Raw genomic sequence first — 210,967 nt, 5'->3', positions numbered from 1 at the left:
CTCTTGAACTACGGCTAATTTAAAAGCATAACTGTAATCTTTCTGTGTACGCTTAATGTACTGATTTGCAATTGTTTCTTTCATAACATTACTTTTATTGTAACGCTATTTCAGGACGTGACACATATCCAACAAAAAACGCTTTAGAGGTTACCTCTAAAGCGCCTTTTTCATCATTCACAAATTCACTCAATCGCACATTATTTTAATAGGCTCACCCCCAGATTCAAACCAAAACCAGTAGTGCGGTACATAAAAAGGTTTTGTGCCGAATTCTGAGAAGACAATGAAACTGATACGGCTGGCTCAAGCCACAAAGCCCATCGGTTATTAACTGGTCTGGAAATTCGGTAACCAAGCCGCCCCTGTACCAAAGGTGCATTCATTGACGACGTCTGCATGCCAACTTTAAACCCTAATGATACCGCCTGCATTGCCTTAATGGCATACAACACATCACTTTGCAGCTCAAGATAGTGCCAGTTTCGGGTTTCATTCATGGCCGAACTACCCGGATTAATCTGAATGGAGTTGTTGTCTACCACTACTACATTCTTCTTCGATTCGTCGGTTATATCATAGCTGATGCTCGACTTCCTTGTAAAATAGCTCACGCCCGTTCTTAAGTCAAATTTCCTGGCAAGCGGATACACGAATCCGATTTGCGCACCAAAACCAAGACGCTGAGAACTATTACTGAAATCACTCACCAGAACGTTGTCGCCCTTGTTCGGCGAAAACATATAATAACTCAAAGTAGGGTTTACATTAATGAACATTTCACTGGGCGGCAAAAAAAACCGTGCGTGCTTTTCTTCTACTTCTATGGCAATTGCTTCGGTATATAAATCGGGCGCATTTAAGCGCTTATTAACCAAAAAAATGTTCGCTCCTTTTCCTGTAAGGGCATATACATCTTTTAAAACAAGTGTTCTTGTTTCTTCTGAAACAAGGGTAACAGGTAATTCTTTATTTATCTGCTGTAAAGCTGAATCCTTCCTGTTGCGCTTTCTGGCCATCAGGCCTGATGTGTGTTTTGCCATACCAGATACCTTGTTACTCATTTCTTTAAGCACCCCAGCCACTGGGTTTTGCTGTTTCAGAGTCTGGTCATTCACAATCTGCTTGCTTTCTTCGGCATTTTTAGTTTTTGTAACACTTCCCGGGTTGTGGTTAACCTGCTTCTCATTCAAACGGCTTCCCTGTATTTGGGTATCTGTTTTAAACATAAAATAGGTGCCCATTCCGAGGGCTATCAATAAAGAAGCCGCTAAACCTATAGTGCGCACCGGTGTACGCAACCATATAATAAAAGGACGCTCTTTTTCAGGTGTAATTCTCGACTGAATTTTGTTCCATAGCAAATCATCGGGCATCTCTTCAAAATCTTCAAAGCGGCTCCGGTATTCGTTCTCTATGTTATCATCAAAATTTTCCATCTTTTATCGGCTAATCAATGGTTATTCCTGTTGTCAGTAATTTTTTTTTAAGCAGTTTCTTGGCGAAGAAGAGCTGCGATTTAGAGGTACCTTCCGAGATACCCAGCATTTGTGCTATTTCCTGGTGGCTGTATCCATCAATTACAAACAGGTTGAATACCATACGGGCGCCATCAGGTAACTCATTTACCAGGCTCAGAAGCTCCTGATTGTTCATTGCTGAAATGATTGACTCATTTTGCCAGTCGGCCGGAGCCACCTCCGGCACCTCGGTTATGTCTACAAAATTGATACGCTTGTGGTAATAATCAATACATACATTTACTACCACTCGCCTAATCCAGGCGCTTAGCTGGTCTGCACTTCTGAGTTCTTTCAGATTCAGGAATACCTTCACAAAGGCATCCTGAAAAATATCTTCTGCTTCTTCTTTATTAAGGGTATATCGCCGGCAAATGCCAAAAAAGCGTCCCTTATACTTTTGGTAAAGAGCCGCCTGAGCCTTAGAATCTCTTCTGAGGCATCCGTCTAATAATTCAGAATCAGTTTTAAACAGCACAGATTTGGTAAAAATCGAGTCTATATTGAATACTAATTTTCGGTTACTATAATTCTAAATATTCAAAAACAGACCTCCTGCTTTTATTAAAATAGCCAATTATGCGTATTGAGAAACTTTTTTATTGAGTGTTTCTCCAATTCAAGTTGCCTTACCTGTTTGTTTTTACCTCAACCGCCGCCACCGGATTCCTCCTGTTATTGACATTTACACGATAAAAGAAAATGTCGTCTCCCACATAATTTTTATCGGGTGTGTATAAAATCTTCTGGTTCACTACCTCTGCCCTTCCGTTTCTGGGCGGCAACTCAATGCTGATTGAATTACGATCAATTGTAGTACAGGATTTATCATTAGCCAAAACATCAATCTCTACGGGTTTATCTATTGTAGTTTCGGCCTTATCGCTCACGGCTCCGGCAAAGCAAGGCAAACCTGATGCACCTGGCACAAAGGTTATCTGTATTTCCTGTGTTATTTTAGTCCCTGCCTGGCTTTGGCCTTCAATACTGAAATAATCAGAAGTTATGCGATTATCGGCCGGTTTGTAAAAAATAAAACCGTTTTCTATAAATTTTGCCTCGCCATATTGCGGTGTTTTACTGATAATAATAGAAGTAACCCCTCTGAGCCTGTCAAAAGCCGCGGGGTTTATGGTACAGGTTTCTCCCTGCAAGGCAAAGAAAGCATTATCTGGATTCTCTACCGGTGCCCCTGGCGCCAGCATATCTTCTTTGGCCAGATCACAAGCCAGCATTGCTACTGATAAAACCAATATGTATAATTTTCGAAGCATTGTTCTGGTTAAGTATTGTACTGACTGTTAAGCAAGTAAAATGGTTGTAAAGCGTAACCAAATTTTAAATGTTTTTATATAAGACTTTCAACCCGGTATGGATTCAAGATTTTCAGGTCCTGAGTGGTGTTTTGTGTGGTAAATTTAATAATTCAATTGTAACTTTGTGCCTTTGCACAGCTGAGCTTCACTTTATGGTTTCAGCGCAGTTTGGCTACCTGAGCCTTTTAATGAAAACTAATTAATGTAAAAAACCGCTGATATTGATGACTGTTGTTTTGGGTAAATTAGCCATATCGCTATTGCTGAGTTTAATAACAACCGCATTGCTTTTCTGGAAAGAGAAACTAAATGATTTTATTGCCAATAACAGCCAATTTGCCATTTTGGGTAGTTGGGTACTTCTTCGCCTGCTTCCGTTTGCGTTGGTTTACTGGGTTTTAGGATATACAGTTAAATCTGATGTTGTTTTCTTTTATAACACAGCCAAACAGGCTTTAGATGGCCTCATTGTATACCGCGACTTCTGGCAGCCTTACTCGCCGTTGTTCCCTTATTTTAATGCCTTGGCACTAGCCATAATTGACGCCCCGGAGTCTATCATTTTTTTAATGATGATATACGAATTACTGGCTGTTTATGTCACCAGGCCTTTGGTTAACTATCGTTATTCGGCCTTTTACATTATCTTGTATTTTTCTCTTCCCGCACCACTCATTTTCCTTATCTTTGGTGGGCAGGAAGACATCTTTCTGTGGCTATTTATCGCATTAGCGCTATGGTGTTACAAAAAATACAATAATGCCCTTTATGCCGGCATTGTGCTGGGTATTGGTATAGCATGTACCAAAATTCTGCTCATTATACCTGTAATTCTTTTACTTATATTTTCAAAGGCACGTTTAAAATTAATATCAGGTTTACTAATTATTGGCATTCCAGCTATTGCCATTATGTTTTATCTGGCAGGCGTTAAAATCCTGGCTCCATTACAGCTCGGCGACCTACCATTTGCTCCCAACCTGATGAGCATCTTAAGCCCTTTTATTGGTGGTTTTAAGCCCGATAACACATTGCTAAACTGGGGAGGGCTGGTTATTATCATTGCTGTGGCAGCCTATTGCCTGCGTAATCTGAAACCTTATAGCGAGTCTAAACTGTTGATATTTGCGTTCATACTTACCAATATGATAACCATTATTGTACATAAGAATTCGCTGCCTAATTATCTTTACACTTTCTTGTTACCGGTTATATACTTTTTTGGTGAGACATTCAAGCCCAGACAATGGGCCTTAATGATATTACTGAATATTACAGGAGCCGTTCAGCCCTCGTTCTGGTATTGTCTAGGAGGCGCTTACTACAACTCATTTGGTAGTCTTTCTTTAATGAATTGGGTAGAATATTGCCTGCAGATAGTCTATCTGGGTGTTTGTATCTATTTTGCTTACTTCATCAACCGTATTTCAGGCGGTGAGGTAAAAGCCTTGCTACCGCAAGACTAAGCCTTTGCTTGCAGCTTCTCCTGCTTCTCTAGCTCTCTTATCTTGGCATCTACCAGAAACCTGAACCAAAAGCCTTGCAGGAAGTGGAAAAGGCGACCAGATGTGGTTTCAAGGAATCCAAGTCTGATTACGAAACGGTAAAAGAAATAAATCATTGGGCGTATAAACAATGGCAGATTCCACCAGATTTTTTTCAGAAACGCAGTGCGTTCGTCAGGGTTACCCAGCAGATTTGGTGTCAAAGTTTGTCCGCGCAGCCCTTTCTTGCGTTGAAACTCCTCCTGGGCTGTCAGATTACTATAGCGTATTTGTTTGGTAAGCCAGAAATCAATATCATGTTCTTTCAGGTTGTCTTCAATCAGCACCTCGTTCTTCCAGATAATTGATTTACCCTCAACAATAAACCGGTGATCCATATTCTCGTTTAAGTCAGACCATCCCTTCCCGTTTCTGAACATCTTCAACATATAAAAATTTCTGTAACCTCCGTACTTCAGCCTTTCTCCCTGAAAATAATTATGCCGGTTAAAATAGATACCATTTACGTCAGCAGGTACTTCAATATCAGAAAAAGTTTTTAGCTTATGAAGCAATTCTTCTGAGGGATACTGGTCAGCATCAAGGCCGATAATCCATTGAGTTGAAATGAGACAATTTTTTAACGCAAAGTCCCATTGTTTCGGATGGTTCTCAAATGTATTTACTTTCACCACTGCACCGAATTCTTCTGCTATTGCCACTGTATCATCAGTACTGCCAGAGTCTATCACAAAAACGGGCGCATTGATACCAACGATTTTTGATAACAACCTTCTTAAATGAACTGACTCGTTGTAGGTGAGAATAATAAATGAAATATCGCTCATAGTTAAAGAATACAAGAAACAAATGATTGTAAAACCAAGCGGTAAAATTAGCAAATATCATACTGCAAAACCAAACAATATTAAGCCAGTAGCAGAACCACCTTAAAGCCACATACTGTATAGGCAATAAAAAAGCCCCCGGAATTTCCGGAGGCCTTCTTTATAAGATTGAGCATCTTAAGCTTCTTTATTCTCTTCGCCAGCAGCCGGAGTTTCCTCTTGCGCAGGCGCTGCTTCTGCTGTTGGTTCAGCTTCAGCTACTACTGCAGGAGTTTCTTCAACTACTTCAGCCGATGACTCATCTGCTGTTGCTACTGGAGCTACTTCAGCTGTGTCGGTAGATTTTTTACCACCACGACGGCTACGACGTGTTTTAGCAGATTTTTCCTCAACGGCTGTTAATAGAGCTTCGTTGTAATCAACCAACTCAATCAGAGCCACTTCGGCGTTGTCACCAAAACGAGTTCCTAATTTAATGATACGAGTATAACCACCGTTACGGTTGGCTACTTTTTCTGCAATCTCACCAAAAAGAGTTTTGATAGACTCTTTATCTTGCAAATAAGAGAATACCATACGACGTGAGTGAGTTGTATCATTTTTTGCCTTTGTAATAATAGGCTCTACATATTTACGCAATTCTTTGGCTTTAGCTAAAGTTGTTTCAATACGTTTGTGCTGAATTAAAGAAATGGCAAGGTTTTTTAACAACGCATCTCTGTGCGAATGGGTTCTGCCTAAGTGATTGGTTTTGTTACCGTGTCTCATTGTAATATATTTCGTAAGTAACGGTCAAAATAACCTACGCAGTCTTGGTTACTCCACCTATTACGATTGATAAATTTTAAATTCGAATACTGCGGTTTCGAGGATATACAAAAATTCCCCTTAGGATGAATAAACATCAGAAGGGGAAAAATCAGAATCAATCTTCGTCTAATTTGTATTTCGTTACATCCATACCAAAGTGAAGACCTTTGTCGGCAACCAGTTGCTCTAACTCAGTCAAAGACTTCTTACCGAAATTGCGGAACTTCATCATGTCGGCTACTTCCAGTCTTGCAAGGTCGCCTAATGTACGGATATCCGCCGATTTCAAACAGTTGTATGCACGAACCGACAAATCCAAATCCTGTAGAGAAGTCTTCAACAGCTTACGCATGTGCAAGAATTCTTCATCAACAATATTGTCTTCATCATCTTTCTTGGTATCAAATACCATATTCTCGTCAGTGAACTTCAAGAAGTGCTGAATCAGAATATGTGCAGCTTCCTGCAAAGCTCTTTCCGGGTGGATAGAACCATCAGTTTTGATTTCAAGCAATAGTTTTTCGTAGTCAGTACGTTGTTCAACACGGGTATTTTCAATGCTATACTTCACATTTTTAATGGGGGTATAGATTGAGTCAACCGATATAAAACCAATTGGTAAATCAGTTTGTTTGTGCTCTTCAGCAGAAACATAACCACGTCCTTTATCTACTATAATTTCAACTTCTATTTCTCTTTGATCGTCCAAACGGGCAATAACCAAATCAGGATTCAGAATCTGAAAACTTTGTGTAAATTTGCCCAGGTCGCCAGCAGTTAGTATACTTTGATTTTTTACTCTGACGGTGAACTTATTATCTACATAATCTGAGACTTTCTTGAAACGAACCATTTTAAGGTTTAAGATGATTTCCGTCACATCATCTACAACCCCTTCAATGCTCGAAAATTCGTGTAATACCCCGGGAAATCTTACAGCCGTGATTGCGTAACCTTCAAGAGAGGATAACAAAATACGACGTAGGGCGTTCCCGATGGTCACACCATACCCTCTTTCAAGTGGCTTAAACTCGAAAAAGCCATGGAAGTCGTCTGCTTTTTCCATGACTACCTTGTCAGGCATTTGAAATGCTAATATTGACATACGTATGCAGTGTGTTTGTTTTCGTTAACGAAAAGGGTGGTTAGCTATACCCACCAATAAAAAAACGTAGCTGTGCCACCACCGATTTTGTCGGCAATGGCACAACTATTATACAAATATTATTTGTTATACAACTCGACGATGGCCTGTTCGTTGAAGTTTTCTGGAATTTGATCACGCTCAGGGAAGTTGATAAATTTACCAACCATTTCAGCGCTATCCCACTCCAACCAGTTATAACGTTTGGCATTACGAGCTTTCAAACTTTCAGAGATTGCTTCAAGAGCTTTTGATTTTTCACGCACACCTACCAATTGACCCGGTTTCAATATTAGCGACGGGATATTAAGAACTTCACCATCTACAATAATATGACGGTGAGTAACCAACTGACGGGCAGCACGACGTGTAGGAGCTATACCTAAACGATATACGGTGTTGTCAAGACGTGCTTCGCACAATTTAAGAAGGTTTTCACCTGTACGCCCTTGTTTTACTGACGCTAAATGGAAGAAACGAGCAAACTGACGCTCTAAGATACCATAAGTATACTTAACTTTTTGTTTTTCTATTAGCTGTTGGCCGTACTCTGATTTTTTACCTTTACGTCCTTTACCATGTTGGCCAGGAGCGTAATTCTTTTTGCTTAATGCTTTGCTGGCGCCCATTACCGGTTCACCAAACTTTCTTGAAATTCTAACTTTCGGACCTGTGTATCTTGCCATTTGTGATTGATTTAAGCGAAGTAAAGATTGATTAGCCCCAATGTCCAAACTATCAATCGGTATAGTATTTCACGACTATTTTCTTACTTCGGATGCCTGTGATGCAGGCTAAATGTTAAATATAAAAATTAATAAACAGAAGAATGAAAATTTTAAATTATTACTGAAAAATTCAGATAATCTTAAAAATTTCCACTCTTCTGCCAAGTACTAAACTCTTCTGCGTTTTGGAGGACGACAGCCGTTGTGCGGTAGTGGAGTTACGTCAGTTATTGAAGTAACCTCAATACCTGAACTCTGTACCGTACGAATAGCTGACTCACGACCAGCGCCAGGGCCTTTTACGAATACTTCAGCCTTACGCATACCGGCATCATAAGCTACCTGCGCACAGTTTTGTGCTGCCATCTGCGCCGCGTAAGGTGTATTTTTCTTAGAACCCTTAAAACCCATCTTACCAGCAGAAGCCCAGGAAATTACCTGACCCTGGCTATTGGTAATAGAGATAATAATATTATTGAAAGAAGCCCTAACGTGAACCTGACCAACAGGCTCCACAATCACTACTCTTTTTTTTGCTTTATCTTTTCTTTTAGCTTGTGCCATTGTGACAAACAGTGTTAAATGATAGGCAATACAGAAATACCTGTATTCTGTTCGATTTTACCCCCGTTACTCGTAAAATCCGGATTCGTATCTGTTCAGGATACCCGGGGAATACCCTAAGAGGGATTACTTCGTAGCTTTCTTCTTGTTTGCTACAGTCTTACGTTTACCTTTACGGGTACGTGAGTTGTTCTTGGTACGTTGTCCGCGTAATGGAAGTCCTTTACGGTGACGAACGCCACGGTAGCAACCAATGTCCATCAAACGTTTAATGGCAAGCTGTACCTCAGAACGCAACTGTCCTTCAACAGTTAGTTCCTCACTGATAATACCACGAATGGCATTTGCTTCTGCGTCGTTCCACTCACCGGCTTTTTTATCAAAGCTAACATTAGCTTTTTCTAAAATTTTCTGTGATGAACTACGACCAATACCGTAGATGTACGTAAGGGCGATCTCGCCTCTTTTCTTGTCTGGGATGTCAACACCTGCAATCCTCATAGATAATTAACCTTGTCTTTGTTTAAACTTCGGATTTTTTTTGTTAATAACGTAAATTTTACCCTTACGACGGATAACTTTACATTCAGCACTGCGCTTCTTTACTGATGCTTTAACTTTCATAATGAATTTAAAACCACCCCTACCCCATAAGGGGAACTTTGTTAGAAGTTTTCATGCTTTGGGGTTATTTACAATACATGAAACTTTCATTATAAAACTATAAAATTATCGTCTTTAGTTCCTTAACCCCTTTTAGGCCCGGTGCTACTTATAACGATAAGTAATTCGTGCTTTAGTCAAATCATAAGGCGACATCTCTAACCTTACCTTATCGCCTGGAAGAATCCGAATGTAATTCATTCTCATCTTTCCTGAGATATGGGCAACCAGTTCGTGCTTGTTCTCCAGACGCACACGGAACATGGCGTTAGAAAGAGCTTCTGTGATGATGCCGTCTACTTCAATATTTGCTTGTTTTGCCATATGCTTTCAATTGCGTCAAAAACTTTATTGTTATGAACGCTGGTACCTTATGCCACTTGTAATTTTTTCTTGGCTAATACTTCTTCAATGTATTCAAAGGTGGTAAGGATTTCACCCGCTCCTTTTCTGACTACAATAGTATGTTCAAAGTGAGCTGCCTGCTTACGGTCTTCGGTTCTGATGGTCCAGCCATCGTTCTCCTGAACAACCGACCTGCGCCCCAGGGTAATCATTGGTTCTATTGCCAGTACCATTCCTTCCAGCAATTTCGGGCCATTGCCACGTTTGCCAAAGTTTGGTACTTCCGGAGCCTCGTGCAAAAACTTTCCAACACCATGCCCCACTAATTCGCGTACAACACCATAACCAAGTCTTTCGCTATAATCTTGTACTGCAAAACTAATATCCCCTACTCTGTTACCCGTTTTAGCTTGTTCTATACCTTTATAAAGCGATTCGCAAGTATGTTTCAATAGGTCAGCAACTTCTTTAGCTATATTACCAACAGCATAAGTATAGGCGCTGTCTGCATGATATCCATCTTTATAAACGCCACAATCCACCGAAACAATGTCACCTTCTTTTAATGCTCTGTTGCTCGGTATGCCATGTACAACAACATCATTTACAGAAATACAGAGCGAAGAAGGAAACTTAAGACCTCCTACATCATAGCCTAAAAAAGAAGGGTGAGCCTTATGGTCTTTAATATAATCGTAAGCTACTTTGTCAAGTTCCTTGGTTGTTACACCAGGTGCAATTAACTTTGCTACTTCTGCCTGAGCCTTGCCTAAAATCTGGCCGTTATTACAGATAATTTCTAACTCTTCGTCCGATTTAATATATATAATTCTATCCCTTTTGCTCATGGCTTAAATCTCCTATCAGATAGATACTGTTGAAACAGCCTGACGACCCTGAATACGTCCTGATTGCATCAGACCTTCATATCGTTTCATTAACAGATAACTTTCAATTTGCTGCAGTGTATCAAGTACAACACCAACCAGAATCAGAAGTGATGTACCACCAAAGAATGAAGCAAAATTCTGTGTCATTCCTAACAATCCGGCAAGCGCAGGCAAGATGGCAATTACTGCTAAAAGAACACCACCCGGCAATGTGATTCGATCAAGAACATTGGCAATAAAATCAGATGTAGGCTGACCAGGTTTAACCCCCGGGATAAACCCACCACCACGTCTCATATCATCTGCAATCTGATTAGGATTAATCGAAATGGCAGTATAAAAGAATGTAAAACCAATGATAAGTACTGCATATATTAAACAATACTGCCATGAAGTTGGACTGTTCATAATGATAGCCCAGTCTTGGAATGTATCATTCTTAGTGCTTTCCGCAAGATAATTAAGTATTAGCCCCGGGATAAACATCAAAGCCTGACCAAAAATGATTGGCATTACACCGGCAATATTTAATTTTAATGGTAAATATTGTCGCTGACCCGTAACTACTTTGTTACCTACTATTTGCTTGGCATATTGTACCGGAATACGACGAGTTGCCTGCGTGATAGCCACTGCAAACAAAACAACCATAAACAACGCTACAATCTCAATAACAAAGAACAGAACCTGGCCGCTTCCGGCTCTTGAACTGGCTTCGCCAAAAATTGCACCGGGAAGTCTTGAAACGATACCAATCATAATCATCATTGAAATACCGTTCCCAATACCTTTTTCGGTCATACGCTCACCGAGCCACATACACATAACAGTACCAGCTACAATCAGCAAGACAGAACTAATATAGAAAAGACCCTGGCCAACCAATATTGCATCTGTCGGTATAGTAGTCTGAACATAAGTAAAGCCCTGTGCCGCTGCTACCGCTATGGTTAACCAGCGTGTTATCTGGTTTAATTTTCTTCTACCAGACTCACCCTCTTTCTGCAATTTGCTGAAATATGGAAGTGCTAATGTTAATAACTGAATAGCAATAGAAGCTGAAATATATGGCATAATACCTAGTGCCATAATTGAAGCATTTTTGAATGCACCACCAACCAATGTATTTAAAAGACCTAACAAACCATTATTTGCTGTTAAATCTTTTAACTTCGCTACATCAACACCCGGTAAAACTACGTGGGAACCGACACGGAAAATAACTATTATCAAGAGAGTCTGAAGAATACGCTTCCTCAATTCTTCTATTGACCAAATGTTCTTGAGTGTTGTTAAAAATTTGTTCATTTTGTTAGGAAAAACAAGGCTTAAGGTTGAAATTGCTTAGTTCCTTCAGGGTATATGAATACTTCAGCTACGTTTAATCAAACTAATTACTGCCAGTTGTATCTGGCTTAAATGACAACTAACTGAAAATCAACCAATTAGGGTATTTAACTTAAATAGAATCGCTGCTAAATCTGCAAAGCTAACGATTCTATTGTTATAAAGCAAATCAGCATTTTAAGTTTCTTAAACCCAGATTACTAATTAATAGTTTCCTTCAATTGCTTAGACACCTGAGCAGCATAATTTAAGGCTTACACCTTAGGCAGCCACTTCAGAGCCTGCAGCGTTAAATGTAGCATCTACAGTTGCCGAACCACCTGCTTTCTCGATAGCTGCAATAGCCGTTGCCGAAAAAGCGTTAGCCTTCAAATCAACTTTTGCAGTCAACTCACCACGACCCAGGATTTTAACAAGGTCAGACTTTGAAGTCAAACCATTATTGTATAAGAAACCTAAATCAATTTTAGTAGCACCGGTTTTTTCAACCAAAGCCTGAATGGTATCAAGGTTGATAGCTTTGTATTCTACTCTGTTTATATTTTTAAAGCCAAACTTAGGAACACGGCGTTGTAATGGCATCTGACCACCCTCAAAACCACGTTTCTGGCTGTAACCTGAACGAGATTTTGCACCTTTATGACCACGTTTAGCAGTACCGCCACCGCCTGAACCATGTCCGCGACCTACTCTGTCGTTTGCTTTAACTGAACCTTTTGCAGGTTGTAATGAACTTAATTTCATTGTAATTCGACTATTAATCGGTTAAAAATACGCAATTCCGACTTTCGGAATCACTCGGCTACGCCTACCCAAAACCCATAAAGGGAGAATTAATTATGCTTCTTCTATCACTAACAAGTGTTGAACCTTGTTAATCATGCCTTGCATAGCAGGGTTTAATTCTTTTTCTACAGTACGATTAAGTTTGCCAAGACCTAAAGCTGCGATAGTACGCTTTTGTACTTCTGGTCTGCCAATAGTACTTCTTACCTGAGTAATTTTTACCTTTGCCATTTTTGTTATGAGCTATAAGCTTTTCACTTGAAGCAGTAAGTATAAGTACACATACTTTTACCTACCACTATAAGCTGGGCGCTATTATCCGTTAAATACTTTTGTCATTTTAACACTACGCTGGAACGCCACGGCATGAGGTGCACGCATCTGGCTTAAAGCATCAATAGTTGCCTTAACCACGTTGTGAGGGTTTGATGAACCTTTAGATTTTGCCAATACGTTATGTATACCGGCTGCCTCTAATACGGCACGCATCGCACCACCGGCAATAATACCAGTACCAGGCGCTGCAGGTTTAACAAACACAAAACCACCTGAGAATTTACCGTGAATTTCGTGTGGAACGGTGTCATTGATTACAGGCACAGATACCAGATTTTTCTTGGCGTCTTCAATAGCTTTGGCAATCGCATCTGTTACTTCATTTGCTTTACCAAGGCCTTGTCCTACAACACCTTTACCGTCGCCTAACACAACGATTGCCGAGAAACTAAAACGACGACCCCCTTTCACCACCTTGGCTACACGGTTGATGGCTACTACTCTTTCTTTGAGTTCTGCCTCGTTTACTTTTGCTTTATTCATTGATTCAGAATTGCAAGATTAGAATTTCAAACCGCCTTCTCTGGCACCTTCTGCCAAGGCTTTAATGTTACCATGATACAAATAACCATTACGGTCAAACACACAGGCTTCGATACCTTTTTCAGTAGCGATTTCAGCTAGTTTTTTACCTACTTCTTTAGAGTTATCAACTTTCACACCCTTCAATCCTAAACCCGAAGTAGATGCAGAAGCTAAAGTTACACCTTTAGTATCGTCAATCAACTGAGCGTATATGGCTGTATTTGAGCGGAACACCGACAAACGCGGTCTTTCAGGTGTACCTGAAACTTTACTGCGGATGCTCCACTTAATTTTTTGTCTTCTATCAGTTTTAACACTTGACATTGTTATAAATATTTTGAGACCTTGAAACGCATTTCGCCGTCTGAGATGTCTAATGATTATTTCTTCTTACCAGAGGTTTTACCAGCTTTGCGACGAACCACTTCACCAACAAAACGTATACCTTTTCCTTTGTAAGGCTCAACTTTACGCAGAGATCTGATTTTTGAAGCAACCAGACCAATCAACTGCTTGTCAGTACCTTCCAGTGTAACAAGCGGGTTTTTACCTTTCTCCATAGCGGTTGTTACTTTCAACTCTTCAGGAACCACAAAATAAACATTGTGTGAGAATCCTAAGCTAAGGTCTAGTACGTTTCCGTTGTTAGCAGCCTTATAACCTACACCGACAATCTCCATTGAAGTTTTGTATCCTGTGCTTACACCAATTACCATGTTGTTAATCAATGAGCGATACAAACCATGTAGGGCTTTATGACGTTTCTGTTCGGTTGGTCTTTCAACTTTCAGTTCGTTGTCTTCAACCCCTACTGTAATATCGGGGTCAACTTTTTGAGTGAGAGTTCCTTTCGGTCCTTTTACTGTTACCACGTTAGAGTCGTCTACCGTGATGCTTACACCGCTTGGAATAGCAACTGGCTTTTTACCAATTCTTGACATTTTTTTTAAGTTTAAGGCTTCATGACACTTTCGCTGAGAAGCGAGTTATCAAGAGCGGTCAACAATTAATTTAATTAGCTTGCAGAAAACTGCAAATAGATTGGGTACAATAACAAGTACTGGTACTTATTAATATACGTAGCACAACACTTCACCACCTACTTTCAATGAACGGGCTTCTTTGTCGGTCATTACACCTTTCGAAGTTGAAAGGATAGCAACGCCTAATCCGTTAAGAACGCGTGGAATATCAGTTGTACCGGCGTATTTACGCAAACCTGGTTTAGAAACACGTTTCAGCTCAACAATTGCTGATTGTTTCGTTACTGGGTTATACTTCAACGCAATTTTGATAACACCCTGCGGGCCTGTTTCTTCAAATTTATAGCTTTGAATAAAACCTTTATCGTACAGTACTTGTGTAATCGCTTTTTTGATGTTCGAAGCAGGAATTTCTACCACTCTATGACGCGCCTTGATGGCATTTCTGATTCTGGTAAGGAAGTCTGCTATTGGATCCGTTGTAATCATTTTGCTGTTTAATTTTGGATACCTAAGCCAACATTGAGCAGTATCGCGAGCGCGACTTTTTCAATTGGGCTGCAAAATTAGAAAATATTTTTTATATAATAATATGTATGCAAGAAAATATTATCTGGCAAAATTAATATTCCTGAATAATTAGTATTTATTCAGGAAATTCTACCAAACAACTGTATTTCTTACCAAGATGCTTTTGTAACACCCGGAATTAAACCTTTTGATGCCATCTCGCGGAAGGTGACACGGTTAATACCGAATTTGCGCATATAACCTCTTGGACGCCCAGTTAACTTACAACGGTTATGTAATCTAACCGGTGAAGCATTACGAGGTAATTTGTCCAAAGCGGCATAGTCATTAGCTTCTTTTAAAGCGGCACGTTTGGCGGCATATCTTGCTACTGTAGCCTCTTTTTTTCTATCTCTTGCTTTAATTGATTCTTTTGCCATTGTAAGACTTTTGATTAAGCTGATTTCAAAGACTTAAATCTCTGTTTAGATTATTTTTTGCTGCTTGCAAATGGAAGACCCATTTCTTTTAATAATTCGTAAGCTTCAGTATCGGTTGGCGCCGAAGTAACGAAAGTTATATCCATACCCTGGATTTTCGAAATTTTATCAATCGATATCTCAGGGAAAATAATTTGCTCCTTAATACCAAAGGTATAATTTCCACGACCATCAAAACCTTTATCACTGATACCTTTGAAGTCTCTCACACGTGGAAGCGCAATAGCACAAAGACGGTCAAGGAATTCGTACATTTTCTCTCCGCGAAGTGTTACTTTCACACCAATCGGCATGTTTTCACGAAGTTTGAAGTTCGAAACCGCTTTCTTAGATAAAGTTGCTACGGCTTTCTGACCTGTGATGTTTGATATCTCTTCCAAGCTGCTGTCGATCAATTTCTTGTCGCCGGTTGCAGCACCCACACCACGGTTAATAACGATTTTCTGCAAGGTTGGAACCTGCATGATAGATTTGTAACCAAACTTTGTTTTCAAAGCTGGTACTACTTCTTTTGAATATTTTTCTCTTAAGCGTGCCATTTTTGTGATTTGCTTTTGGGAGGATTTCCGACCCTCTTCATTAGCGCCGGCTTAACAGCCGACTCTGAGTTATTAAATAAACTTACCGGTCTTTTTAGAGAAGCGTTGAAGTTTGCCATTCTCATTCTCTTTACGACCTATGCGGGTAGTTTCGCCTGTTGCAGGGTCAACCACTGCTACATTGCTGATATGAATAGAACCTGCAAACTCACGGATTTCACCCTGAGGATTTTGTGCCGAAGGTTTCACGTGTCTTTTCTGAATGTTTACACCTTCTACAACCACACGTTGTTTCTCGGTGTTGATGTCAGTAATTTTACCACGTTTTCCTTTCGAATTACCTGCAATCACCTCAACTGTGTCGCCAGAGCGTACATGAAGTTTCTGTTGCTTATTGAATTTTCTTTCCATTACTTTTAAATTTGAAAATTTGAATAGTTAAGCATTGGCCAAAGAACTGTGGCTCTCTGTCTCAATGGCGGGCTAAGTTTCAGCTTAGTAAACCGCTTTCAAATTAAAGAACTTCAGGAGCCAAAGAAACGATTTTCATGAATTGTTTCTCACGTAATTCACGTGCAACAGGTCCGAAAATACGAGTACCGCGTGGCTCGTCTTGGTTGTTTAATAATACTACTGCGTTGTCTTCAAAACGTATGTACGAACCATCTTTGCGACGAACCTCTTTGGTGGTTCTAACTACGACAGCTTTTGATACTGTTCCTTTCTTCATGCTTGAAGAAGATAAGGCCGATTTTACGGACACGACAACTTTGTCACCAATTGAAGCATAACGCTTACCTGTTCCGCCCAATACACGGATCACAAGCACTTCTTTTGCTCCACTATTATCGGCAACACCTGCTCTTGATTCTTGCTGTAACATTGTCTTAATTTTTGGCTACAGGCGTATAAGCCAATAGCTATTAGCTTTAAATTACTTCGCTTTTTCTACGATTTCTACTAATCTCCAATTCTTGTTCTTGCTCAATGGGCGAGTCTCCTGAATCTTCACGGTATCACCGATACCAGCTTCATTTTTCTCGTCATGGAACATGAACTTCTTGGTTTTGAGCATGAACTTTCCGTATTTCGGATGTTTCAATTTACGAACTACAGCTACAACGCCAGATTTATCCATCTTGTTGCTAACTACCGTTCCGATACGCTCTTTTCTAAGATTTCTTTCCATTGTTCTTATACTTAATTCCTGCAATACAGGGTATTTGATTATTAACGGGCATTCAATTCTGTCAACATTTGAGCAATCAATCTGCGAGATTGACGAATACGCATCGGATTTTCGATAGGCGTGATAGCATGAGCAAACTTCAATTTGTTGATTCTGTCTTTCTCAACTGATATGTTTTGCTGCAATTGCTCAACTGACAATGCTTGGATTTCTGACTTTTTCATTTGATTATTGAATGAATGAATGAGTTGTCTCATTCAGGTTATCATCACAGTATTAACTCACTGCGAATTATTCTGCATCTTCCTGATAATCTCTACGTACTACAAACTTGGTTTGTACAGGCAATTTCTGAGCTGCCAGACGAAGAGCTTCATTGGCTACTGCCAAAGGCACACCGGTTGCTTCGAAAAGAATGGTACCTGGTTTTACACTGGCTACCCAATACTCAGGAGCACCCTTACCTTTACCCATACGTACCTCAAGAGGTTTCTTGGTGATAGGTTTATCAGGGAAAATACGAATCCATACCTGACCTTCACGTTTCATTGCACGGGTAACCCCGATACGAGCTGCCTCAATCTGACGCGAGGTGATTCGACCCGGCTCTAGAGATTTGATAGCGAATGTTCCGAATGCAATCTCGTGTCCGCGTGTTGCGAGACCCTTGATTCTGCCTTTCTGCTGCTTACGGAATTTGGTTCTTCTTGGTTGTAACATGACGCTATTATGTTATCAGCACTATGTGCTTAGTTTCAAGTTTCAAATATTTTAAGTTTCAAGAATCATATTTCAGTAAAGAAACCTAAAACCTGAAACTCAAAACTATTTATCTTCTGTTGTTATTACCTCTGTTATTGTTATTGTTGCGGTTTCCGCCACCACGATTGTTGTTACGGTTGCGGTCTCTGTCTCCACCTCCTCTGTTATCGTCACGTCCGCCACCTCTTCTGTCATCACGTCCGCCACCTCTACGGTCGTCGCGTCCGCCACGTCCACCGGCTGATGCACCTTCGCCACCTCTTTCGTTAGCTGATGATGCTGCACCTCCTGCCGGAGTTAAATCACGCTTACCAAATACTTCGCCTTTGAATACCCAAACTTTGATACCGATTTTACCATATACCGTAAGGGCTTCTGATACTGCATAATCAATATCAGCACGAAGTGTATGAAGCGGGATACGTCCTTCTTTATACATCTCATTACGGGCCATTTCAGCACCTGCCAAACGACCACCTAATTTTACTTTAATACCTTGCGCACCTACACGAACAGCGGCCTGAATGGCTTGTTTCATGGCACGACGGTAAGAAATACGAGCCTCTAATTGCTGAGCGATAGATTCGCCAATCAATTTGGCATCCAACTCAGGGCGTTTGATTTCGTAAATGTTGATCTGAACGTCTTTGCCGGTCAGTTTTTTCAACTCTTCTTTAATCTTATCAACTTCGTTACCACCTTTTCCGATTACAACACCCGGACGGGCCGTATGGATAGTAAGAGTGATACGTTTCAAGGTACGCTCGATAACTACTTTCGAGATCGCTCCTTTCGGAATACGCGCTGCCACGTATTTACGGATTTCTTGGTCTTCGACAAGCTTCTCAGCGAATGTTTTGCCACCATACCAGTTAGATTCCCAACCTCTGATGTAGCCAAGTCTTAGACCGACAGGATTAACTTTTTGTCCCATTAGTTATTATTTGCTTATTATGGCATTAAGCCATATTCATTTTGGTGCGATACGAGTAGTATATCGTTCGCTTATTAATAATTAAACTGCACTATCAACTACAATAGTAAGGTGATGAGAACGTTTACGAACTCTGTATGCACGCCCTTGAGGTGCCGGTCTTAAACGTTTAATCATACGTCCACCATCAATGAAGATTGACTTAACAACAAGTTCTGCATCTTCAATTTTCTGGTCTTCGTTCTTTTGTTGCCAGTTAGCTACCGCTGATAACAAGACCTTCTTGATAACAGGTGAGGCATGTTGAGGCTGAAAGCTCAATATACCCAGCGCTTGGCTCACCTTTTTACCTCTGATCAGGTCTGCAACCAGTCTTGCCTTACGTGGCGAGGTAGGATAATCACTTAATTTTGCTACTGCTTCCATTTTTTACAAATGTACAATTATTATCTTTTTCCTTTATCTTTCTTTGCTATGTGACCACGGAAGTTACGCGTTGGAGAGAACTCTCCCAATTTGTGCCCTACCATGTTATCAGTTACATATACCGGAATAAATTTATTGCCGTTATGTACTGCGAAAGTATGTCCAATGAAATCAGGAGAAATCATTGAGCGACGCGACCATGTTTTGATGACTGACTTTTTACCTGAGTTGTTCATATCAACAACTTTTTTCTCAAGGCGGTAATCAATATATGGTCCTTTTTTTAGTGAGCGTGCCATAAATACTTATCTAGATTCTTTATTTTGATTATTTACTTCTTCTTGAAATGATTAGCTTACTTGAAGGCTTAGTTTTATCACGAGTCTTCTTACCTTTAGCCAATAAGCCATTACGCGAACGAGGATGACCTCCTGACGCACGGCCTTCACCACCACCCATCGGGTGATCAACCGGGTTCATAGCTACACCTCTTACACGTGGACGAACACCCAACCAACGTTTACGACCGGCTTTACCGTAAGTAACGTTCATGTGGTCGGCATTCGAAACTGTACCTACCGTAGCAATACAAGTAGCAAGTACCATTCTCATTTCACCTGAAGGCATCTTTAATGTTACATATTTGCCGTCTTTTGCCAACACCTGTGCATAAGTACCTGCGCTACGTGCCATCTGGGCACCTTTTCCAGGATGCAACTCAATGTTGTGAACAATTGTACCAAGCGGCATGCTTCCTAGTGGAAGAGCATTACCGATTTCAGGAGCAACTGTTTTGCCGGCAATAATTACCTGGCCAACTTTCAAGCCTTGTGGGGCAATGATGTAAGCCTTTTCACCGTCTGTATATTCTACAAGCGCAATACGTGCAGAACGGTTTGGATCGTACTCAATAGTTTTTACCTCAGCAGAAACATCTACTTTGCTTCTTTTGAAATCTATGATACGATATTTACGTTTGTGGCCACCACCGATGTAACGTGCGGTACGGTGTCCTTCATTATTACGACCACCGGTTCTTTTAATCGTGGTTGTAAGGCTTTTCTCAGGTTTGCTTGCGGTAATCTCTGAGAAATCAGGCGCTACACGATGACGTTGCCCCGGGGTGATTGGTTTTAATTTCTTGATACCCATTTTTACTTAATCTTTTGCAGCCTGTAAGGCTATACCTGAAATTTAATGATGGAACGATTGGCGGATAGCCGCTTAACCTTTCTTATAAATTTTCGTAGAAATCAATCATTTCACCTTCTTTCAAGGTTACAATCGCCTTTTTAAAAGTTGATGTAACACCTGAAGATGCTCTGCTACGAGTCATTCTTGATTTCTTTTTACCGATTTGACGAATGGTGTTTACGTCAGTAACTGAAACGCCATACATCTTCTCTACGGCTTTTGCGATTTGTATTTTGTTCGCATCCATAGCCACTTCAAACACAAACTTGCCTTTTGCAGTGCTCTTTTGCGTTTTTTCAGTGATGATTGGTCTTTTAAGTACACTCATGTTCTTAATTTATTAGCAAAGCTGTTCGCAGCTTTTAGTTCAATATTGATTCTATTTTCGACAAAGCACCTTCGCTAATGATTAACTTATCAGCATTGATTAAGTCATAAGTACTTACTTCGTCTGCACTCAAAACTCTTGTTTTTGGAATGTTACGAGCTGATAAATACACATTGCTATCATAATCAGGCAAAATGAAAAGAGTCTTGCTGCCTGTCAATGACAATGCACTAAGAAATGCTAAGTATGATTTTGTTTTTGGAGACTCAAAAGTAAAATCTTCAATAACCGAGATGTTATTTTCTTTGGCTCTTGCTGAAAGAACTGATTTACGAGCCAGAACTTTTACTTTCTTATTCAATTTGAAGTCGTAATCACGAGGAACAGGTCCGAATACACGACCACCACCTACGAAGGTTGGAGCTTTGGTAGAACCATGACGAGCACCGCCAGAACCTTTTTGACGAACAATTTTCTTGGTTGAACGTGCTATCTCAGCTCTTTGCTTGGCTTTATGCGTGCCTTGGCGTTGATTTGCCAAATAGTGTTTTACATCCAGGTAAACCACATGTGTATTTGGCTCGATTCCGAAAACATCGTCAGACAAAACTGCCTTACGACCCAAATCTTTTCCGTCTTTGCTTAATACTGATAATTCCATTGTTACTACCGTTTTTTTCGATGTCGTTCGGTGTCGACCTGAATATTTGCTGCCCGCCCTAAAGACAGCTTATTAAAAATCAACCAATAACTCCCCTTTAGGGGCTGGGGGTTATTTTATTTGTGCAAAGTAATGAAACCGTTTTTAGCACCCGGAATTGAACCGCTGATAACGATCAGATTCTGGTCTGATAAAACTTTCAATACTTTAAGGTTTTGTACAGTTGTACGTGTGTTACCCATACGGCCGGCCATACGAAGACCTTTGAAAACGCGTGATGGGAACGAGCAGGCTCCGATTGAACCGGGGTGACGACCACGGTTGTGCTGACCGTGCGTTTGACCACCCACACCGCCGAATCCGTGACGTTTTACAACACCCTGGAAACCACGACCTTTTGAGTTACCGGTTGCATCTAAGAAATCGCCTTCTGCAAATACATCTTCTATACGAATAGTGTCGCCAAGGCTATATTCTTTTTCGAACTCTTTAAACTCAACTAATTTACGCTTAGGCGTTGTGCCTGCTTTTTTGAAATGACCTACCAACGGACGGCTTGTGTTTTTTTCTTTCTTTTCGCCGTAACCTAATTGGATAGCTTTGTAGCCATCTTTTTCTTCGGTACGAACCTGAGTTACAACACAAGGACCTGCCTCAATCAAAGTACAAGGTACTGCTTGGCCATCTGCGTTGAAGATAGTGGTCATGCCAACTTTCTTTCCGATAATTCCAGACATGGTATTTTACGCTTTATTTTGCTATTATAACCTAATTTGATTTTTCTTCAGCCAAATCGAAATCCGGCGTCCAAACGGGGGTGCAAAATTCCTAAAAAAAGTGCACTAAACCAAACATCGGCCAATAAATTATTTACTTTTCCAGAGGTTGGCCAAGCCAACTTGTTCATTACACTGCAAACCGTTGGACGAATCCGTTCCGGTAAGGCCTAAAAACTTAAGGTGCAGGACGATTCCTTGTTACCTTGCAGCGATTCCTGTAAAATTCATAGCTTTCGGAGACTGTTCTGAATTAATATTTACGAAACGAGTTCGGTTATTCTTACAGTCAAAGTTAAACTGGTTTCCCGAATGATTCGAGACTTCGTTTAACCAAATGAGAAGTGCTCCGTTTTTAATTGAGGTGCAAAGGTACTGATTTTTTTCAGCCTGCAAAATATATCCTAAAAGTTTTTCAATTATTTTTCTTGTTATCAGATATTTAGGTTGCCTGAATCTTTTTTCTCAATTCAAAAGTTGTAGTAGGGCTGGCCGAAAATTAAGAAAAAAATATGGTCTGGCTGTCTCAGACTATTCATTGAGCCACATACGTAGTATTTATTAGTACCGAGCGAACAATATTCAGAAGAAATTTCTACTTTTAGTACTTTATTGTTCAACTTTACTTGTGATAAATATGAAAACAATTTTTACGCTCTTGCTGTACGTATTTACGCTATTTGTGTCTTATGCTCAAAAAACTACCATCAGCGGGAAGCTCCCTTCCATGAAAGGCGCTATTGTGCAAATCTCCCGTCCGACAAATCAATTTATTAAAACCCCACAGGGCTTTGTTACAGAAACCGCAGTGAGCCCCACAGGTAGCTTCAGTCTGAAAGCTGATTTCTTGAATAAAGAAATAGTAGTTCTTTCTATTGAAGACACCACCGGCAGTGATCGGATGCTATTTGAACAGTATTTGTATATCAGTAAGGGCGACAATCTGCTGATTTCAGAAAACACCAATAAAGCCATTACTATAACCGGAGTTGGGGCAAAGCATAATCAGCTGAAAAATATACCCATATATTATAGGTATGGCTGGGTGAAAGAAGATACCTTACCTGACAGAATCTACAAAGTAGTAAACAACTTTTATAACAGAGACAGAAGAACGCTTGACTCTCTTATAAAACTTTACAAGCCAGCTCCTGATTTTATTGAAGCGTGGAATTATCATCTGAAATACGCCCGCGTGTATGCATTTTACAATACTTACGGGGGTATCAGAATTGCATGGCGAGAGCCAATAGCAAGGAATAAGGAAAAGTGGGAAAACACATTGGCGCAATTACAAAATGAAGTACCGCTTTCTGATGATAAGGCTTTAGTGGCACCCTCGTATCATTATTATCTTGATACTTATCTGGACAGAAAGCACAGCAGTTTTTTAGATGAGTATTTCAGGAAACGTACTGAATTCTGTAAAGAATGGTTTGATGGAAACCAAGCGATGGCCGATTCTGTAATGAAGCAGGATTTTTATAATTACCTGAAATACAAAATGATAAACCGGTATTTTGACGGAAAAACCAAAGAACAGATGTATGCGCTGCTATTCAATGATATGATAAGACGGGAAAACTTTGACAATGTTCAACTGGGGTGGGCCGACTTCAAAACTCAATTCCCAAACAGCAGGTTGAATAGCTACTTTACTGGGCCTGTAAGTAATGCGTTAAATAAAGCAAAGAATGAGCTTTCAGATAAAATGGTATTTCTGGAAGGTATTAAAACCTGGAAGAACATCACTACACTTTTAACTGGTAAAACCGTATTAATAGATATGTGGGGAACCTGGTGTGGCCCATGCAGAGAAGAGATAAGTGCAAATTCTGCGGAGCTTAAAAAACATTTTAAGAATAAAGACGTAACGTTTTTATACATCGCCAATTATGATGAAGAAGTAGAAAAGTGGAAAAGACTGATTGCCTATTATAATTTAGAAGGCGTACATGTGATGGCATCTGAGGATTTAACCGAGGAAGCAATGAAGAAACTAAGAGGAACGGGATTCCCCACCTATGCAATTATTGATAAGTATGGAAAAATAGAAACATCAAAGGCAGGGTTCCCGATGAACCGGGATATACTCATTAAGCAAGTTGAAGAAGCATTAAACAGATAAAAACAAGGGCAGGATGATTTTCCTGCCCTTGCGTACCACTCTACTTCAACTTCACCGTCCAAACCTCAAACCTTGTTTTGTTGGTATTGTAGATAAATAATTTATTGTAGGCTTCAGAATATGACAGCGCCGGCAGGGCACTGGCAGGCAAAGGTTTATCGCCCAGCATTTGTCCTTTCAGGTTGAAGAGGGTGTTGTTCGTTCCGTCAAAGATGGCAATGAATCGTAAATCATTACCTAAATCGAAATAACGTAACTGTGATTGCATGAAGTTGGTACTGCCTATCTCCAACACAGGGTTGCCCTGCTTATTGCTAATCATTAAAGAGGTAGGCGTTCTTCGCGCTATCAACCAGTCTTTATGATTCTGGTCGAAAATGACTTCAAATACAGTTCCCTTATTAGGCCTTTCCAATTGAATGCCCGACCCACTCAGTGAGTTGCCCGTCATATCTACTTTTATTATTTCTCCCGTTACCGAAACCAGCGTTATTAACGATTGTCTGCTCGGCCCCTCCTCTACTATCATTTCTAATGGCCTGCTTGACAGTGGCACTTTCGGGAAGCCGCTCAGAATTGGCCCCTGCTCATAAAACACAGTGAGTGTACCATCTTTCTGCAACACTGCCAGATACGTATTATTTTTATATTTAACAGCCTGCATCTGCACAATATCGTACAAATTCGCCAGGGTATTCAAACGGCTTATGCGCTGGGTTTCTTCATTTATTATATAAATATTGCCTCCCTCATCAGCTACATAAATTTTAGTTTCACTAGATGTTACCGCCTTAATTTCTCCCTTAAATTGAATGTCGGCATAATTGGCAACAAGCCCTTTCTGGTTTTCGCGGCTAAAAAATACCAGTTGCCCCGGCGTAGTAGCCAGGTAATGCAATGTACCGTTCTGGAAATAGTCAGTAGGCAATAAATAAGGGCTGGTAATTGCCTGCCCAAGCGGCACTTTATTAACTTCTGTGGCTGAACTGCTCACCAGCACAACCTGGTTATCCTCCTGCTGCAGCATTATCTCTTCTGAAGCACTGGCGGCGTTGTTTATAACAAACGGTTTGCCCTTAAATCTGGCGCTCATGTTTAGGCTATCCTGCATAAAAAACCGGTTAACCAAAACCTCTTTCTGCGTCTGTGGGATTTTCTCAATCAGCACCTTTGTGCCGAAAGTATTATTGATAACAAAGTTTTCAAAGGCAATAAACCTTAAAGACTTGGCACGTTGCTCATGTTTCACAACCGAGTTTCTCCATTTTTGGGGCAAAGAAAAATAAAAGTTGTTCCAGATTCTCTGCGGACTGATGATAGCTGTTACCTGTGCCTGAGGGCGGAGTTTCTTTATAAAGTCTGTATACACGCCAGACCTCGCCCAGGTTTGTCCCGTGTTCAGATTGTTCAGATACTCCCGCATGGCTTCGTCATCGCTGGCCAGCACTATGTAGTCTCCTATCTGGGTATAATAGCAATCCGGAAAACCCCGGAAGAGTGAGCCAAAGAGCAAAGCAGGAAGCTGGCTTATCTGAATTTTACGTACATAGTTATTCAGGTAGCTAAAAGGTTTGGGTTTAAAGTAAGAAGAGAGCTTTTCTGCATTTGCGGCCAGGTCATCAAACATATTCATGGCTTCTGCCTGGTCTTTTGTTTTTATCAGAAGTATTTTTCTTGATGCTTCGTCTGTAGAGGTTTCCATCTCACAAAGTACCAGTTCATTCTTTAGTACTTGATACAAACCGCCCAGGTTCACATTCAGCAGGCGGTTAAGGCTATCTTTTTCAGCCAGAAGCTCCTGCTCATTGGCACGGAAATAGTTGCTTAGGTCTTTCTCCAGCTTTGCGGGGTTATGAAAACTCAGACGGAAAGTAATTGACGTATTAACCGGTATTAAATCAGTACAGGTAATTGATTGGGGCATCTGCTGGCCGAAAATACCTAAGAACGGAATGGTGTTGGTTCCTTTTGAATATATATAAGCCGATACCGTATTAGGGCTTACCGGTTTTTCAAATACCACATCCGGATTGCGCGGCGTAATGTTGCTGAAGAACTCTATCAGATTCGGCGAAAGTTGCGACGGTAGAATATCGGCAACATCGTGAAGGTTTTTACTTTTGTAATAAATATGCGCAATGCCCCGCCGGGTTTCTTTAAATGGTGAGTTCTCAAGCGCCCCGCCAGACCTGATTCTGTTTACTACTTCTTCAAGCAAAATTTTAGAACCGCTACAAATGAGATAATCGTCATGAATTAAAAAATTAAAAAGCAGCCGGTTGTTTAAGTTATACAGTTCTTCTATTCTGATACCCTTGTAGGTTCTTCCGTACACTTTTCTTTTAGTGGGGTCTGGTTTTAATAGCTGATTAAGAAATTCCGCATCACCAAAAGCTCCGGCCGGTATATAAACTATGTATTCCAGATTCTTTTTGGTTTCGCGGTGCAGCGAGTAAGTAATCAGCTTTTTATTAAGGAATTTCTGCGCTGTGGTGTTTGTATCTACATTTTCTCCTATTAGTTTCAGCGGTTGCAGGGCGTCGTAGAAAAACGGGATGTCGGCCAGTTGCGTTGAATCAATACCGTCTCTGCTGAACAGCGAGTGGTGAATCTGCGAACTTTCAACTATCAAAAAGGCGTTATCCGGAATATAATTCCAGGCATCGCTTTTGGGGGCAAGCCAGATACGGTAAACCAGAAACAAGGCAATTAAACCCAAAAAGGCATTGATATACCACAGGTATTTAGGTTTTATCATATTGAAAGCTACGTAAATTCAATTATCAGCCGGGTTATCTTGCTGTGCAACTTCCAATTACAGAAGTTTACAGGTAGATTTGCAAAAGTAAATAAATTTAATTCAATTTTTTTGGAGCCAACCCCATTTTTGAGAGGCAAAAACGATTAAATGGTCAAACTTCAACACAAGACATGGTTCAGTTAGACACAATATGTGCATTAGCCACGCCTCAGGGTATTGGCGCCATCGGGGTTATCAGAGTTTCCGGCGAGCGGACATTTGAAATTGTCAATAAGGTTTTCAAAGGGAAAGACCTCATGAAGGTAGAGTCACATACCATTCATTTTGGTACCATCAGAGATTATACCGATGCGCCGGAAGGTAAGATAATTGATGAAGTATTGGTATCGGTCTTTAAAAACCCCCGAAGCTTTACCAAAGAAGATGTAATTGAGATATCGTGCCACGGAAGCGACTACATTATAAAATATATACTAAAGCTGCTGATACAAAACGGTTGCCGGATGGCCAAACCCGGTGAATTTACGCAGAGGGCATTTTTGAACGGGCAGTTTGATTTAGTGCAGGCCGAAGCAGTGGCTGACCTGATAGCGGCTGACTCGGAAGCAGCACATAAAACGGCCCTCAATCAGATGCGCGGAGGTTTTTCTACCCAGTTAAAAGCGCTTCGTGAAGAACTGGTACATTTTGCCTCGCTGGTAGAGCTTGAACTGGATTTTGGAGAAGAAGATGTGGAATTTGCCGGAAGAGATGATTTAAGGCAATTGATATTGAAAATTCAGAATTTTCTGAAAAAACTAATTGACTCGTTCGACTCCGGCAATGTAATCAAAGAAGGTATACCTGTAGCTATCATTGGCCCACCCAATGCAGGTAAGTCTACCCTGTTGAACGCCCTGCTGAATGAAGAAAAAGCCATTGTAACCGACATAGCCGGCACCACCCGCGATGTAATTGAAGACATCCTTTTTATAGGTGGCACCAAGTTTCGTATCATTGATACCGCCGGCATACGCGAAACAAAAGACGTGGTAGAAAGCATAGGCATTGAAAGGTCTAAACAAGCATTGGAAAAGGCAGAAATAGCAATCATGCTTTTTGAAAATGAGCCGGACAGACAGTTTCTAGCTGACACATTTGCGGATATGCTCACCGGCAAAGCCACCATTTGGGTAAGGAATAAAATTGATCTGGTGAATGATGAATCCTCCGCTATGGTAGCAGCCTCTAGCCCTCTCCATGAGGGGGGGGAGAGTGAAGAAAATGCCTCTCTTATAAGTAAAGGGTTAGGCGAGAAGACAGGCTCTCAAGTGTACATCAACATTTCCGCCAAAAACAATACAGGCATCGACGCCCTGAAAAATACGCTGGCAGACCAAACTAAACTAAAAAAACAGGCCGATACCATGTTAACAAATCTGCGCCATTATGAACACCTGGCCAAAGCACATGAAGCATTAGATGAAGTACTGAAGGGATTAAGGCTTGGAATAACCGGAGACTTTCTGGCTCAGGACATCCGACTGTCACTCTATCATTTAGGAGAAATAACAGGCCAGATTACTACCGATGATTTACTGGCCAATATTTTCAGTAAATTTTGTATCGGAAAGTAAAACCAAACTGTCAACCAAAGCTTCCTCTGATATAATTTTTTGTAAGCTCTTGTTTTGGTTGATTAAAGATCATATCGCAGGTGTCATATTCAATCACTTCACCCATATACATAAAGGCCACTTTGTCTGAAATCCTTTGCGCTTGCTGCATATTGTGTGTTACAATTATTATTGTATAGTTTTCTCTTAGCTTCAGAATTAATTCCTCAATCTTACCGGTGCTGATTGGGTCTAAAGCAGAGCAAGGTTCATCCATCAGAATAACTTCAGGCCGAAGCACAACAGCGCGGGCTATACATAACCTTTGTTGCTCTCCGCCTGATAGTTTTACGGCAGGTTTTTTCAGTTCATCTTTTACGGCATCCCACAGATAACTCTCTTTCAAGGCATTTTCAATCAGTTGAGGAATCTGCTGCTTAGGAAATTTATGAATATGAAGTGCATAAGCCAGGTTATCATAAATGCTCTTGGGCAATGGATTAGGTTTCTGGAAAACCATACCAATCCTCTTCCTGATTTCAGTAACCGATACCTTTGATTTATACAAATTCAAATCATCCAGATATAAATCGCCTTCAATCTTCGCATCAGGCGATAAATCGTGCATCCGGTTAAATGCCCGTAATAGCGTAGATTTACCACACCCCGACGGTCCGATTAAAGAAGTAACCTGATTTTCAGGAAACGCTATACCAATATCTTTGAGTACATGTTTTGAACCGAAGTACAAGTTCAAATGCTGACTTGACAATTTAGCATTATTCATAGCTTAGTCTTTGGTTCTGTTTCTGAATCGGATGATAAATGCAAGTATATTCATTGCAAAAATTAGTAAAATCAATACAACTGAGGTGGCATAAGCCAATGGTCTTACCTGCTCAATGGCATTATGCTGGGTAGAGAGCATATACAAATGGTAGGGCAAAGCCATAAATTCCTGATTTAAACTGGTAGAAACACCATTGATATAAAAAGCAACCCCTGTAAATAGAATAGGGGCGGTTTCACCTGCGGCCCGCGACAAAGTAAGAATAATCCCTGTAATAATGCCTGAGAGCGCCTTGGGTATCACCACATCTCTGATGGTCTCAAACTGTGTGGCGCCTAAGGCCAAGGTGGCTTCGCGCATAGTATTGGGTACAGTCTTGAGCGACTCTTCGGCGGTTGTGATAATATATGGTAAAGAAAGCAGGCCGAGTGTTAACCCTGCCGACAATACAGATGTACCCAGCTGCATTGCCTGCACAAACAAAGCCAACCCGAACAGTCCGTAAATGATGGAGGGTATACCGGCCAGATTCCTGATTGAGGCACGGATAATATTGGTCATCAGATTTGACCGGGCATATTCATTTAAGTAAACGGCGCAGGCGATACCAAAGGGTACTGCAAATAACGTGGAAATAAAGGTAAGCAAAACAGTGCCGGCTATAGCAGGAAAAACACCGCCCTGTGTCATCCCGTTGGTTGGATATTCTGATATAAAACCCCAGGAAACAGCAGGTAAACCTTTACTGAATATATCCCAAAGAATTATTCCCAGAAACATACAAACCAGAACGGTACTTCCTAAAAGAAACAACCAGTTAATAAAATTGACAATCTTGTTATTCATCCCTGAAATTTTCTTAATCGATTGGCCAGGTATTCGCCCATCAGGTTAATGCTGAGTGTCATCATAAAAAGCACCATAGCTATTGCAAACAATGCAAAGTAATGGGTTGTTTGGTATGGAACCTCCCCCATTTCAATAGCTATGGTAGCAGTAATGGTTCGAATAGAATCCAGAAAGCTCTTAGGCGCTACCGAAACATTGCCCGTAGCCATGAGGACAGTCATAGTCTCACCCAAAGCCCGACCCAACCCGAGCATTACGGCAGCAATCAGCCCCGGGGTTGCAGCAGGTATGGTTACTCTGAAAAGGGTTTGCCATTTGTTTGCTCCTAAAGAGATTGAAGCTTCTCTGTGACCTTGAGGAACCGCATTAATTGCATCTTCACTAATAGTTATAATAGTAGGTAGTGCCATAAAAGCCAGCAGAATAGACCCATTCAGGGCATTCAGGCCATTCTGAATTGCAAAAATCTTTGAGATATTTGGCCCTACCAATACTATTCCTAGAAAGCCTATGGCCACCGACGGAATGGCTGCCAATAGCTCAACAACAGGCTTTAAAATCAACTGAAGTTTTTTTGGAGCAAACTCTGATAAAAAAGCAGCTGTAAAAATTCCTAACGGAACGGCAATAATCATTGACCCTAAGGCTACAAAAATGGTACTGATGATGAGCGGGAAAATACTATACTGATTGTCGGGGTCCCATTGTGAGCCTGTGAAAAAATCTACCGGACTGATGTTCAGAAAAAAAGAGATGCTATTAATTAAAAGCATAAAAAATATACTTGCCAACAACATAATTGTAATGAGACCGGTTGCTTTAAAAAGCTGCCTGAAACACCAGTCGATTCTTTCTCTTCGATTCATATTTTTCAATCGTTGATAAGTTTTGCTGGATAATAGCCCGACTTCAGAATGATAGCCAGGCCCTCTTTTGTCTTTTCATAATCAAGAAAAGGCTTCACTTTCTGATAGTCCTTTTTTTTGAAAAACTGATATAATGGCCGCTGAAAAAAGTACTTTCCTGAGATAATTTTCTTTGCATCCAACGGTGAAACAGCTTCGGCGCCATCAGAAGTATAGATTTTTAACACTTTTAAGCCTGACCCACTCTTTTGCATCATATACCCTGCGCCTACATAACCTATACCTGAGGGGTCTACTTTAATGCCCTCAAGAATTTGGGCATTGCCATTCATCTGTTTGGCAAACGGAGAAAACCGTATTTTTAGCGACTTCTGTATATATTCATGAGTTCCCGAATTACTTTGGCGCCCGTATATGTTAATCGGAATATCGGAGGAAGTCAGCCTGTTCCAGTTATTCCATTCTCCACTAAGTACTCTGGCCAGGGCTTGTGTACTGATTGAATCAATAGATAATTGGTCAGATACAACAAAAGCGACGGCATCCTGGGCAAAAACAAATGATGATATTTCCAGGTTTTTTGACTTGAAATGCGCCAACTCTTTATCATTAATATCTCTTGAAGAATTCGCAATATCAGCAGTTCCGTTGAGCAACGATGCTATTCCCAGCCCAGACCCTCCTCCGGATATGGAGACCAGCAAATCAGGATACCCGTAGTGGAAGTGTTCAGCCAGCACAACGGCAAGATTAACTTCTGTATCAGAGCCTTTCACTTTAATTGTATTATCATGCTCTGCACAGCCAGAAATGATCAGTATGACGAGAAAAATCAACTTGCGCATCTACAAAGTTGAATTAATTATCTACTATTGACAATTCTTCCGGATTAACTGTTTGTTATATTTTGCGTAAAACAAAACTACCCGAATCTGTATAAGTGTTAATTGGTTTAGTTTAGTGGCACATACCATCAGTTTTTCTTCATCAAGCATCACCCCAATATTTAAAAATATACCTTTTTAAATAATCAATTGCACTAAAGCAACAATATTTTAGATTATTAATCTACTAATTTGGTAGATTAAATAGAACTAGTATATATTTGCCAATCCTTATTCTTAAAAGCATTTTATGCAAACACAAAACAATTCTACTATGCAGAAAATTCTATTACTAGTTTTTGGAGTTATCTTTTCATTGCAAACAATTGCGCAAGATAACCCTACCATTAATGCCAATGTAACTGGTAAGGTGATAGATGCCGTTACTAACGACCCGCTCATTGGCGCCACGGTGTCTATTAAAGGCACAACCAACGGCGCACAGACAGATGCCAACGGAGAGTTTAAATTAATAACCGGGCAAAAGCTACCTTTTACACTGGTTGTGAGCTATATCGGCTATCAGAAAAAAGAAGTGGTAATTACCGAGCCTACGGTTGAAATCAGACTCGATGCTGCGGCAAATCAACTATCAGATGTGGTAATTACCTCTCGCCGTCGTCAGGAGTCAGCGCAGTCAGTACCCATACCTATATCTATTGTAAGAGGTGTAACCGTTGAAGACGCAGGTGCATTTAATGTAAACCGCCTGAAAGAATTAGTACCGACGGTTCAGCTATATGCTTCTAACGCCCGTAACACTACTTTAAACATACGTGGTTTAGGCTCAACCTTTGGCCTGACTAACGATGGTATAGACCCCGGCGTAGGTTTCTATGTAGATGGTGTCTATTACGCACGGCCGGCCGCCACTGCCCTCGATTTCATTGATATAGAGCAGGTGGAAGTACTCAGAGGCCCCCAGGGTACGCTCTTTGGTAAAAACACTACCGCAGGCGCTTTTAACATTACTACACGCCAGGCAAGTTTTACGCCCGGCGCCAGCTTTGAACTAAGCTACGGTAACTTTGGCTATATTCAGGCAAAAGGCTCAATAACAGGGCCGTTAAGCAAGAAACTGGCAGCCAGAGTATCATTTACCGGTACCCAGCGCGACGGGTTGCTTTTTAATGTAAGCAAGCAACAATATATAAACGATATCAATAACATCGGGCTGCGGGCGCAGTTGCTTTACGCGCCCGGCGATAATGTAAAAATAACCTTTATCGGAGACCTGACCGAACAAAAACCCAATGGCTATGGCTGGGCTGTGGCAGGTGTTGTTACAACCAAAAGACCGGCATACCGCCAGTTTAATGCCATCATTGCCGATTTGAATTATAAGCTGCCTTACTCAAGCGCTTTTGAAAGAAAAGTTGACCTGGATACCCAATCGAAGGCTGATAATAAATTTGACGGTGTCTCTGCCAATGCAGACATCAAAATCGGGAAAGGAACGCTTACCTCAACCACAGCATATCGCTACTGGAAGTGGGTGCCTTTGAACGACCGCGACTATACAGGTCTGCCCATATTTACTATTTCTTCTGGCAACTCGGTGCACAAACAGTGGTCGCAGGAAATCAGATACTCCGGACAAATCTCTTCAAAATTAAGTGGGGTAATCGGTGCATTCGGACTTTGGCAGGACCTGAAGTCTGATCCTGTACAAACCGAAGAAGCTGGTTCGGCTCAATGGCGTTTTGCCCAAAACTCTACCAGTAACTTATGGAAAACACCGGGATTGTTTGATAACTTCGGAATCAGAACAACCAATCGTATTCAAAGCACCAGTCTGGCTATTTTTAGCCAGGTTGACTGGGCCATTACCAGCAAAATTCATGTGCTGCCCGGCGTAAGATGGAACTACGATAAAAAAATAGCAGACTACAAACGTGAAACCTACGGTGGTTTACAAACAACAGACCCTGCCTTGGTTGCCCTAAAAAATGGTGTTTATACCAATCAGGCATTTAACACAACAGTAAACGAAGATAACTTTTCAGGCCAGCTAACCCTGCAATACAGAGCCAGCGAAAAACTCAATGCGTTTGCTACTTACTCTGTCAGTTACAAACCGGTCGGTGTTAACATCGGAGGTTTGCCAACTGCAAGCGGGCAGGTGCTGATAGACCTGGCCAAGGTAAAGCCAGAATTTGTTTCACACAAAGAGATAGGTATCAAAACCAAACCGACAGCCAATTCAATTTTGAACCTCGTATTTCATGATACCGACATTAAAGACTATCAGACACAGGTACAGACACCAGAGCCCGGCGTAAACAGAGGGTATCTGGCAAATGCCGAAAAAGTAAGAGTTATTGGTGTTGAGTTAGATGGAAACATCAGACTTAGTAATCATTTCACAATTAATGGCGCCTTTGCCTATACCGATGGCAAATACATCTCTTTCAAAAATGCTCCTGTGCCTTTAGAAGAGGTTGGGGGCCCGCAGGCATTTAAAGATGTTTCCGGAGGCCAACTGCCTGGTATCTCTAAATGGGCAGGTTCATTAGGTGGCGAGGCTACAACAAAAGGTAGATTATTAGGCTTAAAAGGCAATTATTTTTTAGGGCTTGATGCCTACTACCGTTCAAAATTCTCATCTAGCCCGTCTCCATCACAATACCTGAATATTGAAGGATACACGCTAACCAATGGTCGGGTGGGTTTCAGAGCATCTAATGGAATCACGTTCTTTGTTTGGGGCAGAAATTTGTTTAATGTTGACTACTACGAGCAACTGCTGGCGGCTCCGGGCAGCGCGGGCAATTACGCCGGTATTGTGGGCGATCAACGAACCTATGGAGTTACACTGCGATACACTTATTGATATAAAAATTTAAATAATTGATGCCAGTATTCTGGCACAGAAGGGGATGCGGCAAAGCCGTATCCCCTTCTGCTATTTTACAGTTTAGCGATGGCCCCACTAGCCTTTGAATTACCTGTAAATCAACTATTTAAAAGCGCATTTATTTAAATTTGGTGCCGTTAAATAAAAAAACCGCAAAATAAAGTTCAAATATTTTGCAAAATAATCACATTTTATTTCCTTTGAAGTACACTTAGCTGAGAGACTATAATTGATAATATCTTCAGAGTTATCTTTTCTTTTACTCTTACAAATTAAAAACATAAAACCCGAGGCTAATTATTATTTAGAACCGGGATATTAATTTGAATTTCAATAGTATTACTGTTTTTATTTTAACCTATAAACTTTTGTTGAACTAATTATAATTTCTCAATCATATTTGGTTCTTCCCATTACGCCTTCATCTATGCACTCGTTTCTATGAAACTGTGATTGAATGTGCGCACCCGGAATCAACCAGAACACGCAATTTTCATTTGAACTGATTAAACGCGTAGCTATAGACTTTTTGGTATCGAAATTTCTATAAGCAATCACCGAATGATTTTCCGCAAGTATCTGGAAGAATTACCGAGGATTAGTTTTACTACTGAAAACTCCACCAATTTCAATAAATACCGATAATTAACTCTTTTGTAAGTTAACCTGAGTAGAAAAATGGAGGAATACATAGGATTAATAAAAAAAATTTACTGGCTCATATCCACCAAGTGCATATTTCTTTTTGGAAGAATAAGTATTTTTTAAATGCTGAAGGCCAATGGTGGATGCTTTTTCGAAGAATTTACCGCCGGGTCTTTTCAATAGTGGATATGGATATTTCTAAATATTGGTGTTTTTACTTTTTTAATCTTTAAACTTTTGTTGAAATATGGATGAATACTTAGGTGTTATCAAACCTTTTGCAGGTGTCACTTTTGTACCTGTTGGCTGGCATCTTTGCGACGGAACACAGTTGCCCATTTCTGGCAATGAAGCGCTATTTGCAATTATTGGCTATACATACGGTGGCGATGGCAAGACCAAATTTGCCTTGCCTAACTTACAATGCCGGGCAGTTATAGGACCCGGAAAAGGTGAAGGTTTAACAAACAGAACTCTTGGACAGATAGGAGGCGCTGAAAATGTGGCAATCTCTCAAAGTACATTCCCAGCGCATACACATACTTCTTTTGCACTTAATGTTGATGCTGATTCCAGTAACCCTTCCGATCTTTTTTTAACCAAAACCCTCGTTGACAGATATTGCATCCAAGAAGGCAGCGATATGGAAGTAAAAATGGGAAATGATATCATTTCTACAGCTCCTGGTGGGAACCTTCCTCATAACAATATGCCTCCATTCATGGCTATCAATTATATCATTTGCGTGCAGGGTATCTATCCTGAGCGTCCGTAACTAATTGTACAGCAGAATCAATAAATAATTAAGCACCCTTAACAAATTAAATAAAATGGATGAGTACGTTGGAACTATAAAAATTTTTGCAGGCGACTATGCGCCCAGGAACTATTTGAAATGCGAAGGACAGACCCTGCCGATAATGACATATCAGGCTCTTTTTGCTTTATTAGGAACTACCTATGGCGGCGATGGCAGAAATACCTTTATGCTGCCCGACCTGAGAGGCCGCCTAATCGTTCAAACGGGACAAATGCCCGGTAGCCCTAATTACAGACAACGTGGTGAAAAAGGAGGTCAAGAAAAGGTAACCCTTACCCTTAGTAACATCCCACCTCATACGCATACGTACAGCGCGCTATCAGGCAATCGCGAATCTCCTAACCCTCAAAATAATTACCTGGGTAATACTGCCAGTACTTTTTATGCACAAAAAGGCCCAAATGATAAATTAGTAGCTATGGCACCAGGGGCAGTAGGCACCATTGGAGGGCAACCACACGAGAATATGCCACCCTTCATAGTACTTAATTATATTATATGCACCTTTGGATTGTACCCTCCAAGACCATAACGTAACCATTACTCTTTTAAACCATTATTAAATCGTTCGGAAATTATCAACTTTCTGCAAGGCTCTGAATATCATTTGATTAAGAACAGCTTGATGATATTTCTAACAGATAAATACCTGGCTACTTAACATAAAAACAGCGTGCATGTCAATAATATTTACGGAATCACTTTAAACTATTTAAAAACATGGATGAATACATAGGAATGATAGTAGCTTTTTCTGGCCGCTTCGTACCAGAAGGTTTTATTGAATGTAACGGGCAGTCACTTCCCATATCACAGTTTCTAGCACTCTATTCTTTAATTGGCACTACTTATGGAGGCGATGTTAGTAAACAAATTTTTAATGTCCCTGATTTAAGGGGTCGCTCTATTATTGGTGCCGGGAGCGCGGCAGGTTTAACTTCACATACACCCGGGAAAACTGGTGGAGTAGAACAGGTGACGCTTAATCAGTATCAATTACCCCCACACAATCACCCTTACAACGCACTAACCGGCCCTAAAGAAAGTAAAGACCCCAAAAACAACTACATTGGCACCGCGGGCGGAAACTTCTATGCCAAAAAAGACCCTGCTGACACCCTGATAAAAATGAACGATCTAATGCTTGAAGCAGCACCGGGTGGCAGCCAACCGCATAATAATATGGCTCCTTTCTTAGGTATAACTTATGGCATTTGTGCTTACGGGGAATATCCTCCAAGACCAGATTGATAATAGTTAAAGTCTGTTCAATCGGAAACACGTAAAATCAGAGATTGTATGCGATTTATAAAGGCTCATTTAACAACAGCCTATTAATGGACTATTGAATGCCTTTCACTAAAGCAATTGCATTTAAGCAAAATATAAATAAACAACCATCTTAGATACTTAATATATGGACGAATATATAGGTGTTATTAAACCTTTTGCAGGTGTCACTTATGCACCAAGGGGCTGGCTACCTTGCGACGGAAGACTGTTGCAAATTTCTGACAATCAAGCGCTGTACGCAATTATTGGCACTAGATATGGTGGCGATGGCAGGTATAATTTTGCCTTGCCTAACTTACAATGCCGGGTTGTTATAGGCACCGGACAAGGTCCGGATCTAACAAACAGGACTCTTGGTCAGACAGGAGGCGTTGAAAATGTAACAATAACTCAAAACACATATCCGCAGCATACGCATATTTCTTATGCACTTACTGTTGATGCTGATTCCAGTAACCCTTCTGATCGTTTTTTAACCAAGACCCCCAATGACAGATATTGCATTAAACAAGGTTCCGATACGGAAGTAAAAATGGGAAGTGATATCATTTCAACCGCCTTTGGAGGGAACCTTCCTCATGAAAATATGCCTCCCTACATGGCAATTAATTACCTCATCTGTGTCAATGGTGTATTTCCTTTCCGTGAATAGCCCATTGAACAACATCTTTCAACTTTGTTATTAAATACCTTTAACACTTGAAATAAAATGGATGAATACATAGGAACAATAAAAATCTTCGCAGGCGACTTTACGCCCCAATATTATTTAAAATGCGAAGGCCAAACGCTGCCTATAGCGAAATATCAGGCTCTTTATGCCCTATTAGGAACAACGTACGGTGGTGATGGCAGAAATACATTTATGCTGCCCGACCTGAGAGGCCGACTAATCATTGATTCGGGACGAGGAAATAATGGTAGTAGTTACCTTACGTTAAGAGAACGTGGACAAAAAGGAGGTGAAGAAAAGGTAACGCTTACCCTTAGTCACATTCCACCTCATACGCATACATATAGCGCGCTATCAGGCAGCCGTGAATCTACTGACCCTCAAAATAATTACCTGGGTAATACCGCCAGTAATTTTTATGTAGAGGCAAAGCCAGCTGATAATTTAGTAGCTATGGCAGCAGGAGCAATAAGCCCTATTGGTGGGCAAGCTCACGAGAATATGCCACCCTTTATAGCCCTTAACTACATTATTTGCACTGCTGGATTATATCCTCCAATGCCATAACCATTATTTTTTAAAACCATTATCAAATCATCCGGAAATTATCAACTTTCTGGAAGGCTCTCAACAAAATATGATTAAGAACGGCTTAATGGTTTTTCTAACAGATAATTACCTGGCTACTTAACATAAAACAGGGTTCATATAAGTAATAATTACGGAATCACTTTAAACTATTTGAAAACATGGATGAATACATAGGAATGATTAAAGCATTTCCAGGTCGCTACGTACCAGAAGGTTATCTGGAATGCGACGGTAGAAAACTTGCAATAAACTCCCAAAATATGCCCCTTTACACCTTAATCGGTACAACTTATGGCGGAGATGGAAAGACTTACTTTAATCTGCCTAATTTAATGAGCCGCTCAATAATTGGTGTAGGAAAATTAGATAAAACAATAAAAATACCCGGGCAAACTGGTGGAGCAGAACAGGTGACGCTGACTCAGAATGAATTACCGCCACACAATCACCCTTATAATGCACTAACCGGCCCAAGAGAAAGTAAAGACCCTACTAACAACTACATTGGCACCGCGGGAGGCAACTTCTACGCCAAAAAAAACGCGGGTGATTACCTGATAAAAATGAACGATAGAATGATTGGGGAAGCGCCGGGTGGCTACCAACCGCATAATAATATGGCTCCTTTCTTATGTATAACTTACGGTATTTGCTGGGATGGGATTTATCCTGATAGACCAGACTGAAAATCAAAATAAATCTATAAATACAGAAAACCATGGAAAATCAATTGGAAATCCAAACGGAAAAACCGGAAAAAGAAGTGCAGGCAAAAAAAACCTGGGTAAAGCCTGCCATGAGAGCCCTCAATACGGCCATAAACGCTTCTGGCACAGGTACTAGCGAAGGTGGTACTGGTGTTCCGTCTTAACCAGGTAAGCAGCAGTTAAAAGGGAGATTACATCAGTCTCCCTTTTTAGGTTTTCCGGTGTCTTAAGTCTTTCTAGTATTTTCTTTGTATCCACCATATTGCTTTCCATGTCTGCAGGCAAGCCATCTTTCAGAAGTTGATTAATAAAAACCTTGTTTTTTAACTTTCTGTAAGGAATAACAGCAGCGGTTTTGTCGTCTCTACAGATTACGTACGCTGGCAGAATACTTTGTAAAGATTTCCTGATGAAATTGCGTTTTACATCTCCGGGTCTGAACATTTCAGCAGGCAATTGTATCATATACTCCAGTAACCTGATATCGGCCATCGGGTAACGGCACTCGCTGTTAGCTCTCAAAGCATGCAGATTCTCAGACTCAAACCTCAATGAAGTAAACGGCCTCATGATTCTTGAAATCATGAAGTGTTTATATGACTTTACATCAATGCCATATTCTTTGGCAGGTAGGTCTTTCAGGCGCTCAGCCTTGAGAAAATCAGAATCAATTTCTTTGGCTATAGACGCCTTATTCATCTTAAAACCAAACAATCTACCCTGTAAATACCTATATAAAGATTTGTAAACAGCTATATCAAATTTCAGAAGTTCTTTCATCACTCTGGCAGGCCTGCAACTATACCAGATATCATACATCCATCGGGTTCCATAATCGGTTACTAATTCATCTCCCGAAAAACCACTAAGTTTTACCCGGCAACCGGCGCTTTGCATCGCTTCATAAATAGCATTCTGCCAGGTAGTGTTTTGCTTGTTCAGCCCCCCGTGTACGCGAATGGTCTCCTGTAATTCATCCTGATAATTAGTAAACGGATGCCGGTTTAACTTAAAAATATTCTTTTTATTGAACCCGAATGAATCTAAAAGTTGATTCTGAATGTGTTCTTCCTCCACTATCTCTTTCTCTGCAAGGACACGCCCCTCATCTGATTGTACCAGAGAGAACGAATAAAGGTTTTCAAAAAGAGTTTTTTTAGCAGAAAGTACCTCATTGGCCATACAGGCAATTGTTGAAGAGTCAAGCCCTCCGCTTAACTCCAGCCCTACGCCAAAAGATTCTATCCCTCGTAACCGGCATCTGACAGCCTCAAAAAACAATTGATAAAATTCGCGGTAAACTAGTGCTGCATCTACCGGTTTTTCAGGGAAACACGGCTTTAGCTCCCAGTACTTTGTAATCTGAACTCTCTCATTAAAATAAAAAAGATAATGACTTGGTTCTAAGCGGTAAATATCATGATAGCACGTGTGCTTTACATTTAAATATTTAAGGATATATGACCCATGAAGCAACCCGGCCACGTAAGATTTCTTATAGCTTAAATCAATAAATGGCAGGTGAAGAAAAGCGTTCAGATCACTCGAAAAAAGAATTAGATTCTGCTGGCAGGTATAAAACAAGGGTTTCACACCCAGGTGGTCTCTGGCCATAAAAAGCGCTTTTTGTTGTTTATCCCAAACCACAAAAGCAAAATCGCCAATAAGGTGCTTTACACAATCATTCTGATAGAAGGTGTAAGCGGCCAGTATATATTCGTGGTCAGAAGCCTTTAGGGGGCCCTTAATTTTTAATTCAGAAGCCAGTTTTTCCCGGTTATCAATTCTGCAACTGGCGGCCAATACATAGCGGTCGTTCTGAACTATGGCTGATGCGTTAAAAGATTCGGCAGTATTAAAAAGAAACTTGTTACATATATAAATTTCATCAGACTGGTAAACACCCTCGGCGTCACCTCTGAAAAAATTCATGGCTTGATACATATTCAAACCAATCTCAGAAACATTCATTGTTTCATTGAGACTTAAACAGCCAAAAAATTGTGACATATCGGTTAGTCGCAGCAATAAGTTTATAGAAAGAATTCTTATTTTAATCTAAAATTACGTAATTTGTAAATAAAACGCAACCACGCTCAATGACTATTAATTATATAGCTTACGGACTACCCATTGTTTCTGAAATTGATTTACCAGGGTTTATACCGCTTACTGATACAAGCAACCCGCACAAACCATTATTTGTTAAAATTGGCAAGGTGCCTCTTAAACTGAAAAATGAGCCAACAGCTAAAAAGCCTTTTTCTACCTTCAACGAAACGGAATATCTTTTCACAATGCCAGACCTGGCCCGTTATTACGTACATGATGGAGAAGAAATAATTATAGAACCCAACAGCGAAAAACAACAGGACATCCTGCTTTATTTTTACTCTAATTGTATGGCTGCAGCCTTGTACCAACGCAACCTTGTTCCTTTTCATGTGTCTGGTGTGTTTATTGATGACTCAAGAATTGTGTTGTTCGCCGCTCCGTCGCGTGTGGGTAAATCTACCACCTCATTGATGCTTCAGCAAAAAGGATATGCTCCTTTTACTGACGACACAGCCATATTAAATGTAGAAAACGGCAAATGTTATGCCTATGCTTCATATCCGGTAATGCGCTTATGGGATAGCACACTTAAAAACCAGACAATCCTGGATGAATCGGATAAGCAATTAATAAGAAGCGAGGTTAGTATCAATAAGTTTGCGTTTTCGTTTCATGACCGGTTTGTTACCGAAAAAGTTGAGGTTGCCGGTATTGTAAATATGAATGCCGAAGGCGAAAACATTAAGGTAAAAAAACTGAATTCTGTAGAGGCAATTGAGGCCCTGTCTGGAAATGTATACAGAAAAAACTGGGTTAATGGCATGCAAAAAGAATTGGTCAAGTTCAGGCATTTAACCGGCATTGTAAAAACTTTCCCTTGCTGGCAGGCCAACAGGCCTAAAAACAAATCCACGTTCACTACGTTTGCAGACACATTAGAAGCTGAGATTCTGGAACCCTTAAAGCAAAAAGCTCTAATTTTGAAGTGATGGAATTAACCGGATTACGCTCTTTTCATGAATCGGATTTGAATCCAAAAATTGTTTGGCTGGCCTCTTACCCAAAGTCTGGTAATACGTGGTTCAGGTCTTTTCTGTCTGTGCTTATCAGTAACAAAGACCTGGATATAAATAACCTGCAAACTAACGGTATATTTTCTGGCAAATTAGTTTTTGAGGACGCACTAGATATTGATGCCGACTATATCGGGCCACAAGAAGCGGAAACCTTAAGAAGATTTTCATTCAGGTATCTTTCTGAAATAAGCAGAAAACTGATGTATATTAAAATACATGACGCTTACACATTTTCTGAATTTGACTCACTGCCGTTGGTTCCTACTGAACCTACAAAAATGGCAATTTACCTGGTTCGGAATCCGCTTGACATAGCCCTTTCATTAGCTAATCATCAGGACATTACAGTAGATAACGCCATTGACAATTTTCTAATAAACCCAACAAGTACATTTGGTAAAAAGACTAATAACGGTTCTCAACAGTTTTTTCAAATGTTAGGGACCTGGTCAGACCACGTAGAAAGCTGGCTTAAATACCCAACATTCCCTGTTCACTTTATCAGATATGAAGATCTAAAAGCCATGCCCTTTGAAACATTTAAAGGCGCCTTAAATGCCATTGGTTTGGAAGTATCTGATACACAGATAAATCAGGCGATAGAATTAACCCGGTTTGAAAAACTAAAAGAACAGGAACAAAAAAGAGGTTTCAGTGAAAAAATGGTCTCTGCCAATAGTTTCTTTTTTAAAGGAGTGGCTGGCCGGTGGAAATCAGAATTAACCGAAAAACAAATAAAAAAAATAAAAGAGGTAAACCAACCTATGATGCGACACTTTGGGTATTGGTAGAATCTTTGACACTACAACTATGTACACTATAAACACTAACAGAATTTTACTGACCGAACTAGGTGATGAAGGTATATTATTTGATATGCAAACGAATGAATATGTATCTCTGAACGAAACGCTTTACAAAATACTTCAAGGTATTGAACAGGGAAACAACGTTGAAACTATTGTGCAGGATTTACATACCGAATACAATATTTCTGAAGCGGAGTGTGCTGCTGATGTTAATCTTGCTCTGACAGAACTGGAAGAAAAAACTTATATTGTTAAATGCGTTTCCTAAAAAAAATAAGAGCGTTTTTCCGTTGGAGCCTGAGGCGTAAACTGCTGTTGGCATTTACTGTTCCTCTGGCTCTATACAGCTTTTTTCTATTCCGTTTTTTTCATTCAAACGCCAGATTCGGAGAAAGAAACAAGCCTGTTGATGTAGACAATAACGTTGATATGCAACTGGTGAGAGACATCAGCATGGTTATTAAAGTTGTAGCCAAATATAGCTTCTGGAACAACGTCTGCAGGCATCAGGCTTATCAGGCAAAAGTACTTTGCCGGCTATATGGCATACCCTATAAAATTTATGTAGGTTTTAAGAAGAATGAAGCAGGCACCATAGAAGGCCATGCCTGGACAACGGTAAACGGCCAATTTGTAACCGGCTTTTGCGTCGTTGAAGATTATGTAGTACATAGCACATTTGCCTGATTTAACCTGCCTTCATAAGAAAAGCGAGAAAGGTATAAGACCCTTCTCGCTTACCTATCTTATTTCTTCATTTTGTTTTCGAACAAAAATACTCCGTTTTTATTTGCAACCACCAGGTCAATCTTCTTATCATTGTTCATGTCGCGGGCTACTATATTCAGCCCTGCGCCAGAATCATTATCAATCACGTGTTCTTTCCAGTTTGGCGCTTTACCGGGGGTAAACTCAAACCAGAGCAAAAACGGAGCGTCGGCATCGCCGGGATCACGGCCGTGGTGCGCCAGAAATCTCTTGCCTGTAATGTAATCATTCTTACCATCACCATTCAAGTCAGCCATAATTGATGAATGCGTTTGCGCAGTTGTGGTACTCATAAGGTGTGTAACAAAATCAATCCTGCCGTCTTTTTCTACCTGCTCATGAAACCATATACCCAGTGCATGGGCAGAGGCGCTCACTACATCGTTCCGGCCATCGCCGTTTACATCTAATACCTGCATGTGCGAGCAGGGTTCGCCCAGATTAGCCGGATGAAACTTCCAGTTACCAGCCTTGTTGTCTTTTGTTCCTTCAAACCAGCCTTCACGTATTACCACATCTTTGAGACCGTCATTATTGATATCGCCAAAACCAATACCATGCGAGAATATTTCAGTACCCGGAACATTTTCTTTACTGATGGGGTGGCGCTTCCAGGCGGTTTCACCTTTTCTGGTTGGGGCTTGTAGCCATACAATTTGTTTTTTGGTTTTGTCTCCGCAGAGAATATCCAGCCTGCCGTCGTTATCAATATCAATAAATCCGGGCGATTCGTTTGCAATACCCATAGAGTCGGCAATGATATGCTTTTTCCATTGGCCAGGTCTGTTTTTAGGGTTTTCGAACCAAAAACCGGATTTCCCAGGAAAATCAATAACCACTACATCATCCCAGCCATCCAGATTCACATCCATACCCAGATTAAGAAATGATTCACTATATTCTTTTCGAGGGTCAAAAGCACGAGATGGAGCCATTTCATGGCGTTTCCAGTCTGGCGCTTCAAACCAGAAATATCCGGCTACAATATCCAGTTTGCCGTCTTTATTTAAATCGGCTACTGCCACACCCTCTGAAATGAAGTCTGCCGTGATTTTGGTTTTCTTGAAATCAGTTGAGGTAAAGCTTTGAGCTGAGGCATTTCCTATAAAAACCACACCTGCCAGCCAATATACCCAATGCTTTATATTTTGTTTTATTTGCATATTCTTACTGTTTTATGATTGGTAAAATTAATGAGACGCCTCTTCACTTTCATGCTGATGCGCCTGTGCCGGGTTTAGCACTTTATTGATTAACTGATGCTTTTCCTGACTGGCTTTTGTTTGTACTCTGGCCAGTTTGCTATCCAGTTCTTTCAGAAGTGCTTTTGATTCGGCGGTATTCAGGGCGCCAGTGCGTTGAATGGCATAGTTCAGAAACCTGGGCAACCTGCTTCTTTCTGCCATCTGCATAAATCTTCTGGCATCAACTGTAGCTAATGGCTCGGCTGCGTACCAAACCATCAGCGGCAGATTATGGTCTGCTTTATCGACAACTTTTTGAGCCAGTGCGTCTACCACTTCCCATCTTTGGGCTGGTTCAATTCTCTGCATGGCAGAGGCCAGATACAACCTTACCAAAGCAGAGTTATCGGTTTTTGCCATTCGCACCAATTGCTTCAGGGTTTCCGGCGAAATATGGTTGTCTTCAGCCAGTAACTGAATTGCCCAGCTCCTGATATATTCATTCGGGTTTGACAATAAAGCAACTAAATCTTTTTCTGAAAGGCCTTTGGTTACATGTAATGCCCAAAGCGCTCTTAGTTTACGGGTTACATCAGGATTTCTGAACAGAATTTCCTTCAATGCCTCATGAACCTTAGGATTTGGCCCGCGCTGCTGCAAAATAGCTCTGGCTTGCCTTACATACCACTCATTCGGGTTCAACTGATAGCTCACCAGCTCCAAATCTGTTGCCTTAGATAAATCTACCTGTACCCATTTGTCGTTTTCATGGGTAATCTTAAAAATCCGGCCCATCGTTTTATCGTGCACATCAGGATTTGAACTATGACACTGGTTTTTATCATACCAGTCAATAGCAAAAACAGACCCGCTTGCATCATACTTAAAATTAAGCCACTGCGACCAACTATCGTTCATAACCAGGAAGTCCTTGTTGTGTGACGCCACATACCCCGAACCAGCGCGGGTTAGCTGGTCAACATTCAACCTTGCTCCGTTGATATTATTCATAAATATCTTGTTTCTGTATTCGGCTGGCCAGCTGTTACCCAGATACAACATGGCACCAGCATGTGCATGGCCCCCACCTGCAGCAGCAGACCTGAAATTACCTGCATGCGGCCCCCTGTCGCCCAGCCAGTGGCGATGGTTAGCAATGGTTGTGATGTCATCATAAATATAAGGGTTAAAATGCTTACCCGCCTGGCGGAAGTACCTTGCCCCCTGAATGATATGATACATGTGCGGAATAACACAGGCTGTTATAAATGGATGCCCGTAGTCGTTGAAGTCAAGCCCCCAAGGGTTGCTTGAGCCCTCGGCAAATACTTCGAATTTCTGCGTTGTGGGATGAAACCGCCAAACACCTGCATTGAGTTTCACCCTCTGGTCGTCAGGCGTACCAGGCTTTCCAACTTTTGAGTGAGTAAATACTCCATGCGTGCCATATAGCCAGCCGTCCGGCCCCCATCTGAAACTATTCAGTACTTCATGTGTGTCTTGTGTTCCCCAGCCATCCAATAATATTTGTGGCGGGCCTGCGGGCTTATCGTTTTCAGCATCTAAAGGCACATACAACAGATAAGGAGCAGCACCTAACCAGACCCCTCCCATGCCCAGTTCAATACCACTTACCAGGTTAAGGCCCTCCATAAATATCTTTCTTTTGTCTAGCGTGCCGTCGCCATTGGTATCTTCAAAAATCAGGATACGGTCTCTACCCTGCCCTTCCGGAGCCGGAACCGGATAAGTATGACCCTCTACTACCCAAAGCCTGCCTTTCCAGTCTATTGTAAAACAAATCGGGCGTATAATGTCTGGCTCGGCTGCTGCAAGGGTTACCTTAAACCCTTTGGGGGCTGTCATTGCTTTGGCAGCTTCGATTCCTGAAAGACCGGCATTCAGAACGGGGTCTAGTGGAGGCAGGATAATAATATCTTTCTGTTTCAGCTCATTAGCGAACCCGGGGCGGCTGGGATAAAACAAAAAGTTATCGAAGTTTATGTGCGCCCAGATATCGTTAGAGATGTAGGGTATCTGCGATATGCCGGTTTCATTGTCTACAATTCTGATGAAAATGTTTTTGTTCAGATACGGTCTTAAATCAACAACAACCGGTTGCAGCGTCGCTCTGCCCTGCCCTGTTGAATGAAAAATCACTTTTTTAGTGTCGGCCAATACAATTTCTACACGTGTATCCTGCAAGGCCCCTCCAGATACCCTGAAAGCTGCATAAGGCTGCGTAACTTTAAAAGGTACCGAAGTAAGTGTTCCAGTCAACTGATAATTTCTGGTTCCGCCACTGCTTAAAAAGTGTTTGCCTTCAAAGCCAATCACCATGTCTTTTTCATGCACCGGCGATGGCTCCTGACTAAAAACTGCATTGGCAAATGCATTTCCGGTGGCTGTCCAGTCTTTTAATGTGCCTGTCTCAAAATCCAGGTTCAGCGGTTGGCCGTCTTTCATAGGCAACTTACCTACGGCAACAGCTTCAGTAATGGGGCCATCTACCACTTCCAATTTGCCCACCATACCTGCTGCACGGTGCCCTGGTACTGTGCAATAATAGGTGTCGCTTTTTTCAGCCTTAAAAATGATGCTGGCTTTCATACCTTTTTCAGATACAGTTTTACTCTTCACGCCAGCTTTTTCAAGTGCTATGTCATGAGTCATCAGCTCGGTATTCACTATAGTAATGCGTACAGTTTTACCTTTAGTGGCTTTCAATGTCGGATTTCTGGTGCCGTTTTTGGCAAAATAGCCCAGCATACTGGCTTCAAGGGTATAATCAAAATCGACTTTTACGGTGTCCTGAACAATTCTGGCTTTTGTAGGCAATTCTCTGGCATTAGCGCCGGGTCCTCTCAGCATAAATACCAGCAAGGGTAAGAAGAGCAGATGGGATTTTTTCATAGTTAACAAGGTTGAATAGAGTTATTAAAATCAGGTTGAGTTTTTTATGTTGAATCGTTATTGGGTAGGTTAAAAAAATACATTCATTAATTCAGCATTCGCTAATTCTCAATTAGTCTGGTAGTTCTTCAAGTATTACATCTTTAAAAGCCACCTGTGCGGCACCACCACCATGAATCTGAAAACCTATAAGACCTGACTGCGGAATACCGGCATCAGGCTCATAATAATCTACTGTCTGCTTGCCGTTTACATATAGTTTTATGTGGCGTTTTTCGGCTCTTATTTCATAATCATTCCAATCGTTTTTCTTTATCCATTTCAGCACCTGTATAGAATCGGGACTTATCAACGTTTTATTCCTTCTTGATTCATCATACAAACCGCCCCAGAATCCTTCTCCCCAATCAGCCTGATAGCCTTCCATTTCGTAGGGAGGGTTCACGAGGCGTTTGCTTCTGAACTGAATACCCGAATTGATAAAACCTTTGCTGCCGGTTAGTTTTACCTTCAGTTTCATGATAAAATTGCTATAAGGGCGAGTAGTACAGAGGAAGTTGTTATGCGGCACTTCTTTATCTGTAGCGCCTCCAATCAGCATCCCGTTTTCAATGCGCCAGGTATAAATTGTGTCGCCCTCCCAACCTCTGAAGGTTTTGCCATCAAAAAGCCTGACAGGTTTTTTTGTAGATTGAGGTATGAAGCCCATCAGACAAAAGCCGACGAGTGCCAGAAAAACAAGAAAGGATTTCATTTAAAGGTCTGGTTAAGATGGCGGAGCAATGCCTAAAATTTGGCAGCTTTGTGCAGAATAAATACGCTTTGAAATTTTTTAAGATACTCCGTTTCTCAAAGTTATGATTCTGGAATTAATTTTCAGCGCAAAATTTTTATTTTTTCAGAATAACAGAATTTATCTCATTACTTGCCTTAAATGTTCGCTATCAGCATGTTATGAAACCAGTAATTGAACCAGCGTTTGCACAAGCTCAATAATTGGAAACCAGGCCCGGCCACTGCATGGGTTTAATCCCGGTTTGCTGCCTCAACAGTGATGATGCTCTAAGGAATATTGCTGGAAATAAAGAAGCTAAACGGGTAAGTAAAATAAAGATAGCCGGCCATTTATTGGTTCCGGTTTACACAGGTAAGAGACAACAGATGCAAAAGCAGAAAAAAGAAGTAATGGAAATAGGCAAGAAAAAAGGGTGACAGGGAATATCCATAGACCTGCCACCCTTATACTTTAAGAGTATAAGCTGTAAGATACGGTTATCACATTCAAAGGCTGGATTCCGGTCTAGTTAGTTGATTCACCACCCGCTTGTTGAGTTGCTGCTTCTGCTTTTTGCTGTTTCAGCATTTCTCTTTTCAATCTGCGCTGTTCTTTTCTTTTTGGCCAACGGGCAGCTTCATAAGCAGCCAGTTTTTCTTTATTTAATTGGCGATACTCTTTGGATTTTTCTCTTAATTCTTCGCGATGCTCAATTGCATATTCCCTTGATCTTTGATTAAGCAATTCACGATGTTTCTCGCGATACTTTTTGTGGTATTCTCTTTGATACTCGCGACTTTTCTTGGCCTTTTCTTCTGGGGTCATGATAATAAAAAAGTTCTTGACAAATAAAAATTGTCCGTTTTTTTGATTAACAACACATAATGTAGTACAGTGAAATAAACTACAGCGCAAGAAGTTTTGGATGGGAGTTTCTGCCAAACAAATGCAAGCAGAAGATAAATCTGGTGGAGAAGATGGGACTCGAACCCACGACCTTTTGACTGCCAGTCAAACGCTCTAGCCAACTGAGCTACATCCCCTAATTTTTCAAAAAAATACTCTGTTATTTTTTGAGTGCACAAAAATGCGAAATTTTTCTAAAAATTCAAACATTACCAGCCGGGAATCATAAAATTAATTCCGGTTACTCCACTTTGAATTTTCCCGTTATAAATAGGAAACGCCAGATAGGGCTCCAGAATGAGGTATCCGAGTGCATTTATACGCAAACTTACACCTGTGCTCATGATAGGTTTTAATTTAAGATTTTGTTTCTCACCATCGCTGAAAACATATTCGTACTTCTTACCGGGCGAACGTGCGTCGTCCCAAACCATTCCCATATCAAAAAAGAAGTTCAGGTCAGTTGGCACATACATAAAATCAATCAGAGCCAGTTTTTTCGGCCCTGTAAAAGGCAAACGGATTTCAAAATTGGTTAAACCCATCTGAGACCCCTTCAATTGCTCTTCACTCAAAGCCAGGGTTGAGGTCTGGTTGCTCAATGCCTTACCCCAGAAACCATGCATATACCAGGGGTATCCGAGAAACATCGGGTATAATCTATTATAGTCTTCTATGTTTTTGGTTCCCAGTCGGCCATAATAATATAGTCTGGCGGCAAGAGTAATGGGCTTCAGATACTTATATTTTCTGTAATCGGCCGTAATAGCGTTATGCGCTATGTCACCAAAATATCTTGAAAACTCAAAACGGTAACGATAACCATTCAACGGTGCAGTGGTACCAAAGGTACTGTTGTCTCCAACATAGGCTACGTATAGTTTTTGCAAGCTAAACGGAGAAAAACCTTTGCCTTCAAGCTCGGCCTGTGATATACGCTGAGGTGTTAAACTACCACGATAATAACTACCTGCCGAAGAACTTACGCCATAATAATCGCTGTAAACTCTGCCACTGTAGCTATACCAGTTGGCGCTGCCGCCCACTTCAATTCTTTTTGAGGTGCTAAGCGGATAAAAAGCGAACAGGCCTATTTCATTGATAAACAAACGATACAGATTATAGCTCGACTGAATGAGGGAATCGCCTGCCGGAATACCCAGGCTTGCTTTAATGGCAGGGTCTGTAATGTATTTATTAGTCTGCTGATAATCAGAAAAACGATAAGGTATACGAGAAAAACTGGCACCCCATTGCAACGGGTTTTTCTGATTCAGATAGGCAATCTGCCCGCCGAAATCCTGTATTTCGCCATTGAGCGCCAATACGCCCGATACCTGATTATTGTTCAACATGTCGCTGGCAAGCCCAACCACACCTCCGCCAAGCCCTGTACCCCAACGGCTGGTAGATACTCCTACACCCGAGCTCCCCAGGTAGTCCAGTTTAAATCTGGGGGTATATTTTAATGTTTTCAGTCCTTTCTCTTGTACCCTGCCTAACAGTCTTTGTTTATTCAGGTTAGTTTCTACAATATTTCTACCTTCCTTCCACTCATAGGGGGCAAGGGTGGCTGCCTTTTTATCAATAGTGTTTTCAGCGGGTTTGGCGGTAAACTCCTCCGGCCGGGCCACATACAAATTGTACTTACCTGCCTGAAAATACGAATACACCAAAGCACCGGTTTTAGCAGCAATGCTAACGGCAGGCGAATACATGGTAATGCCGCTGATACCCGTAAAATAATTACTCAGTTTTTCAATTCCCCCATTTACTAAAGAATACCGGTAAAGATTCCTGAATCCATCTGCATCTGATAAAAAATATAAAAAGTTTCCATTGGGGTCAATCAGCGGATTAAGATTATCAGCGCCCTGCAAAAAAGAGAAACTTTCAATTTTTAGCGTGTTTATATCCAGTTTTGATATTACGTAACTGGCTTTTTCTAAACGGGTGGCATTGCTGCCCCTGTCAGACACGAAGTAAACCGAACGGCCATCGGGCGACCACGTGGGCTGAATATCAGAATACTCGTCGTTCGTCAGGTTTTGTACCGACGCTTCTTTGATATTGAAGGCATACAAATCGCTGACGCCGTTCATCAGCCCGGATACAATAATGGTGCTTCCATCAGGCGACCACGCAGGATTTGAAAAAGAATCTACCCCTTTCAGTTCAAAAGTGCGCTTGTTCCCGTTGGCCACATCTACTATCGACAGCTTATTACGCCCCTTGCTCTGAATAACCAATGCCAGATTTCTACTATCCGGCGACCACGCCCCGGCAGTTTCAAGAAAACTGTAAGAGTCTACGTGTGAGCCAAACGAAGTACTTTCTATTTTACGCACCACCTTACCGGTATGGGCTTCGGCAATAAAAATATCTAAAGAAATAACATTTTTTGAAGAGATATAAGCCACAAAATTACCATCAGGGCTAATGGTGGGTGACAGATTCATTTCTCCTGCATTTTTAACTGAGGCAATTTCTCTGCCGGTGGGTGTAGCAGTAGTGCCTACCCGCAAAGGTGCATAAGTATCTGTCATTACTTTTTTCCAGCGGGCAGAAAACCGGTCGATATCCACTTTCAGATTTCGTCTGAAAGCCGCCTCAATGCCATAGCGGGCGGTTTCTTTAAACAATGGGCGAATCATGTCGTCGCCATAGGTAGCGGCCACGTAAGCCCAGAAGGCCTGCCCCCATCTGTAAGGAAAATACTTATATTCTTTGGTAACCAGGTCTTTAATAGTAGGTATGTCGTCATTCATTACGGCATCGCGCATCCACATGGCTGTATGGGCATCAACCCTTCCCAGCGACATATACTCTGCCAATCCTTCAACCATAAACAGGGGTAAGTTCTGAATATTAGCCAGGGTGGTAGAGTCGCCCGATGTCATCAACTGATACTGAAACGCGTGCACTAACTCATGCCCTAATACGTGGTCGGTTTGCCGTTTAGAATACATCATGGGCATAACTACCCTGTTGCGTAGCCCCTCAGTTACACCGCCTGTACCTTCTCCAATTTGTCCGCTTATAGCCGTTGTCTCCTGAAAATCCGGGTGATTCTGATAAATAATTAAAGGATTAGGTTTAATAAACGCCAGTTTGAAAACTTCCTGATGAATTTTATACCAATGCTCACTGTTTATCATCAGTTCGTTGGGTACAGTATTATCTTTAAAATAGTGGTAGAGTTCGAAATGAGGGCTTTGTAAAACTTTAAAACCAAAGGACTTGTAGCGAGGTTTATTTTGGCCGAAGTATTGTGATTGCGAAAAGGCTATATTGCTGATTATCAATCCAATGGCTACCAAATAAACGTTTTTCATACCTTCTTTGTAGTGTTATTTTCTCATTATAACGTAAATAAAAAGAAAATAGCTTAAAACTGCATCTAAAATTATTTAACAAACTGCGGGCGGCAGGCACGTGCAAATCTGGCCTTCCAGTAGCTGTTCATCATGTTGTCTTCACGTACTCCCTTGCTTGATGACGCGTGAATAAATATTATTTCATCTTCACTTCTAACCTCGGTTACAATGCCCGAATGATTTATTTCATTGCTGGTGGTGGCAAAAAACACCAGATCACCCTTCTGAATATTCGGTATATCAATAGCCGGAAAAAACTCTGATTGCTGGCGCGACACCCGGGGCAATTTCATACCAAACTCTTTAAAACTGTTGCAAATAAGGCCTGAACAATCAATGCCGCGCTGGTCGTTTCCACCACTTCTGTAAGGCACACCGGTATATGAACGGGCTACTTTTATGAGATTCGCCGTAGACATCAGCGTTGAAGTTTCAGCTTTTGTTTTTACTACCGGCTGCTCATTAGGCACCCTGGAAGGCACCGTTTTGGTGTTGCTTTTGGTTCTAAAAACATGGCACGAAGATAAGCCCAACACCAGAAACAACAAACAAAGTAATTTCAGATTTTTTTTAAATTTAAGCACGTCAGGAAAGCATTTTATAATTCTAACGAGAAAATTAGGTCAAATTATAAAATCTAAAAACTTTTTATTGATGATTTTTTAAATTTAATCTACCACATTACCAATAATTCTACCCATAGCTACCATATCAAAGCCTTCTGAACTGTTTTGCAAACAAGCCATTTTGGGTTATGGTTATGTAAAAAACAGAATGCGGCTGCCAAACCAAAAAAAATAATCAAAACATTGATGCCTTCTTTTTTTTAACTCTAAATTTGTCTTTTAAATCAACCGAATTTTTTACATAAAATTGTGGTTGAGATATTTAAGGCGTTGTATATGTTTTTTTATCTAACTTAGCATACCTAGTGCAAATAAAACAATTTTGATTTGCCCGCCAGATGCATTTTGATAAGGTTCTATATAGCTTAATTACTCAAATAAAGCTTTAATACATGCTTTCAAACCTTCTGATTAAGAATTATGCATTGATAGAGCAACTTGAAATTTCTCCGGATGCTCATCTTAATATTGTTACAGGTGAAACAGGTGCAGGAAAATCTATCATGCTGGGTGCCATAGGTTTGCTGCTCGGTAACCGCGCTGATTTAAAAACCCTCTATAACGAAACCGAAAAGTGCGTAATTGAAGGCACTTTTTCGATGGATGGTTTTTATATAAAAAATATTTTTGACGAAGAAGAACTAGATTTCGAGAATCCCTGCATTATCCGCCGCGAAATAGCCCCGAGTGGAAAGTCAAGGGCTTTTATTAATGATACGCCCGTAACACTTGAAACACTCAGGAAAATAACCTCGCAACTGATGGATATCCACTCCCAGCACGATACCATTCAGCTGGGCTCTAATGAATATCAGTTAACCATTGTTGATACCTATGCTCAATGCCACGACAGGCTGGTTGAGTATCAGGAAAAATACCGCACCTACCGTAAGTTGCAGGATGCCTACGAGCAATTGCAAACAGATGCCGACCAGAATAAAAAAGAATTTGAGTTCAACAGTTTCCAGTTAGACGAACTCGTGAAAGCGAAGCTGGAAGCTAGTGAGCAGGAGCAACTGGAGCAGGAACTGAACATTCTGGAACATGCCGAAGAAGTAAAACTGAAACTAAGAACGGCTCATGCTTTTCTGACCGATACCGATAACGCCGTGCTCTCAGCATTGCAAAGTGTGGTGGGCAATCTTAATTCTATTGCCGGTTTTTCGCCAGAGTACCAGCAGTTTAAAGACCGCATTCAATCCTGTCTGGTTGAACTGAAAGACGTGGCGCGTGACATAGAAACAGAAGAAGAAGGCATAGAACTAGACAGCGAGCAAATAGAAACTACCCAAAGCCGTTTGGATTTGTTGTTTAAACTACAGCAAAAGCATGGGGTAAAATCAAATGCTGAATTGCTGGAGATTCAGGCTGTTTTAGAAGAAAAGGTAAGCAAAGTACTGAACCTGAGTGAGAATCTGGCCGCAGCCAAAGAGCGCGTAGACAAGGCTTATGAAACCGCACTCAACATGGCTGAGGGGCTGTCGGCAGCGCGTCAGAAAATTTTGCCTGAAATTGAAAAACGCGTGGTGGGCTTACTGATGGAATTGGGCATGCCTAACTCAACCCTGAAAATACAACACCAGACAGGCAAACTGACCACCGACGGCATTGACCAGATACACTTCCTGTTCAGCGCTAACAAGGGTATCACTCCGCGTCAGTTAAAAGATGTTGCTTCTGGTGGTGAGTTTTCTCGTCTGATGCTGGCTATCAAATATGTACTGGGCGATAAACGTTCTTTACCGACTATCATCTTTGATGAAATTGATACCGGGATATCTGGCGAGGTAGCCATTAAAGTAGGTAAAATGATGCTTGAAATGGCGCAAAGCCTACAGGTTATTGCTATTACCCACCTGCACCAGATAGCAGGCCGAGGTACCAGTCATTTCTATGTGTATAAAGACAACAGCTCATCAAAAACCATGAGCCGTATACGACAGTTGAACACCGACGAACGGATTATTGAAATAGCTAAAATGATTGGTGGCGAAAACCCATCAGAGAGCGCCATCCATAGCGCAATTGAAATACTAGGTATAAGTGTATAAATTTTTGTAAACATAAATTTTTTTCAATGAAAGCACTACTTTATATATTACTTGCTGTGGTTACGTTCTCTTGTGCCAATAAATATGCCGAAGAAGCAGCAAAGCTGAAAACCGAAACCTTTAAATTACACGATGAGATAATGCCTGTAAGCATGGAGCTGGAGACCTATCGTAATAAGGTAATGAAAAAAGCAGAGACGATGGATTCTACTGCAAAAAAACAGGCGCTTGAAATTTCTAAACAGCTTGACCAGGCTTATACAGACATGGAAGCCTGGATGCCTAAGCTGGGCGACGCAGCTGATATGAAAGACGGCCAGGAAAAAGTGACTGCGCTTACAGAGTTAAAAACAGAAGGCGACAAACTAAAGCAAAAAACAATTGACGCCAGAAAAAAAGCAGAAGATTTTCTGAAATAAGAATTCAAAATTTTAAATCCGGCCTCTGCCTCAACCGGTGGGGCCTTCTATTTTATGAAGCACCTGATTTTACTCATGGTAGCGCTTAGCTGTGTACTCGGAGCCTGCCAACCCAAAAAACTCCCTATTCTGGGCGAACGCCAATTTATTAATGGCGACTCGGTTTATCATACTATCCCCGATTTTAAGTTTATTGACCAGGATAGCACCGAGGTAACTAATCAGACCTACAAGAATAAAATTTATGTGGCTGATTTCTTCTTTACTACCTGCCCTACTATCTGCCCAATTATGAAAACGCAGTTGCTCAGGGTTTACGAGAAATTCAAGGATAATCCGGAAGTAGGTATTCTATCGCATACCATAGACCCAAGACATGACTCTGTAGCCGTTTTAAAGGCTTATGCCAAACGTTTGGGTGTTGATGGCAAATTCTGGCATTTTGTAACAGGCGAGCGAGACAAAATTTATGAAATGGGGCAAAAAGAATATTACGTAACAGCCGGTGAAGACTCTACTGCCGCCGGTGGCATTATACATAGTGGCGCCTTTATACTGGTCGACAAAAACCGCAGGGTAAGAGGCATGTACGATGGCACTAAAGAAAAAGATGTGAGCAGATTGATAAAAGATATGGGTACACTATTGAAAGAAGAGTAAGATTATGAATAAATATCTTAAAGTGCCGGTTTTGGTTTTATCTGCTTTATTTTTGCTCAATAGCTGCCAATCGGCTGAGCAGATAAAGCTGGAACAGTACTACATAGGTGGCAAAGTGATTTATGAACAGAATTGTGCCAATTGCCACCAGAAAGACGGAAAAGGATTGCAAAACCTGTATCCACCTCTTGCCGGTAGCGATTACCTGCAAAACAAAGCACAGGTTATCAGAGTTATCAAAAACGGCCTTACAGGCGCAATTAATGTTAACGGAAAAATTTATAACCAGCCAATGCCCGCTAATAGCCAACTCCAGAATCTGGATATTGCAGAGGTAGTTACTTACATTTATAACGAATGGGCCGGTGAAAAAGAAATAACCACCGTAGAAGAAGTAGAAAAAGCCTTGAAACAACCCTGATTAATTACTGGTGGTATCCTGTTCGGCCTCTGCACCACCTGTTGCAACCGAATCAATGGCTAATACGCCAGTAGCTCGTCTCATGGTAAAATGAGTAAAATCCTGGTCACCTTCCATGCCTATACCATGTATTTCATCAAAGCGGGTTTTGATGATAAACGGATGGTCTGTAAATATTTTTCGCTTGGTTGTGGACCAGTTGAGCAAATCGGTTGAAAGGCTTTGCTGTTGAAGACGGTTGAAGAAAAAAACGTTTCCCATTACCCTGTACAATCCTTCACTTTTAAAATATCGTCCCGAATCTCCTCTCAGCGAAGAATACTCCACTCCGTTTTTGTCATAAAAGGTTACATATACAGCTTTAGGGTAAACCTCATCTTCGGTCTGTAACTTAATCTGTCTGGCTGTTGTAACTTTAACCGTAGTTTTGCCAGAATCGCTCATCATAATAGCCAGGTTATCAGTTACCATCAGAGGCCCATTGTAAACCTGCACAGGGCCGTTTTTTTTCTTGTCTTCACATGAAAAAAGAATCAAACCCACCACTACAAATATTATCGGCAAGAGGCATCTGAAACCAGAGATAGGCATATTTTTCATAGCCTGAACATTAATCTATTTTCGATTTTAGGAACCACCGGGTATCAATCAACGAAAACCCTAATGATAGTTTCACGTAGTTTTCTTTAACTAATCCATTGCCCGCCACACCCCGGTTTCCTAAGGCCACGCCGAAATCTATATAGCTTAAGTTTCTGAAACCAAGAGGTGTAGAAAGGCCAAAAGAGATGCTTCTGTCAATAACCTGTGTACTATTGATAAGATAAGGAGTCTTAACCTGCTGGAAACCAACGCGGTAAAACACCTGGTCGAAATAGGCTGTTGAAGTAACCTTTGGCAGAAACTCAATACCGGCGGCAAATCTTTCGCTGGCTGTAAGGCTGGGTTCTGCAACACCCTGAAAATTCCGGTACTGTTTCCAGTCTTGTTTACTATATTCCAGTGCAAAAATCCATTTCAAAGGGCTTTCAAGGCTGATACCTAAACTGTATTGCGAGGGTAAAATCATATTTCCGTTGGCAATACCTAAAGTATCCGGTTTTTTAAGAATCTGCGGTCCATTCTGGCCTTCTATCAGCGTAGTTAAACTTCTTAGCTGGTTGGCTTTCAATTTACTTTGAACCTCATAAGTACCGCCTACATTTAAATACCATTTTTCGGCCAGCTTTTGCTGCCATGCAAAGCCACCTTTAAGGCCAACACCTTTGGCATTAACCCGGTCTGTGTAACGAAGATAATAATCTTCGCCATCATTCAAGAGCAATCTTGAGGTGGTATCACGGCTGATATTACCGAAATAATAAGCGCCTTCAACGCCAATGTATAATGACTTGCCAATTAAATGACCAGTACCCAGCGTTGCTTTAGAAAACCCTCCACGACCTTTGTAAATATACTGCACATTATTACTTGTACCTGTTACAGGCTTAACATATCTTGCTTCATACTCAACACTTGAATGTGGTCTTAGCCCCAAAGACATACTCCATTTTGGTTTTAAAGGAAACGCCATCATTACGTGGCTTAGGTTTACACCGAAGTCAGACTGTGAATTTGTTCCGTCAGAGAGTGTGCGGTACTGACCACGCATACCGGTGCTGAAGGTTACAAAGCGGTTTTTTGCTAACATGGCAGGGTTAGCAGTATTCAGATAGATACCATTACCAAATGTTAAGCCTGTTCCACCCATGGCATCACTGGCAATAGAGCCGCTTGGAGCAATGTCACCGATTCCTAACGCAGAGTAAGGAGAGTTACCGGTTAGTCTTGCTTCTTTTCTTTGAGCAAATGTATCAGTAATTACCAGTGTGCAAACGAAAAAACAATTAATGAGTAGGAGGTTTTTCAACATTGTATCGTAAAATTCGGTTTAGCCCAATCAGGACTAAATTTGGTATCAATTCAATTTTTGTATTTTCAATCAGCTTTTCACCTGTTGAGCCCGCAAAGTTCGGCTTTTTTATTTGACTTTCAAAGAAAGAGGCATCACCACCACATAAGATTACGTTACAATCGCCCAGTTTAGCGTAATTTTCAATCATCCCGTTTACTTCAGCAATGATTCCGTTCACTACTCCACTCTGAATACACGTTATCGTACTTTTACCTATCAGCACCGGAATCTCGTCTGCCTGCACAAGGGGTAATCTTTTTGTAAACGTATGAAGCGACTCAAATCGTATTCTCATACCCGGAGAAATTATCCCGCCTCTGAATGTTCCTTTGCCGGCATCTGCTGAAACATAATCATACTTTATGGCTGTTCCCATGTCAATTATCAGACAATGGCTGGCCGGGTAAAGAAAATTGGCTCCCACCGCTGCAGCCAGTCTATCGGCTCCGAGTGTTTCCGGGGTATCATAATCTTTCTCCACAGGCACCTTTGTATTGGGTGTCAGTATCAGTTTATCAAATGGTGCGTGTTCAAAGATAGCATCTAATTCCTGTTGATTACGGGTAACAGAAGAAATGATAATGCTTTTAACTTTTTTTAACGTAAGAAAATCCTTCAGGGCCTCCAATTCAAGCCCTGAAACTACCTCAAGCAGTTCGTCCTCTTCAAAAAGGCCCACTTTGGCAAAGGTATTTCCTATGTCTACAGCTCCGATCATATCTGGTCTTCCGGTTTCACCGCTGCTATCTTCTTTGATTTCTTTCTTATCGCCTTCGGTCTTTTAACTAATTCCACCTCATACCCCAGTAATTCTCTGATTACTACTGATGCACAAACACCCCCAAAAGCAGCCGGAAGGTAAGATATAGTGCCATAGGCAGACCTTTTAAAATTACTGCCGTCGGTTAATATCAGCGAGTCGCGTTTTACTATTTCAACAGAAAAAACAGCTTTTATACCCGAGTAAACTCCTAATTTTTTAATACGTTTTCGCACATACTGTGCAAACAGGCACTCGTAGGTATCATATAAGTCGGCAACAAAAAGTTTGGTAGGGTCTACCTTTCCGCCAGCTCCCATTGAGCTCACAATCTTTTGCTTTTGTGCATAAGCCGTAGAAAGCAACGTGAGTTTAGGTGTAATGCTGTCAATGCAGTCCATTACGTAATCATACTTTACTTCCAGTATCTCGCGGCATTTGGCTGGTGTCAGAAACTCTCTCACCACATTCAACTTAAGTTCCGGATTAATGGCAAGCAGGCGTTCTGCCATAATATCAGCTTTTGATACCCCATGATTGGTAGACAAAGCCGGCAATTGGCGATTCCGGTTGCTGGGGTCTACCACGTCACCATCAACAATGGTCATTTCCCCTACCCCGGCGCGGCATATAAACTCGGCTGCAAATGAGCCTACACCACCTAAACCAACAACCAGCACGTGGGCATTTTGTAATTTTTCGATTCCTTCTTTTCCGACCAACAGTTCGGAACGAGACAACCAGGCAGGCATTTTCTTAAAGAGTAGTAATTTTAGGTTTAATAAACCTCAAAGGTACACACAATATGCTTCTCATGCTATATTTCTTGTTTTAAGGCCGCTGTTTCTGCGGTTTGCAATAATTATTTTATACAGAAGGGCTTCCAATAAAACACCATACAACTTCTTTGCTTAGCGGTTATCTCTGCTTATTTTTTACTATTTTTGAAAAAAATATCACATTTCTTATGTCCAGTTTTACAAGAAACGCCTGGCTTGCTTCCTTCTTTTCTATGATTATCATTGCGTGCACGCCCGGTAAAATTGCCACAACTACAAATAAAAAGCCTGCTGATACAGGTAATTCAACAAACGCTACCAGAGATAATAACCTTGCAATGGGAAACCCAGGCAATGCCAGTACGAGTAATGATAACAATTACCTTATCATAAAACCACAATATGTATTATCGTACAGCAGAGAACGGAGTTCGGCCAATTGGGTAAGCTGGCATCTGAGCAGTGCATGGCTTGGCAATGCCGAAAGAACAGATCATTTCAGGGCAGACGAAACACTACCTAAAGACTGGTACAGGGTGCAGAGCGCTGACTACCTCAATTCTGGTTTTGACAGGGGCCACCTGTGCCCATCGGGCGACAGAAACGCAACAGTAGCAGATAATGACGCCACATTTCTGATGACCAATATTGTGCCGCAGGCTCCTAAACTTAACCGGGGCTTGTGGGCTGACCTTGAAACCTACTGCCGAAAAACAACGGCCGAAGGCAACGAATTGTACATCATTGCAGGTGTACACGGTACTGCAGGAATAGGAACAGCCGGAGGCAAGAGTTTTACGCTTGATAACGGGAAAATAGCAGTACCCCAGAATTTCTGGAAGGTAATTGTAATGCTGCCTAACGGGCAAAACGATTTAAGCCGTATTAATGAACAAACCCGCATCATTGCTGTGTATATTCCGAACCGACAAACAGTATTAGACACCAAATGGGGTGAATACCGCCTAAGCGTAGATGACCTGGAGAAAATTACAGGTTATGATTTCTTATCGAACGTTCCTGCCAGAATTCAGGCCGTGATAGAAGCTGACGCCGATACAGGGCCCACGGAAAAAGTGTCGGTTATGAAACAATAAGCCAGTATTTAACCCAAAAACCTGACTCATGAAAAAAATATACTTTAACCTTTTACTGGCTTTTTTGTATCCGGCAATTGCCTTGGGGCAAACTTTTGAGTCATCTAACCTACCTATTATTTTTATCAATACCATGGGCACCCCCATTCTGGACGACCCCAAGGTAAAGGCCGAAATGAAAATTATTTATAACGGACCGGGTAAAACCAATAGTTTAAAAGATGCGCCTAATCATTACAATGGCTTTATTGGCGTTGAATACCGGGGGTCTTCTTCGCAGATGTTTCCTAAAAAAAGCCTTGGTATTGAGTTATGGGACGACAAAGGGAAATCAAAAGATGCCAGCCTGTTTGGAATGCCGGAGGAGTCAGACTGGATTCTGTTTGCCTCTTACAACGAAAAAAGCCTGATGCACAATGTACTGACCATGCATCTGGCAAGGCAAATGGGTATTTATGCCAGCAGAACCCAATATGTAGAAGTTTTTTTAAACGATACCTACATGGGCGTTTACGTATTTATGGAGAAAATTAAACGTGCGGCGGGCAGAGTAGATATAGCTAAATTGAAAGAAACCGACCTGAAAGGTGACGATATTACGGGTGGCTACATTTTTAAGGTAGATAAAACAACCGGAACCAGCCTTGGAGGCTGGACTTCGAGATACGTAAATAACCCTCCGGTTAATACCCGTACGTATTACCAGTATGAAGCGCCCAAATCTATAACAACTGAGCAGAAGGCTTATCTGAGCGAATATGTAAATACCGCCGAAGCCTCGCTGAAGGCAGACAATTTCAGAGATAAAACCAATGGTTACCGGAAATATTTTGATACCCCCTCTTTTATCAGGTTGTTTCTGGCAAACGAGATTTCAAAGAACGTGGATGGCTACCGCATCAGTACTTTTTTTTATAAAGATAAAGACAGCAAAGGCGGTAAAATAAAAGCAGGCCCGCCCTGGGACTATGATATTGCCTATGGCAACGGTAATTATTGCGGGGGAGACAGCTACCAGGGATTTTCTTATCAGTTTAATAATGTATGCCCGACCGACGGATTGCAAGTGCCTTTCTGGTGGGAACGTATGATGGAAGACTCTGCCTTTGTACGCGAACTGGGCGAAGAGTATAATTTCCAGCGGCAACATGGCGCTTTACAGCAAGACAAGATTTTTCAGTTCATTGATAGCCTGACTGTTGTTTTGCAGCAGCCTGCCAGGCGGAATTTTCAGAAGTGGCCCATATTGGGGGTATATGTATGGCCACAACCCAATCCGATATCAAACAGCTGGAGTGGTGAGGTAGAAGAACTAAAGTCATTCATTATCAACAGGCTTCAATGGCTTGATACCAACATGAAACAGCCCGGCAGCCTCACAATTACAGCTAACGAGCCATCTATAACAAGCAGTGTATCCATGCGGGTATATCCTAATCCTTTTCTTGATAAAATATACATTCATGTGCAGGCGCTCAGGGCTGAAAAAGCGCGTCTGTCGCTGATTGATATGCAGGGGAAAACACTTCTTAAAACAGAAGAAGCACTACAACCCGGCGAAAACCGGATTACTATTCAGATACCACAAAACCTGTACCTCAGCCATAGTGGATTATTGCAACTGGAAATAAATGGAAGCAAAATTGTGAAGAAAATAGCCCGCGAGTAGTTGTTAACTCAGATGTTTGTCGAAAATCATGTAGGTATGGGGGATTCCGTCCTCCATATAGTCATTGCCGGTTAACCTGAAACCCAGAGATTGATAAAACTCTTCAAGGTATTTCTGCGCACCGATTTTAATTGGGGCTATTTCAAAACTACCAAGCACTTTGGCAATTGACTTCTCCATCAGCAATCTACCTACCCCGGTACCTCTGGCTTTAGGAGAAGTAACAACCCTGCCAATAGAAGTATAACCATCATAATAAACACTCTTTTCAAAAAGCCGCGTGTAAGCCAGCAGACTGCCGGCCTCATCGGTTATCATCAGATGCAAGGCCAACTGGTCTTTACCATCGGCATCTAAAAAAGGACAGTTCTGTTCTACTATAAATACTTCCTGCCTCAATGCCAGTATGGTATAGAGTTCGTCAAGGGTCAACTCATAGAAAGGTATACATTTGATAGTAATTGATAAACCGGGCATATATATTTGCGCTTGGGTATAGAAAAAACAGTAAAAATGCTGCTCAATTTACATACACATCTTCTGAATAAACAAGCCGGAGAAGAGATAATTTTAAACCAGATTATCCCGGATTCGGAAGAGGCTCTGGCTAACTTCGCCTTACCTGATACCCCCAACTGGCTATCGGCAGGTATACACCCCTGGTATATAAATGAAAAATTATATGCACAGCAACTAAAAAAACTGGCTTATTTAGCGGCAGACCCGGCAGTAAAAATGATAGGTGAATGCGGACTTGACAGACTTAAGGGTGCGCCTCTGCCACTACAGGAAGAGGTATTCATTAAACAAATCAGAATAGCCGAAGAACACCGCAAAGCATTAATCATTCATTGTGTAAGGTGCTTTAATGAACTTATTTCTATCAGAAAAATTGTACGGCCGCGTGTCCCCATGGTAGTGCACGGTTTTAATAATAAAATTGAAATAGCCCGGCAACTGATAGAAAAAGGATTTTACTTGTCATTGGGCGGTGCTGTGTTGTCTGAGGAATCTAATGCCGTAAAAACTTTGCAAGAAATGCCATTAGAAAACCTTTTTCTGGAGACTGATGATAAGGAAATCCAGATTTCAGATATCTATCAGAAAGTATCTGAAGTGAAAGATGTTTCTGTAGAAGAATTGGAGAAAATAATATTTGATAATTATCTCACTATTACTTCACTTCAGTAGTTCGGTGGCTAAACATTCAAACGTTTTTTGTCTTAAAAATAGCCATTGTAATCGTCCTTACGGTCTGTATAAAAATAACAAAACCATTGTTTAAGTAACCGGTGTATGGGTTCAAAGTAATGGATAAAAGGTTTAAAGTTTTATCAGCCAAAACGTTCATGGCCCTATTCAATTATAATTTTCATTACTTTTGCCACTTAAAAAAAGCATTAGATTAAGAACAATAAAAACATAATGAACAACGCGCAAACCTCATTAAGGACCGTCAACATAACCCGATATGTTACACCATTGCGTGAGGGCGGTTCGTTGCCTGCCATTGTAGAAGCAGACGACGATTTTCTGTATGTGCTGAAGTTCAGGGGTGCAGGGCAGGGTGTAAAAGCCCTCATTGCCGAACTGATAGGTGGAGAAATAGCCCGTGCATTAGGTTTACGTATGCCCGAAATGGTGTTTGCCAATCTGGACGCTGCCTTTGGCAGAACCGAACCCGACGAGGAAATCCAAGACCTGCTGCAAGCCAGTGTAGGCCTTAACTTAGGTGTACACTATTTATCAGGCGCTATTACATTTGACCCCGTTCTGAATGTCATAAACCCTGAATTGGCATCAGAAATTGTATGGCTTGACTGCCTGCTGACCAATGTAGACCGCACGGCACGTAATACCAATATGCTGATGTGGCACAAAGACCTTTGGCTGATTGACCACGGAGCTTCTTTGTATTTTCATCATTCGTGGGATAACTGGAAAGAGCAATCAGAACGCCCTTTTGTTCAGGTAAAAGATCACGTGCTGCTACCCTTTGCCTCTGAACTGGAAACTACTGATGAAAAATTCAGACAAATACTGACCCCTCAACGCATCAGAGCCATTGTAGCACTGGTACCAGACGATTGGTTACAGGACCCTTCATTGACGGAATCGCCGGATGAACGACGCACTATTTATGCCCAGTTTTTAGAATCGAGGGTTAATTACTCTCAAAACTTTGTAAAAGAAGCCCAGAATGCAAGAAAATCAATTATATGAATATGCCGTAATCCGGGTTGTGCCACGGGTAGAAAGAGAAGAATTCCTCAACGTGGGAGTCATTCTGTACTGCCCGTCAAAAGGCTTTCTACAGGCCTTGTACAAACTTGACGAAGCACGTCTAAAGGCCTTTTCATGCAAACCCGAAGCAGCAGAACTACTTGAATACCTGCAAACCCTGGAACGTATCTGTAAAGGAGGCAAAAACAGCGGCCCCATCGGCGCCTTGCCTGTTGCGTCTCGTTTCAGATGGCTAACCGCCACGCGTAGCACGGTTATTCAGACATCCAGAATACACCCCGGCTTCTGTACAGACCCTCAGGAAACCCTACTGAAATTGTATAACCAACTGGTGCTGTAAGAGCCATAATCAGGCATATTTGTGCGATTATCGACAAAAAATAATGTTGCAGTAGTATAAGTGCCTTGTTTTCTTGTATTGAATCTTAGTTAACACTAAATTTATACCTTCACGTATTTAACCCCAAGAATTATCTACTATGACACCTTCTCGCAGAAAGTTCATTAAGGGTATTGGTGCGGCTTCGGTACTGATGGCCACCGAATCAATCGCCAAGCCGTTTAATATCATCAAGAGTTTAAAAATAAGTCCGAACGACAAAATCCGCATTGCAACTATCGGTTTGGGTATTCAGGGGCATTCTGATACCAAAGCAGCATTAAGAAACCCGGAGGCAGAACTGGTAGCCGCCGCAGATTTGTACGATGGCCGTTTGGTAAGAGGCAAAGAAGTTTACAATAAAGACCTTTTTACTACGCGCGATTACAGAGAAATTTTAGCCCGTAAAGATATTGACGCCGTTATTATTGCCACCCCTGACCACTGGCATGACCGGATTTCGATTGATGCCCTGAAAGCTGGCAAAGCTGTATACTGCGAAAAACCAATGGTACAGCACATTGACGAAGGCCGTGCCGTAATAGAAACCTGGCAGAAGACAGGCAAAACCATGCAGGTAGGCAGCCAGCCTATCAGTGGTGCAGCTTATGCAGAAGCACAAAGGCTGTTGCAGGCTGGTGAAATTGGCGAACTGAACTTCATTGAAGCCACCTATGACCGTTTCAGCGCTTTAGGAGCCTGGACCTATTCTATTCCGCCTGATGCTTCGGTGCAAACCATTGACTGGGACAGATTTCTGGGAGATGCCCCACGCAGACCATTTGATACTACGCGCTTTTTCCGTTGGAGAAACTACCGTGACTATGGCACTGGTGTAGCAGGCGACTTGTTTGTGCACCTGATTACAGGTATGCACTACGCAACCGGAGCCATCGGGCCACACAGAATATTCTCGTCTGGCGAATTAAGCTACTGGAAAGACGGCCGCGATGTGCCGGACGTTATGGTAACTGTGCTGGACTACCCGGAAACTGAGAAGCATAAGAAATTCCAGGCGGTACTTCGTGTAAACTTTGCCAATGCAGGTGCAATAAAAAATGTAACCCGTGTGGTAGGTACCGAAGGCGAGATTCAGTGGAGCGCCAGCGGATTAACGCTTACTAAAAGAAAATTACCCAAAGCACCGGGCTATGGAAACGGCGAAAGTTTCCCGACCTTTGCAGAGGCTACACAAAAAGAGTTTCTGAAAGAATACAATGCTAAATATTCTGAAGCCGACAGAGTAACTGAACCGGTAAAAGAAATAAAATTTGATACGCCTGCCGGTGATGATGCCCATGCCAAACACTTCAAGAATTTCTTTGATAACATGCGCGCCAACAGTCAGAAAACCATAGAAGACCCGATTTTCGGTTTCCGTGCTGCGGCTCCGGCACTGGCTTGTAACCTTAGCTATTTTGATAACAGAATCGTTTACTGGGACCCTGTAACGATGAAATTGAAGAAGAAATAAGTTAAAGTTTCTCCCGTGCGACGGCCGCTCCTTGTTCAAGGAGGGGTGTCTGTTTTCTGACGTTGTCAGTAAATAGACAGGGTGGTGGTTGTTAAGCTTTAAAAAGGCGTTTACAACCACCTCCCTTAAAATCAATGAAAATCTAAATCCACCTATGAACCCCGCTATCATAAAAGAACTGGTTACTTTCAAAATGCCATTTGGCAAATATAAAGACCGGCTTATCTGTGACCTGCCCGAACATTATCTGCTGTGGTTTCAGAGAGAAGGTTTTCCGCCTGGTAAACTGGGCACCCTGCTGGCTACCATGTATGAAATAAAACTTAACGGACTGGAGTATCTGCTGAAACCACTGAAAGAAAGAAAAATCTGAATCCAAAACTATTGGCCTGCCCCGGCTGTTATAGCCTAATAAAACTCATCTCTTTTTTTTATGTCAGATAACACAACAATTATTCGCACTGCTTTAGTTACGGGCGGTTCGAAAGGCATTGGCTATGGTGTAGCAGAAGTACTTATTAAAGAAGGAATCAGGGTAGCTATTACCAGCAGAAGCAAAGAAGCGGCAGAAGCTGCGGCGGCAGAATTAAACAAAATTAAAGACGGATACGCACTTCCGCTCGAATCTGATGTACGCAGTTTTGCATCACAGCAAAATGCAGTAAATACTGTTTTACAAACCTGGGGAAGGTTAGATTACGTTATTGCCAATGCAGGTGTAGGGCATCTGGTACCTTTTGAAAAGTTAAGTACTGAACAATGGCAAGAAACCATAGACATAAACCTGACGGGCGTATTTTTTACAGCAAAGGCAACCCTTGAAGCGCTTAAATCTTCTAAAGGATACTTTATTACCATTGCCAGCCTGGCCGGAGCCAATTTCTTCGATAAAGGAACAGCCTACAACGCCAGCAAATTCGGGCTGGTAGGTTTTACTCAGGCACTTATGCTTGACCTACGCCAGGATGGCATCAAGGTTTCTACCATTATGCCCGGCTCGGTAGCTACGCATTTTAACAACCACACCCCGAGTGAAAAAGATGCCTGGAAGATTCAGCCTGAAGACATCGGGCAGATTGTTTCTGATTTAATAAAAATGCCTGCGCGCACATTGCCAAGCAAAATAGAGGTAAGACCTTCAATGCCGCCAAGCAAATAACCGGTTTCAGAAAGGCAGGGCGCGTCTCTGCCTTTTTTTATGATGATGGCAAAACAAAAAAAGGTCTGGCACAAATGCACCAGACCAATGGTAAGTTATAGTTTGCGTTTGTTTTTGCCAGTTTATTTTTCTTTGTAAATCTTACCCTCTTTCATTACAAGGGCAACATTCATCATTACTCTGGCATCTTTCAATGGGTCGCCTTCAACGGCAACTATGTCAGCCAGTTTCCCTTTTTCTATTGAGCCCAGTTCTGATTTCATGCCCAGTATCTCTGCATTTACAATTGTAGCGGCTTTGATGGCTTCCATCATTGGCATGCCACCTTCTACCATGTACTGAAACTCTTTGGCATTATAGCCGTGCAAAAACACCCCCGCATCAGTTCCGAACGCCACTTTTACCCCTGCCTTATAAGCCCGTGCAAAGGTTTCAGCAATCTGCTTTGATGTTTCAATGGCTTTAGGAACCACTAAGGGGTGATAGTATCCCGGTACTTTTGCCGAATCACCGACAGTTTTGCCAGCAATGATGGTTGGCACATAATAAGCTCCATGTTTTTTAAATAGTTCAATGGCCTCATCGTCCATAAAAGTAGCGTGTTCTATGGTTGTAACACCTGCTTTTATGGCACGCTTCATGCCTTCTGCTCCGTGCGCATGCGCTGCCACATGAAACCCATAGTCTTTAGCCGTTGATACAATGGCCGAAATCTCATCTTCTGTAAACTGTGGGCCTTTGCCATTTTTTGCAATACTTAAAACACCGCCGGTGGCCGTTATCTTAATGGCATCGGCTCCGTCTTTATATCGCTGGCGCACCGCCTGCCGCCCTTCTTCCGGGCTGTCTACTACTCCGTTGGTTACATAATCTGGTACCGAATAAGTATTGCTGATACCATTCGTAGGGTCTCCATGCCCACCGGTTGTTGCAATGGTTCTGCCAGATGTAAAAATTCTGGGGCCAACTACCAATCCTTTATTAATAGCATTACGGATAGAAATATTCACTCCGCTTCCGCCTAAATCTCTTACCGTAGTAAAACCAGCCATCAGGGTTGTATGGGCGTGCTTCTGCGCTTCATAGGCAATATCAGCCATATTCTGGCTCATGCGTTTCAGGTACTGGTCTTTACTGGTTTCGCTCTCTATGTGCACGTGCATGTCTATCCAACCCGGCATTACCGTACGGTTTTTCATGTTAACCACCTTATCGGCAGCCTGAGCAGTGGCGTAGCCACTCTGGATATCAGTTATACGGTTTTTCTCTACCACAATTGTTATCTGCGACCTTGGCGTATTACCGATACCATCAATAAGGGTACCGCAGTGAATCAGTGTGCGTTGTGCCAGCACCGGCGACGAAATACCAAGCACCAGCGCCAACAGGTAATTTTTTTTCATAGATGTTTCGTTTGTTCAGGTCAATAGAATCAAAAAAGCCTCTCCTTTAATGTAGAGAGGCTTTGCGCGTATCAGTTTTTCGGAACCAACACGCCATTGGCTACAAATGTCAGTTCTGTTTTAGGCTCAGTAATCTTAGCTACTTCTTCTTTACTTTTACCGGCGTCTTCGGCATAGTGACGAAGCTCATCAACCGATGTAGTTTTAGTTTTGGCATTGCCCTCAAATACTACTGTTTTACCTGCTATGTCTTTAGGCACAAAAAAACCGTAGTCTTTAAAAGTAACACGCATGGTCTGGCCGTCGTCCATTTTCACTTTCATCCAGCAGCCTTTAACCTGGCATACCGACTCTACCACGCCTGTAACCTTGCCTTCAAATGCCGGGGTTACCTTAGCTTTTTTCTCAAGGTCTGAGGCTGCGATAGCGCCATCAGGATTGATTTTCTCACCAAAACTCTCATATTTCTGACCAAAAGACACATTAACGGCCAGCAAAATCGCTAAAATTGAAATTAGTTTTTTCATTGTCTGAAGTTTTATTTGCTCTTAAAATTTAGAAATTATTTTCAACTTTCTAAACAACTGTCTGTTTAACTGCTGAGCCAAATACTGCTCAGCTAGTTTAAATTTTCAATATTACAAAGTTATTATTTTTTATTACAATCCGGTACTATTTCACAAACCTTATTATGGCTTATAAATGTGGCAGGGTTACTACAAATATGCTGCCTTTACCAACCACGCTCTTTACTTCAATTTTACCCTGATGGATATCAATGATTCTGCGACACACCGACAACCCGATGCCATGCCCACGATACACCGCCGCATTTTGTGTTCGGTAAAAAGGCTCAAATATTTTGCTCAGCTCGCTTTCAGGTATTCCTATTCCGTTGTCTTTTACATCTACTATACATAGTTTCTGATTAAACTTTATTTTTACCTCAGCCTGGTTGTCGGCAGAATACTTACAGGCATTATCGAGCAAATTGGTAAACACCGTCAGCAAAAGTGTTTCGTTAGCATTCACGGTTACCCATTTGTCGTCATCCGGTATTTCATCAAAATCAACTACAATTTTAAAATTGGTGTTCAGCCCCAGCACCTCCTCCTGCGCCTTAAACAAAATTTCATCAATACGCGTGGGCCTCAGTGCCATATTGTCTTCCCGGTTTTCAGACTTGGCCAGTTGAAGCAAACCGTTGGTTAGCTGTATCAGCCTCTGGGTATCGGTGAGCAACGACCTCAGAATACTCTTGTACTCATCAGTAGTGCGGTCGTTCTCCAGCGCTATCTGAATTTCCGACTTCAGTGCCGCTAATGGTGTGCGGAGTTCATGCGACGCATTAGACACAAAACTTTTCTGCAATTGGAACGAAGTTTCAAGGCGCTCAAGCATCTGGTTAAAGTTGTTGGAAAGCTGAGCAATTTCATCCTTGTTGTTACCGGTATTCAGTTTTCTTTTCAGGTTGTAAGCCGTGATGTTTGAAATCTCCTGATTGATTTCAGCAATGGGCTTTAGCGACTCGCCGGCAAAAATAATACCCAGTATAATGGTAAGCGTAATGCCTATTATAAAACTGATAATTAATGTATCGCGTACATTCTGCAGTTTTTCTTTACCATAAATATCATTGGCCTTAGCTATTACAACGTACGACTTGTTGTTTTCATCAGTATACAATGAGCCCGTTAACTGATTATCCCAGTCGTTTTTTTCAATGTACTTTTTTTGTCTTACCTGTTTCAGAAACGCCGGGCTATATAAGATAGAATCGGCCTCGTAGCTGGCATATACAAGTTCGTCTTTATCATTAAACATCAAAACTTTTTCTACATTCAGTTTACCTAAAATGGTTTTATTGGCGTCTCGTAGTTTCCTTTTATCTTTTTCGGTAATTTTCAGCTCTTTCAATAATTGGGCCGTTAATATCCCTCTGTCGTGCAAGCGGTTATAGAACTCTTGCTTACGGAAATTCTCAGAGGTATAGTACACTGCCAATGAAAATATAATAAGAATACAAGCGATTATTATGGTAAATTGTATTGCTATCTTGGTACGTATTTGCATATTTGGTCTTTAGTTTGGGTCATGGTGCAGAGCCTGACCAGCTACAAACGAAGTTTCTGAACAAAACTGAACCGAAATTTACTAAAGAATATGCAAATTCATGTAATTGATGCCGGACATTTCAAATTAGATGGTGGCGCAATGTTTGGTGTTGTACCCAAAACCTTATGGAGCAGACAGATACCGGCTGATGAACATAATTTGTGCAGCTGGATGATGCGTTGCCTGTTGGTAAACACAGGTACACAATTGATATTGATTGATAGTGGTATGGGTGATAAACAGGATGCCAAATGGCAGTCGTACTATTATAGGCATGGCGATGGCGATTTGATACAATCAATTAAAAAAGCGGGGTACTCGCCTACAGAAGTGACCGACGTGCTGTGCACGCATTTGCATTTTGACCATTGTGGTGGTGCTGTAAAATGGAACAGCAGCAAAGACAGGCCGGAACTGACATTTCCGAACGCACGGTACTGGACACACTCTGCTCACTGGGATTGGGCCATTAACCCCAACCCAAGAGAAAAGGCCACCTTCTTAACAGAAAATATACTACCTATGCAGCAAACCGGCGCTTTGTGTTTTACAGATAAAGTTGAAAATGCTTTTGGGCAATCAATAGAACTGCTGTATGCCAATGGCCATACCGAAAAGATGATAATGCCTAAAATAAAACAGGGCAGTAATACGTATTTATTTATTGCAGACACTATTCCGTCTCACGCACATGTGCATGTGCCGTATGTAATGGGGTATGATATTCGCCCATTGGAAACCATGAGCGAAAAAGAACGGTTATTAAAGCAGGTGGTTGACAATAACTGGACGGTAATATTTGACCACGACCCTGTGCATGATGCTGCGCATATTCAATTAACAGAGAAAGGATACAGGGTTGCCGAATTATTTAATTTATAGTTATTTTTGGTAGAGAAGCCGGAAGCAACAGTAGCAGGGGATATTCCGGTTAAAATTTTCACACAGATTATGAAAATAGGATTAGCATTATCAGGCGGTGGCAGCAGAGGATTTGCGCATTTAGGAGTTATTAAGGCATTAGACGAAATGGGCCTGAAACCATCAATGATTACCGGAACAAGCGCCGGCTCAATTGTAGGTGCACTTATTGCCGCAGGGCACACACCCGATTACATTTTTGACACCGTTACGTCTATCGGCATTTTCAGCCATTTAAAGTTTGCTTTTAACCGTTTTGGCTTGTTTAAATTAGAAAAAGCCGAAAATCTTTTTTTAAGGTTTCTGCCCGATAATTCTTTTGAAAGCCTCAAGATTCCACTCATTGTATGCGCAACAGATATAGAAAACGGCGAGCCTGTTTATTACAGTGAGGGAGAGCTCATTAAGCCTATTCTGGCTTCATGCTGCCTGCCGGGCATTTTTGAGCCGATGAAGTTTCAGGGCCGCCTGCTGATTGATGGCGGCATTACCGATAACCTGCCCGTTGGGCCGCTGAAAGAAGCCTGCGACTTTGTAATTGGTGTGAATGTAATGCCTGTGAGCAGCAGTATGCCTATAAATTCGGTAAAAGATATACTGATGAAAAGTATTTTTCTGGCTATCAGAAACAATTCTGGCGAGCAACTGAAACGCTGCGATATAGCCATTGAACCGGCTGAAATTTACAGGTACGACGGCATGAATATGTCTAAGGCCAAAGAAATGTACACTTTAGGTTATGAATGCGCACTCCGCGAGCTGGAAGGGAAACTTTCGCAGGTACTCTGATTTATGTATTGCGTTGGATAATTTTTTCGTCAGCAAATCGTTAAAAAAAGGGTATTATTGCATAAGTAATCAGACTATCTGCCTTTAAATTAACTCATAAAGTGCAAAAACTTTCTATTTTTATACTGTTATTAGCTATTACAACCGGGTGTTCGCAGTTTAGTCAGTCGCCTACCAGCAAGGCATGGCATAACCTGAATGCACGTTTTAACTCTTTGATTATTGCCCGCGAAAACATGAAAGAAGCCGAAAAGGCCTTGTTTACAACCCGGGAAGAAAACTACAGCGCCCTCATACCTATTCTGTTGCCTATTGACTCTGTCAAGAGCCAGGCAGTGGCAACAAATCTGAAAGAAGTAATAGAAAAAACCTCTATGATTGCCGAAAGGCACTCTAACTCAAAGTATCTGGCTGAGGCCTACGTTTTACTGGGCAGAGCCCGATTAATGAAAGGCGATTTCGTTAATGCCATAGAGGTTTTCAAGTATGTTAACTCCACTACCAAAGATGAAACAGGCCGCCAGTCTGCACTAATCTGGTTGATGCGTGCTTACATTGAGCAGCGCGATTTTGTAACTGCCCTGAAAGTATCAGAGGTGGTACGTAATCTTGATTTAACCAAAGCTAACACCCGTGATTACTACCTGACCAAAGCATATTTGCACCAATATACCGGAGAACTGGCCACAGCTGCCGCCATTGCAGAAGAAGCACTAAAGCTGATGACCAAAAACGAACAAACGGCAAGAGTACACTATGCCGTGGGGCAAATGTATGATTTGATTGGCCAAAAAGCTAAAGCACTGCCCCATTACGCGGCCGTGGCAAAAAACCGCCCCAATTATGATATGGAGTTTTATGCTGGCATGAATGCCCTGCTTGATGAAGCCGTGGCACGCAGAGGCACAACAGCGGGCGTGCAGGAGAACTTTAAAAAAATGCTGGTTGACAGAAAAAATGCAGACCTGAAAGATAAAATTTATTTTACGATGGGTAATCTGGAAGTACAGAAAATGAATTACCCCAAAGCCATTGAGTATTACAACGCTTCTATTAAAAATTCTAAAGGCAACAGCGCACAAAATGCCTACACTTATCTGGAACTGGCCGAACTCCACTACAACCAGCTACTTAAATATGAATTAGCCAGTTTGTATTATGACAGCACTCTGACGCTTTTACCTAAAAATACTCCTGATTATGAACGTATTACCAGGCGGGCATCATCTTTGACCAGTTTTGTAACTTATCAGAAAGTGGTAGCTCTTGAAGACAGTCTTCAACGACTGGCCGCTATGAGCGCCGCCGATCTGGACAAGGCCTTAGAAAGGTCAATAGCACAGAAGGAAGAAGAAGCCAGAAAAGCCAAAGAACTGGCCGACCAGCAAGCGCAAAAAAATGCCAATGCGGCAGTAGACAGGCTGTCTGACAGAGACCAAACCTTTAAGCGATGGATGCTCTATGACCCTATTGCCATTAACCGGAACAAGTCTGACTTTCAGCAGCTATGGGGCCCGAGGGTTTTGGAAGATAACTGGCGAAGACGCGACAAAGAAGCCGGAGCTATCAGCTTTGGTATTGAGCGTGGTACGGTTGGTAATCAACCCACCGGTAGTTCTGCTACAGGTGCCAGTCAGGTTTTGCAACAACAGACGGCAGACATAGCCGGTAAAGCATTGGCGGCCAAAAAACAGGAGCTATACGCAGGTTTACCTAATACGCCGGAAAAACTGGCTGCATCAAAACTGAAACAGGAAGAAGCCTATTATCAGTTGGGCAAAATATACAAGTTTCAGTTTAATGAACCTGATAACGCCATTACTACCTTCAAGACACTGCTTGAAAAGTTTCCGGCTACTGTGCATGAAGCAGAAGTATTATACCTGCTTAGCCTGAGTGCCGATAATCAGGAAACCAACCCATACCGCTCTGCTTTATTAAGCAAATACCCTGCCTCTACTTATGCCCGGCAACTGATAAGAGGTAATGTAAATATTACAGAAGACACCGAATCAAAAGCTAACCTGGTTTACTCGCAGGCATTTAATCTGTATAGCAACGAAAGCTATTTATCTGCCCTTAAAATGGCCGAAGACGGGCTAATTACCTATACAGGCACCAGTATAGAAGATAAATTTGCCATGTTAAGAATTTTGCTGCTGGCCAAAACCGAGCAGAAAGAACTTTACCAACAGGCATTGAATGAGTTTATTCAGGGCTACCCGTCAAGCAACCTGATGCCCAAAGCCAAAGAACTGATGGCGGTGCTGAGCAAAAAGTAAAACATCTATAACCTATAAATAACATGATGAAACAAGAAACTGACATGCCTACCGGAGAGGATGATATGCAATCGCCCATTCTTGGTACCTGGCGAAATGTTTATATTGTGGTAGCTGGTATGCTTTTTATGACTATTATCCTTTTCTACTTTTTTACTACCTATTTTGCATGACTAACCTGGACTGGATTTTTTTAACCGTAACGCTTCTTTTTATTATAGTATATGGTGTCTATAAAAGTCACCGCGATAAAGATATTGAAGGATACCTGCTGGGCAACCAGTCGTTACCCTGGTATCATGTTGGTCTCTCGGTTATGGCTACGCAGGCCAGTGCCATTACGTTTCTTTCTACCACTGGGCAGGGCTTTGACGACGGCATGCGGTTTGTGCAGTTTTACTTCGGATTGCCATTGGCAATGATTGTGCTTTGTATAACGTTTATACCAATTTTTCATCGGCTGAAAGTCTACACAGCTTATGAGTATCTTGAACACCGCTTTGATGGAAAGGTTCGCATTTTTACGGCCTTTTTGTTTCTGATACAGCGTAGCCTTTCAACCGGTATATCCATTTATGCTCCGGCAATTATTTTATCAACCATTTTCAGATGGGATATTGTCTGGACCAACATCATTATGGGCGGGCTGGTACTAACGTATTCTGTAATTGGTGGCACCAAGGCTATTTCATATACCCATGTGCAGCAAATGCTTGTAATTACTGTAGCCATGTTTCTGGCTGGAGTAATTGTTTTGCAGATGCTGCCTGAAAACATAGGCCTGGTAAAAGCGCTTAAAATTGCGGGTAAATCCGGCCACATGAACATGGTTTCTTTTGAGTTTAACCCGAAAGACCGATACAATTTATGGTCAGGTTTAATCGGTGGATTTTTTCTGCAGCTTTCTTACTTCGGCACCGACCAGTCGCAGGTAGGCAGATATTTAACCGGAGAGTCTATCACCCAGAGCCGCCTGGGTTTAGTAATGAACGGTCTGTTGAAAGTACCAATGCAGTTTTTCATTTTGCTGGTTGGGGTTCTGGTTTTTGTGTTTTACCAATTTAATACGTCTCCGGTTTTTTTTAACAAGGTAGAAGTTGATAAACTCCGTGCCAGCCAATACGCCCCGCAGTTGCAGGCATTGGAAAAAGAACACGCCGTTATTTCTGAAAAAAAACAGCAATTACTAGCCAGAATGGGCGACGCCAACGACCAGCAGCTATTGATTTACAAGGCCTCCCTGAAAGAATCAGACTCGCTTAGTAAAGACATAAAATCGAAGGTGGTGGGTTTAATAAAGAAAAACAATCCAAACGGTATTACCAACGACCGCGACTTTGTTTTTCTGCGCTTTGTTTTAGATTACCTGCCGCATGGCCTTATCGGCCTGCTCATTGCCGTTATTTTTGCGGCATCTATGGGTTCTATTGCATCGGCTTATAACTCAATGGCAGCTACCACGGTAGTGGACGTATACCGGAAATACGCCAAAACACCCCCCACTGAGAAAGCAGAATTGAGGGCATCAAAGGTTTCAACAGTATTATGGGGTATTTTTTGTATATTTGTTGCACAGTATGCCAGCGAACTGGGCAATATGATTGAGGTTGTTAACGTATTAGGCTCATTGTTCTATGGTATTATACTTGGTGTTTTTCTGGTAGCATTCTATTTCAAAAACATTGGTGGCACTGCTACCTTCTGGGGGGCAGTAATCAGCCAGGCAATTATTCTCGGAATCGGTATTCCGCAGGTAATATTGAAAAAAGAATGGATTGCCTACCTTTGGTTTAATCCCATTGGCTGTTTTCTGGTCATTGGTATAGCGTGGATGATTCAAAACTTATGGAAAAAAAGCGAATACTCATTGTCGAAGACGACCAACGCCTAGCTGAAAATATAAGCAAGGGGCTGGCAGAGAAAGATTTTGACACCTCTGTAGCCTTTGATGGACAGATAGGCCTTCGGCTGGCGTCAAGCGGTAAATATGACCTCATTATTCTGGATGTCAATTTACCTGTAATGAATGGCTATGAGGTTTGTGCCAGAATACGCGAAAAAGACAGCCAGATACCAATTATTATGCTGACTGCCCTTGGCGAAACTGACGACAAGATACTGGGCTTTGAAAAGGGCGCAGATGATTACATCGTAAAACCCTTTGAATACCGTGAATTGCTGGCTCGTGTAAATGTGTTTCTGAAAAGAGCCCATGCTGAAAGTGAAGCCAATGCCTCTAATATGCTGAAAATTGCCGACCTGGAGATTAATCTGGAAAGCAAGACGGCTTCAAGACAGAACACAAAAATTGAACTGACACCCAAAGAGTTTTCTTTGTTGGAATACCTGATACGAAACAAGGGCAAGGTGGTTTCAAAAGCTGAAATTGCCGAGAAAATTTGGGATGGCAACAATGCCGAAAACAGCCTGAACGTAATTGAGGTGTACATTAATTTTCTGCGTAAAAAAATAGACAAAGACTTTGAACCCAAGCTGATACATACCAAAACAGGCATGGGCTATGTGCTAAAAGAAGACTAAGCCACAGGTGTAGTAAAATGGTACCCTACACCTTTTATTGTCATTAGTTCAATGGTTTCGTCTTCTTTCAGGTAGTCGCGCAGTTTGGTGATATACACATCAAGGTTGCGTGAATTAAAGAACGAATCATCTCCCCAGATTTTTAAAAGTATTTCTTTTCTGCTCACCGTAAAATTTCTGTTTTCAGAGAAAATCTTCAGCAATTCGGTTTCCCGGTAAGAGAGCTTCCGGCAATTATCATGAGTTCTTAATTCATACTTATGAGGAAAAAACTCAAACTTGCCCAGATGGATGCTTCCCTGTGGTGTAACAGCTTTAGAAAGAGACAAGGCAAGCAGATTATTGATTCTCACAATCAGCTCTTCCATACTGAATGGCTTACGGATGTAGTCATTACCGCCTGACTGGAAACCCTTAAGCACATCATCTGTCTGTGTCTTGGCAGTCAGAAATATAATAGGTATGGTAGGTTTTATAGCCCTTATTTCTGCACCCAGCGTGTACCCGTCTTTATTGGGCAGCATTACATCAAGTACACAAATATCCGGTTTAAAGTGGTCAAATGCCTTTAATACCAGACTACCGTCTGTTACCATTTTTACCTCAAAGTCTCGGCTTTCAAGGCTTTCCTTCACTATCTTACCCAGAAAGGGTTCGTCTTCTACATATAATATTTTGGTTGCCATTGCTGAATCCGATTAAGTCTTTAGTGGTAGTGCCAGTATAAAAGTACTGCCCTCATCTATTTTACTGTTTACTTTAATAGTGCCATTGTGGTGCTCTACTACATTTTTCACATAACTAAGCCCAAGGCCATAGCCTTTAATATTATGCACATTACCGGTGGGTACTCTGAAAAACTTGTCGAAAATCTTAGGCAGAAACTCCTCTGAAATACCAATGCCGTTGTCTTTTATACTTAGTTGCAGTTGCTGGTCATGGGCCTGCAACAGTACATTTATCTGGGGGTCAGCGCTATACTTAAGGGCGTTCTCAAGCAGATTATAAACCACGTTGGTAAGGTGAATTGAATCGCCCGTTATTTCAAATTGTTCCCCAAGTAAATCAAAATTCACATGCGCCCGGCATTTTTCAAATTGTAGTTTCATGGTAGACAATACGCTTTCAACCAAACTTCTGAAATTAACGGTGTCAGTATTTAGCACCAGTTCTTTCTGCTCAAAAACACTCATTTTCAAAACCTTGTCAACTAATATTGATAGCCGGTTCAACTCATTTATTGAGATTTCGAGGTATTCCTTCGTCTGGGTCGGGTTCTGCAACACATTAAAGTTACTCAGGGCCTCAATGGCTACGCTTACGGTGGCAATAGGGGTTTTCAGTTCATGGGTTATGTTGCTTACAAAATCGTTTTTCAGGGCTGTCAGGCGGTTTTGCTTTTGAAGATTTCTGTAAATAAGCCAGAATGAGAGACCGGTAATAGTTATCAGAAACAAAGAGAAAAGTATCTGAGGAAAAATCTGTTGAGTAAGGTACCAATGGGCATCGGCAAAGTTAGCCTGATATAGCAGACTGCCAAAAGGAACGCCAGCTCTGATTTCAGCTGTCGTGTCAGCCTTTGACCTCTGAGCCACTTCCACTTTAAAAGGCAGCGTAATTTGCTGCTTTAATAATCTCGTTTTGTATCTGGCGGTTATCTCCTTAGTTTTAAGTGTATCAGTCAGCAGATTGATTATTACATTGGGTGGCTGGCTGGCTTTCTTTTTCCGGGGGGTGTTGGGTTTTATATAGATGCGGCTCAAATTCACTTTTTCTTTTGTAATAACTGAATCATACTTCACACCCGAAACAAACATCACTCGTTTTGGTTGCGCGTTAAACGCATTACTCGGCAGATTCATTGTCATGGTAGAGTCTGACTTAAACTGTATTCTGATGTTCCTGCGGCTTGAATCCAGTTTTATTGAGTGTATCATCTTTATCAGCATATCCCGGCCAACAGAGTCAAATGCATTCATTTCCCTGGTATAGATGCTCATTGTGTTTGGTCTTCTTGCCTCGCCGGGTATTAACCCTGAAGGGTTTTGCCTGCCACTCAGATAAATACTTTTTATTTCATCAAAGACCGAATCAGAGGCCTTTTTCATAGGCCTTTTATATTTAGTTTTTCTTTTAGACGTCAATAATTCTTTATTAACATTCAATTTCAATGAAGAGTCAACCTGTCTCTTAATCAGAGAATCCTGCATGGCAGAGACAGTTTTCTCAAAATTATTGTTGATATCTTTCTGCAGATTTCGTTTCTGCTCGTTGTAGTTCTGTTTTAGCCAGAATACATTAAACAGCGTGAGCACCAATAAGCTTACGCATATCAATACAAATTGTGTTCTGCTTTTTATTCCGGTGCCCAAAGTCTGTAATGGTTAGTTAATGCGTACTTTAATCTTTTTGTGTAGTGATTTGCTGTGTTTATAAAATCAAAATTAATCCACAATTTTGGTTTCCTGTCTATTTTTTAACCTTAATTAACATTATTTCAATAATGATTAACCTCTGGTCAGGTGCATACAATCTACTTTTGCTGAAACCATTTCAAAATCAATCAGATGAAAAAGTTATTCTTATTTATTACACTGCTTATCAGCCATTTAACTATGGCACAATTACAGGAAGGTATCATAGACTACGAATTCAAGGTAAATATGCACAAAAGCATAGGTAAAGACCAGGAGTCTATAAAAAGCATGATACCCGAGTTCAGAACCAGTAAAAACCGGTTGTACTTTACACCTGTAAAATCGTTCTATACCAATATTGACGAAGACACTGACGAGGTTAACAGTTCGGTAGGTGGCAGCAATGTGACGATGCGCTTCACGCGCCCGCAATTAGACTTGTACCGCGACTTTGAGGTGTCGCAGTTCATTACTGTTACCGATTTTGCAGGAAAAAAATTCAGAATAGAAGACTCTCTGAAGACCAATCCGTGGAGGTTTCATGACGAAACCAAAAAAATACTGGATTACACCTGCAAAAAAGCATCTTTTTATAATGAAGAGGCCAGGCAGGATGTAGTAGCCTGGTATACCGAAAGCCTGATAAGCCCTGCAGGCCCACAGAATTTCTACGGCCTGCCCGGTACCATTCTTGAAGTGAACCTGAACGAAGGCAGCACCATTATAACAGCCAAAAAAGTAGAGTTGAAAAAACTTACCAATGAAATAAAAACACCATCAGGAGGCAAAAAAGTTACTGCCAGGGAGTTTAAGAAAATCCGCGACGATTACATGAAAGAAATGGGCATGCAACCCGGCGCTAATGGTGCCAGGTTTATTATCAGAAACAACTAATAATTACACAAAGGAGGCTCTTGTCTCTTTTGTGCTTTAAAGACGATTTTACCTTGTTGCTCTAAAAAAGCTGCAACAGCCATACTTGTATATCTGGGTGCGTGGTCATTCTTAAGGAAAAATTAATCGGGCTGCCTGTCATGTTAACTCCGGCAGCCCAAATACTTCATAAAAACCTCACAACCAACCTATTAAGCCAACACCCTTCCTGATGTAGCATTAGTTTTTTATTATTCTGATTTTCTTCATTCAAAGCAAGAAACACACTGAAAGGTAACAAGAGCGGCCTTTTGGGGGTTACTTTTTAATAGGCAGTATAGAATTGTTCAATCAAAAACCTTCAAAGAATATGATTTCAGTTATTATACCCACGTTGAATGAAGAAGAAACAATTGGAAGCGTTGTTGATTTTGCTGCAAGCCAGCCTCATGTAAGTGAAGTGCTGGTGATTGACGACAAGTCGCTGGATAAAACCGTACCCATAGCCCAGAAGCATGGCGCCAAAGTACTTACAAGCACAAAATTAGGCAAAGGGGCATCAATGAGAGAAGGCGCCCTGTTTGCACAAAATGACATCCTTGTTTTTTTGGACGGCGATATTAATCCTTACCCGCATCATACCATCCGGCTTTTAACAGAACCTATCCTGCTAGGAGAAGTAGACTTTGCCAAGTCGTCATTTAACCGCAATGCAGGCAGAGTAACCGAGTTGGTGGCTAAACCTTTGCTTAGCATATTTTTTCCGGACCTGCTCCGTTTCAGCCAACCCCTTAGCGGAATGATTGCCAGCCGCAAAAGTCTTTTGCAGCAAATTGATTTCAGAGACGATTACGGTGTTGATATTGGCATACTGATAGACATGCACCTGATGAATGCCCGCATGAAAGAAGTGCAGATTGGTTACATAGAGAACAAAAGCAAGCCCTGGCAGGCATTAGGCAAAATGAGTAAGGAGGTAGCACAGACCATTATCTCAAAAGCGGCATCAAGCAATAACTCAAACTTTAATTTTGAAGAGTTGGGTACAATTACAGAAATCCGCTCGCAGATGGAAGTTTCGTTGGAAAGCCAGTTCAGAAAACTAAAGAAAATGGTTGTTTTTGATATGGACAACACATTGTTGCTGGGGCGTTTTATTGATTCATGTGCAGACAAATTCCGTTTTAAAGATGAGCTGATGCAAATAAGGTCTTCAGAAACAGACCCTGTAATTATTACCAAAAGAGTGGCCATGCTTTTAAAAGGGCGTAATTATGGTGAACTTATACAGGTATTAGATGAAATACCCATTGTACCAGGCACAAAAGAAGTAATTGAAGCGCTGAAAGAAAGGGGGTACTTTATAGGAATCATTTCTGACAGCTATGATTTTGTAACCAACCATATAAAAAACAAACTGGGCATGGACTTCTCAATTGGCAATGAACTGGAGTTTTCTAAGGGCATTGCTACCGGCGAAGTAAAAATACCTTCTTACCTGTTCAATAATGCAAAAAGTGTAAATCGCCTGACCATCTGCAAAACCAATGCATTAATAACCATACTGGAGAAACACCACATACAAATGCAAAACTGCATTGCCATAGGCGACAGCATGAACGATTTGTGGATGATAAAGGAAGCAGGGTTGGGCATTGCCTTTTGCTCTAAAGATGACCTCGTAAACCATCATGCCGATATTATTATATCTGAGCCATCATTCAACAAACTACTTGAAGTAGCCCTTTAAATGCCGGCGGGGAGAATTCTTCCCGCTTTTTTTCGGCTCTTTTAAGTATTCTTCACTCCTTTTCTGTCCTGTTTCTGCTTTTCAGTTTTAAATTCGTAATTTTACACCTCAATCATAATTACCTGACAATGGATATTTTTGTGGGGAGTATTCCTTTCAAACTGAAAGAGAAAGAACTGAGAGCCTTATTTGAGAAATATGGAGAAGTAACCTCAGTAAAAATAGTTAAAGATAAAGCTACCAGGCAAAATAAAGGCTTTGGTTTTGTGGATATGCCTGACGAGGATGCCGTGAGAAACGCTATTCATGAACTGAATGGCACCGAACTGATGGGCCGGGTAATAGAAGTGGGCCTGTCGGCAAAGAAAGAGGTACCAAAGCCGGTTAAAAACTTCAAGATAAACCATTTGGGCAAGGCAACCATCGAGCGGTCGTTCAGAGGTATTGGCAAAGGGTATGATAAACGAAACAAAAAATGAAATTTGAAGAATACCGAATAGCTCCGGAAATAAAGCAGAATCTGGAAAAACTGGGCTTTAAAAAGCCTACGGATATCCAGTATAAATCTATAACGCCCATTTTACGCGGAGAAGATGTGCTTGCCATTGCACAAACGGGCACGGGCAAAACCGCAGCTTTTGCTATTCCGGTATTACACCTTGTAAACGACACCAAGAAAAGCGCAAGGGCTGACGCCATCCGCTGTCTGGTGATGGTACCCACCCGTGAGCTGGCAATACAAATAACCGAGGTCTTTCAAAAAATTGGCCAGGGAACAAAAGTAAAAACATTCTCTCTTTTTGGTGGTGTTGAACAAGACCCTCAGATTTTAAAACTCGAAAAAGGCATTGATATTCTGGTAGCCACACCCGGCCGTATGTTTGACCTGGTAAGCCAGGGGCATCTGAAACTGAACCACGTGGAGATTCTGATACTTGACGAAGCCGACCACATGCTTGACCTGGGCTTCATTAAAGACATTCAGGATGTAATCCGCTTTCTTCCACGCAAGCGGCAGACACTCTTCTTCTCGGCCACTATTAACGAAACCATTAAAAAGCTGGCTTATTCGCTGGTGCATAATGCCATCCGTATTCAAATATCGCCCAACGATAAAGTGGCCAAGAACATTCAGCATGCCGTGATTTTTGTAGAAATGGACGACAAACGTTTCTTTCTTGAACGCATGGTGAATGAGCATCCGGAAAGCAAAATTCTGGTATTTGTACGTACCAAAGTAAGAGCAGAGCGTGTACTTGCTGCTATGGAGCGGGTTGGCATAAAAGCCGAAACCCTGCATGGCGATAAAGAACAACAAGACCGGCTGAAAGTGCTGGGGAATTTCAGAACCGGAGAAACCAAACTACTGATAGCCACAGATGTAAGCGCCAGAGGCATTGATATACCCAATGTTGATTATGTAATAAACTATGACCTGCCCGACGTACCCGAAAACTACGTACACAGGGTTGGGCGCACAGGCCGAGGTACACAAAAAGGCAATGCACTTTCTTTTTGCAGTGCAGAAGAAAAACCCATTCTGGCTGAAATTGAAGCCTTCTTAAACAAACCTGTGCAGGTAATGGAATTAGATAAATTGGAATATGCAGCTACCAAAGATTTCTCGAAAGATGTAACTGCCGCTGATTTAAAGGCCTTACTGAAAGAAGCTGAGCAGTTTGAAGAAATGAAACGTAAAAAAAGTAAAGGTAAAAAGTGATGCTTGAACAGCCCAATAATCCGCTACATGGCAAAACCCTAGAGAGAATTCTGAACGAACTGGTTGATTATCATGGCTGGGACCAGATGGCCTATCATGTACGTGTCAACTGTTTTATAAACAACCCAAGCATTAAATCAAGCCTTACGTTTCTCCGAAAAACGCCCTGGGCCAGAAAAAAAGTAGAAGACCTGTATATCAGAATGCTTGACGACCAAAAAAGATAGGTAACCCAAAGCAGGGCTGCCTATTGCTAACAAACTAAAAAAAATCAAACTATATTATCTTGAGATTATTCTCACCCCCCCGCTTTGTGCAGGGTTTAATCCTTTTAAAGTGTACGTAAAACTTAGCAAGAAGTAACGGCCGAGAGTAGTGATGCGCTCGTCCTGCACAAAGTTCAACTGGGCCGTCCGGCTGATGCCCGTGTTACGATTCAGCAAGTCGTTAACTGATAACTTTAATTCTCCGCGTCTGTTTTTTAGAAAGTAGGTAGAAACAGACATGCCCCACAGCGGGATATTCTGATTAAACCCACCTGTTAGACCTTTATAAGTATTATAATCGAAATCTGTACTGAATATCAGGTTTTTGGTGATGGTCCAGTTCATGTCGGTTGAGAAAACATTATTGAAATAATCCTGATTCATCTGGTTATTTACTGAATAATGAGTCTGATTATACCCTACCCGCGCTTCAGCCGACATATCAAATTTATCTTGTTGATAACTCAATCTTACGCTGGTGTTCAGCTGCAAACCTTTCGTGCGGTTCTCCTGCTGGTTAATGTAGTTAATACCTCTGTTCATCATTACCCTTTCATTTAAATCAACTCTTAGTTTAACCGGTCTGATACGGAAACCGTAATTAATGTTTCCTGTTAACAGGTAGTCATCATCCACATTAACCGGGCGAGAGGTCTGTACAAACGATGAGCTGATTTCCTGCGCATTATTTATTTTATTGGTAGTATAAATCAGGTTGGCGGCCACAAAGAAATTGGTAAAACTCAATTGATTGAACGACATATAATTGAGGCCCAATCTATGCGAGTACTCTGGTTTCAGATTCGGATTACCCACATAAATATTCAGGGGGTCCCGGTTATCAGTAATCGGTGCCAATTGTGTTATACCAGGCTCCTGCAGGTTGGTTTCGTAGTCAAATCGCAGGCGCTGGCTTTGTTGAAAATCATAGCTGAAATGCAAATTGGGTAGCACATTCCTGAAATTTCTTGAAATATCATCATCAAGCAACAGCATTTTACCCCGCAAATTGGCGTGTTGAAAACTCAGCCCTGTTGAGAAATTATATTTTTTCTCCACAAATCTGAAATTGGTTCCTACCCGGTTATAAATAAAATTACTTTCAAATTTGTTACTCAACTTTTTGTTGTAAATCGGTATTCCATCTTTAATATCGTTCACAAGGGCATCAGACAAGTAATCATTTTTCTGGAATGCGTAGTTTATTTCCAGGTATTTCTTCTTGCCCAGAGGTTCGGTATAAGCGGCAGTTAGGCCGTAATTAGTCCGGTCGGCCTTGCGTACACTGTTTTGCCTGATGTTCTCGGTTCGGGTAAGATTACCATCAGTATAATATTTGTTCCGGGCATCTAACTCGCCGTCACCATCAGAGTTATTAACCTGAAAATTAATATTGCCTGATAATGTCCGTCCTTTTTTATTAAACTTATGACGCATCAGAAAATTAGTGTTTACACTTAGCCCTTCGTTGCTTCCGCTGTTATTTCTGACACCTTCGTTCTCTAGTACGCTGCTACTGTTAAGCGACTGGCTTATACTGTAATTACTGGCATTTGTGCGGTTATAATTAATATAAGAAGACCACTTCAGCGAGTTCATAGAATCCAGCTTCTGGTCGAGAGTAAAGTTCAGACGGTGGTTATCGTTCAACGTATTCTGGGTACTGTTCTGCAACGACAGGTAGTTGTCGCCGTTTGGCAAAAAGTTTCGGCGGCTTATATTCCTGTCAATTAACTGATTAATGTTATTGAACATATAGCTACCGTTTACTTCTGTTTTCTTGTTTAGTGGATTATTAAAATTCAGACCTCCGGCCCAGTTTCTGACAAAACCATTCTGCCTGTTACCAAAATTAAGCGGTAGCCCGCCATCCTGGCCGCTGCTTAAATCCAGACGAAGCTGCCCGCCTCCTGCTCTTCCGCCCATCATTCGCATCAAATCGCCCGAGAAATTCATATAATCATTGATAGAAAAACCCTGCTGATTTACATTATTGCCCATTGCCAGTACAGACAACTGTTTATCTTTATTGAACCGGTTAATACTCAGGCGGCCTGTGTAGCGTTCGTCGAGCCCACCGCCAGCAGTAATACTACCAAAAGCGCCTTTTTTGCGGTCTTCTTTCAGTTTCAGATTAATGTTCTTTTCACGTTGTCCATCGTCTATACCTGTAAAATCAGACTGGTCCGAGCGTTTGTCATACAATTGCACCTTATCTATGGCATCGGCAGGCAGGTTTTTGGTGGCCATTTTAGGGTCGCGTCCAAAAAACTCTTTTCCGTCTACGGTTATACGCCTTACGGTTTCACCCTGGGCTTTCACGGTGCCGTCTTTTTCCACTTCAACACCCGGTAATTTCTTCAGCAGGTCTTCCACAACCGAGTTGGGCTTAACCTTAAACGAGTCGGCATTAAATTCAATAGTATCTCCTTTTATACTCACCGGCGCTTTTTCGCCTTTAATGGTTATTTCGGCCAGCTCACGGCTTATGGGTTCCAGTTTAATGGTTCCCATATCTATGGCGGTTGCCTCGCCGGGTACAACTGGCTTATAAAAGGTCTTATGCCCTACATAAGTAATTTTAAAAAGGTAATTGGCCGAGTTCAGATTTTTAAGTTCAAAAAGTCCCTTATCGTTGGTTCTTGCAAAATTAATAAGCGATGAGTCTTTAGGGCTTAGCAACAATACCGTGGCATACTGCAATGGCGCCGAGGCTGAGTCGGTAACCAGGCCCTTTAAGGTAATTTTTTGCGCCAGCGTTGGTGTTGCTAAAAGAAGAAAAATGAAGAGCTTTTTCATAAATGGTTTTTATTTTTACAGAAACAAAAGTAGAAACCACACTGCTCAACATAGGTTAATGGAGATTGAAATAATGTTAATTAAAGTTAATGGCTGTTTTTGTTGCTATTTGTACCAACTATTGGCCTGGTTTATAACCATTCAGTAACAATAATGGTCATTGCTTGTTATTGTCAATAATTAATATAACCTTTGTACTTTAAGTACAAAATACAAATTTTTAAAATGTCTAACGGAACAGTTAAGTTTTTCAATGAAACCAAAGGTTATGGTTTTATTAAAGTAGATGGAACCAATCAAGAGGTTTTTGTTCATGTGTCTGAATTAAAAGACCAAATCCGCCAGGATGACGAAGTAACATTCGAAATCCAAGAAGGTAAAAGAGGTTTAAACGCCGTGAACGTGAAATTGGCATAATTATATCAAACTATATAATTATCAAAAAAGCTCTCAATTGCATTGGGAGCTTTTTCCTTTTATAGCTTAACCTCGATGTAGTTACACAAGTATTTCTTTGTACTGCATACGATAAAGGTTAGCATAAAAACCGTCTTTTTCAAGCAATTCTTCGTGGTTTCCTTCTTCCATTATACGGCCCTTATCTAAAACTATAATTTTATCAGCCTTCTGAATGGTACTTAACCGGTGGGCAATAACAATGGCTGTACGGCCTTTCATTAACTGCCCGATGGCGTTCTGTATCAGCTCTTCGGTTTCTGTGTCTACTGACGACGTAGCCTCATCTAAAACAATAATCTTCGGATTCTGCACCATAGCCCTCACGAATGAAATCAACTGCCGCTGCCCTACCGATAACGTAGCGCCGCGCTCCTGTACGTTGTAATCGTAGTTATCAGGTAATTGCATAATAAAATCATGCACCCCTACCAGCCTGGCCGCCTCCATGATGTTCTCTCTGGAAATACTGGTATCGCCCAGCGTAATATTTTTCTCAATGGTATCAGAAAACAAGAAAACATCCTGCAAAACCACACCTATCTGTTCGCGCAGGCGCTTCAACTCAAATTCCTTAATATCAACGCCATCAATCAGAATCTCTCCTTTATTAATTTCATAAAATCTCGACAACAAATTAATGACAGATGATTTGCCTGCACCGGTTGCCCCCACAAAAGCTACAGTTTCGCCGGGATTAACCTGAAACGATATGTTTTTCAGCACGTAGTTTTCCTGATTATAGGCAAACCACACATCTTTGAACTGCACATCACCTTTCAGATTTGTAGTATATGTCCCTTCATTTGACGTATATTCATCACTATCAAGTAGTTTAATGATGCGGTCGGTGCTGACAATACCCATTTGCAGGGTATTCATTCTGTCGGCAAGCATCCTGATAGGCCTGAAAAAAATATTGATAAACATAATGAACGCCGTTACCGTACCATAGCTGACCTCACTGCTGAGCATCTGCTTGGCGCCAAACCACACAACCAGGCCTGTTCCCAATGCCGCAATAACCTCAGCAACCGGGTAGTAAACCGAGTAGTACATAATAGATTTTATATTGGCGTCGCGGTGTTCTTTATTAATATCTACAAACTTTTTGTACTCTATTTTTTCTGAGTTAAAAATCTGAACAATGCTCATACCTGTTATATGCTCCTGTACGAAAGCATTGAGGCTGGCCACTGCGTTACGCACTACATTAAACGATTTTTTTACTTTTTCCTTAAAAATATAAGTACTGATTAACATGAGCGGAATAGTACTGAGGCTTATTAATGACAGTTTCCAGTCGGTATAAAACATTACCGTTATAATAAGCACCAGTTGCAGAATGTCGCCGGCTATGGCCGCTATACCTTCGCTGAAAACATCAGCCAGGGTTTCAATATCAGAAATTGTACGGGTAACCAGACGGCCAATTGGCGTATCATCAAAGAATTTAAGGCGCAAATGAATGATTTTCTGATAGAGCTGTATCCGGATGTCGCGGATGATATTCTGACCAAGCCACCCAGCCAGATAAGTATTGACAAACTGTATAAGCGACTGCACCACCAATACGGCAATCATAATCAGCATCATTTTTGCAAGACCTGTATAATTGCCTGCCGAAACCGGGCCGTCAATGGTATGCCTGATTAACAGCGGAATAGCCGGAGCCAGGGCGGCTCCTGCCAGAATGACAAATACAAGCGTAAAAAAACGAAACTGATAAGGACGAATAAACTGAAACAATCTTTTCAGAACTGCCCAATCAAAAATTTCACCTGAAGGATTTTGTTCGCTCATTAAAATATATTTTCAAACAGTTTCTTAAATTTAAACTCATAAAAATACATAATCGTTCAGAAACCAATGCCTACTTTTAAAACAACCATACATAAATTTGATAAGCAAGGAGAGAAAACCGGATGGACTTATATATTAATACCTGCCCATATAGCCCATGAGATTAAACCAGATACGCGTACGTCGTTCAGGGTAAAAGGCAAACTAGACCAGCACCTGATAAAACAAGTGGCATTACTGCCTATGGGTGAAGGCGATTTTATTATTCCTATAAATGCGGGTATCAGAAAAGGTATCAGAAAAGGAGAAGGCGCCATGATTGACGTAGACATTGAACTGGACGAAAGTGAGTTTGTTTTATCGCCAGACCTGATGGACTGCCTGGAAGACGAACCGAAAGCAATGGAAAAATTTCATGCTCTACCCCCCAGCCATCAGAAATATTACTCAAAATGGATTGAAGAAGCCAAAACAGTAGAAACCAGGACCAAGCGCATAACGCAGGCTGTGGCCGGACTAGCCATGCAATTAGACTACGGCAGTATGATCAGGCATTTTAAAAATAAAAAATAATTTTTTGCTCTATAAGTGAACGAACATTCACTTACATTTGTATTGAAATGAGAACACGCAACGAACATAAAGAGCAACTAGTTAAAGAAAAGGCCATAGAGATGATTGTTAAACTTGGCTTCGACGGCTTTAGTATGCAAAAACTGGCCAAGTTAGCCGGGGTTTCTCCGGCCACACTTTACATCTATTATAAAGACAAAGAAGATTTGCTCGTACAGCTAGGCGCAGAAGAAACCCAACGGTTAACTACCATGTTGCTGAAAGATTTCAGTTCTGATATGCACTTTGAAGCCGGCATGAGAATACAATGGCGCAACAGAGCTGAATATTGGTTAAGTAACCCTTTGAAGGCTACTTTTCTGGAGCAAATCAGGCACTCGCATTACCGCGACAAAGTTTATAATGCCGTAAGTACCGATTTTGTTGAAGCCATGAGCAATTTCTTACAGAATGCCAATGACCGGCAGGAGTTATGCCCTATGGAAAATGAAGTGTTCTGGTCAATTGCTTATGCGCCACTTTATAACCTGATTCGGTTCCATACAGAAGGAATCAGTCTGGCAGGTGAACCTTTTCAGTTCTCTGAGGCACTCATGTGGCAGACATTTGATGTAGTTATGAAAGCCCTGAAACAAAATAAAACCTGAAGCCCAACACGCAAATAAGAAAGAAAAAGCTATTTTAATGGAAATATTTATTCTAAAAACAAATGTATTGAGCCTTGAAATGAAAGAGGCTATTACTCCTGCCCTTGACGGAATTCCGGAAATTAAAAAATGGTCTATTGATTATCAGGATTGTGACGGTGTACTGCGTGCATCAGTAGCAGGCTTATGCCAGGAAGAGCTCATAGGGGTAATCAGGCAACTAGGGTACCAATGTGAAGAGTTAAACAATTAAACCAATAATGGAAAAAACAACATTCACAGGGTATCAGAAGCTAGTCATTGCTCTTATTGCCATTACACAATTTACGGTTATACTTGATTTCATGGTCATGTCTCCGCTGGGCGACGTTCTGATGAAGTCATTAGATATTTCCCCAAGTCAATTTGGCATTGCTGTGTCCAGCTATGCATTCAGTGCAGGGGCTTCAGGCTTACTGGCTGCTGGTTTTGCCGACAAATATGACCGCAAAAAACTGCTTCTCTTCTTTTATGCAGGTTTCATTATCGGCACGTTGTTTTGTGGTCTGGCGCCTAATTACCATCTGTTGGTGGCAGCCCGTATCATAACCGGGCTGTTTGGAGGGGTAATAGGCTCTATTGGTCTGGCAATTATAACAGACATTTTTACGATTGAGCAAAGGGGCCGCGTAATGGGCACCGTTCAGATGGGCTTTGCGGCCAGTCAGGTTCTGGGTATTCCAATTGGTCTGTATTTTGCCAATATATGGGGCTGGCATGCGCCTTTTCTGATGATAGTATTATTGAGTGTTATTATAGCCCTGGCCATACTGAAAGGCCTTAAGCCACTGACCAAACACCTGGCATTAAAAACCGACCGTAATGTGTATGAGCACTTCCGCCATGTGCTGGCTACCAGTAACTATCAGGTAGCTTTTCTGGGTACTGCGCTGCTTTCAGTAGGTGGGTTTCTGATGATGCCTTTTGGCAGTGCTTTTGCCATTAATAATCTTCATTTTTCGCAAGACCAGCTGCCCATTCTGTTTATGGTAACCGGTATATCTTCATTATTCATAATGCCCATTGTTGGGCGATTGAGCGACAGGTTTGATAAATTCAAGGTATTTACCATCGGTTCATTATGGGCAATGGTTATGATAATTATTTATACGAATCTGACACCCGTTCCGCTTTGGGTGGTACTGATACTCAACATTTTGCTGTTTGTGGGCATTATGTCAAGAATGATTCCATCAACATCATTGATGACAGCCATACCACAAATGCAAGACAGAGGCGCCTTTATGAGCATTACCTCTTCGCTACAGCAAATAGCCGGAGGCATTGCCTCTGTATTTGCAGGTTACATTATTGTGCAAAAAGACAAATACAGTCCGTTAGAAAACTACCCGGTGCTAGGCTATATATCAGCCGTTATAATTCTTTTATGTATTTGGCTGGTTTATAGAGTAAACCTAATAGTGAAACACAAAATAGACCCTAAAAATAAAACCATATAAACTTAAAAAATAACCCATACATTAAAGCCTGATGCTGATTTGTTCCGCATCAGGCTTTACTATTTTTATACTTTTATCTCATCCGTTCAGTTTTCTTCTCAACCACCAATATTAACCCGCCCTTAAAAAGTAAAATTACTTATTAGAATAATACCAATTCTACCAAATTATACTTAACTTACCTCCCATTCTATCACCTTAACCCTTTCTCTTTTCAATAGCCAATCTATGAAAGAGCAACCTTCACTCCGCTATGCCTGGTATGTATTGGGCATTCTTTTGCTTGCGTATATTTCATCGTTCATTGACCGCCAGATTCTGGCGCTGCTGGTAAAACCCATAAAAGCATCTTTTGGTATTTCTGATACCCAGATGGGGCTGCTTATGGGGCTTAGCTTTGCCTTTTTTTACACGGTATTGGGTATCCCTATCGGAGTAATGGCCGATAGAATGAGCCGCAAGAAAATAATTGGCTGGGGTATTGCCATCTGGAGTCTGATGACAGCCTTATGTGGTGTGGCAGGTAGTTTCTCCATGCTGTTTCTGGCTCGTGTAGGCGTGGGTATTGGCGAAGCAGCCTTGTCTCCGGCTGCATACTCAATGATATCAGACTATTTTCCCAAGAAAAAACTGGGCACTGCGTTGGGCATTTACAACATGGGTGTTTTTCTGGGGTCGGGGCTATCAATTCTGATAGGCGCGGCCATCCGCTCAATGGTCGGGCAGGAGAACATTCACTTACCTTTTGTGGGCGAGATTTTCTCATGGCAGGTGGTTTTCTTTTACATAGGCCTGCCGGGTTTTCTGATAGTTATATTATTGCAAACCATTAAAGAACCGAAACGCAAAGAACTGGATAGCGGTAAGGAGTCTGCTAATAAGGCCAGTTTTAGTGAAATTATTACCTATTTTAAAGCCAATAAATCTACTTTTCTGTCGCTGAACTTCGGAATGGCCTTTATGTCATTTGCTTCTTTTGCCGGTACCTACTGGATTCCGACTTTCCTGAACCGGGTACATGGCTGGACAGACACCAAGGCCGGGGTAACTTTTGGGGTGCTGGTAAGTGTTTTCTCTACATTGGGTGTGGTGCTGGGCGGAAGGTACGCCGACCACCTGCTTAAAAAAGGCATTGCTACCGCACGCATGAGAACCAGTTTTATGGGTATGTCGGTGGCCGTGATTTCAACCGCCGGCTTACTATTTGCCAACCCTGATATAACCCTGGTATTTATTGCGCTTTTCTGTTTTGCATCATCCTTTTCGTACGGCTCGGCTACTGCGGCCATACAAGAGATTGTACCCAATAACATGAGAGCCATTTTTTCGGCCTTTTTCTTATTTGTGGTTAATCTGATTGGCCTGGGTCTGGGGCCTTTATCGGTAGGGTTTTTCAACGATACGGTTTTTGCCGACCCTCAGAAAATCAATTATTCTATCTTTATTGCACAGTTTGGCGGTTGTATTATTTCATCACTTTTGTTGTATATCGGCCTCAGTCCTTTTGCAAAAAGCACGGGTTACCTGAAAAAGCATCTGGCCGATGCTTAGCTGTTCCGTTTCTCCTGCATAAAACCTATACCATAGGCAAACAATTGAATAAAACAGGCAATAATACTCAGCAGGCCAACCTTCAAGCTTTTGTTTTTCAGGGCTGAATCAATAAATATGAGTAAGAAGTAAAGCAGCAGTACCCCCGCTGAAAGCCAAAAGGTATAACAAAAAAAAGGAATTATAAAGCTAAGAGCCAGTTGCAACGGTATTGAAAGGCAACCCAGTGTAAATACTGCCGGGAAGAAATGAACCGCCTTTAATTCTGACGGAAACATACGCGCCAGATTGATACGCCCACGCCCGAAGAAGTGCAGTTGCTTATAAAACTGCCCGAAGTCGGTGCGTCTTTTATGGTAAATGAATGCTTCTTCTATCAGCCCTACTTTAAAGCCATTTTCGATGATTCTGATACTGAACTCAATGTCTTCAGCCATGCGGGTCATAGTGTATCCACCGGTAACCTCCCATACTTTACGAGAGATACCGAAATTGAAGCTGCGCGGGTGAAACTGCCCACCGGCATTATTTTTTTTACCTCGTATGCCTCCTGTTGTAAATACCGAGGTCATGGCATAATTTATTGCCTTTTGTATATCAGTAAAGCTTTCATGTGCTGCATCAGGCCCACCATAGGCATCCAGCCACTGGCTTTGCAGGGTAGTATCTACGACTTCAAAATAACGGTCAGGTATAATGGCATCAGAATCTAACTGCACGAAGTAATCGCCGGAGGCCCTTTCAAACCCATAATTACGAGAGAATCCCTGCCCTGAATTGGGCTTAAAAAAGTATTGGATATCCAGTCTGTTTTCAAAACTCCTGCATACCTCATCGCATTTTAATGTCGAGCCGTCTTCAATTATTATTACCTCAAAGTTTTTGTAGGTCTGCCGGGTAAGGCTTTCCAGCAATTCTTTTACCTCATCAGGGCGGTTATAAACAGGCGTAATAACGGAATATCTTAACATGCAGGGGTATTAGAAATTTATGAAGTAACTGTTGCCGATAATATTTCTGCAAAAAAGCTACATTCTGTTTGCTTTTCCAAAAAAAAAGGGAAGCGGCAAACGCTTCCCTATCAATATATCTTTCAATAATGCTTAATTGTGTCTTACCAGTAGTTTTTTGGTAACCACTTTTTTATTATCTACCACCAGCTGATAAAGGTAAACGCCCGAGTCCCAATTGGTAGTGTTAACTTTCAATTTACGGTCGCTTTTATCTAATTCAAAACTGGCAATTTCGTTACCTAACAAGTTATAAAACGCCATGCTGGCATTATTAAGGTTGCCGGTTATTGAGTAATCAAAAACGGCAAAATCATTAGCCGGATTAGGATAAATATTTGAAACCGAAATTTTTTCGTTGGCAAACAATTTATCACTATGCTCGGTACCATTGGCAAGGGTTTTATCAGTATTAAAGGTAACTGCTTCTATTGTAGCTGCTTTAGCCCCCGGCTTCGACGAGCCGTTCAAAAGTGCATTCCTGAAGTATTGATTAACCGCAGCAGGTTTGTCCAGTCTAACTTCTTTTGGCATGGGTTTAGCCACAAAGCTCAGTTTCTGGGCATTCACTTTGGCGGCTGGTTTTTTACCGATATCCAAACGAGACTTCCCTTTCTCAACCTGAGCAAGGGCGTCGTTTGATAGCAGGGCTAAACCAATCAACACAAATATATATTTCCGTAAAACTTTTACCATACTTAAAATTAGAAACCTATTACAAAATTAGTTATGTGACGGAGTGGTATTATACAAATGTAAACAAGGCCGTAAAAAAAACCAACATATTTTTGATATAAGGACGATTTTTATGATCAAATGGTTGCAATAAGTTTTAAACTTTAACGTTTAAGACTTTTTTTAACATTTTTTAAGGATTCGGTACCTGTTTTGCCTTGGGTATTTCGCCTAAAACAGCCGCCTTGGTAGGCTTTTCACTCTCTCTCCAATTGAACCCGTCCAGCCGGTTGGCGCTGTTGGTCAGTTCTTTGGGCGGCACCAGTTTTGCATCGGGCTTACCTACAAAGGTGATTCGTTTTACCTGATTCTCTCTGAACCTAATATTCATTTTACTACATTCGACATGATTGACACCAATTAGTTTATTCTTGTCGTCTAACGCATAATAAATACTTTGTCCGTTGCCCTCTACAATTACTTGTTCAATGCGGGTTTCGTTATTAAACAAGGCTGTAATTTTTCTACCCTTTACCTGATTAAAATTCTGAGACGTATCTTTGGCAATCACAAATCCCTGGTTAACCATAAACATCTTGCTTACTTTTCCGTTCTTCATGTACACGTGAATGGTATCTGCTTCCGACTGATTCTGCGGGCTCCATAATATCGGTTTGGTAAAGAAATGAATTACCGAATCTTTAAGGTCATATAACAAAGAATCGCTCTTGCTCTGAATATCGGTTCTGTAAACCTGCACATTTCCGCTGGCAATCAGCTTTTCCATCTTTTTCTCGCGGCGGGCAGTATCTTTTCTGATTTTAGCCTTTTGGTCTACCGCTTCATAAGCATACAAAGTATCTGCTCTCAGGTAAAGTGTGTCTTTCTCAGAGCCATTGCGCATAATAGCATTACCGGTTATTTTGGTAAAACCGGTTTGCCCGTTTCTATCGGCCTTATTGCCTGTTAAAACCACTTTGTCTTTTTTTGACACCAACTCTACATTGCCCCTGGCCACGCCAGACTCTGTCTTCTGGTCAAACATCAGTGTATCGCCTACCAATGTATAATTTTCATTTACCACCTTAGACCTCCCCTTCAGGTTCGATTGCTGCGTTTGGGTATTGTAGGTACTGCCGCTGTTGGCCATAATATCACCATCTTTACTCTTTATGAGTGTGGGGGCTTTAAAAAGCGCCATTTTTGTTCTGGCGTTATACTGCAGGCTGTCGGTAGTAATGGTATATTTGGGGTTGTCTATCCTTACGTTGTCTTTATAATTAAAAATTTTAGAACGGGTATTATAAAAGCCCTTTTGACTGGTAAGCGTACTGGAATCCTGCACGATTACCCCCCAAACCGGATAATACGCCCTGTTTCGTGCCATTTCGTACTCCATAATTCGGGTAGTGAGTGTAACTTTAGAGTCTGTAAGCACTACTTTTCTACCTGTAACTCTGGCAAAACGTGTGTTGCCATCATAAAAAAGCGAATCGCCTGTTATGGTCAGGGTGTCTCCCTGCACTATTTTCACATTGCCAAAAGCCTCAATTGTGTTGGTAGCTTCATATTGAGTGGCCAGGTCGCAATACAAAACAGAGCCTTTGTGCTGAAACGCCACATGCCCCATAAACTGGCGGGTATCTGAGGGCTCCTGTTTAGAAAGCAACACGGAGTCGGCATGTTGTAATGTAATACGCGCTTTCGGGGCAGTAGGCGCTGGCGGGTTGAGTGGCTTCTGGGCATAAGATACAATGGCGCCGAACAAACAGAAAAACGTTAACAGTAATACACTGCCCGATTTGTTCAACTTAATTAATCTCATATTTTTCCGACCAATATTCAACATCTTGTATGCAATATTCTAATTTTGTCTGCAAAAGTACTTAAATAGGTTTATGCTTCATGCTTTCTTAACATATATTAACTCACAAAGTCTTTTCGAACCCACCGATAAAGTGCTGCTGGCTGTAAGCGGCGGCAAAGACTCTGTGCTGCTATTTGATTTGTTTCTTGAAGCAAAGTTTAATTTTGCCGTTGCCCATTGCAATTTCAGGTTGCGTGGCGAAGACTCAGACAAAGACGCCTTATTTGTGCAGCAATTATGTGAGCAAAATAGCGTGCCATTCTATACTGTTGCATTTGATACCCGGGCTTTTGCCAAAGCAAATAAATTATCTATTGAAATGGCGGCGCGACAAATGCGCTATGAATGGTTTGAACAGATAAGACTACAAACCGGAAGCCAATATATTGCCACGGCACATCATTTAAATGACAGCATTGAAACCATTCTGCTCAATCTTACCAAAGGTACAGGCATAGCTGGTTTAAGAGGTATACAGGCAAAAAAGCAATACCTCATCAGACCTTTGCTTTTTGCCTCGCGGGCAGATATTGAACAGTATATATCTGGCAAGGATTTAAAATGGCGGGAAGACAGCAGCAATGCCTCAAACGACTACCAACGTAATCTATTGCGCAATGAGGTGGTACCGCTTCTAAAGCAAATCAACCCCAATCTGGAGCAAACCTTTGCCCGTAATATTGAACGCCTGCAAGCGCTTGAAGGTATTTTTCTTGGTAGCCTTGATGCCTTCAGAAAAGCCGTTTTAAGTACCCAGGGCGATTCTATTCTTTTAAACATCAGTGCAATTCAAACGCAACAATCAGCCGCCTATTTGCTGGAAGAACTACTCAAGGAGTTTGGCTTTAATTATTTCCAATCAAAAGAAATATATCAGGCTTTAGGCAAACCTTCAGGCAAAACCTTTTATTCAGACACCCACACACTGGTAAAAGACCGTATGCATCTTATTATTACGGCAAACACAACTACAGATTTTGAAGAAGTTCAGATTCAAAAAGATGCTTCTGTTATTGAATACCATGGTTGGCAATTTAGAATTAGCAAAGTAACTGCTGAAGAATGGCGGGCTTATCTGGTTTCTGAAAAAAGCCCTGATGTATTATGGCTGGATGCCGACAAACTGGCATTCCCGCTGAGTATCCGCCGCTGGCAGGATGGCGACCGGTTTATTCCATTGGGCATGAAAGGCCAAAAGAAAGTGAGCGATTTTCTGGTAGACAAAAAAGTACCCCTGCCTCAGAAGAAGACTACCCTTGTGCTGACTTCCGGAAGCCTTATCGTCTGGCTGGTGGGCCACAGACCCGACGACCGATTTAAAATTACCCCTGCCACACAAGCATTTTTGAAAATCGAAATCGGTCAGTAAACACCGGTATTATACATTGTTTTCAAAATAAATTCTACCCCGGGCAACTTCTGCATCTATAACTGCATATATACTATTGAAAGCATTACTTAATACTACCTGATGCAGGAAACCATATTAATACAGGAACTGAAAAAACATAACCCGTTTGTACAAAAACGTGTGTATGACCGTTTCGTGAAGCGGATGTTCCGGTTGTGTGTAAGGTATGTGCAAGTAGAGGCAGATGCACAGGAATTACTGATGAACGGCTTTCTGAAATTTTTTAATGCTGTGGGCAGAATTGAGTACCGCGGCGAAAACACGTTGGAACCCTACCTTAAAAAACTGATGATTAATGAGTGCCTCATGTTTATCAGACAAAGAAAAATGAGCTGGGTAGCTATGGAAGAAATAAACGATGAAGAACCGTTCACCGATTTTTCTGCATTTGAAAGTTTTGCCGAAGAAGAGATTTATCAGTTGGTGCTAAAGTTGCCAGACGGCTACCGTACGGTTTTCAACCTCTATGCTATTGAGGGTTTCAGCCATAAAGAAATAGCCGACAAACTGAACATCAGCGAGAACACATCAAAAACGCAATTACATAAAGCACGTGGAATTTTACAGGACGGACTCTCAAAATTAGGCTATCATTATGGAACATAAACTAGATGAGTTCTTTCGTAAGAAAATAGCAGATACGGAAGACAATCTCCCCAAAGACTCAAGTTTCGACGAGGGTCTGTTCTGGGGAGAATTACAAAAAAACATGCATAAACCCCAACCCTTTGGCTGGTTAAAATGGGTTGCCATAGCTGCCTGTATGGCAGGTTTGGTTGTTTGGGCTTTATTGCTTAAAAAACCTGTGGTTCAACCTATTGAATACAATGCTGCAATAAAACCAACAAAACCAATTGTGCGGCCAAAAACAATTGCAGAGACGGTTGGCCCCAAACCAAAAACGCTTCAACAAAATCTGACTAAGAAATCATTTACAGCACCTGTAAAAGAGATAAAGCCTGAAATTGAAGTGATGACAGTCAGGATGCCGGAGCCTGTTATGGCTACTCATGCTATCAGGCAAGATTCTATTCATTTTCAGCTACCTGTAATGGCCGGCACCAAGCCTAAATTCAAGACGGTTCATGTCAACGAAATATCCAATACCGAAAACGAAGCTATTCCGCAACCTAAATTCAAAGTAAGATTCGCAGCCAGAAACCTGCCCTGATTAACTCATATATTTAAAAACAAACCATCATGTTACGAACACTCATTATTCTCTCAATGCTTCTCACGGGCATTGCTGCCGGAGGCATTTGCCAGACAAAAGCCCGATATGATACCATGACAGTGCTGGAAGGCATCCGCCCTCCTGTTCTGCTGCAAGACTTCGGTAAACGTTCAGATGTATTTCAGCAGCAGGATGTGATTAAAAATAACAATAAAGTAACCATTCATTTTGGCCATAAAAACAGGTTGCTGATTGATTTTCAAGGAAAAGAATTTGACTTAAAGCTGAATGCCGATTCACTTGTAAGGAATTTCTGGGCAGACTACCAATTGGTAAAAGGCAGTTTCAGAAAAGACGCCGTTAAGAAAATTACTTATTACGGACAGAACCAGTATGTAAGTGGTCGGCCGTTAATTGATGTGCTTTACTATACACAAAAAGAGGTACTGCAAATAGCGCCAGACAAAGAAGTGCATCAGGTACAGTTACTACAGGATACGCTCATACTGGTTAATTATCTCGACAAGGCAGCATCTGAACTCGTTAAATCACACAACAGGGTTTTCAAAACATATCCTCACCAGCAATTTGTTTTTGTGCTGAACAGCCTGGATGATATAGCGGACATCCTGGAGATTAATCTAAATCAGGCCATAATAGAAGCCGTTGAAAGAGCGCAAAATGAAAGAAAAGATGCTTACCCGTGGAAAACAGTAAAAGTAGAAAACGATGTGGTGAATCAGAAAATCAAGTCAGACGTAGTGGGGGCTGCACTATTAGATTTTCTGGAATTTCATGGAGACATAGGCGTAGGCACCTATCAGGATAAAATTGTTCCTTCAGCCACTTTGGGTATAAGCCTGGTGTCAAGCAGGTACCTTAAAAAAGGGTTTGTTCTTGGCGCTCAGGCCTATTTCCCTCACGAACGTAAGGCCGATAATACGTTTCAGTTCAGCACCAGATATATGCCTTTTGTGGGTATGACGTTTTTTACGAACAAGGGTAAAAAGAATGATTTAGACCTGAAAGCCGGAATATTTGCCGGCTATGCCGAAAAATCGCTTAAGCTATTCGCCTGGTATCAGGTCAATTCATATCTTAAACTACAGCCTGAAATCAATCTTTTTAGTAATCAATCACCCGTAGGGCTGCGTGTGGCTGTAGGATTTTAATGTAAATAAACTTAAAAACTCATGAAACTCTTCCCTTTAGTTTTAGTAGTCACAATCACTTTACATGCCTGTTCAGTTACAGACAAGGCTGATAAAGACAATTCCCAATCTCTTAAACACGAACACCACTTATATGCAGAAGCCGTAAAAGACTCCTTTAATATATCAGTTCAACTACCGGAAAAATATTACGAAAAGCCAACCGATAAATACCCGACAGTTTATGTGCTGGATGCCAACTTCTATTTCCCGATGCTGGCAGAAGTAGTAAAACAATATGAAACCGCCGGTTTGTTACCACCCATGATACTGGTGGGCATTGGATACAAATCTTTTGCAGCTATGGATTCTCTGCGGGAAAGAGATTACTTATATCCGGCAGCTATACCATCCGACGAAATGAAGAGTCCGGGTGGCGGTAAAAATTTCAACACTTTCATCACAAAACAGTTGATACCTCACATTGATACCCGTTTCCGAACCCAAACACAGCACCGGGCTTTATTAGGGCATTCGTTCGGAGGGTATTTTACATTGTATGCACTGTTGAATCAATTGAGCGCCAATACCACTGCTTTTGATAACATTGCATCAGCAAGCCCAAGTTTATGGTATAATAACTACTACCTTAATCAACTTACTGATGCCCTCAAAGACAGAAAAACTAAAAATCAATTGAGTATATTTATATCGGCAGGTGGCAAAGAAGACCGGCAATGGAACATCGAACCCGTGAAAAAACTGTCGCAGAATATCGCTGAATCCAAACTAACCAATGTCAATCTGCAATACAGCATTTATAATGACCTTGACCACATGGATACTGCTCTAATTACCTATATAAAAGCACTGCAAACCTTTTATAAAAAACCCGGCAGCTAATCTATAATGAGTGTAGCATCCAGTAATTTGGCGTTCCAAAATGCACTTTGTCCTGAGGTAAATTCACAATATTCTATACCTTTGTGAAAATTTTACACCAAAGGGTTAAAAATTATGGCAGAACCAAATATTGAATTTCTTTACAAATATTTAAACAATGCTTCACCTACCGGTTTTGAAGCATCAGGACAACAAATCTGGCTTGACTACGTAAAGCCTTACATTGATACGCAACTAATTGATGTTTACGGAACGGCAGTGGGCGTTATTAACCCCGGCCAACCATACAAGGTGGTTATAGAGGGGCATTCAGACGAGATATCGTGGTTTGTGAATTTCATAACAGAAGACGGTTACATTTATGTGCGCCGTAACGGTGGGTCCGACCACCAGATTGCACCGTCTAAAAGAGTAAATATTCATACACGCAAGGGTATTGTAAAGGGTATTTTCGGATGGCCGGCTATTCATGTGCGTGACTCAGCTACAGAAGAAAGACCATCGCTGAAAAACATCTTTATTGATGTAGGTGCAGCCAAAAAAGCAGAAGTAGAAGAAATGGGCATCCATGTAGGTTGTGTGATTACTTTTGAAGACACCCTGATGGAACTGAATAATAAGTTTTATGTAGGCCGCGCCTTAGACAACCGCATGGGTGGTTATATCATAGCCGAGGTAGCACGCAGGCTGAAAGAAAATAACATTCAGTTACCTTACACACTATATATTGTTAACTCGGTGCAGGAAGAAATCGGCCTTCGGGGCGCTGAAATGATTTCGCGCAGACTGAAACCCGATGTAGCTATTTGTTGCGATGTAACGCATGATACGCAGTCGCCGATGTATAACAAAAAAATGGATGGTGACATTGCCTGCGGTCGTGGCCCCGTTTTAACCTATGGCCCGGCAGTACAGAACAATTTGCTGAACTTCATGATTGATGTAGCCACAGAAAAGTCTATCTCTTTCCAGAGAGCTGCGGCAAGCCGCTCTACCGGCACTGATACCGATGCTTTCGCGTATTCGTCTGAAGGGGTAGCTTCGGCGCTTATTTCTCTGCCGCAAAAGTATATGCACACAACGGTAGAAATGTGCCATAAAGATGACATTCAGGCTTGTATTGATTTGTATTATGAGATTCTGCTGAAACTGGAAGCAGGACAGGATTTCAGCTATATCAAATAACTGCTGATACATAAAGAAAGCCACTCTTCATAAAAGGGTGGCTTTCTTTATGTATTTTTTTTAACTTGCTTCTGAAAAAGCTATACTTATGCAACCCAGATACATGAACTGGCTGATACCAGCCCTTGCCCTGCTTAAAATATGTTTTCACTTATGGTTTTATGATAGCCTTGAACCTCACCGGGACGAACTCCTGTATTTCTCTTTAGGTACGCATCCTGCGGCAGGTTATGCATCTGTGCCACCCTTGGTTGGCCTGCTTGCATTTTTACTCATGAAAACCATTGGTTTCTCTGCACTGGCTATTAAAATTATACCGGCTATATTAGGTGGGGCCATACTTTGGCTGAGTGCCAGTATCTGTAAAGAGCTGGGCGGCAAAACTTTTGCGCAGTTGTTAACAGTATTGGGTATTTTTCTTGCGCCGGTCTTTGTACGCCCTTTTTACCTCTATCAACCGGTTTGTTTTGATATTTTTTTCTGGACACTCCTGTTTTATTTTACCATTCTTTACCTGAAGTCAAAACAGGATAAATTTCTGATACTGATTGGAATAACTGCCGGCCTGGGTATTCTGAATAAACACCTTATTGTACTTTTGCTTATCAGCCTGATAATTGCCTTTTTAGTAAGCAATGAAAGAAAGCTGTTAAGCAAAAAGACATTCCTGTTTGCCATGCTCTTATGTATCGCCATTGCCTCGCCCAATATTGTCTGGCAATTAAGTAACGGGCTTTCAGGCATAAAGCACCTGAGCGCACTTAACAAACACCAGTTAGTGTACTTAGACCGCGCCAACTTCTTAAAAGAGCAGCTACTCATGCCGGGTATCTTTTTTCTGATTACCTGTGCAGGCTTTGGAGCCTTGCTTTTCTATAAACAACTAAAAAAATATCGCCTGTTGGCTGTTGCCATATTGGTGGTAATTATTGTTTTGCTGCTAGCTAAAGGCAAAGGTTATTATACCGCGGGCGTTTTCCCGCTATGCCTGGCCGCCGGAGCCGTTTGGTGGGAAAACCAACTTAAACAATGGTATTTAAGAGCAGCATTTAGCACTGTACTTGCAGGCCTCAGTGTTTTTCTGATACCTATGGGAATACCCACTGATACGCCTGAGAATCTGGCCGTGTACTTTAAAAATTTTACTAGCAAATATGGTATGGAAGGCCTACTGAGGCATGAAGACGGTAAAATTCATGAATTACCTCAGGACTACTCAGATATGCTGGGCTGGGAAGAATTGACAAAGATTACTGCCGATGGGTATGCCCGGATTAATGACAAAAGCCGAATACTTATTTATTGCGAAAACTACGGGCAGGCTTCAGCTGTTAACATTTTAGGCAAAAAATACGGATTACCGGAACCTGTAAGTTTTTCTGATAATTATTATTTCTGGGCTCCAAGAAACATACCTGCCACAACAGATACTTTTATTTATATAAATGACGAACCGGGAGAGGATATCGGGCAACTTTTTACTGATATACAACTGGTTGGCAAAATAAGCAACCCGCTGGCGCGCGAATACGGCACACAGGTATATTTATGCCGAAACCCACGCACCAGCTTCAGCCAATTCTGGAACAAGCGTGTAAAAGAAATAGAAAGTCCGTTCCATTAATTGTATATTTACGAAACTTTTCGATGCCCGGTGTCGTTTTTAAGACAGCATTAAAACAATTAACCTTTGAAAAGGTATGGTAACTGTAACAGAAATAGCAAAAAACAAGATTATTGAGCTAAGACAAAAAGATGGCTTAAATGATAACCATGGTGTGAGAGTGGCAGTAGAAGGTGGCGGCTGCTCAGGTTTAATGTATGACCTGAAATTTGATTTTGAAATCCGCCCTAACGACCATATTTTTGAAAACAACGGTATTAAAGTATTTGTAGATAAAAAAAGCCTTTTGTATCTGGTAGGTACCGAACTGGATTATTCTGATGGCCTTAATGGTAAAGGGTTTCAGTTTAAAAACCCTAATGCCTCACGCACCTGTGGCTGTGGCGAAAGTTTCGCCGTCTGACAGGCTACTGAACGATAAATAAAATTGCGCCATGCTTTTTACCTTTGGGTATAGCATGGCGCAATTGTTTTATTTAGTATATCAATTGGCTCTGTAATACATGGTAGAGCAGTTTTCTTTTCTAAGTATGTGCTTTGCCATGGTTTGCAGCGACTCAGGCGTTACGGCTGCAATTTTATCTGCATCCTGATTACACCAATCGGCATTGCCTGCGTTGGCTGCAAAAGCCAGGTTCATAGCTCTGTTAAGTAATTCTACCTCTGCAAAAGCCAATGTTGACTCGCTCTGGTTCTTTACTTTCTGCAACTCACCCGCATCAACCTTATTATCTATCAGCTCACCAAGTATTTCTTCAATGGCAGCATCTGCTGCTTCCATAGCTACCCCTTCATTCAGATTCCCCTGAATAATCAGCAAACCAGGGTCAAGCGAGGCTGTTATGTATGCAGAAACATTATTAAACAACTGTTTTTCCTTTACAAGTGTTGTATAAAGCCTTGAAGACTTACCTCTGCCCAATATATCGCTCAGCAAGTCGGCATTATAAAAGTCAGGGTCAAAACGCCCCGGCATGTGATAAGCCTTGTAAATAGCATCTAAAGGTACCTTGGCCGAAGTTTCAATAAACTTATGCCGGGTCTGTAACGTCTCCTGTGGTAAATTTCTATTATACTTCTCTCCTGCCGGTATCGGCTCAAACCACTTTTCGCATAAATACTTCACTTGTGCCACTGTTATGTCGCCTGCTACTACCAATATGGCGTTGTTAGGCAGGTAATATTTAAAAAAGAAAGCCTTTACATCTTCCATGGTGGCTTCTTCAATATGGCTAATCTCTTTTCCGATGGTTGCCCATCGGTATGGATGCTTTTCGTAAACCAGTGGGCGCAATTTCAACCAAACGTCTCCGTAAGGCTGATTAAGGTATCTCTGTTTAAACTCTTCAATAACCACTTTACGTTGCACCTCAAGCACTTTTTCATCGAAAGAGAGACTCATCATACGGTCCGACTCCAGCCAGAAGGCCGTCTCGATATTCTTGGCAGGCAATGTGATGTAATAATTGGTTATATCTGGCGACGTAAAAGCGTTATTTTCTCCGCCTACTTTTTGAAGTGGCTCGTCATAGGCCGGAATATTCTTTGACCCACCAAACATCAGATGCTCAAAAAGATGAGCAAAGCCGGTTTTATTTTCATCTTCATCCCTCGACCCTACATTGTAAAGAATATTCACAGCCGCCATTGGGGTGGTGTGATCTTCATGCACGTATACTTCCAGACCGTTCTTCAGGGTAAAATGCTCGTAGCTTATCATTCGGTTGCGTTTTATTTGAACATATCAATCACGATATGGTATATAACATCAATCACAAATGTAAGGTTTCTGATGCAGGTTCAAAATGCAGAATGACTATTTATCTGGATAGATTTGAGAAAAAGGCCGCTATCGGGCGTCTTAACCAATACATGGCTATCATAATAACACCAAATGAACCCAGCCATAGGTAAAAGACGTAGTCTGATGAGATATGAATAACTGAAGATTTACCAATCAATATAAAATTAGACCAGTAAAAAGGATGGTCTGATTCGGTTTTTATTAAATCTATTTTTGATAATCTGACAGCCTCATCAGTAGGATACCCCTGTTTCAGATAATAATAAAATCTTTTAGACAATTGGGCAATGCTTTCATCATGGGCATTCCACAAGGTAGTAATTACAGATGGACACCCCGCAAACTGAAAAGCCCTTGCCAGACTGATTATACCCTCTCCTTTTCTTATTTTTCCTTTGCCGGTTTCGCAGGCGCTTAGCACCACAAGTTGGGTATTGTCAAGCGAAAGATTATACAGCTCTGGTGTATAAAGCTTGAAATCCTTTCCCTCAGGATACAAGGCGATAAACGATTTCAGGGGTTCGGCGTCGTCAACCTGTGCATGGGTTGCAAAGTGGATAATGCCCTTATTTCTGTAAGTTTCTTCAAAATTAAGCTTGGTTGCTTTGTTATCGCGGTATATCTGGCCGCTAATGCCCCCTATTTCATCGGCAGAGGCCGACAAAGTCTTGAATCCTTTATCACGGTAGTCACCGGCCTGCCCTCCATCGCTAAAAGGGGCATAGGCAATAATATCAGCTTTTGATTTTCTGATGGTGCCATCAAACTGAAGCGAGGCAGAGTTTGCATAAGATATGGTATAGTCAAACAACAGGTAATCTCCTTTCCCCTTTTTCTCAAGAATCTCAAATGGCAAAAAACCCAGAATATCATGTCTTGCTACAATGAGTTTCTTCGATTTTCTGAGCATTACTTCTACAGGTGCAAGCAGGTCATTATAAACCTGTCTGGCAAGTGCATGGCCCTTATAGGCATCAATATTAGGTGGGGTATTTACTTTTTTGTACAGGTCAAGTACATCATTACTAATTTTGAAGGAATTGTTGTTTTTAATGATAGCGTATGAATTTCTGTCTGCTACCAGATAATAAAGAGCGTTTTCGCCAAGAAAATAACTAATAAAAGCTGTGCTGTTATCTATTTTCTGTTGGGTTTCTTTGAGCGAAATCAGGTAGTCGTCATACTTGAGCTTATAGTAATTCTTTGATGTCTGCTCAATTTTCTTGGTCAGGTGATTCAGCTGAATTTTTGTATCTGACAAATCAGACAATGTTTTTTCATTGCCTGACTCCAAAAGTCTGATTTGCAACTTTACAATTTTCTGCCTTAAGGTGGCTTCCTGGTTCAACAAATCTTCATCAATTTCTTTGGGCCGTATTTTCTGGCTCTTCAGGGCATCCCACAAAGCTGCAGATTTACTGGCTTCCATGGCAAAAAAGAATTTCTCGGCCCACTCATCTGACCTCGACAAACGCCATTGCTCATAAATTTTAGCCAATGCTTTTTCATAGATCGGATACACCTTTTCAGTATAAAACAACTTTGACTCCGGCATGTCGAAGGTTTTTCTGAGATGTGCTGCAAACTTAATGGCCTCCAGATACGTGTCGGCCGATAACGCTGGTTTCGACGCGGCCAGCAGGTCAGCACGTTGGTCAAGCGCTATAAAAAACTCTTGTGGGGCATTGACGGCATCAAACTCGGTATACCTTTTTTTATTTGGCTGCGCATAAGAAGTATCGGCGGCCAGCAGGGCATTAGAGGTATGGTAAAGCGCAAGCTCTACATTTCCTTTTTTTTGATATACCTCGCTTAAGCCATTCTCAATGCGGGCAACCTGCATGCCTTGTTTATGATGAAAAATTCGCTCAAAATCTTTCAGTGCACTTTTGTAGGTTCTTTCTGTTTTGTCAAGTTCATTCAATTTAAAGTAAGACTCGGCACGGTTAATCTGGATATTTACCCAAAGCCGGGGTTGCTTTTCAGTAGAATTTCTGTAGAATTTTTCGGCATCGGCAAAAGCCTGAAGGGCCTCGGCTGGTTTATCCATCTGGTTGTAACAACGGCCGATAGACACGTAAACAATAGAGGTCCGGTCATTACTTTCAGCTAACGGAAGCGCCTCTTTTAACAGGCTCAGTGCATTTTCGTATTGCTTTTTTTCTCTGTAATACTTAGCCATATTGCTAAGCACGGCATATTGGTTAAGTGTAATTTTCTCCTGAAGAGCAATTTGCCTTGCCTGCTGAAAATAGTAGAAGCTTTGTTCGGTATCGCCCAGGTCATCAATTAAACGGCCATAGTTACTAAGAAAGGTAATAATAAATGCAGGTATTTCTTTCTGAAGATTTTTGTGCTGTAAAAAAAAATCGTACCCTTTTTTGAAATGCTTTTCAGCCAGACCAAGTTTGGTAGGTATTCGGCGGTAATACTCCGACAACTCGGCATTTAACTCAAAAAAGAGTACGTTCCGCTTCTGTCCATTAATATATTTCAGATCATCTAAACCTTCAAGAATTACCTTTGCTGCTTCTTCGTAATCATCGTTAATTACGTAGATGTCTACAGCAGTGAACAAGTAAAGGTCTATGTAATTCTCAAAGTCTTTATCGGTAAATAATTTTTTCTGAAGGTTTTTGTACACTTGTCTGGCTTTAGCCGGGGTAATTTGTTGGTTATTCAGCTTAGAAGACACCTCATATCTTAGCTTCTGAATCTGCCCTGCGTTCCCTTGAGGCTGCGCCCAGGCGGTCAGTATAGATACAGCAAATACTGATATAAGAATATACTTTCTCATATTAAACTAAATTATTTCCGAATTTCCAACTATAATACACATCAATTAGTAGTATCAAAACCGTCTTCTGTACCTGCTGTTGGAGGCGGTACTTTTGGAGGCGGGTCAGATGCCCTTAACTTGGAAGTAGCAGCTGATGTAGCCGAGAAATCTAAGGTTGAAGGAATATTGGCATTCAAGGCTTTCATGTAATATTCGCTCAGGTAAGAATTGCGGTTGCGCACTTTACCATTAGCATCGTAATATTTCTTTACATTGGCCTTGCTAGGGCGATGCGTAAAAATTCTGATGCGGTAATTAGGAAGGTCTTTAGACTTGGCAATAAAATAAATGATCCCGTAATTACTTTCTGGTCTTTTCCCTGAAGGGAATGTCAATATGCCATCGTTAACAGCAAACCAAGGAGACGAACTAACCACAGTATACAACTTAGGGTTCAGGTTCATAGCCGTATATAGGTTAACAGACGATTTTGGCGTAACGAGGTCGTCAAGAAAATTGGCAAAGCCATTATATTTTTCAATAAAAACCTTGTTCTGGAACTTATAGGCCTTCATGCCCAGGATAGTTCCTTCCTTGCGCTCAAAATCACCGGCTTCTCTTACGTTATAAGTCAGGTCAGCGTCGTTAGACTCTGTTATGATATCAACCGGCTGGGTGTAAGTAGTTGGTTTTTCCCATTGGCAACGGTTAATAAGGTTCAAAAGCTCGTTCTGAGGAAGCAACTGAAGTTTTAAGGGCAGCGGTGAATCAAAAACTACCACATCCTGATTATCCAGTATAAATCCGTTGGGTTGCTTACCCCCGATCTTGATAGTTCCGATTCCGTTATCAGCCGGTTTGAAAGTTCCGGGGCTCATCGCCGAAAACAAAGTACCTGAAACAGATTTAGAGGCTCCCAAAGTAAAAGATTCCACAGTAGCTAGCTGCGCACTTGTGTATCCTTCGTCTCCGCAACCCACACACCGCCAGGTTGTTCCGTCAAATACTCTCACAACGCCATAAGTAACATCAAAAACCATCATGCCCGACCGTGGAGACTCCATCACCATGATGTCGCTGTTTTTCAACACGGGCAGCTGTACGTTAGCCATCGGGCCAGCAGTAATAACGGTAGCTTGAGAAAAACTATTAAAGTGAATAGCAAGCAGCAAAAACAAAAAAGGTATAGTATTTTTCATTACATCTTATTAATTAAAATGTTTACAAAGTTAAGGATTTGGCGATTATACAGGTATTGAAACAAATATCTTCAATTTTTGTTGGAAGGAAAACTTTGTTGCCACTTTTTTTACATATAACTTTGAACAAAGTCAATGTCCCCCCATTTCGAGACGAAATAAGGGGGATTCTTGAACTAATTAACCCTAACCCTAGTAAAATTTTGGGTGAGGGGATGGTTTTAATGGCTATAGAGTATTTGTATGTTTTAATATCAGCAGTGGGTGGATTTGTAACCATAGATTTTATTTTTTTTCAATTTTTTAGCCATTATGCAAAACTGGTAAAGTACTATGTGTAGATTTAGTACTTCATAAACTTTGGTCTTTAATATAAGCAGACCGGGATTTTGTAACTTTATTTTTTATTTTTTTATTTCTTTGATAGATAGTGAATTGTTTTATATAATTTTAGCCTTAAATTTAGGTCGAAATCAATTTGTCAGAAGCTATCAAAGTAAACAATATCATTGAGTGATCGCTTTACTTAAACACAAGCCTTTAAAAAAACTCTCGGCTATGGTTACATTAAGGGGGGGGATTGATATTAATAACTGAAATATGATTCTTGGTTTACCTAAACACCCGTCAGATGAATCGATAGTTGAGGGGATTCTGGCAGGTGGACGCAAAGAACATGAGGCGTTAATAGCACTATATAAGAAATTTCATGTTTCGCTGGAAAGGTTTATTGTCCACCGAAGCACTGGAAGGGATTATGCTAAACAACCGGAAGACATAATTTGGGAAGCAATTGAAGCTTTTGTTGTGAACGTAAAAAAAGGGTCATTTACTCTAAAAGATGCTACTTTAGAGACTTATCTTAAAAGTATTTGTAAAAATTTATGGTTCAGATACGTATCGCAGGAAACCTCCAGAGAAGAACGTCATAACCGTTATATGGCTGAATGGGACAAGCTGGAAGATGACGTAAACGATATGTTGATTGAAAAAGAAAATTGGGAATACTATATAAGCCTTGTTAATAAGCTCGGCAAAAATTGTCGTCAGATTCTTGAAATGCGTTTAGTAGACGGCTTGTCAATGCAGGAAGTATCAAAAAAACTAATAGAAAATGGTACTTTTGAAAATGACCAGACAGTACGCAACGCAAAAAGTAAGTGTCTGAAAAAAATTATGGAAATGATATCCTCTAATCATCAATAAATTTCTTTAAAAACTATGGATGGTATGCTGCAAAATCAGATTGAAGATTATGTGACGGGCACGATGGCGGAGAAAGAAAAACAGGCATTTGAAAACCAGCTGAAGATTAATCAAGCCCTTTACGAACAGGTTCAGGAACTGAAACGTGTGAAAGAAAGCCTTTTAAGAGCTAGTGTAAGGGCCACAGTAAGTCAGGTTCGTAAAGATGTACACAAACCTAAAAAAGGTTTGGCCTATGTTTTTGGCTCTTTCAGTGCGGCCGCGGCTATTCTTTTCTTTTTGCTTTCTACTTCTGTTACTTTTTCTTCAAAAAAATTCGATTATCGCGGTGATGAAGAAATCGTAAATGTTGAAACCCAGACCAGAGCCAATGACTATGAAAGAGCATCGGCAATGGTAGAAAACGGTAAGAACCTTTCTGAAGCCATCAAGATTCTTGAACACCTGAGGGTTGATGAAAACGTTAGCAAAAACTTCCAGAACGAATCTAAATGGATGCTTGTGGTGGCCTATCTGCAAACAGGTGAGGCAGAAAAAGCCGAGAAGATATTTGACGAGGTTAAGTGGGAAGACACCGGAAGACCATTCTCTACCTGGGAAATAACCAAAATTCACTGGCAAATATTCTGGGGTAAGATTATCTGACATTCGTAGTTAAGACATACAAAACATATCAGGCAACGCTAAGTCAGTTGCCTGATATGTTTTTTTTATACCCGCTTGCCGGCTGCTGATTGAAAGAAGCCAAATTTGATTCAGATTAGCCGGTTAATAGATAAATTAGTAGTTTTACGGCAATTTATAAGACAAGATTATTTAAAACATTGAATATGAATATAAGAGTAGGGCAAGGTTATGACGTGCATCAGCTGGGTGAAGGCTACGATTTATGGCTCGGAGGAGTTAAAATACCACATAGTGTAGGTTCGGTTGGGCATTCAGATGCCGACGTGCTTTTGCATGCCATCTGTGATGCACTTTTAGGCGCCGCAGCTATGGGCGACATTGGCAAACACTTTAAAAACACCGACCCCCGCTGGAAAGGAATAGACAGCAAGATTTTACTTAAAATTGTAACAGAAATGCTCAACAAAGAGGGTTATCTGATTGGCAACATTGATTCAACAGTTTGCCTGCAGGAACCCAAAATCGGGAAGTATATTCCAGACATGGTAAAGGCCATTGCTGATGTTACCAGACTATCAGAAGACCGCATATCAATAAAAGCTACAACTACTGAAGAAATGGGCTTTGTAGGCAGAAAAGAAGGGCTGGAAGCCCACGCTATTGCCCTAATCTATAAAAATGCTTAACATTTAATGTAGACCCTCTTCAAAAGAACTCAGGAATAGTTCAGCTTAGCACTGAGTTCTTTTTTTAACCAACAAAACAACTGCATTTGATGCCTTAATCCGGCAAATTTATTTTTTCACCCAAAAACTTTGGCTCTTTGGCCATCAGGTAGTCAACAAATACTTTTACTCTGGCAAGTTTCTCTCTGGCCATTACTCCCTCTGCTATTACATCCTCTGCATTAAAACCATAAGCTACAATACCCTCTTTTGACGCAATGTAAATGGCTCTTTCGTTATGAAACAATTGTGAAATAACCGTTACAGAATCCTGTCCGAATATTTTTTTAAGCCTTACCATAGAATCAAAGGTTCTGAATCCGGCATAATCAAGATAAATACGGGTAGAATCAACACCGGCCTTTACCAAATCTTCACGCATCATTTCTGGTTCATTATAATCCTTTCTACTATTATCGCCACTAATAATCAGATACCTCACTTTGCCAGCCTTTAACAAACTGGCAGCAGCCGCAATTCTTTTTGTGTAATACGGGTTAAGCCACCCTTCTCTTTTGATAAACTTGCCGGTTCCTAAAAGCAGACCTACTCTGTTATACGGAACCTCATCTACTTTTGAAAAGAGCCTTCCTTTTGCCTGGGTTTTGATTACTGAATCACATACGTATATAGATATAATTGCCAGGGTAATAACTGCCAGCAAAAACAGACTAATCAGCTTTTTCTTTTTCATAATAGCTTAACCAAGAATTGAAATATAATATCGTTAAAGCAAACCCGGCACCGTTAACCACCGGCTATACAACCAACTGATGGGATAACAACTTTATTACTAAATAAAGTAATATTACCCTCAATGGTATATTCTTCTGCCATAATTTTATCTTTTTCATTATATTGCAATATAAAAACATTAAACCTCCTGTAAGAATTAATGAAAAAATTTGCACTGGCCGTTACCACACTACTGGCCACCAGCCCCCTGTTTGCACAACAGATAAAAATCGGAGATAACGCAGGTGCCGTAACCTTTGAGGAATACGAGCCCAAATCTACACTGATTGTTCCCGGCAAGGTTATTACGCGCGCCAAATTCCCTTTTATTGATATCCATAATCACCAATGGGATATGGGCAGTAAAGAAGACCTCCGGAAGCTCATTACTGAGATGGACAAAATGAATATGGGTATAATGGTTAATCTGAGTGGGCGTGGGTTTAATCAGGATGAAGCTAAAAGTACAGCAGGACTGGTAAAACAGATTGACGCCGTAAAAACTAATTACCCTACCCGTTTTGCAGTTTTTACCAATATTGATTTTTCGAAAATCAGTGAGCCCGGCTGGACAACCAATGCGGTAAAAACACTTGAAGACGACGTAAAACTGCGTGGTGCCAAGGGTTTAAAAATTTATAAAAGCCTGGGCTTTAATGTTACCGATAACGGAAAAGTAGTGGCTGTTGATGACCCCCGCATTGACCCAATCTGGAAAAAAGCCGGAGAATTGGGGATTCCGGTACTGATTCATACAGCAGACCCTTCGTCTTTCTGGGACCCTGTCAATGCACAAAATGAACGCTGGCTTGAACTGAAAACTCACCCTGGCCGTAAACGTGACGCCTCAGGCGGTAAAGACTTTACCTGGGAGCAGCTCATTGAACAGCAGCATAATGTATTCAGAAAAAACCCGAAGACCATTTTTATAAATGCGCACATGGGCTGGTTTCCGAACAACCTGGCCAAACTAGATAGCCTAATGGATGCGTTTCCGAATATGTATGTGGAAATCGGCGCGGTTATAGCAGAATTAGGCCGCCAGCCACGCAATGCGCAGAAATTCTTCATTAAACGACAAGACAGAATTTTGTTTGGAAAAGACTCCTGGGTACCAGACGAGTACCAGACGTATTTCCGTGTGCTGGAATCTGAAGATGAGTATTTCCCGTACCATAAAAAATACCACGCTTACTGGAAGATGTACGGATTAGGCCTGCCAGACGAGGTGTTAAAGAAAGTATATTATAAAAATGCCCTTAAAATTGTACCTGGTCTTGACAAAAGCCAGTTTCCTAAATAAACCCTAACTACTTTGTTTATGAAAAAACACTTCATGCTTGCGCTGGCATTGTTGCTGAGCAGCGGCTTTGCGTACGCTCAGAAAAAGAAAAAAGCAGCTACGCCGGCTCCTGACAAACTTGAATTACTGAAACAGGAGGTTATAACAAAAATTGATGAACGCCAGAAATTTACGCAAGAGGTAAACGACCAGATTTTCAGCTTTGCAGAACTAGGCTTTCAGGAGTTTGAGACCTCTAAATACCTTACAAGCCTATTAGAGAAAAATGGTTTTATTGTTGAAAGAGGCGTAGCCGGCATGCCAACCGCATGGATAGCCAGGTGGGGTTCAGGCAAGCCTGTTATCGCCATAGGCTCTGACGTTGACTGTATCCCGAAAGCCTCACAAAAACCCGGTGTGGCTTATAAAGACCCTATTGTTGAGGGCGCGCCAGGGCATGGCGAAGGCCATAATTCAGGACAAGCCCTGAATATAACGGCTGTGCTGGCACTGAAAGAAATAATGGAACGCGAGAAGATTCCGGGAACATTAATGCTATGGCCGGGTATAGCCGAAGAACAGGTAGGCGCCAAAGCGGTGTATGTAAGAGAGGGGTATTTTAAAGACGTAGATGCGTGTATATTTACTCACGTGGGCGACAACCTGTCTGTAGCATGGGGAGACGTAGGCAATGTAGGGTTGGTTTCGGTTAAATTTCATTTTGAAGGAGAAGCAGCTCATGCGGCGGGCGCCCCCTGGAGAGGCAGAAGTGCCCTTGATGCCGTAGAATTGATGAACATTGCGTGGAACTATAAACGTGAACATCTGGAAACAACCCAGCGTTCGCATTATGTGATATCTGACGGTGGAGACCAGCCAAACGTTGTACCTTCAAAAGCAACAGTGTGGTACTATTTCAGGGAGCGTACTTACCCCCGGATCAAGAATCTGTTTGATAACGGCCTTAAAATGGCACAGGGAGCGGCCATTATGACAGATACCAAGTTTACTTATGAGATTCTGGGTAGCGCCTGGCCGGGTCATTTTAATAAACCCATTGCCGAAACGATGTATCATAATATCAGGCGTGTTGGTTTGCCACAATGGTCGGAAGAAGACCAGCTACTGGCCAAAGCGGCACAAAAAGAGTTGAAGTCGCCCAAAACAGATGGATTAGCAGTAAAACTGGATACCGTTGCCGAGCCGGTGTACACCCCGAATATTATCCGCCAGGGAGGGTCTGACGACATTGCCGACATTGCGTGGTCTTTGCCAACCGTTGTGCTTCGTTACCCTTCTAATATGCCCGGTATGCCGGGGCACCATTGGGCCAATGCCATTACTATGGCTACACCTATTGCGCACAAGGGCTGCACCGCCGGCGCCAAGGTTGAGGCATTAACGGTATTAGATATGCTTTTTAAGCCCGAAATTATCAGGAAAGCATGGGACTATTATAACAAAGAACAAACAAAGGAAATAAAATATACTCCGCTGATATCAAAAGACGATAAACCAGCCATACACCTGAACCAAGAGATTATGGAGAAGTATCGTCCGGAACTAAGTAAATATTATTATGACCCCACCAAATACAAAACGTATCTGGAGCAACTGGGCATCAAGTATCCGACGGTGAGAGAAGATAAAGAGAAAAAGTAACACAAAAAAATGAGCTGAGTTTGCCCTCAGCTCATTTTTTATAGATTAACCCGGTATTTATCTGATTTCAGAAAAATCTGTGGGTGTCATATAAATCGATTCTACCTTGATAGCCAGTTTCCCGTTTTTCTCCGACTCATCGCGGGCTTTAACCCATTTAGGGTCATTTCTGAACGCATCAAATGACGCCTTTCCGGCTGCCTCGCTCTTATGCGCTAACAAATAAACAAGTCTTGGTTGGGTACCTTCTTTTTCAATACTTTTCCAGTACACCACGTTTTCCATTCCATGTTTTTTAAACAGCTTTAAGGTATGATTTCTGAAACGCGCCAGCAGGTCGTCCAGTTTACCGTTATCAGCAGTATAAATTCTTAGTTCAAAAACTCGCTCAGGGTTTTTCTTCCGGGTTTTCACCGCAGGCGAAAAATCTGTTGTGTTCATGAAAATTGATTCAACTTTAGCTACAATTTTACCGTTCTTTTCCGACTCCTCTCTTACTTTTTTCCATTCGGGGTCTGCCCCAAAAGCTTTCCAAGATGCATCTCTGGCTTCTTTATCAGGATACGACAGCACATAATACAGTGCATTTTTTTCATTTGTAACCGGTACCCAGTAGCCCACGTTGGTCATTCCATGTTTTTCAAAAAGCTTGGTGGTATGATTCCGGAACCGGTTCAGCAAATCGGGCAGTTTGCCTGGTTCGCAATAATATATCCGCATTTCATAGTAACGCGTATCTTGTTTTCTGGCATAGGCGGCCATAGAAAAAAATGTAATAATAAGCAGGTAAAGTATTGATTTCATAGATTGAGATTGATTAGACTACAAAGTTATTTTAATGCATGAACAAACCCGCCCAAGTGAATTATATTTTTTGCTGCCGCAAAACTATCTTTAATTACCGAGGTAGTTTTGAATAATGCCTTTAACAATACACTTAAATAGCTTCTTTTACCAGGTCTACAATTTTACTCAGGGTCTTTTTGGCCGACGATGCCGCATTCTGTGCTACCCCATTTTTTTCGTCCAGCCTGGTTACATTTTCAGCTGCCGAGCTAATCAGGTTGTTTAATTTACTTTGCTGTTTGGTATCAAGTGTATACATACCTGCCTTCAACATTCCCAGACTTCTGGTAAGTATTTTGGCATTGCCCAGTAGCCCTTCTTTCCCTTCGCTCAACAGGTTATTAATATTATTGGCCGCCACTGTGAGTCTTATGGTAGCAATGGTGTGTTCAACCACATCTTTTTTCAGGGTTCCGCTGGCGGCCATCGGAATATAACTTTTAAGTGTCTTTGATTGCTCCAGCAGTTTTTCCTTCATTTCATTACCGCGTGTATTGGCTTCGCTTTGCACCGCAATACTGCTGGTTTTTAAAGACTCTGCCAACTCGGCTGTTTTACCGCTATCCAAAAGTTTTACTGTTTCATCAAGTACGTTTTCAAGTGTTATGCGCTGCGCAACTGCCACATTTATAAGCAGCAAACAAAAAGATAAAACTAAAGCAATGTGAATTAACTTTTTCATTTCAATTACCGGATTTACTTTTTAGAATAATTATGGTTATTGGGTAGTGCGAATTTAACAATTAAAAATATAAACCACTCTTTAACAAGCATAATATACGACGAATACCTTTGTTTCTTCTACAACTTCCCATTTCAATCCAATTCTGAATATCAGCATTACGTACTTGGGCAAACCTGTTTCTTGCTTTACATTTGTAAGGCAAAATGAAAAAACTAGTATGAAAATAGTAGAAGTTGGTAACAATAAGCACTTCAGAAAAGAGTTTCTTGAGTTTCCGGTACGGCTGTATAACGGCAACCCTTATTGGATAAGACCGCTTGATAATGATATTGAACGCATCTTTGACCCCACAAAAAACCCGCTTCATGAAAACAATAATTGCATACGGTGGCTTGCCCTGAATGAAAACGGAGATACCATAGCCCGTGTGGCAGCGTTTGTGAACCCCAACACTGTGATTTACAGTAACGACCAGCCAACAGGCGGAATAGGTTTCTTTGAATGCATTAATGATAAACACGTAGCATTTGCTTTATTTGATACTTGTAAGGCGTGGCTGAAAGCCAGAGGCATGGAGGCAATGGATGGGCCTGTTAACTTTGGTGAAAGAGACAACTGGTGGGGGCTGCTGGTAGACCCTTATGATGCCGAACCGACCTGGTCTATGTTTTATCATCATGAATATTACCGTACATTTTTTGAGGAATATGGTTTTCAGGATTATTTCCGGCAATATACTTTCCTTTTGCCCCTTGAAGAAAAAGAAGCCAGAAAAGTGGTACGCCCGGCACTGTTTGAAATTGCCAACAGAGTTTATAACTCGCCCGGATATGATTTCAGGCACATAAACAAAAAAGAGCTTTCAAAATTCGCTCAGGATTTCCGGACCATCTATAATCTGGCGTGGTCGAAAAATATGGCCGCTGGTGAAATGACCGCCGAGCGTGCCGAAGCTATTATGCACCAGATGAAGCCAATTCTGGTTGAAGAACTGATGTGGTTTGGATACCACAACAACAAGCCCATAGCCTTTTTTATCATGATTCCTGAACTGAATCAGATTATCAAGCACCTGAATGGCAAGCTTGATATAATCGGGAAACTGAAATGGGTTTATCACCGGCTGATGAAAACCAATCATAAAGCACGCGGGGTTATATTTGGCGTTATACCCGAATACCAGGGCAGAGGCATTGAATCAGCCATTGCGCTGGCTTTCTCGCGGGCCTGCTGGAAACCCGGCTACCAGTATACCACGCTGGAACTAAACTGGATAGCCGACTTTAACCCTAAAATGCTGAAAGTAACCCAACTGCTGGGCGCCAGAAAATTTAAAACTTATATCACCTATCGTTACCTGTTCGACCACACCCGTGCCTTCAAAAGGCATCCGGTTATTTAATCGTAGACCATTAATACAAAAAGTATCAGGTTTTTTACTAATTTTGTGGCGTTTTTTGCTTCAAAACACACATTTAATATTCTATTTTTCACTAAATAAACGTTTACCCAATATCTAAAGGGACACATCAATATATGTCTTTACTTACAGTTGGCTCGGTGGCATTCGATAAACTCGAAACACCGTTCGGAAAAACAGATAAAATCATTGGCGGTGCTGCTACTTTTATTACGCTTACTGCCTCTTATTTTGTAAAAGAGAACAACCTGGTTGCCGTTGTAGGCGAAGATTTCCCTCAAAGCATGATAAACGTGCTGGAAACGCACGGAGTAGATACCCGCGGACTTGAAATTGTAGAAGGCGGAAAAACGTTTTTCTGGCATGGCCGTTATCACAACGACATGAATTCTCGCGACAGCCTGGAAACTCAACTAAATGTAATGGGTGATTTTGACCCTAAAATTCCGGAAGCCTACCAGGATTGTAAATACCTGATGCTGGGTAATACCTCGCCTGAAATTCAGATGCGTGTATTGACCCGCCTGCATAACCGGCCTAAATTTGTTATGGTTGATACCATGAACCTCTGGATTGAAATTGCCAATGTTGATTTAAAGGCTTTGTTGAAACACGTTGATTGTTTAACCATAAATGACGAAGAAGCAAGAATGTTGTCTGGCGATTACTCGCTTCGCAGAGCAGCCAAAACCATTATGGCTATGGGGCCTAAAACGCTTATCATAAAAAAAGGAGAGCATGGCGCTTTGTTGTTTCAGGACGATAACATTTTCTTCTGCCCTGCCCTGCCATTAGAAGAGGTGTTTGACCCAACCGGTGCAGGTGATACTTTTGCAGGAGGTTTTATTTCGTATCTGGCACAAACCGATGACCTGAGTTTTGAAAACATGAAACGTGCCATAATCTATGGGTCGGCTATGGCTTCTTTCTGTGTTGAACAGTTTGGCTCTGAAAGAATCCAGAATCTTACGCAGGAAGAAATTAACGCGCGTCTCGGAGAATTTAAAAAGCTGGCAAGCTTTAATCTGAATTAAGCTTTAATCTAACCACTATACATGTTTTCTGGCAGGCTGTTCGGTATCGGGCAGCCTGTTTTTTGTTCCTTTATTTTCTACCAAAATCTGCCGGATTCTCACCCCAGTAATCCGTTTCCCATTTCAGAACTTTATTGGGGTAGGTATTATTTTGCAGCCATTTCTCGGCCCGGTCAAGCAGGTCAAAAACTTCTTCATTGCCGCCGGCTTCTTCCAGTTTAGTATTGGCTTTTTTATTGCGCACCCAACTGATGGCCGTTCGCGAATCAGAGTAAATGGGTAATGGCGAATTCATTTTTTTCAGGTACGCCAGTGCATGCACAATAGCCAGAAACTCGCCAATATTATTGGTTGCCTTCGGAAACGGGCCTTTATGAAAAATTCTTTCTTTTGTTTTCAGATAAAACCCCTGATACTCCATGTCTTTTTTTACCGAATTCCACGCCGCATCAACAACGATAGACTCAAGAATAGGCGGAGGAAAAGCCGATGCTGGTATCTTGGTCTGCTTCTGGCCACCACTCTGGGTATGTTTCCAATAGTTTTCTTTCAAAGCCTTTTCGGCCTCTGCACGGCTGTCGAAAGATTTATACTTGGCTCCCTGAAACCCCTCTACCTGTTTTTTGCATTCATCCCATGAAGCATAAACGCCACTCTTCCGGCCCTCCCAAACGGTATAGTATTTCTGTTTCTTTTCCATGCTGCAAATTGCATTTTTTTAGACATAAAAAAAACCTCTTCCTAAAGGGAAGAGGCTTTATGGCACAAAACAATCGTTATCTTACAAAACTGTTGCAACCTCTTCAAATTCCAGTCCCCACGCATCGGCAACACCCTTGTAAACCACTTTTCCGTTTACAACGTTAAGTCCTTTCTTTAATTCATCATTTTCGGTACATGCTTTTTTCCAGCCTTTATTAGCCAGCTGAATGGCGTATGGTAAGGTTGCGTTTGTTAAAGCCAAAGTTGATGTATATGGCACCGCACCCGGCATGTTGGCCACACAGTAATGTACAACATCATCAATAATGAACGTCGGGTTCTCATGCGTGGTTGGTGTACAGGTTTCTATACAACCGCCCTGGTCAACGGCTACGTCAACCACAACAGTACCTGCGCGCATGGTTTTAAGCATATCTCTGGTAATGAGATGAGGCGCTTTAGCACCCGGTATCAAAACTGCGCCAACTATTAAATCTGCTTCGCGGATAGCTTCACGGATATTGTATTCGTTAGACATAATGGTTACCACGTTCTGCGGCATTATGTCTGACAGATATCTTAAACGCGGCAGGCTCACATCCATTATCACTACTCTTGCGCCAAGGCCTGCGGCCATTTTGGCTGCCTGTGTACCAACTATACCACCACCTAAAACCAATACTTTGGCCGGTGGAACACCCGGTACACCCCCTAACAATATTCCTTTACCTTTTAATGGTTTCTCCAGATATTTGGCTCCTTCCTGAATAGCCATACGGCCCGCAACTTCAGACATCGGCACCAACAAAGGCAGGCTTCTGTCTGCTTTTTCTACCGTTTCATAAGCCAGACACACCGCCTGTTGTTTAATCATGGCATGAGTCAGTTCTTCTGAAGACGCAAAATGGAAATAAGTAAATAGCAGCTGATCTTTTTTGATAAGGTTATACTCTGAAGCAATAGGCTCTTTCACCTTCACAATCATTTCGGCAATGCCATACACCTCTTCAATAGTTGGAAGCAATGTGGCACCGGCTTTGGTGTATTCTTCGTCAGAAAAACCGCTGCCTTCGCCTGCCGTTGACTGCACATATACTGTGTGCCCGTGTTTTTTAAATTCTGCTACGCCTGCTGGTGTAAGTGCAACTCTGTTCTCGTTGTTTTTAATTTCCTTTGGTACCCCGATTATCATTCTCTATGAAAAGTTTGTTGATGAAGTGTTCAATAAAGTTACAAGGTAAGTACCTGTAGCGTTATTGGTTGTTTTTTCTTTCTTGATGAAGTGTAATTGCACAACAAAGTTAGCAAACGAAGAAAATATTTTTTCTAATTAACAAAAAATAAGAAATTAATTCTTTCATTGACTATATTTACATAAATTTCTTCTTTTACCGATAAGGAATTTCATAAGCTGAAAGAAAAATTTTCGGCAACTTGTTTTTAAACCGGAAAAAAGAAATTGAAACAAACGCAATATAAACACCATGATAGACGAAACCGACAGAAAGATATTGAGGCTATTGCAAGGGAACGCCCACCTTACTTTTAAAGAGATAGCCCGCCAGATAAACCTATCGCTTACGCCCGTGCATGACCGCATTAAGCGTATGGAACAGGAAGGTATCATTGAAAAATACGTATCAATACTCAATAAAAAGAAACTGGGCAAGCACCTGACCGTCTATTGCCAGGTAACGCTCATCAAACAAACGCATGATACGTCTGAAGATTTCAATCAGTCAATACTTGACCTGCCCGAAGTAACCAGTTGCGATTTCGTTTCCGGCAGTTTCGATTACCTGCTGAAAATTGTAGTGCCAGACATGGAAAGCTATCACCAGTTTCACCAGCAGAAGTTATCAGTGCTACCCAGTGTATCGCTCATCCATAGTTTTTTTGTAATGTCGGAGGTGAAGAGTACTACGGTGCTGCCGATATAAATGTTATAAAAAATTGCAGAGTACTGATAAAAGAAAGCATGCATATTTGTAGTGAAGTAAACCCTGGTCAGCCCAAGACGTAGCAGTTAAGATTACCAAAATTGCAAAAAACTTTCTTCATATCCATTTCTTAACGACCTTTGTACCCAACTTGAATTAAAATAAATCGGCTAATGATAACCCATACAAGCGAGGCACTTTTTGCCAGAGCTAAAAATTTTATTCCCGGTGGAGTTAACTCTCCTGTAAGAGCCTTTAAATCGGTAGGTGGTAATCCTATTTTTGTAAAAAAAGCCAAAGGCGCCTACATCTATGACGAAGACGACAATCAATATATTGAATTAATCAACTCATGGGGGCCTATGATTCTCGGCCATGCCTATGAGCCGGTTGAAGAAGCCGTGCGCGAAGCCATCAAAAACTCATTTTCGTTTGGCGCACCCACCCGCCGCGAGGTAGAAATGGCCGAACTGATTATTGATATGGTGCCTTCTATTGAAAAAGTACGCATGGTTAACTCGGGTACTGAAGCTACTATGGCGGCTATCCGGGTGGCAAGAGGCTTTACAGGTAGAGATAAAATCATCAAATTTGAAGGTTGTTATCATGGACACGGCGACTCTTTTCTGATTGCCGCAGGCAGCGGTGCTGTAACCATGGGTGTACCAGACAGCCCGGGTGTAACCAAAGGTGTGGCTAATGATACCCTTACGGCTCCATTTAATAATCTGGAAGCCGTGCAGCAATTAGTAGATGCCAATAAGAATCAGGTGGCCGCGCTGATACTGGAACCGGTTGTAGGAAACATGGGTTGTGTGTTACCTAAAGAGGGCTTTTTGCAGGGCTTGAGAGACCTGTGTACCAAAGAAGGCATTGTATTGATTTTTGATGAGGTAATGACAGGCTTCCGTTTAGCCAAAGGAGGTGCGCAAGAGCGTTTCAATATCAAACCAGACCTGACTACCCTGGGCAAAATAATTGGCGGGGGTATGCCGGTAGGGGCTTACGGTGGCCGCAAGGAAATCATGGACTGTGTATCTCCGCAAGGCCCTGTGTATCAGGCAGGCACTTTGTCGGGCAACCCCATAGCCATGGCTGCTGGTTACACCATGCTTACTTACCTGAACGAACACCCTGAAGTTTACACACAACTGGAAAACACCGGTAGTAAAATTGTTGGGGGTATTAAAGAAATACTTAAAAAGCTTGGCTTAAACTACCAGATTAACCACATTGGCTCTATGTACAGCCTGTTTTTTACCGACCAGCCTGTGGTTGATTTTGAGTCGGCTAAAACCTCAGATATCCCTCGCTTCGGCAGGTATTTTCATGCCATGCTTAACAGAGGCATTTATCTGGCGCCGTCTCAGTATGAAGCGCTTTTCTTATCAACAGCCCTGACTGACGCCCATGTGAGCGCTATTCTTGAGGCCAACGAAGCCAGCCTGAAAGAAGTTATGGCTTAATTGGCTGTGATAAAAATAATTATGCTTGATTTTTCGTTCTGAAAGCATACAATTTTTATTATCTTTGCACCCATGTTTTTGAAAAGACCATATACCGCCCTTTTATTTGTCGTAATTGTATTATCTTCAGCGTGCTCGGCCAAGTTTGCCCGGTTACAGAAAAAAGGTACAACCGAAGAAAAATACAAAGCGGCTAACCAATACTACAAAAAGGGAGACTATTATAAAGCCGGTTTACTTTTTGAAGAGATAATACCGTTGTTGAAGGGAGATTCACTGGCGGAACAGGCGCAGTTTTTTAATGCTTATTCGCAGTATCAGCAGAAGCAGTATAGTATGAGCTCTTATTTGTTCAAGAGTTTTTACTCAACTTATGCCAATAGCCCGCTTGCAGAAGAAGCTTTTTATATGTACGCCTTTTCGATGTACAAAGATTCGCCGAACTTCAACCTTGACCAGACCAACACCCTTACGGCTATTGATGCCCTTCAAACGTTTATCAATAGTTTTCCGGGCAGTAAATATGCCGAAAGCGCCAATCAGAACCTGATTGACCTCAGACACAGGCTGGAAGAAAAAGCCTATGAGAAGGCAAAACTCTATTATAAAACCAGTGGTGTAACAATTGCTAATTTTAAAGCGGCGGTTGTAGCTATTGATAATTTTCAGAGAGATTTCCCTGACTCTGAGTATAACGAAGAACTGGCCTTTCTGAAAGTGCAGTCTCAATATGAATTGGCTGTGGTAAGTTTTGAAAACAAACAAAAAGAACGTTTTCTGGATGTACTTAAATTCTATGAAGAATTTATAGATGCGTATCCTAAAAGCAAGTATATGAAGCAGGCGCAAAAAGCGTATGACGGAGCTAATAAAGAACTGGAGCGCATTGCTAAAATTGAGCAGGAAATAAAAGAACTGAAAGCTAAACAGGCAGCTGAAGCCCAGAAGGCAGAAACTGCAAAAAAAGGATAAGGCATTGCCCGGGGCCTCAAAAGGCATTCTTATCTTATATCATTACACAAAATCAAGCACCCCTCAGAGGCAGGGGTTTTTATATTATGGCAGTAAATCCTTCAATAGTAACCAGAGACGTAGATAAACTTGCTGCAAAAACAGGCAATGTTTATGAGTCTGTATTCATTGTTTCGCAACGTGCGAAACAGGTGGCTGTAAAGACAAAAGAAGAATTGACACAGAAACTGGCGGAGTTTGCTTCGAATATCGATAACCTTGAAGAAATTTTCGAAAACCGTGAGCAAATAGAAATCTCAAGATTCTATGAGCGTCAGCCAAAGCCAACTTCAATAGCGCTTGACGAATTTGCTGAAGACAGAGTAGAGTTTCGTGTAAAAGACGAAGAATAATAACTTTGTATTTCAGAAATAAAAAGGGTGTACTTCTTTTTGAGGTACACCCTTTTATGCGTTCGTTTTTGTTCTGTCAGAAGGGGTAGTCGACAGCGATATTCAGAATAAGGTTCTCCTGTCGCCAGGCTTTCCTTGAAAAATCAATTTCTTTTAATACCCATCGCTCGCCGTCAGGCAGCCAGGGTTTTCTGAACGGTGTGGCCAGGTCAAACCGCAGTTTTATGTAGCTGAAATCCAGCCGAAGGCCTATCCCCCCTCCTACGGCCAGTTGTTTATAAAAATCCTTTGAAAACTCAGAAGAAACATCATATTCCGAAACCATCGGGTCAACCTTCTTCATCCACACGTTGCCGACATCTAAAAAAGCAGCCAGATTAATATAATTGGTAGCCTTGTAACGTAGCTCTGTGTTGCCTTCCATTTTTATATCTCCATACGACGAATAACCAAAAATGGAAACCGTAACTGAGTCGGCACGATAAAGACCCGGGCCAATCGAACGTGCCCTGAATGCCCTCATACTATTGCTACCCCCCACAAAATATTGCTTAATCTGTGGCAGTTGTTTTGAGTTTCCGTAAGGAATACCATAACCCAGCACAATTCTGTTGGCAAGACGCAAGCTCGGCGAAATATCATAATAATACCTTACTTCTCCATCAAAGCGTGTATACTGTTCGTAAGCTACGCCAAACAATAAGGCAGGTGAGGTAGCGTCTGCTCCTTTTTTTGCAAACAGACTCCCGATATTACCTGCAATATCAATACCGCCCGATAAGTTCAGATAATGCCTGCTGTTTCGCCTCTGAGGTGTATAAGAAACGGTATACTGGCCACCAAGAATGAGGCGGGTATCAAGCACCCTTACGTACCTAAGTAAATCTGCCGGGTTGTTACTTTCAAAGATTTTCTCAACAAATAGCTGGCTGATGTTACGTGGCTTAAGAAAATTGACCGAAAACGGCGTTAAGGTATGTATCACTCTCGGGTTTGGCCTCCATTCATAACCCCATGATGCGGTGGCCGACGTAAGCACATATTGGGTATAAGGAAAAGTCGTGCTGTCGTCATTCAGCGCCAATCCTCTTTGCTGCAGCCAGTTATACGCCAGATTAAGATTGGTTTTTGGCAATGACTGATTCCTTGTTGGGTTAACCCTGTAAAAAGGGAGAACAAACCTGGGGAATGATAAATCGAGTGTTACATTATATTTATTATAGCTATTGATATTATCATTTTTACGGCCACTTATCTGTATATCTGTACCGGCATTTACACCAATGTTAAGCAGCTCAGCGCCTCTGAACATATTTTTGTTAGACCAGTTCAAACCAAACTGAAACCCAACCAAACCATTAGATTTTGATGAACCGGTTACTTCAGACCGCAAAGCCTTTTTTCGCATCGGTGTCATTTCATAATGCACGTCAATCAGCGCAGAGTCAGACCTGGGCACCAACTCAAAACGGTTCTTTACAAATTTAAAGTTACGGAGGTTAATCAGTCTTGACAAAGAGGCATCGTGTACAATGCTACTGTATATCATTCCGGAGCGAAAACCGATGGCATCGTTAAAAACCCTGGGTTTATAAGTTCTGCGTACGTCAGATATTTTAATTCCTCCTTTTTGTTCAAAATCTGCACTCAGCGAATCAGTGGCGTCTGTATTGACGTAAATGTTGCCGATACGATACTGTTTGATTGACGTTTGGTTAACCGTGGGTTTCAAATCAACATACAGGTTCACCAGATGGTTACTCTGGTTGGTATCAACTTTTATGATGAGGTGGTCTGGTCTGAAAAAATAAAAACCACGGCGTTTCAGTAGTTGGTCAACCCGTTCGCGTTCCATCTTTACTACTTCAAAACGGTAGGGGTCTCCTTTTCTCAGGAGGGTACGCGTCGCAGCCAACTTGAAGTTTTTCTGAAAAACACTACTGTCTTTTATAAGAAAGCGGGTTTCGTTAATAAAGTATCGGGGTTTAAGAAATACCGTGTACACACCTTTGGCTTTTTTCCCTTTTACCACCAGCTCGCCACTTGTAGACGACCTGAAGTACCCTTCATTGTTTGCCATACTGGTAATAATAGCCGCACTGGTGGTAACCGACCTTTTGTTGGCCAGCACCGGGGCTTCTCCGAATCTTTTTCTTATAAAATTCTTGAATCCCTTTTGTTTTTTAGGTTCGCCGAATAAATAATAAAACCAAACTTTGTAAGGAAACCCGAAGAGTGTACTATTGGGCTTGGGCCGTATCAGCTCAGAAGCCTGATTGCGCACCTCCTTAATCTGAGACCTGCTTACCAGGCTATCGGCCTGAATTTTGATTTCGGCTCCGGTGTAAAGGCTTTCGCCTGGCGGTATATGCTTGGTAACCGAACAGCCAGATAAGCTAATTGCCACTATAATTAGTATATATATTGCTGTTCTTTTCATTTCTTTTTACCCAATAATTCTTTTAATTGATCATAACTTAAGGTTATCAGAAAGCTTACCCCGGTTTCCTGAACGTATCCATCCAGAATAAAAAATTCATTTTTACGAAACGCCCTGAACATATACTGCCCGTCTTTAGTAAGCGCATAGTTTAAGGCAATGTTATCGAAAATTTCAGTTGAGCTTTTCTGAATACCTGTGGTGTTTTCAAGCTGGAAATTTCTGCCGACAGATACCGTCAGCCTGTCGTTAAGGAAGGCTTTGCTCAGACCAACGTTCAGGTCTGTTCTGTTACCAACCACCGAACCTGTTTGCCCCGTGAGGATATCGGAGTTAAGGTTGAAATCAAGTTTTACACCTTTAATGAGGTCTCCGGCCAGTACATTCAGCTGGTCTGTCAGGATTTTACTTACACTCTGGCGAGCCATCGCCTCAGCATTGATTCCCGAGAAGAAATCAGAAGATTGTTCACCTGAAAAACGATTGAGAATCAGCAGCGAGAAAACCTGCTTGTTCATGGCCACCGGGTCATCTCTGAAAGCTGAAAAGACGGCATTGTTTTCAACAAAATTCTTCATGTCGCCGGTTGCTCTCCGGTCATCAAGTACAATATCAAAGCTGATATTCGGGCTCGACAAACTACCCTGCATTTTCAATAAAACCTTAACCGGAACCTTACCATAGTTTTTGGCCTCGTCGCTCAATGAGGTAAGCTCCACGTCAATCGGGTAAGCAGCTGTTATATCAATCTGCGCTTTCATCGGGTCGCCGGTCCACAAAAGAGTACTACCTTTTTCTATGGTAAATTGTCTTTTCAACACCTGAAACGTAAGGTCATACTGCCCCGAAGAAAGTTCGTACAAACCAAATATATAAAATTCGCCACCGGGGGTTATACCCGTATTTAGCTGGGCATTTCCTTTAATTTTCAGATTATCGCCGTTAACCTCATCTATGATGATATTAAGCTGAGACTTGTCGTCTACCTCAATATTCAGCGCCATTTCAGATGCAAAATCGTAGTTGGATGCAGCCTTTGACGTATCTGCCGGAAGTTCAGTAACCGGATTTTTCATATTCACAAACTCAATCACACCATCAGTTTCGGTTTCACCAATTGAGTCATCAGGCAGAATAACGGTTATGTCGCTTCCTTCTTTCAGTTTTACCCCGCCTTCAATAGAGGGCTTGGCTCCTACTCCGCGCACATTCAGGTCTGCATCCACAAATCCTTTGCCATAGAAGAAGTCGTTATCTTTACGGCTGCCATTCAATACCATAAAATTTTTGGCTTTCACATCCAGATTATAGGCAAAATCAGGGATGTTCTGAATGTTTACATTTCCATTTACCTGTAGTTTTTGCCCCAGGGTATCGGCTATTACCAGATTATTGAACTTAATGTTGCTGTTATCGAACACAATTGTCTGGTTATTGAGCAGATACTTAGAACCCAGTTGGGTTAATGCCAGACCCACATTATCAAATTTAAGATTACCTGATATTGACGGCTTAACTGGCTCTCCTTTCACGCTCAGTTTACCACTCAGGTTACCACTGGCGTTTTTTAGCTGACCAAAACTGAATGCCTGAACCGTTTGCGCACTTAATTTATTGATATCAATATTGAAATCAAGCGAATTCTTTTCATTCAACAGGTAATTACCACTGAGCTGAATGTCATTCGTATTGCTGATAACCGAAGCCCTGGCAGAAATCACGTCAGCAGATTCGTTTCTGGCATTGAGTGTCAGGTTACCTATCGGATTTTGCGAGAAAGTAAAATTTCTGATAATTAAATCGCCCGAAAAAGCAGGCGTTCCGGTCATGTAATCGGCAATTCTAAAATCGCCATTCATGGTGCCTCCGGCGGTGGTAGAGTCTTGCGTTACAAGGGTAACAAAAGGTTTGATATGAAGGCTGTCTATATTTACTTCAATGTGGGCATTAGGCTCATCGGTAGAGCTGTTTACCAGCAGCCGCTGGCCGTTTTGCTCAAGCAAAAACTTCTTTACCGTTAAGCCCCCGGCTCCGTATTGCACATAACCCAGCGAATCAGACCGCCACTCTTTATAATCTATCAGAGTACCTGAGTTACTTAAATTTAGTCGATACTGGTTTTCAACAGACTGCAAGCGGGCAGGTATAACAAATCTGTCTTTATTTAATGAGTCTTTCAGAACAACCTTGGCTGTAAGCGCATTATCGGCTATTTCTCCTCCAAGACTGGTGCGTCTGATAATCATGTCTGAAACATTGATAAGCCCTACGCCCCCGCTGTAGGTAGCTTTATCGCCCACGGCAAATAGTTTCAGGCCAGCGTTACGTACAACTGACGAATCGTACTCAACCAGAGGCACTGACAACGATACCTGCATGGTTGTATCTTTCCGGCTGTCGAGCGTGGCCGAAAGCCGCATGGTATCCATTTTGGTTAATGCAGGAACGAAACTCTGCACAAGCGGATGCTGATTCAACTTAGCATCAATCTTCAGGTTATAAGGCTCTGTAACGGGTGTATAGGCCAGATTAGGTATAACAAAATACTTGCTTATTTCGGTAAGGAGGATATCCAACAGACGGATATAATCAAACTCACCGCTTACATGGGCATTCAGAATCGGCGACTTAACGGCAATATCATGGCCATCCGGCAAATCTTTAATAACAAGGTTGGTGGTATCCAACGGAATCACCTTCCCGCCTGCTTCTACAACGGTTTCGTTGATCCAGATACTCCCAACCGGATTCTTAGGGTCGGTGGAGGCCATGTCTACTCTTATATCCCCTTTTAATTTCAGGTTTTCAGCATACAGGTTTAACTTTTTCAAATCAATATTCCTGATGTCAACTTCCCCTTTTACTGCCGGATAAGGCTTTGACAAATCGATGGTTGAAATGAGTTTGAAATCAGCATTGGGGTCATCTAATGAGGTCTGAATGTTAGCAATCTGATTGTGAATATCGCCTTTCAGAACAATGTCATTATACTCATAACCTTTCAGAACCGCACTTCTGGCCGCACCTGAAATACTGGCGTTCATGGTTTTGGGGTCAATACCTGTGCCCCTGGCGTTTACTTCCAGCGTTAGTTTGCCAACATTCTGAGGCTGTTTAATCAGTTTGCCGGCGTCAAAATCCTGCAATGTAAGCCGGGCATCATAGGCCTGATTACGGCCTTTTACAAAATTCTGCAGTTTGCCTGTAACAACGGCAACTCCAAAGTCTGAATTAAGGGTGGCATCAACCTGTAGGTCGTCTGCTTTCCCTTTCAGTTTACCCCGCAGGGTCAGTTTCTCCGGTATTTCAATCGATTCTGGCAGCGTGCCGGGGCCAGCCAGTTTTATAATATCCTTTTTAGTTGTGCTTACCTCATTGATATCCAGATTGAAACCCAGTCTGTTTACATCAGGAAGCCCCGTAATGCTGCCTTTAGCTTTTACCTTGGTAGCGCCAAAGCCGCTGATGTCTAACTTTGATATGGCCAGGTTATTTACCCTGCCTGTAATTTGTCCGTCGGCTTTAATTATATCGTTCTGGTTATTCTTAAAGGTAGCATTTTTTGCCAGTTCAGGCATAAGTATCAGCAAGTCGCGCATGGCAAGCTGGCTTTTTTTAATGCTGGCCTTCACACGCACACTACCTAATTTTTTTGAAAGATCGGCAATGTCATCATATCGCATTACCATCTCGTCACGAATGACAGTTTGGGGAGTTTTGAGGAAAAAATTCCTCAGCCCAATCTCTTGATTTGTGTAATTAAAATTTGTGGTAAGATTTTGCAACACCAGCCCGCTTCGTTCGGCAAATGTTCCTTTTGAAAGCTGGCCTGCAATTTTGTCGGAGCTGTAAATAAAGTTTTTCAGCAGCAAACCCAGGTCTTTTACATCAAGGTGGGCATAATCCAGCCCCCTTGTCAGGCGAGTAGAATTATTGTCGTCATACCGAAGGCCCACTTTACTTAGCTGAATATCACCAATAATGGCCTCCCAGCCGGGCGTGCCTCCTGATGCGTTATCTGCTTCCTTAGCTTTGGTTGCCTGCTTGGGTATTTTGGCTATTTCAACAAAGGCTGTAGTATTGGCCAGAGCTATTTTCCTGAACACCACCTTTTGGCTGTTCAGATAGATTTTATCGCCCTGCAGCTGCAAATGCCCCAGATTAACACCATTTTTAAGGCCATCTTCCTGGCTGTCAAGCAACCATTTAAAATTAGCCAGGTCTACATTACCTACATTTATATCAAGTGTATCGGCAGCGTTGACTTTAGCCGCCGTTTCCGGAGCTGAAGTACTGGTTTTCAATGGTTTATAGAGCCTTAAGCTGGCGCTTCCGCCGTCGCCTTTCAGCTGGTCGACGTGGTATTGAGACTTGGCGATGTTAAATTCACCAAACTCGGTCGATAAATCTTTTATATATACATCGGCATCGGTACCTATTACGGCATCTTTGTAGGTAATTTTAACATTTTTGAACTTTACACGCTTCAGGCTAATATCGAAAGGATTGTTGGAAGAGGTGGTATCAGGCTCTTTCGACATAAATGCATTCAGAATATAATTAAAATTGAAGGTGGTATCAGGCAAAGTACGGTTTACTTTAACCCTTACATTTTCAAGTTCAATCTGATTCAGCTTTACATCGTTCGACAGCAAGCCAAGCATATCGATGTCGATATACAACCTTTTACCGGCCAAAAGTGTATCTTTTTTAAGGTCTGGCACGTACACTCCCTCTAGCAATACCCAGTCAGGAACACGGAATCTGACCTTTTGAATGGTAACAGGTGTGCCCAGCTTTTTACGTAGAAACGAAGCTGCCTGTATGGTGATGTAATCCTGCCCGGTAGGCGACTGCACAAACAGAAAGACTAATCCCAACAGAACGAAGACTCCAACTATCAACCAGATAAAAATGCGTGAGAGTTTTTTCATTAAATTCTATTCAGGCTACTTAATTTTTAAATGTATATACTTTTGAAGAAATTATCAATGAGTTAATCTGATGTTTTCTATTTTTGTTGCGTTATACATATAGAATATAAAAAAGTGTACCAAAGCACCAAAGACATTGATTTTAAAAGATAAAAAAATACTACTGGGGGTAAGCGGCAGTATAGCTGCTTATAAATCGGCATTGCTTATACGGCTGCTTGTAAAAGCCGAAGCTGAGGTAAGAGTAATTATGACCGACGCCGCAAAAACCTTTATTACGCCGCTTACTTTAGCCACTTTGTCTAAAAACCCGGTTGTGTCTTCTTTTGTAAAAAATGAAACCGGCGAATGGAACAACCATATTGAACTGGGTTTGTGGGCCGATGCCTTTATTATTGCACCCGCCACGGCCAATACACTGGCCAAATGCGCCAATGCAATGGCCGACAACCTGCTTGTGGCTACTTATTTATCGGCCAGATGCCCGGTTTTCTTTGCGCCTGCCATGGATCTGGACATGTACCGGCACCCAGGCACCCTTGGTAATCTGGAAAAACTAAAGGCATTCGGGAACTATATTATCAATGCCGAACATGGCGAACTCGCCAGCGGCCTGACAGGTGAAGGCCGCCTTGCAGAGCCTGAAAATATTGTGCATGCACTAAGCAGCCATTTTTTGAAGAACCACACCCTTGCTGGTAAAAAAGTACTGATTACCGCCGGACCAACCCAGGAACCCATAGACCCGGTACGTTTCATCAGCAATCACTCGTCAGGCAAAATGGGCTATGCCATTGCCGAGGCCTTTTGCATGGCCGGGGCAAACGTTACGTTAGTAAGTGGCCCGGTGTCTGTACCTGCACCTGCCGGTATAAAAACAGAGCAGGTGTTTTCTGCGCGGCAAATGTATGAAGCTGTTGAAAAACATTTCTTAAACAACGATATTGTGATTCTGGCAGCAGCCGTGGCAGACTATACCCCCGTGCATGTGGCCGACAAAAAAATAAAAAAGAAAGAGGATGTTTTTAATATTGAGCTAACCAGAACCATAGATATTGCGGCCACATTGGGTGCAAGAAAAAAAAACGGGCAACTGCTGATTGGCTTTGCGTTAGAAACAGATAACGAACTGGAAAACGCCAAAGGCAAGCTGGAAAAAAAGAACTTCGACCTCATTGTGTTGAACTCCTTACAAGATAAAGGCGCTGGTTTTCGTTATGATACCAACAAGATTAAAATTCTTGACAAAGAGGGTAATCTGTATGATTTTGACCTGAAACCGAAACAGGAAGTAGCAGTGGATATACTGAAAATTGTTCTGAACAAATTTACCGGATAAGATAACGGTACAAACTATGAAAAAAATAGCAATGACATGCCTGCTGGCCTGCGCTTTTTTAAGCAGCTACGCCCAGGAAATAAACTGTAATGTAACCATTGTATCAGACCAGATTAACGCGCAGCAGGCTTCTGAAAAACAGGTATTTACAGACATGAAACTGGCCATCAGCGAGTTTATGAATAATAAACGCTGGACCAATGACCTATTTGCTCAGAACGAACGTATCAAATGCAATCTCATTATAACCTTTACGAAGTCACCACAACAGAATGTGTTTCAGGGCAATGCCCAGTTTCAGGTTATCAGGCCGGTATTTAATACCACTTACGAAACCCTGCTGCTGACATACGTAGACCGTAACTTTAATATATCATTCTCGCCGGAAGACCGCCAGATGATTTTTAATGAACAGAATTTCTCTAATAACCTGACCTCTATTCTGGGGTTTTATTCATTAATAGCCCTGACACTTGATTACGACAGTTTTTCAAAAAACGGCGGAGACCGCTTTCTTACGCGTGCATATAACGTGGCTAATTTGGCTGCCAGTGCAGGGCAAGCCGGCTGGGAGCAAACCGGTGATGTAAGAAACAGGTACTGGCTGGTTGAGAATCTGCAGAATCAGCAATTGCTGCCTTTCAGAGAAGGCGTGTACAATTATCACAGATTGGCACTTGACAACCTGACCACTGACCCCGCAGGAAGCCGACGACTGATACTAGATTTTATAAGCACTATTAAAAGCCTTCAGCAATCAAGAACTAACTCGGTGCTTATGAATAGCTTTCTGGACGCCAAAAGTGAAGAAATGGTAAATGTGTTTTCTGAAGCAACAAAAGAAGAAAAACAAAAGGCTTTTCAGGTGTTATCATCAATAGACCCATCAAAAACTGAGCAATACCGCAGACTTACTAAATAATGCGGCACTTCAGGCCGCCTGCAAGGTTATAAAGTAAAACGAGCCACCCAGTTTTTCTGTCCGCAAGACGTTGAACGTATATCCATAATTGTCAGATAGTCGCCTGACTGATAAGTAGTTGATATATTATGGCGCTTAATAAATATTCGTGCGTAATCTTCCTTTTCTTTTTGCGCCAGCAACTCGTTTAATTCTGCCAGTACCTCTTCAATAGTATTTAGTGTAGATTTCGAATGATTTTTCATGTCAGAAGAATTAAGCATGGATATTTTCAAAATCTTGCGGCAAAGCGGCATTGCCAACAAAATCCATGCCATTTTTTTATTGTTATTATTTTGTATCCGTTAAATAATTTTTCAATTTAAACAAACAGCCACTTTCAGCAGGATTTTCGTACTGCTATCCTATCCAAAAAATTATCAAGGGGTATCAAATAAAAAATATTATTATCGAACGGCTTAAATATGAAGCAAATATTTAGCGTTCAGTTTGAAAATTAACGTAATGACCATACGCAGCAAAAAAACTCAAATCCAATCGTAATCATTTTTGGTATGATTATTTCTATTAAGATGAAGGGACATCGTAATGGTCACTCCAACCCTCCCCTGAATGAGCATCTCTAATAGATTACCTAATTATGAAAGATGCTCAATAATGGGAGGAGTTGGATGTGATTAAATACTTTTTGGGCTTCGATGTTACTCTTTATAGTTGTTTTGCTGATCGAGCAAAGTATCCGAAAATGACTATAGAAAGCCTTTTTATCTGGAAGAAATTACATGATGACTTAATAAAATCAACGTAATAAAAATATTCACTCAATAGCAATTGTCAGTAAACGTGGAGCAAACTTTAGCTCCACTTTTCTTTTTTTACAGATACCCCTAACTATTGGTTAGCTAAAGGTATTTTTTACTTTTTGAGATTACGCAAAAGCAGCAGTTTAACGCCGAGCAATTAATTCAATAGCAATTGTACTATCAACTTTTCATTTTCTTTAACCCAACGCTTTATCTGCTGCGTTTTGTTGAATCAAATGTCAGGATTTAGATTAATAATTGACCCGCCTTTTCGATGAAATGCATAAAATGAAGTTTTTTTGGCGGCATTCATGGTTCGCGGCTCTTACATAAGCCACAAAGCAGCCAGGCTATATACTCACAGACTTGTAAATCAATCATTTATACAAACAAAAAAGCAGATTAGGCGCGCCTAATCTGCTTTTTTATACCAGGTTTAAAAGAAACTATTTAACGTCAAGCACTACGTATCTTACGTTTTTACGGTCGTTGGTGTAAGTAATATGAACCAGACCATCGTTCGACTGTATGATGGCCGGATAGCTGAACTCGCCTTTAGGTTCATCTTCTAACACACAAATATCTTTCCAGTTAACTCCGTCTCTTGAAGCAGCAACACTTAGTTTCTGACGCCCGTTCGACCACTCTCTGCCCTTTTTCAAAGGATTATAAACAATTAGTTGCAATCCGTTTTTCAGCGTTACTGCATCGGTACCCGAGTTCGGGTTTGGCAGGCTTGTTACCTTCAATGGCCCCCAGGTTTTACCGTTATCGGTTGACCACGTCTCTACCACATAATTCTGCTTACTGCGGCAAAGCAATTGCATTCGTCCATCGGCATACTGCAGAATACTAGGCTGAATTACGCCGAAGGTATCGTTCTCAATTTGTATTTTCTGCCAGTTTCTGCCATTTTTGTCAGATTTTTCAAGGTGGATATGCCATTTATTGCCCTTTACGCTTTCAGTACTGGTAGGATACAGTATATCGCCGTTAGCCAGTTGAACCGGTTTGTTTTTTATAGGCCCCAGCATTCCTTCCGGCAGTTTTTCTGCTGCAGACCACGTTGCACCATTATCAGCTGATGTTTTCACCTCGCCCCACCACTCTCTCGGGTTCTTGCCTACTTTATAGAACAGAAAAAGTTTCCCTTCATTGGTTTTAAACAATACGGGGTTCCAGGTTGGGTATCTCAGTTTATCATTAATTACGCCGTCGGCAACTTTTTCAGGCTTAGACCATTTGCTGCCGTCATACCTGGCTATCCATATACATACATCAGGATTCGACTCCCTCGTACCGCCAAACCAGGTGGCCATCATCTGGCCTTTTGATAGCTCAACTATGCTTGACGCATGGCATTCGGCAAAGGGTGGATTCTCAAAAATATTCTCTTTTTTTAAGATAGGGCTTTGCGAAAAACTATTTTTAAACGTTAATAAACAAATAAGAATAAACAGGTGTTGAAGTTTCATAGGATGCAATAGTTTTGAATGTACTTTTTTTTATTTGTTCAGATTAATGACATAGGCAGCATAAACGAAAATGCTGGTTAAATATCATAGATAAATACGAAATTACTACTATTAAATACTATTCATCAAAAGAAAACTTATATCCGGTTGTTTATTAACCAGCATTACTATCTATTTATACATCAAATTTCAGCTTATGGCAGTTATAGGTCAGTTTCTGAGCAGCATTCCCTGGTGGGCTTATCCTTTGGTTTTTTTAGCATTACTTGCCATCAGAGATATTTCACAAAAAAAGCATACAATCCAGCATAATTTTCCGGTAGTGGGGCATCTCCGCTATTTTATTGAGAGCATCGGGCCAGAGCTCCGCCAGTACATTGTAGCCAACAACCGCGAAGAACTGCCGTTTAATCGCAGGCAACGTTCCTGGATTTACGCTTCTTCAAAAAAAGAGAATAATTTTCAGGGTTTTGGCACCGACCAGGATATTTACAGCTCTGGTTACACGTTTATCAAACCTGCCTTATTGCCCTACAAGCTGCCATCTGGGCATCCGAATATCGCTAATCCTTATATTTGCCCGTCGGCCAAAGTAATAGGCGAATATCACAATCGCCGGCAGCCATATCTGCCCAAATCAATTATCAACATTTCAGGTATGAGCTTCGGCTCATTGTCTGCACCAGCCATTGAATCACTCAACATAGGCGCCGATAAATTCGGGTGTTATCATAATACAGGTGAGGGCGGGGTATCTGCCTACCACAAAAAAGGTGCCGATGTGGTGGTAAATATAGGTACCGCCTATTTTGGTGTGCGCGACGACAACGGCAACTTTGTAATGGAAAAACTGATTAAACTTTGCCAGAACAACCCTTGTATAAAAATGATTGAGCTGAAGCTATCGCAGGGAGCCAAACCCGGTAAAGGAGGTGTGCTGCCAGCTACCAAGCTGACTCAGGAATTAGCCGAAATCAGACACGTGCCTTTAGGCAAAGATGTCATTTCTCCTGCCAGCCACAGCGCTTTTTCTAACATACCGGAAATGGTTGATTTTATTGAAAAAATGGCCGAAGCCACAGGTTTACCAGTTGGTATAAAATCGGCAGTTGGCAAGCTTGAAATGTGGGAAGAACTGGCCGACCTGATGAAGAAAACAGGTAAAGGCCCTGATTTTATTAATATTGACGGTGGCGAAGGCGGCACAGGTGCTGCACCACCCAGCTTTGCCGACCACGTCTCGTTACCTTTTGTTTATGGGTTCTCGTCGGTTTATAAAATATTTCAGAAAAGAGACCTGAACGATAAAATCACGTTTATCGGAGCCGGTAAACTGGGGTTGCCAGACAAAGCCGTTATGGCATTTGCGATGGGTGTTGATGTAATTAACGTAGCACGAGAAGCCATGATGTCTATTGGCTGTATACAGGCACAGGTTTGCCACAATAATACCTGCCCTACAGGTGTAGCCACGCAAAACAAATGGCTGCAGTCTGGCATTGACCCTACGCTGAAAAGCGAACGCCTCTATAATTACATGAAAACCATGACGAAGGAAATACTGGAACTAAGCCACGCCTGTGGTTATGAACACCCCTGCCAGTTTATGATGGACGACGTAGATGTGGCCATGGGAGATACCAACAAAACGCAATCGTTGCGCAGCACTTACCAGTATCAGAAAACACCTGTAAAGTTTGAAGGTTTCCAAAAACTGCTTGACAGCCCGTATCTAGGCGGAAAAAACGCTCATTGACAGGCATAGTAAATCCCTCTGGCTGCAAAACCGGAGGGATTACCACCTATATTGCCAGCAAATCTGGCAACACAACTCAAGACCTTTTGGCGCCTATTGAATCATACACGATTACCTTCTCCCATAGGTGAGCGTAGTTCTCAACAAATTTCAGATGAACCGGGTGTTTCTGGTAGATTTCTTCTTCTTCCAGGCTATCAAAAAACAATAGCCATGATACCGCGTAGCCGCGCTCTATTACACTTCTGTTGGTACTGGCCGGCACACCAATATGCACCATTTTGATTTCCTTTATTTTGGTGAGTCCTTCAAGACCCTCTATCAGTTTGGCTTTGTCGGCCTCATTGCCCGGGTTTTTCAACCAGAAGTACACATGATGCACAAATAGCTCTTTGGCCGCTTTTGTTTCAGTGCCTGCAAAAGCAGACGAGGTAACAACCGATGCCAAAGCCGTGTTTTTCAGGAATTTCCTGCGTGTTGTGGTGTTCATTCTTATGCTGTTTAATCTTTAATAATTTCAATCTTTATGTGGCTTATAAAAACAGTTTCTTATAAAGCTCAGGCATTGCAGCAATGGGCTTAATGCGTATGTCTCGGTAAAATACCTCTGCTGCTTCGCTTTGCAATTGTAATTTTCCTTTGGTCATAGGCACCTCCTTACCGTCTGGCTGTATGTAGCGGCTGTTTTGTAATACCATTACCACGTGTCCGTTTACAATGTGCAGACTTTTGCCTTCAAAACAGATAAGCTCCAGGGTAGTCCATTCGCCAGCCGGACTCTCATAGTCGGCCGACCGCATACAATAATAATCACCCTGGCTTTTAAAAGTTCTGAACGGCCTTCTGGCATCAGCCACACAATTCATTATTCCTTCAGATTGCCAGGCACGGATATCAATGGCAGAATTTGCCTGACACCAGAAGTCGCCCATGTGGCCTTCCATAATCTGAAACTCCTGAGAGAGCATCCATGAACGAAAATATTCTGCCCCGGCCTCACCAGTTGAATGATAAAGTATACCAGAATCTTTCAGCTTTTCAAGCCTGGGTACATATTTGCGTTTGCCCCATTTCACCTGTAGTTTCAGATGATAGTTTTCATACTCCTGACGTGTAAACAAGCATCCATATATTTCTCCGCTTACTTTCAGCACCGGGCCACCGGGTTCATTCAGAACCGTAAAAACCCCATACTTATCATTATTATAGCCAATAGGCTTTATATCCGCCCCAAGAGAATCCTTCGGTATTTTTCCATTATAATTATTAGTATGCCTATAACTCAGGTAGTTTTCCCACCGGCTTAAATCCTTGTCGAGAAGAATAGTCCATTCATCCGCTTTCTGTAATGAAGACAAGCCCAAAACAAGCAAAAATAAAGATATTAGCAGATAAAGGTGTTTCATAGCCGTATAAATGTAAAGATAGAATGATGTATGCAGTTACAAAGCTACACCATGACGCAGGCTTATGTATTGTAAAAATCCAACATATATTAGTGCTTTCTTTACTACTTTTGCTTTATGAAAAGATACGTACTGCATACCCCCTTCAGCATCTATCATTTTGAAGCGGCCACCTGGGTGCACTCGGTGCATAAGCATACCTATTTTGAGATAATATTTACTCTGAAAGGTAATGGCATCCATAATATCAACGGCAATGAGTTCAGGTACCTGGCCGGAGATGTGTTTCTTCTCGGGCCGGAAGATTATCATCATTTTGAAATCAATGAAATAACCGAGTTTTGTTTTATCCGTTTCAATGAGTCAATCTACAATACACCACATACCGAAGATAAAGACAGCACCTGGCAGCAGATAATGAAAACGCTGCTTTATACCTCGTCGCAAAGCCGGGGTACCATTGTGCACGACAAACACGAAAGAGAGAAACTGCATAGCTTGCTTAAACTGCTCGAAGAAGAAAACGAGCATGAGCAATCGCAGTACTTTGAGTTAATCAGAAACAACATTATGCGCAGTATGATGATTATCCTTGCCCGTAATCTGTTTGGTCAGGCTTCTGCCAGCCCCGTGTTGAAAGACTCTGTAGAGGCAATTCTTACCTATATAAAAAAACATATACATCAGCCGGCAGAACTAACCATTGAGCATCTGGCAGATGTATTTAATTATGCCCCTGATTACATCAGTATTTTTTTTAAAAAACATACCGGAGAATCGTTGAAACAATACATTACCAAATACAAAATGAAACTGATTGAAACCCGGTTGTTATTCAGTAGGCTGACCATCTCTGAAATTGCCGATGAGTTTGGCTATACCGACGAAAGCCACTTCTGCAAACAGTTTAAAAAGTTTACCGGCAGCACGCCAACGGCTTTCAGGAAGCGTGATTAAAGCCAAAGTATCTAAAAACTGCTGCACGTTTCTGAATTTTCCTTATCTTCGGATTCTTATTCCTTAACCGTAACGCACCAGTTCTTCCATGAGAAAATACTTTTTACTGCTATTGATATGCCTGCATAGTTCTTTTGCTTTTTCACAAAAACCCCAACCAAATGCCGTTATTACTGATGTATTAGAAGAAATAAAAGCATTTCATAGACTTGAATCGGCCTCAGACTCGGTCAATTCACCTTTTCCGTTTGGCAGAAACCGCGAAGAAGATTTCCTTCGCCGTTATCAGTTTTTTAAAAAGGAAGCTGACAAGCTGAATGCCGTAAATGAACAAACACTTACTTTTGACGACCAGATAAACATAGCGTTGCTGAAATATCAGCTGAATGACGAGCTGATTTCTTATGAATACAAAGAATACCTGAACCCCATACTGGCTGACGAGGGTTTTCATACCGGCATAGCAAGAATTGCGCCTGCTGCCTTTTCAACTAAAAAACAGGTTGAACATTATCTGACCAAACTGAAAGGGATACCGGGTTTTGTGGATGACAACCTGGCTTTAATAAGAAAAGGGCTTGCATTGGGTATATCTCAACCCAGCATTGCGCTAAAGGGCTACGAAGCCACCTACAATGCCCATATTGTTGACAGCTACGAACAATCTGTTTTCTGGAAACCGTTTATAAAAAAACCGCAGTCTATCTCTGAGGCTGACTGGTTATTACTACAAGCTGAGGGCAGAAAACAGATAGAACAAAGCGTGATACCGTCTTACATAAAAATCAGGACATTCTTTGAGAAAGAGTACCATCCTAAAACCAGAACCACGCTTGGTGCTTCGCATTTCCCGAACGGCCGGAAATTCTATGCCGAAAAAGTAAAACACTATACCACCACCAATAAAACGCCTGATGAGATTTATGCCATTGGCATGCAGGAAGTAGAACGCATCAGGAAAGAAATGCAGTTGGTATTGGACGAGGTAAACTTCAAAGGCTCAATTAAAGCATTTATTGATTACCTGCGCACCGAACCCAGGTTTTACCCTACTACGGGTGAGCAACTGCTTAAAGAAGCCTCTTTTATTGCTAAAAAGATAGACGGAAAACTACCATTGCTTTTTGGTAAGCTGCCGCGCCAGCCTTATGGCGTAGTACCCGTGCCAGACTACCTGGCACCTACCTACACAGCCGGGCGGTATAGTGGTGCCTCTATCCAATCAAAACAGGCAGGCAACTATTGGGTAAATACCTACAACCTGCCCAGCCGTACTTTATATACCCTTGAGGCCCTGACACTGCATGAGGCCGTACCGGGGCATCATTTGCAGATAGCGTTGACACAGGAGCTGGACTACCTGCCTGATTTCAGACGAAACCTGTATGTGAATGCGTATGGCGAAGGATGGGGCTTGTACAGCGAATACCTGGGCTATGAACTGGGCCTTTACAAAGACCCGTACAGCAGGTTTGGCCGATTGACTTACGAAATGTGGCGTGCCTGCCGCCTGGTAATTGATGTGGGTATCCATGACAAAGACTGGACGCGTGAACAGGCGGTTAGTTTTCTGGCTGAAAACACGGCGCTTTCTTTACATGAAGTCAATACCGAAATCAACCGGTATATCTCCTGGCCGGGGCAGGCTCTGGCTTATAAAATCGGAGAAATAACCATTAAGAATCAGCGTAAAAAAGCAGAAGAGGCTCTGAAAGATAAATTTGATGTTCGGGTGTTTCATGACCTCATACTATCGCAGGGGACTGTAACCATGGCCATACTTGAAAAAATGGTTGACAAATACATTGCCGAAGAATTAGCCCGGCCGGACGGCTCAAAGTAAAAGTGGGTCAGTTCTTTTCTTCGGTGTCAATTTCAGCCAGATACTGTTCTTTCATCTGGTCATAGAACGAATGCTTGCTGACGAATGATGATACCAGATTGGCAGCCAGGCCGGCTATCATAAGATAAAATATGATACTCTCGGCGGTTGTCATTTCCAGTACCAGTATGGAAGATGTAAACGGGCTGCGTGTAACGCCTGTAAGAAAACTGACCATACCACACAGCACTATAAGATTGGCATTAGAACAAACCAGATGAAACCATTCTGCCACCCATGAACCCACACTGGCGCCTGCGCTCAGCGACGGGGCAAATACACCACCAGCACCGCCGTTGGTAAATGAAACCACCGGGCCGAAGAACCTCAATAAAGGCACGTACCACTCAAGATACTTGTTGTTGGTCAGCAACAGGGTTTGCATCAGTTCTTTGCCTGTGCCGAAGGTTTCAAAACTAATAAAAATACCCGCCGATGCTATTACCAGACCTGCAACAATGCAATATAGCAATTTTGCCCGGTTGGTATTCAAGGCCTTTTTCTTCTTCAGTATATACAAAATAATGCGGGTCATGGTGCAGCCAAGGTACCCCGAAAGCACCGCTGTAACAATAACCGGGAAGATAACCCACCATGCCAGATTATTTACCTTTGGATACCCCAGATACAAATACGGCCCCAGTATATTCAGGGCGGTTAGCCCGGCAATAATTACACCTGTAAGCAAAGCCGACTTGAAATAACTGAAATGTGTTTTGGTAAGCTCTTCTATGGCAAATACAATGCCACCAAGCGGCGTATTAAAAGCAGCGGCCAGTCCAGAGGCAGCTCCGGTAATGAGCATGTTTTTTTTAGAAACCTTGGGGTACCACTCCGGAAGCCAGTCATTGATTTTCTTAAATATAGAACCGGCTATCTGAATAGTAGGGCCTTCCCGACCGACAGCACCTCCGCCAAACACCATAATAAGGCTTGATACTATTTTTATCAGCAGTACCCTGATACTCAATAAATTATTTACCAGCCCATATTTTTTAGGGTTTGCCAGTTCAATGGCCGCACTCACCTGCGGAATACCACTGCCACGGGCAAAAGGGGCATATTTCTGAACCAGCCACCACGACACTATAAAGCACAGCGGCGTAATACCCATAAACACCCATTTATTGAGGTGAAAAAGATAGATAGTGCCACGCTCTGCTATCATAAAAAGTTTGGCATAAATAACGGCCACCACACCCGTAATGAAGGCTCCTGCCCAGAAAGGTATGGCATTGAGCAGGCTCTGCTTTAACTTTTTATTGGCAATAGCATCTACCCTTGCCTTTAACAAGGCCTTTATTGCATCTTTGGCTTTCTTTATCCTTCTGATAGTACTCAGATGTTTCCTGACAAATGTATATTTCATAACATCAAAGACTGTTGTAATTTGGCAATTCAAAAAGCCACCGACTGGTGCATTGTGCGGCCTTACACCCAATTAATGTCTTTCTTTAGCAGGCCAAGCGTTTGCGCTTCTGCGCTACCCGGCTCAGGCTGGTAATCATACACCCAATTAGCTACAGGCGGAAGGCTCATTAAGATAGACTCCGTACGTCCGTTGGTTTCCAGCCCGAATTTCGTGCCTCTGTCCCAAACCAGATTAAACTCAACATATCGCCCCCGGCGTAGCATCTGCCAGTTGGTTTCACGTTCGCCATACGGCAGCAGATGGTTTTTTGCCATCAGGTGCGTATAAACAGGTGCAAAGCTCTCGCCTACCGACTGCACAAAGGCAAACAAATCTGCTTTGGCAGGTTCATCGGCTGGCTTCAGGTAGTCAAAGAATATCCCACCTACACCGCGGGTTTCGTTTCTGTGAGGCAGATAAAAGTAGTTATCTGCCCATTCTTTATACTTAGTATAATACGCAGGGTTATGTTTATCGCAGGCGGCTTTCATTTGGGCATGAAACCAGCGTGCATCATCCTCAACCACATAATGGGGTGTCAGGTCTATGCCACCACCAAACCAGCAGGTACCGTTGCCCAGTTCAAAATACCGCACATTCATGTGTATGATAGGCACCATAGGGCTAACCGGATGCTGCACTATTGATACCCCTGTGGCAAAATAGTCTGACTTCTCCGATAACTTCAATTGCTTCTGTAGTGCATCAGATACTTCACCGGATACGGCCGAGAAGTTCACCCCCCCTTTGGCAATGATACGGCCGTCGGTTATTACCCTTGTGCGCCCGCCGCCGCCACTGTGGTGTTGCCATTGGTCTTCATGAAATCTGCCTTTGCCATCGGTATTTTCTATGGCAGCACATATATGGTCTTGCAGGGTTCTGAAGTATTCGGCAATATTTTCTTTGGATAACATAAGATTCTTTTCAAATTTTGTGGCAATTTAGCGACACCGGTAGAGGTATCCATAATAATTTTTCTTTTTTATCAATTTATGCAGCTAAAAGGACTCACAGCCATAGTAACCGGCGGAGCATCGGGTTTAGGCGAAGCCGTTGTCAGGCGGTTCGTAAAAGCAGGTGTTAATGCCGTAATAGCAGACCTGAACAAAGAGAAAGGCAAAGCGCTGGCAGCCGGACTGGGCCGCAAGGCAAAGTTTGTAAAATGTGATGTTTCGTCAGAGAAAGATGCACAAAAAGTGATGGCCCAGGCCATAGCCCGTTTCAAAGCCATCCATATTCTGGTTAATTGCGCCGGTATAGCACCACCTGCCCGCACCGTGGGCAAAGATGGACCTCATTCGCTGGCGCATTTTCAGAAAATAGTTCAGATAAACCTCATTGGCTCATTCAATATGATCCGTCTGGCTGCTTTTGAAATGACCCAAAACGAAGCCAATGATGGAGGCGAACGAGGTGTAATTATTAATACGGCTTCGGTAGCTGCTTATGACGGGCAAATCGGGCAGGCAGCCTATGCGGCCTCGAAGGGTGGCATCGTGTCTATGACCTTACCCATTGCCCGAGACTTATCCAGAAACGGTATCAGGGTAATGACCATTGCCCCGGGTATTTTTAAAACCCCGCTGATGGCCTCATTGCCCGAAGAAGCGCAGCTTTCATTAGGCCAGCAGGTTCCGTTCCCGTCTCGTTTGGGCCAGCCGGATGAATACGCGCAGCTTGCCCAGCATATTGTAGAAAACACCATGCTGAACGGAGAAGTGATTCGCCTGGATGGCGCCATCAGAATGGCTCCCAAATAATTAGTACAACCAACCACCATTAAAAATAAATCAGATACGCCCTTATGTTTTCTCTGAACAATATAATACGCCAGCATATTCTTACACTTGCCCCCTATTCGTCGGCTCGTGATGAATACACCGGCAAAGAAGGTATCTTTCTTGATGCCAACGAAAACCCTTTCGGCTCGGTAATAGACGGAAATTATAACCGCTACCCGGACCCTCACCAGACAGACATAAAAGACAAGCTGGCTGTAATTAAAGGCGTGCGACCGGGGCAGATTTTTCTGGGCAACGGCTCTGACGAAGCCATTGATTTGCTGATTCGTGCTACCTGCGAGCCAAAGGAAGATAATATTCTGATAATGCCCCCAACCTACGGTATGTATAAGGTATGTGCCGATGTACAGAATACCCCGGTAATACAGGTGCCATTAACCACAGACTTCCAGATAAATACCGAAGCCGTACTGGCGGCGGTTACACACCATACCAAACTGATATGGATTTGCTCGCCTAATAACCCATCGGGGAATCTGGTGAGCAGAGAGGCAGTTTTGGAGATTCTTGAAAAATTTACAACCGGGCTGGTAATAGTGGATGAAGCCTATATTGATTTTGCAGAGGCTGATTCTTTCACCAACTTGTTAGACACCTACCCGAACCTGGTAGTATTGCAGACATTCTCTAAAGCATGGGGATTGGCCGCCTTACGCTTCGGGATGGCCTTTGCATCAGAAGACCTGATTAAGATTCTGAACAAAATCAAGTATCCGTATAACCTCAATGCCGTAACGCAATTGCTGATACTGGATGCCCTGAACAACGAAGATAAAAAGAACGCTTACGTACAGGATATCCTGAAAGCACGCCAGACACTGGCAGATATGCTGGGCACGCTGGCAATTGTAAAACACATTTACCCTTCAGACTCCAACCAGTTGCTGGTTAAGTTTGCAGATGCCAAAGCGGTTTTCAGATACCTGATTGACCGGAAGATTATCACCCGCGACCGCTCTAATGTACAGCTTTGTGAAGGATGTATCCGTATATCGATAGGCACTGATGCCGAGAACGCCGCTTTGGTAGAAGCCCTGAAAGCCTACTGAAAATTATAAACAGCAAGCGCGGCCCTGTTAGTTTACAAAGGCCGCGCTTCTTTTTTATTCAAGCTGAATGTTCAAGCGGTAAAATCAGTTTTTATCCGGGCTTAGCCAGTCTTTTCTTAGCTTCAATTGGGCAGGTGTTGGGTTGTCGGCTGGTTTCAACACATTCTTTTCTACTACGTCTACCAGCATGGCCGGTGCCGACAGCTTCACTATTTCTTCTTTACCTTCGCTGTTTTTACGGGCTACTTCCATCACTACCGGGTCTCCTTCTTTGGTGTTGTTGCTGTAATCATCCAACAGGTGCTGCACTTTGGTTAACTCAAATGGCTGGCCGTTCAGCGAGATAATCTCATCATTCTGCTGATACCCCATTTTCTTACCAAAATCGTTCATGTTGCTGGCATTGGCTATTTTTATGCGCTTGGTTGCCGCACTGTAGCCCAGGTTAATGCCACCAAGGCTGATTTTCTTCACGGTGGCCTCTGGCAAATAATCAATACCTACGCTCTTGAAAACATCAACCAATGGCAGTGGTTCGGGGCCTTCAACGTATTTGGTAAAAAACTCGCGGATTTCAGGATAAGTCAATGCCGTTATTTTATCAAACAACTCATCATCTTTAAACGACTTGGTTTTACCGTAGGTTTTGGCCAGGTCACGCATCAGATTTTGTGTACCATACTTGCCGTCTGATAACTGACGGAGTCTGATATCCAGACACAGTGCAATCAAGGCGCCTTTATTATATACGTTCTGATACTGGTTTTTGTATTTATCCAGCACCTGCTTGCTCATTTCAGTAAACGGCAGTTTGTCGTTCACACGCTTCATGAAATTGATTTTATCCTGCAGCATATCCAGATACTGCGGCATTTCAATCAATCCATACTTCATCTGCATGTGTCCGGCGGCATATTCGGTAGCTCCTTCATACATCCAAAGGTGTTTACTCATCTTCGGCTGGTTAAAATCAAAATCGCCGATTTCTTCTGAATGGATGCTCAAAGGCGTAATGATATGAAAAAACTCATGCGAAGCCACGTCTTTTACTGTCTGCGAAAGCTCCTTCGAAGTGCCTTCGGGCAGATAATAGAAAGACGAATACGAGTGTTCTAAGGCACCGTAGCTCATCAGATTCGGGTTATCTGACAGCACAATCAGGAACGCATATTTCTGAATCGGCAATTTGCCACCCAGGTAATCTTTCTGGGCATTCAGCAACGAGTTTATATTGGCTGCAATTTCTTTTGAGTTAGCTTTTTTATTGGGCGAAAAAACCGACACCAGAATATCAGCGCCACCTACTTTCAGCACGGTGGTGTCCGGGCGGGTGTACAGTATCGGGGCATCAGACAAATCCATGTAGTTATCGGCCTCAAACACATCACGGTTGGCTGTGGTTGAAACAAAATTCATAGAAGTAGCGCCATAAAAGCCATCAGGCTTGGTGAATGACACCCGGTAAGGCACTTTTGTTAAACCATTAAAATAGCCAAAAAAGCAGAAAGTATTAATGGCAAATTTCTTGTTGGCATCAATATCGCTACCGGCAGGCTCAAATATTTTTTCACCTTTAATTTCGGGCGAATCCCAGGTATCATCAATTTTATAGCTGATTCTATGCAGGTCTTTGGCATTTTTGATGGTCCAGCTGTTTACATCTGCCTTGGTAACCGGCAGCGTATCGCCCTTGGCATTATACGCCTTAAAACCAGACACATAACGGCCAAAATCATAATTGGCATAAGTACCCGGCACAATTTTAGGCAGAAAATACGTAATCTGGTCGGCATTGATTTTAGGTGCCACCAACGAAACCTCCAGTTTATCGTTCTGCACTTTGGTTAAATCAACCGAAAACTGATACAGGTTATTTTTTTGTGTTGATGAGGTGCTCACCGTGGCGCTTCTGGTACAGGCGGCCATAACGGCCATTGTCAGAAGCATACATGCAATTCTTTTCATAAATAATTGATTATAATTTGTATAATAAACTCAGATGGATTGTAAACGCACAAAGTTATTAATTCGTATGACACCAAAAAACATACCGAACAACAATTTACCACCTGTATCTCGTGGTGTCAGACACCATACCTATGCTGCAAACCATTGATGCACGGCAAATAAGTAAAAAAAAACGAGTGCATCATCACCCATTATGGGGGATATTTCGTTTTTTAGCAAAACGTTGGAACATGATTTCAGGATTTGCCGCACCAGGCCATGAAAGGGTATCAATTCTAAATCTTAAACCGGAAAAAAGATGGAACTAGATTTTTCAATTGTTGATGTGTTTGCCGAGCAAAAATATCAGGGTAATCAGTTGGCTGTATTCCGCAATGCCGGAGAACTGACAGACGAGCAAATGCTGAAAATTGCCAGGGAAATCAATTTTCAGGAAACCACCTTTATTCTTTCTGATGAACCCTCAGACGGTGGCTATAACGTTCGGATTTTTACGCCCGAATACGAAGTACCCTTTGCAGGCCACCCTACGCTGGGTACGGCATTTGTGTTGATGGGCGATACCGGGTCTGAAATAACCTTAAACCTGAAAATAGGTAAAGTGCCTGTAAAACCAGCCGATGGAATACTCTGGCTTGAATTGAACAACCCTGTTTTTGGTGAAACCCTCTACACCGACCTGCCGCCTCTGCTGGGCATTGAACCCACCGATGTTGACGATACCCTGCCTGTTCAGCTGGTGTCAACCGGTTTGCCTTATCTGATTGTTCCGCTAAAAACCCTGAAAGCCGTGCAGCAGGTAAAACCAGAGGCCGCCGCCATTACCCAATGGCTTATTGACAACCAGCTGCATAAAAGTAATTCGGCCGATGGCCTTACCACTGCTTTCTTTGTGTTCTCGCCAGAAACACACGCAGAGGTAAATCATGTGCATGCCCGGATGCTCTGCCTCGAAAACCAGAAAATAGTAGAAGATGCCGCCACCGGCAGCGCCAATAGTTGCCTGCTGGCCTATTTGCTTAAGCATGAGCTGCCTGTTATTCATAAACTGGTAGAACAGGGGTACGAGATAAACCGCCCTTCGTTAATCAGTATTAAAGGCGAGCGAACCGACAACGAAAAGTATAAATTGCAGGTAGGGGGCAAAGCGCAGCTGGTTGCACAGGGCAAATGGTTTGTGTAACCGCATAATTTTACGATTTTTGCATAAAAAAGTGCAATACCCTTACAAAACTTAACCTGACACATGGCTAAGAATACATTCAGAAGTAAAACTCCGGCCCCTAAAAAATCAAAAGCTGCGGCCAGGCCCAGGCTCGCCTCCGTATGGGTAAGGCTGAAACGTACGCTGGTCAGGTTTGTTATCTTTTTCTTTGTTTCAAGCATCAGTGCCGTAGTGTTTTTCAAGTTTGTACCTGTGCCTTTTACGGCTACCATGCTGACAAGAAAAATAGAAGCCATTGCCGAAGGAAAAGACAGCGAGATACATTACCAGTGGGTTTCGTATGACAAAATATCAAAAGAAATGCCCTTAGCGGTGGTGGCTGCCGAAGACCAGCTTTTCCCTGACCATTACGGGTTTGATTTCGGGTCGATGAAAACCGCCTTTAACCGTAACCTGAAAGGCCGGAAGATACGCGGCGCCAGCACGATTTCGCAACAGGTGGCCAAAAACGTTTTTCTATGGCAAACCCGCAGCTACATCCGTAAAGCCATTGAGGTATATTTTACAGTACTGATAGAGCTTATCTGGGGCAAACAACGTATTCTGGAGGTGTATCTGAATGTAGCAGAAATGGGCGACAGGACATTTGGCGTAGAAGCGGCCTCTAACCGGTATTTTAATAAATCTGCCAAAAATATCAGCCGAGAACAGGCCGCACGGATAGCAGCCGTATTGCCCAGCCCCAGGAAATGGTCAATCCAGAATCCGGGGCCTTATGTAGCTCGCCGAACCAGTCAAATTGCCCGGCAAATGCGGGCTTTGGGTGGGCCATCTTATCTGAAAGACTTACGCCAGTTTTGATATAAGTCTGCATCAGCGGCCAAAGCAGCTCGCACTAGTCGCACGCTTGTGCGAGGTGTGCGAATAGTGCGAGGTGTACGAGGTGTGCGATTCCGCACTAATCGCACTTTCCGCACTTTCCACACTTTCCACACTTTCCGCACCAGAGTACAGAAAGTACGGAAAGTGTGGTTAATGGTTTTCTGAACAAAGGCTACTCACTCTTATCTTTAATAATTATATTATTTATTTTGATTATTAATTATTGATAATCAAATAGTTACAAAAAAAATATTCAATTCTGTTTAATTCATTTCATTTATCTAATTAAGAACTTCTATTCGTACGAATCGCACTTTTCGCACTCTGGTGCGATTTGTGCGGTTGGTGCGGTTGGTACGGTTATCGGCTTTCAATACAGAATCTATCTTCTATAATATTATAGATAAATTAATTAATATATTGATTATCAATTAATTATAAATATTTATATTGATTAATGATGTAGTGCCTCGTACTACTCGTACCAGAGTACGAATGGTGCGAATGGTACGAATCGCACTTTCCGCACTCTGGTGCGATTTGTGCGATTTGTGCGATTTGTGCGATTTGTGCGATTTGTGCGGTTGGTACGGTTGGTACGGTTATTGGCTTCCAAAACAGAATCTATCTTCTATAATATTATAGATAAATTAATTAATATATTGATTATCAATTAATTATAAATATTTATATTGATTAATGATGTAGTGCCTCGTACTACTCGTACCAGAGTACGAATGGTACGAATGGTACGAATCGCACTTTCCGCACTTTGGTGCGATTTGTGCGATTTGTACGCTTGGTACGGTTATTGGCTTCCAAAACAGAATCTATCTTCTATAATATCATAGATATAATATTTATTGTATTGACTATCAATTAATTATAAAAATATCAATCTATTTGATGAAAAAATAAGGGTCGTACTAACTCGCACTATTCGCACTCTTGTGCGAGGTGTGCGAATCCGCACTTTCCACACTTTCCACACTTTCCGCACTTTAGTACAGAAAGTGCGGAAAGTGCAGGTCTTAGTAAATTACGATGGTGGCCAATACTGGTTTCAATCACTTTAGTGGCTCAACCCTACTTCACCCCAAAAGCTACCTCGGTGTTTGCCCATGCCAGGGTTACTGAGTGCTTGTTCACTGCATACCATAGCTTTTCGCTGAATGCCTTTGCTTGCTTAGGCTTTACGGTTACACGCAGGGCATCCTGTGCGGCATCATACTTAAAGGCCCCCCATTGGTTAGGCACTTTGTTAAATATGATGGTCCATTCGTTGGCACCGGGTATGGCAAAGAAACCATATTTGCCAGCCGGAAGCGTCTTGCCCTCAATGGTTACATCTTTAGCAAACGCAATGGTTGTGGCCTCATTGGCACCTGCACGCCATACTTCACCATAAGGCACCAGCTTACCCCAAATCTCGCGGCCTTTTACTGAGGGCTGGCCATAATTAATAGTTATGCTATTACCGTTGATAATGCCTGATGCCGTAACCGGCGGCGACGGACGTTTGGCTTTGTCGTCCTGCGCAGAGACAGCAAATGTAAGAAATAAGAAGGCGAAAAAAACTGCTGCCAGCACCCCTGTTTTTGTGTTCTTTTGCATAGCTTTGTTAGTGTTTTAGAATTTAATTGCTGATTCACCGAATCGACCTGACAATTTATGAAGCCTCTGCCAACGGTTCTATTCATAGCCTTTTCAAGTCTGTTCAAGATTATTCAAACCACCCCACAGCCCATAAACGCTTGAAAACCGATACAGATGACATACTGCTAACCCGATGCAAAACCCTGATTGAAGAGAAACTGGGCTGGGGAAACAGCACCCAATGGAGCAACCGCGATTTTGAAGAGTTATCTCAACAGATATTTGATGTTACCTCTGTAACCCTCAGCCCCACCACGTTGAAGCGCATCTGGGGCAAGGTAAAGTATGAGTCTGCACCTACTGCCACTACCCTGAACACGCTGGCACAGTACACAGGTTTTGAAAACTGGCGGGATTTCCGTCAGCACCATGCAGCCGAAATGCCACAGCAGGCGTCTGCCGTTACAGCGGCTCAAATACCGGCCAACAAACCCGAGGTACGCAAACGCCCGTATCTTTTCTCGTTTATTCTGCCCTTTTTACTGGCAACAGGCATTGTCGGCTGGTTGTTGCTTGCAAAAAAAGATGTAAACACATCAGCGCAGCTGAACCCTGCCGATTACCAATTCAGCAGCAAAAAAGTGGTGGCATCGGGCGTACCTAATTCAGTTATTTTTGATTATGATGCCTCCAAAGCACCTGAAGATTCGGTGTATATTCAACAAAGCTGGGATTCCTCCAAACGAACCCGTGTTGCGCGCAATCAGCATCAGCATACCTCTATCTATTATTACCCGGGCTTTTTTCAGGCCAAACTGGTAGTAGGCCATCAGGTTATCAAAGAGCATCAGCTTTTTATAAAAACCAACGGCTGGCTGCCGCTGATAAACCAGGAGCCTGTTCCGGTATATTTCAAACTGCAGGAGGCAATTCAAGACGGAAAACTGGGATTGACCGTTGAAAAAATAGAGGCACGGCATATCAACCTGCAACCCACCGCGCCATCGGTGCAATACATGAACCTGAAGGATTTCGGCGACATCAGCACTGATAGTTTCATTTATGAAACCACCATACAAAACACCTATAAAGAGGGTGCAGCCGTTTGCCAGTATTCAGAAATAGGCCTGCTGACCGAAGGTTCGGCTATCCTCATCCGGCTGTCGGCCAAAGGTTGTATTTCAGAAAACACCCTGTTCTATATCGACAAAGAAATACCTGGTAAAACCAACGACTTATCAGGTTTTGGGGTTGACTTCAACCACTTTGTAGCAGTTCGGTGTGAGGCAGTCAATAACCATGTAAAAATATTTGTAGACAATAAACTGGCGTTCGATTTCCCCCATAAAGGCGCAGGTAGCAAAATTATTGGCCTTACGTACCAGTTTCAGGGTGCAGGGCTTGTAGATGCTGTTAAACTTTCAAGAGGCAACGGCCAGGTTATTTATGAAGACACTTTTGGCCGTTAGGCCTTTCAAATCAATAGACTAAACGCATGAAACTACTTCTCTTTTTTCTGTCTTTGTTAAGCATAACGGTTGAGGCCCAACAAAAACGCCCGCGAGAACTGGGCATCAAAACAGGGGTTATGAAACCCGGCATCAACAATGCCATAACAGATGTGGCCGGCGTAAAAATTGGGCATACCACCTTGGCAGACGGAGAGAAGATTCATACAGGCGTAACGGCCGTTGTTCCGCACGAGGGCAATCTATTTCAGGATAAAGTACCTGCCGCCATTTTTGTAGCCAACGGTTTTGGCAAGCTAACGGGCATTAGCCAGGTGCAGGAACTAGGCAATATTGAAACGCCCATTGTGCTTACCAATACGCTTTCGGTACCCACCGCTGCCGACGCCGTGATTGACTACACCCTGGCACAAAAAGGCAACGAAAAGGTGCGGTCGGTGAATCCGGTTATCGGCGAAACCAACGACAGCTACCTGAACGACATAACTGGCAGGCACATTACCAAAGAACACGTACTGAAAGCCATAGAAACCGCCACCACCGGCAAAGTGCAGGAAGGCAACGTGGGTGCAGGCACCGGCACTGTCTGTTTCGGCTGGAAAGGCGGCATCGGTACGGCATCAAGGGTTTTGCCTGCCAAATCTGGCGGCTATACGGTGGGTGTAATTGTGCAAACCAATTTTGGTGGTGTATTACAAATAAACGGTGTGCCTGTGGGTGAAGAACTGAACCAGTATTTTCTGAACGACCAACTGAACGACCCTGCCGACGGGTCTTGTATGATAGTAGTGGCTACCGATGCGCCCATTACGGCGCGTAATCTGGAAAGGCTGGCCAAAAGGGCCATCTTCGGGCTGGCAAAAACCGGGGGCATTGCCTCTAACGGAAGTGGCGACTACGTAATTGCTTTCTCAACGGCCAAACCATTACGGGTGGCTCATAACGGTTCTACCCGATTCTATGAAGCTACCGAACTGCGGAATGATGACGTATCTCCGCTCTTTCTGGCTGCCATTGAGGCCACCGAAGAGGCCATCATTAACGCCATGTTTGCCGCACAAACCACCAAAGGCGCCAACGGCACCATCAAAGCCTTACCTACCGACAAGGTATTGGAACTAAGCCGTAAATACAACAAGCTGAAATAACCGCTCGCTACGGCCATACTGTCGTTAAAAAAGCTTTGATTTACCAGCATACCACTGCCAGGCTATCTTGCACAGCCTGATGGGAAAGCCGTGCTGTTCAGCCATGCGCAGGCATTAGCTTTCTGTATCTTAAAAAATTTCATAACACCATATAGGGGTAGTGGGCATCAGGGTTGTCTTGCTTGAACACCGCATCAGGCAGTGATGAAACAAAACCTTTTATTTATTAACAACAATTATAAACAATTATGAAAAAGATAGCATTGCTTTTAAGTTTACTAAGCTGCACCACCGCATTTGGCCAGTTGTTTACACCGGCTTATGAGCAGTTTTCTACCCAGGAGACCGCCTACATTTATCTGGCAGACGGTAACACGCTGGAAGGAACCGTCAGTTCGGTCAATCAAAAAAACGGACTTATCCAGAGCCTTGTGCTAAAGCCGAGCGGAGAAAGCAAAAAGACCAAAGTAAAAGCAGAAAGCATTACAGCGATGTATTTGCCCATCAGCCAATTCAACAAGATAAATAATGCCATAAACCTGACTTTCGATCCACGCAAATGGAGGGGAAAAGGCGTAAACAATGAGGTGATACAACAGGGATATGCTTATTTTGAAAAAACCAGTGTTGCCAATCATGCAAAAACAGACCAACTACTGCTGCAATTGGTAAACCCGACATTCAGCGAGAAAATCAAGGTATTTCATAATCCGCTGGGGGTTTCAACCAGAACCATGGAATTTAAAAATGGTTTTGCCATTGAAGATGAAGTTAACAAATCTTACTATGTAAAGATAGGTGATGCCGCAGCCGTAAAACTGAGAAAGAAAGATTATGAAGAGGCTTATGCCGTGCTATACAAAGACTGCCCCCAACTGGTTGATAAACTAAAAGGCAACCATAGCTGGATAAAATTTGACGAACATCTGCACGCCTACACCAAAGGCTGCAATTAATAAATTATAAGGGCAGCGTACAAAAACCTGCCCTTATGGTTATTTTTTTATCAGCTTGTTTGTTAATAACAGAAACGAGGTATCTCTCCGAGACCCATTCCGGTTTTGTTTGTTCAAATCAAGGCTGCCAATTACCAGGTCTTTATCGCCATCGCCATCCAGGTCTCCGGCATCCAATAGCAACCAGTTGCCAGATTTCACCTCTTTAATCGTATAAGGTTTAAAATTGAAGTTCCCCTGATTTTCAAGATACACAAAGCCTTCGGTGGGTTGATTTTTTCTATCCGGAAAATACGATATCGCTGCCAGGTCTACGTCGCCATCCTTATCAAAATCAGCCGGAATAGCCTTAAAACAACCATTTACAGGAAAGAAAAAAGCCTGTTTAAATTCATATCTGCCGTTGTTCAGGTAGCCGTATATGCCGTGATAATTCTTCAATACGTTTCTGGAGAAATCGGCGTTATCTCCACTTACATACACAATATCTTTATGACCGTCTTTATTTAAATCGGTTAACTCAAAGTAGGCAGAGCCATAAACGGGCGGAAACCGCAGTATCTCTTTGGTTTCAAAGTTTCCATTACCTTTATTCAACAATAAAAATATACCTTCCTGTGCCTGAGCAAACAAAACCCAAATATCCGGCAGGCCGTCTTTGTTTTCGTCAGCAATGTAGGCCTTAATAGCCCCGGGCAGCTCTCTTATTACCCGTTTTTCGTAGCCCTTGCCGTTCAGGTTTTTATACCAGGCCAGCACCCCGTTTGTGTTACCAAAGCTACAAATCAGCTGGTCTTTCCAACCGTCGTTATCCATATCAACAGCAAGGCTTTGTACGGGTCTTTGCAGGTTGTCAATCAACGGCGGGGTTTGGGCTGTGGCGTTAAGATCAAGTAATTTGCCTGTCCGTAAATCGTTAGGATGCAAGATGCCGATACTACACATAAAACCACTGCGTTTACCGGGCTTTTTCAGGTCTCCATCAAAGTCGATATCTACAATTGTGGCATCAATTTTTCTGGCCGAAACTTCTTTCAGATTTTTATCCAATACATTCAGCGAACTATCAGCCAAGCTGGCTTCATAAATCTGCTGGTTGCCCTCGTCAATTCTGATATAGGTTGTTGAGGGGAAACTGCCTTTTCTGGCATAATGCGCGCGTACCTCAAATAACCCGGTAATATCTTTAATAGGCGGACGGTTCTGTGGCTTTAACTTTTCGGGTGCGTTATCAACATAATACTTTACCAGCAACTCCCAATCTTCAATACTCATGGCCGATTTGCTGACAAAATAGCTTGAGTCTCCGTTTGTTTCCAGCTGTACATCGGGGTAAATCTTACCTCCGTTCATCTGAAAGCCCAGTTGCAGCGCCATCTCGGGCAACACACCTTGCTGCCAGGCCGACTTATCCAGTAATTCAGGTTCAGGAAACAAATGGCATGATGCACAATGTTTTCTGGCCAGTTGCTCACCGGTATTCTGGCTGGCATCCTGCAGGTTGTTGCAGCTCATGGCAAATAATAAACTAAAAAAAGACAGAAAGCTTATTATCCTGAATAGGTTCATTGTGTCAATCTTATTTATTAATAAATTAACCTCTCCTGCATAATGCCGGAGAGGTTAAAAAAACACCTGTTATCAAGGCAATTATAGGTTTTTCTTCTTCAGCTCCTTCACAGCAAAATCTGCTGCACGGGCAGTAAGCGCCATGTAGGTTAACGATGGGTTAACGCATGAGGCCGAGGCCATACAGGCTCCGTCGGTTACAAATACGTTTTTCACATCATGAATCTGATTATTGGCATTTAATACTGAAGTTTTAGGGTCTCTACCCATACGGGCGGTACCCATTTCATGAATAGCCATACCCAGATAAGAGCCGTTGTCGTAGCCTCTTACGTTTTTAACGCCTGCGCTTTCCAACATTTCTTTGGCATCGTTCAGCATATCAATGCGCATTTTTTTCTCATTTTCTTTCAGCTCTGCATCAAACACCACTATTGGCATACCCCATTTGTCTTTTTCGGTAGGGTGCAGATACATTCTGTTTTCATAATAGGGCAGGGTTTCACCAAAACCACTCAAGCCCATTGTCCATGCGCCCGGTTGGGTAACTTCGTTTTTATATTCTGCACCGAAGCTCAATTCGGCTACGTTGCGCTGCCATCCCTGACGACCAGACCCGGCACCACCCTGATAACCGAAACCACGCAGGTACTCACGTTTGTCGGTACCAATATTGCGGTAACGAGGCACATAAATACCGTTGGCACGGCGGCCATAAGAGTATTTATCAAGGCCACCCTCATAGATACCCGATGCACCTGTGCGGAAGTGGTGGTCCATGAGGTTATGACCCAACTGGCCCGAGTCATTACCCAACCCGTTAGGGAAACGGTTAGATTTTGAGTTAAGCATAATAGAAGTTGAACCCAAAGCGCTACCACAAACAAATACTATTTTAGCATAATATTCGGTTGGCTGAAGCGTAACGGCATCGGTTACTCTTACGCCTGTTGCACGTTTTTTGTTCTCATCATAAATGATTTCGGTAACTACCGAATCAGGACGCAAGGTAAGGCGACCGGTTTTAGCTGCCGGAGGCAATGTACAAGACTGCGTACTGAAATAGGCGCCATACGGACAACCCAAAGAACATTTGTTACGGTACTGGCATGAGGTACGGCCGATACCCAATTGTGCTTTGGCTGCCTCAGAAAGGTTAGCCACACGGCCAATGGTCATGTGCCTGCCCGGGAAGTTCTTCTCAATGCGTTTACGCACTTCTTTTTCTACCCAGTACATTTCCATCGGAGGCAGAAACTCGCTATCAGGCAATTGAGGCAGATTCAGTTTTTCGCCAGATATACCCACAAATTTTTCTACATAAGAGTACCACGGTGCCACATCTTTATAACGGATGGGCCAGTCAACGGCAATTCCGTCTTTTAGGTTGGCTTCAAAATCAAGGTCACTCCAACGATACGACTGACGCCCCCACATAATAGATTTACCACCAACTATACCCGGACGAAACCAGTCAAATCTTTTATCTTCTTTATACATAGAGTCTGAATCGTTCATCCAGTACTTTTCTGTCATTTCATTATAAGGGTAATCGCGCGATAATTTCGGATGAGATTCCTTCTGCGCAATAGTCAGACGGCCGTTATATTGCATCTGCCATGGGTCTTTCATGGCGTTTTCATAACCGGTTACGTGTTCAAGCTGTTTGCCTTTTTCAAGCATAATTACACGCAGGCCTTTTTCTGTCAGTTCTTTTGCTGCCCAACCACCGGTAACACCCGAGCCAATCACGATGGCGTCGTAGGTCTGGGCTTTAATAGCATCTATATTTAAGTTCATTTGATTTGTCGGTACGTTTAACTGTGAATAGGTTAAGAATTAAATGGCCCAGGTTTTCTGGCCGGGTTTATAAGGCGCACTTCCATCGAATCTACCCGGTATCGGCAAATAGGCTAATGCCTGCGTAGCGCCAATTTCAGAGGTAAAATAACCTACGGTGGTTAGTTCTTTCATTCTTAAGAAGAAAGCCTTGTCGGTTGTCATGGTTTGTTTCACCATTTCATTCTTTTCGGCAACGCTCAGGCTCATAAAGTTTTTACCATATTTGGTTTTGCTGTCGGCATCCAACCTGGCAAGACCCGCGTAAAACTTATCCTGGTCTTCTTTCACATAGCAATCGCGCATTACTCTGACAATAAATTTCTCTGCTCCGGCTGCTTTTGCGCCCGGAGTATCTGTTGTCGGGATGATGACATCGGCCACTTCTGCTACCAATGCCTCCTGGTCGGCGGTAATAGCAACGCTTTCGCCGGTATTAAGTACTTGTCCCATTACGCCAGCTATTACCGGCGGAGATAATACCCCACTTACTAAGAGGGTAAGTCTCTGAACAGCTTCTCTACGATTCATTATAGATTAAGATTAAATAATATGGATAATGTAAAAAAAACGCGTCTGGAAATTTATTGAGTGATTGGGTGAATGATGAATGAGTGATTGAGAGATTGAGTGAATGTTTTAATTGTGAAGGGTAGTAACTCAGTTTACATTGTGGCAAGCTACCCATTGTATTTATTGCTCATTTATCAATCCGCTGATTCACCATTCACTAATTCACTCATTCGGCATTCGTCATTCACTAATTCACTAAATCACTCATTCACTAAATGCTTAAATGCTTACCGATGAAAACTGTCTCCTACAAATTTCAGCACCTCGGGCAAAGCAGTGCGCCAGTAAGACCAGGTATGCCCGCCATCTCTCACCCTGAACTCATGTGGTATCTTCTTGTCTATCATCATGGCATGCAAGGCCATGTTACCTTTAATCAGGAAGTCGTCATCGCCGCAATCAATATAAAACTTTACTTTTTTTAGCTCTTCGGCATTAGCCGTTTCTACAATCTTTATCGGAGCGTTTTTGTAATAATGCTCAGTAAGGCGTTCTTTGCCTTTCAGGTTCTTACCGTATAAATCGCCGAAAACATAATTCCATTGGTCCTGATTCTGATTGCCCGACACCACCTCTTCGTCTGTCCAAACGGCTGCACTTAATGGTGCTGCTGCCGTAAACATATCAGGGTGCTTGGTTGCATAGAGCAGCGTTCCCAGACCACCCATCGAAAGACCTGCTACCGCTCTGAACTCCCTTTTAGAACGTATCCGGTAGCTGGTTTCAATATAAGGAATAAACTCTTTTATGAAAAAATCTTCAAATTTTGTTTTTCCGTCGAACGAATTCATGTACCAGCTTACCCCGGCATCTGGCATTACAATAATCATGGGTGGGGCATCGCCACTATTAATGGTTTTATCGGCAATTTCGGGTGTCTGGCCAAATTGTGTCCAGCCGGTTTCGTCATCGGTATAGCCGTGCAACAGATACAGCACCGGATACATACGATTATTCTTCTCGTAGTCGGCAGGCAGGTAGATATTATACTTTACATCTTTACCTAAGATACTACTCTTTAGTTTCAAACTTTCTTTAACTATGCCTTGCTGGGCAAAAGAAAGGCTTGAAATGAATAACAGCAGAAGCAGATTTAGTTTTTTCATGATACTGAACAATTATTTTTGATGGAAACTTTCACTCACAAATTTCAGAACCTCCGGCAATGCGGTGCGCCAGTAGGTCCAGGTATGCCCACCCTGACGAACCCGGAACTCATGTGGTATTTTTTTATCAATCATCAGTGCATGCAGGGCCATATTACCTTTAATAAGGAAGTCGTCGTCGCCGCAATCAATATAATAACGCACTTTTTTGATTTCGTCAGGATTAGCCGTCTCAACAATTTTAAGGATTGAATTCTTCTGATAATGCGGGTTCAAACGGGCTGCCCCAACCAGATTGCTGCCATAACGCTGAGCATAAGAACTGGCCCATTGGGCGTCTGGCATGGCAAGTACTTCGTCGTCGGTGCGTACTCCGGCACTAAGAGGGGCCGCAGCCGTAAATAAATCAGGATGTTTGGTCGACATAATCAGGGTACCATAGCCCCCCATTGAGAGCCCGGCAATGGCACGATACCGTTTTTGATTTCGTATTCTGTAGTGAGACTCTATGTATGGAATAAACTCATTGATAAAAAAGTCTTCGTAGCGCACTTTACCATCAAAACTGTTCACATATCCGGTTACTCCGCCATCAGGCATGGCAATTATCATAGGTGCAGCTTCGCCCTTTTCAATCATCCTGTCGGCAATACTGTTGGCCTCACCAAATTGAACCCAGCCGGTTTCATCATCACCAAAACCATGTAACAGATAGAGTATAGGATAAGAACGATTAGACGCCTGGTAGTCTGCCGGCAGATAAATGTTATACTTTACAACTTTGCCTAAAATGGTACTCGGGATGGTAAGATTTTCTTTTACGGTACCTTTCTGTGCCAATGCAGTTAGGGACAAAAATACAAACAACACAATAAAAGTGTGCTTCATTGCATAGGTAAAGGTTATAGGGTGAATACGTAGTAAATATAGTAAGAGATTGTGCTTCAATCCAAATTTAAAACAATTTCAAACCAGTTTAATACAAAAAACGAATGCAGCCGTTTTACTTTTGCAAGCAAAGACGGCTGTTCGTTCGTTCAGGGTCGGGAGTAATTAGTGTTTTGAAATTATGCCCCTACTACCTTTTTCAGGGTGTTGTAGCTGGTAGTGAGGTTATCAACCGGCGACGGAGCGCCATCCTGCTCAACAAAATAGTATTTCATTCCGGCTGTTTTGGCTGCAGCAAACACAGGTGTATAATCAATGTATCCTTTGCCAATTTCAACAGGCATCTGTTTGTCTTTGCTAAGGTCTTTTACATGCCAGAGCGGGAACCGCCCCTTATGTTTGGCAAACAAAGCCACAGGGTCTATACCTGCCTTGATAGCCCAGGCGATGTCAAGCTCAAACTTCAATATATCAGCACTGGTTTGAGAGGCAAAAATATCAAACGGCAACTGGCCTTCAACCGGCTCAAACTCAGCGCTGTGATTATGAAAGGCAAAGGTAATACCGGCTTTTTTACAGGCTTCACCTGTTTTTTGCAGTACTTCAAGCGACTGTTTTACTTCATCGAGCGTTTTAACCGGGGTGGTAGCACATACCAGGTACTTTACTCCGCCTTCGGCTGCATCGTCTACTACTTCCTGCATATTGTTCATCAGGTCTTTTATTGGCGGTAGTTTGGGCATTGGTCTTGCAGGGGCTTTGGGGTCGGTTTGTGCAGGCATAAGCATTCTGAACGGAGCCCCCATTACATGGTGCGACTGCCAGGTCATGCCCAGGTCTTTTACCAGTGTGGCAAATTCTTTGGGTTTCATGCCGTAGTAGCCGCCTTTCATGCTAAATGCCGACTCAATATTTTTATAGCCTATAGCTGCTATCTGCTTAAGCGTACCGCTTACGTCTTTATCAATTACCGACAAAGTGGTAAACAACTGAACGCCCGGTTCAAATTTTGTTTTGAAGTTTAACAAGTCTTTTGCCTGACCCTGCCATGCAAGGCCTCCGAGAGCTAATACCCCCGAATTCCTAAGGAAATCTCTTCTGTTTAACATTACACTAAAAGTTTATTTTATATTCATTACCAATGTTTTACAGAGAAAAACTGCTCAATAAGCTGTATCAGCTTTCTATATCTAAACTATTGCCTTTCGGGCGTCACGATCCGGATCGTTTTTAAGCATACAAACGTCATCCAGAATCATGGTCTCGCCTTTGGCAGAAGTGTAAGGTGCCCATGCAGGCAGGCCACCACCGTTCGGGTTACCTGTGCGAACAAAATTCAGAAAAGATTTCGCCATTTTTTCTGACAACCGCCGTGGCCTTGCCCCACCACCGGTGTGGGTAAGCATCAGGTCTGTATTATAGAACCAGAAACAGATGTCGTCACAATGGAACGCCCTCATGCGGCCATCAAACAGCGGAGGCTGCCAGCCAAACCAGGCAACATATACCGGTGCCTTCTGAGACGCCTTGGCATCGGCTGCTGCGATGGCGTTTTTCCGGTTACTGATAATCATTGACCAGATTTCAATGGGTTTTTTATCTTTAAATGCGTTTGAATAGGCCTCTACAATATCAGCCGATTTATCACCAAATCTGGGTTTTAGCTTTTCTGTTACATCAGCCAGCGTTACTTTCTCCAGAGAAGCGTCCGTTCTGCTTGGGGCAAACTCGTTGAAAGTAGTACTAATGATAAGAGGTACATCAGCCGAAAAATGTCCGGCGTCTGAGAAGAAGGGTTTATCGCTCAGGAACTGCCCGTCTGCCACAGGAGCGTAGCCGCCTCTTTGCAGGTTAAGTCTTTTTGCTTCGTCAGCCAAAGAGGCCACTGCACGGTTGGCTATATCAATGTATTGTCTCCACGGAATCTGCTGTAGTTTGCCTACCTCGTTTGGCCCCAGACCTGCCTCTTTTAGCACAGCTGCGCCTAGTTTTTCGGCATATTCTTTATTGACACCGCTCAGGGTTGTACCGCTTAATGCCACAGCCTTGTGGAACAACCCTTTGGCAGAAGGCATGGCCATCAGGGTGCATACCTTAGCACCACCACCCGACTGCCCAATGATGGTTACATTGCCGGGGTCTCCGCCAAAATTGGCAATATTTTCTTTAACCCACTCTAATGCCGCTACGATATCAAGCATTCCTACATTGCCAGATGCAGCAAACCTGCTACCGGCCACACCAGCCAGATTGGTAAAACCCAGAGACCCAAGGCGATGGTTGAGCGAACAAAAAACCACGTCTCCCAGGCGGCTGATGTTTTCGCCATTGTATCCATCCTGCTCAATACCATTTCCGTTTACAAAGCCGCCACCATGTAGCCATACAATTACAGGTCTTTTTTTGGTGTCCAGAGCCGGTGTCCAGACATTTATGCGCAAGCAGTCTTCGCTCACATCATCATAATTCCAGTGGTCAACAAAAGAGGCATACTGGTCGGCATAGCGTTTTTCCATTATCTGCGGAGCCGTATTACCCCACCAAACGGTTGGCTTGATACCGGCCCAGGGGTTTGGTTTTTGCGGAGGCATAAAACGGTTTTCGCCGCCTGTATCTGCGCCATAAGGAATACCCAGAAAAGTATGAATACCTCTTAAAATATAGCCTCTTATTTTGCCATAACTTGTGTTGGCCACAGCTATGTTATCACCTACAAACAATATCTGTTCATCGTCTTTTTCTTTAATTCCGAACGCTTGCGTATGGGCAGTTAAGGGCATAGCACTGCCCATACCCATTGTACCTACCCCGGCTGCACCTAAACCGAGTTTCTGGATAAAATTTCTTCTGTTAGATTTCATATAGTTTTGTTTCAGTTGAATGATGGATGGTATATCAGGTTTGGCTGAAATACTTTTCAATTTACAACCCAGTTAATTGAATACAGTTGAAGAATCGACTTATGCCAAGAATCAGCATATAAAAGAAGATTTTATGACGATAATGTAACGCCAAAAAGCCCAATATATGATTTTTCTAATATGTCATTATAACAATCACAGCCATTGATTCATAATGTAACAATAACACATGTACGCATATAAACAAAAAAAGCCGGTAATGCTGCATTACCGGCCCTCAGTTAATGATTTGTTTTACGGTTTTATTATCCGTTTTTTTCCTGAGTTATCAAGAATTTCTACCTGTGAAACATCAGAAGGAATGATGACACTGCGCGACGACTGCGACAGAAAAGATGAGCCATAAGCGGCTTCTTCTTTTCTTACTTTACCGTTTTTCAAGGTAAGTAGAGCTGCAGTTTCTGATGGCAATAAATCTATGGTTCTTACCAGATTTTTAGAACTAAAAAACTTCAGATTGTCGCGGTTCTGAGAGGCAACTAATAACAATTCGCCTTTGGCGTTCTTCAGGCGTACCAGGCCTTTGGCGTCTCCTGTTACACAATAGCCGCTTTTTTCGGGTAGCACAGCAGTAAAATTACCTTTGCCATCTCCTTTCAGCATCAATCCGTTCAAGGCATCGTGTCTTCCTACCAGCACCTCGGTACCGTAGTCATTACCTGCTATCAACACATCCAGATTACCATCCTGGTCAAAGTCGCCGGTAACCATTCCATTTAAAGGAGCAAACTGCGCCTGAATCGGCAATTCCCTTACTTCAAATTTTCCATTGCCTTTATTTTCAATGTATGAGCTTTTCATCCAGTTGGCTTTCAGCACCAAAGCATCTTTCATTTCTTCCGGTTTCAGAATTTTATCAATAGTAGCCTCAGAAAACTTCTGGTAGTTCTGAAAACGCTGGCGTGTCTGAATAAACTGCTTGGCCAGGTCATCGCGGGTATTGTACGGAAATTCCTTCGGTATTCCCTCATCATCAGGGAAATACACCGTCGGAATGGCATCGTAGAAACCATCGTTATTAAAATCTTTGGCATAAATACCCACCGGTTGGGTATCACTGGCCTGCATCAGGGTATTCAGACCTAAATTTCCGGCTATATAGTCAATATCTCCATCATTATCAAAATCCCCTGACGTTATGCTTGTCCACCAGCCAATTTTGGCAGCCAGCCCCTCATTTTTAGCCAGCGGCTCAAGTTTGCCCTTATTGTTTTTAAAAATGGTTACAGGCATCCACTCTCCTACCAGTACCAAATCCGGCCAGCCATCGTTGTCATAATCGCTCCATACGGCATCACAAACCAGGCCTATGTTCTGTAAACCCGCAGCTAAACTGGCTGTTACGTTCGTAAACTTAGTTTGCCCGTTACGGCTGTCGTTTCTTAAAACATAGCTTGAAACAGGTTTCGGATAAGCGTTAGGCTCAACTCTGCCGCCCACAAACAAGTCAAGGTCTCCGTCATGGTCAAAGTCTGCCGCTTTTATACAAGAGCCGCTTTTCAGAAACGCCGGCAAGGCCTCTGTGTTTAATGTAAAATGCCCTTTACCATCATTGATATATAGCCTGTCTTGCAGTTCGGGTGCATCTGGTTTAAACTCATAACTGCCACTTACAATGTACAGGTCAAGGTCTTTGTCGTTATCGGCATCAAACAGTAAAACGCCGGCGTCTTCCTGCGGTTTTTTAAAGCCTTCTTCGCCGGGTAGCCAGTCCTGCACATTAAATTTACCATCCTTGTTCTGAATCAGGAATCTACCTTTACGAAATTTAGAGCCACCCACAAACATATCTTCCAATCCGTCTCCATTTACATCGCCAACGGCAATGGCAGGGCCATACTGCGAGAGTTTGTGTGGCAAGAGTTTCTGTACGTTAAAATCTATGTAGTCTTCTTCCTCATGTTTATAAGGCACCTGCAGTTGTGTGCTGATGTCTGTAAACAAAACCGGCTGACTTGTTTTAGCCTCTGCCGGATGCACCGAGGCATCACTTTCTTTGAGGTTTAAAACCTGGTTGGTCTTAATATTTTTCAGAATCTGGGTTTTGCCACTCTGCCAGGTAATTTTGAGTTGGTCAATTTTCTGAATTTTACCCAGTCCAAAATGAGCCACCGGTTCAACCGACGACAGGTATCCACGATAAGGCGTATGCTCATATACCTGCTTTTTGCCGTTATCATATTCAATTTCAACCCATGCACCCAAACCCATCAGATTCGGGGTATTGCCTTTAAAGCTCACCCTCAGGTAATTGCTTTCCTGCGGTTTTAGCTGAATTGAGTTATTCTGGTAAACTGAGGCGGAGTCGTCAATGTTATTAACAATATAATCCAGGTCTCCGTCATTATCCAAATCAGCATAGGCGGCTCCGTTAGAAAACGAAGGCTCGGCCATTCCCCATTTTTTGGTTACGTCTTCAAACTGAAAATTCCCCTTGTTATGATAGGCAAAGTTCTGAATTTTTACAGAAGGGATATAGTCGCTCAGATAAGAAGCAGAAGCCAGATGAGACACTGATTGCCTGTAAGCCATAAAATCGAGGTCGGTGATATCCTTCGGAAAACCATTTGTAATGATGATGTCTCTCAGGCCATCGTTATCAAAATCTACTACCATGGGTGTCCAGCTCCAGTCGGTTTGTGCTACACCTGATAACAGGCCTACTTCACTGAAAATCGGCTTGCCTGTTACCGGGTCTTTACCCTGGTTTACCTGAAGCGTATTGCGCGGATACTGATAAACATAATGAAAGCGGTCGTTATTCTGAAAAGTCTGGTAGTTATTGGCCATCGTCATCATTTTCTTCCGCTTGTTGGTAAAGGGCATCATGTCAAGCGCAATAATATCTACCAGGCCGTCATTATTGATGTCGGCCACTTCGTTGCCCATAGCCGAGTATGAGGTATGCTTAAAGTAACTGGCCGCTTGCTCGGTAAAACCTGTATGCCTGCCATCTTTGTGCTGATTTATATAGAGCAGGTCGTTGGTAAGGAAATCATTGGTAACATAAATATCCTTCCAGCCGTCCTGATTGATGTCTGTAATATTAACCCCCAGACCAAAGCCTTCAACGAGAATACCTTCTTCTTTTGATACATTGGTAAAATAGGCGTGCTTTCTGGTTTCATCCCAATCGTTTCTATAAAGCCGGTGGGTGCGTTTAGAGCTTCCGTCTTTCAGTGCTTCGCGGTACATATTAGGAACATTGATGTCTTCCATCTGATTTACCAATATGTACAAATCGAGGTCGCCATCGTTATCATAATCAAAAAACACCGAATTGGTTGTGTGTGTAGTATCTGCAATTCCGTAATCAGCAGCCATTTCTTTGAACGACGGAACACCGTTCCGCCCTACGCCCTGATTCACATATAACATATTGGCACGTTGGCTGGCCACTTTCTTTACTGAGGCAGAAACATAAATATCAGGCAGGCCATCATTATTAATATCAACCACCGAAACACCGTTACACCAGCGACCTTCGCCACTTACCCTGGCTTCGGCAGTTACATCTTTAAACTTAAGTTTATTTTTGGCATCCAGACCTTCGTTCAGGTACAATTTATTCGGAACCTGATTACCTGTAAAATAAACGTCTGGTTTACCATCAGCGTTGAAGTCGCCAATGGCTACTCCACCACCGTTGTAGATATACTCAAACGATACAATGTTCATCGTATCATTTTCAGTAATACGGTTTGAGAACTGAATACCCGTTTCGTCGGCTGGTAGTTTACTAAAAACAGTATCTGTTTTCTTACTGCACGAAAAAGCAAAGGGTACTAAAAGCAAAAGCAAGGATTTTACAAAAAGTGGGCTAATAGAATGTAGTTTCATTACAAAATCAGGTAGTATTAAAAAAAACAGAGATGGCAAAGCTACCATCTCTGTAAAAATAAACTTTTTTTTCTAAAACAATCACATTAAAATTATTTGTAAGCCGGATCCTGCTCCAAAGTTGGCTTGCCGTCTTTTTCTGAACGGTCGATAGCCTCTTGCGGAATTGGATAAAACTCGTTTTTACCTTTAACAAATCTGGCACCTTTCTTATAAACACGTTTGTTCGCTTCTACCTCATTGTATTTGTTCAATACATCGGCAGCAATACCCCATCTTACGAGGTCAAAGAAACGGTGTCCTTCCATACCAAACTCCAGACGGTTTTCAAAACGAACCGCTTTACGGGCAACATCTTTGCTGGTCCAGGGGGTGGTATAGTTTTTAATTACATAATTAGCAGCAGGTACAGGATTGCCTTGTGCGTCATATACAAGCGTGTAAGCGTCACGTGTTGCACCCTGAATAGCTTTCTGAACAAATCCGGCAGGGTTAGCTGCACGGGTTCTGATCATGTTAACCAACTCTCTGGCTTTTTCAAGGCTTCCTACTTCAACTTCACACTCTGCCAACCATAGCAAAATCATATCATAACGCATAATACGGTAGTTGTTGCTGGTTAAGTTACCCCAACCGTTTACGCCCGTAAATGCCTTAGAAGGAATGTGTTTCTTAGGTGAGTACGGACCCGCATAAGTTTGGTCACGGATAAAGTCTACATTATGAATTTTGTAGTCGATAAACAAGATACCACGACGACCAACTGTCTGGTCTAAGCGAGGGTCAAGCGCACCATCATAAGGAGTGAATGAGTCTTCCAATTTCAAGCCCTGGTCGTTTTTAACGTCAGAATCATTGAAATTATCAATTAATGGTAATCCGTCTGAACTTGTCTTGAATGCATTCACCAGGTTTTGTGATGGTTGGTAGAACCCGCAACATCCCCAAGGAGACGCATAAGGGTGAGCCAGACCTACACCTTGGTTGGCGGCGTCGCCGGTAGCACTTGAAGAAGCAAACTGCACTTCGAAGATTGACTCAGCGTTGTTACGCGTGCTTGCATCAAAGTTATCTCTGTACACATCAACCAATCTGAATTTACCGCTGTTTACAATTTCTTCCAATAGTGTTTTGGCAGCTGTAAGTTTAGCTGTATTGGCAGCGCCAGTGCTGATATCAAAGCCCTGGAACATCAAAGCCTTAGCCTGAAAAGCCTTGGCAGCCCATTTGGTAGGGCGGCCTACCTGTGCCTGTGCTGCAGGAAGAACCGATGCGGCGTCAGCAAAATCTTTCTCAATTTTTGCCCATGCGTTTGCATCTACAGGTACTTTGGTACTTTCAAGGTCGTTAAGATTGAAGATTTTCTCGTCAATGTACGGAATATTCTTCCACATTTTCTTAGCCTCAAAATGGAACAAAGCTCTAAGGAACTTCGCTTCAGCCAGAATCTGTGCTTTTCTGGCGTCAGTAATATCCTTCACATCAGCAAGGGTATTAATTACGTCATTGGCACGTGCCACACCTTTAAATAAACCTCTCCATTTGTTTTTGATGTGGTTATTGGTAGGTTGGAAGTCCCATTTTTCAAGGAACGATTGCTCAGGTTGGTCACCGGCGTCAGTACCTTTGTAGGCATCATCTGATGGGATACCACCAAAAACCCAGTTATGGATATCATTATTCCAGGCGTCCTGACCGTCAAGCCCTGTTCCGTCAATCATTGCATAGGCTCCCAATAATACGCCTTCAACACCTTTAGCTGTTTTCAGCGAGGTAGGGCTGTATTGGGCTTGTGGCTCGCGGGTAAGGAATTCATCGCTACATCCAACTGCGAGTCCTACCGTTAGTCCTGTTGCCAGAAATATTTTAACAATATTGTTACTTTTCATATTTGAATTGTATTTGTTTAAATGTAATAAATGTGTTGGCTTTTAATTTTTACTGCTACTCTAATTAGAAACCAAAGTTAACACCTACAATAAATGTTCTTGATACAGGCATGTATCCACCATCAAAACCTAGCGTATTATCGGTTCCTGTCTGAATCTCAGGGTTAAGACCGGTATACTTGGTAAATGTAGCTAAGTTCTGAACCTGAAGGTAAATCTGTGCATTGTCTAAAGCTGTTTTCTTAGCAACTTTTGAAGGCAGATTATATGTTAACTGTACATTTTTGATACGGAAATACGATCCATCTTCAATGAAATAGCTTGAAGGACGGCTACTAACCTGGTCGTTGGCATCCATAATAGGTACAGTACCTGAAGTATGGTTTGGTTGCCATGCATCGTACAATGCGCGTTTAGAACGGTTACCCTGGAAAGTATTGAAATCAGAGAAATAACGGGTATAGTTAAAGACATCGTTACCTTGTGTACCGTTGGCAAAAATGGTCAGGTCAAATGCTTTATATCCTAAGTTGATGTTCAAACCGTAAACGAAATCAGGGTGAGGGTTACCGATAATGGTACGGTCAGCATCAGTGATTTTTCCGTCTCCGTTAATGTCAGCCACTTTAAATTTACCAGGTTTGTTGTAGTCTTCATATTTAGGCCAAGCATCTGCTTCTGCTTGTGTTTGGAAGATACCCAGAATTTTGTAACCGTAGAATGACGAGATCGGTAAGCCAGCCTGAGTTAAAGTAACAGCTGGTACGCGAGAACCATATCCGAAATAACGAGTGTTAGGGCTGGCATCAAGTTGGTCTACGTTGTTTCTGTAAGTTGACAAGTTACCAGAAATGCTGTAACGGAAGTTATTGATGCTGTTTTTATAGTTAATACCAATATCAAGACCTTTGTTTGTCATCTGCCCTACGTTGAAAGCCGGAGCGTTCGCATCACCCACTGTGAAAGTCAATGGAGTAGTGAATAACATATCAGACGTTACACGTTTCCACAAATCGATTTCAAAGTTCAATTTACCTTTGAAGAACGACGCATCTAAACCAATGTTAGTTGAGGTTGTAGCTTCCCATTTTGCTTTAGGGTTACCAAATGCCTGTGTATCGTAACCGATTGTCGGAGTAGTTTGGCTACCATCAATAGGATACCCAGCATGGTAAATATCAGAACGATAAGTAGTATAGGCGTTGTAGTTACCAATTTTTTGGTTACCTGTTTTACCCCAACCGAAACGAAGTTTCAAGTCTGAAACAAAAGGCAGGTTACCTGAAATGAATTTCTCTTCAGACAAACGCCATCCTAAACTGAACGCAGGGAAAAGCGCGTTACGTGATGCTGACAAGAAACGTGAAGAGGCGTCATTTCTGATAATCGCCTGAACAAGGTATTTATCATTGTAAGCATAGTTGAATTTACCGAACTGCGATGACAGGGTGTAGTCGTTACCAACACGGCCATAGTTACCAACTCTGGTTGGATCTCCAAGATCAAGGTAGCTGATAATCGGTAAGGTTTCAAAAGCATAGCCATTACGGGTTGCACCAAAGTACTCGCCAAATTGTTTGATGGCCTCAGTACCTATGTAAGCATCCACTTTGTGAACGTTATCAAACACTTTGCTGAACGATAGCGTATTTTGCCATACCCATTGGTAGTCGTAGCTGGTGTTAGATTCTGAACCGTTGTTGAAGCTACCTTCAATGTACTCAGGGTTAGCACGGCTGATATATTTACCGTTTTCACCTACAACATCAATACCTAAACTGGTTTTGAAAGTAAGGAACGGAAGGATATCGTATTCACCGTAAATATTACCGAACCCTCTCAGTCTGTATCTTCTGTTATCAGCCTGACGCGCCAATGTTGCATAAGGGTTAGAGTTGTTACCCAGGTTGGCACCACGAGAACCCGCAAAGAAACCATTGATGTCATAAATCGGAAGCAACGGATGGTGTTTGTATGAACCAGAAACCGCATTTTGCTCTTCGTTGTTGCTGAAACCGCCTTTACGGTTATCAAGCGCTACGGTAAAGTTTTCGCCTACTCTCAGTTTTTTGTTAATGGCTGAGAACTCAGTATTTGAGCGTAGAGTGTAACGGTCATAGCCGATAAATTTAACCACACCGTCCTGAGAGAAATAACCTACCGACAAAGCATAGCGGCTGTTTTCTGAACCACCACTTGCAGACAACTGATAGTTTTGAATAGGCGCAGTGCGTGTAAGTTCTCCCCACCAGTAGGTATCTGCCGATTTAGTAATGGCGTAGATGTTGTCTGGTGTTAATGAATACAAGGCAGGGTTGGTATTGGCAGCGCCTTCTTTACCCGCACTTGGAAACACGTAATCAGGAATGGTAACCTCTCCATTAGGGCCATAAGTGTACTGACCATGTGAAGGCGTTTTGCCTGCATATTTATCAGCCAGATAAAGGTATTGTCCGAGTTCCTTGGCATTCAGAGACTCAACATTTTCTGAAACTTTCTGTGAACCATAATAAGCAGAGAAGTTAATTTTAGCCGGACCAATTTTACCTTTTCTTGTTGTAATGATAACTACCCCGTTAGCTGCACGAGAACCATAAATTGAAGAAGCAGAGGCATCTTTCAGAATCTGGATAGTCTCGATGTCATTGGGGTTTAAGTTACCCTGATTTTCAGTAGGTACACCGTCAATAATGAACAGAGGGTCATTATTACCGATGGTACCAAACCCACGTATACGTACTGTTGCATTACCCCCGGGAGTTGCGTCGTTAACGATACTCAAACCAGATGCACGCCCTTGTAATTGTTGTGCAAAGGTTGTAGCAGGAACCGACTGAAGGTCTTTTGCATTTACTGTTGTTACAGCGCCTGTAATATCTCTTTTTGACTGAGTACCATAACCGGTTACAACCACCTCATCAAGAGCCGCTTCGTCTGATTCTAATACGATGTTCAGGGTTGTCTGATTGCCGACTGCAATTTCCTGATTTCTGTAGCCAATCGAACTCACCACAAGCACCCCACCAGAGGTTGGAACATTAATTTTGTAATTTCCTGAAGCATCCGAAATGGTTCCGGTAGTAGTTCCTTTTAATGAAATACTGGCACCAGGGATCGCCTCACCTTTTGGATCACTTATCTTACCACTAACAGATTTTTGGGCAAAAGCTACAATGGACATTAGCCAAAGTACGCCACAAATCAGAGCACCCCTAATGGGTACAAAGTAGTTTTCTTTCATACGCTTGTTTTGTTTGGTTAAAAATTAAAAATTAATTGTAAAAAACAGTATATCCTGCCGTTAATGGCAGAACATAACCGGGGAAAGAACTTAATCTTTCATACGCTTAAAAAATCAGACAAAAAACAGGGTTTTAAAACTAGTTGTGGAAAATCATCAGACACAGCAACATACAGGCGAAGAAAAATACATTCAGCCCCTGTTTTACCATGCTTAAAAATTTTATTTTTATTAAGATAATCCGGATTTATCGTGCAGTGAACGAAAAGAAATTATCTTTCATACGCTTATAAATTATAATCTAAACTCAGGCAGTATTAATACCTGAAATACAAAAGTGTTAGCTCCGAGAATTCCAAATGCTTTACGAGTAGATGCAAGGGAAATTTATCATAGGCTTATATCAGTATTAGTTAAAATTAGGTCAAATATATTATTACAAAATCAGGCTTCAGACAAAATAAAAATGCCTTAATGCAGAGTATTTTATAGGTTAAGTATGTTTTTGTTTAAAAAAATATGCGTTTAACGCATCCTCTTCCATTACGGGAGCAAATTATGTCAATTCTTTAATTTTTCCAAATTTTTCCATTTATTTTATAAATTTTAATCTAGGGCTTTTGTTTTTTAAAAAAAGCAACTCATTTATTAAAAAAAATTAAAAACCAGGCTTAAAGCAAGGCATAAAAGCAGCCGAACAAGGCTTATCTTACTACTATCTTTGTTTTTATCTTTCTACTCTCAATCAAAAGAAAATCTGTAAACTTCTCAACGGTTACAATAAACGAAGAAACTTACTTTTCCCTCAGCCTGATTATCTTACCTGATTTGTATTATTATATCTCTTTAACCTGTACTTTACCCAAACGCCTCACAATTGTAAACTAGTCTGCTTTCAATCTAATTAACCTAATCACTATAATGCCACTGGTTCCGCGAGCGTTAAGTATTGTTTTTAAAGTAAACGTTCTTTAACTTATCACCAGTTAGCTCTCTGAATACATTTTGCTCCTTTTTGCAAGAAAACAACATCAAGAGGCAAAAAAATCAACAAATTTTCCATTATCAATTTTTGAGGTGGTTAAAAAACAATAGGAGATGGCGGTCAGCCATCTCCTATATGAAGTAATCCTATTATATCTTAGATATTAATATCCAGGATTTTGTTTTAATACACTAGAACCTACAAGGTCAATCTGAGATTGTGGTATCGGGAACAAAGCTTTATTAGCTGTGTAAACTGCTCCACCTAATGCACCCGGTAAAAACTTCTGGTCATATTTCAGATAGCGGTTGATAGCTTCTACGTCTTCGTTCCAACGAACAAGGTCATAAAAACGATAACCTTCCATACCCAACTCTAATCTTCTTTCAAAACGAACAGCGGCTCTTGCATATTCTTTAGTTGGGAACGAGCTATACAAACCAATTTTGTAATTAGCGGCTGGTTGGCCGTTGATTGAAACAAAATCAGATGCATTAGTAGCGCGACCTCTTACCATATTAGTATATTCCAAAGCTTTGGCCAAAGAACCCACTTCAATTTCAGCTTCTGCAGCCATTAACAGAACGTCTGCAAATCTGATAATAGTAACGTTGTAAGCGTTGTAGGTCTGGTGTCCCCAACCACCTGTTTCTGTCAAACCTGCTGCTTTCTCTGCTTTAGTAAAGATGTACTTTTTAGGAGAGTACGGGCCACCGTTAGGTTGGTTACGAATCATGCTGAAACCAGTGTGAGGACCCCAATCAAGGAACGGAATACCTCTGCGGCCTACTGAATGGTCTAATCTTGGGTCTAACGGACCAGCATCTAATGTGAAAGGCTGATCAGATTTAATACCCATATCATTTTTAACTGCATTTGCGTCAAGATTGTAAGAGTTATCCAACAATGGTAAACCATTGGCATCAGTACGGAATGAGTTTACAAACTCGAACGACGGCTGGAAGAAACCGCAACAGGTACCAGGGTCAACACCTTGGATGAAGTTAAGCTGCAAGTCGCCGTTAGCATTATTACCGCTACCTGATTTAACAGTTGCCTGAACAGCAAAAACTGACTCTGCGTTATTATCGTTGGCAACTCTGTACAGGTCAGAATACTTTGGTAACAGCGCATACTTTTTACCACCGGTTGTTTTACCGTTAGCAATAATCAAATCAAAAAGTGCTTTTGCTTCTGCATATTTCTTTTGATACAAATACGTTTTTGCCAGGTAAGTTGCGGCAGCCCATTTATTAGCACGACCTACCGAAGAAGATGTCTCTGGCAAAGCATCATAAGCTGCTTTAAAGTCAGCCTCGATTTTTGGCCAAAGGTCTGTATCATTTTTAACTTTCTCAATTCCGTTCGCTACGCCAATGTTTTCATCTACATAAGGAACCATATTGAAGTTTCTCTTCAACTGGAAGTAAAAATGGCCTCTGATAAAACGCGCTTCAGCTGCAATTCTTGCTTTGTCAGCCTCTTTCACACTTGGCAATGCATCTTTCAACAGACTTAAAACTGCATTTGCTCTGGCTACACCATCAAAATGACTTTGGTAAACGTTACCAGCCACCTGATCAGTAGATACATACTCATATCTTTGAACCGGAATCATTTCGGTACCATCACCCGGGTCAGTTCCTTTGTTGGCATCACCGCCTCTGATACTTCCGATAAGCCAGTTTGACGGACCAGAGTGAGTTTGGCTAAGCGCACTCAGCTGTGCATAAGCTGCAATTAATGAACCCTCAAGACCAGCAGTACCGGTCAATTGGTCCTTAGAGAGTGTACCTGTAGCAGGCACATCCAGGAAGCTATCTTTACAAGCGTACATCCCTGCAAACAGGACGAAGCTGGAAATTAATATTTTAACTTTTTTCATTGTTTTAATTTAATTTGACTTAGGTTAGAATCCAACATTTAAACCAAACGTTACCTGACGAGTCATTGGGAAGTTACCCAAATCTACCCCAAAGTTAGTATCAGCAGCACCTGCCACTTGAGGGTTAAGACCGCTATATTTAGTAACCGTGAATAAGTTATTAACTGCGGCATTCACGCGAATTCTTCCTAATTTCATTTTTCTTGCAATTGCACTAGGCACATTGTAAGCAATTGAAAGGTTTTGGAATCTTAAATAAGAACCATCTTCAACATAGAAACTGCTTGATTGAGAACCAGTACTGAAACCGTCATTTTGTTCAAAACGTGGGATATCTGTATTTGGATTTTCAGGGCTCCAAGAGTTTTTAACACGCTCAGAGATAGCAGCACCAGCAAACAACGGATAGAAATCTGTAAATCTTTTAGACATATTAAAGATTTTGTTACCGATTGAAGTATAGAAGTAGGCAAGCATTTCAAAATTCTTATAAGAAAGGCTGAAGTTTAACCCACCTGTAAATTTAGGAACCGGGCTACCTAAATAGGTACGGTCGTCAGCATCAATTTTGCCGTCACCGTTCAGGTCAGCATAACGGAAACGACCAAGACCAGCACCTACTTGCGTTGGTATTGCAGCGCCAGGTGTTGCTTTTTCTAACAAAGCCTGGTTAACCTGGTCTTGCGTCTGAAACAAGCCAACAACTTTGTAACCATAGAAAGAAGATAACGAATAACCCAATTGGTTACGTATAGGGTTTACACCTCTGAAACCAGGGTTCACATCCTGAAGGTATTTAAGACCTCCACCAATTTCTGTAATTTCGTTATTAAGGAAACTACCGGTTACGTCAAATGAATAACCTAAGTCTGCACCCCATTTGCCACGTGTAATAACCTGAATATCAATACCTTTGTTTACCATTGTACCAACGTTAACTGAAGGTGCAATAGCTCCACCGACTGTTTGTGTAATTGGCAATTGATACAATAAGTCTTTAGTATCTTTTTGCCACAAATCTAAGATAACATCCAATTTGCCTTTCAGGAATGAACCATCAAAACCAATGTTTTTAGTGATACTGGTTTCCCATCTAGCATCAGGGTTACCGATTTGTGATTGTCTGAAACCACCTACTATACCAGCGTTCGTACCGTTAATGTCATAACCTGAAGTACCAACGTTTTGCTCATAAAGGTTATACTGGTTGGTAGGTAAAACGTTGTTTGAGTTACCCATTGTACCATAACCCCCTCTGATTTTCAGATCATTTACCCAAGACAAGCTCTTCATGAATGATTCGTCTGAAAGTCTCCAGGCAGCAGATACTGCAGGGAACACACCATATCTGTTATTTGAACCGAAGCGCGAAGAACCGTCGCGTCTGATAATCCCGGTAAGAATGTATTTATCTTTTAGGGAATAAACTGCTCTGCCAAAGTACGCGTTAAAATTAACGCCATTCTCTTTACCACTGTTTGCAGGGTTTCTGATATCAAGCGTAGAAATGGTAATATAGTTAGGGTCACCAGAGAAAGGCGCACGACCGTCAGCAGAAATATTCTTACCGAATCCGGTATTAAGTGCTTCCTGACCAGCCAGAACCTCTAGATTATGTATACCAAATTTCTTTTTGTACGCAATGGTATTGGTGAAAGTCCATGCTAAATTAAAGCGGGCGTTCTCGTTATAAGACCATACCACACTTTTGTTTTCAAGGGTTTCATAAATCGGACGACCATACCCCCAACCATAAGAGTTGTTGTAAGTTCCACCAATAGAAGAACGTAATGTTAAATCTTTGATAACATCTACTTCAACGTAGAAGTTACCCGCAACAATTCCATTAAAGTTTTTGTTTAACTTACCTGCCTGTTGGTTAGCTACTGGGTTTGAGCCCTGACCAAATCCAAGTGCAGTCGTACCAGCCCAACCGCCGAACTCATCGCGAACCGGAAGGATTGTTGGAGCTCTGAAAGCAGCCAGGATGTCGTTTTCATCCTGAGATGATTGCAAACCGTTGTTACCACCCTGACGGCCAAGGATTTGAAGATACGTAAGCTGGATGTTTTCACCAATTCTTACGTTTTTGAAAAGATCAAACTCAGAGTTTACACGCATGGCAATACGTTTGGCTCTCTGGCTTGGCAATATACCTTGTTGGTCTAGTAGTGATAACCCAACAAAAAAACGAGAAGCATCTCCACCACCTTCAAAGCCAAGTGAGTGTCTTTGAATTGTTCCGGTTTGGGTTAGCTCTTTATACCAGTCAGTACCTTGTTTGTTTGCTTTAATAACCTGATAGAAATCACCGATTGTTGGCCCGGTTATGTTGTATTTCAGTTTTTCAGCAGCTAAATCGATAGTACCCACAACACCGCTTCTGTCACCAACTTTCAGGTAATCAGGAATAATTGGAGTTGCTCCAGAACCATATTGAGGGTGAGACAATGGGGCTCCAGAGTTTTTTAATGCCGTCCAGGTCCAGGTTGCCTGATCCTGTGGATTCATCATTTGCTGACCTTTGCCCGGGTCTGTAAAACCAAACACACCATCATAAGTTACGTTTAGTTTTTTCGCATTTTTCTTACCTTTCTTAGTAGTGTAAATAATTACACCGTTAGCTGCTCTGGCACCGTAGAAAGAAGCTGTCGAGGCGTCTTTCAAAACTGTTGTTGTTTCGATATCTTCAGGGTTCAGATAACTTGCATCGGTACTTGGCAAACCATCTATAATTGTCAAAGGCTCGTTACCACCGAATGCACCAAAACCGCGTACGCGAATCTGGCTACCAGAACCAGGCTGGCTGGTGGTTACAACTGTTAAACCCGCTACTCTACCTTGTAACTGTTGTTCAACACTTGAACTTGGAACCGTAGTAAGGTCTTTCGTTTTTACAGTAGAGATGGCACCGGTAGACTCACGTCTTTTATCAACCGTGTATCCGGTTACAACTACTTCATCAAGACCTGATGCATCATCTTCAAGAGTAATGTTCAATGTACTCTGATTAGCTAGAGCAACCTGAACAGTTTTGTAACCAATTGAGCTGATTACCAAAGTACCACCTGCAGTTGGCACATTAATTTTAAAGTTACCTTCTGCATCTGAAATTGTACCGGTTGTTGTTCCTTTTACAGAGATACTGGCGCCTGGAATGGCTTCCCCTCTCGCATCACTTACTTTACCACTGACAGATTTTTGTGCAAATGCTACTATGGACATCATCCAGAGTAGTCCACAAATCAGAGCACCCCTTATGGGCACAAAGTAGTTTTGTTTCATAGTTTTGTTTTAGTTAAAAAAAAAGTAAAAAATAAATTGTAATTAAAGATTTTTGTTTTTCACTAAAAAAGGAAAGTATTGAATTATCCTGATAAGTGTATTTTGCACAATTATAGAAGCATGCTTTAAATTTTCCAAATTTTTCATGTTTTTTTTATAAATTAAAAAAAGCATAAAAATACTATGAAACATCCGGAACAAATAAATTTGCAGACGTCTTAAACTGTTTTTTTGATAAATCTACTACTGAGTTATGAAGCTGTGGAAATTAGAGGAGCAAAAAAAGGATGCCGAGGTCGAGGTTCATCTAAATTTTGCTTAATTTTTAAAAAACACTACCGCAATGAATCAATGTTTACTTTTTTAGTTTTACAATTGCGGATTTTAACATTTTGAACCTTAAACGATGAAGTTTTGATAGAAAATAAATGAGAACCAGATTAATCACAGATAGTTAATGTATAATATAATCCATGTAAATATTTTCGTTTTTTATTAAAGTATTATTGTATCATTTAGTTACAATATTAAAAAGTTTGAATAAGGCTTCCAAATTTTTCTAAGTAATTTTATATAATACCCTATCCAGAGCCACATTTGTTATATAAAATATTAGTATTGTTATAGTTCAACAAAGATAACAATAATACCCGGTATATGTCAATTTATCATTTTTTTTTGGCATAAAAATATCAGATTGTACCGGGCAGAAAAAAATCTTACAATTTATAGAGCAACATTTCATCTAACAGCCCCCCCCAATCAATAGGCATGGCTACTCAGATTCATTTGTTTAATCTTATGGCCGTTTTCTCAACAGCCTCCAATACTCGCATGGTATTACCACCCCAAATTTTACGTATTTGCCGGGCCGTATATCCACGTTTTAACAACTCAATTGTAACGTTTTTAATTTTGCTTACGTCTTCACAGCCCATTACATCGCTGCCTCCGTCCATATCCATCCCAATACCCACATGCTTAATACCAGCAATCTTAACTACGTGGTCAATATGGTCAACAACGGTTTTTACATTGGGTACATCGCCGGGATACTTATATTTTAACTGGCGGAGTTCGTTATTGATTCTTTTTTTGTCTTCCGGCGTAGCATCGGCTCGCATGGCTTGCATTCTGAGTGTACGGATAGAAACCGCTACTTCCTCCGAAGGCTTCTTCAGGAAATCGGCCACAAAATTAATCTGAATAACACCTCCTTTAGAAGCCATCAGTTTAATCATGTCGTCGGTCATGTTTCTTTTAACATCACTTAATGCCCGGCAAGAAGAGTGTGAAGCAAATACTGGCGCCTTACTTAAACGCATAACATCATAAAAGGCTGAATCTGAAAGATGCGACACATCAACTATAATACCCAGCCTGTTCATTTCGGCAATGCAGGCTTCTCCAAACTTACTTATGCCGTTATGCTCGGTCCCTTCGGGGTCACCTGATGAATCACTGATATCATTATTAAACGAGTGAGCAAGGGTAATGTATCTCAGGCCTAAGTCATAATACAGCTGAAGGTTTGATAACTCCTGCCCTATCGGCCAACCATTTTCCATACCAATAAAAACACCCAGTTTCCCTTTTTTATGCATGGCGTATCCTTCTCTGGCGGTAGTTACCAGCTCAGCCATGTCGGGGTATTTTTTAACCGCCTCATGAATGGCTTTAAATATCTTCAATGCCTTTTCTTTGGCTTCTGCGTTTCCTTCAGTAGTACGTTTGCCCTGCGCCATATAGACAGCAAAAAACATGGCATCCATGCCGCCCTCTTTCATACGCGGAAAATCAATCTGTGTACCGTCTTTGCTATAATCATGCTTTATGCCAATATCAAATCCCTCTATCTCCAACATGTTAATGGGCACATCGGCATGGGTATCTACTGTATAAGCGCGGGCATGGATTTTATCAGCCTTTTTCAACAGGCGTTGTTCTTTTTTACTTTGCGCAAAAAGAGCCAATGGCAGTAAAAGCAGCAGGAACAGGTGTTTCATCTGATACGATAGGTGAGCGGTTAGTTTATTGAAGTTTTCTCCCTTTCCAGATATATTCATTTTTACCCTGGGCAATCAATCCGAAAAAACTAACATAGAACGGGTAAATGAGCTGGATAACCGGGATGAGCCAAATTAGTCTTTTTTTGTTCAAAAAGCTAAGAATCAATATTAAAAATAGCAGCTCTGCCGAAAATTTAGTAAAAAGGATGATAACGGCTTTTTCTGCCGAAATTACCTGTAAAAAGTAAAGCGCCGCAGTAAGTATTATAGAAAAGTTGGACAGGAAAATAAAAACCGCCAAGGCAGTAGTTACCGGATTGTTGTAATGTCTCCATTTGCTTGCCCATCGCTTGCGCTGGTAATAAAATGATTGCAGAGACTGATGCGCCTGGGTCTCTACAATGGCTTCCTGATGTTTTAGAAACCTGACCTTGCCTGGATACGCGGCTGCTACCTTGTGCATCAGAAACTCGTCATCACCCGATGCCAGATTTTCATTACCCGAAAACCCGCCAACTTCTCTAAAAACCGATTTGAGATAGGCCAGATTTGCTCCATTGCACATATTGGGTTTGCCAATCAGCATGGCGCAGGCTCCGGAACCAATAAGACTACTGAACTCAATGGTTTGCATCTGCTGCCAGAGTTTTGCCAAAAAGCTATTGGAATCATTTATAAATGTAACAGGCGAGCTTACCAGATATGCCCCGGTCTCGGCCTGAAAACTGGCAATTACCGCCAACCAGTTTTTACCTACACGGCAATCGCCGTCTGTGGTTACTATTAATTCGCCTTTTGCCAACTGGATAGATGCATCAATGGCTCTTTTCTTGGGTGATGTATTGTTGATTTTGGCAGGTAACTGATTTATTAACAACCTCATGGAGGTTTGTCTCTGAAAATCTTTAACAAGCGTAAGGGTACCATCCGTTGAGTCGTCATCTGCCACTATAACTTCAAACTTATCAAATGGATAACTCTGAATTTCCAGATTTTGCAACAAACGGATTATATTAGCGGCTTCATTACGCACCGGGATAATGACAGATATAGCCAAAGGCTCTTTGTCGCCAGCCTGTATTTTGTAAGGTTTGCTTGATAACCATATCAAAATAAGCCCGATATTCATCAGGAAGTAAACAGAGGTAACTATAATGAGACTAGTGGCTAACACAGATTAAAGAAATTAAAGATAAACTCAACTGACAGACTCCGATGTGGGTTTGGTTGATAACCTCAAGGACAATATAAACAGACTACCGACAATAACCGGCACCAAAACATTAATAAACCAGATAGTAAAGGTGGCTGTGGTTATTAATGATATTTGTACACCGAAGTACCCGAAATAATACATTGATGTAACTGCCCGAACGCTCAGATCACCCAGAAAATTGAAAGCAGCGCCTAATGTTTTTGTCAGGAAGATTACCCCGATACCTGCCAGCAACACCGGAACCGCCAATTTGATTTGAAACAACTGAAATAGTAGCAGAAACTGTAAGGCAAAAATGATGTATCGCCCGGTAGCTATCAGAAAAACATCTCTTATTTCGGTCATACCATATTCCTTTACTATTATCAGGTATCTGGATACATACTTACTGAAACCCATTTTAGATGCTGAAAAATCAAGCCTCTGCAAATTGAAGGCTATCCATATACCTATTATTAACAAAATACCCAAAAAGACTAGCACACTTACATGCAATGGAAAAGGCTCAGGATTGGCCACCAACACAAAATAAAGATAACTGATAAACCCAAATAACAGAGAGACATACAACTGTAAACCATTACCGAGTAATATGGCACCAACACCTGCGCTGCGCTTCTTTGTTTTCAACATGGCTATTTTTCCGGCGTAGTCTCCAATCATTAAGGGGGTAAAGTTACCTAATGCCAGACCAGCCAGCACACCCCGGTATGCCTCCCCAAAGCTGATTTTTTCTACCTTTGCGGCCAGCCGCTGCCATTTCCAGGCCTCAAAGGCCCAGTTGACAGGTATCAAAGCTACAATAGCTACCATTGATGTATTTACCGGAAGTTGGCTGAGGTATTGAAGCATTTGGTTGATATTGCCTCCTTTCTCTTTTAATAGCAGATAAACCAAACACAACACTACTGCAAACAGGACATTTTTTAACATCCATAACCAGAAACCAGGCTTAAAGTCTAAGATTTTTGAGTTATTTTGCATGTATGAATAAAGAGAAAATAATATTAGGCGTAGACCCCGGAACCAGAATTATGGGCTATGGAATTATTGCCGTACAAGGTAGCGCCATTACCCTGCTGCAATATGGTGTTTTAAAACTCGACAAATATAGTACACATGAACTGAAGTTAAAGAAGATTTATGAAAGAATGACGCAACTGATTGAAGAATTTCTGCCCGATGAAATGGCCATTGAAGCGCCTTTCTACGGAGTAAATGTGCAATCGATGTTGAAATTGGGGAGAGCGCAGGGGGTAGCCATAGCTGCAGCACTGAACCGCGATGTACCTATTGTAGAGTACCTGCCTAAAAAAGTGAAGCAATCTGTAACCGGCAATGGTAACGCCAGCAAAGAGCAGGTAGCTTACATGCTTGAGCAAACACTGAAAATGAAACTGGAAACCGAATTTTATGACGCCACCGATGCTATTGGTGTGGCCATTTGCCATTACATGCACGCCAAAACCAAAGCACTTACGGGTAACTCATCAAAAAAGAAAGGCTGGGCAGCCTTTGCCAGTGAAAACCCCGACAGGGTTAAATGAGTTAATCGTGAATTAGCGAATGGTGAATTAGTGAATCGTGAATTAGCGAAGTTTTTTTAATCACACCTAAGTATCTCAGTAAATTATTAATAGATAGTTTCTATAAAAAGCGAAGGGTTTGCAGCATCTGCAAACCCTTTGTCTTTATAGTACCCCTTTGGTACTTGGCAGGCTGTCGAGGTCTTTCAGGTCTCGTTTAACAGCCATTTTAATAGCTTTGGCAAATGCCTTGAATATGGCCTCTATTTTATGGTGTTCGTTTTGCCCCTCGCATTTTATATTCAGATTACATTTTGAGGTATCAGAAAACGACTTGAAGAAATGGTAGAACATTTCGGTGGGCATCTCTCCTACTTTTTCGCGTTTAAACTCTGCTTCCCACACTATCCACGGTCTGCCTGAAAAATCAATGGCTACCTGTGCCAAGGCATCATCCATTGGTAAAAGGAATCCGTAGCGAGAAATCCCCTTTTTATCGCCAAGCGCTTTCAGATACGCCTCTCCCAAAGCCAATGCCGTATCTTCAATGGTATGGTGTTCGTCTATGTGTAAATCACCCTCTACAAAAACAGATAAGTCGGCGCCTGAATGCTTAGCCAGTTGGTCGAGCATGTGGTCATAAAAACCAAGCCCGGTATGTATATCAGATTTCCCTTTACCATCCAGATTCAGCTCAATTTTAATCTTTGTTTCTTTGGTATTGCGCTCAATTGAGACCTTACGGGGTGGTAATTTCAGAAACTCATAGATGGCATCCCAATCGGTGGTAACAAGTGCTGTGGCCCTCTCCTGTTCTGGTGTTAATGTAGGGTTTTCTCCAATAAAAATAGCTTTGGCTCCCAGGTTAACCGCCAGTTGCACATCTGTCAGCCTGTCGCCTATTACATAAGAATTGGCCAGGTCATAATCACCGTTCATATATTCGGTAAGCAGGCCTGTACCTGGTTTGCGCGTAGGCAGGTTGTCTTCAGGGAAACTACGGTCTATATGAACAGCTTCAAAATACACGTTTTCATTTTCAAGGGCCTGCATCATTTTATTATGCGCCGGCCAGAACGTATCCTCAGGAAAAGAGGCTGTTCCCAATCCATCCTGATTGGTAACCATCACTAATTTGTAATCGGTTTCTTCAGCTATTTTTCTAAGGTTGGAAAGAGTCTTGGGAAGGAAGAATAATTTTTCAAGAGAATCTATCTGAAAATCTGTCTTGGGCTCATCAATAATGGTACCGTCGCGGTCTATGAAAAGAATTTTCTGCATGCTTTTAAGATAACGTAAAATTTTGCGCAATTTAGGCAGGTTTTTCGAATTGTATAGCTTCTTGATCGGGAAACTACATATTGTGTTTAGTTCTTTATCTCTATACCAATCTCTGCCCCTACAACCAAAGGCTCAAAGCTGAACATCTTTAATTCCTGCTCAAGGCATTTGAGCGAAATTTCATAATAACTGCCTAAAAACTTAACCGATAAAACAGTGGCTTTAAGCGGAGACAATGGGGCTAATCTGATTTGTTCCGGACGTACAAACTGATGTTTGATACCCGCCTTTGCCACCCAATCTTCATTAACTATGTTTACTTCTCCGGTTATTTCAGCCACATATCTGTTTGCCGGGTGCTGGTATACCGTTTGGGGGTTATCCAGTTGCAGAATTTTTCCCTTGCGCATAATTGCCAGTCGGTCGGCCATACCGTAAGCATCGCTCACGTCATGTGTAACAAAAATACAGCTCACTTCCTCAGCCTTTATCAGGCGCAGAATCTCGGTTTTCAGTCTGCGTTTATTAACGGCATCCAGGTGGCTGAAAGGTTCATCAAGCAGCAGCAACTTTGGCTGCTCTGCAATGGCTTTGGCAATTACGGCTCTTTGCTGCTCGCCGCCGGATACTTCGCGCGGCAAATGAGTCTGCACTTTATCAAGCCCGCTTAGTTTTAGTAATTTATCTACTCGTTTATTCCTGTAGTTTTCTTCATAGTAGCGAAGTTCATACGCAATGTTTTCTCTAATTGAAATATTAGGAAAAAGGCCGTAGTCCTGCCGTACCAGTTTAATATCAGGGTGCCCGGCAATTAGTTTGCGCGATGGAGGCGTGATACGGTTACCCTCCAGAAGCAGTTCACCTTCGTCGGGTTCCTGTAATGCGCCAATCAGGTGTAGCAGGGTTGTTTTACCCGAGCCGCTCTCGCCCAGAATCGCCAGAATCTCTCCTTTCTTTAATGCAAAGGAAATGTTGTTAATTGCCTTTTTGTCGTCAAAAGATCTGGACAAATTCTGTATTTTAAGCAGGGGCATGGGTTTTTTATTACAAAACTATGTCTTTTTTCTGTTTTTTGTTGTGCAACGGCATTCACTTTCCTAATATTGTTGATAAATTATGAACCACCTAAAAAATACCGCAAGCTCAACCGTTGAGATGTTAGAACTTTACAAGCAGCAAACGAAATGTCTGGTTGCCCTCGATTCAATTATTTTTGGCTTTGATGGCGAAGAATTAAAATTATTATTGGTAAAACGTGGGGTGCAGACCGATAAAGACACGTGGTCGCTGATGGGTGGGTGGCTTAATCCTTCTGAAAGCCTCGACCAGGCTGCCAACCGCATTTTGTTTGAACTGACAGGACTAACTGGTGTGTTTCTGGAGCAACTGGGTGCTTTCGGTGATCCAAACCGTGACCCTGTGGAAAGAACAGTGGCCGTGGCTTATTATGCCTTAGTGAATGTGATGGATTATGAAACGAAAATTTCAGACACCTACCAAGCGCAGTGGTTTTCGATGCATGACCTGCCCGAATTGTTGTTTGACCACTCGACCATGATAAAAATGGCCATTGAGCGCCTGCGATACAAGGCGGCGTTTCACCCGATTGGTTTTGAGTTAATGCCTGAGACCTTCACAATTCCGCAGATACAGAATCTTTATGAAGCCATTTATGGCAGTAATTTCGATAAACGTAATTTCAGCAGAAAAATACTCTCAACAGGTTTACTAATCAAACTGAAAGAAAAACAGAAAGGTTTCTCTAAAAAAGGCGCATTTCTTTACAAACTCGATACAGAAAAGTACCGGTCACATTCTGACTCCTTCCTTAATTTTGTTCCTAATCCGGATGGGATGTTGTAAGCCTTCTTAATATTTACGATTGTACGGCCTTGAATCCTCTTACCCCAATTAGAGGAATGGCATCTCTATGTTTATACTTTCCATTCCCTCTTCTCTCCCACCAATCACCAATAATCAATAAAATTCTAGTTCTATTTTTAAATTATTCCCTCAAAAGGAAAAAAGTACAATATCTATAGAAATCTGTGCATTGGCTGGCCTGCAAATTCAGCCGAACTTTGTGCTATCAAATTAAAGCAGTAAATCATCTAAAATACAAACAAAATGAATCGTTCAGCAAAAGCCATCTGGAATGGCACAATCAAAGAAGGCAAAGGTACACTAACCTCACAAAGTCAGACATTGAATAAAACTCCTTACTCTTTTGTATCGAGGTTCGAGAACCAGCCAGGCACTAATCCTGAAGAACTAATGGCCGCCGCTCATGCCGGATGCTTTACCATGAAATTAAGTGCCGACCTCACAACCGCAGGCTTTACACCTCAAGAGTTAAGCACCGAAGCCGTGGTTTCTTTAAATAATGGTGTTATCACCCGTTCAGCCCTTACGGTTCATGCCATTGTGCCGGGTATTACGCAGGAACAATTTATTGAAATTGCCTTTGCATCAAAAGAAACCTGCCCCGTGAGCAAGGCTTATAATCTGGAGATTACGCTTGAAGCCTATCTCAATTAATCAGTATTAAACTTTTATGACAATCAGAAACTATATTAACACAATTAAGAAAATGAAAACCACATCTTTAATCATTGCACTTTTAGCCGGTCTGGCATTTAGAAGTTCTGTCAACGCTCAGGTTACCCACAAGCCTGCATCAGCCGGCAGACAAGAATACATTGAGGTTGAAAAAAACGTAAAACTGCATATTACCGACCTCGGAGATGGTCAGCCCATTGTGCTGATACACGGCTGGCCTTTAAGCGACGCCATGTATGAATACCAGTATCAATATCTGGTTCAAAAAGGTTTCAGAGTTATTGGTATCACCCTGAGGGGCTTCGGGAAATCAGACAAACCTTATGGCAGATATGATTTCGATGTTTTCTCTGATGACATTAAGGTTGTGCTTGAAAAACTGAAAATAAATAATGCAGTTTTAGGTGGCTTTTCATTAGGCGGAACCGTAGTAACACATTATGTGGCTAAGTACAATGCGGCTCATGTTTCTAAACTGGCATTGTTCGGAACAGCATCTCCTTCATGGAAACAACGAGCCGATTATCCGTATGGCGTTTCGGATGAAGCCGCAGCGGCGTTGATACATTTGAGCAGATCTAACCGCCCGCAATTGCTAGAAAACTTCGGTAAAGGGTTTGCTGCCACTGAAGACGGCATCTCGAAAGGTCTGGCCAACTGGCTTGGCGGCATCAATCTGGAGGCTTCGCCGTATGCCGCTACCCAATCGATAATTGCCCTCCGTGATACCGACCTTCGCCCACAATTGGCTAATATAACCATACCTGTTGCTATTTTTCACGGTGTAAAAGACAAACTGAATGATTTCTCTCTGGCAGAACAAACTCGTAAAGGAATAAAGAACGCTTACATTGTCAGATTTGAAAACAGCGGCCATGCCCTTTTCATTGAGGAGCTGGACAAATTCAACACTGAACTGGAAAAATTTGCCAGACAATAACACTGCTATCAAATAAGCAGAGGTTTACATGGCCTCTGCTTATTTAATTACTACATTTAAAGTTTCATTTAGTAATAGTTCGTATGCAGTAGAGCATCAACTTAACCGTTTTCTTTTTTAAATCAGAGCATATATGTTAAAGCAAAGTCTGTTTGAAGCAAGTCTTAAAAAACTGGGGCTTTTAAACGTCAACAACGAGAGCAGTAAGGTTATCAATAATGGCGCGTACAAAGCCTATATCAAGATTCTGTATCTACCGGCGGGTTACCAGCTAACGGTAGACTTTAACGTTTACACTACCACGCAAAATAGCCTTTTCTTTGTAGCGCCTAATCAGTTTTTACATATTGGAACTGTAGGACAGGAAGAAGGGTACATGATTTTTTATAACCGAGATTTTTATTGTATTCAAATTCATGATGCCGAAGTAGCTTGCGACGGGCTGCTGTTCAACAACATCAACAAAATGCCGATGGTTAGGGTGGCAGAAGAAGAAATTATGGCTATTGACCCTCTTTTTAATTCTATTGATGAAGAATTCGGTCTGAACGATACATCGCAGGAAGAAATGATTCGTACCTATCTGAAACAATTGCTCATTAAATCGACCCGGATATGGAAGAAACAACACCTGGGGCAGGAACTATTGCAAAGTAACAACGAGCTTGATTTTTTCCGCCGCTTTAGTGTGCTGGTTGATGCCTATTACAAAGAAAAACACAGTGTTGCCGACTATGCCGATTTGCTGAGCATGGCTGCCAAGACCATCACCAATAAATTTAAGCGCCTTAACCTGCCTCAGCCTAATGAGGTTATCAAAGACCGTATTATGCTGGAAGCCAAGCGATTACTGATTCATACCTCTATGACCGCCAAAGAAATTGCCTACCAGCTTGGGTATGAAGACCCAGCTTATTTCAGCAGGCAATTCTTACAAAAAACAGGCGAAAGCCCTTCTAATTTTAAGAAAAAATACCTGATGGGTATAGAGGCATAGTAGAATGCTCGTCCGGATACAAACTCAACTTGCAGCCGCAGCAGACCTTCTGCGGTAAACGAAGTTCACAAAGGTGCTTAATAGCACCAAAAGTCCCATTTTTTCATTATCATGCACATTGGCTGTAATGGTTCCCTCATCAGTCCAGAAATATTTGGTTTGTTCAAAATCCACTACATCTCTGTTTGTATCGTCTAAGCTCCACTTCGTACTCCAGAAATTTTTAGACTGCATTACAAATTTTTCACCATTTATTAATGTTATCTCTGCTTTTTGCTTCCAGTTAGAAAATACCACTTCACCAATCAATTGCTGGTTATCATCACGATAAATTTCATAATCAGAGTTCCAGAAGCTCTTCTTTTTGAAGAGGTACTTTTTATCTTTAAAAACCCCGGCCACATCGGTCTTAAAATTGCCAAATTGTACAAAGCCTACCTCTGTTTCTCTTTCAAGAATTCCAATTTTATTATCCAGTGCCTTTTTTATGTAGTTGAACGTGTTTCTCATCTTATCTCTGTATTTATAAGGTAAAAATATACTTTAACCTGACAAAATCTATTAAATTTATAAAGACGGACTACCCTATGGATAACAGGTCTTTTTGAAGGATATGGTTAATCTTCCATCACGGGTATATCTGCCTCTTTTATCAGGCTTATGTCGGCAATTTCAACACCCTCTTTTACAAGCCTGTTGGCTTGCTTTTCATAGGTTTTTTCAAAGACATTCCGGGCCAGGCGGCCATTTCCAAACGAGGCATCGCGGCCTTCATACAGCTTCTTGAAAAGCTTGTAAGCTTTTTTTCTGGCGGCCTCTTCAACGGTCAACTGCACTTTCTGTGCCTGTATCAGAAATATCTCTAAAATCTCTTCTGGCGTGTAGTCTTTAAAGCCGATGTACTTATTGAATCTTGAATGCAGCCCGGGATTTGAATTAATAAATTCGGTCATTTTCTCTTCATATCCGGCTACAATTACAACAAAGTCGTGGCGATGGTCTTCCATAAACTTCACAATGGTGTTTACCGCCTCGGGGCCATAGGTATCGTCGGTATTCAAAGCGTAAGCCTCATCAATAAACAAAATACCACCTTTCGATTTCTGGCAAACCTCCATTGTTTTCAGCGATGTCTGCCCTGTATATCCAGCCACTAATCCGCTACGGTCGGTTTCATACAAATGCCCTTTGCTTAAAACGCCCAAAGCCTTGAAAATTCTGGCCAGTAAACGGGCAATGGTGGTTTTACCCGTGCCGGGGTTGCCATGAAAAACCATGTGTAACGAGCGCTCAGGCACTTTTATACCCTGTTCATTTCTTATTTTTTCAACCTTCAGCACATTCACAAGGCTGCTAACTTCATCTTTTACATCCTGCAAGCCAATCAGTGCATTCAGTTCTGCCAGCAATTCGTCCAGAGTTTTTTCGGGTTCGGCAGGCTGGCTGTGAGCAATAGGCTCCTCAGCCGTTTTATCAGACTGACTCACCCGCACATCCGGATTAATCATTTTAGTGATACCATCCAGCCCTTTTAAAAGCACATGGAAAGGATTACTTCCTTGCACCTGTTGTGGTTGCTCCGGATAATCCTGCTGCTCTTCGCTAGCCTTTGAGTAAATATCACGCTCACGGTAAATCTGTGGTTCTTTGCCATCCAACCTGTCTTTCACCACCTTATAAAAAGCTGCTATATATTCTTCAATGGTGTTATCAATCCTTATTTTTCTGGTTTCGGTTCCAAACACCACCGAGTCGGGTGTGGGGCAACGCACGGTAACAGTGTTATCGTAAGGAAATTCTATAACTTCCACATCACCTTGTGTGTCGCTGTCAACCAGCAAAATTCTTTGCGTGGTAGCCAGTAACAGGGCATGGCGGTTGTTCCAGTATCCATGTACGGAGGCATCTACATACTCATCTTCTCTGATAATCTCCGGCAGTGCCTTCAATTCATTGCGGAGCATGAGAATAGCAAAAGGGTTTAAATCTATTTGTCGCTTGATTTGTCCGTAGGTCGGCATTTCATTCAGATAATTTGTTGGTCTAAATTACGCCTATAATTTAGTTTAAAACAAAAGAATAAATGATGAGCAGCACGAAAAGCAGGAATAGGCACTGAATTTACCTGATAGAAAAAGAGGTAAAAAACACAAGAGGCATGCCTGGTTACAGACTTGCCTCTGATTGATTATATTTTTAGAATCGCTATTATCAGGCTTTCGGATACACCCAGCCATTTCTATACTGGCGGCTCAGATACTTGTTGGCAGCCGTGTCGTTAGTGAATACCTCTTTGCGGGCATCCCATTCAAGGCTTTTACCTGCCTTCAAAGCCGCCATACCCAATAAGCTAATGTTGGTAGCTCTGTGGCCTTTCAGAATATCAGCAAATGGCAGCTCTTTACTTTTAATTGACTTTAACAAATCGGCAAAAACCAGGTCTATGTTCTGTTGGTCAGGCATATTCAGCACCGGATTCTGATGAATCACCTCTTTTCGGGTATCACGCGGATAAAACGTCCAGCCGCTCATCCATCCCATGTGAAAGGTACCTTCGGTTCCATGAAAATACACACCCACATTTTCACTTTTTGAGGTCGGCCTTCCGTTCAAAGTGCTGTGCTCCCAGGTGCAGGTAAAGTCCTCAAAATCATACACTACTATCTGGCTTTCAGGGGCATTGTTATTGTTTGTATTGAACTTATCTGTGGCTATTGAAAACACTTTCTTCGGGCCAATTTCGTCTGTCCACCACAATATCTGGTCAAACCAGTGTGGGCCCCAGTCGCCTACGGTGCCGTTGGCAAACTCAACGTGGTTTCGCCAGCTGCGCGGATGTATGGCCGGATTATACGGCACCAGAGGTGCCGGGCCACACCACATGTTCCAGTCAATACCGGCTGGGGTTGGCTCGTCAGGTATCATTTTACCCTGGCCAAAGCCATAGGTTACAAAAGCACGCACTTCTTTTATTTTACCTACCTTACCCGACTTCAGAAACTCTTGCCCGCTCACGTTATGTGGCGAATACCGGCGGTGAAACCCTGTAATGCAGATTCTCTGTGTATCGCGGGCAGTTTTTACAATGGCCTTACCCTCATTGATGGTATGCCCGATAGGTTTTTCCAGATACACGTGCGCACCGGCTTTCATGGCATCAATGGCTATCAGCGCATGCCAGTGGTCGGGTGTGGCATTTATTACAATTTCAGGTTTCTCTTTTTGCAAAAGTTCCTGATAGTTTTTGTAAATCTTAGGTTGGTCGTTGGTCAGTTTCCCTATTTCACCCAGGCATTGCTTAATTTGTTTGTCGTCTACGTCACAAATGGCTACAATCTGGCATTCGCCTGATTTGATAGCCTCTCTAACGATGTTGGTTCCCCACCATCCTGAGCCAATCAAAGCCGTTTTATATCTGGCCTGTGAGGCATAAGTTATAAACGGACGGGAGACAAGCGCCCCCGTTGCCAATGCAGAAGTGCGAATAAAGTCTTTACGATTCATCATTTAATTAAGTGTTTTGAATAGAATTTCAGAAAATTAAGTTTTATCGCTTTATCTTGCAAAACAATTTATAAAAGATTGCACAATGCCTACGAAACCTCAGCTCAAAACCGAAATCCTCGCCGGTGTTTCTACTTTTCTGGCAACTATGTATATCATTGTGGTAAACCCGGCTATTTTGAGCCAGGCCGGTATGCCGTTTAACGGTGTGCTTACTGCCACGGTTCTGCTCTCGTTTTTCTGTAGCCTGATGATGGGTATCTATGCCCGAAACCCCATTGTGGTAGCGCCCGGAATGGGCATGAATGCCTTTTTTACCTTTACAGCTGTAAAAGGCATGGGTATTTCGTATCAGGTGGCACTGGGGGCGGTTTTCTGGGCAGGTGTACTGTTTTTGTTTTTATCAGTTTTCAATATCAGGTCTCAAATTGTAAAGGCTATTCCCAAACCTTTGCGCTATGCCATTTCGGCAGGTATAGGGCTGTTTATTACCCTTATTGGCTTTGCCAATGCCAAATTTATTGTACCCAATCCGGCCACCATCATTGGCATCACTAACCTGCACAACCCTATCATTATCACTTTTCTGACAGGCCTTGCCATAACCATGGTTTTACTGGTAAAGCGTGTGCAGGGTGGCATTATTATGGGTATTCTTGCTACCACCCTGCTGGCCATACCTGTAGGCCGTTGGTGGGGCGATGCCTCAGCCATTAATTTCGGGCAGGCGACACTGGTAACCTGGCAGGGGGTATTTGCTGCGCCTGATTTCAGTTTATTATTTCAGCTAGACATAATTAATTCACTGAAAATAAGCCTCATACCGGTCATATTTGCTTTTGTTTTCACCGATTTGTTCGATAGCCTCTCTACCTTTGTAGGAGTAGCCGAAGCTGCTGATTTATACGACGCAGATGGAGAACCCCGCAATATTAAACAATCATTATTAACAGATGCAGTGGCTACCACACTGGGTGGGCTACTAGGCACAAGCCCGGGTACGGCTTATATTGAATCTGCCGTGGGTATCAGCCAGGGAGGGCGCACGGGTATAACCGCCATAACTGCCGGCATACTGTTTTTGCCCTTCATGTTTTTGTCTCCTCTGCTTAGCATCATTCCGGCCATTGCTACGGCTCCTGCGCTGATAATAGTCGGTGTTTTAATGATAAAACCCATTATTAAAATAAACTGGGATAAACTTGATGATGCTATTCCTGCCTTTCTGGCTATGGTACTGATTCCTTTCACATACTCTATTACGCAGGGAATCATCTGGGGGTTTCTGTCATGGACCATCATTAAGCTGATTACCGGGAAGTCGAAGGAGGTTTCGTATACATTAATAATAATAGATATTTTCGCACTTTGGGCCTTGTATCTGGGTCATTAATACCGCATAAAATGAAAAAGAGTTCTGTTTATTTACTATTGCTTACTGCTTTTCTCAGCATTTGTGCCCCTCAGTTGGCGGTAGCGCAGAAAATTGCCATTCTGGGCGCCATGCCTGAGGAGATTCAATTGCTGGAATCGCAATTGACGCGGGTTCGTACAAAGAATATACTCGGCTTTCAGTTTAAAACCGGAAAACTAAACGGCAAAAAGGTAATTCTTACCGAAACAGGCATCGGAAAAGTAAATGCAGCCGTTGTTACTACTTTGATAATCAGAGAGTTTCGTCCGCAATCAATTATTTTTACGGGTATTGCCGGGGGGATTAGCGAAAACCTTAATCAGGGCGACATTGTCATTGGCAATCGTCTGACTTACCATGATTACGGCCGGTTAACCAATGAAGGCTTAAGCACCAATGCCACACGCAACCCGATAACCAAGCAGTTGAACCCGGTCTATTTTTCCTCTGACTCGTTATTGGTTTCTAAAGCCATACAGGCATCGGGGAATATTCGCTTACTTAAAATCTCAACAGATAGCCCACAACCAATGGTATCGGTGGGAACTATTGTAACGGGAGACACCTTTGTAACATCAAGCACGGCAGTAAGCCTTTTTAAGAAAACCTTACAGGCCGATGCTACTGAAATGGAAGGTGCTGCAGTAGCACAGGTTTGTTATCAGCAGAATATCCCGTTTCTGATTATCAGAAGCATCAGTGATAAAGCCAATGAAAAAGCATCGGTAGACTTTCAGACTTTTAAAAAAATTGCCTCCGACAACTCGGCAACCCTGGTAAAGGAGATATTAAAAAATTTATAAATATTACATGACCTACGATTTCGACGAATTAATTGACCGCACACAAACAGACAGCGCCAAGTGGAAAAAATATGCGGGAAAAGACATTATACCTCTATGGGTGGCAGATATGGACTTCAAGGCGTCGCCGGCCATATTACAAGCGCTTGATAAAGTAACCAGAGAAGGAGTAATTGGCTATTGGCAGATACCAGACGAGCTGGTGGAGGTAACTCTGAAACGACTGGAAGAACGGCACAACTGGAAAGTGCCTAAAGAATGGCTGGTATGGCTGCCCGGAATGGTACCCGGCCTGACACTCACCTGCATGAGCGTAGGTAATGACGACGACGAGGTTATAACCACTGTACCCGTTTACGGGCCATTCATGAAAGCGCCCGTTGCTGCCCGTAAAAAACTGGTAAAAGTACCCTTGAAAGAAGAAAATAACCGATGGACGTTTGATTTTGAAGCCATAAAGGCTGCCATTACTCCGCGCACCCGGATATTTATGTTGTGTAATCCTTATAACCCGGGCGGTACGGTTTTTTCTAAAGAAGAACTGCAAACACTGGCAGATATTTGCGTAGCGAACAATATAGTGATTTGCGCAGATGAAATTCATTGCGATCTGATACTGGACGAAACCAAAAGGCATATTTCTATTGCCACGCTTAGTCCGGAAATTGCAAAGAACACAGTTACCTTACTGGCTCCCAGCAAAACCTTCAATATTGCAGGTCTAGGCTGCTCTTTTGCGGTTATTCCTGACGATAAATTACGAGCCAGATATGCTGATTTAAGATATATTCTTGAACCTATGGTGTCTGCTTATGGCTATGAAGCTGCACTGGCAGCATACCGCGACAGCGCCGACTGGCACCAGCAATTGCTGGCTTATCTGCGCAAAAATTATGCGTATATTCTGAAAGAAATGAATGCCTTCAAGGGCTTTAAAATGCTGCCTTTAGAGGCCACTTATCTGGCCTGGATAGATGTACGCGAGAGCGGAATTGAAAATCTGGCTCAAAAACTGGAAGATGTCGGGGTTGGTATTTCGGAAGGTGAATTCTTTTTTGACGGCAAAGGTTTCATCCGTCTTAATTTCGGCACACAAATGAGCCGGCTGGTAGAGGCTGTAGAACGAATGAAGCGAGTTCTGGAAAGAAAATAGGCAATCTGCCTGACAATTGAACTGGTAAGGCAGGCAGCTATTAAACTGATGTTGAAGATAGTTTTCTCTAGCCAAACACTATGTGGCTTGCAAGAAAACTATCTTCTTTTGTTAAAAACAATGCCTTGTTATTTACTCAGCAAACAGTTTTATAAATTCGGGATACCACTTATCAATCTTTTCTTTCGGATACGCCTGACGGATTTTAAGAAGATTTTCCGAGAATAATTTCATTTTTGTAAAACCCCTTTCAGTCATTATTGAAATAATATCTTTGTTAACCTTTTCAAAGGTGGCTTGGTCATACTGGTCTTTGCAATAAAGCACATAAACACCATAAGTCATATATTCATTAAAAACACTAACAGGCTTAGGATAAGCAAATATTCCTTCCACTTTTTCATCTACCCAGGTTTTTCGGTCTGCAAAAATTTTATTGATAAGTTCTTTGTTAGCCTCTGTCGGGGCATGAACGTAATTATGGTCAATTTCAGTAAACATGACCCTGGTGTTCAGCAACTCGTTTTCAAGAGGTGTAAGATTCGGATAATTATCAACAGGTGGTAGATTCATGTGAATCAACGAAAAATTATTGTTGTCAAATTGTCCCGTATAATTCAATCCGTTTATTAACGGAGAGCACAATATAATGTAACTGTCTTTTTTTGTTTCAAAATTATTTTCTAACCATTTCCATTGTCTTCCGAGATTAGCATTTTTTTCATAGTCAGAAATAATTCCTGCATAAAATGGCTGATGATTAGAATAGAATTTTCTGAATTTAGATTTTTTTGCAAAATCTTCTATATCCTTTCTATACCTGGTAATCGGATTTTCATCAATTTTCATATTGGCCACGCCGGTAGCCGGAAAAATGAAAACGTCACTTTTTACAAGTTTATTCCCTTTGAAATTATATGAAATTGCGTTTCCAGTAAGAAAAATATAATTGAAGATAGAGGAGACCATTAATGAATCAAAAGTCTTGATAATTTTTTCATTTTCGTATGGCTTAAAATAAGAACGTAGGTCCTGATAATACTGCCCTTTCTGCTGAACCATATCATCGTTTTCTTTGCCGGTATTGGTAATGGCAACCATGATATTAATCAACTCTTTTACTTCGTTGATTTCAATTTTATATTTCCCCTGATTTTCTTTTTTGAATTTCTCTGAAAAATTTACTTTATCCTGCGCAAATGAAGTGAACGAAATGACAATCAGTAAGATTGAAAAAAGATTTTTTCTCATAATTGAGTAGAATTATATTGTTGATGAATGTGAGTGGATTAAACTAAATTGCACTCAGTGTAAATCGATTTCGTTTTAATCAGAAGTTCCTATGCAATTTTTTCAGGGGCGAAATTACAAAAAAAGATAAAGTACACAACATAGATTGCCCTTTTGAGCACTATTGCAGGTGTTGTTCTGCTACCCACGCGCGTTGGTATTATTAAAATTTATCAGCTGTAAATTACCGTATTTCTTTTCTTATCAGTTGATTAGCCTTTCTTAAATCAGCTTCGCGTTTTCAGGGTACAACCTTATATTTTTGTTACTAATGCCAATAGTATCTTTAAAGTCAAGTATAAAATTACCCGTAGTACATTTGTACAGACATGCTTCAATTATCCCGATTTTCACCAACAAAAGCAATGAAAAGGGTTATTGGCACATAAAAGAAATTGTTCTTCCAGATAGCAAACACAGAACGTTATAATGGAATTTCTGATGTACTACGGGTTGAAAAAATAAATTCAGAAGCACTATAAATGGCCCTCTGCTAAATTAATAACCTATTTTTCGGGTGTAAACTGTATTATTTCAGCCATTGCATTTCTTGCCAATGTCCAATACTCAGTTTCATCTATACCTATCAAATCAAGCCCTTTGTGCAGGTAAACCACAGCATTTTTTGTGTCTCCTAAATTTTTATAACACAACCCCATTTTCACGTAAGCAATGTTTCTATTAGCCTTGCACTCATTAGCTTTTCTTTCAAATTGTACGATAGACTTTATTTTAAAAATCGAAAATCTATTTTTTTCATCATAACTGGCAGAATAGTACGGCTCAACACATTGTGATAGCAAATTTGCAAGCCAATTTACATTTTTAGAGTAAGCCTCATAAGCAGTGACTGCTTCCTTCCACGATTGTGCCTCATATAAAGCATCTGCTTTCTTTTTCATTGCATCTACACTAGCAATGGTAGGCACACCATACTTTTCTATCATCTCCAATTGCCTTGATATATCCATAGGGTCAACCTTAACTTTAGGTTCTTCTTTAGTCTGAGCAAATACTGTTGCGCATAGGCACATCAAAAACACAATAATCAGAGTCCTTTTCATTTTACATTAAAGTTTAAAATTGTATTAAGAGTTAGTTTTGTTTACCAGAAAGGTTTTGCAACTGCCCCGCCAAGATAAAGAATTTAAACACTCTTTTGAAAAATATGTTGTGATGATATCTTTAATAAATTGTAGTTGTTTGGCAGCTTAACTTCCTGTTTTAAATTTGGCCTTTAATTGCATTACTTTTATTTATTCTGAAGTTTGAGATGACTATCATCAGCCACAAAACTCAGAGAAAATAATCATAAAACCGGTAATCTTATTCTGATTAAATCAATCCCAAGTCCGCATGCACGAAATTGAACCCTTTTATAACTGGCAGAGATATTACCTGTCGGAAGACGACGAAAATTCACCCTTTTATGGCCGCACGTATGGTATTGAATACGAGGATACCATATATGGTTATTATATTGACCCTAACTGGGACTCTATTGGCTCAGAAACACTGTATTGTAAAATTCTGATGGCAGATTATGAACATCATTATGCCATTATTGAAGTATTCGGCGAATGGAACGACACACTTCATAATGATGTCATGTTTCTGAAAAGAACCGTAGTAGACCATCTTACTAAGAAAGGTATTAATCAATATATTCTGATTGGTGAAAACCTGTTACAATTTCATGGTGGAGATGAAGACTACTACGAAGAATGGTTTGAAGACGTAGAAGATGGCTGGATAGCCGCCGTTAATTTCAGGGATTTTATTCTTGACGAGTTCAGACGTTACCATCTTGACTCTTACATCAATTTCGGCGGAACATTACAGGTCGGTAACTGGCGGACTCTAAAGCCCCACCAGTTTTATGATTTAATAAAGGGTTTGATTATGCGGAGGTTGGCGTAAAAGAAAAAGGATGGAATTTTATTCCACCCCTTGTTGATTACTTCATCAGTTTTCTGTCTTTCAGCCAGTCTTCCATGCGGTTGGCCCATGTTTCTACTGGGCCTCTTCCTTTTTTCTTTAATCCATAACCATGGCCTCCTTTTTCATAAATGTGCATTTCAACAGGCACTTTATTTTTTTTGCAGGCCAGAAAATACGCAATACTGTTTTCAGGCTGTACGCCGTCATCGGTGGTGCTGATTAAAAATGTGGGAGGGGTATCTTTGGTTACCTGTTTGTCGTTTGAATATAGTTCAATTTTATCTACCGGTGGGTTCTTTCCAATCAGGTTGTCTCTTGAGCCCATGTGCGTAAACCTGTTGCCAAATGATATAACAGGGTAAATGAGCAAAGAAAAATCCGGACGCACACTTACCGATGGGTCGGTAAGCTCTCCTACCTGGCTTGTAAAATGCGTAGACGCCGTAGAGGCCAGGTGCCCCCCTGCCGAAAAGCCCATAATACCTATTTTATCGGCGGCCACTCCATACTTAGCGGCATTTTTACGTACAATCCTAATGGCCTGCTGGGCATCCTGTAAAGGTCTGATCTCGTCGTTATCAAACAACTCTTCCTGCGGCAATCTATATTTCAACACAAAGGCTGTCATGCCTCTGGCATTAAACCATTTGGCAATGTCGTAGCCTTCGTGGTCTATGGCAAGAATACCATAACCACCACCCGGGCATATAATTACGGTTGCATCGGTGGTTTTCTTTTTGGCAGGATAAACAATCAGAGCGGGCTGGGTAATATCTTTTACACGCGTAATGCCGTCGGTGGTTTTAGAGTCCTCCGGTACTTGCTTTTTTAAGCCGGGTACTGCATCAGAATACAGTAAAATAGTTTCGTTCTGGGCATAAAGATTAGACATAACAGCCGAGGTAAATAGCATTAAAAACAATTTTTTCATTGAGCAATTTTTAATTGGTTGTTTAACAGACGGATAATTTACAAAGTTGGAAAAAAATATTGTTTCTGATACTTTTCTACTAATATTGTAGAGCTATTTCTTTCACTATGCTTCCCGAATACGAAAACTACCTTCAGTTTATTCTAAAACTATCTCCCTTATCGCAGGAAAGCATCAATGCGCTTGTTCCTTTCTTACATCAGAGAACCTTCAGCCGGAAAGACTTTCTTGTTTTGCAGGGCAATGTATCTGATGAGCTTCATTTTATCATTTCAGGTTCTGTAAGAGAGTATTTTGAAGACGCCAATGCCAATGAAATAAACACCTGGTTTGGCTTCGAAAACGCAATCGCTATTTCAACCCATAGTTTTTTCTCGCAAAAACCCAGCCTCACGCACATTCAGGCGCTGGAAGACACCAGAACAATTGTTTTGAAGTATGATGATATTCAACAACTATATGGCAGGTTTCATGAAATAGAGCGATTGGGCCGTATAATAACCGAGCAATATCTGGTGCAAATAGAAGAGATGAAGATTATTCTGCAAACACTTACAGCCAGGCAACGTTACCAGTACCTGCTGCAACACAAACCCGAATTTGTGCAACGCATACCGCTTAAGTATCTGGCTTCATTTTTAGGCATAAAGCTGGAAACCCTCAGCCGGGTAAGAGGGCAGAAAGATTAACAGCACAACTTCTTTATTTGAGCAGCCTTTAATTATTTGACATTTATCAAACAATTATATCCCGAAAAAATGCAAGATTTGGAATCTGTTCATTCAATCCTAAACAAAATGAAGAAGACTGCCTTTTTTATAACTACCCTAATGGTCTGTTCGGCTGTTGTCTATGCTCAAAAAGATATTCAGAAACGCTACCAGACACAGTTTATTATGGCTGAAAACGGCTCTACTATTGAGCTGGACGAGGGTTCTTTCACTTTCACGGCCAGCCTTTCTATGGAAGGTAAGAAAAACATCATAATCAAGGGAAAAGGGAAAGATAAAACCATTTTGTCTTTTAAAGGGCAGACCGAAGGTGCAGAGGGTATTCGTGTGTCAAATGCAGAAAATATTATTATACAGGATCTGACCGTGCAGGACAGTAAAGGAGATGCCGTAAAAACCATGAACGTAAAAGGCATTACTTTCAGAAACGTAAAAACCGAATGGACGGGTGGCCCCAAAAAAGAAAATGGTTCGTATGGCCTATATCCGGTACAATGCGAAAAAGTGCTCATTGAAGGCTGCGAAGCCATTGGCGCTTCTGATGCAGGCATTTATGTAGGGCAATCGAAAGATATTATTGTCCGTAAATCCCGTGCTTTTCGTAATGTGGCAGGCATTGAAATTGAAAACTCGCTCAATGCAGATGTGTATGAAAACGAAGCCACTGAAAACACAGGCGGTATTCTGGTATTTGACCTGCCAGACCTGATTCTTAAAAAAGGTGGTTATACCCGTGTGTTCAACAACAATATTCACCACAACAATTTGCGCAATTTTGCCCCGAAAGGAAATATTGTGGGTAAGGTACCTGATGGCACAGGAGTGCTGATTCTGGCTGCCAATAATGTGGAAATATTCAATAATCAGATTATCGATAATAAATCGGTAAGTACTGGCATTATCAGTTATTTTACTACCGAAAACCCCATAAAAGACCCTACTTATTATCCTTATCCGGTGGCCATCAATATTCATGATAATGTTTTTGAGCGCCAGCATGTAAAGGCTACCAGTAAAGGGCGTTTCGGACAGATGTATCGTTTTAAACTACGATTCGGTAAAAATGTGCCGCATATCCAGTGGGATGGCATTGTTGACGCTAAAAATAATCAGAAAGTTTTGTGTATTAAAAACAATAAAAATACCTCTTTTGCCAATCTTGATGTGGAACATAATTTCAAGAATGTTTCACGCGATGCCTCAGTTCATAACTGTTCGCTGGAAAGTCTGAAAGTGGCCTCAATTGATTAATTATTTTTTTCCGACCTAAGCGTTTGACCTCTCTTTCTTTAATGCACAAAATTGTTTTTTTACTCCTGGCTCTTGGCATTTTTGCTTTTACTTCTTTGAAGCAGGAAACTGCAACAAAAGAGGTAAAGGCAAGCATGCCCAGGGAGAAACTATCAGATTATCATTTTTTTGAGGGTAACATGGCTGCTCAGAAACCTGTGGCAGGTGTTGTACCCTACTCTTTAAATACCCCCTTGTTTAGTGATTACGCCGAGAAATTGAGATTCGTAAAACTGCCCGAAGGTGCAAAAGTTCCTTATAATGCCACAGAAGTGTTAGATTTTCCGGTTGGTTCAACCCTTATAAAAACGTTTTATTACCCCAACGATTTCAGAAATATTGATAAAGGCAGAAGAATTATGGAAACCCGCCTGCTGATACATGAACCCGATGGCTGGAAAGCACTGGCTTATGTATGGAACGACGAGCAGACAGAGGCTTATCTGGAGGTGGCGGGTGACACCAAAGAAGTAAGCTACATTGACCTGAACGGTAAAAAGAAAAAACACGAGTATAGTGTACCCAACCTGAACCAGTGCAAAGGTTGCCATAACCGAAACGAGGTGATGTCACCCATTGGGCCTTCTGCCCGGCAACTTAATGGAAGCTACAAAGCATGGGGAACAAAGGAAGAAACTGAAAACCAGCTTATTGCCTGGCAAAAAACAGGAGTTCTGCAGCATTTGCCAGCTCTTGAACTGGTACCCAAAGCGCCGGTTTGGAATAAACCTGAAACCGGGACCCTGGACGAAAGAGCCAGAATATGGCTTGACATCAATTGTGCCCACTGCCACCGATTAGGGGGCCCTGCGCAAACCTCAGGCCTTAATCTGAGTATACATGAGACCGACCAGCTTGCCTATGGTATCATGAAAACCCCGGTAGCTGCCGGGAGAGGTTCCGGAAACAGGAAGTTTGATATTGTACCGGGGAAACCGGAAGAGTCTATCCTGCTGTATAGGATTGAATCAACAGACCCGGGTGAAATGATGCCCGAGGTAGGCCGTAAAACCAATCACAAAGAGGGCATTGAGCTGATAAAAGAATGGATTAAACAAATGAAGAAGTCCTGAGCCTTATGCCTGGCTTTTCATCCATTATATAAACATTTGTTCGCAAAGTTGTTTTAGAAAGAAATTAGTTTGCTGTACCTGATAAAGTTGAAAACAAAAACGGAGCCTGGTAATACTACCTGCTCCGTTTGTTTTTAAATTTTTAATGCCATTTGAATTTCGGCTACCTTGGCGCTACTTCCTGTCGCTATGCCCTAGCGATTTCGCCGGTGCAATCAGGTCTCTTACCAGTTGCTTTAGCTCCTTTATTTCCGGAAAGTGTCCTTCTCTTTTACGGTCAAAGATTACCTCTTCATTCAATAAAACCTTGAAACTACCGGACACCTCACTTGGGCGTAGACTTACTTCGCCCAGCTCCTCTTCAAAGGTAGTGAGTAACTCTTGTGCCAACCATGCAGAACGCATCAGCCAATGGCATTTCGGGCAATATTCCAGTGTAATTTTGGGCTTCATAAGTACTAAATTCAACCTTGCAAAGGTTTGCCTTCAAACCTTTGCAGTGATTATTTTTTCAAGGTCGACAGGTATTCTACCAGGTCAACAAGTTCTTGTTTTTGCAACGGAAACTGTGGCATCAGCGACTCTTTGTGTTCTTTGATAGATACAATCTCAGAACGCTTGTATGAGGTAGGGTTAGCGCTGCCAAGCGTTTTCATTGTAACGTCGTTTTCGGTTCTGGTCAATATCATTCCGTCTACTTCAGTGCCGTTTTTCAATTTTACCGTAAAGCCCTCAAAACCGAAACTGATGCCCTGACTTGGGTTCAGAATTGCAGAAAACAAAGCATCTTTAGATAATTTACTACCAATCTCGGTCAAGGCAGGGCCAAAATTAACGCCTTCGCCCTTACCCACGTGGCATGAAGTACAATACATCTTAAATGCTTCCTGTCCTTTTGATGCATTACCGGTCAGTTTCACCAGGTCATTGATATTACCAACCGACTTATCAACACTTGCTCCGAACATTTTCATGGCCTCTGAACGGATGTCGCCATGCCAGGTTTTCAATAGTATTTTCTGTGCAATCGGCATTACATCTTCGGGCACCTTATTGGCTTTCACCAGATTCCACAGAATCTCTTCACTGTTCCAGCCAGTCATGGCCCACATGGCTCTTTCGCGCACTGCCATGCTCTTCGCTTTATTGTTGTATAAGGTTATCAGATAATCGGTAACTGGCTTTTCGTCAACGCCGCCAAACATATCTATCGCTTTCAGCACTGTTTTTTCATCCTTGCTGGTGGTCAGTTTTTTAAATGCATCCAGTCCATTTAATCTAATCTGTAGTCTGGCTGCCTCACCACCAAATGTTTTGTCGTCCATTACCATATTCACCAAACGAGTTGACTGGTCTTTCAACTGGTAACGTTTTACAATATCCAGGTAATCGGATGGCGATTGAATACCAGCCAGCACTTTAGGCAAAAGCGCAGCATAGCGCGCATCTTTTTTAGCACTTTCAACATCAAGATGCTTAAAAACCAAGGTCATTACATCGGCAGGTGCCTTACCACCATCCAGCATACCCAGCAGCACTGTGGTTTTTTCCGGATTCGACTGAAAATCGAAAGCACGGAAATATCTTAGTCTGGCCTCCCCTTCTGAAGTTTTGGCTAATTCAGCGAGCCGGTAAATATTGTCGGTCGAGCGGCTTCTCCACACTATATCTTTGGCTTTGGCATCAGATTTCCAGCGTTCGCCTATGGTTTCTATGTACTTGGCAAAAAAGCTATCCCATTGGTTATCGGCAGCAATACCCAGCGCCTCCAGATACCATCGGTCGGTGCCATCGTATTGGTTTGCCAGTGATACCCAGATATTGGCAGCCTCCGGATTTTTACTATGACGAATAGCCAATGCCACTTCCCTTCTGATTTGCGGCGAAGGGTCTTGCGCCAATTTGGTCAGTACTGCAAAATCTGTCATTTTAAGCTCCTGCGCCAAACGCAGACCAACCATGCGTACATCTTCGTTTTTGTCTGTCAGAGCGGCATTAATATATTTCTTCTCTTCGCCTTTTATGTTAGCCAGCAACCATAAGGCTCTGGCGCGTATACGCGGGTTTTCAGAAGCCCACATGGCCTGCAATGCAGGTTCAGCTTTTTTCTGCCATTGGTTTAGTTTTGTCCAGGCCAAATAACGCACAGCCAGATTCGGATTCTGCAGGGCTTTTACGCAGCCTTCAGGCGTTTCAAAATCAAAGACCGGTACCGAGAATTTGCTTCCTTTGGGTGCTACACGATAAATTCGCCCGCGAAGGCTGTCACCCATGGCATGGCCGCCCACGCCCGGGTCGTACCAGTCGGCAATAAAAATAGAGCCGTCGGGCGCTGTGGTTACATCAGACGGGCGGAACCACTTGTCTCGGGTTGAGCCGTCAAGAATATTGTTGATGGTGGCCTTGAATCCAGCGCCACTTTTTTCTACTGCGTAAGAGCGCACAATGTTTGGCCCGGCATCGCAATGAATCATCTGATTGCGGTACTTTTGGGGCAGCAAATCGCCCTCGTAGATAATCATGCCGGTTGGTGAACCTGCCCCTGTCTGTAGCAGATTCGGCACTACACCGGGGTCGTTCAGGTGCCAGTGGCGCAAAGGTATTTCGTTTTCCCAGTTGGTGCGGCGTTCCTGCCAGCTTGCCCCGGTCATTTCATCTTTATAGCCATAGTTGCCATGGTCTATTACGTAGTTGATACGCACGCCCTTGTTGCCGTCATCATCGTTATCAGATTGCCACATTCTGCCGTAAGAATCAATGGCAACTTCATAATTATTTCTGAAATTGTGTGCAAGAATCTCCACGTTCGAGCCATCTACATCACATCTAAAAATCTTGCCCTGCTTGTAGCTTGAAAAAGGTCTGCCCAGGTCGTCTTTCAGCTCTACTCCGTTTTTATCACTCAGGGTTTCTATCTCATTA

190 protein-coding genes and 1 tRNA gene (1 of these 191 cut by a window edge) are annotated in these 210,967 nt (G+C 41.9%); 87 read left to right on the top strand and 104 right to left on the bottom strand.

Annotation, left to right across the window (positions count from 1 at the left end; all coding sequences use genetic code 11):
* Positions 1-200: 200 nt before the first annotated feature.
* The 3 genes from NZ848_RS01935 to NZ848_RS01925 all read right to left on the bottom strand — a co-directional run bounded on the left by NZ848_RS01935 (position 201) and on the right by NZ848_RS01925 (position 2,794).
* Entirely contained in the window at positions 201-1,439 is a 1,239-nt protein-coding gene (locus tag NZ848_RS01935; RefSeq protein ID WP_259014126.1) for a hypothetical protein, read from the bottom strand.
* Positions 1,440-1,449: 10 nt separating this feature from the next.
* A complete protein-coding gene (locus tag NZ848_RS01930) occupies positions 1,450-1,998 on the bottom strand; it encodes an RNA polymerase sigma factor (RefSeq protein ID WP_259014125.1) in 549 nt (182 codons plus the stop codon).
* 151 nt (positions 1,999-2,149) lie between these two features.
* Positions 2,150-2,794, bottom strand: a complete 645-nt coding sequence (locus NZ848_RS01925; RefSeq protein WP_259014124.1) for an Ig-like domain-containing protein — start codon at positions 2,792-2,794, stop codon at positions 2,150-2,152.
* A gap of 266 nt (positions 2,795-3,060) precedes the next feature.
* Here NZ848_RS01925 and NZ848_RS01920 point away from each other — a divergent pair, with 266 nt between their 5' ends.
* Positions 3,061-4,302: a hypothetical protein gene (locus NZ848_RS01920; RefSeq protein WP_259014123.1), complete on the top strand. Its 1,242-nt coding sequence runs from the start codon at positions 3,061-3,063 to the stop codon at positions 4,300-4,302.
* Here the strand turns inward: NZ848_RS01920 and NZ848_RS01915 are convergent.
* The 30 genes from NZ848_RS01915 to rplC form a co-directional block, all read right to left on the bottom strand.
* Positions 4,299-5,168 carry a glycosyltransferase family 2 protein gene (locus NZ848_RS01915; RefSeq protein ID WP_259014122.1) on the bottom strand — a complete coding sequence of 290 codons (870 nt, stop codon included), beginning with the start codon at positions 5,166-5,168 and terminating at the stop codon, positions 4,299-4,301. The two genes, NZ848_RS01920 and NZ848_RS01915, sit on opposite strands and share 4 nt — an antisense overlap.
* A 177-nt stretch (positions 5,169-5,345) precedes the next feature.
* Entirely contained in the window at positions 5,346-5,936 is a 591-nt protein-coding gene (gene rplQ, locus NZ848_RS01910) for a 50S ribosomal protein L17 (protein WP_101727435.1), read from the bottom strand.
* Positions 5,937-6,093: 157 nt separating this feature from the next.
* Complete coding sequence (locus NZ848_RS01905) at positions 6,094-7,083, bottom strand: DNA-directed RNA polymerase subunit alpha (protein WP_101727434.1); 990 nt, start codon at positions 7,081-7,083, stop codon at positions 6,094-6,096.
* Between the two features lie 119 nt (positions 7,084-7,202).
* The gene (rpsD, locus tag NZ848_RS01900; protein ID WP_101727433.1) at positions 7,203-7,808 is read right to left on the bottom strand and encodes a 30S ribosomal protein S4; all 606 of its coding nucleotides are present in this window, start codon (positions 7,806-7,808) and stop codon (positions 7,203-7,205) included.
* Positions 7,809-8,018: 210 nt separating this feature from the next.
* Complete coding sequence (rpsK, locus tag NZ848_RS01895) at positions 8,019-8,414, bottom strand: 30S ribosomal protein S11 (protein WP_101727432.1); 396 nt, start codon at positions 8,412-8,414, stop codon at positions 8,019-8,021.
* Between the two features lie 126 nt (positions 8,415-8,540).
* Positions 8,541-8,915, bottom strand: a complete 375-nt coding sequence (rpsM, locus tag NZ848_RS01890) for a 30S ribosomal protein S13 (RefSeq protein ID WP_101727431.1) — start codon at positions 8,913-8,915, stop codon at positions 8,541-8,543.
* 6 nt (positions 8,916-8,921) lie between these two features.
* A complete protein-coding gene (gene rpmJ, locus NZ848_RS01885) occupies positions 8,922-9,038 on the bottom strand; it encodes a 50S ribosomal protein L36 (protein ID WP_015027349.1) in 117 nt (38 codons plus the stop codon).
* Positions 9,039-9,182: 144 nt separating this feature from the next.
* Positions 9,183-9,401, bottom strand: a complete 219-nt coding sequence (gene infA, locus NZ848_RS01880; protein WP_101727430.1) for a translation initiation factor IF-1 — start codon at positions 9,399-9,401, stop codon at positions 9,183-9,185.
* A 47-nt stretch (positions 9,402-9,448) separates the two neighbouring features.
* Positions 9,449-10,270, bottom strand: a complete 822-nt coding sequence (map, locus tag NZ848_RS01875; RefSeq protein ID WP_259014121.1) for a type I methionyl aminopeptidase — start codon at positions 10,268-10,270, stop codon at positions 9,449-9,451.
* A gap of 15 nt (positions 10,271-10,285) precedes the next feature.
* Entirely contained in the window at positions 10,286-11,620 is a 1,335-nt protein-coding gene (gene secY, locus NZ848_RS01870; protein ID WP_253533540.1) for a preprotein translocase subunit SecY, read from the bottom strand.
* A 300-nt stretch (positions 11,621-11,920) separates the two neighbouring features.
* On the bottom strand, positions 11,921-12,403 hold the full coding sequence (gene rplO, locus NZ848_RS01865) for a 50S ribosomal protein L15 (RefSeq protein WP_253533539.1): 483 nt from the start codon (positions 12,401-12,403) through the stop codon (positions 11,921-11,923).
* Positions 12,404-12,496: 93 nt separating this feature from the next.
* Positions 12,497-12,676, bottom strand: a complete 180-nt coding sequence (rpmD, locus tag NZ848_RS01860) for a 50S ribosomal protein L30 (RefSeq protein WP_101727427.1) — start codon at positions 12,674-12,676, stop codon at positions 12,497-12,499.
* A gap of 84 nt (positions 12,677-12,760) precedes the next feature.
* On the bottom strand, positions 12,761-13,264 hold the full coding sequence (gene rpsE, locus NZ848_RS01855) for a 30S ribosomal protein S5 (protein WP_101727426.1): 504 nt from the start codon (positions 13,262-13,264) through the stop codon (positions 12,761-12,763).
* 18 nt (positions 13,265-13,282) lie between these two features.
* Positions 13,283-13,630 (bottom strand): 50S ribosomal protein L18, encoded by a 348-nt coding sequence (gene rplR, locus NZ848_RS01850; RefSeq protein ID WP_101727425.1) that lies wholly within the window; start codon positions 13,628-13,630, stop codon positions 13,283-13,285.
* A 56-nt stretch (positions 13,631-13,686) separates the two neighbouring features.
* The gene (rplF, locus tag NZ848_RS01845) at positions 13,687-14,247 is read right to left on the bottom strand and encodes a 50S ribosomal protein L6 (RefSeq protein WP_253533538.1); all 561 of its coding nucleotides are present in this window, start codon (positions 14,245-14,247) and stop codon (positions 13,687-13,689) included.
* A 129-nt stretch (positions 14,248-14,376) separates the two neighbouring features.
* Entirely contained in the window at positions 14,377-14,778 is a 402-nt protein-coding gene (gene rpsH, locus NZ848_RS01840; protein ID WP_173830556.1) for a 30S ribosomal protein S8, read from the bottom strand.
* A gap of 191 nt (positions 14,779-14,969) precedes the next feature.
* The gene (rpsN, locus tag NZ848_RS01835) at positions 14,970-15,239 is read right to left on the bottom strand and encodes a 30S ribosomal protein S14 (protein ID WP_101727423.1); all 270 of its coding nucleotides are present in this window, start codon (positions 15,237-15,239) and stop codon (positions 14,970-14,972) included.
* A gap of 50 nt (positions 15,240-15,289) precedes the next feature.
* Positions 15,290-15,838 carry a 50S ribosomal protein L5 gene (rplE, locus tag NZ848_RS01830; protein WP_101727422.1) on the bottom strand — a complete coding sequence of 183 codons (549 nt, stop codon included), beginning with the start codon at positions 15,836-15,838 and terminating at the stop codon, positions 15,290-15,292.
* 72 nt (positions 15,839-15,910) lie between these two features.
* Entirely contained in the window at positions 15,911-16,249 is a 339-nt protein-coding gene (gene rplX / locus NZ848_RS01825) for a 50S ribosomal protein L24 (RefSeq protein WP_253533537.1), read from the bottom strand.
* A gap of 103 nt (positions 16,250-16,352) precedes the next feature.
* A complete protein-coding gene (gene rplN, locus NZ848_RS01820; RefSeq protein WP_101727420.1) occupies positions 16,353-16,721 on the bottom strand; it encodes a 50S ribosomal protein L14 in 369 nt (122 codons plus the stop codon).
* Positions 16,722-16,772: 51 nt separating this feature from the next.
* Positions 16,773-17,027 (bottom strand): 30S ribosomal protein S17, encoded by a 255-nt coding sequence (rpsQ, locus tag NZ848_RS01815; protein ID WP_101727419.1) that lies wholly within the window; start codon positions 17,025-17,027, stop codon positions 16,773-16,775.
* A gap of 41 nt (positions 17,028-17,068) precedes the next feature.
* The gene (gene rpmC / locus NZ848_RS01810; protein ID WP_253533536.1) at positions 17,069-17,251 is read right to left on the bottom strand and encodes a 50S ribosomal protein L29; all 183 of its coding nucleotides are present in this window, start codon (positions 17,249-17,251) and stop codon (positions 17,069-17,071) included.
* A gap of 67 nt (positions 17,252-17,318) precedes the next feature.
* A complete protein-coding gene (gene rplP, locus NZ848_RS01805) occupies positions 17,319-17,747 on the bottom strand; it encodes a 50S ribosomal protein L16 (protein WP_101727418.1) in 429 nt (142 codons plus the stop codon).
* A 109-nt stretch (positions 17,748-17,856) separates the two neighbouring features.
* The gene (gene rpsC / locus NZ848_RS01800) at positions 17,857-18,723 is read right to left on the bottom strand and encodes a 30S ribosomal protein S3 (RefSeq protein WP_101727417.1); all 867 of its coding nucleotides are present in this window, start codon (positions 18,721-18,723) and stop codon (positions 17,857-17,859) included.
* A gap of 81 nt (positions 18,724-18,804) precedes the next feature.
* The gene (gene rplV / locus NZ848_RS01795; protein ID WP_101727416.1) at positions 18,805-19,149 is read right to left on the bottom strand and encodes a 50S ribosomal protein L22; all 345 of its coding nucleotides are present in this window, start codon (positions 19,147-19,149) and stop codon (positions 18,805-18,807) included.
* Between the two features lie 20 nt (positions 19,150-19,169).
* Complete coding sequence (gene rpsS, locus NZ848_RS01790; protein WP_101727415.1) at positions 19,170-19,448, bottom strand: 30S ribosomal protein S19; 279 nt, start codon at positions 19,446-19,448, stop codon at positions 19,170-19,172.
* 28 nt (positions 19,449-19,476) lie between these two features.
* On the bottom strand, positions 19,477-20,301 hold the full coding sequence (gene rplB, locus NZ848_RS01785; RefSeq protein ID WP_101727414.1) for a 50S ribosomal protein L2: 825 nt from the start codon (positions 20,299-20,301) through the stop codon (positions 19,477-19,479).
* 82 nt (positions 20,302-20,383) lie between these two features.
* Entirely contained in the window at positions 20,384-20,671 is a 288-nt protein-coding gene (gene rplW / locus NZ848_RS01780; RefSeq protein ID WP_101727413.1) for a 50S ribosomal protein L23, read from the bottom strand.
* A 34-nt stretch (positions 20,672-20,705) separates the two neighbouring features.
* The gene (rplD, locus tag NZ848_RS01775) at positions 20,706-21,332 is read right to left on the bottom strand and encodes a 50S ribosomal protein L4 (protein ID WP_101727412.1); all 627 of its coding nucleotides are present in this window, start codon (positions 21,330-21,332) and stop codon (positions 20,706-20,708) included.
* 116 nt (positions 21,333-21,448) lie between these two features.
* Entirely contained in the window at positions 21,449-22,069 is a 621-nt protein-coding gene (gene rplC, locus NZ848_RS01770) for a 50S ribosomal protein L3 (RefSeq protein WP_101727411.1), read from the bottom strand.
* 676 nt (positions 22,070-22,745) lie between these two features.
* Here rplC and NZ848_RS01765 point away from each other — a divergent pair.
* On the top strand, positions 22,746-24,236 hold the full coding sequence (locus NZ848_RS01765; protein WP_259014120.1) for a TlpA family protein disulfide reductase: 1,491 nt from the start codon (positions 22,746-22,748) through the stop codon (positions 24,234-24,236).
* 40 nt (positions 24,237-24,276) lie between these two features.
* On the opposite strand, the gene NZ848_RS01760 is transcribed toward NZ848_RS01765, so the two are convergent.
* The gene (locus tag NZ848_RS01760; RefSeq protein ID WP_259014119.1) at positions 24,277-26,994 is read right to left on the bottom strand and encodes a hypothetical protein; all 2,718 of its coding nucleotides are present in this window, start codon (positions 26,992-26,994) and stop codon (positions 24,277-24,279) included.
* A 173-nt stretch (positions 26,995-27,167) separates the two neighbouring features.
* Between NZ848_RS01760 and mnmE the strand changes: the two genes are divergently transcribed.
* Complete coding sequence (gene mnmE, locus NZ848_RS01755; RefSeq protein ID WP_259014118.1) at positions 27,168-28,613, top strand: tRNA uridine-5-carboxymethylaminomethyl(34) synthesis GTPase MnmE; 1,446 nt, start codon at positions 27,168-27,170, stop codon at positions 28,611-28,613.
* Positions 28,614-28,623: 10 nt separating this feature from the next.
* On the opposite strand, the gene pstB is transcribed toward mnmE, so the two are convergent.
* Genes pstB through NZ848_RS01735 form a run of 4 tightly spaced genes read right to left on the bottom strand, consistent with a single transcriptional unit; the run spans position 28,624 to position 31,942 of the window.
* Positions 28,624-29,379 (bottom strand): phosphate ABC transporter ATP-binding protein PstB, encoded by a 756-nt coding sequence (pstB, locus tag NZ848_RS01750; protein ID WP_259014117.1) that lies wholly within the window; start codon positions 29,377-29,379, stop codon positions 28,624-28,626.
* Between the two features lie 3 nt (positions 29,380-29,382).
* Complete coding sequence (gene pstA / locus NZ848_RS01745; RefSeq protein WP_259014116.1) at positions 29,383-30,228, bottom strand: phosphate ABC transporter permease PstA; 846 nt, start codon at positions 30,226-30,228, stop codon at positions 29,383-29,385.
* Positions 30,225-31,097, bottom strand: a complete 873-nt coding sequence (pstC, locus tag NZ848_RS01740) for a phosphate ABC transporter permease subunit PstC (protein ID WP_259014115.1) — start codon at positions 31,095-31,097, stop codon at positions 30,225-30,227. The genes pstA and pstC overlap by 4 nt, the downstream gene beginning before the upstream one ends.
* 5 nt (positions 31,098-31,102) lie before the next feature.
* On the bottom strand, positions 31,103-31,942 hold the full coding sequence (locus NZ848_RS01735) for a substrate-binding domain-containing protein (RefSeq protein ID WP_259014114.1): 840 nt from the start codon (positions 31,940-31,942) through the stop codon (positions 31,103-31,105).
* A gap of 313 nt (positions 31,943-32,255) precedes the next feature.
* Here NZ848_RS01735 and NZ848_RS01730 point away from each other — a divergent pair, with 313 nt between their 5' ends.
* The 8 genes from NZ848_RS01730 to NZ848_RS01695 all read left to right on the top strand — a co-directional run bounded on the left by NZ848_RS01730 (position 32,256) and on the right by NZ848_RS01695 (position 39,731).
* On the top strand, positions 32,256-34,814 hold the full coding sequence (locus NZ848_RS01730; protein ID WP_259014113.1) for a TonB-dependent receptor: 2,559 nt from the start codon (positions 32,256-32,258) through the stop codon (positions 34,812-34,814).
* Between the two features lie 916 nt (positions 34,815-35,730).
* A complete protein-coding gene (locus NZ848_RS01725) occupies positions 35,731-36,258 on the top strand; it encodes a phage tail protein (RefSeq protein ID WP_259014112.1) in 528 nt (175 codons plus the stop codon).
* Between the two features lie 55 nt (positions 36,259-36,313).
* A complete protein-coding gene (locus tag NZ848_RS01720; protein ID WP_259014111.1) occupies positions 36,314-36,835 on the top strand; it encodes a phage tail protein in 522 nt (173 codons plus the stop codon).
* 188 nt (positions 36,836-37,023) lie between these two features.
* Positions 37,024-37,554: a phage tail protein gene (locus tag NZ848_RS01715; RefSeq protein ID WP_259014110.1), complete on the top strand. Its 531-nt coding sequence runs from the start codon at positions 37,024-37,026 to the stop codon at positions 37,552-37,554.
* A 166-nt stretch (positions 37,555-37,720) separates the two neighbouring features.
* Positions 37,721-38,248, top strand: coding sequence for a phage tail protein (locus NZ848_RS01710; RefSeq protein WP_253533521.1), 528 nt, complete (start codon positions 37,721-37,723; stop codon positions 38,246-38,248).
* 57 nt (positions 38,249-38,305) lie between these two features.
* On the top strand, positions 38,306-38,836 hold the full coding sequence (locus NZ848_RS01705) for a phage tail protein (protein ID WP_253533519.1): 531 nt from the start codon (positions 38,306-38,308) through the stop codon (positions 38,834-38,836).
* 182 nt (positions 38,837-39,018) lie between these two features.
* The gene (locus NZ848_RS01700) at positions 39,019-39,546 is read left to right on the top strand and encodes a phage tail protein (RefSeq protein ID WP_259014109.1); all 528 of its coding nucleotides are present in this window, start codon (positions 39,019-39,021) and stop codon (positions 39,544-39,546) included.
* A gap of 32 nt (positions 39,547-39,578) precedes the next feature.
* Complete coding sequence (locus NZ848_RS01695; protein WP_253533508.1) at positions 39,579-39,731, top strand: hypothetical protein; 153 nt, start codon at positions 39,579-39,581, stop codon at positions 39,729-39,731.
* On the opposite strand, the gene NZ848_RS01690 is transcribed toward NZ848_RS01695, so the two are convergent.
* Positions 39,700-41,538: an asparagine synthase-related protein gene (locus tag NZ848_RS01690; RefSeq protein ID WP_259014108.1), complete on the bottom strand. Its 1,839-nt coding sequence runs from the start codon at positions 41,536-41,538 to the stop codon at positions 39,700-39,702. The two genes, NZ848_RS01695 and NZ848_RS01690, sit on opposite strands and share 32 nt — an antisense overlap.
* Before the next feature lie 128 nt (positions 41,539-41,666).
* On the opposite strand from NZ848_RS01690, the gene NZ848_RS01685 reads away from it, so the two are divergent.
* The 4 genes from NZ848_RS01685 to NZ848_RS01670 are packed head-to-tail and all read left to right on the top strand — an operon-like array spanning position 41,667 to position 44,194.
* Entirely contained in the window at positions 41,667-42,611 is a 945-nt protein-coding gene (locus tag NZ848_RS01685; protein ID WP_259014107.1) for a hypothetical protein, read from the top strand.
* Complete coding sequence (locus tag NZ848_RS01680) at positions 42,611-43,489, top strand: sulfotransferase domain-containing protein (protein ID WP_259014106.1); 879 nt, start codon at positions 42,611-42,613, stop codon at positions 43,487-43,489. Before NZ848_RS01685 ends, NZ848_RS01680 begins: the two co-directional genes overlap by 1 nt.
* Positions 43,490-43,508: 19 nt before the next feature.
* Positions 43,509-43,775 (top strand): PqqD family protein, encoded by a 267-nt coding sequence (locus NZ848_RS01675; protein WP_253533501.1) that lies wholly within the window; start codon positions 43,509-43,511, stop codon positions 43,773-43,775.
* A complete protein-coding gene (locus NZ848_RS01670; RefSeq protein ID WP_259014105.1) occupies positions 43,763-44,194 on the top strand; it encodes a lasso peptide biosynthesis B2 protein in 432 nt (143 codons plus the stop codon). The genes NZ848_RS01675 and NZ848_RS01670 overlap by 13 nt, the downstream gene beginning before the upstream one ends.
* 59 nt (positions 44,195-44,253) lie before the next feature.
* Here the strand turns inward: NZ848_RS01670 and NZ848_RS01665 are convergent, their stop codons facing one another.
* From NZ848_RS01665 to NZ848_RS01635, 7 genes are all read right to left on the bottom strand, one after another.
* The gene (locus NZ848_RS01665; protein WP_259014104.1) at positions 44,254-45,438 is read right to left on the bottom strand and encodes an FG-GAP repeat domain-containing protein; all 1,185 of its coding nucleotides are present in this window, start codon (positions 45,436-45,438) and stop codon (positions 44,254-44,256) included.
* Positions 45,439-45,465: 27 nt separating this feature from the next.
* Positions 45,466-48,372: a PVC-type heme-binding CxxCH protein gene (locus NZ848_RS01660; protein ID WP_259014103.1), complete on the bottom strand. Its 2,907-nt coding sequence runs from the start codon at positions 48,370-48,372 to the stop codon at positions 45,466-45,468.
* Between the two features lie 112 nt (positions 48,373-48,484).
* Positions 48,485-49,126 carry a 3-keto-disaccharide hydrolase gene (locus NZ848_RS01655; RefSeq protein WP_259014102.1) on the bottom strand — a complete coding sequence of 214 codons (642 nt, stop codon included), beginning with the start codon at positions 49,124-49,126 and terminating at the stop codon, positions 48,485-48,487.
* A 546-nt stretch (positions 49,127-49,672) separates the two neighbouring features.
* A complete protein-coding gene (locus NZ848_RS01650; protein ID WP_101727390.1) occupies positions 49,673-49,972 on the bottom strand; it encodes a hypothetical protein in 300 nt (99 codons plus the stop codon).
* Between the two features lie 141 nt (positions 49,973-50,113).
* A tRNA-Ala gene (locus NZ848_RS01645) sits at positions 50,114-50,190 on the bottom strand.
* A gap of 72 nt (positions 50,191-50,262) precedes the next feature.
* The gene (locus tag NZ848_RS01640; RefSeq protein WP_259014101.1) at positions 50,263-53,388 is read right to left on the bottom strand and encodes a tolB protein precursor; all 3,126 of its coding nucleotides are present in this window, start codon (positions 53,386-53,388) and stop codon (positions 50,263-50,265) included.
* A gap of 71 nt (positions 53,389-53,459) precedes the next feature.
* Positions 53,460-54,014, bottom strand: coding sequence for a C40 family peptidase (locus NZ848_RS01635; RefSeq protein WP_259014100.1), 555 nt, complete (start codon positions 54,012-54,014; stop codon positions 53,460-53,462).
* Between the two features lie 434 nt (positions 54,015-54,448).
* On the opposite strand from NZ848_RS01635, the gene recN reads away from it, so the two are divergent.
* The 4 genes from recN to NZ848_RS01615 are packed head-to-tail and all read left to right on the top strand — an operon-like array spanning position 54,449 to position 57,607.
* The gene (gene recN / locus NZ848_RS01630; protein WP_259014099.1) at positions 54,449-56,107 is read left to right on the top strand and encodes a DNA repair protein RecN; all 1,659 of its coding nucleotides are present in this window, start codon (positions 54,449-54,451) and stop codon (positions 56,105-56,107) included.
* A 26-nt stretch (positions 56,108-56,133) separates the two neighbouring features.
* Positions 56,134-56,526, top strand: a complete 393-nt coding sequence (locus tag NZ848_RS01625) for a hypothetical protein (protein WP_253533486.1) — start codon at positions 56,134-56,136, stop codon at positions 56,524-56,526.
* 54 nt (positions 56,527-56,580) lie between these two features.
* Positions 56,581-57,186: an SCO family protein gene (locus NZ848_RS01620; RefSeq protein WP_253533484.1), complete on the top strand. Its 606-nt coding sequence runs from the start codon at positions 56,581-56,583 to the stop codon at positions 57,184-57,186.
* 4 nt (positions 57,187-57,190) lie between these two features.
* Positions 57,191-57,607 carry a c-type cytochrome gene (locus NZ848_RS01615; protein ID WP_253533482.1) on the top strand — a complete coding sequence of 139 codons (417 nt, stop codon included), beginning with the start codon at positions 57,191-57,193 and terminating at the stop codon, positions 57,605-57,607.
* On the opposite strand, the gene lptC is transcribed toward NZ848_RS01615, so the two are convergent.
* Genes lptC through NZ848_RS01595 form a run of 4 tightly spaced genes read right to left on the bottom strand, consistent with a single transcriptional unit; the run spans position 57,608 to position 61,073 of the window.
* Complete coding sequence (gene lptC / locus NZ848_RS01610) at positions 57,608-58,207, bottom strand: LPS export ABC transporter periplasmic protein LptC (RefSeq protein WP_259014098.1); 600 nt, start codon at positions 58,205-58,207, stop codon at positions 57,608-57,610.
* Positions 58,208-58,217: 10 nt separating this feature from the next.
* On the bottom strand, positions 58,218-59,519 hold the full coding sequence (locus tag NZ848_RS01605) for a hypothetical protein (RefSeq protein ID WP_259014097.1): 1,302 nt from the start codon (positions 59,517-59,519) through the stop codon (positions 58,218-58,220).
* Positions 59,494-60,279 (bottom strand): type III pantothenate kinase, encoded by a 786-nt coding sequence (locus tag NZ848_RS01600; RefSeq protein WP_259014096.1) that lies wholly within the window; start codon positions 60,277-60,279, stop codon positions 59,494-59,496. Before NZ848_RS01600 ends, NZ848_RS01605 begins: the two co-directional genes overlap by 26 nt.
* Positions 60,276-61,073, bottom strand: coding sequence for a tRNA threonylcarbamoyladenosine dehydratase (locus tag NZ848_RS01595; protein WP_259014095.1), 798 nt, complete (start codon positions 61,071-61,073; stop codon positions 60,276-60,278). Before NZ848_RS01595 ends, NZ848_RS01600 begins: the two co-directional genes overlap by 4 nt.
* Positions 61,074-61,288: 215 nt before the next feature.
* Between NZ848_RS01595 and NZ848_RS01590 the strand changes: the two genes are divergently transcribed.
* Both NZ848_RS01590 and NZ848_RS01585 read left to right on the top strand, forming a co-directional pair.
* Entirely contained in the window at positions 61,289-62,197 is a 909-nt protein-coding gene (locus tag NZ848_RS01590) for a DNA/RNA non-specific endonuclease (RefSeq protein WP_259014094.1), read from the top strand.
* Positions 62,198-62,225: 28 nt separating this feature from the next.
* Positions 62,226-63,866, top strand: coding sequence for a CotH kinase family protein (locus tag NZ848_RS01585; RefSeq protein WP_259014093.1), 1,641 nt, complete (start codon positions 62,226-62,228; stop codon positions 63,864-63,866).
* A 3-nt stretch (positions 63,867-63,869) separates the two neighbouring features.
* Here NZ848_RS01585 and NZ848_RS01580 read toward each other — a convergent pair whose 3' ends face one another.
* Positions 63,870-64,343: a GNAT family N-acetyltransferase gene (locus NZ848_RS01580; RefSeq protein ID WP_259014092.1), complete on the bottom strand. Its 474-nt coding sequence runs from the start codon at positions 64,341-64,343 to the stop codon at positions 63,870-63,872.
* Positions 64,344-64,379: 36 nt separating this feature from the next.
* On the opposite strand from NZ848_RS01580, the gene NZ848_RS01575 reads away from it, so the two are divergent.
* From NZ848_RS01575 to NZ848_RS01550, 6 genes are all read left to right on the top strand, one after another.
* The gene (locus NZ848_RS01575; protein ID WP_259014091.1) at positions 64,380-65,057 is read left to right on the top strand and encodes a TatD family hydrolase; all 678 of its coding nucleotides are present in this window, start codon (positions 64,380-64,382) and stop codon (positions 65,055-65,057) included.
* 234 nt (positions 65,058-65,291) lie between these two features.
* Positions 65,292-66,089, top strand: a complete 798-nt coding sequence (locus NZ848_RS01570; protein WP_259014090.1) for a HipA family kinase — start codon at positions 65,292-65,294, stop codon at positions 66,087-66,089.
* Positions 66,067-66,450 (top strand): DUF3037 domain-containing protein, encoded by a 384-nt coding sequence (locus NZ848_RS01565; RefSeq protein WP_101727296.1) that lies wholly within the window; start codon positions 66,067-66,069, stop codon positions 66,448-66,450. The genes NZ848_RS01570 and NZ848_RS01565 overlap by 23 nt, the downstream gene beginning before the upstream one ends.
* 139 nt (positions 66,451-66,589) lie before the next feature.
* Positions 66,590-67,963: a Gfo/Idh/MocA family protein gene (locus tag NZ848_RS01560; RefSeq protein ID WP_259014089.1), complete on the top strand. Its 1,374-nt coding sequence runs from the start codon at positions 66,590-66,592 to the stop codon at positions 67,961-67,963.
* A 154-nt stretch (positions 67,964-68,117) separates the two neighbouring features.
* A complete protein-coding gene (locus NZ848_RS01555; RefSeq protein WP_101727298.1) occupies positions 68,118-68,336 on the top strand; it encodes a DUF3820 family protein in 219 nt (72 codons plus the stop codon).
* 60 nt (positions 68,337-68,396) lie between these two features.
* Positions 68,397-69,122, top strand: coding sequence for an SDR family oxidoreductase (locus tag NZ848_RS01550; protein WP_259014088.1), 726 nt, complete (start codon positions 68,397-68,399; stop codon positions 69,120-69,122).
* A gap of 122 nt (positions 69,123-69,244) precedes the next feature.
* Here NZ848_RS01550 and NZ848_RS01545 read toward each other — a convergent pair whose 3' ends face one another.
* The 3 genes from NZ848_RS01545 to NZ848_RS01535 form a co-directional block, all read right to left on the bottom strand.
* Positions 69,245-70,525 (bottom strand): metal-dependent hydrolase family protein, encoded by a 1,281-nt coding sequence (locus NZ848_RS01545; protein ID WP_259014087.1) that lies wholly within the window; start codon positions 70,523-70,525, stop codon positions 69,245-69,247.
* Positions 70,526-70,596: 71 nt separating this feature from the next.
* Positions 70,597-71,052, bottom strand: coding sequence for a DUF4920 domain-containing protein (locus tag NZ848_RS01540; RefSeq protein WP_101727301.1), 456 nt, complete (start codon positions 71,050-71,052; stop codon positions 70,597-70,599).
* A gap of 169 nt (positions 71,053-71,221) precedes the next feature.
* On the bottom strand, positions 71,222-72,598 hold the full coding sequence (locus tag NZ848_RS01535) for a HAMP domain-containing sensor histidine kinase (protein ID WP_259014086.1): 1,377 nt from the start codon (positions 72,596-72,598) through the stop codon (positions 71,222-71,224).
* A gap of 90 nt (positions 72,599-72,688) precedes the next feature.
* On the opposite strand from NZ848_RS01535, the gene NZ848_RS01530 reads away from it, so the two are divergent.
* From NZ848_RS01530 to NZ848_RS01505, 6 genes are all read left to right on the top strand, one after another.
* On the top strand, positions 72,689-73,522 hold the full coding sequence (locus NZ848_RS01530) for an MBL fold metallo-hydrolase (protein ID WP_259014085.1): 834 nt from the start codon (positions 72,689-72,691) through the stop codon (positions 73,520-73,522).
* A gap of 69 nt (positions 73,523-73,591) precedes the next feature.
* On the top strand, positions 73,592-74,350 hold the full coding sequence (locus NZ848_RS01525) for a patatin-like phospholipase family protein (RefSeq protein ID WP_101727304.1): 759 nt from the start codon (positions 73,592-73,594) through the stop codon (positions 74,348-74,350).
* Positions 74,351-74,451: 101 nt separating this feature from the next.
* A complete protein-coding gene (gene porW / locus NZ848_RS01520; RefSeq protein WP_259014084.1) occupies positions 74,452-76,632 on the top strand; it encodes a type IX secretion system periplasmic lipoprotein PorW/SprE in 2,181 nt (726 codons plus the stop codon).
* 23 nt (positions 76,633-76,655) lie between these two features.
* A complete protein-coding gene (locus tag NZ848_RS01515) occupies positions 76,656-76,805 on the top strand; it encodes a hypothetical protein (protein ID WP_259014083.1) in 150 nt (49 codons plus the stop codon).
* Positions 76,802-78,523 carry a sodium:solute symporter gene (locus NZ848_RS01510; protein ID WP_259014082.1) on the top strand — a complete coding sequence of 574 codons (1,722 nt, stop codon included), beginning with the start codon at positions 76,802-76,804 and terminating at the stop codon, positions 78,521-78,523. Before NZ848_RS01515 ends, NZ848_RS01510 begins: the two co-directional genes overlap by 4 nt.
* A complete protein-coding gene (locus NZ848_RS01505) occupies positions 78,478-79,173 on the top strand; it encodes a response regulator transcription factor (protein ID WP_253533434.1) in 696 nt (231 codons plus the stop codon). The genes NZ848_RS01510 and NZ848_RS01505 overlap by 46 nt, the downstream gene beginning before the upstream one ends.
* Here NZ848_RS01505 and NZ848_RS01500 read toward each other — a convergent pair.
* Positions 79,170-79,859, bottom strand: a complete 690-nt coding sequence (locus tag NZ848_RS01500) for a response regulator transcription factor (protein WP_253533432.1) — start codon at positions 79,857-79,859, stop codon at positions 79,170-79,172. The two genes, NZ848_RS01505 and NZ848_RS01500, sit on opposite strands and share 4 nt — an antisense overlap.
* Before the next feature lie 12 nt (positions 79,860-79,871).
* Entirely contained in the window at positions 79,872-81,545 is a 1,674-nt protein-coding gene (locus NZ848_RS01495) for a sensor histidine kinase (protein ID WP_259014081.1), read from the bottom strand.
* Between the two features lie 195 nt (positions 81,546-81,740).
* Between NZ848_RS01495 and NZ848_RS01490 the strand changes: the two genes are divergently transcribed.
* The 5 genes from NZ848_RS01490 (at position 81,741) to NZ848_RS01470 (ending at position 86,160) form a co-directional block, all read left to right on the top strand.
* Entirely contained in the window at positions 81,741-82,484 is a 744-nt protein-coding gene (locus NZ848_RS01490) for a GLPGLI family protein (RefSeq protein ID WP_259014080.1), read from the top strand.
* A 349-nt stretch (positions 82,485-82,833) separates the two neighbouring features.
* Positions 82,834-84,213 carry an HAD-IB family phosphatase gene (locus NZ848_RS01485; protein ID WP_259014079.1) on the top strand — a complete coding sequence of 460 codons (1,380 nt, stop codon included), beginning with the start codon at positions 82,834-82,836 and terminating at the stop codon, positions 84,211-84,213.
* Between the two features lie 128 nt (positions 84,214-84,341).
* Entirely contained in the window at positions 84,342-84,692 is a 351-nt protein-coding gene (locus NZ848_RS01480) for an RNA recognition motif domain-containing protein (protein WP_259014078.1), read from the top strand.
* On the top strand, positions 84,689-85,933 hold the full coding sequence (locus NZ848_RS01475; RefSeq protein ID WP_253533425.1) for a DEAD/DEAH box helicase: 1,245 nt from the start codon (positions 84,689-84,691) through the stop codon (positions 85,931-85,933). The genes NZ848_RS01480 and NZ848_RS01475 overlap by 4 nt, the downstream gene beginning before the upstream one ends.
* The gene (locus tag NZ848_RS01470; RefSeq protein WP_253533423.1) at positions 85,933-86,160 is read left to right on the top strand and encodes a VF530 family protein; all 228 of its coding nucleotides are present in this window, start codon (positions 85,933-85,935) and stop codon (positions 86,158-86,160) included. Before NZ848_RS01475 ends, NZ848_RS01470 begins: the two co-directional genes overlap by 1 nt.
* A 54-nt stretch (positions 86,161-86,214) precedes the next feature.
* On the opposite strand, the gene NZ848_RS01465 is transcribed toward NZ848_RS01470, so the two are convergent.
* Positions 86,215-88,998, bottom strand: a complete 2,784-nt coding sequence (locus tag NZ848_RS01465) for an outer membrane beta-barrel family protein (RefSeq protein WP_259014077.1) — start codon at positions 88,996-88,998, stop codon at positions 86,215-86,217.
* A 225-nt stretch (positions 88,999-89,223) separates the two neighbouring features.
* Here NZ848_RS01465 and NZ848_RS01460 point away from each other — a divergent pair, with 225 nt between their 5' ends.
* Positions 89,224-89,415: a cold-shock protein gene (locus NZ848_RS01460; RefSeq protein WP_101727316.1), complete on the top strand. Its 192-nt coding sequence runs from the start codon at positions 89,224-89,226 to the stop codon at positions 89,413-89,415.
* 81 nt (positions 89,416-89,496) lie between these two features.
* Here the strand turns inward: NZ848_RS01460 and NZ848_RS01455 are convergent, their stop codons facing one another.
* Complete coding sequence (locus NZ848_RS01455; protein ID WP_259014076.1) at positions 89,497-91,257, bottom strand: ABC transporter ATP-binding protein; 1,761 nt, start codon at positions 91,255-91,257, stop codon at positions 89,497-89,499.
* A gap of 66 nt (positions 91,258-91,323) precedes the next feature.
* Between NZ848_RS01455 and NZ848_RS01450 the strand changes: the two genes are divergently transcribed.
* The 5 genes from NZ848_RS01450 (at position 91,324) to NZ848_RS01430 (ending at position 95,527) form a co-directional block, all read left to right on the top strand.
* On the top strand, positions 91,324-91,830 hold the full coding sequence (locus NZ848_RS01450) for a YdeI/OmpD-associated family protein (protein ID WP_259014075.1): 507 nt from the start codon (positions 91,324-91,326) through the stop codon (positions 91,828-91,830).
* 47 nt (positions 91,831-91,877) lie between these two features.
* Positions 91,878-92,477: a TetR/AcrR family transcriptional regulator gene (locus tag NZ848_RS01445; RefSeq protein WP_259014074.1), complete on the top strand. Its 600-nt coding sequence runs from the start codon at positions 91,878-91,880 to the stop codon at positions 92,475-92,477.
* 37 nt (positions 92,478-92,514) lie between these two features.
* On the top strand, positions 92,515-92,730 hold the full coding sequence (locus tag NZ848_RS01440; RefSeq protein WP_101727320.1) for a hypothetical protein: 216 nt from the start codon (positions 92,515-92,517) through the stop codon (positions 92,728-92,730).
* A gap of 7 nt (positions 92,731-92,737) precedes the next feature.
* A complete protein-coding gene (locus tag NZ848_RS01435) occupies positions 92,738-93,976 on the top strand; it encodes an MFS transporter (RefSeq protein ID WP_259014073.1) in 1,239 nt (412 codons plus the stop codon).
* A gap of 228 nt (positions 93,977-94,204) precedes the next feature.
* The gene (locus NZ848_RS01430) at positions 94,205-95,527 is read left to right on the top strand and encodes a spinster family MFS transporter (RefSeq protein WP_259014072.1); all 1,323 of its coding nucleotides are present in this window, start codon (positions 94,205-94,207) and stop codon (positions 95,525-95,527) included.
* Here the strand turns inward: NZ848_RS01430 and NZ848_RS01425 are convergent.
* From NZ848_RS01425 to NZ848_RS01415, 3 genes are all read right to left on the bottom strand, one after another.
* Entirely contained in the window at positions 95,524-96,498 is a 975-nt protein-coding gene (locus NZ848_RS01425; protein ID WP_259014071.1) for a glycosyltransferase, read from the bottom strand. The genes NZ848_RS01430 and NZ848_RS01425 overlap by 4 nt on opposite strands.
* A gap of 132 nt (positions 96,499-96,630) precedes the next feature.
* Positions 96,631-97,233, bottom strand: coding sequence for a T9SS type A sorting domain-containing protein (locus tag NZ848_RS01420; RefSeq protein WP_253533408.1), 603 nt, complete (start codon positions 97,231-97,233; stop codon positions 96,631-96,633).
* Positions 97,234-97,405: 172 nt separating this feature from the next.
* Positions 97,406-99,037 (bottom strand): OstA-like protein, encoded by a 1,632-nt coding sequence (locus tag NZ848_RS01415; RefSeq protein ID WP_259014070.1) that lies wholly within the window; start codon positions 99,035-99,037, stop codon positions 97,406-97,408.
* A 73-nt stretch (positions 99,038-99,110) separates the two neighbouring features.
* Between NZ848_RS01415 and tilS the strand changes: the two genes are divergently transcribed.
* The 8 genes from tilS to NZ848_RS01375 all read left to right on the top strand — a co-directional run bounded on the left by tilS (position 99,111) and on the right by NZ848_RS01375 (position 106,930).
* Positions 99,111-100,448 (top strand): tRNA lysidine(34) synthetase TilS, encoded by a 1,338-nt coding sequence (tilS, locus tag NZ848_RS01410; protein ID WP_259014069.1) that lies wholly within the window; start codon positions 99,111-99,113, stop codon positions 100,446-100,448.
* Between the two features lie 102 nt (positions 100,449-100,550).
* Entirely contained in the window at positions 100,551-101,096 is a 546-nt protein-coding gene (locus NZ848_RS01405) for an RNA polymerase sigma factor (protein ID WP_259014068.1), read from the top strand.
* Positions 101,086-101,661, top strand: coding sequence for a hypothetical protein (locus NZ848_RS01400; protein WP_259014067.1), 576 nt, complete (start codon positions 101,086-101,088; stop codon positions 101,659-101,661). Before NZ848_RS01405 ends, NZ848_RS01400 begins: the two co-directional genes overlap by 11 nt.
* Before the next feature lie 29 nt (positions 101,662-101,690).
* On the top strand, positions 101,691-102,836 hold the full coding sequence (locus NZ848_RS01395; protein ID WP_259014066.1) for a hypothetical protein: 1,146 nt from the start codon (positions 101,691-101,693) through the stop codon (positions 102,834-102,836).
* Positions 102,837-102,857: 21 nt separating this feature from the next.
* Positions 102,858-103,718, top strand: coding sequence for an alpha/beta hydrolase (locus NZ848_RS01390; protein ID WP_259014065.1), 861 nt, complete (start codon positions 102,858-102,860; stop codon positions 103,716-103,718).
* 114 nt (positions 103,719-103,832) lie between these two features.
* The gene (locus NZ848_RS01385; RefSeq protein ID WP_253533394.1) at positions 103,833-104,903 is read left to right on the top strand and encodes a M42 family metallopeptidase; all 1,071 of its coding nucleotides are present in this window, start codon (positions 103,833-103,835) and stop codon (positions 104,901-104,903) included.
* Between the two features lie 88 nt (positions 104,904-104,991).
* Positions 104,992-106,527, top strand: coding sequence for a glycosyltransferase family 39 protein (locus tag NZ848_RS01380; protein ID WP_259014064.1), 1,536 nt, complete (start codon positions 104,992-104,994; stop codon positions 106,525-106,527).
* A 76-nt stretch (positions 106,528-106,603) separates the two neighbouring features.
* Positions 106,604-106,930 carry a HesB/IscA family protein gene (locus NZ848_RS01375; RefSeq protein ID WP_253533390.1) on the top strand — a complete coding sequence of 109 codons (327 nt, stop codon included), beginning with the start codon at positions 106,604-106,606 and terminating at the stop codon, positions 106,928-106,930.
* A gap of 81 nt (positions 106,931-107,011) precedes the next feature.
* Here the strand turns inward: NZ848_RS01375 and NZ848_RS01370 are convergent, their stop codons facing one another.
* The 3 genes from NZ848_RS01370 to NZ848_RS01360 form a co-directional block, all read right to left on the bottom strand.
* Complete coding sequence (locus tag NZ848_RS01370) at positions 107,012-108,247, bottom strand: M16 family metallopeptidase (protein WP_259014063.1); 1,236 nt, start codon at positions 108,245-108,247, stop codon at positions 107,012-107,014.
* Between the two features lie 100 nt (positions 108,248-108,347).
* Positions 108,348-111,128, bottom strand: a complete 2,781-nt coding sequence (locus NZ848_RS01365; RefSeq protein ID WP_259014062.1) for a CHAT domain-containing protein — start codon at positions 111,126-111,128, stop codon at positions 108,348-108,350.
* A gap of 41 nt (positions 111,129-111,169) precedes the next feature.
* A complete protein-coding gene (locus tag NZ848_RS01360) occupies positions 111,170-112,309 on the bottom strand; it encodes a hypothetical protein (RefSeq protein WP_259014061.1) in 1,140 nt (379 codons plus the stop codon).
* 600 nt (positions 112,310-112,909) lie between these two features.
* Between NZ848_RS01360 and NZ848_RS01355 the strand changes: the two genes are divergently transcribed.
* The 3 genes from NZ848_RS01355 (at position 112,910) to ispF (ending at position 114,828) form a co-directional block, all read left to right on the top strand.
* Positions 112,910-113,515, top strand: coding sequence for an RNA polymerase sigma factor (locus NZ848_RS01355; RefSeq protein WP_253533382.1), 606 nt, complete (start codon positions 112,910-112,912; stop codon positions 113,513-113,515).
* Between the two features lie 24 nt (positions 113,516-113,539).
* Positions 113,540-114,160, top strand: a complete 621-nt coding sequence (locus NZ848_RS01350) for a hypothetical protein (RefSeq protein ID WP_259014060.1) — start codon at positions 113,540-113,542, stop codon at positions 114,158-114,160.
* Between the two features lie 185 nt (positions 114,161-114,345).
* Complete coding sequence (gene ispF, locus NZ848_RS01345; protein WP_259014059.1) at positions 114,346-114,828, top strand: 2-C-methyl-D-erythritol 2,4-cyclodiphosphate synthase; 483 nt, start codon at positions 114,346-114,348, stop codon at positions 114,826-114,828.
* 94 nt (positions 114,829-114,922) lie between these two features.
* On the opposite strand, the gene NZ848_RS01340 is transcribed toward ispF, so the two are convergent.
* On the bottom strand, positions 114,923-115,561 hold the full coding sequence (locus NZ848_RS01340) for a SanA/YdcF family protein (protein WP_259014058.1): 639 nt from the start codon (positions 115,559-115,561) through the stop codon (positions 114,923-114,925).
* A 201-nt stretch (positions 115,562-115,762) separates the two neighbouring features.
* On the opposite strand from NZ848_RS01340, the gene NZ848_RS01335 reads away from it, so the two are divergent.
* Positions 115,763-116,905, top strand: a complete 1,143-nt coding sequence (locus NZ848_RS01335; protein ID WP_259014057.1) for an amidohydrolase family protein — start codon at positions 115,763-115,765, stop codon at positions 116,903-116,905.
* 18 nt (positions 116,906-116,923) lie between these two features.
* Positions 116,924-118,546: an amidohydrolase gene (locus NZ848_RS01330; protein WP_259014056.1), complete on the top strand. Its 1,623-nt coding sequence runs from the start codon at positions 116,924-116,926 to the stop codon at positions 118,544-118,546.
* A gap of 57 nt (positions 118,547-118,603) precedes the next feature.
* Here NZ848_RS01330 and NZ848_RS01325 read toward each other — a convergent pair whose 3' ends face one another.
* Together NZ848_RS01325 and NZ848_RS01320 are read right to left on the bottom strand one after the other, a co-directional pair.
* Positions 118,604-119,350 (bottom strand): NIPSNAP family protein, encoded by a 747-nt coding sequence (locus NZ848_RS01325; RefSeq protein ID WP_259014055.1) that lies wholly within the window; start codon positions 119,348-119,350, stop codon positions 118,604-118,606.
* A gap of 133 nt (positions 119,351-119,483) precedes the next feature.
* Complete coding sequence (locus NZ848_RS01320) at positions 119,484-120,074, bottom strand: hypothetical protein (protein WP_259014054.1); 591 nt, start codon at positions 120,072-120,074, stop codon at positions 119,484-119,486.
* A gap of 220 nt (positions 120,075-120,294) precedes the next feature.
* Between NZ848_RS01320 and NZ848_RS01315 the strand changes: the two genes are divergently transcribed.
* Positions 120,295-121,479 carry a hypothetical protein gene (locus NZ848_RS01315; RefSeq protein WP_259014053.1) on the top strand — a complete coding sequence of 395 codons (1,185 nt, stop codon included), beginning with the start codon at positions 120,295-120,297 and terminating at the stop codon, positions 121,477-121,479.
* Positions 121,480-121,613: 134 nt separating this feature from the next.
* Complete coding sequence (locus NZ848_RS01310; RefSeq protein WP_101727346.1) at positions 121,614-122,531, top strand: PfkB family carbohydrate kinase; 918 nt, start codon at positions 121,614-121,616, stop codon at positions 122,529-122,531.
* A 70-nt stretch (positions 122,532-122,601) separates the two neighbouring features.
* On the opposite strand, the gene NZ848_RS01305 is transcribed toward NZ848_RS01310, so the two are convergent.
* The gene (locus NZ848_RS01305) at positions 122,602-123,231 is read right to left on the bottom strand and encodes a ribonuclease H family protein (RefSeq protein ID WP_259014052.1); all 630 of its coding nucleotides are present in this window, start codon (positions 123,229-123,231) and stop codon (positions 122,602-122,604) included.
* A gap of 81 nt (positions 123,232-123,312) precedes the next feature.
* Positions 123,313-124,425 (bottom strand): alanine dehydrogenase, encoded by a 1,113-nt coding sequence (ald, locus tag NZ848_RS01300; RefSeq protein ID WP_259014051.1) that lies wholly within the window; start codon positions 124,423-124,425, stop codon positions 123,313-123,315.
* A gap of 292 nt (positions 124,426-124,717) precedes the next feature.
* On the opposite strand from ald, the gene NZ848_RS01295 reads away from it, so the two are divergent.
* The 4 genes from NZ848_RS01295 (at position 124,718) to NZ848_RS01280 (ending at position 128,003) form a co-directional block, all read left to right on the top strand.
* Positions 124,718-125,173, top strand: a complete 456-nt coding sequence (locus NZ848_RS01295; protein ID WP_101727349.1) for an Lrp/AsnC family transcriptional regulator — start codon at positions 124,718-124,720, stop codon at positions 125,171-125,173.
* Positions 125,174-125,346: 173 nt separating this feature from the next.
* On the top strand, positions 125,347-126,639 hold the full coding sequence (hemL, locus tag NZ848_RS01290; RefSeq protein WP_259014050.1) for a glutamate-1-semialdehyde 2,1-aminomutase: 1,293 nt from the start codon (positions 125,347-125,349) through the stop codon (positions 126,637-126,639).
* Between the two features lie 72 nt (positions 126,640-126,711).
* Complete coding sequence (locus tag NZ848_RS01285; protein ID WP_101727351.1) at positions 126,712-127,611, top strand: outer membrane protein assembly factor BamD; 900 nt, start codon at positions 126,712-126,714, stop codon at positions 127,609-127,611.
* 86 nt (positions 127,612-127,697) lie between these two features.
* Positions 127,698-128,003 (top strand): DNA-directed RNA polymerase subunit omega, encoded by a 306-nt coding sequence (locus NZ848_RS01280; RefSeq protein WP_253533360.1) that lies wholly within the window; start codon positions 127,698-127,700, stop codon positions 128,001-128,003.
* A 76-nt stretch (positions 128,004-128,079) separates the two neighbouring features.
* Here the strand turns inward: NZ848_RS01280 and tamL are convergent, their stop codons facing one another.
* Together tamL and NZ848_RS01270 are read right to left on the bottom strand one after the other, a co-directional pair.
* The gene (tamL, locus tag NZ848_RS01275; RefSeq protein ID WP_259014049.1) at positions 128,080-130,443 is read right to left on the bottom strand and encodes a translocation and assembly module lipoprotein TamL; all 2,364 of its coding nucleotides are present in this window, start codon (positions 130,441-130,443) and stop codon (positions 128,080-128,082) included.
* On the bottom strand, positions 130,440-135,377 hold the full coding sequence (locus tag NZ848_RS01270; protein WP_259014048.1) for a translocation/assembly module TamB domain-containing protein: 4,938 nt from the start codon (positions 135,375-135,377) through the stop codon (positions 130,440-130,442). The genes tamL and NZ848_RS01270 overlap by 4 nt, the downstream gene beginning before the upstream one ends.
* 136 nt (positions 135,378-135,513) lie before the next feature.
* Between NZ848_RS01270 and coaBC the strand changes: the two genes are divergently transcribed.
* Positions 135,514-136,716 (top strand): bifunctional phosphopantothenoylcysteine decarboxylase/phosphopantothenate--cysteine ligase CoaBC, encoded by a 1,203-nt coding sequence (gene coaBC / locus NZ848_RS01265; RefSeq protein WP_259014047.1) that lies wholly within the window; start codon positions 135,514-135,516, stop codon positions 136,714-136,716.
* Positions 136,717-136,732: 16 nt separating this feature from the next.
* Complete coding sequence (porD, locus tag NZ848_RS01260; protein WP_253533346.1) at positions 136,733-137,638, top strand: type IX secretion system protein PorD; 906 nt, start codon at positions 136,733-136,735, stop codon at positions 137,636-137,638.
* Positions 137,639-137,664: 26 nt separating this feature from the next.
* Here the strand turns inward: porD and NZ848_RS01255 are convergent, their stop codons facing one another.
* Positions 137,665-137,955: a hypothetical protein gene (locus NZ848_RS01255; RefSeq protein WP_259014046.1), complete on the bottom strand. Its 291-nt coding sequence runs from the start codon at positions 137,953-137,955 to the stop codon at positions 137,665-137,667.
* A 932-nt stretch (positions 137,956-138,887) separates the two neighbouring features.
* The gene (locus NZ848_RS01250) at positions 138,888-139,916 is read right to left on the bottom strand and encodes a sialidase family protein (RefSeq protein WP_259014045.1); all 1,029 of its coding nucleotides are present in this window, start codon (positions 139,914-139,916) and stop codon (positions 138,888-138,890) included.
* Between the two features lie 196 nt (positions 139,917-140,112).
* Between NZ848_RS01250 and NZ848_RS01245 the strand changes: the two genes are divergently transcribed.
* Positions 140,113-141,672 carry an FMN-binding glutamate synthase family protein gene (locus NZ848_RS01245; protein WP_259014044.1) on the top strand — a complete coding sequence of 520 codons (1,560 nt, stop codon included), beginning with the start codon at positions 140,113-140,115 and terminating at the stop codon, positions 141,670-141,672.
* Between the two features lie 76 nt (positions 141,673-141,748).
* On the opposite strand, the gene NZ848_RS01240 is transcribed toward NZ848_RS01245, so the two are convergent.
* A complete protein-coding gene (locus tag NZ848_RS01240; protein ID WP_101727358.1) occupies positions 141,749-142,162 on the bottom strand; it encodes a Dabb family protein in 414 nt (137 codons plus the stop codon).
* Between the two features lie 43 nt (positions 142,163-142,205).
* Positions 142,206-143,078, bottom strand: coding sequence for a 3-keto-disaccharide hydrolase (locus NZ848_RS01235; protein ID WP_259014043.1), 873 nt, complete (start codon positions 143,076-143,078; stop codon positions 142,206-142,208).
* Positions 143,079-143,195: 117 nt separating this feature from the next.
* Here NZ848_RS01235 and NZ848_RS01230 point away from each other — a divergent pair, with 117 nt between their 5' ends.
* Entirely contained in the window at positions 143,196-144,035 is an 840-nt protein-coding gene (locus tag NZ848_RS01230) for an AraC family transcriptional regulator (RefSeq protein ID WP_259014042.1), read from the top strand.
* A gap of 88 nt (positions 144,036-144,123) precedes the next feature.
* Entirely contained in the window at positions 144,124-145,878 is a 1,755-nt protein-coding gene (locus tag NZ848_RS01225; protein ID WP_259014041.1) for a DUF885 domain-containing protein, read from the top strand.
* A gap of 7 nt (positions 145,879-145,885) precedes the next feature.
* Here the strand turns inward: NZ848_RS01225 and NZ848_RS01220 are convergent, their stop codons facing one another.
* Positions 145,886-147,286: a chloride channel protein gene (locus tag NZ848_RS01220; protein ID WP_259014040.1), complete on the bottom strand. Its 1,401-nt coding sequence runs from the start codon at positions 147,284-147,286 to the stop codon at positions 145,886-145,888.
* 62 nt (positions 147,287-147,348) lie between these two features.
* Positions 147,349-148,245 (bottom strand): oxygen-dependent coproporphyrinogen oxidase, encoded by an 897-nt coding sequence (gene hemF, locus NZ848_RS01215; protein WP_259014039.1) that lies wholly within the window; start codon positions 148,243-148,245, stop codon positions 147,349-147,351.
* Positions 148,246-148,323: 78 nt separating this feature from the next.
* Between hemF and NZ848_RS01210 the strand changes: the two genes are divergently transcribed.
* Positions 148,324-149,091 (top strand): 3-hydroxyacyl-CoA dehydrogenase, encoded by a 768-nt coding sequence (locus NZ848_RS01210; RefSeq protein ID WP_259014038.1) that lies wholly within the window; start codon positions 148,324-148,326, stop codon positions 149,089-149,091.
* Between the two features lie 44 nt (positions 149,092-149,135).
* Complete coding sequence (gene hisC / locus NZ848_RS01205; protein WP_259014037.1) at positions 149,136-150,182, top strand: histidinol-phosphate transaminase; 1,047 nt, start codon at positions 149,136-149,138, stop codon at positions 150,180-150,182.
* An 84-nt stretch (positions 150,183-150,266) separates the two neighbouring features.
* On the opposite strand, the gene NZ848_RS01200 is transcribed toward hisC, so the two are convergent.
* Complete coding sequence (locus NZ848_RS01200) at positions 150,267-152,147, bottom strand: M61 family metallopeptidase (protein WP_259014036.1); 1,881 nt, start codon at positions 152,145-152,147, stop codon at positions 150,267-150,269.
* 301 nt (positions 152,148-152,448) lie between these two features.
* Here NZ848_RS01200 and NZ848_RS01195 point away from each other — a divergent pair, with 301 nt between their 5' ends.
* Together NZ848_RS01195 and mtgA are read left to right on the top strand one after the other, a co-directional pair.
* Entirely contained in the window at positions 152,449-153,333 is an 885-nt protein-coding gene (locus NZ848_RS01195; RefSeq protein ID WP_253533323.1) for a PhzF family phenazine biosynthesis protein, read from the top strand.
* A 63-nt stretch (positions 153,334-153,396) separates the two neighbouring features.
* Positions 153,397-154,176 carry a monofunctional biosynthetic peptidoglycan transglycosylase gene (gene mtgA / locus NZ848_RS01190; protein WP_259014035.1) on the top strand — a complete coding sequence of 260 codons (780 nt, stop codon included), beginning with the start codon at positions 153,397-153,399 and terminating at the stop codon, positions 154,174-154,176.
* 1,107 nt (positions 154,177-155,283) lie between these two features.
* Here mtgA and NZ848_RS01185 read toward each other — a convergent pair.
* Positions 155,284-155,811 carry a DUF2911 domain-containing protein gene (locus NZ848_RS01185; RefSeq protein WP_259014034.1) on the bottom strand — a complete coding sequence of 176 codons (528 nt, stop codon included), beginning with the start codon at positions 155,809-155,811 and terminating at the stop codon, positions 155,284-155,286.
* Positions 155,812-155,951: 140 nt separating this feature from the next.
* Here NZ848_RS01185 and NZ848_RS01180 point away from each other — a divergent pair, with 140 nt between their 5' ends.
* From NZ848_RS01180 to NZ848_RS01170, 3 genes are all read left to right on the top strand, one after another.
* Complete coding sequence (locus tag NZ848_RS01180) at positions 155,952-157,262, top strand: hypothetical protein (RefSeq protein WP_259014033.1); 1,311 nt, start codon at positions 155,952-155,954, stop codon at positions 157,260-157,262.
* A gap of 26 nt (positions 157,263-157,288) precedes the next feature.
* The gene (locus NZ848_RS01175; protein WP_259014032.1) at positions 157,289-158,410 is read left to right on the top strand and encodes a DmpA family aminopeptidase; all 1,122 of its coding nucleotides are present in this window, start codon (positions 157,289-157,291) and stop codon (positions 158,408-158,410) included.
* 248 nt (positions 158,411-158,658) lie between these two features.
* Positions 158,659-159,366, top strand: coding sequence for a hypothetical protein (locus NZ848_RS01170; protein WP_259014031.1), 708 nt, complete (start codon positions 158,659-158,661; stop codon positions 159,364-159,366).
* A gap of 39 nt (positions 159,367-159,405) precedes the next feature.
* Here NZ848_RS01170 and NZ848_RS01165 read toward each other — a convergent pair whose 3' ends face one another.
* The 15 genes from NZ848_RS01165 to NZ848_RS01095 all read right to left on the bottom strand — a co-directional run bounded on the left by NZ848_RS01165 (position 159,406) and on the right by NZ848_RS01095 (position 187,464).
* Positions 159,406-160,935, bottom strand: coding sequence for an FG-GAP repeat domain-containing protein (locus tag NZ848_RS01165; RefSeq protein WP_259014030.1), 1,530 nt, complete (start codon positions 160,933-160,935; stop codon positions 159,406-159,408).
* An 81-nt stretch (positions 160,936-161,016) separates the two neighbouring features.
* The gene (locus NZ848_RS01160) at positions 161,017-162,735 is read right to left on the bottom strand and encodes a GMC oxidoreductase (protein ID WP_259014029.1); all 1,719 of its coding nucleotides are present in this window, start codon (positions 162,733-162,735) and stop codon (positions 161,017-161,019) included.
* Positions 162,736-162,774: 39 nt separating this feature from the next.
* Positions 162,775-163,305: a gluconate 2-dehydrogenase subunit 3 family protein gene (locus tag NZ848_RS01155; protein ID WP_259014028.1), complete on the bottom strand. Its 531-nt coding sequence runs from the start codon at positions 163,303-163,305 to the stop codon at positions 162,775-162,777.
* A 269-nt stretch (positions 163,306-163,574) separates the two neighbouring features.
* Complete coding sequence (locus NZ848_RS01150; RefSeq protein WP_259014027.1) at positions 163,575-164,453, bottom strand: alpha/beta hydrolase; 879 nt, start codon at positions 164,451-164,453, stop codon at positions 163,575-163,577.
* A 12-nt stretch (positions 164,454-164,465) separates the two neighbouring features.
* A complete protein-coding gene (locus NZ848_RS01145) occupies positions 164,466-165,341 on the bottom strand; it encodes an alpha/beta hydrolase (RefSeq protein WP_259014026.1) in 876 nt (291 codons plus the stop codon).
* Between the two features lie 179 nt (positions 165,342-165,520).
* Positions 165,521-166,450, bottom strand: a complete 930-nt coding sequence (locus NZ848_RS01140) for a sugar phosphate isomerase/epimerase family protein (protein ID WP_253533291.1) — start codon at positions 166,448-166,450, stop codon at positions 165,521-165,523.
* Positions 166,451-166,531: 81 nt separating this feature from the next.
* Positions 166,532-168,202, bottom strand: coding sequence for a carboxylesterase/lipase family protein (locus tag NZ848_RS01135; RefSeq protein ID WP_259014135.1), 1,671 nt, complete (start codon positions 168,200-168,202; stop codon positions 166,532-166,534).
* Positions 168,203-168,496: 294 nt separating this feature from the next.
* Positions 168,497-172,102, bottom strand: a complete 3,606-nt coding sequence (locus NZ848_RS01130; protein WP_259014025.1) for a VCBS repeat-containing protein — start codon at positions 172,100-172,102, stop codon at positions 168,497-168,499.
* A gap of 92 nt (positions 172,103-172,194) precedes the next feature.
* Positions 172,195-173,991, bottom strand: a complete 1,797-nt coding sequence (locus NZ848_RS01125; protein WP_259014024.1) for a RagB/SusD family nutrient uptake outer membrane protein — start codon at positions 173,989-173,991, stop codon at positions 172,195-172,197.
* A gap of 64 nt (positions 173,992-174,055) precedes the next feature.
* Positions 174,056-177,232, bottom strand: coding sequence for a SusC/RagA family TonB-linked outer membrane protein (locus NZ848_RS01120; RefSeq protein WP_101727290.1), 3,177 nt, complete (start codon positions 177,230-177,232; stop codon positions 174,056-174,058).
* A gap of 1,148 nt (positions 177,233-178,380) precedes the next feature.
* Positions 178,381-180,102 carry a RagB/SusD family nutrient uptake outer membrane protein gene (locus tag NZ848_RS01115; protein ID WP_259014023.1) on the bottom strand — a complete coding sequence of 574 codons (1,722 nt, stop codon included), beginning with the start codon at positions 180,100-180,102 and terminating at the stop codon, positions 178,381-178,383.
* 24 nt (positions 180,103-180,126) lie between these two features.
* Complete coding sequence (locus NZ848_RS01110) at positions 180,127-183,387, bottom strand: SusC/RagA family TonB-linked outer membrane protein (RefSeq protein WP_259014022.1); 3,261 nt, start codon at positions 183,385-183,387, stop codon at positions 180,127-180,129.
* Positions 183,388-184,172: 785 nt separating this feature from the next.
* Positions 184,173-185,453, bottom strand: a complete 1,281-nt coding sequence (locus NZ848_RS01105; protein WP_309600816.1) for a dipeptidase — start codon at positions 185,451-185,453, stop codon at positions 184,173-184,175.
* Positions 185,419-186,570, bottom strand: coding sequence for a glycosyltransferase (locus NZ848_RS01100; RefSeq protein WP_259014021.1), 1,152 nt, complete (start codon positions 186,568-186,570; stop codon positions 185,419-185,421). Before NZ848_RS01100 ends, NZ848_RS01105 begins: the two co-directional genes overlap by 35 nt.
* A 24-nt stretch (positions 186,571-186,594) precedes the next feature.
* On the bottom strand, positions 186,595-187,464 hold the full coding sequence (locus tag NZ848_RS01095; protein ID WP_390890842.1) for a hypothetical protein: 870 nt from the start codon (positions 187,462-187,464) through the stop codon (positions 186,595-186,597).
* A 134-nt stretch (positions 187,465-187,598) separates the two neighbouring features.
* On the opposite strand from NZ848_RS01095, the gene ruvC reads away from it, so the two are divergent.
* Entirely contained in the window at positions 187,599-188,159 is a 561-nt protein-coding gene (gene ruvC, locus NZ848_RS01090; RefSeq protein ID WP_253533276.1) for a crossover junction endodeoxyribonuclease RuvC, read from the top strand.
* Positions 188,160-188,303: 144 nt separating this feature from the next.
* Here the strand turns inward: ruvC and hisB are convergent, their stop codons facing one another.
* Positions 188,304-189,419 carry a bifunctional histidinol-phosphatase/imidazoleglycerol-phosphate dehydratase HisB gene (gene hisB / locus NZ848_RS01085; RefSeq protein ID WP_259014020.1) on the bottom strand — a complete coding sequence of 372 codons (1,116 nt, stop codon included), beginning with the start codon at positions 189,417-189,419 and terminating at the stop codon, positions 188,304-188,306.
* Between the two features lie 86 nt (positions 189,420-189,505).
* A complete protein-coding gene (locus NZ848_RS01080; RefSeq protein WP_259014019.1) occupies positions 189,506-190,453 on the bottom strand; it encodes an ABC transporter ATP-binding protein in 948 nt (315 codons plus the stop codon).
* 121 nt (positions 190,454-190,574) lie between these two features.
* Here NZ848_RS01080 and NZ848_RS01075 point away from each other — a divergent pair, with 121 nt between their 5' ends.
* The 4 genes from NZ848_RS01075 (at position 190,575) to NZ848_RS01060 (ending at position 193,915) form a co-directional block, all read left to right on the top strand.
* Complete coding sequence (locus tag NZ848_RS01075; protein WP_253535516.1) at positions 190,575-191,282, top strand: NUDIX hydrolase; 708 nt, start codon at positions 190,575-190,577, stop codon at positions 191,280-191,282.
* 264 nt (positions 191,283-191,546) lie between these two features.
* On the top strand, positions 191,547-191,957 hold the full coding sequence (locus NZ848_RS01070; RefSeq protein ID WP_253533268.1) for an OsmC family protein: 411 nt from the start codon (positions 191,547-191,549) through the stop codon (positions 191,955-191,957).
* Positions 191,958-192,009: 52 nt separating this feature from the next.
* Positions 192,010-192,918 (top strand): alpha/beta fold hydrolase, encoded by a 909-nt coding sequence (locus tag NZ848_RS01065; protein WP_259014018.1) that lies wholly within the window; start codon positions 192,010-192,012, stop codon positions 192,916-192,918.
* A 133-nt stretch (positions 192,919-193,051) separates the two neighbouring features.
* On the top strand, positions 193,052-193,915 hold the full coding sequence (locus NZ848_RS01060; RefSeq protein WP_259014017.1) for a helix-turn-helix domain-containing protein: 864 nt from the start codon (positions 193,052-193,054) through the stop codon (positions 193,913-193,915).
* 24 nt (positions 193,916-193,939) lie between these two features.
* Here the strand turns inward: NZ848_RS01060 and NZ848_RS01055 are convergent, their stop codons facing one another.
* From NZ848_RS01055 to NZ848_RS01045, 3 genes are all read right to left on the bottom strand, one after another.
* Complete coding sequence (locus NZ848_RS01055; protein WP_259014016.1) at positions 193,940-194,425, bottom strand: hypothetical protein; 486 nt, start codon at positions 194,423-194,425, stop codon at positions 193,940-193,942.
* Positions 194,426-194,532: 107 nt separating this feature from the next.
* Complete coding sequence (locus NZ848_RS01050; protein WP_259014015.1) at positions 194,533-195,879, bottom strand: AAA family ATPase; 1,347 nt, start codon at positions 195,877-195,879, stop codon at positions 194,533-194,535.
* Positions 195,880-196,126: 247 nt separating this feature from the next.
* Entirely contained in the window at positions 196,127-197,419 is a 1,293-nt protein-coding gene (locus NZ848_RS01045) for a Gfo/Idh/MocA family protein (protein ID WP_259014132.1), read from the bottom strand.
* An 85-nt stretch (positions 197,420-197,504) separates the two neighbouring features.
* On the opposite strand from NZ848_RS01045, the gene NZ848_RS01040 reads away from it, so the two are divergent.
* Genes NZ848_RS01040 through NZ848_RS01030 form a run of 3 tightly spaced genes read left to right on the top strand, consistent with a single transcriptional unit; the run spans position 197,505 to position 200,789 of the window.
* On the top strand, positions 197,505-198,812 hold the full coding sequence (locus NZ848_RS01040; protein WP_253533258.1) for an NCS2 family permease: 1,308 nt from the start codon (positions 197,505-197,507) through the stop codon (positions 198,810-198,812).
* Positions 198,813-198,823: 11 nt separating this feature from the next.
* Positions 198,824-199,636, top strand: a complete 813-nt coding sequence (locus tag NZ848_RS01035; protein WP_259014014.1) for a 5'-methylthioadenosine/adenosylhomocysteine nucleosidase — start codon at positions 198,824-198,826, stop codon at positions 199,634-199,636.
* A 7-nt stretch (positions 199,637-199,643) separates the two neighbouring features.
* Positions 199,644-200,789, top strand: a complete 1,146-nt coding sequence (locus NZ848_RS01030; RefSeq protein ID WP_259014013.1) for a MalY/PatB family protein — start codon at positions 199,644-199,646, stop codon at positions 200,787-200,789.
* Between the two features lie 132 nt (positions 200,790-200,921).
* Here the strand turns inward: NZ848_RS01030 and NZ848_RS01025 are convergent, their stop codons facing one another.
* Both NZ848_RS01025 and NZ848_RS01020 read right to left on the bottom strand, forming a co-directional pair.
* Positions 200,922-202,040 carry a DUF4932 domain-containing protein gene (locus NZ848_RS01025; protein ID WP_259014012.1) on the bottom strand — a complete coding sequence of 373 codons (1,119 nt, stop codon included), beginning with the start codon at positions 202,038-202,040 and terminating at the stop codon, positions 200,922-200,924.
* Positions 202,041-202,585: 545 nt separating this feature from the next.
* Positions 202,586-203,143, bottom strand: coding sequence for a tetratricopeptide repeat protein (locus NZ848_RS01020; RefSeq protein WP_259014011.1), 558 nt, complete (start codon positions 203,141-203,143; stop codon positions 202,586-202,588).
* A 292-nt stretch (positions 203,144-203,435) separates the two neighbouring features.
* On the opposite strand from NZ848_RS01020, the gene NZ848_RS01015 reads away from it, so the two are divergent.
* The gene (locus NZ848_RS01015) at positions 203,436-203,999 is read left to right on the top strand and encodes a hypothetical protein (RefSeq protein ID WP_259014010.1); all 564 of its coding nucleotides are present in this window, start codon (positions 203,436-203,438) and stop codon (positions 203,997-203,999) included.
* Between the two features lie 37 nt (positions 204,000-204,036).
* Here NZ848_RS01015 and NZ848_RS01010 read toward each other — a convergent pair whose 3' ends face one another.
* The gene (locus NZ848_RS01010) at positions 204,037-204,951 is read right to left on the bottom strand and encodes an alpha/beta hydrolase (protein ID WP_259014009.1); all 915 of its coding nucleotides are present in this window, start codon (positions 204,949-204,951) and stop codon (positions 204,037-204,039) included.
* A 107-nt stretch (positions 204,952-205,058) separates the two neighbouring features.
* On the opposite strand from NZ848_RS01010, the gene NZ848_RS01005 reads away from it, so the two are divergent.
* The 3 genes from NZ848_RS01005 (at position 205,059) to NZ848_RS00995 (ending at position 208,045) form a co-directional block, all read left to right on the top strand.
* Complete coding sequence (locus tag NZ848_RS01005) at positions 205,059-205,640, top strand: Crp/Fnr family transcriptional regulator (protein ID WP_101727272.1); 582 nt, start codon at positions 205,059-205,061, stop codon at positions 205,638-205,640.
* A gap of 108 nt (positions 205,641-205,748) precedes the next feature.
* Entirely contained in the window at positions 205,749-206,933 is a 1,185-nt protein-coding gene (locus NZ848_RS01000) for a parallel beta-helix domain-containing protein (protein ID WP_259014008.1), read from the top strand.
* 41 nt (positions 206,934-206,974) lie between these two features.
* Positions 206,975-208,045, top strand: a complete 1,071-nt coding sequence (locus tag NZ848_RS00995; RefSeq protein WP_259014007.1) for an SO2930 family diheme c-type cytochrome — start codon at positions 206,975-206,977, stop codon at positions 208,043-208,045.
* A gap of 174 nt (positions 208,046-208,219) precedes the next feature.
* Here the strand turns inward: NZ848_RS00995 and NZ848_RS00990 are convergent, their stop codons facing one another.
* Both NZ848_RS00990 and NZ848_RS00985 read right to left on the bottom strand, forming a co-directional pair.
* Positions 208,220-208,513, bottom strand: a complete 294-nt coding sequence (locus NZ848_RS00990; RefSeq protein ID WP_259014006.1) for a SelT/SelW/SelH family protein — start codon at positions 208,511-208,513, stop codon at positions 208,220-208,222.
* A gap of 35 nt (positions 208,514-208,548) precedes the next feature.
* A protein-coding gene (locus NZ848_RS00985; RefSeq protein ID WP_259014005.1) for a PVC-type heme-binding CxxCH protein crosses the window boundary here: on the bottom strand, positions 208,549-210,967 show its 3' portion. The gene runs 590 nt beyond the window's last position; the window shows 2,419 of its 3,009 coding nt (coding positions 591-3,009); its start codon lies off the right edge, out of view — the gene reads right to left on this strand; the stop codon is at positions 208,549-208,551.

This window comes from Emticicia fluvialis, from assembly GCF_024793945.1.
Lineage (GTDB): Bacteria > Bacteroidota > Bacteroidia > Cytophagales > Spirosomataceae > Emticicia > Emticicia fluvialis.
The sequence above is the reverse complement of the archived record's forward strand: the minus strand, read 5'-3'. Positions and strand labels throughout refer to the sequence as shown.

Excerpts from the sequence above, each read along its gene's own strand:
- NZ848_RS01935 (WP_259014126.1), bottom strand. The coding sequence starts at position 1,439 with ATGGAAAATTTTGATGATAACATAGAGAACGAATACCGGAGCCGCTTT.
- NZ848_RS01925 (WP_259014124.1), bottom strand. The coding sequence starts at position 2,794 with ATGCTTCGAAAATTATACATATTGGTTTTATCAGTAGCAATGCTGGCT.
- NZ848_RS01920 (WP_259014123.1), top strand. The coding sequence starts at position 3,061 with ATGACTGTTGTTTTGGGTAAATTAGCCATATCGCTATTGCTGAGTTTA.
- NZ848_RS01915 (WP_259014122.1), bottom strand. The coding sequence starts at position 5,168 with ATGAGCGATATTTCATTTATTATTCTCACCTACAACGAGTCAGTTCAT.
- rplQ (WP_101727435.1), bottom strand. The coding sequence starts at position 5,936 with ATGAGACACGGTAACAAAACCAATCACTTAGGCAGAACCCATTCGCAC.
- NZ848_RS01905 (WP_101727434.1), bottom strand. The coding sequence starts at position 7,083 with ATGTCAATATTAGCATTTCAAATGCCTGACAAGGTAGTCATGGAAAAA.
- rpsD (WP_101727433.1), bottom strand. The coding sequence starts at position 7,808 with ATGGCAAGATACACAGGTCCGAAAGTTAGAATTTCAAGAAAGTTTGGT.
- rpsK (WP_101727432.1), bottom strand. The coding sequence starts at position 8,414 with ATGGCACAAGCTAAAAGAAAAGATAAAGCAAAAAAAAGAGTAGTGATT.
- rpsM (WP_101727431.1), bottom strand. The coding sequence starts at position 8,915 with ATGAGGATTGCAGGTGTTGACATCCCAGACAAGAAAAGAGGCGAGATC.
- rpmJ (WP_015027349.1), bottom strand. The coding sequence starts at position 9,038 with ATGAAAGTTAAAGCATCAGTAAAGAAGCGCAGTGCTGAATGTAAAGTT.
- infA (WP_101727430.1), bottom strand. The coding sequence starts at position 9,401 with ATGGCAAAACAAGCAAATATTGAAGTAGACGGCATCATCACAGAAGCT.
- map (WP_259014121.1), bottom strand. The coding sequence starts at position 10,270 with ATGAGCAAAAGGGATAGAATTATATATATTAAATCGGACGAAGAGTTA.
- secY (WP_253533540.1), bottom strand. The coding sequence starts at position 11,620 with ATGAACAAATTTTTAACAACACTCAAGAACATTTGGTCAATAGAAGAA.
- rplO (WP_253533539.1), bottom strand. The coding sequence starts at position 12,403 with ATGAAATTAAGTTCATTACAACCTGCAAAAGGTTCAGTTAAAGCAAAC.
- rpmD (WP_101727427.1), bottom strand. The coding sequence starts at position 12,676 with ATGGCAAAGGTAAAAATTACTCAGGTAAGAAGTACTATTGGCAGACCA.
- rpsE (WP_101727426.1), bottom strand. The coding sequence starts at position 13,264 with ATGAATAAAGCAAAAGTAAACGAGGCAGAACTCAAAGAAAGAGTAGTA.
- rplR (WP_101727425.1), bottom strand. The coding sequence starts at position 13,630 with ATGTCAAGTGTTAAAACTGATAGAAGACAAAAAATTAAGTGGAGCATC.
- rplF (WP_253533538.1), bottom strand. The coding sequence starts at position 14,247 with ATGTCAAGAATTGGTAAAAAGCCAGTTGCTATTCCAAGCGGTGTAAGC.
- rpsH (WP_173830556.1), bottom strand. The coding sequence starts at position 14,778 with ATGATTACAACGGATCCAATAGCAGACTTCCTTACCAGAATCAGAAAT.
- rpsN (WP_101727423.1), bottom strand. The coding sequence starts at position 15,239 with ATGGCAAAAGAATCAATTAAAGCAAGAGATAGAAAAAAAGAGGCTACA.
- rplE (WP_101727422.1), bottom strand. The coding sequence starts at position 15,838 with ATGGCACGCTTAAGAGAAAAATATTCAAAAGAAGTAGTACCAGCTTTG.
- rplX (WP_253533537.1), bottom strand. The coding sequence starts at position 16,249 with ATGGAAAGAAAATTCAATAAGCAACAGAAACTTCATGTACGCTCTGGC.
- rplN (WP_101727420.1), bottom strand. The coding sequence starts at position 16,721 with ATGTTACAGCAAGAATCAAGAGCAGGTGTTGCCGATAATAGTGGAGCA.
- rpsQ (WP_101727419.1), bottom strand. The coding sequence starts at position 17,027 with ATGGAAAGAAATCTTAGAAAAGAGCGTATCGGAACGGTAGTTAGCAAC.
- rpmC (WP_253533536.1), bottom strand. The coding sequence starts at position 17,251 with ATGAAAAAGTCAGAAATCCAAGCATTGTCAGTTGAGCAATTGCAGCAA.
- rplP (WP_101727418.1), bottom strand. The coding sequence starts at position 17,747 with ATGTTACAACCAAGAAGAACCAAATTCCGTAAGCAGCAGAAAGGCAGA.
- rpsC (WP_101727417.1), bottom strand. The coding sequence starts at position 18,723 with ATGGGACAAAAAGTTAATCCTGTCGGTCTAAGACTTGGCTACATCAGA.
- rplV (WP_101727416.1), bottom strand. The coding sequence starts at position 19,149 with ATGGAAGCAGTAGCAAAATTAAGTGATTATCCTACCTCGCCACGTAAG.
- rpsS (WP_101727415.1), bottom strand. The coding sequence starts at position 19,448 with ATGGCACGCTCACTAAAAAAAGGACCATATATTGATTACCGCCTTGAG.
- rplB (WP_101727414.1), bottom strand. The coding sequence starts at position 20,301 with ATGGGTATCAAGAAATTAAAACCAATCACCCCGGGGCAACGTCATCGT.
- rplW (WP_101727413.1), bottom strand. The coding sequence starts at position 20,671 with ATGAGTGTACTTAAAAGACCAATCATCACTGAAAAAACGCAAAAGAGC.
- rplD (WP_101727412.1), bottom strand. The coding sequence starts at position 21,332 with ATGGAATTATCAGTATTAAGCAAAGACGGAAAAGATTTGGGTCGTAAG.
- rplC (WP_101727411.1), bottom strand. The coding sequence starts at position 22,069 with ATGTCTGGAATTATCGGAAAGAAAGTTGGCATGACCACTATCTTCAAC.
- NZ848_RS01765 (WP_259014120.1), top strand. The coding sequence starts at position 22,746 with ATGAAAACAATTTTTACGCTCTTGCTGTACGTATTTACGCTATTTGTG.
- NZ848_RS01760 (WP_259014119.1), bottom strand. The coding sequence starts at position 26,994 with ATGATAAAACCTAAATACCTGTGGTATATCAATGCCTTTTTGGGTTTA.
- mnmE (WP_259014118.1), top strand. The coding sequence starts at position 27,168 with ATGGTTCAGTTAGACACAATATGTGCATTAGCCACGCCTCAGGGTATT.
- pstB (WP_259014117.1), bottom strand. The coding sequence starts at position 29,379 with ATGAATAATGCTAAATTGTCAAGTCAGCATTTGAACTTGTACTTCGGT.
- pstA (WP_259014116.1), bottom strand. The coding sequence starts at position 30,228 with ATGAATAACAAGATTGTCAATTTTATTAACTGGTTGTTTCTTTTAGGA.
- pstC (WP_259014115.1), bottom strand. The coding sequence starts at position 31,097 with ATGAATCGAAGAGAAAGAATCGACTGGTGTTTCAGGCAGCTTTTTAAA.
- NZ848_RS01735 (WP_259014114.1), bottom strand. The coding sequence starts at position 31,942 with ATGCGCAAGTTGATTTTTCTCGTCATACTGATCATTTCTGGCTGTGCA.
- NZ848_RS01730 (WP_259014113.1), top strand. The coding sequence starts at position 32,256 with ATGCAGAAAATTCTATTACTAGTTTTTGGAGTTATCTTTTCATTGCAA.
- NZ848_RS01725 (WP_259014112.1), top strand. The coding sequence starts at position 35,731 with ATGGATGAATACTTAGGTGTTATCAAACCTTTTGCAGGTGTCACTTTT.
- NZ848_RS01720 (WP_259014111.1), top strand. The coding sequence starts at position 36,314 with ATGGATGAGTACGTTGGAACTATAAAAATTTTTGCAGGCGACTATGCG.
- NZ848_RS01715 (WP_259014110.1), top strand. The coding sequence starts at position 37,024 with ATGGATGAATACATAGGAATGATAGTAGCTTTTTCTGGCCGCTTCGTA.
- NZ848_RS01710 (WP_253533521.1), top strand. The coding sequence starts at position 37,721 with ATGGACGAATATATAGGTGTTATTAAACCTTTTGCAGGTGTCACTTAT.
- NZ848_RS01705 (WP_253533519.1), top strand. The coding sequence starts at position 38,306 with ATGGATGAATACATAGGAACAATAAAAATCTTCGCAGGCGACTTTACG.
- NZ848_RS01700 (WP_259014109.1), top strand. The coding sequence starts at position 39,019 with ATGGATGAATACATAGGAATGATTAAAGCATTTCCAGGTCGCTACGTA.
- NZ848_RS01695 (WP_253533508.1), top strand. The coding sequence starts at position 39,579 with ATGGAAAATCAATTGGAAATCCAAACGGAAAAACCGGAAAAAGAAGTG.
- NZ848_RS01690 (WP_259014108.1), bottom strand. The coding sequence starts at position 41,538 with ATGAATGTTTCTGAGATTGGTTTGAATATGTATCAAGCCATGAATTTT.
- NZ848_RS01685 (WP_259014107.1), top strand. The coding sequence starts at position 41,667 with ATGACTATTAATTATATAGCTTACGGACTACCCATTGTTTCTGAAATT.
- NZ848_RS01680 (WP_259014106.1), top strand. The coding sequence starts at position 42,611 with ATGGAATTAACCGGATTACGCTCTTTTCATGAATCGGATTTGAATCCA.
- NZ848_RS01675 (WP_253533501.1), top strand. The coding sequence starts at position 43,509 with ATGTACACTATAAACACTAACAGAATTTTACTGACCGAACTAGGTGAT.
- NZ848_RS01670 (WP_259014105.1), top strand. The coding sequence starts at position 43,763 with ATGCGTTTCCTAAAAAAAATAAGAGCGTTTTTCCGTTGGAGCCTGAGG.
- NZ848_RS01665 (WP_259014104.1), bottom strand. The coding sequence starts at position 45,438 with ATGCAAATAAAACAAAATATAAAGCATTGGGTATATTGGCTGGCAGGT.
- NZ848_RS01660 (WP_259014103.1), bottom strand. The coding sequence starts at position 48,372 with ATGAAAAAATCCCATCTGCTCTTCTTACCCTTGCTGGTATTTATGCTG.
- NZ848_RS01655 (WP_259014102.1), bottom strand. The coding sequence starts at position 49,126 with ATGAAATCCTTTCTTGTTTTTCTGGCACTCGTCGGCTTTTGTCTGATG.
- NZ848_RS01650 (WP_101727390.1), bottom strand. The coding sequence starts at position 49,972 with ATGACCCCAGAAGAAAAGGCCAAGAAAAGTCGCGAGTATCAAAGAGAA.
- NZ848_RS01640 (WP_259014101.1), bottom strand. The coding sequence starts at position 53,388 with ATGAAAAACGTTTATTTGGTAGCCATTGGATTGATAATCAGCAATATA.
- recN (WP_259014099.1), top strand. The coding sequence starts at position 54,449 with ATGCTTTCAAACCTTCTGATTAAGAATTATGCATTGATAGAGCAACTT.
- NZ848_RS01625 (WP_253533486.1), top strand. The coding sequence starts at position 56,134 with ATGAAAGCACTACTTTATATATTACTTGCTGTGGTTACGTTCTCTTGT.
- NZ848_RS01620 (WP_253533484.1), top strand. The coding sequence starts at position 56,581 with ATGAAGCACCTGATTTTACTCATGGTAGCGCTTAGCTGTGTACTCGGA.
- NZ848_RS01615 (WP_253533482.1), top strand. The coding sequence starts at position 57,191 with ATGAATAAATATCTTAAAGTGCCGGTTTTGGTTTTATCTGCTTTATTT.
- lptC (WP_259014098.1), bottom strand. The coding sequence starts at position 58,207 with ATGAAAAATATGCCTATCTCTGGTTTCAGATGCCTCTTGCCGATAATA.
- NZ848_RS01605 (WP_259014097.1), bottom strand. The coding sequence starts at position 59,519 with ATGTTGAAAAACCTCCTACTCATTAATTGTTTTTTCGTTTGCACACTG.
- NZ848_RS01600 (WP_259014096.1), bottom strand. The coding sequence starts at position 60,279 with ATGATCGGAGCTGTAGACATAGGAAATACCTTTGCCAAAGTGGGCCTT.
- NZ848_RS01595 (WP_259014095.1), bottom strand. The coding sequence starts at position 61,073 with ATGCCTGCCTGGTTGTCTCGTTCCGAACTGTTGGTCGGAAAAGAAGGA.
- NZ848_RS01590 (WP_259014094.1), top strand. The coding sequence starts at position 61,289 with ATGTCCAGTTTTACAAGAAACGCCTGGCTTGCTTCCTTCTTTTCTATG.
- NZ848_RS01585 (WP_259014093.1), top strand. The coding sequence starts at position 62,226 with ATGAAAAAAATATACTTTAACCTTTTACTGGCTTTTTTGTATCCGGCA.
- NZ848_RS01580 (WP_259014092.1), bottom strand. The coding sequence starts at position 64,343 with ATGCCCGGTTTATCAATTACTATCAAATGTATACCTTTCTATGAGTTG.
- NZ848_RS01575 (WP_259014091.1), top strand. The coding sequence starts at position 64,380 with ATGCTGCTCAATTTACATACACATCTTCTGAATAAACAAGCCGGAGAA.
- NZ848_RS01570 (WP_259014090.1), top strand. The coding sequence starts at position 65,292 with ATGAACAACGCGCAAACCTCATTAAGGACCGTCAACATAACCCGATAT.
- NZ848_RS01565 (WP_101727296.1), top strand. The coding sequence starts at position 66,067 with ATGCAAGAAAATCAATTATATGAATATGCCGTAATCCGGGTTGTGCCA.
- NZ848_RS01560 (WP_259014089.1), top strand. The coding sequence starts at position 66,590 with ATGACACCTTCTCGCAGAAAGTTCATTAAGGGTATTGGTGCGGCTTCG.
- NZ848_RS01555 (WP_101727298.1), top strand. The coding sequence starts at position 68,118 with ATGAACCCCGCTATCATAAAAGAACTGGTTACTTTCAAAATGCCATTT.
- NZ848_RS01550 (WP_259014088.1), top strand. The coding sequence starts at position 68,397 with ATGTCAGATAACACAACAATTATTCGCACTGCTTTAGTTACGGGCGGT.
- NZ848_RS01545 (WP_259014087.1), bottom strand. The coding sequence starts at position 70,525 with ATGAAAAAAAATTACCTGTTGGCGCTGGTGCTTGGTATTTCGTCGCCG.
- NZ848_RS01540 (WP_101727301.1), bottom strand. The coding sequence starts at position 71,052 with ATGAAAAAACTAATTTCAATTTTAGCGATTTTGCTGGCCGTTAATGTG.
- NZ848_RS01535 (WP_259014086.1), bottom strand. The coding sequence starts at position 72,598 with ATGCAAATACGTACCAAGATAGCAATACAATTTACCATAATAATCGCT.
- NZ848_RS01530 (WP_259014085.1), top strand. The coding sequence starts at position 72,689 with ATGCAAATTCATGTAATTGATGCCGGACATTTCAAATTAGATGGTGGC.
- NZ848_RS01525 (WP_101727304.1), top strand. The coding sequence starts at position 73,592 with ATGAAAATAGGATTAGCATTATCAGGCGGTGGCAGCAGAGGATTTGCG.
- NZ848_RS01515 (WP_259014083.1), top strand. The coding sequence starts at position 76,656 with ATGATGAAACAAGAAACTGACATGCCTACCGGAGAGGATGATATGCAA.
- NZ848_RS01510 (WP_259014082.1), top strand. The coding sequence starts at position 76,802 with ATGACTAACCTGGACTGGATTTTTTTAACCGTAACGCTTCTTTTTATT.
- NZ848_RS01505 (WP_253533434.1), top strand. The coding sequence starts at position 78,478 with ATGGAAAAAAAGCGAATACTCATTGTCGAAGACGACCAACGCCTAGCT.
- NZ848_RS01500 (WP_253533432.1), bottom strand. The coding sequence starts at position 79,859 with ATGGCAACCAAAATATTATATGTAGAAGACGAACCCTTTCTGGGTAAG.
- NZ848_RS01490 (WP_259014080.1), top strand. The coding sequence starts at position 81,741 with ATGAAAAAGTTATTCTTATTTATTACACTGCTTATCAGCCATTTAACT.
- NZ848_RS01485 (WP_259014079.1), top strand. The coding sequence starts at position 82,834 with ATGATTTCAGTTATTATACCCACGTTGAATGAAGAAGAAACAATTGGA.
- NZ848_RS01480 (WP_259014078.1), top strand. The coding sequence starts at position 84,342 with ATGGATATTTTTGTGGGGAGTATTCCTTTCAAACTGAAAGAGAAAGAA.
- NZ848_RS01475 (WP_253533425.1), top strand. The coding sequence starts at position 84,689 with ATGAAATTTGAAGAATACCGAATAGCTCCGGAAATAAAGCAGAATCTG.
- NZ848_RS01470 (WP_253533423.1), top strand. The coding sequence starts at position 85,933 with ATGCTTGAACAGCCCAATAATCCGCTACATGGCAAAACCCTAGAGAGA.
- NZ848_RS01465 (WP_259014077.1), bottom strand. The coding sequence starts at position 88,998 with ATGAAAAAGCTCTTCATTTTTCTTCTTTTAGCAACACCAACGCTGGCG.
- NZ848_RS01460 (WP_101727316.1), top strand. The coding sequence starts at position 89,224 with ATGTCTAACGGAACAGTTAAGTTTTTCAATGAAACCAAAGGTTATGGT.
- NZ848_RS01455 (WP_259014076.1), bottom strand. The coding sequence starts at position 91,257 with ATGAGCGAACAAAATCCTTCAGGTGAAATTTTTGATTGGGCAGTTCTG.
- NZ848_RS01450 (WP_259014075.1), top strand. The coding sequence starts at position 91,324 with ATGCCTACTTTTAAAACAACCATACATAAATTTGATAAGCAAGGAGAG.
- NZ848_RS01445 (WP_259014074.1), top strand. The coding sequence starts at position 91,878 with ATGAGAACACGCAACGAACATAAAGAGCAACTAGTTAAAGAAAAGGCC.
- NZ848_RS01440 (WP_101727320.1), top strand. The coding sequence starts at position 92,515 with ATGGAAATATTTATTCTAAAAACAAATGTATTGAGCCTTGAAATGAAA.
- NZ848_RS01435 (WP_259014073.1), top strand. The coding sequence starts at position 92,738 with ATGGAAAAAACAACATTCACAGGGTATCAGAAGCTAGTCATTGCTCTT.
- NZ848_RS01430 (WP_259014072.1), top strand. The coding sequence starts at position 94,205 with ATGAAAGAGCAACCTTCACTCCGCTATGCCTGGTATGTATTGGGCATT.
- NZ848_RS01425 (WP_259014071.1), bottom strand. The coding sequence starts at position 96,498 with ATGTTAAGATATTCCGTTATTACGCCTGTTTATAACCGCCCTGATGAG.
- NZ848_RS01420 (WP_253533408.1), bottom strand. The coding sequence starts at position 97,233 with ATGGTAAAAGTTTTACGGAAATATATATTTGTGTTGATTGGTTTAGCC.
- NZ848_RS01415 (WP_259014070.1), bottom strand. The coding sequence starts at position 99,037 with ATGAGATTAATTAAGTTGAACAAATCGGGCAGTGTATTACTGTTAACG.
- tilS (WP_259014069.1), top strand. The coding sequence starts at position 99,111 with ATGCTTCATGCTTTCTTAACATATATTAACTCACAAAGTCTTTTCGAA.
- NZ848_RS01405 (WP_259014068.1), top strand. The coding sequence starts at position 100,551 with ATGCAGGAAACCATATTAATACAGGAACTGAAAAAACATAACCCGTTT.
- NZ848_RS01400 (WP_259014067.1), top strand. The coding sequence starts at position 101,086 with ATGGAACATAAACTAGATGAGTTCTTTCGTAAGAAAATAGCAGATACG.
- NZ848_RS01395 (WP_259014066.1), top strand. The coding sequence starts at position 101,691 with ATGTTACGAACACTCATTATTCTCTCAATGCTTCTCACGGGCATTGCT.
- NZ848_RS01390 (WP_259014065.1), top strand. The coding sequence starts at position 102,858 with ATGAAACTCTTCCCTTTAGTTTTAGTAGTCACAATCACTTTACATGCC.
- NZ848_RS01385 (WP_253533394.1), top strand. The coding sequence starts at position 103,833 with ATGGCAGAACCAAATATTGAATTTCTTTACAAATATTTAAACAATGCT.
- NZ848_RS01380 (WP_259014064.1), top strand. The coding sequence starts at position 104,992 with ATGCAACCCAGATACATGAACTGGCTGATACCAGCCCTTGCCCTGCTT.
- NZ848_RS01375 (WP_253533390.1), top strand. The coding sequence starts at position 106,604 with ATGGTAACTGTAACAGAAATAGCAAAAAACAAGATTATTGAGCTAAGA.
- NZ848_RS01370 (WP_259014063.1), bottom strand. The coding sequence starts at position 108,247 with ATGATAAGCTACGAGCATTTTACCCTGAAGAACGGTCTGGAAGTATAC.
- NZ848_RS01365 (WP_259014062.1), bottom strand. The coding sequence starts at position 111,128 with ATGAGAAAGTATATTCTTATATCAGTATTTGCTGTATCTATACTGACC.
- NZ848_RS01360 (WP_259014061.1), bottom strand. The coding sequence starts at position 112,309 with ATGAAAAATACTATACCTTTTTTGTTTTTGCTGCTTGCTATTCACTTT.
- NZ848_RS01355 (WP_253533382.1), top strand. The coding sequence starts at position 112,910 with ATGATTCTTGGTTTACCTAAACACCCGTCAGATGAATCGATAGTTGAG.
- NZ848_RS01350 (WP_259014060.1), top strand. The coding sequence starts at position 113,540 with ATGCTGCAAAATCAGATTGAAGATTATGTGACGGGCACGATGGCGGAG.
- ispF (WP_259014059.1), top strand. The coding sequence starts at position 114,346 with ATGAATATAAGAGTAGGGCAAGGTTATGACGTGCATCAGCTGGGTGAA.
- NZ848_RS01340 (WP_259014058.1), bottom strand. The coding sequence starts at position 115,561 with ATGAAAAAGAAAAAGCTGATTAGTCTGTTTTTGCTGGCAGTTATTACC.
- NZ848_RS01335 (WP_259014057.1), top strand. The coding sequence starts at position 115,763 with ATGAAAAAATTTGCACTGGCCGTTACCACACTACTGGCCACCAGCCCC.
- NZ848_RS01330 (WP_259014056.1), top strand. The coding sequence starts at position 116,924 with ATGAAAAAACACTTCATGCTTGCGCTGGCATTGTTGCTGAGCAGCGGC.
- NZ848_RS01325 (WP_259014055.1), bottom strand. The coding sequence starts at position 119,350 with ATGAAATCAATACTTTACCTGCTTATTATTACATTTTTTTCTATGGCC.
- NZ848_RS01320 (WP_259014054.1), bottom strand. The coding sequence starts at position 120,074 with ATGAAAAAGTTAATTCACATTGCTTTAGTTTTATCTTTTTGTTTGCTG.
- NZ848_RS01315 (WP_259014053.1), top strand. The coding sequence starts at position 120,295 with ATGAAAATAGTAGAAGTTGGTAACAATAAGCACTTCAGAAAAGAGTTT.
- NZ848_RS01310 (WP_101727346.1), top strand. The coding sequence starts at position 121,614 with ATGTCTTTACTTACAGTTGGCTCGGTGGCATTCGATAAACTCGAAACA.
- NZ848_RS01305 (WP_259014052.1), bottom strand. The coding sequence starts at position 123,231 with ATGGAAAAGAAACAGAAATACTATACCGTTTGGGAGGGCCGGAAGAGT.
- ald (WP_259014051.1), bottom strand. The coding sequence starts at position 124,425 with ATGATAATCGGGGTACCAAAGGAAATTAAAAACAACGAGAACAGAGTT.
- NZ848_RS01295 (WP_101727349.1), top strand. The coding sequence starts at position 124,718 with ATGATAGACGAAACCGACAGAAAGATATTGAGGCTATTGCAAGGGAAC.
- hemL (WP_259014050.1), top strand. The coding sequence starts at position 125,347 with ATGATAACCCATACAAGCGAGGCACTTTTTGCCAGAGCTAAAAATTTT.
- NZ848_RS01285 (WP_101727351.1), top strand. The coding sequence starts at position 126,712 with ATGTTTTTGAAAAGACCATATACCGCCCTTTTATTTGTCGTAATTGTA.
- NZ848_RS01280 (WP_253533360.1), top strand. The coding sequence starts at position 127,698 with ATGGCAGTAAATCCTTCAATAGTAACCAGAGACGTAGATAAACTTGCT.
- tamL (WP_259014049.1), bottom strand. The coding sequence starts at position 130,443 with ATGAAAAGAACAGCAATATATATACTAATTATAGTGGCAATTAGCTTA.
- NZ848_RS01270 (WP_259014048.1), bottom strand. The coding sequence starts at position 135,377 with ATGAAAAAACTCTCACGCATTTTTATCTGGTTGATAGTTGGAGTCTTC.
- porD (WP_253533346.1), top strand. The coding sequence starts at position 136,733 with ATGAAAAAAATAGCAATGACATGCCTGCTGGCCTGCGCTTTTTTAAGC.
- NZ848_RS01255 (WP_259014046.1), bottom strand. The coding sequence starts at position 137,955 with ATGGCATGGATTTTGTTGGCAATGCCGCTTTGCCGCAAGATTTTGAAA.
- NZ848_RS01250 (WP_259014045.1), bottom strand. The coding sequence starts at position 139,916 with ATGAAACTTCAACACCTGTTTATTCTTATTTGTTTATTAACGTTTAAA.
- NZ848_RS01245 (WP_259014044.1), top strand. The coding sequence starts at position 140,113 with ATGGCAGTTATAGGTCAGTTTCTGAGCAGCATTCCCTGGTGGGCTTAT.
- NZ848_RS01240 (WP_101727358.1), bottom strand. The coding sequence starts at position 142,162 with ATGAACACCACAACACGCAGGAAATTCCTGAAAAACACGGCTTTGGCA.
- NZ848_RS01235 (WP_259014043.1), bottom strand. The coding sequence starts at position 143,078 with ATGAAACACCTTTATCTGCTAATATCTTTATTTTTGCTTGTTTTGGGC.
- NZ848_RS01230 (WP_259014042.1), top strand. The coding sequence starts at position 143,196 with ATGAAAAGATACGTACTGCATACCCCCTTCAGCATCTATCATTTTGAA.
- NZ848_RS01225 (WP_259014041.1), top strand. The coding sequence starts at position 144,124 with ATGAGAAAATACTTTTTACTGCTATTGATATGCCTGCATAGTTCTTTT.
- NZ848_RS01220 (WP_259014040.1), bottom strand. The coding sequence starts at position 147,286 with ATGAAATATACATTTGTCAGGAAACATCTGAGTACTATCAGAAGGATA.
- hemF (WP_259014039.1), bottom strand. The coding sequence starts at position 148,245 with ATGTTATCCAAAGAAAATATTGCCGAATACTTCAGAACCCTGCAAGAC.
- NZ848_RS01210 (WP_259014038.1), top strand. The coding sequence starts at position 148,324 with ATGCAGCTAAAAGGACTCACAGCCATAGTAACCGGCGGAGCATCGGGT.
- hisC (WP_259014037.1), top strand. The coding sequence starts at position 149,136 with ATGTTTTCTCTGAACAATATAATACGCCAGCATATTCTTACACTTGCC.
- NZ848_RS01200 (WP_259014036.1), bottom strand. The coding sequence starts at position 152,147 with ATGAAAAGAATTGCATGTATGCTTCTGACAATGGCCGTTATGGCCGCC.
- NZ848_RS01195 (WP_253533323.1), top strand. The coding sequence starts at position 152,449 with ATGGAACTAGATTTTTCAATTGTTGATGTGTTTGCCGAGCAAAAATAT.
- mtgA (WP_259014035.1), top strand. The coding sequence starts at position 153,397 with ATGGCTAAGAATACATTCAGAAGTAAAACTCCGGCCCCTAAAAAATCA.
- NZ848_RS01185 (WP_259014034.1), bottom strand. The coding sequence starts at position 155,811 with ATGCAAAAGAACACAAAAACAGGGGTGCTGGCAGCAGTTTTTTTCGCC.
- NZ848_RS01175 (WP_259014032.1), top strand. The coding sequence starts at position 157,289 with ATGAAACTACTTCTCTTTTTTCTGTCTTTGTTAAGCATAACGGTTGAG.
- NZ848_RS01170 (WP_259014031.1), top strand. The coding sequence starts at position 158,659 with ATGAAAAAGATAGCATTGCTTTTAAGTTTACTAAGCTGCACCACCGCA.
- NZ848_RS01165 (WP_259014030.1), bottom strand. The coding sequence starts at position 160,935 with ATGAACCTATTCAGGATAATAAGCTTTCTGTCTTTTTTTAGTTTATTA.
- NZ848_RS01160 (WP_259014029.1), bottom strand. The coding sequence starts at position 162,735 with ATGAACTTAAATATAGATGCTATTAAAGCCCAGACCTACGACGCCATC.
- NZ848_RS01155 (WP_259014028.1), bottom strand. The coding sequence starts at position 163,305 with ATGAATCGTAGAGAAGCTGTTCAGAGACTTACCCTCTTAGTAAGTGGG.
- NZ848_RS01150 (WP_259014027.1), bottom strand. The coding sequence starts at position 164,453 with ATGAAAAAACTAAATCTGCTTCTGCTGTTATTCATTTCAAGCCTTTCT.
- NZ848_RS01145 (WP_259014026.1), bottom strand. The coding sequence starts at position 165,341 with ATGAAGCACACTTTTATTGTGTTGTTTGTATTTTTGTCCCTAACTGCA.
- NZ848_RS01140 (WP_253533291.1), bottom strand. The coding sequence starts at position 166,450 with ATGTTAAACAGAAGAGATTTCCTTAGGAATTCGGGGGTATTAGCTCTC.
- NZ848_RS01135 (WP_259014135.1), bottom strand. The coding sequence starts at position 168,202 with ATGAAATCTAACAGAAGAAATTTTATCCAGAAACTCGGTTTAGGTGCA.
- NZ848_RS01130 (WP_259014025.1), bottom strand. The coding sequence starts at position 172,102 with ATGAAACTACATTCTATTAGCCCACTTTTTGTAAAATCCTTGCTTTTG.
- NZ848_RS01125 (WP_259014024.1), bottom strand. The coding sequence starts at position 173,991 with ATGAAAAGTAACAATATTGTTAAAATATTTCTGGCAACAGGACTAACG.
- NZ848_RS01120 (WP_101727290.1), bottom strand. The coding sequence starts at position 177,232 with ATGAAAGAAAACTACTTTGTACCCATTAGGGGTGCTCTGATTTGTGGC.
- NZ848_RS01115 (WP_259014023.1), bottom strand. The coding sequence starts at position 180,102 with ATGAAAAAAGTTAAAATATTAATTTCCAGCTTCGTCCTGTTTGCAGGG.
- NZ848_RS01110 (WP_259014022.1), bottom strand. The coding sequence starts at position 183,387 with ATGAAACAAAACTACTTTGTGCCCATAAGGGGTGCTCTGATTTGTGGA.
- NZ848_RS01105 (WP_309600816.1), bottom strand. The coding sequence starts at position 185,453 with ATGAATATATCTGGAAAGGGAGAAAACTTCAATAAACTAACCGCTCAC.
- NZ848_RS01095 (WP_390890842.1), bottom strand. The coding sequence starts at position 187,464 with ATGCTTCAATACCTCAGCCAACTTCCGGTAAATACATCAATGGTAGCT.
- ruvC (WP_253533276.1), top strand. The coding sequence starts at position 187,599 with ATGAATAAAGAGAAAATAATATTAGGCGTAGACCCCGGAACCAGAATT.
- hisB (WP_259014020.1), bottom strand. The coding sequence starts at position 189,419 with ATGCAGAAAATTCTTTTCATAGACCGCGACGGTACCATTATTGATGAG.
- NZ848_RS01080 (WP_259014019.1), bottom strand. The coding sequence starts at position 190,453 with ATGCCCCTGCTTAAAATACAGAATTTGTCCAGATCTTTTGACGACAAA.
- NZ848_RS01075 (WP_253535516.1), top strand. The coding sequence starts at position 190,575 with ATGTTAGAACTTTACAAGCAGCAAACGAAATGTCTGGTTGCCCTCGAT.
- NZ848_RS01070 (WP_253533268.1), top strand. The coding sequence starts at position 191,547 with ATGAATCGTTCAGCAAAAGCCATCTGGAATGGCACAATCAAAGAAGGC.
- NZ848_RS01065 (WP_259014018.1), top strand. The coding sequence starts at position 192,010 with ATGAAAACCACATCTTTAATCATTGCACTTTTAGCCGGTCTGGCATTT.
- NZ848_RS01060 (WP_259014017.1), top strand. The coding sequence starts at position 193,052 with ATGTTAAAGCAAAGTCTGTTTGAAGCAAGTCTTAAAAAACTGGGGCTT.
- NZ848_RS01055 (WP_259014016.1), bottom strand. The coding sequence starts at position 194,425 with ATGAGAAACACGTTCAACTACATAAAAAAGGCACTGGATAATAAAATT.
- NZ848_RS01050 (WP_259014015.1), bottom strand. The coding sequence starts at position 195,879 with ATGCTCCGCAATGAATTGAAGGCACTGCCGGAGATTATCAGAGAAGAT.
- NZ848_RS01045 (WP_259014132.1), bottom strand. The coding sequence starts at position 197,419 with ATGAATCGTAAAGACTTTATTCGCACTTCTGCATTGGCAACGGGGGCG.
- NZ848_RS01040 (WP_253533258.1), top strand. The coding sequence starts at position 197,505 with ATGCCTACGAAACCTCAGCTCAAAACCGAAATCCTCGCCGGTGTTTCT.
- NZ848_RS01035 (WP_259014014.1), top strand. The coding sequence starts at position 198,824 with ATGAAAAAGAGTTCTGTTTATTTACTATTGCTTACTGCTTTTCTCAGC.
- NZ848_RS01030 (WP_259014013.1), top strand. The coding sequence starts at position 199,644 with ATGACCTACGATTTCGACGAATTAATTGACCGCACACAAACAGACAGC.
- NZ848_RS01025 (WP_259014012.1), bottom strand. The coding sequence starts at position 202,040 with ATGAGAAAAAATCTTTTTTCAATCTTACTGATTGTCATTTCGTTCACT.
- NZ848_RS01020 (WP_259014011.1), bottom strand. The coding sequence starts at position 203,143 with ATGAAAAGGACTCTGATTATTGTGTTTTTGATGTGCCTATGCGCAACA.
- NZ848_RS01015 (WP_259014010.1), top strand. The coding sequence starts at position 203,436 with ATGCACGAAATTGAACCCTTTTATAACTGGCAGAGATATTACCTGTCG.
- NZ848_RS01010 (WP_259014009.1), bottom strand. The coding sequence starts at position 204,951 with ATGAAAAAATTGTTTTTAATGCTATTTACCTCGGCTGTTATGTCTAAT.
- NZ848_RS01005 (WP_101727272.1), top strand. The coding sequence starts at position 205,059 with ATGCTTCCCGAATACGAAAACTACCTTCAGTTTATTCTAAAACTATCT.
- NZ848_RS01000 (WP_259014008.1), top strand. The coding sequence starts at position 205,749 with ATGAAGAAGACTGCCTTTTTTATAACTACCCTAATGGTCTGTTCGGCT.
- NZ848_RS00995 (WP_259014007.1), top strand. The coding sequence starts at position 206,975 with ATGCACAAAATTGTTTTTTTACTCCTGGCTCTTGGCATTTTTGCTTTT.